General features: G+C 62.0%; 224 protein-coding genes, 1 tRNA gene, 1 pseudogene and 1 riboswitch (2 of these 227 cut by a window edge). Of the genes and pseudogenes, 136 read left to right on the plus strand and 90 right to left on the minus strand.

Features of this window, described 5'->3' with window-relative positions:
* The 3 genes in view from Q5Z11_RS01115 to Q5Z11_RS01125 are tightly spaced (at most 45 nt apart) and all read right to left on the minus strand, a layout consistent with a single transcriptional unit that may run on beyond the window.
* On the minus strand, positions 1-44 hold the 5' portion of the coding sequence (locus tag Q5Z11_RS01115) for a hypothetical protein (RefSeq protein WP_303748321.1). It extends 463 nt beyond the left edge of the window; the window shows 44 of its 507 coding nt (coding positions 1-44); the start codon lies at positions 42-44; its stop codon lies beyond the left edge, outside the window.
* Between the two features lie 45 nt (positions 45-89).
* Entirely contained in the window at positions 90-449 is a 360-nt protein-coding gene (locus tag Q5Z11_RS01120) for a hypothetical protein (RefSeq protein ID WP_303748322.1), read from the minus strand.
* Entirely contained in the window at positions 446-1633 is a 1188-nt protein-coding gene (locus Q5Z11_RS01125; protein WP_303748323.1) for a class I SAM-dependent methyltransferase, read from the minus strand. The genes Q5Z11_RS01120 and Q5Z11_RS01125 overlap by 4 nt, the downstream gene beginning before the upstream one ends.
* A gap of 463 nt (positions 1634-2096) precedes the next feature.
* On the opposite strand from Q5Z11_RS01125, the gene Q5Z11_RS01130 reads away from it, so the two are divergent.
* The 8 genes from Q5Z11_RS01130 to Q5Z11_RS01165 all read left to right on the plus strand — a co-directional run bounded on the left by Q5Z11_RS01130 (position 2097) and on the right by Q5Z11_RS01165 (position 13573).
* Positions 2097-2948 carry a DUF1838 family protein gene (locus tag Q5Z11_RS01130; protein ID WP_303748324.1) on the plus strand — a complete coding sequence of 284 codons (852 nt, stop codon included), beginning with the start codon at positions 2097-2099 and terminating at the stop codon, positions 2946-2948.
* A gap of 89 nt (positions 2949-3037) precedes the next feature.
* The gene (locus Q5Z11_RS01135; protein WP_303748325.1) at positions 3038-5473 is read left to right on the plus strand and encodes a TonB-dependent receptor; all 2436 of its coding nucleotides are present in this window, start codon (positions 3038-3040) and stop codon (positions 5471-5473) included.
* Positions 5474-5637: 164 nt separating this feature from the next.
* Positions 5638-7038: a flavin monoamine oxidase family protein gene (locus Q5Z11_RS01140; protein ID WP_303748326.1), complete on the plus strand. Its 1401-nt coding sequence runs from the start codon at positions 5638-5640 to the stop codon at positions 7036-7038.
* A gap of 55 nt (positions 7039-7093) precedes the next feature.
* Positions 7094-8266: an acyl-CoA dehydrogenase family protein gene (locus Q5Z11_RS01145; RefSeq protein WP_303748327.1), complete on the plus strand. Its 1173-nt coding sequence runs from the start codon at positions 7094-7096 to the stop codon at positions 8264-8266.
* The gene (locus Q5Z11_RS01150) at positions 8266-9273 is read left to right on the plus strand and encodes an NADP-dependent oxidoreductase (RefSeq protein ID WP_303748328.1); all 1008 of its coding nucleotides are present in this window, start codon (positions 8266-8268) and stop codon (positions 9271-9273) included. The genes Q5Z11_RS01145 and Q5Z11_RS01150 overlap by 1 nt, the downstream gene beginning before the upstream one ends.
* A gap of 9 nt (positions 9274-9282) precedes the next feature.
* A complete protein-coding gene (locus tag Q5Z11_RS01155; protein WP_303748329.1) occupies positions 9283-10860 on the plus strand; it encodes an alpha/beta hydrolase in 1578 nt (525 codons plus the stop codon).
* A 14-nt stretch (positions 10861-10874) separates the two neighbouring features.
* Positions 10875-12431 carry an FAD-binding oxidoreductase gene (locus Q5Z11_RS01160; RefSeq protein WP_303748330.1) on the plus strand — a complete coding sequence of 519 codons (1557 nt, stop codon included), beginning with the start codon at positions 10875-10877 and terminating at the stop codon, positions 12429-12431.
* 278 nt (positions 12432-12709) lie between these two features.
* Positions 12710-13573: a PA4780 family RIO1-like protein kinase gene (locus tag Q5Z11_RS01165; protein WP_303748331.1), complete on the plus strand. Its 864-nt coding sequence runs from the start codon at positions 12710-12712 to the stop codon at positions 13571-13573.
* Between the two features lie 240 nt (positions 13574-13813).
* Here Q5Z11_RS01165 and Q5Z11_RS01170 read toward each other — a convergent pair whose 3' ends face one another.
* The 7 genes from Q5Z11_RS01170 to Q5Z11_RS01200 form a co-directional block, all read right to left on the minus strand.
* Positions 13814-14251, minus strand: coding sequence for a hypothetical protein (locus tag Q5Z11_RS01170; RefSeq protein WP_303748332.1), 438 nt, complete (start codon positions 14249-14251; stop codon positions 13814-13816).
* A 106-nt stretch (positions 14252-14357) separates the two neighbouring features.
* A complete protein-coding gene (locus Q5Z11_RS01175) occupies positions 14358-14783 on the minus strand; it encodes a hypothetical protein (RefSeq protein WP_303748333.1) in 426 nt (141 codons plus the stop codon).
* Positions 14784-14846: 63 nt separating this feature from the next.
* Complete coding sequence (locus tag Q5Z11_RS01180) at positions 14847-15965, minus strand: DUF4241 domain-containing protein (RefSeq protein ID WP_303748334.1); 1119 nt, start codon at positions 15963-15965, stop codon at positions 14847-14849.
* A 96-nt stretch (positions 15966-16061) separates the two neighbouring features.
* Positions 16062-16406: a hypothetical protein gene (locus Q5Z11_RS01185; protein WP_303748335.1), complete on the minus strand. Its 345-nt coding sequence runs from the start codon at positions 16404-16406 to the stop codon at positions 16062-16064.
* A gap of 187 nt (positions 16407-16593) precedes the next feature.
* On the minus strand, positions 16594-16800 hold the full coding sequence (locus tag Q5Z11_RS01190; RefSeq protein ID WP_303748336.1) for a hypothetical protein: 207 nt from the start codon (positions 16798-16800) through the stop codon (positions 16594-16596).
* A 1-nt stretch (position 16801) separates the two neighbouring features.
* On the minus strand, positions 16802-17251 hold the full coding sequence (locus tag Q5Z11_RS01195) for a 3-dehydroquinate dehydratase (RefSeq protein ID WP_303748337.1): 450 nt from the start codon (positions 17249-17251) through the stop codon (positions 16802-16804).
* Positions 17252-17254: 3 nt separating this feature from the next.
* Positions 17255-17668, minus strand: a complete 414-nt coding sequence (locus Q5Z11_RS01200) for a hypothetical protein (RefSeq protein WP_303748338.1) — start codon at positions 17666-17668, stop codon at positions 17255-17257.
* Between the two features lie 195 nt (positions 17669-17863).
* On the opposite strand from Q5Z11_RS01200, the gene lepB reads away from it, so the two are divergent.
* The 6 genes from lepB (at position 17864) to Q5Z11_RS01230 (ending at position 25882) form a co-directional block, all read left to right on the plus strand.
* A complete protein-coding gene (gene lepB, locus Q5Z11_RS01205) occupies positions 17864-18484 on the plus strand; it encodes a signal peptidase I (protein ID WP_303748339.1) in 621 nt (206 codons plus the stop codon).
* A 366-nt stretch (positions 18485-18850) separates the two neighbouring features.
* Positions 18851-20509: an L-lactate permease gene (gene lldP / locus Q5Z11_RS01210; RefSeq protein ID WP_303748340.1), complete on the plus strand. Its 1659-nt coding sequence runs from the start codon at positions 18851-18853 to the stop codon at positions 20507-20509.
* A 54-nt stretch (positions 20510-20563) separates the two neighbouring features.
* Positions 20564-21328, plus strand: a complete 765-nt coding sequence (gene lldR, locus Q5Z11_RS01215) for a transcriptional regulator LldR (RefSeq protein WP_303749944.1) — start codon at positions 20564-20566, stop codon at positions 21326-21328.
* 3 nt (positions 21329-21331) lie between these two features.
* Positions 21332-22471 (plus strand): FMN-dependent L-lactate dehydrogenase LldD, encoded by a 1140-nt coding sequence (gene lldD, locus Q5Z11_RS01220; protein WP_282268288.1) that lies wholly within the window; start codon positions 21332-21334, stop codon positions 22469-22471.
* The gene (dld, locus tag Q5Z11_RS01225; protein WP_303748341.1) at positions 22468-24165 is read left to right on the plus strand and encodes a D-lactate dehydrogenase; all 1698 of its coding nucleotides are present in this window, start codon (positions 22468-22470) and stop codon (positions 24163-24165) included. The genes lldD and dld overlap by 4 nt, the downstream gene beginning before the upstream one ends.
* Positions 24166-24586: 421 nt before the next feature.
* Entirely contained in the window at positions 24587-25882 is a 1296-nt protein-coding gene (locus Q5Z11_RS01230; RefSeq protein ID WP_303748342.1) for an MFS transporter, read from the plus strand.
* Between the two features lie 193 nt (positions 25883-26075).
* Here Q5Z11_RS01230 and Q5Z11_RS01235 read toward each other — a convergent pair whose 3' ends face one another.
* Both Q5Z11_RS01235 and Q5Z11_RS01240 read right to left on the minus strand, forming a co-directional pair.
* Positions 26076-26984 carry a LysR family transcriptional regulator gene (locus Q5Z11_RS01235; protein WP_303748343.1) on the minus strand — a complete coding sequence of 303 codons (909 nt, stop codon included), beginning with the start codon at positions 26982-26984 and terminating at the stop codon, positions 26076-26078.
* A gap of 66 nt (positions 26985-27050) precedes the next feature.
* Positions 27051-28019 carry a LysR family transcriptional regulator gene (locus Q5Z11_RS01240; RefSeq protein ID WP_303748344.1) on the minus strand — a complete coding sequence of 323 codons (969 nt, stop codon included), beginning with the start codon at positions 28017-28019 and terminating at the stop codon, positions 27051-27053.
* A 108-nt stretch (positions 28020-28127) separates the two neighbouring features.
* Between Q5Z11_RS01240 and aceB the strand changes: the two genes are divergently transcribed.
* The 4 genes from aceB to Q5Z11_RS01260 all read left to right on the plus strand — a co-directional run bounded on the left by aceB (position 28128) and on the right by Q5Z11_RS01260 (position 34840).
* Entirely contained in the window at positions 28128-29771 is a 1644-nt protein-coding gene (gene aceB, locus Q5Z11_RS01245; RefSeq protein WP_303748345.1) for a malate synthase A, read from the plus strand.
* A gap of 42 nt (positions 29772-29813) precedes the next feature.
* Entirely contained in the window at positions 29814-31145 is a 1332-nt protein-coding gene (aceA, locus tag Q5Z11_RS01250) for an isocitrate lyase (protein ID WP_303748346.1), read from the plus strand.
* Positions 31146-31380: 235 nt separating this feature from the next.
* A complete protein-coding gene (locus Q5Z11_RS01255; RefSeq protein ID WP_303748347.1) occupies positions 31381-32385 on the plus strand; it encodes a GGDEF domain-containing protein in 1005 nt (334 codons plus the stop codon).
* Complete coding sequence (locus Q5Z11_RS01260) at positions 32369-34840, plus strand: putative peptide modification system cyclase (RefSeq protein WP_303748348.1); 2472 nt, start codon at positions 32369-32371, stop codon at positions 34838-34840. Before Q5Z11_RS01255 ends, Q5Z11_RS01260 begins: the two co-directional genes overlap by 17 nt.
* Before the next feature lie 8 nt (positions 34841-34848).
* On the opposite strand, the gene Q5Z11_RS01265 is transcribed toward Q5Z11_RS01260, so the two are convergent.
* Positions 34849-35157: an NHLP-related RiPP peptide gene (locus tag Q5Z11_RS01265; protein ID WP_303748349.1), complete on the minus strand. Its 309-nt coding sequence runs from the start codon at positions 35155-35157 to the stop codon at positions 34849-34851.
* A gap of 199 nt (positions 35158-35356) precedes the next feature.
* On the opposite strand from Q5Z11_RS01265, the gene Q5Z11_RS01270 reads away from it, so the two are divergent.
* Positions 35357-36526 (plus strand): putative peptide maturation dehydrogenase, encoded by a 1170-nt coding sequence (locus tag Q5Z11_RS01270; protein ID WP_303748350.1) that lies wholly within the window; start codon positions 35357-35359, stop codon positions 36524-36526.
* On the opposite strand, the gene Q5Z11_RS01275 is transcribed toward Q5Z11_RS01270, so the two are convergent.
* From Q5Z11_RS01275 to Q5Z11_RS01285, 3 genes are all read right to left on the minus strand, one after another.
* The gene (locus Q5Z11_RS01275; protein ID WP_303748351.1) at positions 36523-38526 is read right to left on the minus strand and encodes an acetyl/propionyl/methylcrotonyl-CoA carboxylase subunit alpha; all 2004 of its coding nucleotides are present in this window, start codon (positions 38524-38526) and stop codon (positions 36523-36525) included. The genes Q5Z11_RS01270 and Q5Z11_RS01275 overlap by 4 nt on opposite strands.
* A gap of 357 nt (positions 38527-38883) precedes the next feature.
* Positions 38884-40494, minus strand: a complete 1611-nt coding sequence (locus Q5Z11_RS01280) for a carboxyl transferase domain-containing protein (protein WP_303748352.1) — start codon at positions 40492-40494, stop codon at positions 38884-38886.
* 339 nt (positions 40495-40833) lie between these two features.
* Positions 40834-41997, minus strand: coding sequence for an isovaleryl-CoA dehydrogenase (locus Q5Z11_RS01285; RefSeq protein ID WP_303748353.1), 1164 nt, complete (start codon positions 41995-41997; stop codon positions 40834-40836).
* Between the two features lie 144 nt (positions 41998-42141).
* On the opposite strand from Q5Z11_RS01285, the gene Q5Z11_RS01290 reads away from it, so the two are divergent.
* The 3 genes from Q5Z11_RS01290 (at position 42142) to Q5Z11_RS01300 (ending at position 45255) form a co-directional block, all read left to right on the plus strand.
* On the plus strand, positions 42142-42759 hold the full coding sequence (locus tag Q5Z11_RS01290) for a TetR/AcrR family transcriptional regulator (protein ID WP_303748354.1): 618 nt from the start codon (positions 42142-42144) through the stop codon (positions 42757-42759).
* Between the two features lie 135 nt (positions 42760-42894).
* Entirely contained in the window at positions 42895-43413 is a 519-nt protein-coding gene (locus Q5Z11_RS01295) for a c-type cytochrome (RefSeq protein ID WP_303748355.1), read from the plus strand.
* Between the two features lie 108 nt (positions 43414-43521).
* Positions 43522-45255 (plus strand): ExeM/NucH family extracellular endonuclease, encoded by a 1734-nt coding sequence (locus Q5Z11_RS01300; RefSeq protein WP_303748356.1) that lies wholly within the window; start codon positions 43522-43524, stop codon positions 45253-45255.
* A gap of 159 nt (positions 45256-45414) precedes the next feature.
* On the opposite strand, the gene Q5Z11_RS01305 is transcribed toward Q5Z11_RS01300, so the two are convergent.
* Positions 45415-46275: an EamA family transporter gene (locus Q5Z11_RS01305; protein WP_303748357.1), complete on the minus strand. Its 861-nt coding sequence runs from the start codon at positions 46273-46275 to the stop codon at positions 45415-45417.
* Between the two features lie 62 nt (positions 46276-46337).
* Here Q5Z11_RS01305 and Q5Z11_RS01310 point away from each other — a divergent pair, with 62 nt between their 5' ends.
* The 3 genes from Q5Z11_RS01310 (at position 46338) to Q5Z11_RS01320 (ending at position 49877) form a co-directional block, all read left to right on the plus strand.
* Positions 46338-47009 (plus strand): alpha/beta hydrolase, encoded by a 672-nt coding sequence (locus Q5Z11_RS01310; RefSeq protein WP_303748358.1) that lies wholly within the window; start codon positions 46338-46340, stop codon positions 47007-47009.
* A gap of 2 nt (positions 47010-47011) precedes the next feature.
* Complete coding sequence (zapE, locus tag Q5Z11_RS01315) at positions 47012-48106, plus strand: cell division protein ZapE (protein ID WP_303748359.1); 1095 nt, start codon at positions 47012-47014, stop codon at positions 48104-48106.
* A gap of 283 nt (positions 48107-48389) precedes the next feature.
* Positions 48390-49877 (plus strand): VWA domain-containing protein, encoded by a 1488-nt coding sequence (locus Q5Z11_RS01320; protein ID WP_303748360.1) that lies wholly within the window; start codon positions 48390-48392, stop codon positions 49875-49877.
* Between the two features lie 156 nt (positions 49878-50033).
* Here Q5Z11_RS01320 and Q5Z11_RS01325 read toward each other — a convergent pair whose 3' ends face one another.
* The gene (locus Q5Z11_RS01325; protein ID WP_303748361.1) at positions 50034-50843 is read right to left on the minus strand and encodes a DUF2884 family protein; all 810 of its coding nucleotides are present in this window, start codon (positions 50841-50843) and stop codon (positions 50034-50036) included.
* Between the two features lie 270 nt (positions 50844-51113).
* Positions 51114-51330: riboswitch (cobalamin riboswitch) on the plus strand.
* Between the two features lie 271 nt (positions 51331-51601).
* Between Q5Z11_RS01325 and Q5Z11_RS01330 the strand changes: the two genes are divergently transcribed.
* The 5 genes from Q5Z11_RS01330 to Q5Z11_RS01350 all read left to right on the plus strand — a co-directional run bounded on the left by Q5Z11_RS01330 (position 51602) and on the right by Q5Z11_RS01350 (position 57740).
* Complete coding sequence (locus Q5Z11_RS01330; RefSeq protein WP_303749945.1) at positions 51602-53911, plus strand: ribonucleoside-diphosphate reductase subunit alpha; 2310 nt, start codon at positions 51602-51604, stop codon at positions 53909-53911.
* A gap of 145 nt (positions 53912-54056) precedes the next feature.
* Complete coding sequence (locus Q5Z11_RS01335; RefSeq protein WP_303748362.1) at positions 54057-55076, plus strand: ribonucleotide-diphosphate reductase subunit beta; 1020 nt, start codon at positions 54057-54059, stop codon at positions 55074-55076.
* A gap of 203 nt (positions 55077-55279) precedes the next feature.
* Positions 55280-55684 carry an acyl-CoA thioesterase gene (locus tag Q5Z11_RS01340; RefSeq protein WP_057626999.1) on the plus strand — a complete coding sequence of 135 codons (405 nt, stop codon included), beginning with the start codon at positions 55280-55282 and terminating at the stop codon, positions 55682-55684.
* Between the two features lie 11 nt (positions 55685-55695).
* Entirely contained in the window at positions 55696-56556 is an 861-nt protein-coding gene (locus Q5Z11_RS01345) for an NAD-dependent protein deacetylase (RefSeq protein ID WP_405051641.1), read from the plus strand.
* A gap of 74 nt (positions 56557-56630) precedes the next feature.
* A complete protein-coding gene (locus tag Q5Z11_RS01350; protein WP_303748363.1) occupies positions 56631-57740 on the plus strand; it encodes an NADH:flavin oxidoreductase/NADH oxidase in 1110 nt (369 codons plus the stop codon).
* Between the two features lie 37 nt (positions 57741-57777).
* Here Q5Z11_RS01350 and Q5Z11_RS01355 read toward each other — a convergent pair whose 3' ends face one another.
* On the minus strand, positions 57778-58716 hold the full coding sequence (locus Q5Z11_RS01355) for a LysR family transcriptional regulator (RefSeq protein ID WP_303748364.1): 939 nt from the start codon (positions 58714-58716) through the stop codon (positions 57778-57780).
* Positions 58717-58855: 139 nt separating this feature from the next.
* Between Q5Z11_RS01355 and Q5Z11_RS01360 the strand changes: the two genes are divergently transcribed.
* Both Q5Z11_RS01360 and purU read left to right on the plus strand, forming a co-directional pair.
* The gene (locus tag Q5Z11_RS01360) at positions 58856-59119 is read left to right on the plus strand and encodes a DUF2798 domain-containing protein (RefSeq protein ID WP_303748365.1); all 264 of its coding nucleotides are present in this window, start codon (positions 58856-58858) and stop codon (positions 59117-59119) included.
* A 98-nt stretch (positions 59120-59217) separates the two neighbouring features.
* A complete protein-coding gene (gene purU, locus Q5Z11_RS01365) occupies positions 59218-60069 on the plus strand; it encodes a formyltetrahydrofolate deformylase (protein ID WP_303748366.1) in 852 nt (283 codons plus the stop codon).
* Positions 60070-60097: 28 nt separating this feature from the next.
* Here purU and pncA read toward each other — a convergent pair whose 3' ends face one another.
* Positions 60098-60718 (minus strand): bifunctional nicotinamidase/pyrazinamidase, encoded by a 621-nt coding sequence (gene pncA, locus Q5Z11_RS01370; protein WP_303748367.1) that lies wholly within the window; start codon positions 60716-60718, stop codon positions 60098-60100.
* A 395-nt stretch (positions 60719-61113) separates the two neighbouring features.
* Positions 61114-61446 carry an SMR family transporter gene (locus Q5Z11_RS01375; protein ID WP_303748368.1) on the minus strand — a complete coding sequence of 111 codons (333 nt, stop codon included), beginning with the start codon at positions 61444-61446 and terminating at the stop codon, positions 61114-61116.
* Positions 61447-61703: 257 nt separating this feature from the next.
* Here Q5Z11_RS01375 and Q5Z11_RS01380 point away from each other — a divergent pair, with 257 nt between their 5' ends.
* Genes Q5Z11_RS01380 through Q5Z11_RS01395 form a run of 4 tightly spaced genes read left to right on the plus strand, consistent with a single transcriptional unit; the run spans position 61704 to position 67658 of the window.
* Positions 61704-63038: a tetratricopeptide repeat protein gene (locus Q5Z11_RS01380; RefSeq protein WP_303748369.1), complete on the plus strand. Its 1335-nt coding sequence runs from the start codon at positions 61704-61706 to the stop codon at positions 63036-63038.
* A gap of 11 nt (positions 63039-63049) precedes the next feature.
* On the plus strand, positions 63050-65050 hold the full coding sequence (locus Q5Z11_RS01385; protein WP_303748370.1) for a FecR domain-containing protein: 2001 nt from the start codon (positions 63050-63052) through the stop codon (positions 65048-65050).
* Positions 65051-65061: 11 nt separating this feature from the next.
* Positions 65062-67275 (plus strand): CHASE2 domain-containing protein, encoded by a 2214-nt coding sequence (locus Q5Z11_RS01390; protein WP_303748371.1) that lies wholly within the window; start codon positions 65062-65064, stop codon positions 67273-67275.
* 35 nt (positions 67276-67310) lie between these two features.
* The gene (locus tag Q5Z11_RS01395) at positions 67311-67658 is read left to right on the plus strand and encodes a DUF3307 domain-containing protein (RefSeq protein WP_303748372.1); all 348 of its coding nucleotides are present in this window, start codon (positions 67311-67313) and stop codon (positions 67656-67658) included.
* 18 nt (positions 67659-67676) lie between these two features.
* On the opposite strand, the gene Q5Z11_RS01400 is transcribed toward Q5Z11_RS01395, so the two are convergent.
* On the minus strand, positions 67677-69503 hold the full coding sequence (locus Q5Z11_RS01400) for a cyclic nucleotide-binding and patatin-like phospholipase domain-containing protein (RefSeq protein ID WP_303748373.1): 1827 nt from the start codon (positions 69501-69503) through the stop codon (positions 67677-67679).
* A gap of 451 nt (positions 69504-69954) precedes the next feature.
* On the opposite strand from Q5Z11_RS01400, the gene Q5Z11_RS01405 reads away from it, so the two are divergent.
* Genes Q5Z11_RS01405 through Q5Z11_RS01415 form a run of 3 tightly spaced genes read left to right on the plus strand, consistent with a single transcriptional unit; the run spans position 69955 to position 71593 of the window.
* Entirely contained in the window at positions 69955-70740 is a 786-nt protein-coding gene (locus Q5Z11_RS01405) for a TIGR04255 family protein (protein WP_303748374.1), read from the plus strand.
* Entirely contained in the window at positions 70737-71216 is a 480-nt protein-coding gene (locus Q5Z11_RS01410) for a hypothetical protein (protein ID WP_303748375.1), read from the plus strand. Before Q5Z11_RS01405 ends, Q5Z11_RS01410 begins: the two co-directional genes overlap by 4 nt.
* Complete coding sequence (locus Q5Z11_RS01415; protein WP_303748376.1) at positions 71216-71593, plus strand: hypothetical protein; 378 nt, start codon at positions 71216-71218, stop codon at positions 71591-71593. Before Q5Z11_RS01410 ends, Q5Z11_RS01415 begins: the two co-directional genes overlap by 1 nt.
* Before the next feature lie 26 nt (positions 71594-71619).
* Here the strand turns inward: Q5Z11_RS01415 and Q5Z11_RS01420 are convergent, their stop codons facing one another.
* Together Q5Z11_RS01420 and Q5Z11_RS01425 are read right to left on the minus strand one after the other, a co-directional pair.
* Positions 71620-71880, minus strand: a complete 261-nt coding sequence (locus tag Q5Z11_RS01420; protein ID WP_303748377.1) for a pyocin activator PrtN family protein — start codon at positions 71878-71880, stop codon at positions 71620-71622.
* The gene (locus tag Q5Z11_RS01425) at positions 71877-72083 is read right to left on the minus strand and encodes a hypothetical protein (protein ID WP_303748378.1); all 207 of its coding nucleotides are present in this window, start codon (positions 72081-72083) and stop codon (positions 71877-71879) included. Before Q5Z11_RS01425 ends, Q5Z11_RS01420 begins: the two co-directional genes overlap by 4 nt.
* A 517-nt stretch (positions 72084-72600) precedes the next feature.
* Between Q5Z11_RS01425 and Q5Z11_RS01430 the strand changes: the two genes are divergently transcribed.
* On the plus strand, positions 72601-72825 hold the full coding sequence (locus Q5Z11_RS01430) for a hypothetical protein (protein ID WP_303748379.1): 225 nt from the start codon (positions 72601-72603) through the stop codon (positions 72823-72825).
* Between the two features lies 1 nt (position 72826).
* On the opposite strand, the gene Q5Z11_RS01435 is transcribed toward Q5Z11_RS01430, so the two are convergent.
* The 10 genes from Q5Z11_RS01435 to Q5Z11_RS01480 form a co-directional block, all read right to left on the minus strand.
* Positions 72827-73300, minus strand: a complete 474-nt coding sequence (locus Q5Z11_RS01435; RefSeq protein WP_303748380.1) for a hypothetical protein — start codon at positions 73298-73300, stop codon at positions 72827-72829.
* Positions 73301-73532: 232 nt separating this feature from the next.
* Positions 73533-73736 carry a hypothetical protein gene (locus Q5Z11_RS01440; protein ID WP_303748381.1) on the minus strand — a complete coding sequence of 68 codons (204 nt, stop codon included), beginning with the start codon at positions 73734-73736 and terminating at the stop codon, positions 73533-73535.
* Positions 73733-74389, minus strand: a complete 657-nt coding sequence (locus Q5Z11_RS01445) for a hypothetical protein (RefSeq protein ID WP_303748382.1) — start codon at positions 74387-74389, stop codon at positions 73733-73735. The genes Q5Z11_RS01440 and Q5Z11_RS01445 overlap by 4 nt, the downstream gene beginning before the upstream one ends.
* On the minus strand, positions 74386-76242 hold the full coding sequence (locus tag Q5Z11_RS01450; RefSeq protein WP_303748383.1) for a DNA cytosine methyltransferase: 1857 nt from the start codon (positions 76240-76242) through the stop codon (positions 74386-74388). The genes Q5Z11_RS01445 and Q5Z11_RS01450 overlap by 4 nt, the downstream gene beginning before the upstream one ends.
* Positions 76235-76528 carry a helix-turn-helix domain-containing protein gene (locus tag Q5Z11_RS01455; RefSeq protein WP_303748384.1) on the minus strand — a complete coding sequence of 98 codons (294 nt, stop codon included), beginning with the start codon at positions 76526-76528 and terminating at the stop codon, positions 76235-76237. The genes Q5Z11_RS01450 and Q5Z11_RS01455 overlap by 8 nt, the downstream gene beginning before the upstream one ends.
* 7 nt (positions 76529-76535) lie before the next feature.
* Positions 76536-76802, minus strand: coding sequence for a hypothetical protein (locus Q5Z11_RS01460; protein ID WP_303748385.1), 267 nt, complete (start codon positions 76800-76802; stop codon positions 76536-76538).
* A 107-nt stretch (positions 76803-76909) separates the two neighbouring features.
* Complete coding sequence (locus tag Q5Z11_RS01465; RefSeq protein ID WP_303748386.1) at positions 76910-77395, minus strand: hypothetical protein; 486 nt, start codon at positions 77393-77395, stop codon at positions 76910-76912.
* Positions 77392-77601, minus strand: a complete 210-nt coding sequence (locus tag Q5Z11_RS01470; RefSeq protein ID WP_303748387.1) for a hypothetical protein — start codon at positions 77599-77601, stop codon at positions 77392-77394. Before Q5Z11_RS01470 ends, Q5Z11_RS01465 begins: the two co-directional genes overlap by 4 nt.
* A gap of 200 nt (positions 77602-77801) precedes the next feature.
* The gene (locus Q5Z11_RS01475) at positions 77802-78458 is read right to left on the minus strand and encodes a hypothetical protein (RefSeq protein WP_303748388.1); all 657 of its coding nucleotides are present in this window, start codon (positions 78456-78458) and stop codon (positions 77802-77804) included.
* Positions 78459-78504: 46 nt separating this feature from the next.
* Complete coding sequence (locus tag Q5Z11_RS01480) at positions 78505-79164, minus strand: S24 family peptidase (RefSeq protein WP_303748389.1); 660 nt, start codon at positions 79162-79164, stop codon at positions 78505-78507.
* 82 nt (positions 79165-79246) lie between these two features.
* Here Q5Z11_RS01480 and Q5Z11_RS01485 point away from each other — a divergent pair, with 82 nt between their 5' ends.
* Positions 79247-79753 (plus strand): transcriptional regulator, encoded by a 507-nt coding sequence (locus Q5Z11_RS01485; protein ID WP_303748390.1) that lies wholly within the window; start codon positions 79247-79249, stop codon positions 79751-79753.
* Positions 79754-79773: 20 nt separating this feature from the next.
* On the opposite strand, the gene Q5Z11_RS01490 is transcribed toward Q5Z11_RS01485, so the two are convergent.
* Positions 79774-80019: a hypothetical protein gene (locus tag Q5Z11_RS01490; RefSeq protein ID WP_303748391.1), complete on the minus strand. Its 246-nt coding sequence runs from the start codon at positions 80017-80019 to the stop codon at positions 79774-79776.
* Positions 80020-80179: 160 nt separating this feature from the next.
* On the opposite strand from Q5Z11_RS01490, the gene Q5Z11_RS01495 reads away from it, so the two are divergent.
* The 11 genes from Q5Z11_RS01495 to Q5Z11_RS01545 all read left to right on the plus strand — a co-directional run bounded on the left by Q5Z11_RS01495 (position 80180) and on the right by Q5Z11_RS01545 (position 86751).
* Positions 80180-80650 (plus strand): phage regulatory CII family protein, encoded by a 471-nt coding sequence (locus Q5Z11_RS01495; protein ID WP_303748392.1) that lies wholly within the window; start codon positions 80180-80182, stop codon positions 80648-80650.
* A 14-nt stretch (positions 80651-80664) separates the two neighbouring features.
* Positions 80665-80985 (plus strand): hypothetical protein, encoded by a 321-nt coding sequence (locus Q5Z11_RS01500; RefSeq protein ID WP_303748393.1) that lies wholly within the window; start codon positions 80665-80667, stop codon positions 80983-80985.
* A 147-nt stretch (positions 80986-81132) separates the two neighbouring features.
* Positions 81133-82020, plus strand: a complete 888-nt coding sequence (locus Q5Z11_RS01505) for a helix-turn-helix domain-containing protein (RefSeq protein WP_303748394.1) — start codon at positions 81133-81135, stop codon at positions 82018-82020.
* Positions 81995-82576, plus strand: a complete 582-nt coding sequence (locus Q5Z11_RS01510; RefSeq protein ID WP_303748395.1) for a hypothetical protein — start codon at positions 81995-81997, stop codon at positions 82574-82576. Before Q5Z11_RS01505 ends, Q5Z11_RS01510 begins: the two co-directional genes overlap by 26 nt.
* The gene (locus Q5Z11_RS01515) at positions 82576-82950 is read left to right on the plus strand and encodes a Ref family recombination enhancement nuclease (RefSeq protein WP_303748396.1); all 375 of its coding nucleotides are present in this window, start codon (positions 82576-82578) and stop codon (positions 82948-82950) included. Before Q5Z11_RS01510 ends, Q5Z11_RS01515 begins: the two co-directional genes overlap by 1 nt.
* Positions 82947-83570, plus strand: a complete 624-nt coding sequence (locus tag Q5Z11_RS01520) for a hypothetical protein (RefSeq protein ID WP_303748397.1) — start codon at positions 82947-82949, stop codon at positions 83568-83570. The genes Q5Z11_RS01515 and Q5Z11_RS01520 overlap by 4 nt, the downstream gene beginning before the upstream one ends.
* Before the next feature lie 78 nt (positions 83571-83648).
* Positions 83649-84833, plus strand: a complete 1185-nt coding sequence (locus tag Q5Z11_RS01525; RefSeq protein WP_303748398.1) for a hypothetical protein — start codon at positions 83649-83651, stop codon at positions 84831-84833.
* Between the two features lie 323 nt (positions 84834-85156).
* Entirely contained in the window at positions 85157-85588 is a 432-nt protein-coding gene (locus Q5Z11_RS01530; protein WP_303748399.1) for a structural protein P5, read from the plus strand.
* Positions 85588-85911, plus strand: a complete 324-nt coding sequence (locus tag Q5Z11_RS01535; RefSeq protein ID WP_303748400.1) for a hypothetical protein — start codon at positions 85588-85590, stop codon at positions 85909-85911. The genes Q5Z11_RS01530 and Q5Z11_RS01535 overlap by 1 nt, the downstream gene beginning before the upstream one ends.
* A 199-nt stretch (positions 85912-86110) precedes the next feature.
* Positions 86111-86299: a hypothetical protein gene (locus Q5Z11_RS01540; RefSeq protein WP_303748401.1), complete on the plus strand. Its 189-nt coding sequence runs from the start codon at positions 86111-86113 to the stop codon at positions 86297-86299.
* Positions 86296-86751, plus strand: coding sequence for a lysis system i-spanin subunit Rz (locus tag Q5Z11_RS01545; RefSeq protein WP_303748402.1), 456 nt, complete (start codon positions 86296-86298; stop codon positions 86749-86751). The genes Q5Z11_RS01540 and Q5Z11_RS01545 overlap by 4 nt, the downstream gene beginning before the upstream one ends.
* A gap of 32 nt (positions 86752-86783) precedes the next feature.
* Here Q5Z11_RS01545 and Q5Z11_RS01550 read toward each other — a convergent pair whose 3' ends face one another.
* Positions 86784-86990 (minus strand): hypothetical protein, encoded by a 207-nt coding sequence (locus Q5Z11_RS01550; RefSeq protein ID WP_303748403.1) that lies wholly within the window; start codon positions 86988-86990, stop codon positions 86784-86786.
* A 128-nt stretch (positions 86991-87118) separates the two neighbouring features.
* Between Q5Z11_RS01550 and Q5Z11_RS01555 the strand changes: the two genes are divergently transcribed.
* From Q5Z11_RS01555 to Q5Z11_RS01665, 24 genes are all read left to right on the plus strand, one after another.
* Positions 87119-87475 (plus strand): DUF1064 domain-containing protein, encoded by a 357-nt coding sequence (locus Q5Z11_RS01555; protein WP_303748404.1) that lies wholly within the window; start codon positions 87119-87121, stop codon positions 87473-87475.
* Complete coding sequence (locus tag Q5Z11_RS01560) at positions 87475-87648, plus strand: hypothetical protein (RefSeq protein WP_303748405.1); 174 nt, start codon at positions 87475-87477, stop codon at positions 87646-87648. Before Q5Z11_RS01555 ends, Q5Z11_RS01560 begins: the two co-directional genes overlap by 1 nt.
* 38 nt (positions 87649-87686) lie before the next feature.
* Positions 87687-88007, plus strand: coding sequence for an HNH endonuclease (locus Q5Z11_RS20705; protein WP_405051674.1), 321 nt, complete (start codon positions 87687-87689; stop codon positions 88005-88007).
* Positions 88008-88190: 183 nt separating this feature from the next.
* Positions 88191-88610 (plus strand): P27 family phage terminase small subunit, encoded by a 420-nt coding sequence (locus Q5Z11_RS01565; RefSeq protein ID WP_303748406.1) that lies wholly within the window; start codon positions 88191-88193, stop codon positions 88608-88610.
* Positions 88549-90303 (plus strand): terminase large subunit, encoded by a 1755-nt coding sequence (locus Q5Z11_RS01570; RefSeq protein WP_303748407.1) that lies wholly within the window; start codon positions 88549-88551, stop codon positions 90301-90303. Before Q5Z11_RS01565 ends, Q5Z11_RS01570 begins: the two co-directional genes overlap by 62 nt.
* Positions 90300-91586, plus strand: a complete 1287-nt coding sequence (locus tag Q5Z11_RS01575; RefSeq protein WP_303748408.1) for a phage portal protein — start codon at positions 90300-90302, stop codon at positions 91584-91586. The genes Q5Z11_RS01570 and Q5Z11_RS01575 overlap by 4 nt, the downstream gene beginning before the upstream one ends.
* Before the next feature lie 4 nt (positions 91587-91590).
* A complete protein-coding gene (locus tag Q5Z11_RS01580) occupies positions 91591-92454 on the plus strand; it encodes a head maturation protease, ClpP-related (RefSeq protein ID WP_303748409.1) in 864 nt (287 codons plus the stop codon).
* 12 nt (positions 92455-92466) lie between these two features.
* Complete coding sequence (locus Q5Z11_RS01585) at positions 92467-93873, plus strand: phage major capsid protein (protein ID WP_303748410.1); 1407 nt, start codon at positions 92467-92469, stop codon at positions 93871-93873.
* A 54-nt stretch (positions 93874-93927) separates the two neighbouring features.
* Entirely contained in the window at positions 93928-94344 is a 417-nt protein-coding gene (locus tag Q5Z11_RS01590; protein WP_303748411.1) for a hypothetical protein, read from the plus strand.
* Between the two features lie 2 nt (positions 94345-94346).
* The gene (locus Q5Z11_RS01595) at positions 94347-94691 is read left to right on the plus strand and encodes a head-tail connector protein (protein WP_303748412.1); all 345 of its coding nucleotides are present in this window, start codon (positions 94347-94349) and stop codon (positions 94689-94691) included.
* A gap of 1 nt (position 94692) precedes the next feature.
* On the plus strand, positions 94693-95031 hold the full coding sequence (locus Q5Z11_RS01600) for a phage head closure protein (RefSeq protein ID WP_303748413.1): 339 nt from the start codon (positions 94693-94695) through the stop codon (positions 95029-95031).
* 2 nt (positions 95032-95033) lie between these two features.
* A complete protein-coding gene (locus Q5Z11_RS01605) occupies positions 95034-95519 on the plus strand; it encodes a hypothetical protein (RefSeq protein WP_303748414.1) in 486 nt (161 codons plus the stop codon).
* Between the two features lie 4 nt (positions 95520-95523).
* Entirely contained in the window at positions 95524-95874 is a 351-nt protein-coding gene (gene gp17 / locus Q5Z11_RS01610) for a tail completion protein gp17 (protein ID WP_303748415.1), read from the plus strand.
* Between the two features lie 65 nt (positions 95875-95939).
* On the plus strand, positions 95940-96470 hold the full coding sequence (locus Q5Z11_RS01615; RefSeq protein WP_303748416.1) for a phage tail tube protein: 531 nt from the start codon (positions 95940-95942) through the stop codon (positions 96468-96470).
* 54 nt (positions 96471-96524) lie between these two features.
* Positions 96525-96884: a hypothetical protein gene (locus Q5Z11_RS01620; RefSeq protein WP_303748417.1), complete on the plus strand. Its 360-nt coding sequence runs from the start codon at positions 96525-96527 to the stop codon at positions 96882-96884.
* A gap of 32 nt (positions 96885-96916) precedes the next feature.
* Complete coding sequence (locus tag Q5Z11_RS01625; protein WP_303748418.1) at positions 96917-97144, plus strand: hypothetical protein; 228 nt, start codon at positions 96917-96919, stop codon at positions 97142-97144.
* Positions 97144-99309, plus strand: coding sequence for a hypothetical protein (locus Q5Z11_RS01630; RefSeq protein ID WP_303748419.1), 2166 nt, complete (start codon positions 97144-97146; stop codon positions 99307-99309). Before Q5Z11_RS01625 ends, Q5Z11_RS01630 begins: the two co-directional genes overlap by 1 nt.
* Entirely contained in the window at positions 99306-99893 is a 588-nt protein-coding gene (locus Q5Z11_RS01635; RefSeq protein ID WP_303748420.1) for a DUF2460 domain-containing protein, read from the plus strand. The genes Q5Z11_RS01630 and Q5Z11_RS01635 overlap by 4 nt, the downstream gene beginning before the upstream one ends.
* Positions 99890-100774, plus strand: a complete 885-nt coding sequence (locus tag Q5Z11_RS01640; protein WP_303748421.1) for a DUF2163 domain-containing protein — start codon at positions 99890-99892, stop codon at positions 100772-100774. Before Q5Z11_RS01635 ends, Q5Z11_RS01640 begins: the two co-directional genes overlap by 4 nt.
* A 400-nt stretch (positions 100775-101174) precedes the next feature.
* Complete coding sequence (locus Q5Z11_RS01645) at positions 101175-102209, plus strand: hypothetical protein (RefSeq protein WP_303748422.1); 1035 nt, start codon at positions 101175-101177, stop codon at positions 102207-102209.
* Positions 102206-103279, plus strand: coding sequence for a hypothetical protein (locus tag Q5Z11_RS01650; RefSeq protein WP_303748423.1), 1074 nt, complete (start codon positions 102206-102208; stop codon positions 103277-103279). Before Q5Z11_RS01645 ends, Q5Z11_RS01650 begins: the two co-directional genes overlap by 4 nt.
* Positions 103276-105519 (plus strand): phage tail protein, encoded by a 2244-nt coding sequence (locus Q5Z11_RS01655; protein ID WP_303748424.1) that lies wholly within the window; start codon positions 103276-103278, stop codon positions 105517-105519. Before Q5Z11_RS01650 ends, Q5Z11_RS01655 begins: the two co-directional genes overlap by 4 nt.
* Positions 105516-105866, plus strand: a complete 351-nt coding sequence (locus Q5Z11_RS01660; protein ID WP_303748425.1) for a DUF2793 domain-containing protein — start codon at positions 105516-105518, stop codon at positions 105864-105866. Before Q5Z11_RS01655 ends, Q5Z11_RS01660 begins: the two co-directional genes overlap by 4 nt.
* Positions 105867-105924: 58 nt before the next feature.
* Entirely contained in the window at positions 105925-106254 is a 330-nt protein-coding gene (locus tag Q5Z11_RS01665) for a hypothetical protein (protein ID WP_303748426.1), read from the plus strand.
* Positions 106255-106272: 18 nt separating this feature from the next.
* Here the strand turns inward: Q5Z11_RS01665 and Q5Z11_RS01670 are convergent, their stop codons facing one another.
* The gene (locus Q5Z11_RS01670) at positions 106273-106494 is read right to left on the minus strand and encodes a hypothetical protein (protein ID WP_303748427.1); all 222 of its coding nucleotides are present in this window, start codon (positions 106492-106494) and stop codon (positions 106273-106275) included.
* Positions 106475-106717, minus strand: coding sequence for a hypothetical protein (locus tag Q5Z11_RS01675; RefSeq protein ID WP_303748428.1), 243 nt, complete (start codon positions 106715-106717; stop codon positions 106475-106477). Before Q5Z11_RS01675 ends, Q5Z11_RS01670 begins: the two co-directional genes overlap by 20 nt.
* A 53-nt stretch (positions 106718-106770) precedes the next feature.
* Between Q5Z11_RS01675 and Q5Z11_RS01680 the strand changes: the two genes are divergently transcribed.
* Positions 106771-107706 carry an SOS response-associated peptidase family protein gene (locus tag Q5Z11_RS01680; protein ID WP_303748429.1) on the plus strand — a complete coding sequence of 312 codons (936 nt, stop codon included), beginning with the start codon at positions 106771-106773 and terminating at the stop codon, positions 107704-107706.
* 21 nt (positions 107707-107727) lie between these two features.
* Here the strand turns inward: Q5Z11_RS01680 and Q5Z11_RS01685 are convergent, their stop codons facing one another.
* Positions 107728-108147 carry a low affinity iron permease family protein gene (locus Q5Z11_RS01685; RefSeq protein WP_303749947.1) on the minus strand — a complete coding sequence of 140 codons (420 nt, stop codon included), beginning with the start codon at positions 108145-108147 and terminating at the stop codon, positions 107728-107730.
* 204 nt (positions 108148-108351) lie between these two features.
* Here Q5Z11_RS01685 and Q5Z11_RS01690 point away from each other — a divergent pair, with 204 nt between their 5' ends.
* Positions 108352-108501 carry a hypothetical protein gene (locus Q5Z11_RS01690; RefSeq protein WP_303748430.1) on the plus strand — a complete coding sequence of 50 codons (150 nt, stop codon included), beginning with the start codon at positions 108352-108354 and terminating at the stop codon, positions 108499-108501.
* A 48-nt stretch (positions 108502-108549) separates the two neighbouring features.
* Here the strand turns inward: Q5Z11_RS01690 and Q5Z11_RS01695 are convergent, their stop codons facing one another.
* The 4 genes from Q5Z11_RS01695 to Q5Z11_RS01710 form a co-directional block, all read right to left on the minus strand.
* A complete protein-coding gene (locus Q5Z11_RS01695; protein WP_303748431.1) occupies positions 108550-108801 on the minus strand; it encodes a hypothetical protein in 252 nt (83 codons plus the stop codon).
* A 109-nt stretch (positions 108802-108910) separates the two neighbouring features.
* Positions 108911-109165 carry a hypothetical protein gene (locus tag Q5Z11_RS01700; RefSeq protein WP_303748432.1) on the minus strand — a complete coding sequence of 85 codons (255 nt, stop codon included), beginning with the start codon at positions 109163-109165 and terminating at the stop codon, positions 108911-108913.
* 99 nt (positions 109166-109264) lie between these two features.
* Complete coding sequence (locus tag Q5Z11_RS01705; protein ID WP_303748433.1) at positions 109265-109609, minus strand: hypothetical protein; 345 nt, start codon at positions 109607-109609, stop codon at positions 109265-109267.
* Positions 109610-109634: 25 nt separating this feature from the next.
* On the minus strand, positions 109635-110729 hold the full coding sequence (locus Q5Z11_RS01710) for a site-specific integrase (RefSeq protein WP_303748434.1): 1095 nt from the start codon (positions 110727-110729) through the stop codon (positions 109635-109637).
* A 104-nt stretch (positions 110730-110833) separates the two neighbouring features.
* Between Q5Z11_RS01710 and dusA the strand changes: the two genes are divergently transcribed.
* The 4 genes from dusA (at position 110834) to Q5Z11_RS01730 (ending at position 114629) form a co-directional block, all read left to right on the plus strand.
* Positions 110834-111847: a tRNA dihydrouridine(20/20a) synthase DusA gene (dusA, locus tag Q5Z11_RS01715; protein ID WP_303748435.1), complete on the plus strand. Its 1014-nt coding sequence runs from the start codon at positions 110834-110836 to the stop codon at positions 111845-111847.
* A 190-nt stretch (positions 111848-112037) separates the two neighbouring features.
* Positions 112038-112421 carry a PepSY domain-containing protein gene (locus Q5Z11_RS01720; RefSeq protein ID WP_303748436.1) on the plus strand — a complete coding sequence of 128 codons (384 nt, stop codon included), beginning with the start codon at positions 112038-112040 and terminating at the stop codon, positions 112419-112421.
* Positions 112422-112494: 73 nt separating this feature from the next.
* Positions 112495-113178 (plus strand): response regulator transcription factor, encoded by a 684-nt coding sequence (locus Q5Z11_RS01725; protein ID WP_057627010.1) that lies wholly within the window; start codon positions 112495-112497, stop codon positions 113176-113178.
* Between the two features lie 23 nt (positions 113179-113201).
* A complete protein-coding gene (locus tag Q5Z11_RS01730) occupies positions 113202-114629 on the plus strand; it encodes an ATP-binding protein (protein ID WP_303749948.1) in 1428 nt (475 codons plus the stop codon).
* Between the two features lie 206 nt (positions 114630-114835).
* Here Q5Z11_RS01730 and Q5Z11_RS01735 read toward each other — a convergent pair whose 3' ends face one another.
* Positions 114836-115579: a M90 family metallopeptidase gene (locus Q5Z11_RS01735; protein WP_405051642.1), complete on the minus strand. Its 744-nt coding sequence runs from the start codon at positions 115577-115579 to the stop codon at positions 114836-114838.
* Between the two features lie 11 nt (positions 115580-115590).
* Positions 115591-115878, minus strand: coding sequence for a hypothetical protein (locus Q5Z11_RS01740; protein WP_303748438.1), 288 nt, complete (start codon positions 115876-115878; stop codon positions 115591-115593).
* Positions 115879-116003: 125 nt separating this feature from the next.
* Here Q5Z11_RS01740 and birA point away from each other — a divergent pair, with 125 nt between their 5' ends.
* The 5 genes from birA (at position 116004) to Q5Z11_RS01765 (ending at position 120087) form a co-directional block, all read left to right on the plus strand.
* The gene (birA, locus tag Q5Z11_RS01745) at positions 116004-116969 is read left to right on the plus strand and encodes a bifunctional biotin--[acetyl-CoA-carboxylase] ligase/biotin operon repressor BirA (protein ID WP_303748439.1); all 966 of its coding nucleotides are present in this window, start codon (positions 116004-116006) and stop codon (positions 116967-116969) included.
* Positions 116966-117703 (plus strand): type III pantothenate kinase, encoded by a 738-nt coding sequence (locus Q5Z11_RS01750; RefSeq protein WP_303748440.1) that lies wholly within the window; start codon positions 116966-116968, stop codon positions 117701-117703. The genes birA and Q5Z11_RS01750 overlap by 4 nt, the downstream gene beginning before the upstream one ends.
* Positions 117704-117712: 9 nt before the next feature.
* Positions 117713-118516 carry an SPOR domain-containing protein gene (locus Q5Z11_RS01755; protein WP_303748441.1) on the plus strand — a complete coding sequence of 268 codons (804 nt, stop codon included), beginning with the start codon at positions 117713-117715 and terminating at the stop codon, positions 118514-118516.
* A 105-nt stretch (positions 118517-118621) separates the two neighbouring features.
* Positions 118622-118697, plus strand: a tRNA-Thr gene (locus Q5Z11_RS01760).
* 172 nt (positions 118698-118869) lie between these two features.
* Positions 118870-120087, plus strand: coding sequence for a tyrosine-type recombinase/integrase (locus Q5Z11_RS01765; protein ID WP_303748442.1), 1218 nt, complete (start codon positions 118870-118872; stop codon positions 120085-120087).
* 127 nt (positions 120088-120214) lie between these two features.
* Here Q5Z11_RS01765 and Q5Z11_RS01770 read toward each other — a convergent pair whose 3' ends face one another.
* Both Q5Z11_RS01770 and Q5Z11_RS01775 read right to left on the minus strand, forming a co-directional pair.
* Complete coding sequence (locus Q5Z11_RS01770) at positions 120215-121327, minus strand: DUF2971 domain-containing protein (protein ID WP_303748443.1); 1113 nt, start codon at positions 121325-121327, stop codon at positions 120215-120217.
* A gap of 150 nt (positions 121328-121477) precedes the next feature.
* Entirely contained in the window at positions 121478-124423 is a 2946-nt protein-coding gene (locus Q5Z11_RS01775) for a DEAD/DEAH box helicase (RefSeq protein WP_303748444.1), read from the minus strand.
* A gap of 436 nt (positions 124424-124859) precedes the next feature.
* On the opposite strand from Q5Z11_RS01775, the gene Q5Z11_RS01780 reads away from it, so the two are divergent.
* The 3 genes from Q5Z11_RS01780 (at position 124860) to Q5Z11_RS01790 (ending at position 127355) form a co-directional block, all read left to right on the plus strand.
* Positions 124860-125486 (plus strand): DUF4145 domain-containing protein, encoded by a 627-nt coding sequence (locus tag Q5Z11_RS01780; RefSeq protein ID WP_303748445.1) that lies wholly within the window; start codon positions 124860-124862, stop codon positions 125484-125486.
* Between the two features lie 421 nt (positions 125487-125907).
* Complete coding sequence (locus Q5Z11_RS01785; protein WP_303748447.1) at positions 125908-126864, plus strand: DUF932 domain-containing protein; 957 nt, start codon at positions 125908-125910, stop codon at positions 126862-126864.
* The gene (locus Q5Z11_RS01790; protein ID WP_303748448.1) at positions 126861-127355 is read left to right on the plus strand and encodes a JAB domain-containing protein; all 495 of its coding nucleotides are present in this window, start codon (positions 126861-126863) and stop codon (positions 127353-127355) included. Before Q5Z11_RS01785 ends, Q5Z11_RS01790 begins: the two co-directional genes overlap by 4 nt.
* A gap of 248 nt (positions 127356-127603) precedes the next feature.
* On the opposite strand, the gene Q5Z11_RS01795 is transcribed toward Q5Z11_RS01790, so the two are convergent.
* The gene (locus Q5Z11_RS01795; RefSeq protein ID WP_082746590.1) at positions 127604-127951 is read right to left on the minus strand and encodes a helix-turn-helix domain-containing protein; all 348 of its coding nucleotides are present in this window, start codon (positions 127949-127951) and stop codon (positions 127604-127606) included.
* 165 nt (positions 127952-128116) lie between these two features.
* Here Q5Z11_RS01795 and Q5Z11_RS01800 point away from each other — a divergent pair, with 165 nt between their 5' ends.
* From Q5Z11_RS01800 to Q5Z11_RS01825, 6 genes are all read left to right on the plus strand, one after another.
* Entirely contained in the window at positions 128117-128803 is a 687-nt protein-coding gene (locus tag Q5Z11_RS01800; protein ID WP_303748449.1) for a J domain-containing protein, read from the plus strand.
* A 22-nt stretch (positions 128804-128825) separates the two neighbouring features.
* Entirely contained in the window at positions 128826-129041 is a 216-nt protein-coding gene (locus Q5Z11_RS01805; protein ID WP_062168854.1) for a hypothetical protein, read from the plus strand.
* Between the two features lie 23 nt (positions 129042-129064).
* Positions 129065-129313, plus strand: a complete 249-nt coding sequence (locus tag Q5Z11_RS01810) for a hypothetical protein (RefSeq protein WP_303748450.1) — start codon at positions 129065-129067, stop codon at positions 129311-129313.
* Between the two features lie 101 nt (positions 129314-129414).
* On the plus strand, positions 129415-130368 hold the full coding sequence (locus Q5Z11_RS01815) for a toxin-antitoxin system YwqK family antitoxin (protein ID WP_303748451.1): 954 nt from the start codon (positions 129415-129417) through the stop codon (positions 130366-130368).
* 90 nt (positions 130369-130458) lie between these two features.
* Positions 130459-131082 (plus strand): hypothetical protein, encoded by a 624-nt coding sequence (locus Q5Z11_RS01820; protein ID WP_303748452.1) that lies wholly within the window; start codon positions 130459-130461, stop codon positions 131080-131082.
* A 255-nt stretch (positions 131083-131337) separates the two neighbouring features.
* Positions 131338-132063, plus strand: a complete 726-nt coding sequence (locus Q5Z11_RS01825; protein WP_303749949.1) for a MobA/MobL family protein — start codon at positions 131338-131340, stop codon at positions 132061-132063.
* A 176-nt stretch (positions 132064-132239) separates the two neighbouring features.
* Here Q5Z11_RS01825 and Q5Z11_RS01830 read toward each other — a convergent pair whose 3' ends face one another.
* From Q5Z11_RS01830 to Q5Z11_RS01880, 11 genes are all read right to left on the minus strand, one after another.
* Positions 132240-133706, minus strand: coding sequence for a YfjI family protein (locus tag Q5Z11_RS01830; protein ID WP_303748453.1), 1467 nt, complete (start codon positions 133704-133706; stop codon positions 132240-132242).
* Positions 133706-133987 (minus strand): hypothetical protein, encoded by a 282-nt coding sequence (locus tag Q5Z11_RS01835; protein ID WP_303748454.1) that lies wholly within the window; start codon positions 133985-133987, stop codon positions 133706-133708. Before Q5Z11_RS01835 ends, Q5Z11_RS01830 begins: the two co-directional genes overlap by 1 nt.
* A 107-nt stretch (positions 133988-134094) precedes the next feature.
* On the minus strand, positions 134095-134328 hold the full coding sequence (locus tag Q5Z11_RS01840; RefSeq protein WP_303748455.1) for a helix-turn-helix transcriptional regulator: 234 nt from the start codon (positions 134326-134328) through the stop codon (positions 134095-134097).
* A gap of 207 nt (positions 134329-134535) precedes the next feature.
* Positions 134536-135084: a hypothetical protein gene (locus Q5Z11_RS01845; protein ID WP_303748456.1), complete on the minus strand. Its 549-nt coding sequence runs from the start codon at positions 135082-135084 to the stop codon at positions 134536-134538.
* Positions 135085-135170: 86 nt separating this feature from the next.
* On the minus strand, positions 135171-136562 hold the full coding sequence (locus Q5Z11_RS01850) for an NAD-dependent succinate-semialdehyde dehydrogenase (protein WP_303748457.1): 1392 nt from the start codon (positions 136560-136562) through the stop codon (positions 135171-135173).
* 673 nt (positions 136563-137235) lie between these two features.
* Positions 137236-137946: a response regulator transcription factor gene (locus Q5Z11_RS01855; RefSeq protein ID WP_303748458.1), complete on the minus strand. Its 711-nt coding sequence runs from the start codon at positions 137944-137946 to the stop codon at positions 137236-137238.
* A 9-nt stretch (positions 137947-137955) separates the two neighbouring features.
* A complete protein-coding gene (locus tag Q5Z11_RS01860; protein ID WP_303748459.1) occupies positions 137956-140598 on the minus strand; it encodes a sensor histidine kinase in 2643 nt (880 codons plus the stop codon).
* A gap of 92 nt (positions 140599-140690) precedes the next feature.
* Positions 140691-141317 carry a potassium-transporting ATPase subunit KdpC gene (kdpC, locus tag Q5Z11_RS01865; protein ID WP_303748460.1) on the minus strand — a complete coding sequence of 209 codons (627 nt, stop codon included), beginning with the start codon at positions 141315-141317 and terminating at the stop codon, positions 140691-140693.
* 9 nt (positions 141318-141326) lie between these two features.
* Positions 141327-143390: a potassium-transporting ATPase subunit KdpB gene (kdpB, locus tag Q5Z11_RS01870; protein WP_405051643.1), complete on the minus strand. Its 2064-nt coding sequence runs from the start codon at positions 143388-143390 to the stop codon at positions 141327-141329.
* Positions 143391-143400: 10 nt separating this feature from the next.
* Entirely contained in the window at positions 143401-145134 is a 1734-nt protein-coding gene (gene kdpA / locus Q5Z11_RS01875) for a potassium-transporting ATPase subunit KdpA (protein ID WP_303748461.1), read from the minus strand.
* A 111-nt stretch (positions 145135-145245) separates the two neighbouring features.
* On the minus strand, positions 145246-145974 hold the full coding sequence (locus Q5Z11_RS01880; RefSeq protein WP_303748462.1) for a TorF family putative porin: 729 nt from the start codon (positions 145972-145974) through the stop codon (positions 145246-145248).
* 355 nt (positions 145975-146329) lie between these two features.
* Here Q5Z11_RS01880 and Q5Z11_RS01885 point away from each other — a divergent pair, with 355 nt between their 5' ends.
* Positions 146330-146629 (plus strand): hypothetical protein, encoded by a 300-nt coding sequence (locus Q5Z11_RS01885; protein WP_303748463.1) that lies wholly within the window; start codon positions 146330-146332, stop codon positions 146627-146629.
* 3 nt (positions 146630-146632) lie between these two features.
* Positions 146633-147079, plus strand: coding sequence for a 3-dehydroquinate dehydratase (locus tag Q5Z11_RS01890; protein ID WP_303748464.1), 447 nt, complete (start codon positions 146633-146635; stop codon positions 147077-147079).
* Here Q5Z11_RS01890 and Q5Z11_RS01895 read toward each other — a convergent pair.
* The 5 genes and pseudogenes from Q5Z11_RS01895 to Q5Z11_RS01910 all read right to left on the minus strand — a co-directional run bounded on the left by Q5Z11_RS01895 (position 147001) and on the right by Q5Z11_RS01910 (position 150332).
* Entirely contained in the window at positions 147001-147735 is a 735-nt protein-coding gene (locus Q5Z11_RS01895) for a TonB-dependent receptor (protein WP_345783910.1), read from the minus strand. The genes Q5Z11_RS01890 and Q5Z11_RS01895 overlap by 79 nt on opposite strands.
* A gap of 54 nt (positions 147736-147789) precedes the next feature.
* Positions 147790-148011, minus strand: coding sequence for a hypothetical protein (locus tag Q5Z11_RS01900; protein ID WP_303748465.1), 222 nt, complete (start codon positions 148009-148011; stop codon positions 147790-147792).
* Positions 148012-148609: 598 nt separating this feature from the next.
* Positions 148610-148867, minus strand: a pseudogene (locus Q5Z11_RS20710) (integrase); the annotation flags it as partial.
* Position 148868: 1 nt separating this feature from the next.
* Positions 148869-149252: a nuclear transport factor 2 family protein gene (locus Q5Z11_RS01905; protein ID WP_303748466.1), complete on the minus strand. Its 384-nt coding sequence runs from the start codon at positions 149250-149252 to the stop codon at positions 148869-148871.
* 639 nt (positions 149253-149891) lie between these two features.
* Complete coding sequence (locus Q5Z11_RS01910; RefSeq protein ID WP_303748467.1) at positions 149892-150332, minus strand: GNAT family N-acetyltransferase; 441 nt, start codon at positions 150330-150332, stop codon at positions 149892-149894.
* Positions 150333-150564: 232 nt separating this feature from the next.
* Between Q5Z11_RS01910 and Q5Z11_RS01915 the strand changes: the two genes are divergently transcribed.
* A complete protein-coding gene (locus Q5Z11_RS01915; protein WP_303748468.1) occupies positions 150565-151044 on the plus strand; it encodes a hypothetical protein in 480 nt (159 codons plus the stop codon).
* 104 nt (positions 151045-151148) lie between these two features.
* Here Q5Z11_RS01915 and Q5Z11_RS01920 read toward each other — a convergent pair whose 3' ends face one another.
* From Q5Z11_RS01920 to Q5Z11_RS01960, 9 genes are all read right to left on the minus strand, one after another.
* Positions 151149-151682 (minus strand): lipocalin family protein, encoded by a 534-nt coding sequence (locus Q5Z11_RS01920; RefSeq protein ID WP_303748469.1) that lies wholly within the window; start codon positions 151680-151682, stop codon positions 151149-151151.
* Between the two features lie 13 nt (positions 151683-151695).
* Positions 151696-152772, minus strand: coding sequence for an SAM-dependent methyltransferase (locus tag Q5Z11_RS01925; RefSeq protein ID WP_303748470.1), 1077 nt, complete (start codon positions 152770-152772; stop codon positions 151696-151698).
* Positions 152769-153554, minus strand: a complete 786-nt coding sequence (locus tag Q5Z11_RS01930; RefSeq protein ID WP_303748471.1) for a DUF1295 domain-containing protein — start codon at positions 153552-153554, stop codon at positions 152769-152771. The genes Q5Z11_RS01925 and Q5Z11_RS01930 overlap by 4 nt, the downstream gene beginning before the upstream one ends.
* Positions 153551-154099, minus strand: a complete 549-nt coding sequence (locus Q5Z11_RS01935; RefSeq protein ID WP_303749952.1) for a DUF2878 domain-containing protein — start codon at positions 154097-154099, stop codon at positions 153551-153553. Before Q5Z11_RS01935 ends, Q5Z11_RS01930 begins: the two co-directional genes overlap by 4 nt.
* A 1-nt stretch (position 154100) precedes the next feature.
* Positions 154101-155360 carry an SAM-dependent methyltransferase gene (locus Q5Z11_RS01940; protein ID WP_303748472.1) on the minus strand — a complete coding sequence of 420 codons (1260 nt, stop codon included), beginning with the start codon at positions 155358-155360 and terminating at the stop codon, positions 154101-154103.
* A complete protein-coding gene (locus Q5Z11_RS01945; RefSeq protein ID WP_303748473.1) occupies positions 155357-156124 on the minus strand; it encodes a DUF1365 domain-containing protein in 768 nt (255 codons plus the stop codon). The genes Q5Z11_RS01940 and Q5Z11_RS01945 overlap by 4 nt, the downstream gene beginning before the upstream one ends.
* On the minus strand, positions 156121-157398 hold the full coding sequence (locus Q5Z11_RS01950; RefSeq protein ID WP_303748474.1) for an NAD(P)/FAD-dependent oxidoreductase: 1278 nt from the start codon (positions 157396-157398) through the stop codon (positions 156121-156123). Before Q5Z11_RS01950 ends, Q5Z11_RS01945 begins: the two co-directional genes overlap by 4 nt.
* A gap of 1 nt (position 157399) precedes the next feature.
* Positions 157400-158356: an acyl-CoA desaturase gene (locus tag Q5Z11_RS01955; RefSeq protein ID WP_303748475.1), complete on the minus strand. Its 957-nt coding sequence runs from the start codon at positions 158354-158356 to the stop codon at positions 157400-157402.
* Positions 158357-158439: 83 nt separating this feature from the next.
* Complete coding sequence (locus Q5Z11_RS01960) at positions 158440-159207, minus strand: hypothetical protein (RefSeq protein ID WP_303748476.1); 768 nt, start codon at positions 159205-159207, stop codon at positions 158440-158442.
* Between the two features lie 129 nt (positions 159208-159336).
* On the opposite strand from Q5Z11_RS01960, the gene Q5Z11_RS01965 reads away from it, so the two are divergent.
* The 3 genes from Q5Z11_RS01965 to Q5Z11_RS01975 are packed head-to-tail and all read left to right on the plus strand — an operon-like array spanning position 159337 to position 161340.
* Positions 159337-159960 carry a sigma-70 family RNA polymerase sigma factor gene (locus Q5Z11_RS01965; protein ID WP_303748477.1) on the plus strand — a complete coding sequence of 208 codons (624 nt, stop codon included), beginning with the start codon at positions 159337-159339 and terminating at the stop codon, positions 159958-159960.
* Complete coding sequence (locus Q5Z11_RS01970; RefSeq protein WP_303748478.1) at positions 159957-160637, plus strand: ChrR family anti-sigma-E factor; 681 nt, start codon at positions 159957-159959, stop codon at positions 160635-160637. Before Q5Z11_RS01965 ends, Q5Z11_RS01970 begins: the two co-directional genes overlap by 4 nt.
* A gap of 19 nt (positions 160638-160656) precedes the next feature.
* Complete coding sequence (locus Q5Z11_RS01975; protein ID WP_303748479.1) at positions 160657-161340, plus strand: Rossmann-fold NAD(P)-binding domain-containing protein; 684 nt, start codon at positions 160657-160659, stop codon at positions 161338-161340.
* A gap of 44 nt (positions 161341-161384) precedes the next feature.
* Here the strand turns inward: Q5Z11_RS01975 and Q5Z11_RS01980 are convergent, their stop codons facing one another.
* The 3 genes from Q5Z11_RS01980 to Q5Z11_RS01990 all read right to left on the minus strand — a co-directional run bounded on the left by Q5Z11_RS01980 (position 161385) and on the right by Q5Z11_RS01990 (position 163905).
* Positions 161385-161870: a TspO/MBR family protein gene (locus tag Q5Z11_RS01980; protein ID WP_303748480.1), complete on the minus strand. Its 486-nt coding sequence runs from the start codon at positions 161868-161870 to the stop codon at positions 161385-161387.
* Between the two features lie 188 nt (positions 161871-162058).
* Positions 162059-162658, minus strand: a complete 600-nt coding sequence (locus Q5Z11_RS01985; protein ID WP_303748481.1) for a TetR/AcrR family transcriptional regulator — start codon at positions 162656-162658, stop codon at positions 162059-162061.
* 23 nt (positions 162659-162681) lie between these two features.
* Positions 162682-163905, minus strand: a complete 1224-nt coding sequence (locus tag Q5Z11_RS01990) for a multidrug effflux MFS transporter (protein WP_303748482.1) — start codon at positions 163903-163905, stop codon at positions 162682-162684.
* A gap of 346 nt (positions 163906-164251) precedes the next feature.
* Here Q5Z11_RS01990 and Q5Z11_RS01995 point away from each other — a divergent pair, with 346 nt between their 5' ends.
* Entirely contained in the window at positions 164252-167353 is a 3102-nt protein-coding gene (locus Q5Z11_RS01995) for a TonB-dependent receptor (RefSeq protein WP_303748483.1), read from the plus strand.
* 325 nt (positions 167354-167678) lie between these two features.
* Here the strand turns inward: Q5Z11_RS01995 and Q5Z11_RS02000 are convergent, their stop codons facing one another.
* From Q5Z11_RS02000 to Q5Z11_RS02015, 4 genes are all read right to left on the minus strand, one after another.
* Positions 167679-169214 (minus strand): TerC family protein, encoded by a 1536-nt coding sequence (locus tag Q5Z11_RS02000; RefSeq protein ID WP_303748484.1) that lies wholly within the window; start codon positions 169212-169214, stop codon positions 167679-167681.
* A gap of 147 nt (positions 169215-169361) precedes the next feature.
* Positions 169362-169730, minus strand: coding sequence for a hypothetical protein (locus Q5Z11_RS02005; protein ID WP_303748485.1), 369 nt, complete (start codon positions 169728-169730; stop codon positions 169362-169364).
* Positions 169731-169833: 103 nt separating this feature from the next.
* Positions 169834-169977: a hypothetical protein gene (locus Q5Z11_RS02010; RefSeq protein ID WP_303748486.1), complete on the minus strand. Its 144-nt coding sequence runs from the start codon at positions 169975-169977 to the stop codon at positions 169834-169836.
* Positions 169978-170448: 471 nt separating this feature from the next.
* Positions 170449-174696: an autotransporter outer membrane beta-barrel domain-containing protein gene (locus Q5Z11_RS02015; protein ID WP_303748487.1), complete on the minus strand. Its 4248-nt coding sequence runs from the start codon at positions 174694-174696 to the stop codon at positions 170449-170451.
* A 153-nt stretch (positions 174697-174849) separates the two neighbouring features.
* Here Q5Z11_RS02015 and Q5Z11_RS02020 point away from each other — a divergent pair, with 153 nt between their 5' ends.
* Positions 174850-175053, plus strand: coding sequence for a hypothetical protein (locus tag Q5Z11_RS02020; RefSeq protein ID WP_303748488.1), 204 nt, complete (start codon positions 174850-174852; stop codon positions 175051-175053).
* A gap of 278 nt (positions 175054-175331) precedes the next feature.
* Here the strand turns inward: Q5Z11_RS02020 and Q5Z11_RS02025 are convergent, their stop codons facing one another.
* Positions 175332-180644: an autotransporter outer membrane beta-barrel domain-containing protein gene (locus Q5Z11_RS02025; protein WP_303748489.1), complete on the minus strand. Its 5313-nt coding sequence runs from the start codon at positions 180642-180644 to the stop codon at positions 175332-175334.
* 597 nt (positions 180645-181241) lie between these two features.
* Here Q5Z11_RS02025 and Q5Z11_RS02030 point away from each other — a divergent pair.
* Positions 181242-182507: a glutamate carboxypeptidase gene (locus Q5Z11_RS02030; protein WP_303748490.1), complete on the plus strand. Its 1266-nt coding sequence runs from the start codon at positions 181242-181244 to the stop codon at positions 182505-182507.
* Between the two features lie 205 nt (positions 182508-182712).
* On the opposite strand, the gene Q5Z11_RS02035 is transcribed toward Q5Z11_RS02030, so the two are convergent.
* Positions 182713-185475 carry an autotransporter family protein gene (locus Q5Z11_RS02035; RefSeq protein WP_303748491.1) on the minus strand — a complete coding sequence of 921 codons (2763 nt, stop codon included), beginning with the start codon at positions 185473-185475 and terminating at the stop codon, positions 182713-182715.
* 531 nt (positions 185476-186006) lie between these two features.
* On the opposite strand from Q5Z11_RS02035, the gene Q5Z11_RS02040 reads away from it, so the two are divergent.
* The 4 genes from Q5Z11_RS02040 to Q5Z11_RS02055 are packed head-to-tail and all read left to right on the plus strand — an operon-like array spanning position 186007 to position 193886.
* Positions 186007-188814, plus strand: a complete 2808-nt coding sequence (locus tag Q5Z11_RS02040; protein ID WP_303748492.1) for an ATP-binding protein — start codon at positions 186007-186009, stop codon at positions 188812-188814.
* Positions 188804-189979, plus strand: a complete 1176-nt coding sequence (locus Q5Z11_RS02045; RefSeq protein ID WP_303748493.1) for an EAL domain-containing response regulator — start codon at positions 188804-188806, stop codon at positions 189977-189979. The genes Q5Z11_RS02040 and Q5Z11_RS02045 overlap by 11 nt, the downstream gene beginning before the upstream one ends.
* Positions 189980-190033: 54 nt before the next feature.
* Positions 190034-193186 (plus strand): response regulator, encoded by a 3153-nt coding sequence (locus tag Q5Z11_RS02050; protein ID WP_303748494.1) that lies wholly within the window; start codon positions 190034-190036, stop codon positions 193184-193186.
* A gap of 49 nt (positions 193187-193235) precedes the next feature.
* Positions 193236-193886 carry a response regulator transcription factor gene (locus Q5Z11_RS02055; protein WP_303748495.1) on the plus strand — a complete coding sequence of 217 codons (651 nt, stop codon included), beginning with the start codon at positions 193236-193238 and terminating at the stop codon, positions 193884-193886.
* A gap of 76 nt (positions 193887-193962) precedes the next feature.
* Here the strand turns inward: Q5Z11_RS02055 and Q5Z11_RS02060 are convergent, their stop codons facing one another.
* The 5 genes from Q5Z11_RS02060 to Q5Z11_RS02080 form a co-directional block, all read right to left on the minus strand.
* The gene (locus Q5Z11_RS02060) at positions 193963-194721 is read right to left on the minus strand and encodes an ABC transporter permease (RefSeq protein ID WP_303748496.1); all 759 of its coding nucleotides are present in this window, start codon (positions 194719-194721) and stop codon (positions 193963-193965) included.
* 2 nt (positions 194722-194723) lie between these two features.
* A complete protein-coding gene (locus tag Q5Z11_RS02065; protein ID WP_303748497.1) occupies positions 194724-195032 on the minus strand; it encodes an ATP-binding cassette domain-containing protein in 309 nt (102 codons plus the stop codon).
* On the minus strand, positions 194980-195540 hold the full coding sequence (locus Q5Z11_RS02070) for an ATP-binding cassette domain-containing protein (protein ID WP_303748498.1): 561 nt from the start codon (positions 195538-195540) through the stop codon (positions 194980-194982). The genes Q5Z11_RS02065 and Q5Z11_RS02070 overlap by 53 nt, the downstream gene beginning before the upstream one ends.
* Before the next feature lie 451 nt (positions 195541-195991).
* Positions 195992-196423: a CBS domain-containing protein gene (locus tag Q5Z11_RS02075; protein WP_303748499.1), complete on the minus strand. Its 432-nt coding sequence runs from the start codon at positions 196421-196423 to the stop codon at positions 195992-195994.
* 484 nt (positions 196424-196907) lie between these two features.
* Entirely contained in the window at positions 196908-197753 is an 846-nt protein-coding gene (locus Q5Z11_RS02080) for a universal stress protein (protein WP_303748500.1), read from the minus strand.
* Positions 197754-197903: 150 nt separating this feature from the next.
* Here Q5Z11_RS02080 and Q5Z11_RS02085 point away from each other — a divergent pair, with 150 nt between their 5' ends.
* Both Q5Z11_RS02085 and Q5Z11_RS02090 read left to right on the plus strand, forming a co-directional pair.
* On the plus strand, positions 197904-198524 hold the full coding sequence (locus Q5Z11_RS02085) for a TetR/AcrR family transcriptional regulator (protein ID WP_303748501.1): 621 nt from the start codon (positions 197904-197906) through the stop codon (positions 198522-198524).
* 188 nt (positions 198525-198712) lie between these two features.
* Positions 198713-199039, plus strand: coding sequence for a hypothetical protein (locus Q5Z11_RS02090; protein WP_282269085.1), 327 nt, complete (start codon positions 198713-198715; stop codon positions 199037-199039).
* A gap of 28 nt (positions 199040-199067) precedes the next feature.
* Here the strand turns inward: Q5Z11_RS02090 and Q5Z11_RS02095 are convergent, their stop codons facing one another.
* Positions 199068-199472 (minus strand): ribonucleotide reductase subunit alpha, encoded by a 405-nt coding sequence (locus Q5Z11_RS02095; RefSeq protein WP_303748502.1) that lies wholly within the window; start codon positions 199470-199472, stop codon positions 199068-199070.
* 195 nt (positions 199473-199667) lie between these two features.
* Between Q5Z11_RS02095 and moaA the strand changes: the two genes are divergently transcribed.
* The 19 genes from moaA to Q5Z11_RS02190 all read left to right on the plus strand — a co-directional run bounded on the left by moaA (position 199668) and on the right by Q5Z11_RS02190 (position 219282).
* On the plus strand, positions 199668-200648 hold the full coding sequence (moaA, locus tag Q5Z11_RS02100; RefSeq protein WP_303748503.1) for a GTP 3',8-cyclase MoaA: 981 nt from the start codon (positions 199668-199670) through the stop codon (positions 200646-200648).
* Between the two features lie 8 nt (positions 200649-200656).
* Positions 200657-201655, plus strand: coding sequence for a bifunctional molybdenum cofactor biosynthesis protein MoaC/MoaB (gene moaCB / locus Q5Z11_RS02105; RefSeq protein ID WP_303748504.1), 999 nt, complete (start codon positions 200657-200659; stop codon positions 201653-201655).
* On the plus strand, positions 201652-202914 hold the full coding sequence (locus tag Q5Z11_RS02110; RefSeq protein WP_303748505.1) for a molybdopterin molybdotransferase MoeA: 1263 nt from the start codon (positions 201652-201654) through the stop codon (positions 202912-202914). The genes moaCB and Q5Z11_RS02110 overlap by 4 nt, the downstream gene beginning before the upstream one ends.
* A complete protein-coding gene (locus Q5Z11_RS02115; protein WP_303748506.1) occupies positions 202911-203171 on the plus strand; it encodes a MoaD/ThiS family protein in 261 nt (86 codons plus the stop codon). The genes Q5Z11_RS02110 and Q5Z11_RS02115 overlap by 4 nt, the downstream gene beginning before the upstream one ends.
* A 1-nt stretch (position 203172) precedes the next feature.
* A complete protein-coding gene (locus Q5Z11_RS02120; RefSeq protein ID WP_303748507.1) occupies positions 203173-203673 on the plus strand; it encodes a molybdenum cofactor biosynthesis protein MoaE in 501 nt (166 codons plus the stop codon).
* Complete coding sequence (gene mobA / locus Q5Z11_RS02125; RefSeq protein WP_303748508.1) at positions 203645-204220, plus strand: molybdenum cofactor guanylyltransferase; 576 nt, start codon at positions 203645-203647, stop codon at positions 204218-204220. The genes Q5Z11_RS02120 and mobA overlap by 29 nt, the downstream gene beginning before the upstream one ends.
* On the plus strand, positions 204217-204588 hold the full coding sequence (locus tag Q5Z11_RS02130; RefSeq protein WP_303748509.1) for a DUF7009 family protein: 372 nt from the start codon (positions 204217-204219) through the stop codon (positions 204586-204588). Before mobA ends, Q5Z11_RS02130 begins: the two co-directional genes overlap by 4 nt.
* A 148-nt stretch (positions 204589-204736) precedes the next feature.
* Positions 204737-206155, plus strand: a complete 1419-nt coding sequence (locus Q5Z11_RS02135; protein WP_303748510.1) for a NarK family nitrate/nitrite MFS transporter — start codon at positions 204737-204739, stop codon at positions 206153-206155.
* A gap of 69 nt (positions 206156-206224) precedes the next feature.
* The gene (locus tag Q5Z11_RS02140; RefSeq protein WP_303748511.1) at positions 206225-209968 is read left to right on the plus strand and encodes a nitrate reductase subunit alpha; all 3744 of its coding nucleotides are present in this window, start codon (positions 206225-206227) and stop codon (positions 209966-209968) included.
* Positions 209968-211512 (plus strand): nitrate reductase subunit beta, encoded by a 1545-nt coding sequence (gene narH / locus Q5Z11_RS02145; RefSeq protein WP_303748512.1) that lies wholly within the window; start codon positions 209968-209970, stop codon positions 211510-211512. The genes Q5Z11_RS02140 and narH overlap by 1 nt, the downstream gene beginning before the upstream one ends.
* Positions 211509-212189: a nitrate reductase molybdenum cofactor assembly chaperone gene (gene narJ, locus Q5Z11_RS02150; RefSeq protein WP_282269063.1), complete on the plus strand. Its 681-nt coding sequence runs from the start codon at positions 211509-211511 to the stop codon at positions 212187-212189. The genes narH and narJ overlap by 4 nt, the downstream gene beginning before the upstream one ends.
* A complete protein-coding gene (gene narI, locus Q5Z11_RS02155) occupies positions 212186-212890 on the plus strand; it encodes a respiratory nitrate reductase subunit gamma (protein ID WP_004146540.1) in 705 nt (234 codons plus the stop codon). The genes narJ and narI overlap by 4 nt, the downstream gene beginning before the upstream one ends.
* 3 nt (positions 212891-212893) lie before the next feature.
* The gene (locus Q5Z11_RS02160) at positions 212894-213784 is read left to right on the plus strand and encodes a peptidylprolyl isomerase (protein WP_303748513.1); all 891 of its coding nucleotides are present in this window, start codon (positions 212894-212896) and stop codon (positions 213782-213784) included.
* Between the two features lie 23 nt (positions 213785-213807).
* Complete coding sequence (locus Q5Z11_RS02165) at positions 213808-215139, plus strand: MFS transporter (RefSeq protein WP_303748514.1); 1332 nt, start codon at positions 213808-213810, stop codon at positions 215137-215139.
* A 44-nt stretch (positions 215140-215183) separates the two neighbouring features.
* The gene (locus Q5Z11_RS02170; protein ID WP_303748515.1) at positions 215184-216395 is read left to right on the plus strand and encodes an oxygen-independent coproporphyrinogen III oxidase; all 1212 of its coding nucleotides are present in this window, start codon (positions 215184-215186) and stop codon (positions 216393-216395) included.
* A gap of 7 nt (positions 216396-216402) precedes the next feature.
* Positions 216403-217179: a helix-turn-helix domain-containing protein gene (locus Q5Z11_RS02175; protein ID WP_197606663.1), complete on the plus strand. Its 777-nt coding sequence runs from the start codon at positions 216403-216405 to the stop codon at positions 217177-217179.
* Positions 217180-217200: 21 nt separating this feature from the next.
* The gene (gene modA / locus Q5Z11_RS02180) at positions 217201-217941 is read left to right on the plus strand and encodes a molybdate ABC transporter substrate-binding protein (protein ID WP_303748516.1); all 741 of its coding nucleotides are present in this window, start codon (positions 217201-217203) and stop codon (positions 217939-217941) included.
* Between the two features lie 2 nt (positions 217942-217943).
* Positions 217944-218627, plus strand: coding sequence for a molybdate ABC transporter permease subunit (gene modB, locus Q5Z11_RS02185; protein ID WP_303749953.1), 684 nt, complete (start codon positions 217944-217946; stop codon positions 218625-218627).
* Positions 218617-219282: a sulfate/molybdate ABC transporter ATP-binding protein gene (locus tag Q5Z11_RS02190; RefSeq protein WP_303748517.1), complete on the plus strand. Its 666-nt coding sequence runs from the start codon at positions 218617-218619 to the stop codon at positions 219280-219282. The genes modB and Q5Z11_RS02190 overlap by 11 nt, the downstream gene beginning before the upstream one ends.
* A gap of 9 nt (positions 219283-219291) precedes the next feature.
* Here Q5Z11_RS02190 and Q5Z11_RS02195 read toward each other — a convergent pair whose 3' ends face one another.
* Positions 219292-220500: an NnrS family protein gene (locus tag Q5Z11_RS02195; protein ID WP_303748518.1), complete on the minus strand. Its 1209-nt coding sequence runs from the start codon at positions 220498-220500 to the stop codon at positions 219292-219294.
* 142 nt (positions 220501-220642) lie between these two features.
* Here Q5Z11_RS02195 and rocF point away from each other — a divergent pair, with 142 nt between their 5' ends.
* The 4 genes from rocF (at position 220643) to Q5Z11_RS02215 (ending at position 222459) form a co-directional block, all read left to right on the plus strand.
* Positions 220643-221563: an arginase gene (rocF, locus tag Q5Z11_RS02200; RefSeq protein WP_303748519.1), complete on the plus strand. Its 921-nt coding sequence runs from the start codon at positions 220643-220645 to the stop codon at positions 221561-221563.
* A gap of 143 nt (positions 221564-221706) precedes the next feature.
* A complete protein-coding gene (locus Q5Z11_RS02205) occupies positions 221707-221859 on the plus strand; it encodes an entericidin A/B family lipoprotein (protein WP_296248941.1) in 153 nt (50 codons plus the stop codon).
* Between the two features lie 54 nt (positions 221860-221913).
* Positions 221914-222051: an entericidin A/B family lipoprotein gene (locus Q5Z11_RS02210; RefSeq protein ID WP_303748520.1), complete on the plus strand. Its 138-nt coding sequence runs from the start codon at positions 221914-221916 to the stop codon at positions 222049-222051.
* Positions 222052-222237: 186 nt separating this feature from the next.
* Complete coding sequence (locus Q5Z11_RS02215; protein WP_282269033.1) at positions 222238-222459, plus strand: CsbD family protein; 222 nt, start codon at positions 222238-222240, stop codon at positions 222457-222459.
* Positions 222460-222664: 205 nt separating this feature from the next.
* Here Q5Z11_RS02215 and Q5Z11_RS02220 read toward each other — a convergent pair whose 3' ends face one another.
* Complete coding sequence (locus Q5Z11_RS02220) at positions 222665-223498, minus strand: hypothetical protein (protein ID WP_303748521.1); 834 nt, start codon at positions 223496-223498, stop codon at positions 222665-222667.
* Between the two features lie 121 nt (positions 223499-223619).
* Here Q5Z11_RS02220 and Q5Z11_RS02225 point away from each other — a divergent pair, with 121 nt between their 5' ends.
* Entirely contained in the window at positions 223620-224921 is a 1302-nt protein-coding gene (locus Q5Z11_RS02225; RefSeq protein WP_303748522.1) for a tryptophan--tRNA ligase, read from the plus strand.
* Positions 224922-224944: 23 nt separating this feature from the next.
* Positions 224945-225202: the 5' portion of a hypothetical protein gene (locus tag Q5Z11_RS02230; protein WP_303748523.1), read on the plus strand. 36 nt of this gene lie beyond the right edge of the window; 258 of the gene's 294 nt are visible here — the first part of the coding sequence; its start codon is at positions 224945-224947; its stop codon lies off the right edge, out of view.

The raw sequence follows: 225202 nt of genomic DNA on the forward strand, positions 1-225202 counted from the left end.
TCATGGCGGGCGAGGGCGGGCATGTGCTTGGCCAGATCGGTCATGTGCTTTCCTTGGTTGTGGTCTTTGATGGGCGACGCTGTTGCGTCTTACTGGTCGCGAAGTTCATCCATGACTTCTTCCATCGGCACGTCCATAGCACCGCCTTCCAACGCTTCGGTTTCCTGCTGCACGATGCGCAGTACCCGGGCGATGTATTCCTTCATCCACAGCGTGCGCTGCGCCTCCGCTTCACGGTCCGGGCGGAACTTGTCCAGTTCCTCGCGGCTGAGCAGGCCCTTCTGTTCGATCAGGCGTTCCAGCGCGTCCAGTCGCTGATGGGTCACCGCGTTCTCCATCGCGATGGCCATGGCGATGGACAGCACGCGCTCCACGTCCGGGTCCTTGAAAAAGTACGGGCGCTTGCCGCGGGCGCGGCTGCCGGCCAAGGCGATCGGATCGATGCTCATGCTTTCCAGGCTCCAAACATGGTCCACAGCGCGGCACGGCCATGGTCTTCGCCGCTCTCGCTGGCGACCGGGAAGATGTCCCGGTCCACCACGCCGCGGACCTTGGTTTCGAAATAGCGCTCGGCGTCGAAGCCGGCCGACGCCATCATCTGGCGCAGGTCGTACTCGTGCATCACGCTCCAGAACGGCTCGTTGTTGTTGTACGCATCCCAGTCGCGGATGAACTGCTCGTAGGGGTCCATGCCGTGGTACTGCGGCTGTTCCAGGTGTGCGGTGAGGCCGCCACTGGCCAGCAGGCGCTGGATCTCGCGCAGCTTGCGCGGCATCGCCGTGGACGAGCTCTCGTGCCAGAACATGGCGGTGGTGATCAGGTCGAAATGGCCGTCGGGGTAATCCAGCGCTTCGCCGTTGGCCTGGCGGAACGTGATGTTGTTGACGCCAAGCGCCCGTGCGCGCGCATGCGCGTAGCGGAGCATCGGTGCGGCCACATCGATGGCGATCACTTCGGCATCCGGGAAGGCCTGCGCCAACGGCACGATGTTGTGCCCGACGGTGCAGCCGATATCGAGGATGCGGCGTGGCTTGAACCCAGGATGCTGCTCCTGCAGCCACTGCGCCAAGGCCTGGCCGCCGCCGTCGTTGTAACGGCCAAGCATGCCGCCGGTGGTCGCGAAGATGCCGCAGTCGTAGTTGGCGGCGGCGGACACGTCATCGGCCAGCAGTTCGGTGTGGTACCCGCCCGGCATGCAATGGATGTCGACCGCGCTGGAATAGCGCGGCACCTTTACCAACGCATCCAGCTGCAGGCCGTCGTCGCTGGCGTTGAGTGCGCGGGTCTTCTCGATCAGCGCATCCACCTGCTTGAGCACCAGGCCGCGACCGGCCTGCTGGCGCATTTCCATGCTGCTGCGGCGCAGGGCGCTCCAGGTCTGGTAGATGCCGTCGTTGGCCATGGCCTTGCGGACTTCGTGGCGGGTTTCGGGGGCGCGCCCCTTTTCTTTCTCGAAGGCCGGCTTCACCCGCTGCTCGTAGGCCAGCTTGACCTTCGGACTGAGTTGCGTCGCCAGGTAGCCATTGAGGTTGGCGAGGAAGTCGAAGCGTGCGGTGTCATCCAGCGCGCTGTCAGGGAACACCGCGTGGCGGCCCACGTGTTGCCAACTCGGTGGCAGGGCTTGCTGGCTCATGGCAACTCCTGGTGGCTTCAAGTTCTAAAGTTATATCTATATGTCATGGCGATCAGTGCAGGGTCAAGTGGTGGGCTGATACCAGCCGCGCGGATGTCATTGCGTAGGCGGCGGCCCTGCAAACCCAGCCGATCGTGCATGCAGTGACCGGCAGAATCCCGAATCTCTCAAATGTCCGGACAAAAAGCCAGTGCCGTCTTTCATGCCGCTGGCAGAAGGGTTTCTGGTGCGAAGCAACATCCTGCGCAGTCCCGCCAGCGGCGGCCGCCGTGTCGTTTTCAGGCGCGCCAGCATGGCTGTGGCATTCGCGGAATAGGTGTTACAAATGATTGGACATTCATGTACTAATGATATAGCTATATGTCATCTTGGATGGGTCAACAGGCCTGTCTTCCGTGGTCCGGAGCAGGCCGGCGCATCGGCTTCATCGCTCCACTTCAACCGGGGGTTGGACGTGATTCGAATGTCATCGGTTTTGCTGGCTGCCGCAATCGCACTTTCGCCACAGGCAAAAGCGCTGGATCTGCAGTCCGAACAAGGCAGCGTCGAGGCGATGGTCAAGCTGCGTTGCTCGCTGGACCCCAAGCAGGAAGAGATCCTGTGGTGGGCCGGCACGCTGTTCGCACAGGAGCCGGGCAAGAAAGCCGCGCCGCTGATGGGCTTCGAGGGCTACAACATCTGCCGTGCCGAGAAGCAGGCAGATGGCGTGTGGCGGCTGTACACCCGCGAGCTCACCTTCTACCGCGACCTGGCTACCGGCAAGATCATCGACAGCTGGGACAACCCGCTATCCGGCGAGCGCAATGAGGTACTGCAGGTAGCCAACGATCCGGTCAACACCGTGATCAACGCACCGGGCCGCCCGATGCACTTGCCATGGGTGGAAGCAGGTGACCAGGTGATGCTGACCCTCAACATTCCGCTGGCCTATCCCAACCCGCTGCAGCCTACGGAATTCCCGGCCGAATCGACCGGGCCGACCTACATGGGCTCGGAACATTTCATGTTCTTCGCGCCGCGCGCCGACCTCGAGAATCCAGCACTGAAGAGCGTGCCGGTGACCTACGGCTGGACCCGCGTCGGGCCGTGGTTGCCGTGGATGAAGCTGGGCATGCGCCCGGGCAACCTGCTGTACATCGCGCAGGGCAACAAGCGCAGCTCGGTCGATGAGCTGCCGGCCGACATCCAGCAACTCGTGCGTAGCCGCTACCCGGAATATGCACGCGCACCCGAAACCTGGGTGCAGCCCAACGTCACCAGCTGGAGCTACTACAAGCAGCTCAAGCAGGGCGCGGCGGCGAAAAAGCAGGACTGAAGTACGGAAGCACTGGACGGAACCCTCCCCCAAAGACGGCGCATCCATCCTCCCAACCCGTTCCGATCAAACTTTCCAGTCGGTAGACCATGAAAACCATCAAGCCAGACCTGCTGTGCTCATCGATCGCCTTGGCACTCTTGCTGTGCGCCGGCAACGCCGCCGCTGCAGACGCTGACCAATCGACGCCGCCGCCGGCAGCCAACAGTGACGCCGTACAGAGCCTTGACCAGATCACAGTGACCGCGCGCGGTGTATCCGAGCCGCTGCAGCAGATGCCATTGCCGATCACCGCCATGTCGGCGCAGACCATCGAAAAAAAGGGTCTTGTGGATGTGCGTGACATCGCCAACCTGTCGCCGAGTTTCTCGTTCAAGTCCGGCTACGGTCGCGGCTTTGATCGCCCGGTGATCCGTGGCATGTCCAATATCCAGGGTGAGGCCAATGCCTCGTTCTTCATCGACGGCATCTTCGTCGAGGGCGATATCTCCAGTTACGGGCTGGAGAACATCCAGCGCGTGGAGGTGATCCGTGGGCCGCAGTCGGCTGCATTCGGTCGCCGTACATTCTCTGGCGCGGTGAACTTCATCACCAAGCGCCCTGGCAGCGAACCTGGGGGCAAGGTCACCCTGGGCGCAGGCAATTACGGCCAGGAGAAAATGAGTGTGTTCTACTCCGGCGGTACAGAGGATGGGGCATTCGGCTACGACCTGAGCCTCAACAAGCGCGGTAATGATGGCGTGTTCTACAACAATGCCTCGGGCCGCAAAGACCTCAACGGCATCGAGACCATCAGTGGCATGGCGGCGATTGCCTGGTCACCCACCGACGCGCTGGACATCACCGCGCGGGTGATGAAGCAGAAGAGCCGCGACCAGCACTTCGCCGTCGCGCGCCTCGGCAGCGAAAACCTGAATTGCTACCTGCCGGAATACACCGGTGGCCTGTATTTCGGCCTGTATCCGATCCTGGAGTCGCGTCGCCGCGGTTATTACTGTGGCGAGTTGAAGGCGCCGTCGGACTACGCACTCAATACCAGGGAATTCGAGAGCGCCGGCTACTTCGCCGGGCGCAAGAGCGATCTGCTGCGCACCAGTGTAGTGGTGGACTATCTGTTCTCCAATGGCTGGAACCTGACCTCTACATCGGCCTACAACAAGAGTGAAACCTACGCCGCCAGCGATCAGGACTACAGCACCATCCGCGGTTACGGCGGCGCATTCGAGAGCTTCGCCAACAGCGGCGTCAAGAACTGGTCGCAGGACATCCGTTTGACCAGCGACCAGAGTCTTGCCGTGTCCGGCATGCTCGGTGCGTACTACTACGAGCAGAACGCGCAGCCGGGTTGGGGCGGCGACCTGACCGGTTACACAATCGGTGGCAGCAAGGTGGTCACGCCGATCCCGACCAATCCCGATGACCAGACCGCCAACAAGGCGCTCTATGGCCTGATCAACTGGCACATCAACGACCAGTGGACGACCTCGCTGGAAGGCCGCTACGCGCGCGATGAAATCAGCAAGGGCGGTACCGATGTGCGTGTACTCGGTGCCAATACCTATCGCCAGACGTATGCGCTGGACAAGACCTTCAGCAGCTTTACCCCGCGCTGGACGCTGAGCTATCAGGCGCGTGAAAACGTCAATCTGTATGGCTTGGTGTCCAAGGGCAACAAGCCGGGCGGCTTCAACACCGACGTCTACCGCGCCGACTTCCTCGAGTCCGAGCGCGATGCGCTGATCGCACGCGGACTGAATACCTTCAAGGAAGAAGAGGCCTGGAACTACGAGCTGGGCATGAAGAGCGACTGGCTGGACGGCACCCTGCGCGTCAATGCCAACATCTACCAGATCGACTGGACCAACCAGCAGCTGACCGAAACCGGTCCGGTGATCCGCAAGAATGGCTCGCTGTTCTCCACCAGCTATACCACCAATGTCGGCGAATCCCGCATCCGCGGCTTCGAGCTGGAAAGCCAGTGGGCGTTCGCACAGGGCTGGCTGGCCAGCCTGGCTTACTCGTTCACCGATGCCGAGATCCTGAAGTTCATCAGCCAGGACCAGGCGGATCTGTTCTCCAGCAGCAACGCGCCGACCTTGGCCGATCCGGCTGCCGATGCCGCCGGCGCCACGCTGCCACGCGTTCCAAAGCACAAGGCCACGCTCGGCCTGATGTACGACGGTGCGCTGTCCAACGGATGGCAGTACACCGCCAACATGGACGTGAACTACGAAGGCAAGCGCTACATCCAGGTCGACAACCTGGCTTACATCGGCGCCTCGACCCGTACCAACTTCCGCTTCAGCATCCGCCCGACCGAGCAGCTGCAGGTGTCGGCCTACGTCAACAACGCATTCAACGACCGCACCCTGGAAGACGCACAGCGGACCATCAATCCGGATGCCTATATAGCCGTGCCTGCAGTACCGCCGTTGACTGGATTGGCGGTGACCAATCTGCGTGATTTCGGTCTGACGCCCTCGTTGCCACGGATGTATGGCGTAGAGGTCAGTTACAAGTTCTGAGGGAGGGCATGGGCTGGGAGGGTGCGATGCGCCGTCCCAGTCTGCGCTTGATTGGCTTTACCGACGCACCATCAGATCTTCATTCCCGCGCAGGCGGGAATGAAGGCATTTGAAGTAGAAGCAACCGCTAAGCAAAGCACCCCGCAACTCCGCAGGCAGCCCCAATGCAACGACGCGATTTCATCAAGGGAGTTTCTGGCATGGCCGCACTGTCGCTGCTGCCTGGCATGCTGCACGCCAGGATTCCCAGCAGTGACGTCATCGTCGTAGGCGCTGGGTTGGCAGGGCTCGCCGCCGCACATGCACTGGAAGCTGGTGGTGCCCGCGTCACCGTTCTGGAAGCCAATCCGCGCGTCGGTGGCCGCCTGCAGACGGTGGAGCGCAACGGCATCCGCTTTGAAATCGGCGGCGTCGAAGTAGGTAGCGGCTACGATCGCGTACACGCCCATGCCAAGCGCGTTGGTGTAGGCATCGTGCCGCCATCTGCCGCCTTGCCGACCGCCGCTGGGTTGGGCCTGGCCATCGGCGATACGCTGGTGCCGGCTACATCATGGGGCGAAAGTCCACTCAATACCCTGCAAGGCCGTGAACGCGCCCTGTTGCCGCCGCTTCTGTTGGCCACGGCCATGGGCGAGCTTGGCCTGCCGGCATTGGACAGCTGGCGCGACCCCGCCAATCTCTCGCTGGATATCCCCTTGTCGCAGTTGATCGCCAGCAAGGGCTGGTCGCCGCAGGCGCTGCAGTGGATGGATATCGGCAACAGCTTTTCTTCGCTGCAATCGATCAGCGCGCTCGATGCACTGCGCCGCGATGCCCTGCGCCGTTTCGGCTCGAAAGGTACCGGCTGGGTGCAGGGCGGCAGCCAGGCGCTGCCGGAGGCGATGGCTGCGTCGCTCGCGCAGCCGCCTGTGCTCGACGCCCAGGTCACCCGCGTCGAATCCGTGCGCGGCAAACTGGAAGTCCGTTGCGCCGATGGCCGCCGCTTCCGTGCCGCGCATCTGGTGCTGGCCCTGCCCAGCGGCCCACTCAGCCGCATCGTCATTGATCCCGCGCCGCCGGTCGCACAGCAGGAGGTCTGGTCGGCGCGCCGCTCCAACGCCGTCACCACCATTCACCTGCAGCCCACCCGCAGATTCTGGGAAGACGATGGCCTGCCGCTGTCGCTATGGGGCGATGGCCCGCTGCAGCGCGTGTTTGCCGTGCCCGGCGCCGATGGCCAGATCAACCGCCTGATCGTCTGGCTCAACGGCGCCATGGCCCAACAGGCCGATCAGCTCGACCGCGAGGCCCGCTACGCCTGGGCCATCAACGCCATGCAACGGCTGCGGCCGGGCTCCAAGGGCGCGCTGCTGCCATTGGAGACCCGCAGCTGGGGCAATGATCCGCTGGCCGATGGCGCGTTTTCGGAGATCGCGCCGGGCCATTTCGCGCAGACCATGCGCTGGGCCAATACCCCGTTCGGGCGCATCCACTTCGCCGGCGAGCAGACCGAACTGCAGGTTCCGGGCATGGAAGCGGCCGTAACCTCGGGTGAGCGTGCAGCTGCAGCAATTCTTTCGGCCTGATTGAACTACCTTATCCCCTACCTTCCGGGCGCGGATGCGCCTTCCAGAGACAGTAATGAGCCTGAAGACACTGAACCCCTACGATTTGTTCGACGTGCGTTCGCTGCTGAGCGAGGAAGAACGCGCTGTACAGGATTCCGTTGCGCGCTTCACCGATGAGCGTGTGCTGCCGATCATTGGTGACTGCTTCGACCAGGGCCGCTTCCCGACCGAGCTGATCAGCGAGATCGCCGACATGGGCCTGCTGGGCAGCTCGCTGCCGGAGCAGTACGGCGGCGCAAGCTTGAACAGCGTCAGCTACGGCTTGATCTGCCAGGAACTGGAGCGCGGTGATTCCGGCATCCGCAGCTTCGTCTCGGTGCAGAGCTCGCTGTGCATGTACCCCATCTACGCCTACGGTTCGGAAGAGCAGCGCATGCGCTGGCTGCCGGACATGTCGCGCGGCAAGGTGATCGGCTGCTTCGGCCTGACCGAAGCCCATGGCGGTTCCGACCCGGCCAGCATGAAGACCCGCGCAGTGAAGGACGGCGGCGATTGGGTGATCAACGGTTCCAAGATGTGGATCACCAATGGCTCGGTGGCCGATATCGCCATCGTCTGGGCCAATACCGACGAAGGCGTACAGGGCTTCGTCATCGAGAAGGGCACGCCGGGCTTCACCGCCCAGGAGATCAAGCACAAGATGAGTCTGCGTGCCTCGGTGACCGGCGCGCTGTTCTTCGACAACGTGCGCGTGCCCGATGCCAACCGCCTGCCCAACGTAAAGGGCCTGAAGGGGCCACTGGGCTGCCTCACCCAGGCCCGCTACGGCATCACCTGGGGCCCGCTCGGTGCGGCCATCGCCTGCCTGGACGAAGCGCTGGCCTATACCAAGGAACGCATCCTGTTCGGTCGCCCGGTGGCAGCCACCCAGAGTGCGCAGATCAAGATGGCCGACATGGCCCGTCGCATCACCGCCGGCCAGTTGCTGGTGTTGCAGCTTGGGCGGCTCAAGGACGCCGGGCAGATGCAGCCGCAGCAGGTCTCGCTGGCCAAGTGGAACAACTGCCGCCTGGCCATCGACATCGCCCGCGAATGCCGTGACCTGCTCGGCGGCGCAGGTATCACGACCGAGCACGGTGCGATCCGCCATGCGCTGAACTTGGAATCGGTAATCACGTATGAAGGTACCGAGACCGTGCACCAGCTTGTGATCGGCCGCGAGCTGACCGGCATCAACGCGTTCTGATGATGGACGGCCTGCACACCACAATGCAGGCCGTCTGCCTGCGGAACATCCCGCAGGGCCTGCCGCAGCTGCAGGACTTTGAAACCCAGCAGCTGCCGTTGCCGAGCCCCGGTGACGGCCAGCTGTTGGTGCAGGTGCAGTGGTTGTCCTTGGACCCGTTCCTGCGTGCGCAACTCGGTGGCCGCTACGCGGTACCGTGCCCGCCGCTGGGCAGCATCGTGCCGGGCTACGGCATTGGTACGGTGATCGCCGATCGCAGTGGTCGGTTTGCGCCCGGCGACGTGGTGACGGGAATGACAGGCTGGGCCGGGTTCGCGGTGATGGATGCCAACGCCACGGCGTTGGTTGATGCGACGTTGGCACCGGTTGGTACCTTCCTCGGTGTGCTTGGTGTCCCCGGCCTCACCGCGTGGGCGGGTGTGCGGAAAATCCTGCAGCCAAAAGCCGGCCAGACCATCCTGGTTTCCACTGCGGCCGGAGCGGTCGGCAGCGTCGTTGGACAGCTGTGCAAGGCAGCCGGTTGCCGCGTCGTTGGTATTGCTGGCAGTGCGCAGAAGTGTGCCATCGTCACCGATGAGTTCGGCTTCGATGCCTGCGTCAGCTACCGCGACCCGGATTTCATCAATGCGCTGCGTGCAGCGTGCCCGGACCGCATCGACGGCTACTTCGACAATGTCGGCGGTGCCGTGCTGGAAGCAGCACTGTCATTGCTGCGCCTGCATGCGCGCGTGGTGCTGTGTGGGCTCAGTGATCAGTACAACCGCGCAGAGCGCCCGGCTGGTCCCAACCTCGGGCCGGTGATTGGTGCGCGCGCACGCCTTGAAGGCCTGGTGGTCTACGACCATCTGGCCGACTTCGCGCAATGCCGCACTGAACTGGCGCAGATGATCGCCGCCGGCACGCTGCGCTACCGCGAGCATATCCACGACGGGCTGGCCTCCGCGCCGGCCGGTTTCATCGGCCTGCTCAATGGCGAGAACCTGGGCAAGGCGCTGGTACGGCTCTAAGGAACAGGCATGACCCAGATCCAACGGCGCTTCGCTTCCGTCAACGGACGGCAGGTGCACTACCGTATTGCCGGCAGCGGCCCGGCGTTGCTGTTGATCCACCAGTCACCGCAGAACTCGCGGATGTGGGCGCAGATGCAGCAACGCTACGCCGACCGCTATACGGTGATTGCGCCGGATACGCCCGGCTTCGGTTATTCCGATGCCTTGCCCGGCAACCCGATGACGATTGCCGAGTTCGGCGCGGCCACGCTGGAGTTCGTCGACGCCATTGGCCTGCAGCGCTTCGTGGTGTTCGGCATGCACACTGGTGGCTTGATCGCCACCTGGTTGGCCTGGGCGAATCCACAGCGTGTCGCCGCCTTGATTGTTGATGGCTACGCGGCCTTCACCCCGGAAGAGAGTGTGCTGTACGGCGATGCCTATCTGCCGCCGTTCGTGCCGCAGTGGGACGGCTCGCACCTGCGCTGGCTGTGGTCGCGCATGCGCGAGCAGAAGTATTACTTCCCGTGGTACGACGGCCGCGCCGACGCAGCAATGATGATTGCGCCGCAGACCACCGGGAGCACCCGCGAGACGGTGATGGACGTGTTGGATGTAGGCGATACCTATCGCGCCGGCTATGCGGCCGCGTTCCGCCACAACGATCACTTCTGGCTGCAGCAGCTGCAGATGCCGTCGTGGCTGGTCTACCGCCACGGCGATCCACTGCTCGCACACATGCCGCGTCTGCGCGATCTGCCCGCCAATGTGTCAGTGGTTGAAGAGCCCGCAGGCATCCCGGCGATGCTCGACCGAATGGATGCCTGGTTGTTGCAGGCGTTGGCTGACCAAGCAGCCTTCGTCAGTGGCAAGGCTGCAGCAACGAACAACCGTTGGCAGCGACGCATCATCGCCACCGCCAGCGGTGACATGGCGGTATGGGAGCGGGCAGGGCAGGGGCCGCTGCGCCTGCTCCTGCATGCGCCCGGCACCCGCCCGCTGGTGCCGCAGCAGCTTGATGACGATGACAGCGCGTGCTTGCTGCCGGATCTTCCCGGTCACGGCGCGTCCTGTGAGAGCGAAGCTGCCTTGGATGCCGCCAGCGTGGTCGCTGCCTTGATGGACGCAGTACGCGACAGCGCCGAACTGCCGTTGTTGATTGAAGCCCATGGTGCCGCCGCTGGTTACATTCCCGCCTTGGTGGATGGCTTGGGCGCGCGTGTCAGCGAAGTCGTCCTGCATTCGCCATGGCTGCTCAACGCAGAAGAACAGGCCTTGCTGCTGGATGGATTGCCAAGCACGCTCATTGACCGCGCGGGCGGCTATCTCTGCGACGCCTGGCAATGGGAGCGCGAGCGTCATCTGCTATGGCCATGGCTGCCACCAAGCGCTGCTGCGCGCCGCCGCGTCGATGCGCCTGCGCCCGCGCTGGTACACGCCAACGTTGTCGAACTGCTGCGCCTCGGCAGCCGCCTGCACGGCCTGCTGCGTGACGTCACCGCGCCGGACCTGGCCGCGCGCCTGCGCGCCTTGCCGGTGCCGCTGCGCGTCATCACCGATGCCGAATCCGATTACCAGGGGCGCGCTGCCGCCCTGTCCGCCTGAGCCGAAGGACTTCCATGAGCAACGACACCGCAACCGCCGTCATCGCCACGCTGCAGTCCAGCTGGGGCGGCAGCATCGTCACCGATGCCAGCGAGCTTGAGTACTACGCCACCGACGTCTACTCGCAGGGCCAGCCACTGCTGGCAGTGCTGCGCCCGAACGATGCACAGCAGCTCGCCACTGCGGTCAAACAGCTCACCGATGCCGGTGTCGCGGTGATCGCGCGCGGCGGTGGCATGAGCTACACCAGCGGCTACACCGCTGCACGGAGCCCAAGCGTGCTGGTGGATACCAGTTCGCTGGACAGGATCGTCGAGATCAACCTGGAAGACGCCTACGTCGTGGTCGAGGCCGGTGTCACCTGGCGTGCGCTGAAGGATGCGTTGGACGCCAAAGGCGTGCGCACGCCGTACTTCGGGCCGATGTCCGGTTCACACGCCACGGTCGGCGGCGGCATGTCGCAGGGCGCGGTGTTCCACGGCACTGCACGCTACGGTTGTTCGGCCGATGTGGTGCTGGGCCTGCAGGTGGTCACCGCCAATGGCGACATCCTCACCACCGGCTCGGCGGCCGCCGCCAATACCGCGCCGTTCTTCCGCTGGTACGGCCCGGACCTGACCGGCCTGTTCCTCGGCGATTGCGGCCTGCTCGGCATCAAGACCCGCATCGTGCTCAAGCTCATCCCCAAGCACACGCATATCGACTACCTGTCCTGGCAGTTCCCCACTGCTGATGGCCTGTTTGCCGCGCTTGGCGTGCTCGCTCGACATGGGCTTGCCAGCGAAACCGCGGCGTTCGACCCGGCGCTGACCCGCGTGCGCATGCGTCGCGCCGGGCTGTCCAGCGACGTCAAGGCGCTGGGCAACGTGATCAGGAAGGGTGGCCTTATCTCCGGCCTGAAGCTGGCGGTGAAGGGACGCGACATCGTCGACCAGGAGCAGTTCTCGCTGCACATCACCCTGGAAGGTGACAGCGCTGCCGAAGTAGCCGATCGCGTCGCGCGTGCGCGCAAGCTGGTGGGTGAGTTTGGTGAAAGCATCGAACCCTCCATCCCCAAGATGATGGCGGCCAATCCCTTTGCCGCCTGGAACTCCATGCTGGGCCCGCAGGGCGAGCGCTGGGCGCCGGTGCATGCGCTGGTACCGCATTCCAGGGCCACCAGCATGTTCAACGCGTTGCAGGCGCTGTTCGCGCGTGAGCAGGCGACGATGGACAAGCACGGCATCTTCATCGGCACCCTGCTGTCCAGCGTGGGTGCGCAGGTTGCGTTGATCGAACCCTGCATCTACTGGCCGGACAGCCACAACGCCTTCCACGTTCGCACCGTCGATGCCGACCACCGTGAGCGCATTGGCTGCCCGGGCGAGCACCTCGATGCCCGCGCTGCGGCCGACACGCTCAAGCGGCAGATCGCCGACACCATGCGCGCGCATGGCGCGGCCAATCTGCAGCTGGGCAAGTTCTATGACTATCGCGCCGGCCGCGACCCGGCCGCGCTGGCGGTGCTGGATGCCGTCAAAGCCCAGCTCGACCCCAAGGGCCTGATGAACCCCGGCGTGCTCAGTCGCTAAGCAGACCTGAGCCCTTCTCCCAGCGGGAGAGGGGTTGGGGAGAGGGCAGGCGCAGCCCATTGGGCAAACCCCCTTCATCCCAAGCAACACAGCCCAACGGCCAGGCCCAGCGCCTGGCCGTTCGCGTTCGTGCCATCAGAACCATTCACTCTGAACCCGTGGTTGCTGCCATGGCTGGCCGGTTTCCGTACCATCGGCAACAATATGCCCGCCTGATCCCACCCGGACGGCCCACGTTCGATGCAGATCGAACCGCCACCCGCATCCACCGAGACACTGTGAAGACACCCCAACAACTGCAGGTATTGATAGACGACGGCGTCATCGACGAGGTCCTGCGCCCGCTCAAGAGCGGCAAGGAAGCGGCGGTTTACGTCGTCCGCAGCGGCGATGAAGTGCGGTGTGCCAAGGTCTACAAGGACATGGCGCAGCGCAGCTTCCAGCAGCGCGTGCAGTACCAGGAAGGCCGCAAGGTGCGCGGCAGCCGCGAGGCCCGCGCCATCGGCAAGGCCAGCAATTACGGCCGCAAGCAGGCTGAAGCGGCATGGAAGAACACCGAGGTGGACGCGCTGTACCAGCTGCGTGACGCTGGCGTGCGCGTGCCCGAGCCGTTTGGTTATTTCCAGGGCGTGTTGGTGATGGAGTTGGTGACCGACGCCGAGGGCTACAGCGCCGCGCGCCTGGGCGAGGTGGAGCTGAGTGCCGAACAGGCCGCCGAATTCCACGCCGTGCTGGTCGAGCAGGTCAAGCTGATGCTGTGCTGCGGGCTGATCCACGGCGATCTGTCGCCGTACAATGTGCTGGTTGGGCCGGATGGTCCGGTGGTGATCGACTTCCCACAGGTGGTGAGTGCTGGCGGCAACAACGCCGCACGCACCATGTTGCTGCGCGACGTCAACAACCTCACTGCCTATCTCGGCCGCAGCGCACCCGCGCTGCTGGACACCTGGTACGGCGAGGAAATGTGGGAGTTGTTCCAGGCCGGCGACTTGTTGGCGGACACTGTGTTGAGCGGTGAATTCACCCCGGACGAACGCGCGGTGGACCTGGACAGCGTACGCCACGCCATCAACGATGCCCGCGAAGAAGCGCTGATCCGCCAGCAAGGCCGCGAAGCCGCCGCGGAAGAAGAAGGCTACTAAGGTAGTGCCGAGCCATGCTCGGCAGGGGCTTTCCAAACCATCCACCAGCCTCGTAGGAGCGGCGTAAGCCGCGAAGCCAGCAGCGCCGGAAAGGCCACAAAAGCCAACCCCACCCCAGCCCTCCCCTTTGCTACGCAAAAGGGAGGGGGCAGAAACGGTAGTGCCGAGCGGTGCTCGGCAGAGGCTTTACCGGTAACTCTCCTGCCGAGCTTGGCTCGGCACTACAGAACAGCGCTGGCCTCACTCATCGCCAAGCGATGATTCCTCACGCGGGTCCGCCAGCAGGAATGAATCATCTCCCGAAGCCGAGGTAACCCGCGCAGTGCCGCCATTGCGCAGCTCCCAATGCCAGGTCTCATACCGGGTGGTAAGCGTGCCACGCACGTAGCAAGGTCCGTGCAGGAAGAAATCGTGTTCCTGGCGTGGAGTGATCAGCACGGCGCTGCGGAAAAATGCACGCACTTGTGGCGCTTCGGGTTTGAACTCCTGGCACAAGGGCGCATCGCGCTCATTGTCGACGCCATTCCCGGTCACCACGATGTTGGACAAGCTGCCCAGCGGTCCGGGGCGCGTCGCGCAGGCGCCCAGCAGCACGGTGCTCATCACCAACAGGCAGGGGAGGGCCAGACGCGAGGTGGCTGTGGTCGGCGCGAAAATGTGGCTGATTCCGTTCGTCACGATGATGTGGTCCTTCGATGATCAATGCGTATGCGCGGAACAGGTCTCCGCAGCGCTGTTCCGTCACCAGCAATGGCTTCGGCGCCGAAATGCCGGCAAAGCATGCTTATGGCTGGGCGTCGGTTTGCAGTTGGTAACTTCCGGGCGCGCCAAGCGCCACGTTGAACACGCGCGGCTCCAGCGAATAGGCGTGAACCAGATTGAGCTGCAGCGTGTCATGGTCCAGCACCACGGTTCCGCTCCGCGCTGGGCATGACCAGAAACTGTCGGAGGCTTCCGCCAACGGCACCTTGGCAACCGGAGCGAGTGGCTTCCCCGGTGCAGCTGCTGCCAGCCATTCGATCCAGACACGGCATGACACGTGCTCGAAGCCGACGTTCTCCAGACGCACCCGATAGAGCCCTTGCTGTTCCCCCGCCTGCCAATGGCCGGAAGTGACGATGGCCACGGTGGCGGCATCATCGGTTGCTTCGCTTGCGGCGGCAGGTGCGGCGGCAAGCAGCAGGTACAACAGCATGGAGTGACTATTCATGTCAGAGATCGTCCTGGGGAATCAAGTTCAGCGTTTGGCAGGCGTGCGTTGCCTGCCAGACGATCATAGCGAAGTAAGCACGCCTTCCGCGGACTCCTCGGCCAGGACCAGGAAGTCGATGTAGAGCGAAACAATCGTGCCATCCGCGGCCAGTCCCCAGAACGCAGGGTAGGCGCCATCGCCATAGCCGCTGCTGGTGATAAGGCAATCGTTCGGAGACTTCAGCGAGAGCAGGGCTGGCGTGCCGCTTCCGGACCATTGCTGGAACGCCCGCTCATATGCGATGCGGCTCATTCCATCCAATGCTGCCATGTCGAAGATCGACAGGTTGCCGGCATCCACGCCATAGACACCATTGCCCTGGACGGTATTGGCGGCTTTCCAACTGGCCGCGGTAGCGCCTTCCTTGAAGCGGACGCGCACGCCGGCAACACGCCTGTCCAGATGCACGATCTGCACCGGATGACTGCCGCAGGGCGCTGACCTGTGCAAGGGCTGCACATCGGCAAGGTCGTAGCCGAAGTCAGTGATGGCGAGCGCGCCCGAGCTGACTGTCAGACGTCCCAGTTCCTGTACGGTGATGCTGCCGCTGACGGAATCGGTCTGCACGCTCCTGTCACCAAGCAACAGGCGGTTCTCATCCAACTGCAGTTCTTCGCCGGGTGCGATCAGCGGCGCATCGCCGCTTGCATCAGCCATGCGCTGGTGCAGCGTTGATGATGCGATGAGCATCTGCGCAGGCGGGTGAAGCAGGTCGAATATCCTGGCGATGCGCCAGCTTCCCCCGGCATCGCGTTGCAGGTCATAAACGTTGTAATGCGTCATTGGCGGCGCGGTCTTGGTGGTGAATACCTGCGCCAGGTCCCCATCAATCTCACAACCATCAAACGTGGTCGTGTCGGGTACGAAGTCGGGGTGAGAGCCGAAGTGGCCGCTGGAGCCGCACGTGCGCCCCTCGAGGAAATGAGCGGAGTCCACCTGCTCAACCAACTCGTGCCAGACCTTGAAGTCCACCTTCCGGCCCATCATCGCGCTGGCTTTTTCCCATTGCCGGTGCCAGTCGGCGATGAAGGCGACGACCCGATCCTGCGGCAACCCGGCAGCGGCGACGGAAACGGGCGACTGGGTAGCGTGCTCTATCGCAGGGCGCTTCCCGGTGAGGAAATCCAGGATCTTCTTCATGGGCAGAAAGTTCGTTGTGCGGTGATGCGCGCCCGTGTCTTGCTGAACAGCGACGCGCTGCAGTAGTTGATACGCATGGAGTAGACCGCGGCCAGATCAGTCATGTGCATCCGATAACCAGCGCGTGCTAGCATGGATGAAGCCGTGGCAGCAGTAGCCCGGGCCTTCGCAGGAGATCTGTGCGGTAACCCGTGTAGCTTCCTTGGCAAAGGTATAGCAGGCGACGGATATCTCCCCCTGTATGCTCAGCGCCGGTGCAGCGGATGGCCCGTAGCGAAGCGACAAGGCGTTCTCCAGTTGCTCGCAACAAGGGCCGAAATCCAACTCCGAGCTGAAAACAAGCTGCTCCAGGATGTTGTTCGGGTCTTCCGTGCAGGCCTGCATCAGTTCCGTTTCAATTTCGAATTCCTGGCCCAGCGTGAAGCCGTTGAGGAGAGGCATGTGGACCTGGCAACCTGCAGTTCAAGGTGAGTACCGTCCGATTGTATTCGCCGGTGCCGGACTGCGGAAGCGGGCCCGATAGCCCCATGTAGTGCCGAGCCATGCTCGGCATGCGCCCTTCCAGGCAATCCACCAAGCTCGTAGGAGCGGTGTAAGCCGCGAAGCCGACAACGCGGACCATCACCCGCTACAACCGACTGATCATCTTCAACCGCACCTGCGCCGCCAGCACATCGTGGCGCTGGGCGGCCATCGCGCAAAGATGATCCAACAGTGCCTGTGGATGCAGCAGCATCGGATCCGCCTCCTGCAGCTGCACGGCCAGATGGCCCCACCAGAACGGCTGGCCGTCGAGGTAGACCTCGTAACCCACGATGTAACGGTGCGCATCCATCTCAGGTGCCTACGTGCACGCGGTCGCCGACGTCGCTGCAGCACAGGTGTTCCAGTGCAAGCTCCATCGCCAGCACGTAGCTTTGGGCGCAGTAGCCTTGGGCGATGCCGAGGCGCTGGCCGAGATGCTCGGGAAGGCAGGACTGCGGCGCGTCGCTGGGGTCGTCGTGTACTTCCACATAGGCGTTGCGCAGGCGAGGTAGCAGGCGCTGCAGGCGGGCGCTGTGCACGCAGGCTGCAGGGGCCAACAGGATCACGTCGCTAGGGTTGTGATCGGCCGCGCACAACGAATCGAGCAGCTCCTGTTCGGAGCGGCAGTTGCGCTGTGCAACGCTGATACCGACATCGAGTGCGCGGCGCACCAATGCGCTCATGACCGGGCTGGGCAGCGGAGTACACGCCTGCAACAAGGCGCCGCTGGCATCCGGCCCACGTACGATGAAGACGGCCATGGCTCAGGCACCTTGCACGTTGCTGAGCAGGCGCGTGGTGATCGCCAGTGAGAGGCGTCGCGCCTCGTCGGTACCGGTACTGCAGACCGCCAATGCGGTCGCGGCATGATGCGGATGCAGATGGGCTTCGAGCGTATCTGCATCGCTGCGGGCGATCTCGATATACGGCGAGGGCAACGCATCCAGTGCGCTGCAGACGCTGCGGCCGTGCAGCGCCCATTGCGCCTCGTCGGTGGCGGTGTTCTCGATCAGCACCCAGCTTGGTGCCTGCTGTCGGGCGTTATCCAGGCACCGGGCCAACGCAGGCAGTGAGCCGCAGTGCAGGCATTGCAGCGGCTGATCGGCGAGCTGTGTGGGTAGAAGGGATGCATCCGGCACCGTTGGGTTGCGGGTATGCCGGATCAGTAAAACGCTCATGTGGCACCACGTTAAAGCGCCTTGCGGCGCGGTGGTGGCACGATGCGCCGCGGCCACATCAAATCGCCATGGCGGCTGGCTGCGGCGGCGTAAAGTCTGCGTAGCAAATCGTGCGGGCCGCCTTTCTTGGCCATGGGGAACTTCGGCCAGCGTTGGCGGTCAATTCGGCTTGACCTCCGGAGTTGGTGATCAGCCATGAGTGAGACTGAGTCCCTTGCATCGCCCCATCCCGTGCTGGCCTGGCTGCGACGTGAAGCCTTGCCCTTGGGCGTGATGTTGCTGCTGCTGTTCGCGGCCCGCGACAGCCTGGCCAATCACTACCAGGTGCCCAGTGGCTCGATGCAGCCGACCCTGCAGCCCGGTGACCGGGTGGTGGTGGATATGCGCGCCTATGGCCTGCGCGTTCCTTTCACCGATGTGCAGCTGCTGGCCGGGCAGGCCCCGCAACGTGGCGATGTGGCGGTGTTTGATTCGCCAGCCGATGGCACGCGCTTGATCAAGCGCGTGGTCGCCGTGGCCGGTGATCGCGTGCAGTTGCATGATGGTTATCTGTCCATCAACGAACAGCCGTTGCGGCAGGACGTGGCGCGGGAGTTGTTCGGCAGCAAGCAGGTGCAGTTGGATCTGCGTGATGGCGGTGGCCCGGACATCAACGGCATGACCATTCCGGCCGGCAAGTTGCTGGTGGTGGGTGATCACCGTGGCAATAGTTTTGATGGGCGCTTCTTCGGTTTGGTGGATGCCGATACGGTCTACGGCAAGGCGGTGGCGGTGTATTGGCGGCGCGGTGATGGGCCGGAGTGGCAGCGGTTGTAACTGGCGACAGTGGAGAAGAAACCGGCACGGAGACGTGCCGTTTTTTTTGCCTTTGCTTTTGTTTTTCTTGCAGGAGCGGCGTAAGCCGCGAAGCTGACGGTGCCGGCAAGCTGCATGGATGCAGTGGCAAGTGGATGGGTGGCTGTACTGATATCGGCTTCGCGGCTTACGCCGCTCCCACAAAGTCCAGATATTGGTAAGACCAATTACCTTCACTAACCCTATGGTCTAATAGGATCTTCGCGGCAACGGCGATTCAATCGCGGTTCGTTGGTCGGACTGATTGAATATTGGTAATACCAATATTTGCGACCATCGCCACACCACCTGCGGGTGGGCCGCCTTTCGCCTTTGACGAGAACCTGCATGCAGCCCTGGGAACAACTGTACGACCCCGCTGGCAACCTCTGGCTGTCCAGCCTGATCGCGCTGTTGCCGATCGCTTTCTTCTTCGTCGCCTTGGCCGTGCTGCGCATGAAGGGCTGGCTGGCCGGTACCATCACCGTCGCCATCGCGCTGGCGGTTGCATTGCTGTTCTATCGCATGCCGGTGTCGCAGGCCTTGGGTGCAGCCGGTTTCGGCTTCCTGTACGGGCTGTGGCCGATCGCCTGGATCATCATCGGCGCGGTGTTCCTGTACAAGGTGTCGGTCAAGACTGGCCAGTTCGCGATCATCCGCGCGTCGATCCTGTCGGTGACCGAAGACCAGCGCCTGCAGATGCTGATGGTCGGCTTCGCCTTCGGCGCCTTCCTCGAAGGTGCCGCAGGTTTTGGCGCACCGGTGGCGATCACCGCCGCGCTGCTGGTCGGGCTGGGCTTCAAGCCGCTGTATGCCGCCGGCCTGTGCCTGATCGTCAACACCGCGCCGGTGGCTTTCGGTGCGATGGGCATTCCGATCATCGTCGCCGGCCAGGTCACCGGCCTGGATGCGTTCGAGATCGGGCAGATGGCCGGCCGCCAGCTGCCGTTCCTGACCATCATCGTGCTGTTCTGGATCATGGCCATCATGGATGGCTGGCGCGGCATCAAGGAAACTTGGCCGGCGGTGTTGATCGCCGGTGGTTCCTTCGCCATCGCGCAGTACCTGACTTCCAATTTCATCGGCCCGGAGCTGCCGGACATCACCGCTTCGCTGGCCTCGCTGGTGTGCCTGACGCTGTTCCTGCGCCGTTGGCAGCCCAAGCGCATCTTCCGCTTTGAAACCGAAGCCAGTGCTGATGCTGCCGCGCAGGCATCGGCCGCACCGCGTTACAGCGCCGGCCAGATCGCCAAGGCGTGGTCGCCGTTCCTGATCCTTACCGCGATGGTGACGCTGTGGAGCATCAAGCCGTTCAAGGCCTTGTTCGCTGCCGGCGGCCCGTTGGAGAACTGGGTGCTGAAGCTGCCGGTACCGGGCCTGGACCAGCTGGTGCAGAAGATGCCGCCGATCGTGAACGCGCCCACCGCCTACGACGCCGTGTACAAGTTCGACGCCATCTCGGCCACCGGCACCGCGATCATGCTGGCGGCGGTGATTGCGATCATCTACCTGCGCATGCCGGTACGCGCAGCGGTGCGCACGTTTGGCGAGACCGTCAATGAACTGAAGATGCCGATCTATTCCATCGGCATGGTGCTGGCCTTCGCCTTCATCGCCAACTACTCCGGCTTGTCGGCGACATTGGCGCTGGCGCTTGCGCATACCGGCAAGGCATTCACCTTCTTCTCGCCCTTCCTGGGCTGGCTGGGTGTGTTCCTGACCGGTTCGGACACCTCGTCCAATGCCTTGTTCTCGGCCTTGCAGGCGACCACCGCGCAGCAGATCGGTGTGTCCGAGGTGTTGCTGGTTGCGGCCAATACCACCGGCGGCGTCACCGGCAAGATGATCTCGCCGCAGTCCATCGCCATCGCCTGTGCGGCGGTGGGCCTGGCCGGCAAGGAATCTGACCTGTTCCGCTTCACCGTCAAGCACAGCCTGATATTCACCGTGATGGTCGGCCTGATCACCACCGCGCAGGCCTATTGGCTCACCTGGATGATTCCCTGAGCCATGGCCACGCGCATCCGCCAACGCCGCGCAGCTTCGGGCCACAATGTCGGCATGAGTACGCAACGTATTTCCGACAAGGTGGCCGCGCAGCTGCGCGTGCTGGTGGACGAACAACAACTGCAGCCGGGTGACCGGCTGCCTTCCGAGCGCGCACTGGCGGTGCAGCTCGGGGTCTCGCGCACGGCGCTGCGCGAGGCGATTGCCCAGCTGGGCAGCCAGGGGCTGTTGGTAGCGCGGGTTGGCGGCGGCACCTATGTGGCCGAGCCGGCCGCACGTGCGCGGCAGGCATTGGATGAGCCGCTGGTGCCTTATCTGCCGCTGTTCCAGGGCGACCCGGAATACCGCTTCGACGTGTTGGAAATCCGCCACGCGCTGGAAGGTGCAACCGCCTGGCATGCCGCGTTGCGGGCTACCGACGAGGACCGCGCGCGGATCGCGCAGTCCTTCCAGACCATGATGGACGCGCATGGCAAGGATGATCCGGCCGGCGAAGCGCGCGCCGACGCGGCCTTCCACCTGTCCATCGCCGAGGCCTCGCACAATCTGGTGCTGCTGCAGGTGATGCGCGGCCTGTTCGAGCTGCTGCAGACCAATATTTCGCAAAGCCGCGAGAAGCTCTACACCGCATCGACAACGTTTTCCCCTCTGTCTGACCAGCACCGCGAAATGATGGATGCGGTACTGGCCGGCGACCCCGAGCGTGCGCGTGCCGCAGCGCACACCCATCTTGAGTTCGTGCACACGACGCTGCGCACGCTAGATGAAGACGAGGCGCGGCGTGCCCGCGCTTCGCGGCTTCCTTCTCCCCACGGTTGACCCATGATCATCTCCGCCTCCACCGATTACCGTGCGGCCGCGCAGCGTCGTCTGCCGCCGTTCCTGTTCCACTACATCGATGGCGGTGCGTATGCCGAACACACGCTCAAACGCAATGTTTCCGACCTGTCCGACATCGCGCTGCGCCAGCGCATCCTGCGCGACATGTCCGAGCTCAGCCTGGAAACCGAGTTGTTCGGCGAGAAGCTGGCGATGCCGGTTGCGTTGGCGCCGGTCGGCCTGACCGGCATGTATGCGCGTCGCGGTGAAGTGCAGGCGGCGCGTGCGGCGGACAGTCGTGGCATTCCGTTCACGCTGTCGACGGTGTCGGTGTGCCCGATCGAGGAAGTGGCACCTGCGATCAAGCGACCGATGTGGTTCCAGCTGTATGTGCTGCGCGACCGTGGCTTCATGCGCAATGCGCTGGAGCGCGCGCAGGCAGCCGGCGTCACCACGCTGGTGTTTACCGTGGATATGCCGGTGCCGGGCGCGCGCTACCGCGATGCGCATTCGGGCATGAGTGGTCCGAATGCCGGCATGCGCCGTATTGGTCAGGCGATGACGCATCCGCGTTGGGCCTGGGACGTTGGCTTGTTCGGCCGTCCGCATGATCTTGGCAACATCTCCGCCTATCGCGGCAGCCCGACCGGGCTGGAGGATTACATCGGTTGGCTGGGCAACAACTTCGACCCGTCGATCTCGTGGAAGGACCTGGAATGGATCCGCGAGTTCTGGAAAGGCCCGATGGTGATCAAGGGCATTCTCGATCCGGATGATGCACGCGATGCGGTGCGCTTTGGCGCCGACGGCATCGTGGTTTCCAATCATGGTGGTCGTCAGTTGGATGGCGTGCTGTCCACCGCACGTGCCTTGCCGGCGATTGCAGATGCGGTGCAGGGCGATCTGAAAATTCTCGCTGACTCCGGCATCCGCACCGGTTTGGACGTGGTGCGCATGCTTGCACTCGGTGCTGACAGCGTGCTGCTCGGTCGTGCCTTCGTCTACGCGCTTGCCGCACAGGGCGAGGCTGGCGTGGCCAATCTGCTGGACCTGATTGCCAAGGAAATGCGCGTGGCGATGACGCTGACCGGCGCACGTCGCATAGCCGATATCAGCCGCGACTCGCTGGTCAACCTGGCATGAGTGCGAACGAAGCACTGTTGGCGCAGCTGCGCAGCGCCGTTGGTGACGCCCATGTGCTGACTGGCGACAAGGCAACCCGGCGCTTCCGCAAGGGTTACCGCTTCGGCGATGGCGCGGTGCTGGCGGTGGTCCGTCCGGGAACGCTGTTGGAAATGTGGCGCGCCCTGCAGGCAGCGGTGCAGGGCGGGGCGGCGATCATCCTGCAGGCGGCCAATACCGGCCTGACCGGCGGCTCGACGCCGGATGGCAACGACTATGGTCGGCCGATCGTGCTGATCAGCACGCTGCGGCTGACCGGCGTGCAACTGCTCGACGAAGGGCGGCAGGTGCTGTGCTTGCCCGGTGCCACCTTGGACCGACTCGAACAGACCCTGGCGCCTTTGGGGCGCGAGCCGCATTCGGTGATCGGCTCCTCGTGCATCGGTGCTTCGGTACTGGGCGGCGTCTGCAACAACTCCGGTGGCTCGCTGGTGCGGCGTGGGCCGGCCTATACCGAGATGGCGCTGTATGCGCAGGTGGATGGCGAGGGCCGCCTGCAGCTGGTGAACCACCTTGGGATTGCCCTGGGCGACACGCCGGAAGAGATCCTGCAGCGCTTGCAGGCCGGCGATTACCAGCCTGCCGATGTGCGTGTTGATGGTGAACGCGCTGGTTCCGATCCGCGTTATGCGGAGCAGGTGCGGCAGGTGGATGCGGCAACCCCAGCGCGTTTCAACGCCGACCCCAGCCGTCATTACGAAGCAGCGGGTTCGGCTGGCAAGCTGGCCGTATTCGCGGTGCGCCTGGATACCTTCGCCAAGGAAGCGGCCGAGGTGTTCTATATCGGCAGCAACAGCACCGAAAGCCTTACCGCGATCCGTCGCGAGTTACTGACCGGCTTCGAGCGTCTGCCGATCTCCGGTGAATATATCCACCGCGTCGCCTATGACATCGGTGAGCGCTACGGCAAGGACACCTTCCTGCTGATCGACAAGCTCGGCACCGCGCGGGTACCGGCGGCATTCGCACTGAAGAGCCGGGTTGATGGCTGGTTCGAGCGGCTTGGACTGCGTGGAGTCACCGATCACGCGATGCAGCTGCTGACCTGGCTGTTGCCTTCGCACCTGCCCAAGCGCATGGGCGAGTTCCGCCAGCGCTATGAGCACCACTTGCTGGTCAAGGTTTCGGCACAGGATGCGGCGGCGACCGAGCAGTGGTTGCGCGGCTTCTTCGCCGGGCATGAAGGCGACTACTTCCATTGCACGCCGGATGAAGGTCGCAAGGCCTTCCTGCACCGGTTCGCAGTGGCTGGCGCGGCGGTACGTTACCGCGAAGTGCATCGTGCGCAGGTACAGGACATCGTCGCACTGGATATCGCCCTGCGTCGCGACGACCGCGAGTGGTTCGAGCAGCTGCCGGCCGAGCTGGATGCGCGCTTGCTGCATAAGCTCTATTACGGGCACTTCCTGTGCCATGTATTCCACCAGGACTACATCGCCCGCAAAGGCGAAGACCCGATGGCGATCGAGCATGCGATGTGGAAGCTGCTCGATGAGCGCGGTGCCGAGTACCCAGCCGAGCACAATGTCGGCCACCTGTATCCAGCCAAGCCAGCGCTGGCGCAGTTCTACCAGCAGCTGGACCCGAGCAATACCTTCAACCCGGGCATAGGCCAGACCAGCAAGCAGCCGGGTTGGAAGGGCTGTGATTGCTGAGGCGCGAAGCGCCTGCCATTGCTTTTGCTGTTGCTAAAGCCCCTCTCCAGCTTGCGGGGTGAGAGGGGCAGCTTACGAACCACTGGTTCGTTGCCCGTCGAACGTCCTTGCGCCAGCGCAAGGGCCGGGGCGCGGAGCGGGGGTTGGGGTGAGGGGAAGCTTCTGGCTGGAAAACCATGATCAATAGCTAAAGCCAAAAGCCAAGAGCTCCCCTCATCCGCCCCTGCGGGGCACCTTCTCCCGCAGGCGGGAGAAGGGATGTGCTTCGAGGCTTGCTCCAAGTACTGCGGCGCTGCAGACGCTGAATTAATACGCTTTAGATATCAAACCGTACACAGCAGGTTATGGATCGACTCGATCCGTAGGTTCATGCTTCCCGCATTCCGAACCAACCGGCCTGCTGTTGCGGGGCCAAGATGCAATGCAACCCGAACACGGCAACACCGCAAGCTGCAACGAATCATTGGCGCCAATTGCCCCGCCGAACACGGCAGCCGAACTCCCCCATATCCGCCAGGGCACGCCCGAGTTCCGGCGCGCGGTGCTGGCCTTGTTCATGGCCGGCTTCGCTACCTTCGGCGTGCTGTATTGCGTGCAGCCGCTGTTGCCGGGCTTCAGCAGCCACTTCGGGATCAGCGCCGGCGGCAGTGCCTTGGCCTTGTCGGTAAGCACCGGCGTGTTGGCGGTATCGATGCTGGTGGCGGGCATGGTCTCCGACCGCATTGGCAGGCGCCCGGTGATGGTGGCTTCGCTGCTGGCTTCTGCCTTGCTGACGCTGGGCACCGCGCTGACCGATGACTGGAACACCTTGCTGCTGCTGCGCACCCTGCTCGGCGTGAGCCTCAGTGGCGTGCCAGCTGTTGCGATGACCTGGCTGGTCGAGGAAATGGACAGCCGCTCGCTGGGTCTGGCGATGGGCCTGTATATCGGCGGCAACGCGGTCGGCGGCATGAGCGGGCGTTTGATTGCTGGCGTGGTGTCCGACCATTGGGGCTGGCGTACCGGCATTGCAGCCGTCGGTGTGATCGCGTTGCTGGCGAGTGTGGCGTTGTGGACACAGCTGCCGGCCTCGCGCCATTTCCGAGCGAAGCGTGCCGAGCCGATGCAGCTGCCTGCCCGCTTTGCCGGCCTGTTCCGCGATGCGGCGTTGCCGTGGTTGTTTGCCTGCGGCTTCCTGCTGCTGGGCGTGTTCGTGACCTTGTACAACTTCCTTGGCTACCACCTGCTGGCGCCGCCGTATGGCTTGAGCCAGACCGTGGTCGGGTTGATCTTCACCGTGTATCTGGTGGGTAGCGTCAGTTCGGCGTGGATGGGGCAGCTGGCCAATCGCTTGGGACGAGGACCGGTGCTGGCCTTGTCATTCGGCCTGGTACTGGCCGGTATCGTGTTGCTGGCGATGCCGTGGTTGCCGGCGATGGCCATGGGTATCGCGCTGGCGACGTTTGGGTTCTTCGGCGGCCATTCGGTGGCCAGCAGTTGGGTGGGCGTGCGTGCTGGTGGACTGCGTGCAGAAGCCTCGGCCTTGTATCTGTTTTCGTACTACCTGGGCTCAAGCGTTTTGGGTGCCGTGGGTGGTGTGTTCTATACGCACTGGGGTTGGGCCGGCGTCTGTGGTTTCAGTCTGGTGCTGACGTTGGCAGGTGTTGGTGCGGCGTGGCGGTTGTGGCGTCGGCTGGAGCTGGGGGCGGGTCTGGTGTTGGTTGAGGCGAAGAGCTGAGAGCCAGAAGCCAGAAGCCAGAAGCCAGAAGCCAGAAGCACCCCTCCCCAACCCTCCCCTTGCCTGCGGCAAAGAGAGGGGGCTGAGCTTCGCCCCCTCCCTTGCGCGGAGCGCAGGGGAGGGTTGGGGAGGGGTGCTTTTGCTTTTGCCCTTGCTCCCGCTCCCGCTCCCGCTCCCGCTGCTACTCTACCCCTCAACCAGCAACTTCCCGCTTCAACAGCGCAATGAACTGCCGTAGCAACGGCGTCACCGCTTCACGCCGCCACGCCAGTTGAATCTCGGACGCCGCACCGCGATCCGCCAACTCCACAAAGCACGCGCCCTCCACCTGGATATGGCTGCACGAAGAGGGCAGTACGCATACGCCAAGCCCGGCAGCGACCAGACTGATCAAGGTCGATGACTCGCCCGCTTCCTGCACGATGCGTGGGCTGAAACCGGCATTGCGGCACAGGGTGATCACATGGTCGTGGATGCCTGCGCCCGAATCACGTGAGAAGCCGACAAACGGGTCGAGTGCGAATTGCTTCAACGACAACCGTGTGGTTACAGGATCCTTGCCGCGCAATGCAGGGTGGCTTGCATGCACGACGAGCGCCAAGGGATCGTCGAACAGGTGCTGTGCAACCAGTTCGTCCGGCAGTACGCGCTTGCGGATGATGCCCACGTCCAGTTCGTCCGCGAGCAAGGCATCGATCTGGCGCAGGCTGTTCATTTCCCGCAGTTGCATCTGCACCTGCGGGTGCTGCTGGCGATAGGCGAATATCGCACGCGGAATCTGCGGTGACAGCGGCGTTGCACGGGTCAGGCCGATGCGCAGTTCGCCGCTTTCGCCACGTTGTACGCGCTGTACCGTATCGACGGCCTTGTCCACGCGTTGCAGGATGTCGCGTGCTTGTTCCAGCAGTACTTCGCCTGCTGCTGTGAGCTGCACGCGGCGATGGCTGCGCACGAACAGTTGTGCATCGAGCAGGGTTTCCAGTTGCCTGATCTGCTGGCTGAGTGGCGGCTGCGACATGCCAAGACGTTCCGCAGCACGACCGAAGTGCAAGGTGTCGGCAACGGCCAGAAAATAGCGCAGGTGGCGGAGTTCCAAAGACATGACTGCAGTCTAGGCGGCTGGGGTGTCGTCGACCAACTTCCGCGGAGCCAGCTTCCGGTGCTCGGCCTAACGCTCCGAATGCCCGGTATCGTCGTACTGCCGCGGCGCAAACAGATCCGGCTGGATCAGCTCCACGAATGCCCTTGCCTGCGGCGACAGCACCTTGCCCCGTCGCACCACCACGCCATAGCTGCGCGAGGGGAAGTAATCACTCATCGCCCGCGTCGCCAGCTTGCCGCGGTCGCTGTCGTTCAGGCACAGGGCGGTGACGATGCTGATGCCCATGCCCATTGCCACGTACTGCTTGATCACCTCCCAGCCACCAACCTCCAGCGCCACCGTGTAGGGCACGCGGTGCTGCTGGAACACCAGGTCAACCAGTCGCCAGGTGATCTGCCGACGTGGTGGAAGGATCAGCGGCCACGGCGACAGGTCTTCCAGGCTCAGGTTTTTCTTCTTCGCCAGCGGGTGGTCGGGCGGGGTGATCAATACCTGGTCGAAGCGGTAGACCGGGGCGTAGCTGAGGTCAGCTGGCACATCCATCATCGAGCCGATGGCCAAGTCGGCGGCGTCGCTGCGCAGCAGGTCGGTGCCGTCGGCGCTGATTGCGTTGTGCAGGGTCAGGCGCACGTCCGGGTGAAGTTTTCGGAAGTTTTCGACGATCTTGGGTAGTAGATAGAGGATGGTCGACGAATTTGCCGCGATATTGAGCTCGCCTGCATCCAGCCCGCTGACCTTCTCGCGGAAGCGCGGCAGCAGCCCGTCCAGGCTTTCCACCAGTGGCTGCGCCATGTCGTACAGCAGCTGGCCCTCGCGGGTGGGCACCAGGCGGCGCCCGCTGCGCTCGAACAACACCACTCCCAACTCCCGCTCCAGCGCCTGCAGCTGCAGGCTCACCGCCGGTTGGCTGACAAAAAGTGCTTCCGAGGCGCGCGAAACCGAGCCCAGGCGCACCGTCTGCAGGAACGCCCGCAGCGGCTTGAGCCGATCAGACTTGTAGGAAAAACGCGGGGTTACGGGCGTCTTGGTGGGCATGTTGAAGTTAGTATTAGCACAACTTATAGGTAACATTGCAAAAACTGTTTTGTTAAATACCTCCCTGCGGCGGCACGTTGGAGTCCCCGACATACGCAGGTACCTCCGATGTCCGCCGTCGCCCACGCAGTCGTTGCCCAGCAGTCCGCCCCTCGCCCGACCCCGGGCATCACCCTGACCACCCAGCTGGCCGGCCAGTCCGCGCTGCTGCCGGCCGGCGTGCTGGGCCTGCTCGTATCGCTGCACCGTGCGGTCGAGCCGGGCCGGCAGGCACGGCTGGCAGCCCGCCGCGAGCGCCAGGCTTTCTTCGACCAGGGCGGCCTGCCGGATTTCCGCGCCGATACCCGCGCCATCCGTGAGGAGGACTGGAGCGTGGCGCCGATCCCGGCCGCGTTGCAGGACCGGCGCGTCGAGATCACCGGCCCGACCGATCCGAAGATGGTCATCAATGCGCTGAACTCCGGCGCCAAGGTGTTCATGGCCGACTTCGAGGATTCGACCTCGCCGACCTGGCGCAATGTGCTGGCCGGCCAGCAGACGATGAAGGCGGCAGTGCGCGGCGATCTGGACTTCACCGCGCCGGCCACCGCCAAGGGCCCGGGCAAGCACTACACGCTGCGTCCGTTCGACGAGCAGGCAGTGCTGATCGTGCGTCCGCGGGGCTGGCACCTGGACGAGAAGCACGTGCTGATCGATGGCCAGCCGATTGCCGGTGGCCTGTTCGATGCGGCGCTGTTCGCCTTCCACAACGCGCAGACCCTGATGGACAAGGACCGCGGCCCCTACTTCTACCTGCCCAAGCTGCAGTCGATGGAAGAGGCGGCGCTGTGGGAGACCGCGCTGTCGCACATCGAAGGCATGCTGTGCCTGCCGCATGGGCAGATCAAGGTCACCGTGCTGATCGAGACGCTGCCGGCGGTGTTCGAGATGGACGAGATCCTGTACGTGCTGCGCGACCGCATCGTCGGCCTGAACTGTGGGCGCTGGGACTACATCTTTTCCTATCTGAAGACCTTCCGCAGGCACGCCGACAAGGTGCTGCCCGAGCGCGGCCAGGTGACCATGACCCAGCCGTTCCTGAAGGCGTATTCGGAACTGCTGATCAAGACCTGCCACCGCCGAGGCGCGCATGCGATGGGTGGCATGGCCGCACAGATTCCGATCAACCATGATGCCGCCGCCAATGAGCAGGCGATGGCACGGGTGCGTGCCGACAAGCTGCGCGAAGTCACCGCCGGCCACGATGGCACCTGGGTGGCGCACCCGGCGCTGATCCCGGTGGCCCGCGCCATCTTCGATGAGCACATGTCCGGCCCGAACCAGCATCAGGTGCTGCGCCGTGACGTGAAGGCCAACCGCGATGAACTGATAGCGCCCTGCAGCGGCACCGTCACCCGCGCCGGCTTCGAGAACAATGTCGAAGTCTGCGTGCGTTACTTGGCTGCCTGGCTGGATGGCAATGGCTGCGTGCCCATCCACAACCTGATGGAAGACGCCGCCACCGCCGAGATCAGCCGCAGCCAGATCTGGCAGTGGCTGCATGCCGGCAACCAGCACCTCGACGACGGCACCGCGATCGATTTCGCGCTGCTGGCCAGCACCCTGCGCGCCTTGCCGGCGCGCCTGGGCGACACCTCCGCACTGCCCGGTGGCAGCCGCATCACCCAGGCCATCGGCCTGCTCGACCAACTCAGCCGCGGTGACGAGCTGGCCGAGTTCCTGACCTTGCCGGCCTACCGGCAGATCGATTGACCCTTCCCCTTACGTAAGCACCATCTCTTTAAGGACGACACGATGAGCACCTATCAGCAACAGATCGACGCCCTGCAGCAGGACTGGGACAGCAACCCGCGTTGGAAGGGTTTGAAGCGCACCTACAGCGCTGCCGACGTGGTGCGCCTGCGTGGCAGCGTGCAGCCGGAACATACCCTGGCCAAGCGCGGCGCCGAGCGCCTGTGGGAACTGGTCAATGGCGGCTCGAAGAAGGGCTACGTCAATGCCTTCGGTGCGATCAGCGCCGGCCAGGCGATGCAGCAGGCCAAGGCTGGCTTGGAAGCGGTGTACCTGTCCGGCTGGCAGGTGGCCGCCGACGGCAACACCTCCGAAACCATGTACCCGGACCAGTCGCTGTACGCCTACGACTCGGTGCCGACCATGGTCCGCCGCATCAACAACACCTTCCAGCGCGCCGATGAGATCCAGTGGAAGAACATCATCGACGGCAAGGTCAAGGCCGAGGATGCGATCGACTTCTTCCTGCCGATCGTTGCTGATGGCGAGGCCGGTTTCGGTGGCGTGTTGAACGCCTATGAGCTGATGAAGAACATGATCGTTGCCGGCGCCGCCGCGGTGCATTTCGAGGACCAGTTGGCGGCGGTGAAGAAGTGCGGCCACATGGGCGGCAAGGTGCTGGTGCCGACCCAGGAGGCGATCCAGAAGCTGTCGGCCGCCCGTCTGGCCGCTGACGTGCTGGGCGTGCCGACCATCGTGCTGGCGCGTACCGATGCCGAAGCCGCCAACCTGCTGACCAGCGACTTCGACCCGAACGACACGCCGTTCATCACCGGCCAGCGCACCAGCGAGGGCTTCTACAAGGTCAGGAACGGCCTGGAACAGGCGATCAGCCGTGGCGTTGCCTACGCACCCCACGCGGATCTGGTGTGGTGCGAAACCGGCACCCCGGACCTGGGCTTCGCCCGTGAGTTCGCCCAGGCCGTGCATGCCGCCAGCCCCGGCAAGCTGCTGTCCTACAACTGCTCGCCCTCGTTCAACTGGAAGAAGAACCTGGACGACAAGACCATCGCCAAGTTCCAGGACGAGCTGGCCGCGCTGGGCTACAAGTACCAGTTCATCACCCTGGCCGGCATCCACATCAACTGGTTCAACACCTTCAAGTTCGCCCACGACTACGCCCGCGGTGAAGGCATGCGCCATTACGTGGAGCAGGTGCAGGAGCCGGAATTCGCTGCCCGTGAAAAGGGTTACACCTTCGTCTCGCACCAGCAGGAAGTGGGCGCCGGCTACTTCGACGACGTGACCACGGTGATCCAGGGCGGCGCCTCCAGCGTGACCGCGCTGACCGGGTCCACCGAGGAGGAACAGTTCCAGACTGAAGAAGCTGCCTGAGGGCGCTGACGAGGTCGTTTCCAAGGGGGCTCTTACGAGCCCCTTCTTTTTTTGCGCTTGACCCGGCAGCAAATGGTCTCGGGAGCGCACCAAACCGCATACTTTGATGATAGGCTCGCGAGATCACTCGTCTGGCATGGACGGGCAGTCCATGGGGCAGGGAATGAGCGGCATGGGAACAGGGGGTCTGGCACTGGAGTCTGAACTTTCCGTCGCTGCGTCGGCGGGAGGCACTGTGCTGCGCACGCAGCTGTCACCGGTGGAGTTCGCGCTGTTCTCCGAATTCGGCGTTCGCCGTACGTTGCAGGCCGAGCAGGTGCTGTTCCGCCGTGGCGACCTGGGCAGCTCGATGTTCATCATTGTCAGTGGCACCATCAGCCTGGATTTCGGCGCCGGCCTGGCGCCAAAGCCGATGGGCTGCAATGACTTCTTCGGCGAGCTTGGCCTGCTGATCGAGCGCCATCCGCGTTCCTGTGATGCGCGCGCCAGCTGCGACAGCGTGCTGCTGGAGATCACCCACGAGAATTTCCACCGCCTGATCGACCAAGACCCGGCGATGGTGGTGTTCTTCCTGCGCCGTACCCTGTCACGCGTGGTGTCCAGTGAGCAGCGCCTGATTGCCCAGCTCAGCCGTCGCAACCACGAGCTGGAGACCGCGCTGGGCAACCTGTACAGCGCCAACCACGAACTGCACCACACCCGCGAGCTGGTCTATAGCGATGACCTGACCGGGCTCAGCAATCGCCGCGCGCTGACCGCCTACCTGCAGAAGGCGCATCGCTCCGGCCATCGGCCGCAGGGGCTGTTGTTGCTGGACTGCGACGACTTCAAGGGCCTGAACGACTCTTACGGTCACCTGGCCGGCGACCACGCCCTGCAGTGCTTCGGCCGCATTCTCAGCTCGGTGACCGGCAAGGACGATCTCGCCTGCCGCCTGGGCGGCGACGAGTTCTGTGTACTGCTGATGGAGGCAGACGCCGAGAGCCTGCCGCGCACCGCCGACTTTGTGCTGGAAGCGATGCGCCACTTGATTGCCTATCCCGGTGCGGCGGTCGGCGCCTGCTCGTTGAGCATCGGCATGGTGTTGATCGATCAGGACCACCACTGGAACGACGCCTATTCGCGCGCGGACCAGGCGCTGTACCTGGCAAAGCGCGAGGGTGGGAATCGCGCGCAGTGGTTCCTGGAGGAGTCCGACGACTCTGCGTTGTCCGGGGTAGATCATGTCCAGCGAGCCTGACGCACCTTCATCTGATCGCCGGCTCAAGACGCTGGTACTGACTGATCTATGTGATTCGGTGGCGCTGACGGCGCGGATTGGCGATGCGGCGGCTGCCGAGCTGTTTCGAGCGCTGGATGTCCGCGCTCTGCAGCTGCTGCAGCGCTGGAATGGGCGGCTGATTGATCGTTCCGACGGCATGTTCCTGTTGTTCGATGTGCCTACGCAGGGGCTTGGTTTCGCGTTGGACTACCTGGATGTGCTTGTTGAAATTGGGAAGGAGCGCAAGCTGCCACTGCAGGCGCGCATCGGCATCCACGTAGGTGACTTGCTGTTCTGGAGAAATGATGAAGATGCAGTTGCCGCTGGTGCCAAACCGCTGGACGTGGAAGGCGTCGCCAAACCCACCGCGGCTCGTCTTATGGCGCTGGCGAGACCAAACCAGATCTTGATGTCGGCAGTGGCTGAAGCCTTGCTGCGTGCCAACCAGCGTGAACTGGGTGACCGCGGTGCTGATCTACAGTGGAAGTCGCATGGACGCTGGTACTTCAAGGGGCTGCCTACGCCGCAGGAAGTATTTGAAGTGGGGATCGGGGGCCGCGCCCCATTGCGCATGCCTGCTCGCTCCAGCAAGGCATGGCGCACGCTGCCATTGTGGCGACGGCCACTGGCGCTGGCTGCCGAAGTCGCACTGGTGGTGGCATTGGCGGTACTCGCATGGGTCATGGTGCGGCCGGAGCCGGCCATCGCATTTGGCGAGCGCGATTGGGTTGTGATTGCGGATTTCACCAACAACACCGGCAATCTGGTGCTGGACGATGCGCTGCAGCAAGCATTGCGCATCAGTCTTGAGCAATCAAAGCACGTGAATGTCCTCAGCGACCTGAAAGTGCGGGAAACACTGCAGCAGATGCGGCTTGGCTCATCACAACTGCTGGATCGGCGGGTGGCCAAGGAGGTCGCCATCCGCGACGGCGCACGCGCAGTGTTGATACCTTCCGTGATGGAAGTGCATGGTCAGTTGCGAGTGAGTCTGGAGGCGTTGGATCCAAGCACGGGGCAGGTGGTCTACTCGGAGTATGCCGAGGGCCGTGGTTTGGAATCTGCCTTGGAATCGGTGGACAAGGTGGCCGGTGCGATGCGTTTGAGGTTGGGCGAGGCCATGGGCGACTTTGGCCAACGTTCGATTCCGCTGCCGAGGGTTGCAACCGGTAGCCTGGATGCTTTGCATGCGTACGCCGCGGGCATCGATGCCTATGCGGAAGATCGCAAGGATGATGCATTTGCGTACCTGGAGCAGGCCACGCGGCTTGATCCAGACTTTTCCGCTGCCTATCTTGCGCAGATGCGGGTTGTATATTCGCGCGGTGACTTTGCCAGTTCGCGGGAGCTGATGGCTGAAGCCGCAAAGCATCGGGACCGACTGACTCCCCGCGACAGCCTCTATCTTGATGCATGGATGTCCGAGTTGGACGCCGTTGACTTCACCGATGTCGCATTCAAGTGGAAGCTGCTTGGTGACCTGTACCCTGACTACCATGCTGCGCATGACGCCCAGGCGTACGCTCTCTTCTCCCTTGGGCGCTATGCCGAAGCAGAGCTTGCCGCGCGCAAGGCTGCTGTCCCGCAGAATCCGTTGCGTGGATATGCATTCAGGCAGCTTGCCCGCATCCTCCTGGCTCAGAACAAGCTGGAGGAAGCAGAGAAATGGTTTCGCGATGCAGTGTCGGCGCCTCAGGCTGAGCTGGATAGTGAGGCGGCGGCGGTCATGGGCGCGCGCGGCGACTTCGATGCTGCGCAGCAGCTACTGGCCAAGCTGCCAGAAACAAGCATGTTCTCGTGGTTGCACCGGATCTCTATCCAAATAGGCGATGGTGATCCAACTGAAGCCCTGCTGCAAACCGCCAAGGCGCAGAAACTCTGCACCACCAGGGGCCATGTGTGCAGCATCTTCCCGCTGCAGCAGCTATCGGCACAGCTGGATGCGGGGGCCCCGGCATCGGCTGCAGTGTTCGAGCAACAGCTGAAGGCGCAGTACGACAGCGCCCGCCAGGCTAGCGGGAGTGATCGCGCGGAATGGGCCTTCATGACGGCTGCCACGCTGTATCTTGCACAGCGCTCCGGGCACGGTGGCGTGGTAAGGAACTGGTTTCCTCGTCTTGATGCCCTGGTGCAGCACATAGCGGAGCGTCGGGCGAAACAATTGATGCTGGTGATAGCGGCCGGCGCTGAGCTGGCGTCCAGGAAGGAAAGCGCTGCGGTGGATATGTTGGAAGCGCAGTTGGACGGGACCGAATTGATCCAGGTGCATGTGCTGCTAGAGCAGGCGTACCAGCAGCGCGGCAATGCAGTGCTGGCTGAGCGTGAGCGGCAGTGGTTGTCGCGTCAGCGTGGCCTGGCTTATGCAGAAAATGCAGGCACTTATGCGTTGATGGCGCGCAATGTGGCGGACGTTCAAGCCGCCCGCCAACGGTGACTTGCGCGTCAGGGGCTGGGTTTGCGCTGAACCGCGCTTTCGGTCTGGCCAAGAACGAAGCAATGCGGATTGCGGAATGCAGGTACGGCGGCAAGGTGTTGCACCAATGCATCACGGGCCCGCTTGAATTCTTCCTTGTCGGCCAGAACGGTTACAGGTGTGCAATCACAGCTGGAATAGCCTGCATCCGGGCTGATCTGCAACATGGCTGAGGCAGGGTCAGCGGCGAAGGCTTCGCGGAATGCATCGTCGGTGCAGAGCAGGTCCAGCAGCTTGATTGCATCTTCAGTTGAAAGGGGGGCTTTTTCGGTGCTCATCAGTCGTCGCCATGAAATGGTTGAAAGGAGTGGTCACTACTGCGTCCGATGCATAAGGGCCTTGTGCTATAGCGGTGTGCGCAACAGTATCTTGAGTTATTTCTGGGCTCGGTCGATGGTTTGGCTCGCCTTTTGAACATTGGCGACAGCTCGCATGCCGCTTGCGAGAATGAGGGCCGGAATTGGGGAAGTGGGTTCCATGAAATATCGTCGTTGTCACGCGTTGGCCGTCCTGCCCGAGGAGCGCCCGTCTGTTTCGCTACAGAGATTGCTGTCGGGCGATATCGGCCTCCATTACCAGATGCAGATACGGGTGTATGCCGCGCATATCGACCAGGTGTGCAGTCTCGATGTGGATGCATGTGTGTTCCTGCTCGGTTGCAGTGCCGAACAATGGCAGGCGATGCCTACGGCAGAACCGCAGCTCAGTCAGGTGGAAATGCTGGTTGGACTTGGCCTGCTGCTCCTGGATGATGATGCATCCTCGATGGTGTGGCAGTCCGATCAACGTGTAAGAGCGGGGCATTGGTGGCCGCTATCAGCGATTCAACACCGGCATTCGCGTTGGTCTGGAATCGACAGCGTTGATGACATGGAAAGGCGGGACATGGTGACTGCTGAAGATCTTGTGCGGCAGTTTGGTCGCCCACCATTGGAGGCGCCGACTCGCCAGGTCGGTGCTGTCGCGTTGCCGCGGGTTGAGAACAGCGTTGACGGAGCATTGCTCATGCAACGCGTGACCTGTCGAAACTACGATCTGCAGCGGCCGCTTGCACTGACCATCGTCGCGGCCATGTTGCAGGACGTACTGATGGCTCAGGAGGTCGTGGAAAGCGAGCCAGGTGTGCGCTTCCTTAAGAAAAATGTCCCGTCCGCCGGTGGTATGCACCCGCTGGAAGCATATGTCGTGGCTAGGGACGTGCAAGGGCTTGAACCGGGGATCTACCACTATCATGCTGTGGCGCACGAGCTCGCGCGGACACCTGTCCAGCCCGATGGACTCGGACGATTCACCGACCAGCTATTGGCCGGCCAGCACTGGTTTGCCGATGCACATGTGCTGGTGATATTGGTATGCCGGTTTCAGCGCAACTTCTGGAAGTACAGGCGCCACGCAAAGGCCTACCGCGCGGTGAGCCTGGAAGCAGGACACATTTCGCAGGCGCTTTACGCCGCGGCCACGAAGCGCGGACTTGGCGCGTTTGTCACCGCAGCCATCAACGAAGTCGAGGCTGAGTCAGTCCTGCAGTTCGATCCCATGGTCGATGGTGTCTTCGCGGTCTGCGGATTTGGTTGGCGGGCCCAGACGATGCGCACTGATGAGCTGGATCCGGGCGGGCATATCTGGGAGAGGGAATCGCTTGCTTAGCTGGCGGTCCCGCGTGTCCCGGGATCGCCCTGGTCAGCCTCGAAATCCACCAGCACGGCACCATCGGCCACCTGGTCCCCGGCCTTGGCGCGGAAGCCGTGCACGGTGCCGTCGGCCGGCGCCTGCAGGGTGTGTTCCATCTTCATCGCTTCCATCACCAGCAGCGGCGTGCCGCGGCTGACGGTAGCGCCGGGCTGCACGAGCAGGGTGACAACGCGGCCTGGCATCGGTGCCAGCAGACTGCCGCCGTGATCGGTGCTGTTGTCGGCCTCCGCAACCGGGTCGTGGATGTTGAAGCGCTGCTGTTGGTCGTTGCCGAAAAGATGGAGCGTATTGCTTTCGCGGACTGCGGTGCCACGCTGCAGGTGATCGCCCAGCTGCAGGGCGTAACCCGTGCCGTTGGTCTTTCCAGTCACGGCGATCCATGTGTCGCTGATCTGTACCTGCCAGCCGTTCGCGCTTTCGCGCACCTGCAGCTGCTTGCGCTGGTCAAGGAATTCCAGCGTCACCGAGCGTGCCGCTGGACCAGTCAGGCGCCAGCTGTCGGCGATGGCCCACGGTGATGCGTCGTTGTCGTGCGTAACCTCATTGCTTACTGCCAGCACGGCGGCAAGCGCCCACTCGTTGTCGCTGGCAGCGATGTGGTGGATGTCCAAGGCCTCACGCTCACGTTCGATCAGGGCGGTATCGAGGTTGGCGGTGCGGAACGAGTCGGTCAGCACCAGCCGGCGCAGGAAAGCGGCATTGGTGGTGACGCCGACGACCTGGCACTGCGCCAAAGCCTGCTGCATGCGTTGCAGGGCACTGGCACGGTCCACGTCCCAGACGATCAGCTTGGCGATCATCGGGTCGTAGTACGGCGTGATCGCATCGCCTTGTTCAACACCGGCATCCACGCGCACATTGGCGCTGGGCTGCGGCAAGCGCAGATGGCGCAGTGTGCCCGTGGAGGGCAGGAAGCCACGGTCGGCGTCTTCGGCGTAGAGCCGCGCCTCGATCGCATGGCCGTGGATCTGCAACTGCTCCTGCGTCTTCGGCAAGGGTTGGCCTGCGGCCACGCGCAGCTGCCATTCGACCAGGTCGGTGCCGGTGATCAACTCGGTGACCGGATGCTCGACCTGCAGGCGGGTGTTCATTTCCATGAAATAGAAATCGCCATCCGGTCCGGCAATGAACTCCACCGTGCCAGCTCCGACATAGCCCACCGCACGTGCGGCGTCGGTTGCCGCCTTGCCCATCGCAGCGCGACGTTCGGCAGTCATGCCAGGCGCAGGTGCTTCTTCCAACACTTTCTGATGGCGGCGTTGCACCGAGCAGTCGCGCTCGAACAGATAGACCACGTTGCCGTGACTATCGCCGAACACCTGGATCTCGATATGGCGCGGACGCTCGACGTACTTCTCCACTAGAACATGGGCATTGCCGAACGAGGCCTGCGCCTCGCGTTGGCAGCTGGCCAGTGCAGCCTCGAAGTCGGCGCTGGCCTCGACCTTGCGCATGCCCTTGCCGCCACCACCAGCGCTGGCTTTGATCAGCACCGGATAGCCAATCGCATCGGCCTGCGCGCGCAGGAATTCCGGCTCCTGCCGCTCACCGTGATAGCCCGGCGTCAGCGGCACGTTGGCAGTCTGCATCAAGGCCTTGGCTGAACTCTTGTCACCCATCGCATCGATGGCGCTGGCCGGCGGTCCAATGAAGACGATGCCAGCAGCATCACAGGCACGCGCGAAGCCAGCATTCTCGGACAGGAATCCATAACCAGGATGGATAGCCTGCGCACCGCTGCGCCGCGCGGCTTCGAGAATGACCTCGGCGCGCAGATAACTCTCGGCAGCGGGCGCGGCACCAATATGGATAGCCTCGTCAGCCAGACGAACATGCCGCGCATAGCGGTCAGCATCCGAGTACACCGCGACGGTAGCGATACCCAGGCGACGGCAGGTAGCAATAACGCGGCAGGCAATTTCACCACGATTGGCGATCAGGATTTTATTGAACATTGTCTTATCCACGATGTGCCGCGCGGGCAGGTGAGGAGCCAAGGGCTTTCGCCGTTGTTGTTGCTTTCGCTCTTGCATTGGCTTTACGGGCCCCTTCCGCAGCGACGGAGCCGGTGGGAAATACCCGAAGGGCGACGTGCAAGGATGCACATCGTTTTTCGCCACGACAGGGATGTCGTGTCGAAAAATCCCACCGGTGGAGTGCACCCGGCACGCGCAGCGTGTTGGGCGCGTAGGCAGGGTGTGCTTTCTTTTGGTTACTTCTTCTTTGCACAAGCAAAGAAAAGTGACTCGCTCCCCGTAGGGGAGTGAAAGCCCTTGCTCCTGACGTTGTCTCGAGAAGGGACTGCATGCGCATCACATCCGGAACACACCAAACCGCGTGTCCTGCACAGGCGCATTGAGACTGGCAGCCAAGGCCAGACCAAGCACCCGTCGCGTATCTGCCGGATCAATCACCCCGTCATCCCACAAACGCGCACTCGCATAATACGGATGACCCTGCGACTCGAACTGATCACGGATCGTCTGCTTGAATGAATCTTCTTCCTCGGCCGACCACGCCCCACCCTTGGCCTCGATACCATCACGCTTGACCGTGGCCAACACACTGGCCGCCTGCTCACCACCCATCACCCCGATGCGCGCGTTCGGCCACATCCACAGGAAATGCGGCGAGTAGGCCCGACCGCACATGCCGTAATTGCCGGCACCGAACGAACCACCGATCACCACCGTGTACTTCGGCACGCGTGCATTGGCCACCGCCATGACCAGCTTCGCACCATCCTTGGCAATACCGCCATGCTCGTATTTGCGGCCGACCATGAAGCCAGTGATGTTCTGCAGGAACAGCAACGGGATGTTGCGCTGGCAGCACAGCTCGATGAAGTGCGCGCCCTTCAGCGCCGACTCCGAGAACAGGATGCCGTTGTTGGCGATGATGCCGACCGGATGGCCACGCACATGCGCGAAACCGGTGACCAAGGTGTTGCCATAGCGCGGCTTGAATTCATCGAAACGCGAACCATCGACGATGCGTGCGATCACTTCCCGCACGTCGTAGGGCTTGCGCGTATCGGCGGGAATCACGCCATAAAGTTCATGCGCATCAAGCAGCGGCGCCTCGCTGGCCTGCAGCGCAACGCCTGCATCGGGCTTGCGCCAGTTCAAGTTGGCGATGATGGAACGCACCCGCGCCAGCGCCTGCAGATCGTTGTCGGCCATATGGTCGGCAACACCCGAGATGCGCGTATGCACGTCGGCACCGCCGAGTTCTTCGGCGCTGACCACTTCACCGGTGGCGGCCTTCACCAGCGGCGGGCCGCCGAGGAAGATGGTGCCCTGTTCCTTGACGATGACGGTCTCATCGCTCATCGCCGGCACATAGGCACCGCCGGCGGTGCAGCTGCCCATCACGCAGGCGATCTGCGGAATGCCCTGGGCCGACAGATTGGCCTGGTTGTAGAAGATGCGGCCGAAATGATCGCGGTCGGGGAAGACTTCATCCTGCAGTGGCAGGAAGGCACCACCGGAGTCGACCAGGTAGATGCAGGGCAGGCGGTTCTGCTGGGCGATTTCCTGCGCACGCAGATGCTTCTTCACCGTCACCGGGTAATAGGTGCCGCCCTTGACCGTGGCATCGTTGGCGACGATCAGGCATTCCACCCCGGAGACGCGGCCGATGCCGGCGACCATGCCGGCGCCGGGTACCGGATCGGCATACATGCCGTGCGCAGCCAGCGGCGCGACTTCCAGGAACGGGCTGCCGGGATCGAGCAAGGCATCGATACGCTCGCGCACCAGCAGCTTGCCGCGCGCACTGTGCTTGGCCCGGGCTGCATCGCTGCCGCCGCGCGCTGTGGCTTCCAGCGTTGCGCGCAGGTCGTCGACCTGGGCCTGCATCGCGGCGCGGTTGGCTTCGAAGCTGTCACTGCCGGGTTGCAGCTGGGAGGTGAGTACGGTCATGGCCGAGGTCCTGGATTCTGGAGCTTATCTGCGCGCGGAAACATGGCGGCAGGGTTGATGCTTTTGCTTTTGCTTTTGCTGTTGCTGTTGCTGTTGCTCTTGCTTGGCTCTTGCTTTCTCTTGCTTTGCTCTTGCTTGGCTTTTGCTTGGCTTTTGCCGTCGCTCTGCTGTTGCTGTTGCGTCCCTTCTCCCGCCTGCGGGAGAAGGTGCCCCGCAGGGGCGGATGAGGGGAGCTTTTAAAGCACTGGGTCTGCTTGCTAGAAGCCTCCCCTCACCCCAACCCCTCTCCCGCGGGCGGGAGAGGGGCTTCTATTTCGTCATGATTCTGGGTTGCGTCACTTATGCGGTCTTCTGGAACAACTCGCGCCCAATCAACATGCGGCGGATCTCGGAAGTGCCGGCACCAATCTCATACAACTTGGCATCGCGCCACAAACGACCAGCCGGGTACTCGTTGATATAGCCATTGCCGCCGAGGATCTGGATCGCTTCACCAGCCGCCCAGGTCGCCTTCTCGGCCGAGTACAGGATCGCGCCTGCCGCGTCCTGGCGGGTGGTGCGGCCCTGGTCGCAGGCCTTGGCCACGGCATACACATAGGCGCGGCAGGCATTGAGGCCGACGTACATGTCTGCCAGCTTGGCCTGGATCAGCTGGAAGCTGCCGATCGCTTCGCCGAACTGCTTGCGCTCATGCACATACGGCAGCACCACATCCAGCGCCGCAGACATCAGCCCCAATGGGCCACCGGACAACACCACGCGCTCGTAATCCAGGCCGGACATCAACACCTTGACTCCGCCGCCCACGCTGCCCAGCACGTTCTCGACCGGCACTTCGCAGTCCTGGAACACCAGCTCGCAGGTGTTGGACGAGCGCATGCCGAGCTTGTCCAGCTTCTGCGCGGTGGTGAAGCCCTTCATGCCCTTTTCGATGATGAAGGCGGTGATGCCGCGCGAACCGGCGTCCAGGTCGGTCTTGGCGTAGACCACCAACACGTCGGCATCGGGACCATTGGTGATCCACATCTTGTTGCCGTTGAGCACGTAGTGGTCACCGCGCAGCTCGGCGCGCAGCTTCATCGACACCACGTCCGAACCGGCACCCGGCTCGCTCATCGCCAGTGCGCCGACGTGTTCGCCGCTGCACAGCTTGGGCAGGTATTTGTGCTTCTGCGCTTCACTGGCGTTCTTGCGCAGCTGGTTGAGGCACAGGTTGGAATGTGCGCCATAGGACAGGCCGATGCCGCCGGAGGCGCGCGAGATTTCCTCCATCGCCACCACATGCGCCAGGTAGCCCATGCCGCTGCCGCCGTATTCTTCTTCCACGGTCATACCCAGCAGGCCCTGTTCGCCAAGCTGGCGCCAGAGCTGGTTGGGGAAGTGGTTGCTGGCGTCGGCTTCGGCGGCCAGCGGCGCGATGTGGGCGGCGGCAAACTGCGCCACGCTTTCGCGCAACATGTCGATTTCTTCGCCCAGATCAAAATTCAGGGTGGGGACGTGCATGGCTGGCTCCGGTACTGCTTGGCGATAAGGGGCGCACCGGGTTGGGGGGACGGGCAGGCCGTCGGCACGGGCGTTTGCGCGCAGCCTAGCGGCTCCCGGGTAAAAAGTGAATACAAATTCAAAAATTGAACATAGAATCAACAAATGGCTTACAAGCGCTCGGAATTGATGGAAAAACGGCTGGCGGGCAACCGCGAGCGGATCCTGGTCGCGGCCCGGCGGCTGGTCGCGGCAGGCGGCTATCGCAACGCGCCAATCACCGCGGTGGCGGCCGAGGCGGGGGTGTCGACCGGGCTGATCTACCGCCACTTCCCGTCCAAGGCCGAGCTGTTCGTCGAGGTGCTGACCTTCGCCGTGGAGCACGAGCTGGAAATCCTGGCCGCCATCGCCGATGAGCCCTTGCCTGCACCGGAGCGGCTGCAGCGGGCAGTGGCCTCGTTCGTGCGCCGCGCGATGGCCGGGCCGGGCCTGGCCTATGCCTTCATCGCCGAACCGGTGGACCCGGAAGTGGAAGCCGAGCGCATCCGCTGCCGGCGTCTGTTCGGTGATGTGTTCAAGCGCATCCTCGAAGACGGCGTGCGTGCCGGTGAACTGCCCGCACAGGATCTGGATATCAGCGCGGCCTGCATCGTCGGTGCCTTCACCGAGGCGCTGGTTGGCCCCACCGCACCCAGCCGCGATGGCCTGCGTGATGGCGAACACCTGGTCACGGCGATCGGTGCGCTGTGCCTGCGCGCTGCCGGTGCAGCGTTGCCGCAATAAGCGCTGACACTGCGATTGGATGCTGCAATGCCGCACATCTGCGCGTGTTCAGGGCATTGCGGGAGCGGGCGGACGCTGGTCTATACTCGCCCAGCAGCTGCTGGTCCACCGACAACTCGCCCGGGGTGATGAGACGTGCGGAATTACGACCTTGAGTTCCTGAAGCGCTTTTCCATCGTGATCGCCATCCTGGCCGTCATCACGATTGGCTTGATCATCTTCGCGTCCTACCTGCAGCACGTCATTCCCAAGGAAGTCTCGCCGACCGCGACCAAACGCATCGAGGATCGCATCGCGCCGATCGGTGCGGTGTATGCCGGTGCCACCGGTGCGTCGGCGCAGGCCGCCGCCTCCGCTGCGGCCGCCGCAGCTGCCGCCGCCAGCGGTGCCTATGGCGGCACCCTCGACGGCAAGACCATCTTCGACAACCTGTGCACCGCCTGCCACACCACGGGTGTTGGCAAGGCGCCGACCCTGGACCACAGCCACTGGGACCAGCGCCTGGCACAAGGCAAGGACACCCTCTACAAGCACGCCATCGAGGGCTATACCGGTCCGGACGGCGGCATCATGCCGCCCAAGGGTGGCAATGCCGGGCTCAGCGAGGAGCAGATCCACGCCGCCGTGGACTGGATGCTGTCCAATCTGAAATAGAAAGCCGCCAGACTCACGCAGCTGGCAACAGACCTGATTGCTGCAGAATAGCCGGCGCCGCCCCAGCAGGGCGGCGCTTTGTGTTTTCGTCTTCCCCGGAGTGCGTCCATGCGTTGTACCCCTACGTTGCTTGCCCTGGCCTTGGCTGCCGCCTGTTCCGGCGCGGCGCTGGCCGCCCCCGCCAAGACCGCCGTACTGCCGATCGGCAGCGTGCAGGGCACGACCGACCACAGCCCGTACGCGGGCAAGACCGTCACCATCGAGGGCGCGGTGACCGCCGACATGCGTGATGGCCTGGGTGGCATCTTCGTGCAGGACGCCGGCGACGGCGATGCCAATACGTCAGATGCCCTGTTCGTGGTCCTGCACAAGGAGCAGGCCGTGCAGGTCGGCCAGTGGCTGCGCATTACCGGCAACGTCGAGGAGCAGGCCGCCGGCAAAAGCGATCAGGGCCTGACCACGCTGCAGGCGCAGACCGTCATCCCGGCTGCAGCGCGGCCCGTACCGGTGGCGCTGGTGTTGACCGATGTACCGGCCAACTGGGAGGCGTTGGAAGGCATGCAGGTGCGCATTCCGGCCGGCCTGACCGTGGCCGGCCAGGACCAGCTCTCGCGCTATGGCGAACTGACCGCTGCCTTCGGCGGCCGCCTGTGGCAGCCCAGCGAAGTGGCCGCCGCCGGCAGCCCGGAACAGGCGGCGGTGATTGCCGACAACAACCGCCGTCGCCTGCGTCTGGACGATGCCAGCGGCAAGCGCGATCCGGGTGCGGTTTCCTATCTGACGCCCGACCAGTTGCTGCGCAGCGGCGCGCAGCTGCGCGACGTGCAGGGCATCGTCGACCAGCGTTTCGACGGCGGTTATCGCCTGCAGCTGACCGCACCGCTGAGCGTGGATGCCGAACGCCCGCAGCAGCCACCAACGGTGGCCGGTGGCCTGCGCATTGCCGCGTTCAATCTGGAAAATTACTTCAATGGCGACGGCAAGGGCGGCGGCTATCCGACCCTGCGTGGCGCCAAGACCGCCGAGCAGCAGGCCGCACAGCAGGCCAAGCTGATCACCACCATCGGCAGCCTCAATGCCGACGTTGCCGCGCTGATGGAGCTGGAGAACGATGGCTACGGCCCGGGCTCGGCAATCGATCAGCTGGTGCGCGCGCTCAATGCCGCGCAGGGCAAGGATGGCGATTGGCGCTTCGTCGATGCCGGCAAGGGTCCGGGCGACAACCCGATCCGCGTCGGCATCATCTACCGCGCTTCAAGGGTGAGCCCGGTCGGCAAGCCGGCAGTGCTGGAGCGCGAGCCGTTTGGCGAACGCAGCCGCGTGCCGCTGGCGCAGGCCTTCCGCATGGGCCGCAAGGGCACCCCGTTCGTGGTGGTGGCCAACCACTTCAAGTCCAAGGGCTGCTCGGAAGCGATCGGCGATGATGCCGATCGTAATGATGGCCAGGGCTGCTGGAACGCCACCCGCGTCGAGTCAGCCAAGCTGCTGCACAGCTGGTTGCAGGGCGACCCGACCGGTAGCGGCAGCCGTGATGCGGTGTTGCTGGGCGACTTCAACGCCTATGCGATGGAAGACCCGATCCGTACCTTGAATGCCGATGGCTGGCAGGACGCGTTCAAGGTGGCCGGTGTGCAGCAGCCTTACAGCTATGTCTACAACAGTTTGACCGGCCGCCTGGACCACGCCTTGCTGAGCCCGGGCATGGCCGCACGGCTGAAGGGCGCAGCCGAGTGGCATATCAATGCCGATGAGGCGGATGAGGTTGGTTATCAGGGCCGCAATGTGCCGGGACCGTGGCGCAGCTCGGATCATGATCCGTTGTTGCTGGGGTTTGAGCCGTAAGGCTGAGAGCTGGAAGCTAGAAGCTTAAGAGCACCCCTCCCCAACCCTCCCTTTCGCGTAGCGAAGGGGAGGGGGCAGTTTTTCTCCCTCCCTTTGCCGCAGGCAAGGGGAGGGTCGGGGAGGGGTGCCTTTGCTGTTGCTCCAGATCAGCAGAAACCCTCAAAACGTCCCGCGCGCAATCAAGGCTATCGCCACCACCGCCAGCGCCAGGCCAAGCCGATTCCACACGCTGGTCTTTTCGCCAAACACCAGCACGCCGACCAGCGCACCCAGGCACACCACGCCAATATTCATGCCGGCGAAAATCGTCGCCGGGCTATGCGGTAGCGCCTGATGCGCACGCACGTAAAACAGAATGTTGCCGAAGTTGAGCAACCCGAGCAGCAGGCCAAAACCCAGATTGCCCAGCGTCAACCGACTCTTGCCGCTGACATGTCGCTGCAGCTGCCACACAAGCATCAGCACGAAGGCGATGCCGAAGCTCACCAGCAAGGCCGCTATGGATGGCGTGCCGGCCGCTGCAACTTGTTTGAGCAGGATGTCGATCAGGGCAAAGCCGGCCCAGACCCCAAGCAACCAGCCCCAACTTGAGCGCGAGCGCTCCTTGGTACCGCCATCACGCGCGGTCACGCCGACAATCGCCAGCAGGCCCAACCCAAGCCCGGCCAGCTTCCAGCCATTGGTCTGCTCGCCGAACAGCAGGAAGGCAGCGGCCAGCGACAGCAGCAGTGACAGCCGCTGGGCCACGTCGCTGCGCACGATGCCGGCCTCGCGCACCGCGCGGGCCAGCACCAGGAAGATGCCGGGCAGCGCCACCGCAAGGCCGAGCAGGGCCAGCCACGGTGTATGCCCGCTCTGCAGCGATTGCAGCGAAGGCTTGAGCAACAACAGCGACAGCACGCTGGCGGCCAGATAGTTCCAGGTCACCGCCTGGGCGATATCGACGCCGCGGCGTGGCGCCAGTTTCAGCAGCACCGATACCAGAACACTGCAGATCACACTCAGGACAAGGAAATGCATGGATTTGGGCAGTTGTGAAGGGCGGGCGTGAAGCCGCCGGACGGGGCCGCTATTATGGCCGCATGCAAACTCTCCCATTCCCCCACGAATCGGCGACGCTGATGCTGGACGGCCCGGCCGGTCCGCTGGAAGTCGGTGTCGACCTGCCCGATGGCGAGTCCGCCGCGCGTCCAATCATCGCCGTCATCTGCCATCCGCTGTCCATCGAGGGCGGCAGCATGCACAACAAGGTGGTGACCATGGTCTCGCGCGCGCTGCGCGACCTGGGCATCACCACCGTGCGTTTCAACTTCCGCAGCGTCGGTGCCTCGGTTGGCACCTACGACAACGGTGAAGGCGAAGCCGACGACCTGCGCGCGGTGGTCAACTGGGTGCGCAGCGAGCGTCCGGATGCCGCGTTGTGGCTGGCCGGTTTCAGCTTCGGTGCCTATGTGTCGCTGCGCGCCGCCGCCCAGCTGCAGCCGCAGGCCTTGATCTCGATCGCACCGCCGGTTGGCCGCCGCACCTGGGATTTCTCCGAAGTACAGCCGCCGGCCAACTGGCTGGTGGTGCAGGGTGATGCCGACGAAGTGGTGGATGCACACGGCGTTTACCAATGGCTGGAGTCCTTGCCGAATCCGCCACAGCTGGTGCGCATGCCGGATACCTCGCATTTCTTCCATCGCAAGCTGATCGACCTGCGTGGCGCCATCCAGCATGAAGTGCGGCGTTGGCTGCCTGACGGCAGCAACTGAGCATGACCGCAATGACCCCCTCACAACGCTACGCCGCCGGCGTGGCCCGCGGCGACTGGCGCGACGATGTCGCCCAGCATGCCGCGCTGGCCGAGCTGGACCGCATCCATGAAGCCATCGTCGACAGTGCGCAGGACGGTTGGCTGGACCGGCTGTCGGCGTTCTGGAAGAAGCCCGAGCCGGTAAAGGGCCTGTACTTCTGGGGCGGCGTTGGCCGCGGCAAGACCTTCCTGGTCGACCTGTTCTACGACGGCCTGCCGATCGAACAGAAGTACCGCACCCACTTCCACCGCTTCATGCGTGGCATCCATGAGCAGCTGCACGAGCATCAGGGGCAGAGCGATCCGCTGGCCAAAATCGCCCAGCAGTGGCGCGACAAGCTGCGTGTGCTGGTGTTGGATGAGTTTTTCGTCACCGATATCGGCGATGCGATGTTGCTGGGACGCCTGCTGGAGCGATTGTTCGCCGAGGGCGTGACCCTGGTAACCACGTCCAATACGGCGGTGGAGAATCTTTACCTCAACGGTCTGCAGCGCGACAGCTTCCTGCCAGCGATTGCCTTGCTGGAGAAGTATTGCGTCGAGCTGTATGCCGAAGGCACCGAGGATTACCGCATGCGCGCGCTGACCCGCTCGCCGGTATACCGCGCGTCGCTCGATGGCGAGAGTGATGCGTGGTTGGCCGGGCGCTGGAAGGAGCTGAGCGGTGCTGAAGAAGCGCGCGGCGGCAATATCCAGATCGAGGGTCGCAAGATCCCGGTGCGTGGCCGCGGCAAGAGTATTGCCTGGTTTGATTTCGTCGCATTGTGCGAAGGCCCGCGTGGGCCGTCGGACTACATCGAGATCGCCCGCGAGTTCACCACCGTGCTGCTGGGTGGCATCCCGCATTTCGATCGCCTCAACGAAGATGCCGCACGCCGCTTCGTCAACCTGATCGACGAACTGTACGACCGTCAGGTCAACCTGGTCTGCACTGCCCAGGACGCACCGCCCCTGCTGTACAGCGGTACCCGCCTGGCCGGCGCCTTCGAGCGCACCGCCAGCCGCCTGATCGAGATGCAGAGCGCCGAATACCTGGGCACCGCGCACCGCAACTGACCCTGTAGTGCCGAGCCATGCTCGGCAGGGGCATTACCAGCAATGCCAATGTAGTGCCGAGCCATGCTCGGCACTACGCTTCGAGCCCCTCTCCCGTTTACGGGAGAGGGGCTCGGGTGAGGGCAGCTTTTTACTGGCAAAGCCTGAAGCTCAAAAGCCAACCCCTCCCCAACCCTCCCCTGCGCGTTGCGCAAGGGAGGGAGCAGATTTAACCCCACTCCCCATCCCCATCCGTTCCTATCCCCGTACGCCGCATCACGCGGCCCGCATGGGAGCAGGGATCATGGGTAGCGCAAAGGGTTCAAACCGGCCGGCGGTTCGCAACATGGCGCTGGCCGCCGCAGTGACGCTGTTGGTCGGCTTGCCGGTGGCAGCCGCGGTTCGCCACACCCCGTTCCCGGTGACCGAAAACACCGGCGACCTCAAGGCGCCAACCACGCAACGCACGCGCCAGACCCAGCCCAACTTCCAGGCGCCCAACGCCACGGTCTGCAGCGATACACCGGTACTGCGCGAGGTTGCCGATCCCAGCCCGAGGCCGCAGCAGCACAACATCGCGGCGGACGGGCTTCGCCTGCGCAGGGGGGCTGCCAAGATGATGGCGCCGCCAGCGCCTGCTGCACCGCCGGCACCATCACCCGTGGTCGTCCGCGCCGAGGCCGCCGCCGATGCCAGTTATGCGGCGGCGGAAGCGCCGATGGCCTCGATCACCAGCACTGGCAGCGTGCGCCAGCAGCAGGCACCTGTCACCGCCGGTGTCGTTGACGACAACGCCGACTTCACCGCGTTCCAGCAATTCCTGCAGCGGCATGAAGAAGCCAACAATCTTGGCCGCGATGTCAGCGTGCGCCAGCGCCTGCAGGTGGTCGATGCGCAGGGCCGACCGGTGTCGGATGCGGAGGTGGCGGTGACCGCCCGCAACGGCGCGCGGATGTGGGCGCGTACCGATGCCGGTGGCCGGGTCTGGGTTCACCCGAATGCCTTCGATGATCGCGATTCGGACAGCTACCAGGTGCAGGTGCGGCGTGCCGGCAAGACAGTGACCTCGGCGCTGCAACGCGGGCAGAAGAATGTCGTGCAGGTGGTGGTGGCCGATGCGCCGTTGCCGGCGCGGGCCAAGCTTGATCTGGTGTTCATGGTGGACGCCACCGGTTCGATGGCCGATGAGATCGACAAGCTGCGTGACTCGCTGCAGGGCATCGTCCGCGATATCGCCCAGCTGCCGTCCAACCCGGACATCTGCCTGGGACTGGTGACCTACCGCGACCGCGGCGATGAGTACTTCGTGCGTGGCTGGGACCTGAGCAACAACGTTGCCGGCTTCCAGAAAGTGCTTGATGGCGTGCGCGCCAATGGCGGCGGCGATTACCCGGAAGCAATGAACGAGGCCTTCGGCCATGCGGTGCAGGCGATGAACTGGCGCGGTGCCTCGACTACCCGCCTGCTGGTGTCGCTGGCCGATGCGCCGCCGCACATGGATTACCCGCAGCCGCGCTACGAACAGACCATGCTGGCCGCGCTGGGCAAGGGCATCAAGGTGTTGAGCGTGGCCGCATCCGGCCAGGACACCACCGGTGAGATCGCGCAGCGACAGATCGCGCAGTACACCGGCGGGCGTTTCATCTTCCTGACCTACAAGGATGCCAGTGATCCCTCCAGCGGGCCGGGTAGCGAGACCGTGCATGAGGTGGAGAACTATTCGGTCGACACCCTGGACAAGCTGGTGGTGAAGCTGGTGCGCGAGGAGCTGGCGCAGTTGCCGAAGGGCTGAGCTGTGCTCCCTCCCTTTGGCGAAGCCAAGGGGAGGGTTGGGGAGGGGGAGGCTTTTGTGGCCAAAGCCGGGTCCTGTAGTGCCGAGCCATGCTCGGCATGGGCTTTACCGGTAATGCCTCTGCCGAGCATGGCTCGGCACTACCAAGAGCGGGTTTTACCGTGCTGGTAACGGAATGCTGTCGTCCTGGCCTTGCTCGCGCGCCGCCATCTTCGCGCTATCACCGCTCACCTGCATCATCTGCAGCGGCTGGCCATCAAGACGGAACTCCAATGCCTGCTGCAAGAGGTCCAACGCCTGCACCTGCGCGCACAAGGAACGTGCGTGCTGCTCCAAAGCGATGGTGCGGCCCTGCAGCCGCTGCTCCAGTTCGGCGTCGAGTTTGTCGGTGCGTCGTTCTAGTCGTTTCTCGCCGCCGGTGAACACCGCCCACAGCACACTGCGAGCGATCGAGCCGCTCAAATTCTCGGCAGCCGCTTCCACCCGCGACTCGAAGCCTTCGTCGAACAAGTCCTGCTCCCAGCGGCCGCGGCCGATGGTGGTATCGACGAAGCGTTCGGCTTCCTTGCGCAGCTTGCGGACCTTGCGTGAGTTGGCGTCGCCGGTCAGGGCTTCGTAGACCGCATCCAGGGTGTCGAAGCTGATGCCGACAGATTCCTTGGCGATGCCGGTCACCGCCGGCATCAGCCGGCGCACGCCATCCTCCAGTGCGCGCAGCCGTTGTGCATCTTCCGCTGAGACCGTCTGCATCCGGTTGTCGATGCTCAGCTGGCCGTCATGGAACACGATCTCGCGCATCGGCAGCGTATCGCGACGCAACCAGATACCGCCGCCGTCGACCAGCACGTTGTAGTCGGTGGACACACCGCACTGGTCGGCAGACAGCTCCGGCGCCTTGACCGTGCCTGCCTGGGCGGCCAGCGGCAGCAGCAGGGCAAGCGAAGTGGCGATGGGCAGCAGGCGCATGGCGGCGAGCTCGTGGCAGGAGGATGTCGCCAGCTTGGCCGCTCGCGGCAAGGGCTGCGCCGGCCGGAAGTCACGTCCCGAAATTTCATCAGAAATTTACGTTATCAAGTCAGGTGGTTTTCCTACAAAAAAACTCTGCAAAAGGCTTGACTGCGCATGCCGTTCGAGCAGGTTCCGGTGTCCGGTCCGGGCGCCAGACAGTCCAAGCCTTGTGCCACAAGGCTTGGCAAAGAAATACTAGATTTGGTGTTGACCCTGTAATACACCCCCACTATCTTGTGCTCCGTCGGTTCTGGCGGAATTTTCCGTCGGATTAATAGGGAAGCCGGTGATGCCTTCAAGGCTAGTCCGGCACTGCCCCGCAGCGGTAATTGGGAACGACCCCGCCAACAGCACTGAGGCACAGGCCTTGGGAAGCGGCGGAGTAGGAGAAGGCCCCCGCCTTCCTGCCCATGAGTCCGAAGACCTGCCGACAGCCACGCGATGCACACCGCGTGGTGCCGGCTGCGGTGTCTTCGAGGGGAAGACGGCTGGTGACGTGGTGCCGTGGCTGCTGCCGACCCTGGGTCGTGCGCTGTCGCGGCTGCTGCGACGCCGTCCTTCCATGCTCGCTGCTCCGTACCGGCTCTGCTTCCTGCGCGGGCAGGAGCTGCGTGCATAACGTTTGCAAGGACACCATCGTCGTGACTGCCACTCATACTGACGTCGCTCCGGCTGAAGCCGGTTTTGAACTGACCCCGCCGCCGACCGCCACCGCCATGAGCGTGACCAAGCGCAATGGCAGCACCGAGCCGGTAGACCTCAACAAGATCGTCCGCGCCATCCAGCGTTGCTGCGAAGGCCTGCACGCGGTGGACCCGATGCGGGTTGCCACGCGCACCATCTCCGGCCTGTACAACGGTGCCAGCACCCAGGAACTGGACGAGCTGTCGATCCGTACCGCCGCCCTGCTGATCGGCGAAGAGCCCGAATACGGCCGCCTGGCCGCACGCCTGCTGGCCAACTTCATCGGCAAGGAAGTCTCCGGCCAGGAAATCCATGCGTTCTCGCAGTCGGTTGGCCGTGGCCACGAAGTGGGCCTGATCAACGACCGCCTGCTCAACTTCGTGCAGGTCAATGCACGCAAGCTCAACGACGCGATCGATCCGTCCTATGACCTGAACTTCGATTACTTCGGCCTGCGCACCATGTATGACCGCTACCTGCTGCGGCATCCGCATTCGCGCAAGGTCATCGAAACCCCGCAGCAGTTCTTCCTGCGTATCGCCAGCGCGCTGAGCGAGGACGTGCCCGAGGCACTGGCGCTGTACCAGCGCCTGGGCAGCCTGGACTACCTGCCGTCCAGCCCGACCCTGTTCAACGCCGGCACCAGCCACGAGCAGCTGTCCTCGTGCTTCCTGCTGGACTCGCCGCAGGATTCGCTGGAATCCATCTACGACCGCTATGCCGACATCGCCCAGCTGTCCAAGTTCAGTGGTGGCATCGGCGTCAGCTATACTCGCGTGCGTTCGCGCGGCTCGCTGATCAAGTCGACCAATGGCCACTCCAACGGCATCGTGCCGTGGCTGAAGACGCTGGATTCCTCGGTGGCTGCGGTCAACCAGGGCGGCAAGCGCAAGGGTGCGGCCTGCGTCTACCTGGAAACTTGGCACGCTGACATCGAGGACTTCCTCGAGCTGCGTGACAACGCCGGTGATGACGCGCGCCGCACGCACAACCTCAACCTGGCCAACTGGGTGCCGGACCTGTTCATGCAGCGTGTCGAAGCCGACCAGGAATGGTCGCTGTTCGATCCGCGCGTGGTGCCGGAGCTGACCGACCTGTTCGGTCCGGCCTTCGAGCAGGCCTATGTGCAGGCCGAAACCCAGGGCAAGGCACGCAAGACCGTGTCGGCACGCAAGCTGTACTCGCGGATGATGCGCACCCTGGCCGAGACCGGCAACGGTTGGATGACGTTCAAGGACAAGTGCAACCTGGCCAGCAACCAGACCCTGCGCGCCGGCAACGTGATCCACCTGTCCAACCTGTGCACCGAGATCCTGGAGATCACCTCCAACGACGAGACCGCGGTCTGCAACCTGGGCTCGATCAATCTCGGCAACCACCTCGACGCACATGGCGATTTCGATTTCGAGAAGCTGGCCGAGACCGTGCGCCTGGCCGTGCGCCAGCTTGACCGCGTCATCGACCTGAACTTCTACCCGATCGAAACCGCCCGCCGCGGCAACCTGCGCTGGCGTCCGGTCGGCCTGGGCTGCATGGGCCTGCAGGACGTGTTCTTCCGCAAGCGCCTGGCCTTCGACTCCGCCGAAGCACGTACGCTGTCGACCAAGATCGCCGAGACCATCTATTTCCACGCGCTGGAAGTGTCCTGCGAACTGGCCCAGGAACGCGGCAAGCACCCCTCGTTCAACGACACCCGCGCCGCCCACGGCGAGCTGCAGTTCGATGCCTGGAACGTGGTGCCGGACGACGTCGAGCGTTGGGACGCACTGCGTGAGCGCATCAAGCAGCACGGCCTGCGCAACTCGCTGATCATCGCGATCGCGCCGACCGCGACCATCGCTTCCATCGCCGGTTGCTACGAGTGCGTCGAGCCGCAGGTGTCCAACCTGTTCAAGCGCGAAACCCTGTCCGGCGACTTCCTGCAGATCAACCGCCACCTGGTTGCCGAGCTGAAGCAGCTGGGCCTGTGGACGCCGGAAGTGCGCGATGCGATCAAGCTGGCCGACGGTTCCATCCAGAGCCTGCAGCAGATCCCGGAAACCCTGCGCCACATCTACCGCACCGCATGGGAACTGCCGATGCGTTCGCTGATCGACATGGCAGCTGCACGTGGTGCCTATATCGACCAGTCGGCCTCGCTCAACCTGTTCATGGAAAGCCCGAACATCGGCGCGATGTCGTCCATGTACATGTACGCCTGGAAGCAGGGCATCAAGACCACGTATTACCTGCGTTCGCGTCCGGCTACCAAGATCGCCAAGACCACGGTCAGCAGCTACACCCCGGTGGAAGCCGTGGCCTGCTCGCTGGAAAACCCGGAAGCCTGCGAAGCCTGCCAGTAAAGCTCAAAGCCCCTCTCCCGCCTGCGGGAGAGGGGTTGGGGTGAGGGCGCTCTTGAAAGCACGTAGCGCCAACCCCCAGGAACCAACCCTCATCCGGCGCTACGCGCCACCTTCTCCCGCAGGGAGAAGGGAAAGGAGATCCAACATGTCCGATTCCCCCCGTCAAATGCTGCTCGATCCCGGTTTCGAGCTGACCCTGCGTCCGATGCGTTACCCGGACTTCTACGAGATGTACCGCAACGCCATCAAGAACACCTGGACGGTGGAGGAGATCAATTTCCAGATCGACATCACCGACCTGCACCAGAAGATGTCGCCGGCCGATCAGCACCTGATCCATCGCCTGGTCGCGTTTTTCGCCACCGGCGACTCGATCGTGTCGAACAACCTGGTGCTGAACCTGTACCAGCACCTCAATGCGCCGGAAGCGCGCATGTACCTGTCGCGCCAGCTGTACGAAGAAGCGCTGCACGTGCAGTTCTACCTGACCCTGCTGGACAACTACCTGCCGGATCCGGAAGAGCGCTTCAAGGCCTTCGCCGCGGTGGAGAACATCGACTCGATCAAGAAGAAGGCTGCGTTCTGCTTCAAGTGGATCGATGCGCTGCAGGAAACCAAGCGCCTGGAAACCCGCGACGACCGTCGCCAGTTCCTGCTCAACCAGATCTGCTTCGCTGCCTGCATCGAAGGCCTGTTCTTCTTCGCTGCGTTTGCCTATGTGTACTACTTCCGTTCGCGCGGCCTGCTGCCGGGCCTGGCCTCGGGCACCAACTGGGTGTTCCGCGACGAGAGCTGCCACATGGAGTTCGCGTTCGAGTGCGTGCGCAAGATCCGCGCCGAAGAACCCGACCTGTTCGACGCGAAGATGGAGCAGGAGGTCTACCAGATGCTGGAAGAGGCCATCGACTGTGAAGTGCAGTTCGCCGAGGACGTGCTGTCCGGTGGCGTGGCTGGCATCTCCACCCGCGACATGCGCGAGTACCTGCAGCACTGCGCCGACAACCATTTCCTGAAGCTGGGCATGGCCAAGAAGTACAACGTGCGCAACCCGCTGCCGTTCATGGAACTGCAGGATGTGCAGGAACTGACCAACTTCTTCGAGCGCCGCGCCTCTGCGTACCAGGTCGGCGTGCAGGGTGAAGTCGCGTTCGATATGGCGTTCTGATCGACGCCCTCCCTTGCGCGAAGCGCGCTTGGCTCCCTCCCTTGCGCGAAGCGCAGGGGAGGGTTGGGGAGGGGTGCTTTACAGGCTTCTGAGGCTCCATCAGCTTCGCGGCTTACGCCGCTCCTACAAAAGCTGCAGCCGCGTACACAAGCTGCACAGCTTTGCGGGCGTATCATCTGCACCAACTTACAGGTGATGCCTCCATGACCCCCATCGTCGAAACCAATCCGCCGGTCGAAGTCCGCATGGCGGAAATCGTGTTCCCCAACCACACCAACCATATGGGCACGCTGTTCGGCGGCCAGGCATTGGCGTGGATGGACAAGGCGGCCTTTCTTGCCGCCGCCCGTTATTCGCGTTGCACGGTGGTCACCGCACGCTCGGACCAGGTCGACTTCAAGCTGCCGATCCGCATCGGGCAGATGGTGGAAACCATCGGCCGGGTGGTCAAGGTCGGCCGCAGCTCGATGCATGTGGAAGTCGAGCTGATCGCCGAAGACCTGCACAACGGCGAACGCGCGCTCTGCACCAAGGGCACCTTCGTGATGATCGCGCTTGATGGCGAAGGTCATCCGACCACCGTGCCGGCGCTGCCGACGCAGGCCTGAGCCGCGCGGTGATGACCACTTCATCGGTACCGACCGGGCGTCTGTCGCCGGCAGTGATCACCGAGTTGCCGGAGTTCATCGCCGGCCACCGACGCCTGTTCGTGGTCACGGGTGCCGGTTGCAGCACCGATTCCGGCATTCCCGACTATCGCGACCGCGATGGCCAATGGAAGCGCACGCCGCCGGTCACCTACCAGGCCTTCATGGGCGAGGAAGCAACGCGCAAGCGCTACTGGGCGCGCAGCCTGCTGGGCTGGCCGCGCTTCGGCCAGGCCTTGCCCAATGGCACGCACCGTGCGCTGGCAGCGCTGGAAGCCGATGGTCGCATCGAGCTGCTGCTCACCCAGAACGTGGACTGCCTGCATCAGGCAGCGGGCAGCCAGACCGTGATTGATCTGCACGGTCGGCTTGACCAGGTGCGTTGCATGGGCTGTGAAGCACGCAGCTCGCGCGAACACCTACAACAGCGCCTGCTGGATGCAAATCCCGGCTGGGACGCCTTGGAAGCAGGCATCGCGCCCGATGGTGATGCGGACCTCGAGGCTGATTTCTCCTCGTTCGATGTGCCTGCCTGCGAGGCATGTGGCGGTGTGCTGAAACCCGACGTGGTGTTCTTCGGCGAGAACGTGCCGCGCGAACGCGTCGCGGCAGTGCACGAGCATCTGCAGCGTTCCGACGCGGTGCTGGTACTGGGTTCGTCGCTGATGGTGTATTCCGGTTTCCGCTTCGTCGATGCCGCTGCCAAGGCCGGTTTACCGATAGCCGCGGTCAATCTCGGCCGTACCCGCGCCGACCACCTGTTGGCACTGAAGGTGGAAATGCCCTGCGCCCAGGCGCTTGCCTTCCTGTTGGACGGCACCAAGACGCAGTGATCCACCACGCCGGTTGAATCAGCGGCCGCTGCGGCGTGCAATGAGCGCCCCCACTGTTGATGGACGTCCCCCACGTGAGCCAGCTTTTCTCGCCGCTGTCGCTAGGCCCGCTTTCCCTCTCCAATCGCGTTGTCATCGCGCCCATGTGCCAGTACTCGGCGCAGGACGGGCAGGCCACCGATTGGCATACGATCCACCTGGGCCAGCTGGCGCAGTCCGGTGCGGGCCTGTTGATCATCGAGGCTACTGCGGTCGAGCCGCGTGCGCGCATCAGCTGGGCTGATCTCGGTCTGTGGGATGATGCAACGGAAGCAGCACTGGCCAAGGTGCTGGCGTCGGTGCGGCGCTGGTCGAGCATGCCGATCGGTGTGCAGCTCGCCCACGCTGGGCGCAAGGCGTCGACTGCGCGCCCGTGGGACGGTGGTGGTGCGATCGCCCCGGAACAGGCGCACGGCTGGCAGGTGTTTGCGCCGTCGGCGCTGCCGTTCAAGGCCGGCGATCCCACACCTGCAGCATTGGATGACGCCGGCATCGATGCCGTGGTCGAAGACTTTGTTGCTGCCGCCAAGCGCGCAGTGCGGCTTGGTCTGGAGCTGATCGAGCTGCATGCCGCACATGGTTATCTGCTGCACCAGTTCCTGTCGCCGTTGAGCAACCAGCGCGACGATGCGTATGGCGGTTCGCTGGAAAACCGCATGCGCCTGCTGCTGCGGGTATTCGATGCGGTGCGTGCGGTGGTGCCGGCCAATGTGGCCTTGGGCGTGCGCATCTCCGCCACCGATTGGGTGGAAGGCGGCTGGGATGTTGCCCAGAGCATTGAACTGGCCAAGGCGCTGGAAGCGCGCGGCAACGACTTCCTGCACGTGTCCAGCGGTGGGCTGGATCCGCGCCAGCAGATTCCGGTCGAGCCCGGCTACCAGGTGCCGCAGGCCGCTGCGATCAAGGCCGAAATCGGCACGCCGGTGATAGCGGTGGGCTTGATCACCGAGCCGACGCACGCCGAGGAAATCCTCGTCGACGGCAAGGCCGACGCGATCGGCATCGCCCGCGGCATCCTCTACGACCCGCGTTGGCCCTGGCATGCGGCTGCGGCATTGGGCGCACAGCTGACGGTGTCGCCGCAGTACATGCGTTGCGAGCCGCATGAGGCGCGCGGTCTGTTCAAGCTCGCCAAGCAGGGCTGACGCTCGCAAGGTGCCAGCGGCATGCTGCCGCTGGTGCTCAGGCGTGGTCGATGTCGATGCGCCAGTCCGGCGGCAGGGCATCGAGGATGTGCTGCAGCAGCGAACGTACTTTCGGGGTCAGGTCGCGGCGGTCGCTGACGCACAAGAACAGGCGCATCGGTTCCGGCGAGGCCTGCGCATCGCTGCTGGCCTCATCCTGGAACAGGGCCTGCAGTTCACCGCGGGCCAGATACGGCGCGGCGACAAAGCTCGCCAGCCGAGTTATGCCTCCACCGCGTGCGGCCATCGCCGCCAATGCATCGATATCGTCGCTGACCAGTGCCGGCTGCACCTCGGCATCAAAGCGAAGGCCGTCGCGAACAAAGCCCCAGCGCAGATAGCGTCCATCCAGCGGGTAGCGGAACAGCAGGCAGCGATGCTCGCGCAGGTCTTCGGGGCTGCGTGGTGTGCCGGCGATCGCCAGATAGGCCGGTGCCGCACAGAACACGAACGGTATCTGCGCGATCGGCCGCGCCACCAGGCCTTCTTCCAGCTGCGGCTCGATGCGGATGCTGACATCCACGTTTTCATGGCCGTGGTCGACACTGCGGTCGGCAAGCAGCAACTCCATTTCCAAACGTGGGTAGCGTTGCTGCAGCGCCGGCAACAGCGGTGCCAGCACATGCCGACCAAATGCGACGCTGCTGGCGATACGCAGTGGCCCGGCGGGCTGTGCGTCGGGATCGGTGACCGCTGCCTGGGCGCGTTGCAGGTCGCGTTCGATATGCCGCACCTGCGCCAGGTAGACGGCGCCGCGCTCGGTCAGGGCCAGCTGGCGGGTGGTGCGGTTGAACAGGCGCACGCCCAGGTGGGCTTCCAGGCGGGCGATGTTCTGGCCCACCGCCGCCGCGCTGATGCCCAGGGTGCGTGCGGCAGCGGCAAGGCTGCCGGCGTCGGCGGTGCGTATGAAACTGCGGATCGAATGGAGAATGTTCATGCCGGTTGGCATTTTCCGGGAGGATTGCAAAGAAAATCTTTATAAAGCGCCAAGCCCGTGCGATCTAGCCGTCTTCCGAGGCGCTGACTATCGTGCCCGGCCCGCAGCCCCTGATTGCTGCCTGCCTGGATCCCGCTGGATGCTAGCCCCCCGTCCCACCGCCCTTGCCCGCTGGAAGTTGCATGCGCGCACCACGCCCATTGTCTTCGCCTTCTTCATGGCATCGATCATGGCCATGCTGATGTGCCTGGTGATCACTGCCGCCAATGCCGGCATCGATGGCCAGTTCCCGATGCGGGTGTTGTCCGCTTACTGCCTGGCGATGCCGACCGCCTTCTGCTGCGTGCTGGTGGTGCGGCCCCTGGTGATGCGGCTGGTGGCGCTGACGGTGCATCCGCACTGAGCTGGCGGACGGGAAAACCGTGTCAGCTGCAACTGTCTTTGCTGGGAATCGACTGGAACGGTTACTTTCCACGACCCCACTGATAAATGTTGTTGGCCATGCGTCCTGATTTCATCCTCACCCTTTCCTGCCCGGACCGCACCGGCATTGTTTACCGTGTGTCCGGCCTGCTGTTCGAGGCGGGCTGCAACATCCTCGATGCCCAGCAGTTTGGTGACGATGAAAGCGGTCGGTTCTTCCTGCGTGTGCATTTCGACATGAGCACCAGCGGGGATGAGCCGGTGGTGCGTGCCAGGCTGCAGGGCCTGGGCGAAGAGTTCGCGATGCAATGGGAGTTGCACGACGCGCGTCGCCGCGCGCGCCTGTTGGTGCTGGTCAGCAAGCAGGGCCATTGCCTCAACGATCTGCTGTTCCGCACCCATAGCCGCCAGTTGAAGGTGGACATTGCCGCAGTCGCCTCCAACCACAACGACTTCGCCGGGCTGGCCGGTTCCTACAATGTGCCGTTCCATCATCTGCCGGTGGGCGCCGAGAACCGAGAGCAGCAGGAACAGCAGATCATCGACCTGGTCGAGCGCGAGCGCATCGATCTGGTAGTGCTGGCGCGTTACATGCAGATCCTGTCACCGCGGCTATGCCAGGCGCTGTCGGGCCGTGCGATCAATATCCACCACAGCTTCCTGCCCAGCTTCAAGGGCGCTCAGCCGTACCACCAGGCGCATGCGCGCGGGGTCAAGATCATTGGCGCCACTGCGCACTACGTGACCTCGGACCTGGACGAAGGCCCGATCATCGAGCAGGACGTGGCCCGTGTGGATCATGCGATGACGCCGCGTGACCTGGTGCAGCTGGGCAGCGATACCGAGTCGCAGGTACTTGCACGTGCGGTGCGCCGCCATGTCGAGCACCGCATCCTGCTCAATGGCCATCGCACCGTGGTATTCCGCTGATCAGCCGAGCCGGATCAAACGATCTGGCTCAGTCGATATGAATACCGCATTCGGTCAAGGCGATGCGGGTAGCGGCATCGTTGGCTGCTGACACCGGCCGGGTCAGCTCCCACAGGAAACGCACGGAAAAACCGCTGATCGCAGCATCCTGCGCGCTCCACAGCACGCAGTAATCGCGTGCCAGGCCGCAGACGTGGACTTCGCGGATGCCACGTTCATGCAGCCAGCCGGCCAGACCTGTTGGTGCGCGGGTCGCCTGCGGGCCGATGTTCTCGCGGAACGCGCTATACGAATCCACCTCGCGCTGGGTGCCTTTGCGCAGGATCAGGTCGGCGTGCTTCCAGTCAACGCGAGCATCCAGCGTCGCACCGGCGCTGCCCTGCACACAATGGTCCGGCCATAGGGTTTGCGGCTGGCCATGCAGCTGGATGGCGTCGAAGGGTTTGTGCCCGGCGTGCTGGCTGGCGAACGAGGCATGATCCGCCGGATGCCAATCCTGGGTGGCAACCACGGTTTGATACTCACGGGCATCCAGCAATGCAGCGATGCCAGGCACGATGGCATCACCATGCTGGCAGGGCAGGGCACCGCCAGGCATGAAATCCGGTTGTAGATCGATAACCAGCAGGGCAACGTCGGTTCCGTACATCGACAACTTCTTCCTGACGCGGGGAAGCACAGTTTAAGCCAGCGACGGTGGAAGCACCGTAGTGCCGAGCCATGCTCGGCAGGGGCTTTACCGGCAATCTTGCAGGAACGGTGTTAGCCGCGAAGCAAGCAACGTCAAAATCCCCCCTTCCCAACCCTCCCCTTTGCTGCGCAAAAGGGAGGGGGCAAGGGCGGTAGTGCCGAGCCATGCTCGGCAGGGGCTTTACCGGTAGAGCCTCAGCCGAGCATGGCTCGGCTCTACGAGCTGTGACCTTGTAGGAGCGGCGTAAGCCGCGAAGCAAGCAAAGCCAAAAGCACCCCTCCGCAGCCCTCCCCTTTGCTGCGCAAAAGGGAGGGAGCAAAGCTGCAATGCCGGGCAATGCTCGGCCCTACCGCTCAATGCGCCGACGAGCGCGAGAACAGGTTGATCACCAGCACCCCCGCGCAGATCAGGCCGATGCCGACGATGGCGGGCATATCAAGCTTCTGCTTGAACACGAACAGGCCGATCAACGAGATCAGCACGATGCCCACACCCGACCAGATCGCATAGGCGATGCCGGTGGGTATCGTCTTCATCACCAGCGCCAACAGCCAGAAGCACACGCTGTAGCCGAGCAAAGCGCCAACCGTTGGCCACAACCTGCTCATGCCGTCGGAGGCCTTGAGCAGGGAGGTGGCGAGTACTTCCAGCGCGATGGCGCAGGCCAGCAGGGCATAGGCATTCATTGGGCAAGCTCGGTGGTGCAGGGGACGTTGATTCTAATGGGGCGTCCTGCAGGCAGGTGTTGGCGCTCGGCCGAGGTCTTACGGTGCATGGATAGACTCCGCGCATGTTGCGCCTGGGCTGTCGGCCGGCGGCCGTTACCGCGATGCAGGAGATCACTGTGGAATCATGGAGCTTGGGGAGGCAGTACCGTCGCCCGGATCGGCATGTGCTGGACGTACGGCGGGGACGCGCGCGCCTTGCCGTCCTGGCGACGGTATTGTGTTTTTTCCCTGCCCGCGCTGCGCTGGCACAGCATCAGGCCTACAACGTGCCAGCAGCTGTGCCGGCCGCTGAAGTGCCGGCGCTGGAGACGCAGCGCCGGCAGCTGTTCCAGAAGATCCTTGATGATCCATCTGATCTGGAAGCGGGCTTCGCCTACGCCGTGCTGTCGACCCGTGTAGGCGATTACGAGGCCGCCATTGCCACCTACGAACGCATGCTGATCCTGCGGCCCGGCACGCCGCGCCTGCAGCTGGAACTGGCGGCGCTGTATTTCCGCCTGGGCGCATATCCACGTGCGCGGCAGTTGTTCGATCGGGTGCTGGCATTGCCGGAGACACCGGATACGGTGCGACGCCGCATTGCCGGCTACATGGCGGTGATCGAAGGCGACCGCAAACAACGCGGCGGCTTCAGCGGCATGCTGAGCATCGGCGCGCGTACGGAGAGCAATGCCAACGGTGCACCGGACCGTGACAGCATCAGCTTGAATGGACGTGACTTCGAACTGGCACCGGATTCGCGGGCTGCCGGCGACAGCAGCCTGCAGCTGGGCGCGTTGCTGCGTTACCGGCAACCGATCTCGAAGCAGGGCGATGTGTTGGATGTATCGCTGGCTGCTGCGTCCAGCCGCTACCGGGAGATGGGGGAACTGGGCAGCGATGGCGTGGAGCTGCGGTTGGGACCGGATTTCTCGCTCAACCGCTGGGGGCTGCGCGATGGCCGCGTCGCTGTTGCTGGCCTGCTCGGGCAGACCTGGTTGGATGGCAGCCGCTACATGCATGCAGGTGGCCTTGCGCTTGCCTTCCGCAAGCCGGTAGGCCGCGAGTCACTGATCGCAGCCAATATCGACTGGCGTGATGAGCGCTACACACCTGGCGCCGACATGGCCAGCGCCAAGGGGTACTCGGGTGACCGCTACCGTGCCAGCGTCAGTTACAGCCGCCAGCTTGCCGACGACTGGCAGCTGTTGCTCAGCCCGGGCGTGGAGCGGCGCGAGGCGAAGCTGGACTTCAACAGCTACTGGGAGCCGCGCTTCAATCTCGGTGTGAATTACCGCTATCCCGCGTTGCTGGGCAAGCGCAGCCAGCCGTGGGTGCTGGCGCTGAGTGCGCAGGCGGCACGACGGCACAACGACGTGCCGATGACGGTGGTCAGCCGCGATACGCGCCAGCGCGGCAACGAGCTGGTGGTGCAGGCGGTGCAGACCATTCCTTTGCGTGGCAGTACCGATCTGCAGCTGTATGCCGGTTACCGGCGGCTGCATTCGAACTATGCGCTGCGCGAGTACAGCAATCGGTTTGCTGGCTTTTCACTGATTCAAGCGTTCTGAGGATACCGGCGATGCGTCTCCATCTTCCCGTAATGGTGGTTGCAGGCCTGCTGCTCGCGGTGGCGCCGGCGTCGGCCGAGAAGGTCGGCACCGCAGCGGCAGTGGCGCCCGATGCGCAGAGCTACTTCGGCTCGACGGCACCGCGCGTGGTGCGGTTGGGTGACAACGTGCTGCGTGACCAGCGTTTCCAGACCGACGCCAAGGGCGTTGTGCAGGTGCTGTTGGTGGACGGCTCCAGCTTCACCATCGGGCCACGCTCGTCGTTGGTGATCGACCGCTTCGTCTACGACCCGGACAAGGGCACGGCGCAGTTGGCCGGCAGCGTCTCGCGCGGGGTGATGCGTTTCATTGGCGGCGCGGCGTCGAAGAGCGCCGATGGCGTGAAGATCAAGACGCCGGTCGGCGTGGCCGGCATTCGCGGTGGCATCCTGGGCTTGTGCGTGGACGATGCACAGGCGGGTTGCGCGGGCGGTGTGGTCGGTCACTTCGAGTACGGCGTAGGCGCGGAGTTCTCACCGGAGCAGGGGCCTGCGGTGCTCCTGCACCAGCCGGGTACGGGCTTCAGTTCCAATGGCGATGGCGCCTCGATACACAATGGCGGCGCTGCTCCGGTTGATCCTGCGGCGGCCTTGCCGCCAACGGCGGGCGATGACGATCAGGACGTGGGTGGCTTGGCGTCGCAGCCGAATGAACGTGCCGGATTCAGTGGCGGTCCGATGGGGCCGGAGCTGGGTGTGCCCGGCGTGGCACCGGACGAAGGTCCGTCGGCCTTGCTGGCGAGCGAGCAGGGCGACAGCCCGGGGCAGTTGCAGATCGAGACCGAGATCGAGCAGAGCGGCACGCCGCCAAATCCGGTAGATCCAGTGGATCCTGTTGGGCCGGTAGATCCGGTAGATCCGGTAGATCCTGTGGATCCAGTAGATCCAGTAGATCCTGTGGATCCGGTAGATCCAGTGGATCCAGTGGATCCGGTAGATCCAGTAGATCCAGTGGATCCGGTAGATCCGGTAGATCCAGTGGATCCGGTAGATCCAGTAGATCCGGTAGATCCAGTAGATCCAGTAGATCCAGTAGATCCAGTGGATCCGGTAGATCCAGTGGATCCAGTGGATCCAGTGGATCCAGTAGATCCAGTGGATCCGGTAGATCCAGTGGATCCGGTAGATCCCGTAGATCCCGTAGATCCCGTAGATCCCGTAGATCCAGGGCTTCCGAAAACATTGAACGGCACCCTGCAGGGCTTTGCCTCGGCCTATGCAGGTGACACGGCCGTGTCCTCAACGGCCGCGACATTCCAGTTCGATGCGGCGGCGGGAACCTTCACCGCAACCATCGCGCCGGAGTCCTGGGAGGGAGCGGCGCTGACGGGCGGCGGGGACTATCTGCATGACCGCAGCTATGAGTTCGAGAACAGCCAGGGCAATCTGCGCGTGGATGGCAGCCCGGATCTGCTCTGCAATTGCGATTACCTGAGCTGGGGCCATTGGGAAGCGACCAACGTGCCGGGAATTCCCTCAGGCTTGCCCGGAGAGGATGTGCCGCTTCATGTCGCGCAGAACGGCTATTGGATCATCGGCAACCTCACCCCGTTGGCAGACCTGCCAAGCAACATCGTCGCGACCTACTCGGGCATGGCGATTGGTGCGGCTTACAGCGCCGGCGAGGTCATCCAGGGGCTGACCGGCGACTTCACCGCGACGGTGGATTTCGGTACTGGCACCGGCAGCCTGGCCATCGCCAACTTCGGCGGTCACAGCTTCGGCAGCACTTTCGATCTTGGCTCGGCATCTTCCAGCATGCCGGACAACGCGATCTCCGGCAGTTTCGAATCAACCATGGCCGCACCTTACTTCGGCAGCTATACCGCGGGCTTCGCCTCCGATGGCAGTGATGGCACCGCGGCAATGCTGGGCACCTTCAACGTGCGTGAGGAGAGCTCATCGAACTGGTCGGCGACAGGCATCTTCGCCGGCAAGAAAACAGCTGAGACGCCGTCTGCCGTCGGTCCGTGAGGAGTGCGCCATTGAAGCAGGCAGGCAAGGCAGGAGCAGCGCGTCCGCGTAGATTCAAGCTGCTGCTTGGCGGCGTGGCCGTGCTGTTGCTGGCCTTGGTGATCGATACCGCGTTCCGCGATGGCTTGTCGCGGTTGTCGGATCTGCTGTTCGATGGATTCCAACGCGCCGCACCGCGCGCCGCCACGCTTGATCCGGGCGTGGTCGTGGTTGATATCGACGAAGCCTCGCTGGCACGCATAGGCCAGTGGCCGTGGCCGCGCGACCAGCTGGGACAGCTGGTCGACACCGTTGGCAGCCTTGGCGCCGCGGCCATTGCATTCGACATGGTGTTCACCGAGCCGGACCGCACCTCGTTGGGGCCGCAACTGCAGCGTCTGCAGGCGCAGGGCATCGCGATCCAGGTGCCGGACGGCGCGCCCTTGGACAACGACCAGGCGTTCGCTGCCGCCATCGCCCGCAACCCGGTGGTGATGGGCGTGGCGCTGTCCAGTGAAACCGGGCGCGCGCTGTCGCCGCCGCTGGCCGGGCTGTCGTTTGCCGGCAGTGATCCGCGCCGCTACCTGCCCGCGTTCGAGGGCGGCCTGTCCAACCTGCCGGCACTCAGCGCTGCTGCCAGCGGTATCGGCAGCTTTTCGTTCCCGCCAGCACGCGACAACATCATCCGTGCGATGCCGCTGGTCGCGGCGGCTGATGGCCAGCTCTATCCCGGTCTGGGCGTGGAGGCGCTGCGGGTGGCACAGGGTGCCTCGGGTCTGTTGCTGCGCTCCAGCGACGCCAGCGGTGAAACGTCGGCCGGCCCGCTGGCGCTTACTGCAGTGAAGGTTGGCGTGCTGGAGTTGCCGGCCGGCGCCGATGGCCGCTTCCGCATCCATTACTCCGGCATGCCGCATATGACGGTGGTGCCGGCGTGGCAGCTGCTGCAGGGCGATGCAGCGGCATGGGCTGACAAGGTCGAAGGCCGCATCGTGCTGATCGGTACCTCGGCCATCGGCCTGCGCGACATCGTTGCCACCCCGCTGGCGGCGGCCGAACCCGGCGTCAACGTGCATGCGGAATTGATCGATCAGGCCTTCAACCAGCAGTTCCTGCAGCGCCCGGACTGGGCGCGTGGTGCGGAAGTGCTGGTTGCCATCGTCAGCAGCCTGGCGCTGCTGCTGGTGCTGGGCAGTGCGCGGCCCTTGCTATCGTCGCTGGCCTTCCTGTTGTTGCTGGGCGCGGTATTGGCCGTTGCCTGGTGGGCGTATACACGCCAGGCCTGGCTGCTGGATCCGCTGCCGGCGCTGCTGTGCCTGCTGGCGGTATTCGTCAGCATGCTGCCGGCGCTGCTGTTTGCCGGTAACCGCGAGAAGCGCTTCGTGCGCTCGGCGTTTGCGCGCTACCTGTCGCCGGCGCTGGTTGAGCGCCTGTCGCATGATGCGCAGGCACTGCAGCTGGGCGGCGAGACGCGCGAGATCACCGTGCTGTTCTCGGATATCCGCGGCTTTACCTCACTTTCCGAGAACCTCAGTCCGGATGCCTTGACCGCGCTGCTCAACGACTTCCTGACCCCGATGACCGATGTGCTGCTCGCCCACGAGGCAACCATCGACAAGTACATCGGCGATGCGATCATGGCCTTCTGGAATGCGCCGGTGGACATCGCCGCGCACCCGCGTAAAGCCTGCCTGGCGGCGCTGGGCATGGCTGCCGCGGTCGATGCCCTCAACCGCGAGCGCGGCAGCGCATTGCGCATAGGCGTGGGCCTGAATCTGGGCGATGCCTGCGTGGGCAACCTGGGCTCGCAGCAGCGCTTTTCGTATTCAGCCATTGGCGACACCGTCAACCTGGCATCGCGCGTTGAAAGCCTGACCAAGTATTACGGGGTGACGCTGATGGTGACTGACGCGGTCCGCGCCGAGGCCGCCGAGCTGGCCTACGTCGAGGTCGACCGGGTGCGGGTTGTCGGCCGCAACGAACCAGTGCGGCTGTTCGCGCTGCTTGGCGATGCGCAGCTGGCGCTGGATACCGGTTTCGTGGCCTTGGCACAGGCCCACGCGCAGGTGCTCGCGCTGTATCGCGATGGTGATTTTGCTGCAGCGCTGGATGCGCTGCAGGCGCTGCGCATGCATGCTGATGCCACTTCACTTTCGGGCTTGCATGCGCTTTATGTGCAGCGACTTGAGCAGTTGATCAAACATCCGCCGATGCAATGGGATGGCATCTTCACGGCGACCTCCAAGTAGTGCCAGACTCCACCCAGACTTGAACCCAGCCCGCCATGTCCCTGATCCCGTCGTTGACCACATTCGTGCTGTTGATCGTCGGCCATGCATTGGCGGACTACCCGTTGCAGGGCGAGTTCCTGTCCCGGGCCAAGAACCGGTTTTCACCATTGCCCGGGGTGCCGTGGTACCAGGCGCTGGCCGCGCATGCGGTGATCCATGGCGGCATGGTCGGCTGCATCACCGGCAGCATCCTGCTGGGTGTGTTCGAAACACTGGCGCATGCGCTGATCGATGACCTCAAGTGCGGCCATCGCATCAGCTACAACGTCGACCAGCTGCTGCATGTGCTGTGCAAGCTGCTGTGGGTTGGCCTGCTGCTGGTGTTTGGCCCGCTGCCCTGAGCGCAGCGCTTGCCGGGCTCAGTCCTCGAACTCGGGCATCACTTCGCCGCGGCGCCAGGCATTGATGCCATCCAGCCCACCGGCCTTGTCGAGGAAGCGCAAGGTGTATTCGTAGCCGGCCTGTTCCTGCGCACGGCCCAGCTTGAAGGCGAGCAGGCCCATGCCGGGGACGGTGGGGGGCTTGAGCAATAGGTCGCTGCCCAGTCCGGTGCCACGCAACATGCGCCCGGAGGTGATCTGCATCGAGCGCGCCGCCACTTCGCCGATGCGCGGGAAGTCATCGCCCTTGCGTCGCCCGCGCAGCAGCTGCCAGGCCAGCGACAGGCGCGATGGCACGTTGCCGTAGGCACTGCGCACCCGCCATTCGTTGCCCGGCGACAGCATGGACACCATGTTGGGTCCGTTCTTGATCGCGCGCATCACCGAGATCGGCACGTTGTTCATCACCCCGCCATCGACCAGCACCTGGCCCTGATCGTTGATCCACGGCGGCAGCGCCACCGGTATGGCGGTGGAAATGCGCAGTGCCTGCCAGGTCAGTCCGTGGCGCACCACTTCCAACTCGTTGGTGGACAGGTTGGCGCCCACCGCGAAGTAGTTCAGCGGCAGGTCTTCCAATCGTGCATCGCCGAGCTGTGCCTGCATGCAGGTATCCAGGTGGCGGTGATCGAGCAGGCTGTACCAGGGCAGGGTGAAGCGGCCCAGCGCCTTGTTGCGCAGGAAGAACTGCTCGTAGTCCTGCATCATCGCCTCGGCATCGTTGCCGGCCGCGTAGGCGTGGCCGACCACCGAGCCGATCGAGGTGCCGCCGATGATGTCCAGCTCGATGCCGGCCTCGGACAGCGCCCGCAAGGTGCCGATATGGCCCGCGCCCAGCGCGCCACCGCCACCGAGCACCGCACCCAGGCCGCGGCCGGTGAGCAGCCGCGCCACGCGCGCGTAGTCGCGCGGCTGTTGCAGCGCCAAGTGGTGATGCAGGTGCAATGAACGGTCCTGCAGCCAATGCCGGGTGTGGCTGATCGCGTCGCCACTGTGTTCGCGCCACAGCAGAAGGCCGACCTGACGCGGCCGGAACAGGGGCAGGGCATAGGCTTCCAGCGCACTCAGCGGCACCGGCCCGGTGTGCGCCAGGTCCTGGCGGCCGCATAGCAGCAGCTGGTCGCAATGACGCAGCGCGGCGCGGTCCCAGGCGGCATTGCCGTCACCGGCTACCAGCAACAGCTTGCTACCGGCATGTTCCTGCATGCCCAGCCACTGCGAGAGCTGCTGTTCGTTGTCAGCGGCCACACCCGCCGGCAGATCGCGCGCACGCAGCGCGGTGGTGGCCACCCCGCTGGCCTGCAAGGCCTGCAGCAGATCGTTGATCAGTTGCTCGGGAATCGGCACGGTGCCAGCCGGGCACAGGCCGATCGCATCGGCGATGCGCGGCGCCATCGCCGCCGCCGCCGAGGTGGTGGCAGCCAGCCGTCGGCCCAGCACCCGCAGCAGCGACTGGGTGAAGTCCGGCTGCGCCGCGGCGAGGTGGTTAAAGCTTTCGCGGCTGAGCTCCAGTACTTCCGAGTCGCGGCTGGCGACCACATCGGCGGTGCGGCTCAGACCGCCGAAAAACGCGATCTCGCCCACCGGCTCGCCAGCGCCGATCTCGGCGACTAGGTGGCGGCCATTGAGCAGTACCTCAAAGCGCCCGCGCAGCACGTAATAGACATGGTTGGCGGCTTCGCCCTGGCGCACCAGGTGCTCGCCCTTGCGCAGCTGCAGCCGCCGCATCTGCGCGAGCAGACTCTCGCGTTGCGACTCGGAAAGCCCGGCCAGCAGGTCGGAACGGGGGGCGGTGGCAGTATCCAAGGGCGGCTCGCGAGGGTGATCGGTGGCGTTTGCCCGCCTGTTATCGCCGCAGACCGTAAGAGCGGGCTGAATCAGTGGCGATTCGGCGCGAGCGCCAGCCGACAGGCCCGGAGCGGCGGGGTTCAGCCCGGTCGTTTACTCTTTGCAGCCCAAGTTCCCCGCTGGCGCTCATTGCGGCCGCCCGGCCTTCTGACTTTCGATCCGATCATGTCCCTGCATCCCACCCCCGCCGACACCCGCTACGCCGACTCCCTGCGCCTGTCCGTCGCCCCGATGATGGACTGGATTTGATGTTTCTATTTGTGTATGAAAAACAATAGGTTGCGTTTCAAATTTGGGCGTTTGTAGCACTTTTGTCGCACTATATATGCCGGCCATTGTAGGTTTGGCACCTACATCCAATCGTGTCCTACTTTGATACCATCCGATCTAGAACGCGCCCAAGCGATGGATGCGCCTGGCTGACGAACCCATTTTGAGGCAATTAATGGCTCGCGAACGACATCTCGCAAATGCTCCCATAACCGAGGCAATCGTCGATTTCGTATTCGAAAAATCGATGGAGAGTGATCAGCTGAGGGAGCTTGGCAGACAAGAGGCGGGCCAGCGTCCTGGATGGGTCTTCGGTGAACTGAACAACGTTGAGACAACAATCAACCTTACGTCTGGCGAGCAGTTTAAGCAGACTCAGGCATTTGAAGGCGTTCGACTACAGAGTCAAGACGAAGAAACTTCTGGTGGAGTCGTTTTTCAGTATCGAACAAATCGAGCCACTATCAGCCATGTTGGCAATTACGACGAATGGTCGGCGCTAGAAAGGGATGGACTCGAGGGCGCTGCAGCTTACGCGGCTGCGTTGGGTGATGAGAATATCAAGCGGATGGGTGTTCGCTTCATCAATTTTCTGAGCCTGAGTGCCCCGATCTGTGAGCTTGTTTCCGAGCCGCCGACCCCCATGCGTGGTGATTGGTCGTTGAAAGACTTCATGGGGAGGCGGGTATACCAGGATGAGGTTGGCCACAGAATCAGTGTCACGTTAGCGACTGTGACCAAGCGTTCAGTGGTTGAGCCTGGACCTGGCAATAAAGGCCTGATGTTAGATATTGACGTGGTTAAAGAGTGCAGTCTTAGGTTGCATAGTGATGAGATGTTAGAGGCCCTGAAAGAGCTGCGTAAGATAAAGAACGCAGTGTTTTTTGGGATGTTGCAGGAAGCAGCCTTGGAGGGCTACGCATGAATGGCGCGTACGCGATTCGCTATACCGCTTTTGATTTCGACTACTCGCCTTCAGCAATGGGGTGGGTGGAAGAGGTTGGAGTAGAGGCTGAGGTTTCGCCTGGTAGACGCATCATGGTCGAGATGTATGGCCGCGCTAGGAATGTTTGGGAGCAAGTTCAGGATTGCGAAGTGCGGGTGCATCCATCGATTTCGCTTGAAGATGTAAAGAGGATTTTTGCTCTTCTTCCACCAGGGCTTCCGGAAGTCGACGCATACACTTCTCATCTTGGGTCGATCTGCTTGGATTGGGACAACAACCCGGAGAACGTTTTCTCTTTGATCATCAAGCCAAATGGTCATGTCGGTTATGCGTGCTACTTCAACGGTGAAAGAACGCATGGCTCCATATTCTTTGAAGGGCGCTTAGGTAACGCGATTGATCGAGCAGTTGAGCGCTGGATTATCAGGGAGCAGCTTTTTTGCGGAGTTAACTGATGGACCAGGCTGGGCCTCATGATGAAGTTGCAATTGGCCTCAATGAGAAGGGCAAGCAAGACGGAGTGCCGCGAGCTAAGGTAAAGAACTTCAAGCCTCGCCTTATTGAAGGTCGTTTGGAGCTTTCTTCATTTTGCGTGGATCAGCTTGGTGACACAGAGGTGTGGGAATTGCTCGACGCACACTTGAACAAGCCGGCTATAGGTCGAGCGCAGTTCGAGATAGGTCACTTTCATGAATCTGGTCTAGAGCACGATCCTGACTGGCATCCAGAGCGTCACGTAAATATCCTCGGCTGGCCTGACAAAGAGGAAGAGCAAACCTCAATTGCTCAGGTTTTGTACCGAAAGCAGGTGTACTTGAAGCGACAAGCATAAAAAGGCGCCGCGAAAGCGGCGCTTTTTCATGATGCTCGTTGCAACTTCTGCCACTGCTTCGTAGCCTCATCGCGCTGCCCATCAATGTAGGCAGCGAGCACGTCCGCAGTAACGAGCCAGGGCGATTTCTGGCTTCCTAGGCGGAACACTGGTACCGGAAGCGACTGGCGCGCAGCGCGCTTGTTCGCTTCCTCCGGTTTCATTCCAAAGTGCTGACAGCACTTTTCCAAGGGGATGTGTCCGGTACCGAACTCAGCGAGCAGGAGGAAGACGGTAGTGGTGGTCATTGGTTGTGCCCTCGCTTGCTGCATTGGTCTGCCAGGGCATCGAACTTCGCGGCCTCGGCCAGGTAGTGATTGACGCGTTCCTGCCGGATGGCCGGAGGGAACTGATAGGCCTTGCGCGCCTCGTCGGCAGCAGCGCGGTTGGCGTCAGCCTCGCGCCGTGGGTCATGGTCAAAGATGTCGAGCTGCCCGCGATCGCTCCTCATGCGCACGGGTCCAGCTGGGTGGGCACCTGCTTCACGAATTCACTCCTTCCAGCGGCGCATGGACACGCTCGGTTCTTTCCATGTTGGCTTTTGTGACCCAGATCTCCTGAGGTTGAACCTTCGTCGAGTGGCTGCAGCCGTCCCCGAAATAGATAATTCCGGTAGGGGAAATCGCGAAGGAGTAATGGCAATTGCGACTGGGTGAAAGAGCTTTGATGTCGTCGTTGAGCGCGGTTGCAGAAGGGGATGAGCCTGATACGCCACCTCTGCTGGTTGATCTAGAGATGTGGGGGTACGCGATTGGGACGCCACCAGTGCTGACCGCAATCGGCATGGACGTGCTTAGCGAGCTAAAGGAACGCACCAGAGCGACCGAAGACCGGCCAAGGTAGCTGTGGGGCAATGGCTGCTTGCGCGGCGCCTTCATTCGCGTGGCCGGCTTGGGGCATATGCCTCGGTTGACACGCAAAGATGAACGCGGGACGCTCTCTGGCGATTTCGAGACGACGGAGTCGGGATGATCAGGTACGTCGAAGGTTGGCAGCTTCACTCTTACGTTGAGCATGGCGTGGACGGCCCGGAGGGGCTGGCCATCTCCGCGCGGCACTTGGCTCGCGACATTTTCCGCGTGAATCGGTTCGACCTGACCGATCTGCCCTCGGGCCGAGAGGCGACCGAGTTCATCGATAGCAAACTGTTCGCTGTGATCGGCGTTACGGACGACGGACGCATTTTCTTCTAGCTCACGCATCGCTCGCCTCCTGCGGGCAACTCATGCCCATGGCAAAATGCCGCTTAATCCACAGGGGGATCAGGGAATGAGTTGGATGGAAGGTATTAGCCAGTGCTGGCCACTCGCGAAGGATTGCGTGGTTTGGTGGGATGCTTGGGCTGCGATGGGCACCATGGGGGCTGTGATTTTTGCGCTGCTTACGCCCGTGATTCATCAGCTTGTGAATGGTCGGCGGATAACTATGTTTGTCGCGCTTCGATATGGGGATGATCTCGCTGTCGCGCAGCAAAACATTGAGTACCTTAGCCGCGTATTTCCGCCCAATAAAACTGTTGACTGGGCGGAGAGGCTCGTGGAAGACCCCAACTTTCGCGAAGCCTTTCGCAAGAACTCGCGTGCGCTCGCGAAGCTTGGTGCTATGGATCTTGATTTTGGTCAGTTGCCCCCTGGTTCTAGCTTGAAGCTCAATGTCGATATTGCTCATGCCGTTTACAGTGCAAAGGCACTGGCTGGGACAATAGACATGCTGTTGCAAGACGGTATGGACATGTCTCTCGCTGGCCTCAAGAGCCATCTTGAGGTCTATGCTATTGAGCACCGGGATGCGAAAGCGAGTGTCGCTAAGGCGTTCACCTCCGCGTCTCGTGTTTACAGGCGAGTGATCCCTGACACGAATGTGCGATAGCTCTTGGATGCATGCGCCGCGCTTCATGCATTCACCTCGCGCCCTGGCTGGTGGACTGATCGATGACATGGCGCTCGTCATGCACGGCGCCGCAGTGGTGCTGGAACAGGAACGGCTCGACAACTTGCATCCTGTGCATGCCATTGCAGCGCATGCAGTAGGGCGCGTAGCTCGCATCCTGGGCGTGGTTTCGGACGATGATCGCGTCGTGTGCTTTGCTGAGATCGACGTTCACGACCCCACCTCGGCGCTGGTGGCCTGCATAGCGGCTGCGGCACACGCCCGCCCATAGTCGGCAACACGGTCATCGGCCCCGACACCGAACTCATCGAACACGGCGAACGGCAAGCAGGGAAGTTTGAGCCCGCGCGGATCAGCGCTGCCACCCTTGGGGCTGGTGTCGATCAGGTCGCGCAATTCCTTCGCGCAGGCCCACAGCCCTGCGGCCTTGTCCGGTGACTTTGCGCTCACACGCTCCGCCTGTTCCAGCCACGAATCTGTCAGTTTGCGCAGGTCGATCCCCGGCGCTGCGGGGGTGCTGGCAAGCAACTGACGCTCATGTTCATTGAGCGCTTCGACAACCTCGTCCATTTCGATCAGGCCATCGTGGCTATCGGGTGCAATGCCACGCTCTTTCAGCCAGCTATACAGGCCGGGATCGAGACCCGGCGCTGCGGCGACGGGAGCTGCGAACACCGGCCGAACCTGCAGCCGGTCGCCCTCTCCATCAACCATCCAGCGTGCAATGCGCGCGTCGATCTCTTTGCGAGACCCGCCGTCGGCCCATTCGGACCACTTGTTGTCAGTGTCCAGCCAGCGCCATTGCCAGCCTACCGCCTCCTGCGTTGCGCCGACCATTTTGTTGGCGTCACCAATATGGTTGTTCATGCTGCAACCCTCCTGGGCGCTTTGATGTTTCCGAGATTCGCCCGCGCCAAAGCCGCAATGGGTGGGGGGCTGACACTGTTGCCGACCATGCGTACTGCGGCGCTGACGCTGAGGGGCGTGCCGTTGGCGGTGCGATCGATGATGTAGTCGCGCGGGAATCCTTGGGCGCGGAACAGCTCGTGTGGCTTGAGCATGCGCAGGCCGATATCCACGATCACGTAGGGCATGCCTTTGACCATCACCATGACCAGGCCAAGCCGGTCCTTGGTCGTGATTGTGTCCAGTGGATCGTGTAGATCGACCGCGATACCGCTGCCGTAGTACTTCACCAGGAACGCGGCGACGCGCAGGGCGCCTGCTTCCTGCTCAGGTGATAGCTCTGCCAGTTCGGCGGTGACCAACCGTTGTTGGCTGCCGCTCGCTGTGATGGTGCTGACCGGGTCGCGCGCATCGTTGCCAGCGCCTTGGTAAAAGCCACCATTTGCCTGCTCAAGGAAGGCAGTCATAAGGCCCTGGCCGCCTCCGCTGGCAACGATAGTCCCGAGCGGCCCCTTAATGTCGTTGATGCCGTGGCTGAAGCGCTTCCCGGGTGACTTCCCTTCGCCATGGCCCATCTGGACCAAGCACGAGACAGCGACACCCAATGCGTGGGCCGCGCCAGCTGGGCGGGCTGCACCTGCGCCTGCTGTGATCGTCGGTACCGGCTCGTTGGCAGGCGTCCCAATGCTGTCGCCGCGGAACTTGACCAGGTGTGGTGCAACCACCGAGAAGTGCCCACCCTTCACGCCGGCGCAGACGGTGCGCAGGGGCTCGTCGGCTGCCATCGTCCGCTGGTTGCTGGCGTTGGCGTGCTCTGCGATGAAGGGCCAGATGCTTCCTCGGTACTCACCAGAATCATAATGAACGCTTGCCCCGGCGTATCCATTCGGGACGATGAAAGGAGCGGCCGAGTTGATAACGTGGCGCATGACGCCCTTTGCGATACGGCGCATGGTGGCGTCGGCCAGCGGCCGGGGACGGGTGAAGATGGACGGGCAGGGGATGGAGAAGTCGAGGCAGTCAGCGGCGGTGACACGCGGCAGCTGGGTGAGGCCCGGGCCGTGGGTCGGTACCGGCCATACAATCGGTGCTCCATCGCGGCGGCCCAGAAGGAACAGGCGCTCCCGGCTGGTGCCCGCGCCGTAGTCGCTTGCGATCAACTTCTTCCATTCGACGACGTAACCAAGGGCACGCAGGGCGGCGACGAACTGGCGCCAGGTGCGGCCGCTGTGGCGCTTGTCCGGTACCAGCTGCTGGTTCTCGACCGACACACGCTCGCCGCGCGCTGCAACGGTTCCATCCATCTTGATGACGCGGCCAGTTTCCTTGCAGCGCTTCGCCACAAGCGGTCCCCAGGTGAGGATTTGCTTGACGTTCTCCATTGAGAAGATGCGCGGCGCAGTGTTGGTGCCGTTGAGCAGGTCAGCGCGCATCAACATGCCGATCCACTTAAGCACCACCCACGACAGAGCGCGTGTCTTGCGGCTGCGCGGCTGCCCGCCCTTGGCCTGGCTGAAATGCGTGCAGTCCGGCGAGGCATGGAACCAACCGATAGGGCGGCCTGCCACATCGACGCGAGGATCTGCGTGCCAGATGTCCTCCCGGTGGTGCTGGGTGAGCGGGTGATTGGCTGCGTGCATGCCGATAGCCAACTCGTCGTGGTTGTAGGCAAGCGCCGGATCGGCACCGAGCGCCTGCTTCAGGCCCTCACTGGCGCCGCCACCGCCGGCGAACAGATCCACAACGATCTCGCCTGGGCGCAGCTGTGACTTCTGCGGCAGCGGAAAATTGAAACGTAGCGAGCCGTCAGCCATGGGAGACCTTCTTGTCGGGGCGGTGGGTGTACCGGGCGCGGCCCGGCAGGTTCGGAATGAGCAACAGCTGATCGGTCGTGACGCTGTAGCGGGCAACGCGGCAGGGTTTGCCTTTGCGGTTCTTGACCACGATTTCCGTGGAGTGGATCGGGTGGCCTTGCTGCCGCAGGTCGTAGATGCGCGCGCTGGCTCTGGCGATGCCCAGCTCCAGGAAGATCTCCGTAGCGGTCATCGGTCGTTTGGTGAGCGCTGCGAGCAGTTCGTCGCACTGGGCTTGGTCGGTCATGTGCGCCTCACAGACTCAGCTGCAGCTGGGCGAGCTCGGACGGGAACACGGATCGCTTCGCTGCTGGTTTGCGCTTCGGCGCGCGCTGTCCGTGCACAAGGCACCACTCCGCGTGCGCTTCTTCGAACGTGAGATGCCTGGCTGTGTTGCTGCAGGCGCATTCGACGCTGTGGCCGCCTCCGGCCGAGGGCCGGCGTAGGTCGAGCATGTGGCGGGCCGCGTGGCCTTTGCTGCAGGGGATGATCGGCGGCTGCTCGGTGATCATGCGTTGCATGTGCTTCTCCTATTTTCCGTAGGCCAGCAGCGCGAGAAGGGCGCCGACGATGGCGGCAGCTGCCAGGGTCACAAGAAGGGTTCCGAGGAGTTCGCGGGTGGAGTGCTTCACGGCGCACCGCCGACGAAAGCCAGGTCATAGATGACGCAGTGCGCCCGGGCGGCCGAGGGGGAGTCGGCACTGACCGCAGAGAGGGGGACAACCGCAGTTGCCCGGGCGCATGCGCTTGGAACGGGGTAGGAGCCGCTGGTGACGGCATCGACAGCGTCGAGCGCGTCTTGCCAGCGGCGAGCCGAGAAGTCGGCCGTCAACGCGACGGCAACGCCAGCGGCGCAGTTCGGCACGCGGTCGGCGACACGAAAGCCATTGAGGGCGGTTGCCGCGATGGTGCCGCGCAGTCCCCAATCGTCGTGGTCTGCGAGCTCGTAGACGACGAGGGCGGCGCAGATGCGCGGGCTGCTGATGACCAGGTCTGCCGGGATGGTCACTTCGCCATCGGTGGTGACCTCAGCGGCCGGGGAGGGCTCGGGCTGGCCGGTGGCGGCGCAGCCGCCCAGGGCGAGCAGCAGGGAGGCGAGGAGGGCGCGAGTCATGCGGCGTCTCCCGCATTGGCCGGGTTCTCGATCTCCACCCACTCGCCGTCCCTGATTGGGCGCTGGAAGATGTGGGCGAAGCGGTCTGACGGCAGCCCGTTACGCTGATGACACATGGACGTGCCGTCCGAAAACACTTCTACGTAGTCGGTGCCGTCGAGAAATCCGCCGGGCAGCCGATAGCATTTCGAGGTGACGGTCGCCATGAACCTGATCTCCAGCCCCTGCCCGGAATGGGTGTGTCGCGGGGCGATGGAGTCAGTAAAGCAATGCTTAAGTTTGAAGTCAAGCGTCGCTTTATTGCATTGATGAATATGTTCAGGCTTTACCAGCAGGAACGAAAAAGCCCCGCCAGGGCGGGGCTTTTATTCGGCGCTGCTTCTTCCTTGAATCGCCCCGCTCGGAATCACTGGGTGATAACGCTGCAGCCAGCAGCCGGTGTTTCAGTCACAACTTGAGAACCATCACTTCCAGGGCAGCGGTAAAGCGCCTTTTTCTGAGCTTGAGGAACTGGCTGAGTTCCCCACGCCCGCCATCCGGAGCCACCAGATTCGGCAGCTTGCTGAGCCTGTGGAGCGTGTTCCTGGGTTGTGGGGACGGCCGTGACGATGGTTGTCGGCGGCAGCTGTGATTGCGAGCTGACAACTGGTTGGCCTTCTTCAAATACAAAGATTGCTAGCCCCGCGCCTTTCTTCTGGAACACGCCGCTGCTCACCCCAAAACCGTAGGCAGTGTTGCCATAACCCCACGCTTGTCCAGAACCGACTGATCCGACTTGCTGATCGCCCAGTCCACCAATCAGGATGCCGTTAGCGCCGAGGTCGGCGGCTTCCTGTTTCAGGCGCTCCATGACCTTGTTTGTCTTCCCCTGATCGGTAATTGCCCAAGAATTTCGGCTGCCAGCATCGAGCATAGCAACCTTCTCGAAACGCGCAGGGGGGTCGATATAGATACGAACCTGCGCTGGATCTATCGGAGGCCGCTTGGTTCCAACCAGCACGCTAGATGAGGCGCAGCCGGTCAGTGCAAGAACCGCCAGTATGGAAATTGCCTTGAAATTCATCCTTTCCCCCTTCTGTAACCGCATCCAGCGGAGAGATTCTCCGCACTTAGTTGAATCGCTCGATCCTATTTCGTAGATAGACTTTTCCACCTATCACAGTGCCTTCTGGGATAGGGAAGGGGTCCCCGTAGCTCTTGTTTTCGCTTGCAACGTGGATCACCCCTCTATCAAGGAGGCGCTTGATCTGATGCCCATTGCCCATGTTGATTAGGTAAATGCCATCCCCATCGAACGACGTAATCCCGGTGTCCACTACAACCGAATCTCCCGGTTGAATGGTAGGCAGCATTGAGTCACCACTACCTGTTATAAGCCGCAAACGGCCAGGGGTCGGAATGAACCCCGCGATGCTACGGATATAGCCGGGCTCAAAATCAATTGCCCGGATCACCTCCGGAAAGTCGGGATTGTCTATTCCTTCCCCCATGCCTGCCGCTGCCTCCAGTTGCTCGACGCGAACATAGTTCCCTGCGGTCGCAGGCGAAGAGATGGAGCCGCCCTCAATCCCCATTCCGAAATGCGAAAGGGGTTTGCCGGTCAGCAAAGCAAGCCTAGGCAGCTTGCGCTTGTCGACTTTTCCGGTCCTTAGCCAGCCGGACACGGCTTGCTCTGTCACGCCGAACGCATCGGCGATCTCCTTCTGCGTGCGCCCGGAGCCCTCAACAGCTACTCGTATGGCAGCGGCCATTTCGTCATTTTCAAGCATCGCTTGATTGTCCACGGCAACATAGGGCTAATGTAAGAAAGCATTGCTTGACTATTCGCTTAAGCGATGCTTTAGTTGTTCCATGAGCGCAATCGCATCCGTCATCGACAGGTTCCCCGGCCGGCAGGCGGATCTCGCCCGCCAGCTCGGGGTGTCGCCACAAGCGGTCAACCAGTGGGTGAAGGGCCGGCGTCCAGTTCCCGTGCGCTTGGCTCTGGTGATCGAGCGGGTAACAGGGGTGTCTCGTCACGAGTTGCGCCCCGACGTTTTCGGGGAGGTGGCCGAGGAGACCAGCAGCGACCAACTTATTGGTGAACAGACAGAAAGCTCGCGCACCGCGATCGCTGCGGATGTTGATTCCCGCATGAGCAAGCGCGCGCTGCGCGCTCGGCTCGGCTTCACCAACGACAAGCAGCTGGCCACGGTGCTGGGTTTGCCTTTGGCCCAGGTCGAAAGCTGGGAGGAAGAGCGCGCGCTGCCGGCCGTGCCCGAAGTGCTGCGCCTGCTTGGGGTCCAAGCGCAGGCCATTGCCGAAGCGCCGCCGGCAGATCCGGACGATGGCCGCATCGTTTCTGTTGAGGTGGCCTGAAATGCCCCTCTGTGCAGCTGCTATTGCGTCCTTGCTCCGGGCGCCTCGACACCCTTTTCCATATAGCGGATTAGGCCGTCCAGCTCTTTCTGAAGACGTCGCAGCACTTCGATCTCTAGAAAAGCTGGTCGGCAGAAATAAGCACCGCTGGCCTCTGGATCTCCCGGTTTCCCGAGGGCTTGGAAAGTGAACTGCGCGCCTCGGAAATTGTCGCTGACGTCGATTTCCCAGCCGTATACGACGTCCGGAGTGGGTGCCTTTTCCATGTCTCCCTCCTTGCGGGCTGTTCGTGTGGAAACAGCAGCCTACCGCAAGGAGGGTGGCACCTGCCGCCTGGCCGGTCATGGCTGAGTTTTCGTCGATTCCCTTCATGGCGCCAATCGTGCACCGCGCCTTTCCCGCAAACCACGTTCACGGAGCCCTGCAATGAACATCATCGATGCCGCGTACAAGACGGTAAAGGACTCGCCAGGCGGTGCTGAGGCACTGGCGACCCGGCTAGTCACGGTCAACGAGCGCGGGGAAGAGAAGCCGATGTCTGGCGCGGTACTGCGCAACAAGGTGAATCCGAACAACACGACGCATCACCTGACCTTGGCCGAGGCCAGCGAGATCATGGCGTTGACGAACAATCACCGGATTCTCCATGCGCTCGCTGCCGAGCACGGCTATGTGCTGCGGAAGGTCGAGGGCGCGGCGAGTGGAAACGTAGTCACTGCTGTTCTGGCAATAGCTGCTCGTCAAGGCGATCTGGCCGAGGCAGTGGCGCTATCGCTTGCGGACGGAAAGATCACCCCGAACGAAGCGAGTGACATTGGGCGCCTATGTGCCTTCATCCAAGCCGGTGCCGCTGATCTGGCGCAAAGGGCCGAGCAGGCCTCGGTGGGCGAAAAGTGACGACAGCGACCCCCATGTCCACGCGTAAGCGGTACGTGCTGCACGGCTTCACCGTGGCAGAGCTGCGTGGAGAGCTTGATAAGCGCCGCCGCGCCGAGGGAAAACCTCCGCATCAATGGGACGAGCTTCGCTCTGTATACCTGGACCGGCGCATCGCTGAGTGCCGCGAAAAGCTGGCGGAGTTGGAGGCCAATGGATCGCCGCGCGGCTACGCCGCCTACATCCACGCCACGCGCATAAACGCGCTGAAAAAGCAGATCTCGCAGCACGAACGTAACGCGGCGTTGGCAAAGGCCGACGAGAAGAAGGCAGCAGAGGCGCGCAAGCGCCCCTAACAGAATCCCGCCCCTCTAACCGTCAGGTAGCTCCTGGCGGGACAGCCGAACTCCTGCACGGTTGAGGGATGCGGGTAATGCAGGTGGTTGTAGGAGTCATGGCGTGAAACACAGAGCAGAGCCGCACCAGCAAACGGGACCTTCGCCATGAGCGTGGAAGCGATCACCTGGGCATTGAAGCTGCCGATCAAGCATTCCTCGGCCAAGTTTGTGCTGACGGTTCTGGCGAACTGCGCCAGCGGCGACACATGGCTTGCATATCCATCGGTGGCCTATCTGGCCGAGGCGACAGGGCAGGACCGCAAGACGGTTCTCGCCAACCTGGTGCGCCTGCGTGAGTTGGGCTTTATCGAGGATAGCGGGCGGCGCATGGGCGACACGAAGCAGGTGATCGTTTACCGGCTGCTCGCTGGTCAGCAGATCGAAGCGGTACCGAAAACGGAACAGTCCCAAAAGCGGAACAGTTCCGAAAACGGAACAGTCCCAAAAAGCGCCGGAAAGAGTCCCGTTTTTCCCTCCAAACAGTCCCGTTTTTCCGCGAAACAGTCCCAAAAACGGGACACGGAACCGTCAGAAACTAAAGGGAACCGTCAGAACACACACCGTGTGTGTGGAAGCGAGCTCACCGCGGCTGACATCGATCGCGAGATCTCGCCGCTCGGTTCGCTGCCGGACTGGATCGACCACGAGGTGCTTGCCCAGTTCGTCCGCCATCGCCGTGTGTCGAGCCGGACGCTGTCGGTGCAGGGCTGGCTGCAGATCCTGCCAACGCTGAAATCCATCGCCGCTGCAGGCGGCGACCCGAATCAATCCCTCCGTGACGCCATGGCCGCCGGCCTGTCGTTGCCCGTCATCCCGAAGCCAGGAGCCAATAGCCATGGAAATCATCCACAGGGTTCTGCCGCCGGAGTCTCCGAGCTCCGAGCCGAGTACGAGCGCCGTCACGGCGGTAGCAACGCTGGCCGCCCAAGCGGGGCAGGACGAGGCCCGCAGGCAGGCGAGGTCATCGATGGCGAGTACGCCGTTGTCGGCTGAGCCCAGCCAGCGCGCCATGGACGCGCTGTGGAACCTGTGGGAGCGAATGGAGGCGATGTTCCCGGGCAAGTGGAAGCGCGACAACGGCTTGGCGCCCGCCAGCGCGGACGGTCCGCTGACTGTGGCTGGGGAGACTTGGGCGCTGGCGCTGAAGGGCTTGCTGCCGCGCCAGTTGGGGGAGGGCATGGCCGCTTGCATGCGCATGGGCCTGAAGTGGCCACCAACCCCCGGCGAGTTCCGCGCGCTGTGCATGGGCCTGCCATCGCTCCCGCAGGTGGAGCAGGAGCTGCGGCCCGGTCAAGACCGTAGCCCGTTCTCCGTGCTGGTTCGATCGCTGATGGACCTGCACGCGTTCAACGCCGCGGACGGCTACCAGCAGTCCCGAATGGTGGCCGCCGCCTTCAGCCAGGCGATGCAGCACGTTTCCGCCGGCGGAGCGCTCCCGGCCGCAGTGCCTGCGCTGGTCCACGAACGGCCGTCTTCGCCCAGCGTGACCAATCGGGAAACCGCGGCTGCCGCAATGGCGCGCGCTGCCCAGGAGCTTGGGTTCGACTGATGGCGATGCAGCACTCCACTGGCACCCCTACTGCAGCCGAGGCAGAGCGCATCGAGCTGGCGAAGGTTGGTCCATGCATGGCCTGCCTGGTGCTCAAGATGGCGGGCCTTCTGTCCTCGCACCGCGTGGTCTACGGCTGCGACTACAACCACACAAAGATCGGCAACCGCCGTCGCGGCCACTTCTTCGGCTACGCGCTCTGCGTCTGGCATCACCGCCGGCACCCCAACGAGGGGAAGACCCTTACACAGACGCGCGCGATCTACGGCCCGAGCCTGATGGATGGCTCCAGGGTGTTCCACGAGACCTACGGCAGCGACGACGACTTGATCGAACAACAGACCCACGTGAATGAACTGAGGAGAGCAGCATGACCGATGTGCGCGAACTGCTAGCGCGGCTTAATCCGACCACCACCCGCATGAACGTCGGAAGTGGCGGTGGCGTGGATGCCTTGGCAAATATCGACATTGCGGGCGCGCTCGGCATGGTGCCCTCCGGTCTCGGTCGCGATCTGTTGGAGCTGTTGCACGGACCGGCGCCGAGTAGGGCAGAGATCGTGCGCGCTTTCGAGGGGATTACCCGCTTGGCAATGGAGGAGCGCAACCGTCGTTCTCGGGCCTATTTTGACGCTCGCACGACTTGGGGTATTGCTGAGTGCATGGCAAAGTTCAACCGGAACATTGATGAGGTGACTCGACGGAATCTCGATATCCTCAAGGCTCGTGCTGCATTGGCCCGTGACGACCTTCTGCCGGAGCGATTGGAAGAGCGCATGCCACAGATTGCGGCCGTTTCGATTGGATACATGAAGGGCGAGCGTCTTAGCAATCGCGAACGAGCGACAGCCTTAGGTGTTAGTGAGTCGAGCTACCGTGAGGCTTGGGCAGCCGTTGTCGACTGGTTGCTCACGGAGATGGTGGCTATGGAGAGCGTTGCGGTCAGGAGTTTAAGGCGCGCGCTGGCAAAGTCGCTCCCCGCCGATGAACATTGATCTCAATTAGACTGACTATCGGCTGGAAGAATGTCGCGCTGATATAGTCCGCTGTCGACAACCAATTGCATCCAGCCGATGACCGCTGACGAGACAAAGCCGATTGAGACCCCCCTGATCATGGCGATTAGTGAGCCACTGAAGCTAATTGCCAAAGACGAAAATGACAGCTGGAATCCGACAATTGAAGATATCAATGGCGGGACTTACGACTATTTAAAGTTGAACCGCGTTAGTGGCTTCATTGACGGCATGGTAGCTCCTTACACGATCCTTGTTGGTTTCGATGGTTCTCTCGCGCTTCCCTCGCTTCCCGAGTTTAAGCAACATGGGAAAGCGCTAAAGATATTCAATCGCGTTTTCCTCGAGATGCTGCTCGGAGGCATTTATAGCCATGCGGTGGCTCCAGCAGACATAGGATCGGGTGTGCTGTACAGCACCGGGTACATTCGTATGTTCTCGCGGGCCGGTGCGGTGACAAAGCTGCACTCGTCACTGCGAGAGAGGAGTGCTAGCGCATCAGACGCGTTTTGCCTTATGGATCAGAAGCCAATCACGATCTCGGAACTTGAGGCGGCTATTGGGCGCGGTCGTGAGATTGTCGAGAAGTGTGGTTCCTTAAGTCACGAAATTGTGCTCTCCGGGTGCACGCACTATGTCGAAGGCGCGCTTGCAGAGGCTCTTACCGGCTTGTGGACGAGTATTGAGCAGCTAGTTAGCCTGATTTGGCGAAATGAGGTAGAGGCGAAGGCTGCTGCTGATGGCGTTCCCAACCGGAAGTCGTTCTTGAACGACTATCGGGTGTGGACGACGTCAGCACGAATTGAGGTCTTGTTTCAGAAAGGGATACTCAATGCGGAGTTGTACTGCTGTTTGAATACTGCAAGAAAGGCGCGCAACGACTTCATTCATCGCGGGGATCAGCCGGATTTGGTGGATGCTACGGCAGCTCTAAGCGGTCTCTTCTATTTGATGTCTGCATGCACATCCAACTACGTCGATATTCATAGGCTTGACGATGTGCGGGCCAAGATTGAGGCGCGCTGCGTGTTGCGACCACGTCCAAACGGTCCAATTCCTGAAAGCGCAGTCAAGTACTGGCGGGAGATTCCGCAGTTGCCCGGTGAGAAGAATTTCAAAGGGGAATATGCTCCTTTTCCCTTGCAATTCCAGCCAATAGAAGACTTTGATCCAAAGCGCTCTAGAAAGAGTGCTCATCAGTCCCCGAGGCGTGGCAAGACACCGAGTATTCCGGGTGACTAGTAATCGTCAGGAAGGTTGATTAGTGCGCGGGTGATGTCCGCGCACTTTTCAGCCTACAGTTCTAACATCACGCGACGAAAGCCCGGCACAAGCCGGGCTTTTTCATTTCAACCCGATCACCACCGCCCCGTAAGCTCCTCCGCTCGCCGTGAGGCGATTGGAGCCGGTGCCGCGCGCAAGCGCGCCAGAAACGCCATGACTGGCCTGCGCACCAGGCAGTGGTGGTGATCGGACCTTCTACGCCCGTCAATCCTCACCGGACCAATCATCGACCGCAGCCGGACTGTGGTGACGGGCACCTATGCCATACAGGGGATTCACCCATGAGCACGAAGCAGGAGCCGCGCGGCGTCCGGAACAACAACCCGGGCAACATCGATCGAAGCAAGACGCCTTGGCAGGGTGAGGATCGCAGCGCCGCGGCACTGGCCAGCGAGAAGCGCTTCTGCGTGTTCGAGACGCCGCAGGCGGGATTCCGCGCGCTGGCCAAGACGCTGCTGACGTACCAGAACAAGCATGGCTTGCGGACGGTTCGCGACATGATCAACCGCTGGGCTCCGTCAGTGGAGAACAACACCGAGGCGTACATCGCCCAGGTGGCCCGCGAGGTAGGTGTGGGCAGCCGGGAGATCGTCAGCCTCAGCAAGCAGGTTCCCCTGCAGCGCATGGTGACTGCCATTGCCCGGCATGAGAACGGCGGGCTGTTTTGGGACGAGGCGGTGATCGAGGCTGGCGTGCGCCAGGCCCTCGCTTGATGGACGGTGATCCAACGACCGCGCCGTGGTGGGCCGCCGGCGGCGCCTTCGCCCTTTGGGCGGTTCGGGAGATCTGGGGCGTCATCAACAGCCGCAAGAAAGAGCGAACGGAGACGGATGCCAACGTCACCCTGGTTGGCGGGCTGACAGAGCGTATTGATCGTCTTGAGCAGTCGCAGGTCCGGATGGGCACGCAGCTGGACGAGGAGATCAAGTTGCGACGTGAGGCTCAGGAGGAAGCGCACCGGTTGCGCATGCGAGTACAGACGCTGGAAGGCCTGCTACGCGGACTGGGTGCGGTGATCCCGCCCGAACCGCCGTGATGTACCTGGGCATTGGTCTGCTGGCCGGGCTCGTCGTCGCGGCGCTGGCGCACTGGCACGGCGACATAGGAATGGACCCATGACAGCCCTTGTGGGCGTGGAGGTTTGAGTGAACGCGCATCGACGCCCGGGCTATGACGCTCTATGGGGATGGTTCGGGCTGAGCTATGCATCCTGGCTTCCGCTGCCACGAGTACTGATGCACGAGATGCCGGACGACTGGCAGGCACGGATGACGGTGCTGCTGGAGGAGTTCGACGCAACGTTCAAGAACGTCCCGCGCTACGAAGTGCAGATCCAGCTCAAGCAGAACGGGCGGTTCGTACCCATGCCCGAGTGGATCAGCTACCGCCACCCGGACCGGGTAACCATCGAGGGCTTCAAATGAACAGGGTGCACATTCTCGCAGGCCTGCTGCTGTTCCTCGCTGGTTGCCTGTTCGGCCGGGAATGGCGGGATCGCAGCGCAGACATCGCCGCGGGCAAGGAGGAAGTGAAGCAACTCACCAGCCAGGTGCTGGCAGAGCAGGGCGTCCGCGCGCTGGAACAGACCAAGGGCCAGGAGCTGGCCAAGATCGGAGCGAAGCATGAACAAGACCGGGAAGCGGCCGAGGCCGTCCCTGCTGCTGTTGTTGCTGACCTGCGTGCTGGCAACCTCCAGTTGCGCCGGCAGTGGGCAGCGTGTGAAACCAACCGTGTGTCCGAGTCCGCAGCCGGCATCGCCGAACGTGATGCGCTCGCCGAACTACGAGCAAAGGATCAGGGCGATCTTGTTCGAATCGGAAGAGACGCAGACGACCAGGTTAAGGCCTGCCAAGCCTCAGTAAGGGTTGGAGGCTGAGCCAGCCCTCATGGAGAGGGCTGGCCGAACCGTTAGGGAGCCGGGCAGTCCTCTTGCTTGCAGGCTTCATAGACGGCGAGGCATTGCGCGGGAGGCATGTACAGCGGCGAGCCAGGCGGTGCATTTATGCATGTTTGATAGCGGATGGTGCAGAAATCGCACATATCAGCTGCTATGGCGGTGCCGGCGGCAGTGGCCGCGAGGAAAGTAACGGTCTTCAAGATCGTCTTGATATTCACGTCAGTCCTTTGTTTGCCCGGGAAAGGGCATGGCCGACGCTACACATGGCCTGTGTGCCATTCAATGTGCACCGCCGCAAACGGTGAGGGTTTGAGACTTGTGGAGAGTCGTTGGTGAGGTTGAGGCGATGAGGCGAAGCAAGAGTGGCAACCACTTGGCGCTTGGACGGCTCAAGACAGGGCAGCTCAACAAGACAGAGCAAGCGTATGCCGACCGGTTGCGCGCGTTGGAGCAGGCCGGGCAGATCCTCTGGCACAAGTTCGAAGGCATCAAGCTGCGCCTCGCGGACAACACGTTCTACACCCCTGACTTTGCGGTGCTGGCCGCGGACGGAGTGATGGAGCTGCATGAGGTAAAGGGGTTCTGGCAGGACGATGCCAGGGCCAAGATCAAGATCGCGGCGGCCATGTTTCCGTTTCGGTTCTTTGCCGTGAAGGTGAAGGCGAAGCGGGAGGGCGGCGGCTGGGATGTAGAGGAATTCTGATGAGCACCACATGCAAAGTGCAGGGCCAACTCAACCGCATCGAGAAGAAGCTAGATGCACTGATCGAGGCTCTGGCAGACGGCAGCACAGAAGAGATTCAAAGAGAAGTGGGCGTGTCCCTGGACGGCGAACCACTTGGTCGTGAGCGTGACCAAACACAAGGACTCGACTGATGCCTTCTTTCGCACCAAGTCACAAGCCCATGCAGCCCATGGCCCCCGTCTACGAGCCGCCCGGCCAGCAGCCCCCAAGCTATGGGAACGGGAGAGGCGGCAGACCGTGGCGCAGGCTCCGTGACGCGGTCCTCAGGCGCGACTGCTACCTGTGCCAGTGTCAGGACTGCAAGGCCCTTGGACTTCCATTGTTGGCCGATGAGGTCGATCACATCGTCCCCCTAGCCGAAGGCGGAACGGACGCAGAGAGCAACCTGCAGGCCATGAACCGCGACTGCCACGCCAAGAAGACGGCGCAAGAGGCGGCGCGCGGCGTGAGGCGGCGAGTGGAATCCGATTCCGCCCAAGGCGCTCGATAGGAGCGCAAGCGCCAAGCGGAATGAGAACTGGTCGCATCGATCCGTTCCAGAGCACCAAGGATGAGAATGGTTCGCAAGAACCCCGGGGGAGGGGGAAAAGTCGAGAGGCTTACATCTCGGACACCGGCCGCCCAGTGGTTTTTTTGCACCGTCAATTCAGAAAATTCAGTTTTTGAGGTACCCATGGCCCGTCCCCGCAAGCCGACATCGCTGAAAGTGGTGGCCGGCACGGATCGGCCGGACCGTGATCCGGCGCCTGCCGCCGATCTTCCTCTGGTCGAAGACGTACCGCCGCCGCCCGACTGGCTCCCAAATGCGCACGCGCGCAAGGAGTGGGAGCGGTTAGCCCCGATTCTCCACGCCAACAAGTTGCTGACGGAGGCAGGTCTATCTGCCCTGGGACAGCTGTGTGTCCTGCATGGAAAAACTGTTCAGCTCTATGCCGCAGGTGAAGCGCCGGTTGCATCGATGGTTGCTCAGTTACGTGGACTGATGAATGACTTCGGGCTGACCCCCGTTGCACAAGGGAAGGTGAAGCCCAATGGCGCCACGGAAAAGCCCGGCAACAAGTTCGGGCAACTCGGCCAGCCAGGCGCCCGGTGATTACGTTGGCATTGCTCTTGCGTATGCCGAAGACGCCGCTGTCAACAAAGGCAAGCGCTATGGTCGGCTGATCCAGCTTGCGGCAAAGCGGTTCAAAAATGATCTGAAGCGTGGAAAGAAGAAAGGAGCCCCGTTCTACTTTTCGCCAGCGCATGCAAACCACGTTTGTGCCTGGATCGAGCTGCTGCCTCATGTGGAGGGAAAGTGGGAAACACCGGAGATCCGGCTGCATGCCTCCCACGTGTTTTTCCTCGTTCAGCTATTTGGCTTCCGCAAGCGCGACGGGAATCGGCGTTTCACCTCTGCGCTGTTTGCTGTTGCACGAAAGAATGCCAAGTCAACGCTAGCGGCAGCGATCTTGCTGTACTGCGAATGCTGCGAGGATGAGGAGGGGGCGCAAGTAATCTCCGCCGCCACGACTTACTCGCAGGCTTCGATCATCTTCAACGTCGCAAAGCGAATGGTGGAAAAGACCCCGGATCTGCGCGAGCAGTACGGATTGGAGACCTGGGCTAAGTCCATCAGCCGAGTGGAGATCGGCGCCAGTTTCAAGCCAGTGCATGCAAAAGCCAGCACTCAGGATGGTTTGAATCCTTCGCACGTGGGCCTAGATGAGATCCACGCGCACAAGACGCCTGATCTGCTTAACGTTCTGCAGTCGGCTGCTGGTGCGCGCGCTAATCCACTTTGGTTGTTCACCACGACCGAGGGCTACACCAACCCTGGACCTTGGGCTGAAATACGTCAGTTCGCCAAGCAGCTGCTGGAAGGAGTCTTCAAGGACACCGCAGATCACTATCTCGCAGTGTTCTACGCGGTGGATAAGGACGATAGGGACTTCGACGAGTCGTCTTGGTTCAAAGCCAATCCGCTCATGGACGTTAATCCCAAGCTCCTGGACGCGATCCGAAAGGAATCCGTCGAAGCCAAGGCGATGCCGTCGAAGCTGGCCGAGTTTCAGATCAAACGGCTGAACCGCCCAGCATCGCAGGCGAACGGATTCATTCTTCTGCCGAAATGGAAGAAGTGTGCAGGGCTGGTGGACTTAGATCGACTGCGAGATATCCCATGTTGGGGCGGTCTGGATCTGGCAAGTACCACCGATTTGACCTCCATGAGGCTCGTCTGGCGGGTTGAAGACCGAATCCTCACGTGGGGGAGGAGATGGGTGCCAGAAGAGGCAGTTAAATCGCGCGGGGAGCGCGGGACGGTTCCATATCCGGGTTGGGTTGCCGCCGGTCATATGGAACAGACCGAAGGAGAAGTGACCGACTACTCCGTGATTGAAGCAGCGATTCTGGATGTCAAGGAGCGCTTCAATCTCCAGGCAATGGCCTTTGACCGATGGAATGCGACAGAGATGGTCAGTCGCCTGGTGAAGGCTGAAGTTCCGATGGTGGAGTTCATTCAAGGCCCGAAGTCCTACCACCCCGCCATTCGCGAAATGGAAATGGCGTATGTCGCGGGGAGGCTGGTCTACGCGGAAGACCCAGTGCTGACCTGGTGTGCCTCCAACCTTGTTGTGCGAAGGGATCAGAATTTGAACATGGCGCCGGACAAGCGCAAGTCGCCTGAAAAGATCGATGACATGACAGCTCTCCTTATGGCGATCGGCCTAAGTATGCCGGCGGACTCCAACGAGGACGGAAGTATGGATGACTGGCTAAACGACCCCGTGAGGAATGCAAGGTGAAAAGAAACCAGCCGAGAACCGGCATCATGGGTCGAATCGCCGCCTCGATTGATGGCTGGGTGCGTTCATTCACGACGAGGGATGAAGAACTGTACGTGGACCGGGAAATGGTCAGCGAGTCAGGCGTTTCGGTCACCCCGCGCGCGGTGCTACAGGTAGATGCGGTCTGGGCGTGCGTACGATTGATCTCCGAGACGATCGCGACGCTGCCGCTGTCTATCTACGAACGCACCAGTAGCGGCAAGCAGGTGGCAAGCAATCACCCACTACATTTCGTCGTGCATGATCAGCCGAATGTCGACTCGACTGCAGCGATCTTCTGGGAGGCCATGATCGTTTCCATGCTGTTGCGTGGTAACGCGCATGCAGAAAAGTTGTATGCCGGGCAACGAGTCATCGGGTTGCAGTTCTTGGACCCGGGGAGGCTGACGGTGAATCCCGACGCCAAAGGAAACAAGGTCTATACCTACAAACGTTCGAACGGGACGCTTCGAGTCATTCCTGCGGATCGAATATGGCGGATACCAGGATTCACTCTGGACGGTGAGAACGGGGTCTCGGTAATCGCCTACGGCGCAAAGGTGTTCGGAAATGCAATCGCCGCAGATCGTGCGGCGGCGAGGACCTTCAAGAACGGCCTCTTGCAGACGATCTACTACAAGATCAATGCATTTCTGAAGCCCGAACAGCGGACCGAGTTCAAAAAGAATCTGCTCGGGGCGATTGAACGCGGCGAGACGCCGCTGCTGGAGGGTGGTACCGATGCCGGCACGCTTGGTATCAACCCGGCGGATGCTCAGCTCCTCGAATCTCGGTCTTTCGCTGTTGAGTCGATTTGCCGCTGGTTCCGTGTGCCTCCCTGGATGGTTGGACATACCGAGAAGTCGACCAGTTGGGGTACCGGCATCGAGCAACAGATGATTGGTTTCCTGACATTCACGCTTGGGCCTTGGCTTCGACGGATTGAACAGGCCATCAGCAAGGACCTGATGACGCCGGCCGAGCGGATCAGGTTCTACCCGAAATTCACGGTTGAGGGCCTTCTTCGTGCGGATAGCGCTGGCCGCGCAGCGTTCTACGGTGTGATGGTTGATAAGGGCATCCTCACCCGCGATGAGGTGCGAGAGCTGGAGGATCGGGCCCCGATGGGCGGCAACGCCGCTGTGCTGACGGTGCAATCCGCCATGACCACGCTGGACAGCGTTGGCCAGGCGTCCGATGTAAACCAAGCCAGGGCCGCGATCCGCGCGCTCCTCGGTTTCGACGACGACAAGAAGGACTGACCACATGACGATCAAGACGCTGCCGGGTGTCCCGGAGGGTCGCCCCTGCGCCGCTGTCAGCAGCCAGATACAGCCGCGAGCCCTTGACCGCTGGGAGGCTGGCGTCAGGGCAGCTTCCGACACCGATGCGGAACGGTCCATCAGCATCTACGACGTTATCGGCTACGACTATTGGACCGGCGAAGGCGTGACGGCCAAGCGGATAGCCGCATCCCTGCGCGGGATGGGGAAGGGCCCGGTTACGGTCAACATCAACAGTCCCGGCGGCGACATGTTCGAAGGCCTGGCGATCTACAACCTCCTGCGGGAGCACGAGGGCGAGGTCACCGTGAAGGTGCTGGGTCTCGCAGCGTCGGCTGCATCCGTCATCGCAATGGCCGGTGACACCGTCCAGATCGCGCGCGCCGGCTTCCTGATGATCCACAACGCCTGGGTCGTTGCTGTTGGAAATCGCCATGACCTTGCTGACGTAGCTGCGACGCTCAAGCCCTTCGATGACGCGATGGCCAGTATCTACGCAGCTCGTACCGGCGCCGAGCAGAAGGCGATGTCGAAGCTGATGGATGCAGAGACCTGGATCGGTGGAGCCTCTGCAGTCGAGGACGGCTTTGCTGACGAACTGCTTGCCTCGGACCAGGTGGAGAAGGGCGCCGGCAAGGATAACGCCTCCGCGGTGCGCCGTGTGGAAGCAGGCTTGCGCGCCACCGGCATGCCGAAATCCGAAGCCATGCGCCTGATCAGTGAAATCAAGTCCAGCCGGGGCGATCCCGCTGGCAGCGGTGAGGGTGATCCCACCGATAAAGGCCAGAAGGCCATCCGTGTGCAGGCAGATCCCCTGCCTCGCCTCTCGTTCAACCTCCCGCAATAGGAGCAACACCCAATGAAGTCCATGAAGCTCTCCGCGACCTTTTTCGTGGTCGTTCTCGCCATCGCTTCGGCGATTCCCCTGTTGGTCGGCGCAACCACAAACCTGACTCTGCCCATCATCGGTATGAGTCTGCTGGGTAGTGCAGGCGTGGTTGCCCTGGCATCCATGCTGATCAAGCCCAGTGCCACCCGGCAGTTCCGTTGCCACTCGCAGTTTGGCGATGTCGGCGAAGACGTCGAAAAGCAGTACAAGCAGGTCAGTGCCGACCTGAAAACTGTCGGTGACCAGCTGAAGTCCTACGCGGAAGTGGCAGCGAAGAACTCCGAGCTTTCGTCCGAGACCCGTGCAAAGGTCGACGAAATGCTGACCAAGCAGGGTGAGCTGCAGGCCAACCTTCAGGCGGCCGAACAGAAACTGGCCAAGATCGAAGCCAATGGTGCCGGCGGTGACGTGCAGCACCAGACGTTTGGCCAGCAGTTCGTGAACGGTGACGAGTTCCAGGCCTTTGCGGCCAAGACCACTCCGCGCGGTCGCGTCGACATGACCTTCAGTGCTGCTATCACCTCGGTCACCACGGATACCGATGGCGCGGCTGGTGATCTGGTCACCAGTACCCGTCTGCCTGGCATCATCGCGCCGCCGGATCGCCGCCTGACGGTGCGCGACCTGATCACCCCGGGCCGTATGGACGGCAACACGCTGGAGTACGTGAAGGAGACCGGCTTCACCAACAACGCTGCGCCGGTTGCCGAGGGAGCAAAGAAGCCGGAGTCCACCCTGAAGTTCGACTTGGTGAGCACCACCGCCAAAGTGGTCGCGCACTACATGAAGGCTTCGCGCCAGATCCTCAGTGATGCCTCTCAGCTGGCGAGCTACATCGATGGTCGGCTTCGCTACGGTCTGGCCTTCAAGGAGGAACAGCAGCTTTTGAACGGCGACGGCACCGGCCAGAACCTGTTGGGCATCATCCCGCAGGCCACCGCTTATTCCGCGCCGTTCGCACCGACCGATGCCACGGTGATCGACAAGATCCGCCTGGCCATGCTGCAGGCGCAGCTGGCTGAGTTCCCAGCCAGTGGCATCGTACTGAACCCGATCGACTGGGCCCGAGTTGAGCTGGAGAAGGACACCACCGGTCGCTACATCATCGGAAATCCGCAGGGCGTCATTGGCGCCACGCTGTGGAACCTGCCGGTGGTCACTACCCAGGCAATCGCTGAGGACAAGTTCCTCACCGGTGCGTTCAAGCTGGGCGCTCAGGTGTTCGACCGCTGGCAGGCGCGCGTCGAGGTGGCCACCGAGAACGAAGACGACTTCGTGAAGAACTTGGTGACCATCCTCGCCGAAGAGCGTCTGGCCTTGGCTGTGTACCGTCCGCAGGCCTTCATCTACGGCGACCTGGGCAACGTGGGCCCGTAACCCGCTGTTCCAAGCAGCCCGGCCCGCCAAAAGCGGGCTGGGCAGGAGAGCATCATGCTGATCAAGTTCAAAAAGCCCGATCCGCGCGCCGGCGCCACCGTCCGGATGGACAGCAGCCGTGGGCAGCACTTTGTTGACACAGGCGCCGCTGACGCCGTGAGCGAACAGCTGTCGGTAGGGGCTCCCGAGCCGGTGGTGGAAGTCACGCCGCTTGCCGCAGAAGCCGCTAAAGCTCCTGACGCCGTGAGCGAACAGCCGTCGGTAGAGGCTCCCGAGCCGGTGGTGGAAGTCACGCCGCTTGCCGCAGAAGCCGCTGAAGCTCCTGACGCCGTGAGCGAACAGCCGTCGGTAGAGGCTCCCGAGCCGGTGGTGGAAGTCACGCCGCCTGCCGCAGAAGTCACTGAAACTTCTGACGCCGTGAATAAACAGCCTGCCGGAAAGAAGAACCGCCAAGGCAAGGGCAGGGCCTGATCGTGGAGCTGATCACCCTTGAACAGGCCCGAGCGCACTGCCGATGCGATTCTGATGATGACGCGCTGCTGGAGCTCTACGGCAGCGCCTCGGAAGGGGCCGCACAGCAGTTCCTCAATCGCCGCGTGTTCGCCGACGCCGACTCAATGGCCGCTGCCGTCGTTGACGGCAGCGGAGGCATCGATCCCATGCTGGTCAATGACTCGATCAAGGCGGCCGTACTCCTGATGCTGGGTCATCTGTACCGGACCCGCGAGGAGGTGCAGGGGAGCGACGGGGCAACGGTGCAGGTTCCGATGGGCGCACACAGCCTGCTCTGGCCGTACCGCATCGGTTGGGGGGTTTGAGATGAGCTTGCCGGCAGGTCGACTCCGTCACCGTGTACTCATCCAGCAGCAGGTGACCATTCGAGACGATGACGGCGTTCAGACCACCAACTGGGTGGACGTGGCCACGGTATGGGCCAGCGTCGAGCCGCTGTCAGCCCGCGAGTTCATCCAGTCCGGGCAGACGCAGGTGGCCGTTACAGCGCGCATCACCATTCGGTACCGCGCCGGCCTGCAGGCATCGATGCGCATCCTGCATCGCGGGCAGGTCTACAACATCGCTGGCCTGCTCTCCGATAAGGTGTCCGGCCTGGAATACATCACGATCCCGGTGTCTGCCGGCGTCAATGAGGGGCAGTAGCGATGAACGTGGGCCGTGTAGATATCAAAGGTGCCGACGCCGTACTGAGCATGCTTAGAAGTCTTCCAGCTGAGGTAGTGAGTAAGAAGGGTGGCCCCGTAAAACTCTCCCTGGCCAAGGGGGCGAGATACCTGCGGGACCGAGAGCGCGAGGCGTTGCGGTCTGTGATCGTAGAGGGTGACGAGTCCACCGGCTTGCTCGAGCAGAACATCATCGCAAGCCGAGGGAAGGCCCCAGCTGGCGGTAACGGTGAGCGTTACTTGGTCCGCATCAAGCGGAAAATGTATCCAGGCAGGAAGGGCGAGCAGGTCAGTACCCTGAAGTCGGCACAGCTCAAGGAATACGGCTCAGCTAATCAGCCGGCACGGTCCTTTATCCGTCGCACGGTGCAAACACATGCCGCCCGCACGATCACCATTGTTGTGGACGATCTGAAATCCCGCCTGGACAAGGCGGTTCAAAAACTGGCCGCAACAGGCAGGGGGTGAGCTGATGTTTCCCACGGTGTTCAAGGTCATCAGTACAGCTGCCGTGAGAGCGATTGTAGATAGTCGCATAGGGCGCCATGGCGAAGTCTCGCCAGCTGAGAAAAAGCCGTACATCACGTGGCAGATCGTCGCTGATGATCCGCAGCTGCAGATCAGTGGCAGGCCTTGTACCAACTTCACCGCGATCCAAATTGATTGCTACCACTCCACCGATGCGGGTATCGAGCAGCTTGCAGTAGCGGTACGCGATGCGCTGGACGCCGCCAGGGTGGCAAACCGGGTGGTGATCGACGCTCGGGATACAGAGACCCGGCTGTATCGGGTAGGCCTGCAGGCCGACTTCATCGGGTTGTAACCCGAACTTTAATCAGCACTCGCCGCCGCAAGGCGGTTTTTTTATGCCCGAAGGAGGGCCAAGCAATGGCTGAAACCGACGAAACCGTACTCACTCAAGGGACGGAACTCTTCTTCGTTGACACGATTACGACCCCGGCGACGCCGCGCCTGGTGAAGCTCAACTGCCCAACGGGCATCACCGGCATGGGTGGCGGCGCGCCATCGCAGATCAGCACCACATGCCTCGGCAATAAGGTTGGGGAGACTTCGAAGCCAGGCCTCAATCAGGTGGCGTCCCTGTCCGTCCCTTACAACTTCAAGCCGGCACGCATCTCGCATCGTCTGCTGACGAAGATGCAGGAGTCCAAGCAGGTGTTCCACTGGATGGCCTGCCTTTCCGATGGTGTCGATCCACCGGAGCTGGAGGCCGATGGGACGCTTACGCCTCCCGAGGGTCGCACGTCCATAGAGTTCGATGCGTACGTGGCAACCAACACCCTGGACATCGCCACCAACGAGATCGTGCGCGGCACCGCCAGCCTCACCCAGCAGGCAGAAGGGCAAGCCTTCCATTGGAACGGCGCCCCGGTGAACAACGACGACATCGTTCCGTAAGCATCGCCACCACGCGCCGGCCCCCGCGCGGGCCGGCGCAGCAAAAGGAAAGACATGAAACTGCCCGATTCGCTTTTTGTATCGCCAATCAGCCATCAGCGCCCGATCAAGCTGCCCGATGGGACTGAGCACACATTCAACTTCCGCGAACTGCCGAGCGTGGACTTCCGCCAGATTGTGCAGCTGGAGGCCAGTGACGACCCGGCTAGCCGCGCTTCAGCGGTGGCGCTGGCCGTCTCCCTGTCCATCGTGGATGACGAAAGCAAGCGCGTCATGACCATGGAGGTTGCCTCAACGCTGAAACCTTCTGTCGCTATGGCGATGTGGGCGGTCATCGTAGAGGTCAATAAGTTCCAGGGAAAAGCTCATTCGTCGCCCGAGGCGGCGAGTGGTTCAAGTACCAGCTCGCCCTGAGTCTTGGGAAATCCCTCGGAGAGATCGACGCCATGCCGCAGCGAGAGCTTGAGGGGTGGCGCGAGTTCTATGTGCTGTACCCGTTCGATGATCGTCACCGTTACCACAAACCGGCTGCTGCAGTGATGGCCGTGCTTGGTGGCAAGTATGACGAGCGCATCGAGTTCCTTTCACCAACGCCAAAGCCTGCCGGCCTGTCTGAGGCAGACGCGAATACGCTGCTTGCGTTTGGCATCAAGCCGCACATGAGGCCTCACTAATGGCAACAGCCGGTTCCATCGTCATTGATCTTCTGATGCGCACCGGCTCCTTCGTGACGGATGCCGACCGCGCAGAGAAAGCTGTAAAGAAGCTGGAGAAGACCGCGCTTGCTATGGGCGCGGCGCTTGGCGCCGGCCTTGCGACTGCTGCCACGACCTTGACCGCATTGGTCAAATCGTCCATCGACACCATGGACGAAATGAGCAAGACGGCGAAAGTCGTCAACATGGGCACCGAGGATTTTTCGAAGCTGGCCTATGCCGCCAGCTTCGCCGATCTCACTGTCCAGGACTTGCAGACGACCATCGGCAGGCTGACCAAGGCTCAGACCGAAGCCCTTGATAGCGGCAGCAAGCAGGCGCAGATATTCGATGCCCTTGGCATCAGCATCAAGGACTCAAACGGGCGCCTGCGCCCGACGATTGACCTTCTGTATGACTTCGCCGATGCCTTCAAGGCGCAGAGGGGGTCTCAGGAAGTTGTCACAGCTGGAATGGCAATCTTCGGGAAGAGCTTCCAGAGCTTGATTGACCTACTGAAGGATGGTTCTCAGGGTCTACGTGATGCAGGAGTGGAGGCAGAGGCCTTCGGGCAGGTCATATCTACTCAAGCCGGCGCCCAAGCCGAGGAGTTCAACGACAACCTAGCGAAGATGAAGCTCTGGGTGCAGGGCGTCGGTAACGCGGTTGCCGCCGACCTCCTGCCCGACCTGCTCAATATGTCAGGTGCGTTCCTTGATGGGGCGACCAACGGAGACAAGCTCCGTGAGACGGCTGGCAAGATCGCAGACGGTTTGCGGGTGCTTGCTACTGCTGCTGGGTACGTCGCGGCTGCATTTGATATCACGGGCAATGCCATTGCCACCGTTATGGCGCAGGGTGAAGCAGCCATCCGCTTTCTGAGCGGAGACTTCGCGGGCGCCAAGGATCTGTATCAGAGAGCTTCGCAAGGGTTCGATGACACGGTTAATTCCCACTTTGGTGGGAAGGCGCCTGCTGCCGCTCCTCCGGTGAAGGTCAACTTCGTTGATCCAAGTGACGGCTGGGACGATTTTAAGCGCCAGGAAGAACAGTTAGGCCGTCTCAGAAAGCTCTTTGAGGGCGGGGAGGGTGGCGGCAAGGGCGGCGGCGGTAAGTCTCAAGCGCGCGGCGAAACCGACAAGCTAACCAGCGCCTATAAAGCGCTGAATGATCAGCTCGCCGAGCAGATCGCTTTGCACGGCGACAACAGTGCAGCTGCAAAGCTGGAATACGACCTTACTGCTGGAAGTCTGAAGGCTCTGTCCGAGATCCAGAAGGATGAGCTGCGCCAGAAGCAGGAAAGGCTAGACCTGATGGATCTGCAGGCCGAGGCTGACAAGGCGGCTCGGGAGCTGTTTCAGAAGGAGCAGGACGCGGAGGAGGATCGCAAGAAGGCCTTCAAAGACCTTAAATCTGACCTCGAGTTTGAGCTTAGCCTGCTGACCCTCTCCAACAAGGAGCGGGCAAAGGCTATCGAGCTTCGCTATGCGGGGATCGACGCCGCGAGCGCAGAAGGCCAAGCGATTGGCGCCCTCTCCGACAAGTTGCACGATCAAACGGAATTGACTGACAAGCTGATCAGTCTGCAAGACGGAATGCGTGATGCATTCGCAGACAATTTCTATGACGTTGTCAGCGTAGCGAAGAGCGCAAAGGATGCTGTTAAGGACTTCTTTGATTCTGTGGCGCAGAACGTCTTGAAGATGATCACTCAGAACCTGGCCGGCGCGCTTTTTGGTCAGCAGGGGCAGAGCGGCGGCGGCATGTTCGGTGGTGCGATCTCAAGCTTGTTCTCCGGGATGTTTGGAGGTGGCGGCTCCGGTGGAGCATCTGGCGGCGGCTTCCTCTCCACCTTGACTTCAGGTTTCGCCAGTCTCTTTGGCGGAAGCCGGGCAGCTGGTGGTGACGTTCTTTCCGGCCGAGGTTACTGGGTTGGCGAAGAGGGACCGGAGTGGTTCGAGCCGCGCGGGACCGGAACCATCGTTCCCACAAGTGTCGCTGCGGCGTCAGCCGGTGGCGGGCGTCCGTTTGTTCAGAACCTCAATGTGACTGTCGCCGGCAAGCCTGATCGCAGGACGCCGACGCAGATCGCACGCGAGGCCGGAAGGGAGTCATCAAAGGCAATGGCGAGGAATGGCCGATGAGCGGGTTCATCGATACAAAACTTCCGCAGTGCGTCGCCTACGGCTTCCAGGGCGGACCAGAGTGGAGCACGGCCATTGTCGAGCTGGATAACGGTGGTGAGGTTCGGAACGGTCAGTGGAAGTATCCGCGCATGCGCTACAGCGCGGCGTTCAATAACCTGAGCAAGGAAGGTCAGCGAGAAGTAATGGCGGCGTTCTACGCGGCCCGTGGCCGCCTCTATGCGTTTCGCTTCAATGACCCGCTGGATAACTTGGCCGACGCTGAGCCTATTGCTCCAAACATTGGTAGCACGGATGCGGTGCAGTTGATCCGGACGTACCGCTTGGGGCCAGAGGCCGCAACGCGGCGCATCCAGGCAATCGTGTCGGCCACAGTCCGCAACTCTTCAGGCATGACAGTAGCTGGCGCGCTTGATGCTGGCAGGGGCCTCTTCGTTCCCGCCTCTCCTTGGGAGGACGACAGCTACACCTGGTCTGGTGAGTTCGATGTATGGGTCCGCTTCGATAGCGACCACAACGCTTTCACGCTTGGCGACCTTGATGCACACACCGCAAGCATTGAGCTTGTGGAGGTTCGTAGATGAAGAGAATCCCACTACAGCTGCAGACCCACCTTCGTGAGCCAGCGACAACGTGGTGCTTTCTCCTGCGTGTCGCGTGCGTCGGGAGATGGGATGGGGTTGTGTTCGGCTTCACCACGCTGGACGTGGATCTATCCTATGACGATGGCGCCGGCCTGATCTCCTACCGAGCAGAAAACGGCTTCAAGCCCGAGCGCATCCAGTCGGCAGCAGATTTTTCAGTCGATAACACTGATCTGATGGGGTGGGTTGCCGCTAGTGGCATTACCGTTGAGGAGGTCGCCGCTGGCCTGCTGGACTATGCGGAGGTGACGGTTTACCGCGTCAACTACATGGACCTTATGCAGGGGCATGAGGTTGTCATGTTCGGAACTTGCGGACAGACAAAGTGCCATGGAAATGCATGGGTGACCGAGTACCGCTCGTTGATGCAACAAGCGAGGCAAACGATCAGCACGGTCTATTCTCTGACCTGCAGGGCTGGCTACGGCGATGAGCGCTGTGGAATGCCGTTTGTTTGGACGGACAGTGTTGTATCGGCGGGCTGGGACGATCCGAATCGGGTATTCGTTGCCAATGGTTTGGCGGGGGATTCCGGGTTCTATGACCTCGGCGTGATTCAGTGGCTCAGCGGGTCTAATGCCGGCTTGGAAAGCGAGATCTTCAGCTTCGAGGCTGGGGGGCTCATCCGCCTCGCCTTGCCTGCGGGCTTTGACATAGAGGCGGGTGACACCTTTCGGATAAGGCAGGACTGCGATAAAGCATTCGCCACATGCAAGGCTAAGGGCAACGTCCTGAACTTCCGTGGTGAGCACCTGACTCCCGTATCGGACACCTCCCTGTCGGTGCCTGGCGCCTATGTTCGTTCGGTGGATGCGGCATGACAAACCCTATCGAGCAGGCACGGAAGCTTATCGGCGTTCCGTGGCGCCATCAGGGGCGAAACCCTGGAGTCGGGATTGACTGTGCGGGTTTGTTGATCCTGGTCTTCGATGTGCAGAGCGCCACTCCTAGCTACGGACGCAACCCTTGTCAGGGACTGCTAGAGGCAACCATGGAGAGCCTATTGGGGCCTCCCTTGGAGTCCGGTGCGGATATGCGCCCCGGCGATGCTGTGGCGATGGCCTACGGCGGCCCTATTAGGCATTGCGGGCTCATCGCGGACGACATCCACGGGGGGCTCTCGCTAATCCATACAGACGGCATCCTTGGACGCGTAACTGAGCATCCGCTGGATGAAAAGTGGCTGCGGCGCATACGCCGCGTTTACAGGCGGTGCGGCTCATGAGTGGATCAACTTTCGGCGGCATAGTTGGTGGCGCCATTGGCTTTGTATTTAGTGGTGGTAACCCGATAGGTGCTCAGATCGGCTTCACTATCGGCTCAGCAATTGGCGGCTACGTCGATCCGGTCCAGGTGAAGGGCCCCCGATTGACGGACGGTATGGCGCAAACCTCTTCAGTCGGAGGGGTGATCCCGTTTGGATATGGCCGCTATGTGACGGGCGGAAATGTCGTATGGCGTGATCGCCTCATAGAGAATGTTAAGCGCCAGCGGCAAGGTAAGGGATCGGGAGCTAAAACGACGACCTACACCTACACGCGCAGCTATGCTGTCGGCGTCTGCCAAGGTGAGATCTTTGGATTCCTATGGATCAAGCGAAACGGTAAGAAGGTCTACACATCAGACCCAGCGGCAACAGCCGAGGAAAAGGCCTACAGCTCAAAGTGGCTTCAGAAGGTAACGCTCTATCGCGGCGGCGAGTCTCAGATGCCTGACTCAACAATCGTTGCTGTTGAGGGTGCCGGCAACGTGTCGCCGTTTCGTGGGCTTGCATACATCGTTGTCGAGAATGACGACCTTACCGATCTCTCGGGGGCTATCCCGCAGTACGAGTTCTGCGTTGTTGCGACGCCGCCAGAGGCATACCTGACATCCCATCCTTACACGCAGTATTTCGAAGATTCGGCATCTATTACGCCGATGTTTGGGGGGGCTTCGTCTAGGGCTTTGTTAATTGAACTTGAGGTCGATTCGGGCCAAAACGAAACGTTCATTCGAAGCGACTTTTACGGCGCCATGACCCGCGAAGCCCTTTGGCCATTTGCGCAGTATCCAGAGATAGCGCACATCTCGCCGCTGTTCAACGGAGCCTACACAAAGCAAGTATTTATTTCACATACGCAGCCGCCAGAAGATTTCTATCAAATCGCACCGCTGTTCAATGGGGCACTTACAAGGCAAGTCCTCTTGACAAATACGATGCGCGCAGAGGCGATTGGGGTAGCCCCACTGTTCAACGGAGCAAGCACGTCATGACCGGACAAAAGAAAAAGCATCGCAAGAACAAGAGCCAACGCAGACACCGTAGCAGTGTGAGCCTGCGTAACAGCAACGTCATGCGAACCAATCGCAGGCCGATATTTGGCTATGCGGGCTTGTTCCAAGGAATTGTTTATAAAAAAGATGAAGCCGGTAACCCAATCGAAGGTTCAGGCCGCATAGTTGCCCCATTCAACAACAATTTGATCGTTAACAACGGACTCAATTTGTTGCGGGTTGGCAACTATGTTGCGTATTGCCGAATTGGCACCGGCACTGCTGAACCGGCAAACGGTAACAATCAGCTTGTCAATCAAGTTGGCGCTAGCAATGCGGCAGGCGCAAACAATAACGTTTCGGGCTACAACCTGACGGACAAATACCTTTGGAAGCGGTTTTCACGGCGTTTCTCAGCCGGGACCATTAGCGGCCAAAATTTGAATGAAGTTGCGATGGCCCCGGCCGCAACTGGCGGCATTTTTTGTCGTGCTCTCTTGAAGGACGCAATGGGGGTTCCGATCACCATCGTTCTTTTGGACGATGAAGTGCTCGACATTGTTTACGAATTGCGCATGTATCTTCCGCCAGTTGATACAGTAGTTAACGCTGTTATTGATGGTGTTGATAGCGTCGTCACCATGCGCCGTACTGACAACACCGCCAATCTGAACTTTTGGGCTACGATTTTGGAAGGCCCGCTTGAACCGAACCTTAGCTATCAGCCGAACACAAGATACGGCCTTATGTTGACGGCTCTTCCTGCTGCGTCAACTGCGTTCTACGGCGGAATGGGAGGCCTTGCTGGTCCAACTATTACCGTTGCCCCCTACGTTGCCGATTCTTGCCAAACGCTCGTTGCTTTGAATTTTGGCCTCACCGTTGGAAACGTGTCGCCCGCCGCAGCTTTTTATATGGCCGGGTCTGACGCGATTGATGGGCGCTGGACTTCGCCCTACGGCTTTTGGGCTTACGGGTTCGCCCCGGCGCTCAACAAGACAGCAACCCGAGTTGCCCAAGTGAACGTAGGTGTTTCTTGGGGCCGCTATGTTCCCGAGCCGACGCCATGATTCCGAATAACGAGCTTTCTTCAAGTGCTGTCGTTGGTGGCTTTAGTTTCCCGGTCAAACAACCGGGAGACTTTCTTGTTGATTGGGAGTTGGCTGGCATCTACTTGAACGATCCCTCCCAGGGGCTGCATGTAAAGCTCTGGCGGCTGGACGCTGTACCCAACAACGACAGCGGGCTGATTGATCTAGTCCTGTCTGCACCCGGCGGCGTTTCCGAGAGTGAAGGCTCACGGACTATCTTCAGTGCGATTAACGTTACCGAAGTGGCGCTGGCTTTTGACCAAAACATGAATCCGTTCGTTGCATACCACCAGGGTGAAGACGCAAGGCTGTATTGGTACGACCCGACCATACCAGGTATGACTCACACAACTATGCCTGCTGGCGTGAGATCTATGCGGTGCACGTTGGATGACAAGCGCGATGTCGGCTCCGATGGGAGCGACATTGTTCTGTCGTATGTTCGTGCTGGCAATTTGTACGCACGTTACCAGCGCGAGCGGTACACAGTTGAGCACGTCATGCGCGCCGGCGTTGGTGCTAATGCGGTGCTGGTAAGTTTGGCAATGAATGTCGGTTCGCGTTTGCAATGGCGTCTTCGGCGCTATGAGCTTGTGGATGACCCGGGTGCGTTGGTTTCGTCAGCCCCGTTTCTCGGTGACGTTGTTTTTGACTTGTATAACCGATCAGGTTTGGCCGAGGATCAAATCGACGTGAGCCGCTTGTTCGGGGCAACGGTCGAGGGATTCAAAGTTGCAACCGAAGGAGGCGCGGACGTAATGGTCCAGTCTCTGCAATCGGCGTTTTTCTTCGATCCAAGTGAATCGGACAAGATGCTTAGAGCGGTGGTGCGTGGTGGATCGCCAAAGATGGACATCGGCAGTGATGCGCTTGTGGCGCGCGATGATGATGCGCTGACCATTGACCGTGCTCAGGAAGCGGAACTCTTGCGCAAGGTCAACGTCACGATGATCGATAGCTCTATCGACTACACGACCAACAAGCAAACGGCAGAGAGGCGCAGCAACAAGATTAAGGCGAAGGCGGAATCATCGATTGAGATCCCGCTTACTGCGTCTCCTGATTTCCATGCCACTGTTGCTATGCGCCGGCTGAATATCGCCTGGGGCGAGATGGAGACTTACGAGTTCGAACTTCCTATCGCGTACAGCGCGCTGGTTCCAACCGATGTGATTGTTCTTACGGACAAGAACGGGAAGGCGCATCGTATGCGAATTATGGAGATCGAGGAGGACGGCGGAACCCTTATCGTCAAGGCATCCAAGGATGCTCCTTGGGTCTACGACGCGAATGCGGTGGGGGTCAAAGCCGATCCGCCTGCGCCCACAACTCCGGGTCTGGTTGGCGACACCGTTGTGGCCGTTCTGGATATTCCAGTGCTTCGCGACCAGGACGACGAACTTGGGTACTACGTAGGCGCGCGCGGCACCGGACGGGGCTGGCGCGGTGCGGAAATCCAGATGAGCACGGATGGCGGTGTGAGTGTTGGGCAGTCTCTCCAGATGGACGTTCCCGCAGTAATAGGCGTGACGGCTACTGACCTGCTGCAGGAGGTGGGGGCAGAGTATCTGTCGCAGCAGCGAATTGTTGTGGCGGTGCCTGAGCCGCTGGAATCCATCGATTACGAGCAGCTACTTCGATATGGGAACAAGGCGGCAGTTCGCCGCGCTGATGGGAGCTGGGAGGTTCTGCAGTTCCAGACCGCTACCCAACTCAGTGAAACGATGTTCGAACTGTCCGGCCTGGTTCGCGGAAGGTATGCCACCGAACCGCTCGCCGTCGCTGCAGGCGCAATGTTTGTCCTGATCGATGATTCGCTGGTCTTTGCCCAGGTTCAGCAATGGATGACGGGAACGACGATCTCATATCGTGGTGTCAGCTACGGACAGGACAGTGACGAGGCCGATTGGTCCTCCTTCGCCGTCGATGAGCCGCAGAGCCAACAGGAGTGGCCTGTTCACTACGTTAGGGCTGTCAGGAACAGTTCGAATGCCGTAACGGTCAGCTGGGTTGGCCGTGGTCGGCTCGGCGTCGAAACCGCGCCGCGCCAAGGCAAGTATTTCGCCGGCTACCGGGTGAGCTACAGCGACGGCTTCACTGCCGACGTGACCAACGAAACTCACACCCGGGCCAGTACGCCCAGCGGCGTGACGGTCACCGTGGCTGCTATCAACACAATCACCGGTCCAGGACCGGCAAGCGAGGTTATCCCAACATGAGTACCCCGAACCTTGGCTTGGAGTTGGTGCCGGCCAACTCCCTCCAGCCGTCCGTCCCACTCAATGATGCGCTGCAGGTGATTGATGCGTTGCTGCAGCTGGCGGTGGAAGACAAGGACCTGACCGCGCCTCCAGCCACGGTGGAATCCGATTCCGGCAAGCGGTGGATCGTTGGTCCGACACCAACGGGTGCGTGGGCCGGGAAGGCGGGGCAGGTTGCCCTGTGTACCGGCTCTACGCTTTGGCGGTTCCTCGCACCGCGCCCCGGCTGGGAGGCTGTTGTCCTAGACGAAGGGGCCTCCGGAACCCGCTACCGGTTCATGGCCGGGGCCTGGGCGCCAGTGTGATAGTTGAGGGCGGGCGTAGCCTGTCCTACCATCCCGCCATCACCATGGAGGGATCGGTATGAAGGCAGTCTTCCTTGCGCTCGCCGTCGTTGTCGGCGTTGCGGGTGCTATTGGAGCTGGGAAAGCGTCGGCAGCCTCCGAACGTGGCGACGTGCGCGTTCTGTATGAGTACCCTCGTGAAGCTAAGTACGAGAATCTTGGCGTCGTTGAAGTTGAGCACTACCGCGCTGGTTTTCGTGAGCCAAAGCTTGAAGACGCTTTGCCGAAGCTAAAAGAACGAGCGGTCGAGCTCGGCGGCAATGCTGTTATTGTTCGCAGTCAGAAGGTGGACAACCTCACGAGCCGGAAGATCTCATTGACAGCTGAAGTGCTACGAGTTGCGCCCTGAACTGCCCGAGCGGCCGCGCTAAACCATTCCTTGCAAGCTACCCTCTGGCGCCACTCCCAGTTTCACCAGCCACGTAGCGACCATCTCAATGATGGCTGTCTCGTCTTCCGGGTATTGGTCGATCAGGCGCTCTTCGACCTCATCGCAGGTTTCCCAAAAGGTCTCTGATTCGCCGTGCTGCAGCAGTGCGTGGCGGATCTCGTTGAAGGCGAGCTCGTAGTCAGCGGTCTGTTGGTTCATCTGGGTTGCTCGCTCGGATGCAGGCCAGGGCCTCGATTACGTCTCGGACCTGATCGTGGAAATGGTCTAAGTCCTCGACTGCCACCCGCGCCTCGATGACCTCGACTTCGCCGGCGACGATCTCGGCAAGATCTCCGGCATGGGCGGTTTCGGCCTCTGGCTTCAGGCGGGCGGCCATGTCTAGGACCCAATGGTCCAGCTCGTCGCGGGTCATCTTGTCCATGCACGAATCCTATGCCTCGGGGGCGTTATGCTCGGGTCAACTGGAGGTGACGCGTGTGCTATTCAGCTCAGATCGAAGCCGACTACAAGAAATTCGTTCGTGAGTTCGGCGCTGTGGTGGACTTGGAGGTGTTCACTCAGCTTTGGCTGCACGACAACAACAAGACCCGCCGGCCGAAGACGCCCAGGGCGTTGGATCTGTCGTTCCTCCGTCCGGGAGACTCAAGCGTTGCTGCCATTGCCGCCGAGATTCGGGAATGGGACAACGAGGAGATCGCACAGCTCGAGACAGAGCTGGCCAAGCAGACCGAGCGCCTGGCCACGGCCGAGCAGAAGCTGGTCACCAAGCCCACCAAGACCGCGGCGAATGAGCAGCGGATCGCCGGCAACAAGATCGAGCAGATCAAGCGCAGGATCGCCGACCTGAAGCGTGCGAACCTCGAGGCTAGGGATTCCCGCATGTTCCCCGGCTACTACTGCCCGGTGCTGGTCAGCGAGGGCGGCAAACTGGTCGTGAAACCGATGCGCTATCAGTGCCGACCGGCGGGTAAGCCGGCGACCTACGACGAGAAGTACCCCGGCACCTACAACGCCCGTCGCGACAACCTGGAGGGCTTCTGGAAGGGCGAGTTCGGGCACACCCACGGGCTGCTATTGGTCGACACCTTCTACGAGAACGTGGAGGGCGAGGACGGGCAGAATCGGGTGATCCAGTTCACCCCGCGCAACGGGGAGCTGATGCTTGTGGCCTGTCTGTGGTCACATTGGACCGACCCGAAGGGTAAGGAGCCGGACTTGCTCAGCTTTGCGGCCATCACCGACGAGCCTGAGCCGGAGGTCGCGGCCGCCGGCCACGACCGGACCATCATCAACATCAAGCCCGAGCACATCGAAGCCTGGCTCAACCCAGACCCGGCGGACCTGCAGGCGCTCTACGCGATCTTCGATGACAAGCGGCATCCGTTCTACGAGCACAAGATTGCCGCTTAGGCTTGGATCATTGCTATTCCGTCAGTCCTCAGAAGGAGACTGGCTTGGGGCGCATTTACCTTTCTTTTGCTGAGCCATTGCAGCTGTCTTCGCCAACGCTTCATATCGCCGCCTGATTTCTTCAAGCTTGTCGTCGTCCATTTCTTCGAGATTGAGCAGCTCGTTGTTCGCGTCGGTTGTAGCCCTGATCAGCTCGTCGAGCTTTATCTGCAGCGCTGCCGAATCGACGTTCTGGGTGTGCTGAATGAGGAACACCATCAAGAACGTGATGATTGTGGTCCCGGTGTTGATGACCAGCTGCCATGTATCGTTGAAGCCGAAGATGGGACCGGTTACCACCCATATGAGAATCACGGCCAACGCCGCCACGAATGCGCCGAGGGAGCCGGCGGCGCGAGCGGCTTTGCTCGCAACGGAGTTGAAGAGGTCTTTTACGTGCATTGCCTGCCTCACGGAGAGCGCGTCAAAGGCAAAGATGATCCAAATAGGTGAATCGGCCACGTGAAGATCTGTAGCGTCACCTTGACATGCGCACGTGCACAGTCAGTGATGTCTCCGAAAGCTTGACGTGTCGGCACGCGCAGGCAACGCAGCTCCCGTCAGTCTGCGCCTACGGCAACTGGCCGTAATCGACTGGAGACGGTCATGAACAATCAGCGCGATCAAAGTCAGAACGATCAACGCAACTTCGGCGAGAAGAACAACCCTGGCCAGAATCAGAAGCAGCCCGGTCAGCAGGATCAGGGGCAGCAGCAGAAAAAAGCGCCAGGTCAAGGCAACGACGAGGAAGAGTGAGTATTCACTCAAGCAAAGAGCCCGGCCACCGGCCGGGCTCTTTGTCTTTTAGCCGAACAGGAGACTCCACTGGATCTCGGACTCCCGATACTTGAATTTGAAACCGTCGAAATCGATTTGATTGGCGATCTTCCCTTCGTCATCAATCAGGGTGCGCACTTCGATTTCTCCACTACTCCGATGCGTGATTCGTCTGCCGTCGCTCAGGCCGGGCTTGACTGGCATCGTTCGAGTAGACAACAGCTTTACAGGGCGACGTTCTTGGCCGGGGCCTTCCAAATACATCGCTACCGATCCCATGGCTGCCTCCATATTGGTTAGGTTGGTGGGCTCCCGCGTTGGGGCGCGGGACCGCGATTCTTTTCCGACCACCATGAAATCCGCGTAAAGGCCGGAGCGCGTCGCGCTCTTACACGAAGATCGCCTGGGCAGTGACCCCCAAGCGTTCGCCAATTCGAGCCATCTCGTTCGCAACCTTGACGCATGAATCACCAGTGCGTTTCTGAGCTGCGATTTGCAACTCTTGGTATACCTGCCAGAAGCCCGGGCCATTCCCATGGGCCTTGTAGGCGGCGTGGAGCTTCATCCACTCTTCGTTCGACAGGTACTGAGCGCTGTATCCCATTTCAATCTCCCTTGCGTCCTGCCCCTGTTCACCAAACATAGGTTGGCGATCCTTGCTGGATTGTTAATTGCGAACAAGCTGGGTGGGGAATGTGATGGACTTCGCAAGCGTCCCCACAACGGAGCTAGTTGGCCGTCTCTACCGTTTACGCCGACGGGGCTTTCTCGGTGGGACGTACACGCCTTGGTCGTTGCGTGGCTCTTGGGTGCAAATGGTCTGGTAGGTGGAGACAGCCAAGCCGTCGTAGAGATTCAGTATCTCGCGCTCCCACCGACGCGCCCAGGCTTCAATGAACCGTTCGGCCTGCGCCGAATCCTCGTGGAAGGAATGCGTCATATGCCGGGTATGCAGCTTTCGGGTGCAGCGCACGTGGCCATTCGGCAACGGGAATAGAGTGGCAATCGCTCGATCGCGCAGGATTAATGCTTGACCTTCAAAGTGGTCTTGCCAGGCGAAGGGGGATGGTAGGGAGGTGGTTGCCATGGCCGGATCATCTGGCCAGATAGGCTCACGAGCTGAGATCGACCTTGGCTTGGACCTTGTGCTGCAGGTTCTCGGGGCGCAGGTTCGTGTAACGCTTGAGCGTGGCCCAGCTCTCGTGGAGGGTGAAAAGCGCCACTTCATGGATGCCGTAGCCTGCCTCAAAAAGCCGACTGGTCGCTTCGTGGCGTAGGTCGTGGAACCGTAGATCAGCGATCTCTAGCACGTGGCAGGCGCGCGTAAAGGCTGCGCCCACTGATCTTGGCTCAAATGGAAAGATGAGCGGATTGAGTTCTCCGTCGGGCAGCACTTGCCTTGGCTGCCGTTCAATGATTTCCAGTGCCTCTTTAGTCAACTTGAATACTTTGTGGTTCCCGAGCTTGTGGGTTGGGTGTTTCACATCGCGCAGGTGGCAAATTGCCTTCCCGGAATCCAGGTCATCCCAGCGGAGGCGGGTTATCTCTTCTTGGCGCCGTGCGCTGTGGATCGCAAACCACATGATGTCGCGCATGGGTATCTCGGCGCGGACGTCACGGGAGGCGAAGTTGGCATCGAGGATCTGCAGCTCGTGAGTGGTCGGGCGGCGATCCCGCTGCTTCGGTTTTCCAATCAATCGCTGTTGGCGGAGATATTCTGCTGCGTCATCCAGCTCCTGCATCGGCACTGGAACGCGTAGGGCGACCCTCGCTGCTCGGAATACCTGACGCAGCCAAATGAGGTCATTGGCGGCCGTGGCGGGGCCGGCCCCTTCCTTCCTACGCCCTTGCGTGTACGCGATGAAGTCGGCATGGGTGAGCCGATCAACTCGCATGTCTGCTATTGCCCCTTCACCGATCCGAGTAAGGTCCGCAGTCTTGGAGCGGCCCCACGGGTTGTCGGCGGCCATCTGTCCCGAGTACCAGGTGATCATCTGGGCAACCGTCATGCGGGTGCCAACGGTCTCGCCGCGGGCGCGCTGGCCGGCCAGCTCGGCTTCACGCCTGGTCAGCCATTCTTTAGCAAGAGCCTTGGTCGGGAAGGTCTCAGATTCCCGGTGCACGATCTTTCCCTCGGACTTGAGCCGAATGGTCGCCGTGTAAGATGTGGCGCCGCTGGCCCGCCGCCTGGCCAAGATTGAGCCCATGGTGCTACATGTCCATTTCTGTAGCACTCAATGTAGCACTGCCTTAGCGGCAATGCCCGGAAACCCCCGGAAATACGATGACAATGCAGCAGCCCCAGGATGCCATGATACAAGCCTCTAAGCCCCGTCAGCCTTACGTTTTGGAGGGTTTGAGGCTTTCGGTCGCCCCGATGATGGATTGGACGGACAGGCATTGCCGGGTATTCCACCGGCTGCTGGCGCCAGGTGCGCGGCTGTATACCGAGATGGTGCATGCCAATGCGGTGATCCATGGCGACCGTGAGCGGTTGATCGGCTTCAACCCGGTTGAGCAGCCGCTGGCGCTGCAGCTGGGTGGCAGCGATCCCGATGCGCTGGCCCAGGCTGCGCGTATTGCTGCCGATTGGGGCTATGACGAGGTCAATCTCAACTGCGGTTGCCCCTCGGACCGGGTCCAGGCCGGGCGCTTCGGTGCCTGCCTGATGCGCGAACCTGAATTGGTTGCTGAATGCGTGGCGGCGATGGTGGCGGCGGTCGATATCCCGATCACCGTGAAATGCCGTCTGGGTGTGGACGAGGACAAGGACTACGACGTGTTCGCCGGGTTTGTGGATCGGCAGGTACAGGCCGGTGCGGCGATGGTGGTGGTACATGCCCGCAATGCCTGGCTCAAGGGCCTGTCGCCCAAGGAGAACCGCGAGATTCCGCCGCTGCGCTACGAATGGGCCTACCAGCTCAAGCGCGAGCGCCCGACACTGCCGTTGGTTATCAACGGCGGCATCGCCACGGTGGAAGCCGCACAGGAACACATGCAACACCTGGACGGGGTGATGCTCGGCCGTGCGGCCTACCACGACCCCTACGTGCTGCATGCGCTGGACTGCGCGCAGACCGGCCAGCCGCTGCGCGGGCGCGAGGAACTGCTGGTCGCTTTGCGGCCCTATGTGGAGGCCCAGCTGGCCGCCGGCCTGGCGCTGAAGCACATCACCCGCCATGTGCTCGGCCTGTTCCATGGCCAGCCGGGCGGGCGTGGCTTCCGCCAGGTACTCAGCGAGGGGGCACACCGCCCCGGTGCGGATTGGGCCGTGGTCGAGCAGGCGTTGCAGGTCACCCGGCGGCAGGCAGAGCGGGTTGCCTGAACCTGCGGGCAGAGGGGCTTTGTCCGGTCAGCTTGCTGAACGAGTGCGCGGGAGGGGCGGACGGGTTCAGATCGGATTCACCCCTAAAAATCAAGAATTTGGCTCAATTTCGTAAGGTCCGTGGAAATTCTCCGCAGGCCGTGGTTTACGAATTTTGAACGTTGCCTCGCCGTCCGCTAGGATCTGTCCCATGCATTCGCTTTCCCGTCGTCGTCTGCTGGTCACCCTGATTGCCACGCTGGTCGTGGTCGGTCCGGGCGTGGTCGTGGCGTCGGCGCAGCAGCCGCAGCAGGCCCGGGGCGAAAACGCCCGTGTTGCTACGGCTGATGGCGGCGCCCGCGCGGCCCGCCAGGGCAATGACCGCTCGCTTTCCGACGCGGTGCGGCGTGTACAACGCGAGACTGGTGGGCGCATTCTTGGTGCCGAGCGCGTGCCGTATGACGGCCGTGACATCAATCGTGTCAAATACATGGACGACCGTGGGCGCGTACGCTACATGGACGACCCTTCGCCTTCACGAGACCACCCGCGCGACCAGCGGGCGGAGCTGCCACCACGCGGCGATAACTCCTGAACAGCGATAGTGGTTGTGGTTTTTGAATACACACGCTGGCCGCCAGGCCGGCCCAAAGTACTAGGGAGAGTTCATGCGTATCCTTCTGGTTGAAGACGAAGCCCCGCTGCGGGAAACCCTTGCGGCCCGCCTCAAGCGCGAAGGTTTCGCCGTGGATGCTGCTCAGGACGGCGAGGAAGGCCTGTACATGGGCCGCGAAGTGCCGTTCGACGTGGGCATCATCGATCTCGGCCTGCCCAAGATGTCGGGCATGGAGCTGATCCGCGCGCTGCGTGACGAGGGCAAGAAATTCCCGGTGCTGATCCTGACCGCCCGTTCCAGCTGGCAGGACAAGGTCGAGGGCCTGAAGCAGGGCGCCGACGATTACCTGGTCAAGCCGTTCCACGTCGAAGAACTGCTGGCCCGCGTCAACGCGCTGCTGCGCCGCGCCGCTGGCTGGTCCAAGCCGACCCTGGAATGTGGCCCGGTGGCGCTGGATCTGGCCGCACAGACGGTGAGCGTGGCCGGCAGCAATGTCGACCTGACCAGCTACGAGTACAAGGTGCTGGAGTACCTGATGATGCATGCCGGTGAGTTGGTCTCCAAGGCCGACCTGACCGAGCACATCTACCAGCAGGACTTCGACCGCGACTCCAACGTGCTGGAAGTGTTCATCGGTCGCCTGCGCAAGAAGCTCGACCCGGACGGTGAGTTGAAGCCGATCGAAACCGTGCGTGGCCGCGGTTACCGGTTCGCGATTCCGCGCAACGAGGGCTGAGCCCCGCCAAGGGGTAGAGCGTGATGACGGGCCGTCAGTGGCTATTGAAGCGTTGGCGGCCCCGCTCTTTGCAGGCGCGCCAGCTGCTGGCTGCCTCGGTGGGCCTGGTGGCCTTCCTTGCCTTGGCCGGTTACGCGCTGGACGCGGCCTTCGGCCAGACCGCGCGTGACAACCTCAGCGAACGCCTGAAGAACTACGCCACCGCCTATGCCGGTGGCATCGATTTCACCCGCGATGGCTCGCTGTACATCCGCGAACAGCCACCGGATCCGCGTTTTGATGTGCCCGGCAGTGGCCTGTACCTGCAGGTCGTGATGCCCGGCCACGTCGCCAACTCGATGTCGGCTGAAGGCCCGATGCTGCCGGACGTGAGCGAGCACACGCTCAAGCCGCGCGAGGAAGTGTTCGAAGGCCCCTTGCCCATCACCCAGATCGACGGCACGCCCGGCGAGGTCTATCGCTACGGCATGGGCCTGGTATGGGGCGGCGATGGCGCGCCCGAATCCGAATTTCCGTACACCATCTACGTGCTCGAGGATTCGCGCGCGCTGGGCATGCAGCTGCGCAGCTTCCGTGCGGCGGTGTGGTTCTGGCTGGGCGTCACCGGCCTGATCCTGTTGTTGCTGCAGACGTTGGTGTTGCAGTGGAGCCTGCGTCCGCTCAAGCGCGTGATCAACGAACTGACCCGCGTGCAGCGCGGCGAACGCGAGCGCATGAGCGAGCTGCATCCGCGCGAGTTGGAACCGCTGACCGAAAGCATCAACGCCTTCATTGAAAGCGAGCGCGAAAACCTCGAGCGCCAGCGCAACACCCTGGCCGATCTGGCGCACAGCCTGAAGACGCCGCTGGCGGTGCTGCGCACGCAGCTGGAGAGCGGTGCCAGCAACGAGGCCGATCTGCGCGAGGAAGTTGGCGTGCAGCTGCAGCGCATGAACAACCTGGTGTCCTACCAGTTGGCACGCGCCGCCTCGTCTGGACACAAGCTGTTCTCGGCACCGGTGCCGATCGAGACCACGGCCGAGGAAATCGTGCGCGGGCTGGAAAAGGTTTACGCCGCCAAGGGTGTGTTCTGCGAGTTCGAGGTGACGCCGGGCGTGAACTTCTACGGCGAACCGGGCGACCTGCAGGAACTGCTGGGCAATCTGCTGGAGAACGCCTTCAAGTGGGCCAACCGCCGCGTGCTGCTGACCGCCAAGCCGATCACCGCAGGAAACGGCAAGCGCGCTGGTCTGGTACTGGCGGTGGATGATGATGGTCCAGGCATTGCCGAGGACAACATCGCCAAGGTGCTGCAGCGTGGCGTGCGCGGCGATGAGCGCGTGCAGGGCCACGGCATCGGCCTGTCGATCGTGCAGGACCTGATCAAGGCCTACCGCGGTGAGCTGCAGGTCAAGCGTTCGGAAGAGCTGGGCGGCGCCCGCTTTGAAGTGACCTTGCCGCCGGGTATCTAGTTCTGGAACAGGCCTGGGAATTGCCGGCAGCGTGCGTGCTTTTAGTGCTTCTTGCGCTTGAGCTGAAGCCAAGGTCAAAGACCGACCCCTCCCCAACCCTCCCCTTGGCTGCGCCAAAGGGAGGGGGCGAAGCTTGCTCCCTCCCTTGCGCACGCAGTGCGTAGGGGAGGGTTGGGGAGGGGTTGGCTTTTGATCTTGCCTTTGCTCTACCGCAGAGCAGCCTCAACCGGCCCATAAAACCGCCGCAGATGCGCGGCCACCGCCGGCATTGTCTGCGCCAGCAGTTCCGGCGCGGAGAAGTGGTACTCGCTGACCACCGCAAAGAACTCCTCCGGTGCTTCCGCCGCATAGGGATCAATCACGGTCTCAACCTCCGCATCCACCTGCGCGCAGAACGCGTCATAGGCCTGCTGGAAATCCTGCGCCCATTGCCGCTGCCATTCGCGCGGCAATGGCGGTGTGCCGTCGATGGCGCCATCGAGTGCATCGATCTTGTGCGCCATCTCATGCACGGCGACGCAGAACCCGGCCTGCGGATCGGCAATGTCACCCTGCACATCCGCCCACGACAGGATCAGCGGACCGCTGCCCCAGGCTTCGCCGATGAGTTCGTCATCCCACTCATGCAGTACGCCGGCAGCATCGGTATGGCTATGGCGCACGCGGAAGGCGTCCGGGTAGACCACAAGTTCCGACCAACCATGCAGGCCTTCGCGGCCGAACTCGATCAGCGGCAGGCAGCACAGGGCGGCCAGCAACATGCGCTGGCCGTCGTCCAGTTCCAGCCCGGCAACCGGGGTGATGGTCTTGCGCTGCAGGAACAGCGCCACCAGCGCCCGCAGCTTGCGTTCGCGCTCGGCGGAAAGCCCAGACAGCCACAGGCATTGCCGGCAGGTCTGCTGCCAGAGGGCGTCATCAAGCGGAGGCGGGGTGCGCTGCCACCAGCGCAACAACGACTGGATCAGCGGAACATTCCGGGCAGCAGACGGTGCCAGCGCGGTGCACGCAGGCGCGGCAGCAGGTCATCGTCGCTGCCACCACCGGCAGCACGCGGGGTGGCGGTCTTGGCCGGAACCGGGGTTGCCGGCGGGGCGTTGGCGATGCCAACGGCGGCAGCCGGGGCGGCTACCCGCTCCACTTCGGCCGGTGCGTAGCTGCACGCACTTTGGCCAGCGCCGCCGAGCGCGTCCGAAGCCTGCGCTGCAACCGGCGCCAGCAACAGGATCAGGCAATGAGCGAGGTGGCGCATCGTCAACATCCAAGGGCGGGCGAATTTCCGATTCTAGCCTGCTTTTTCTCCGGAATTGGGGGCCGGCGCTGGGCGCCCCCCGGGGCTTGCCGCATAATTTCCCGATCTGTTGTGAGGAAACTGCCGTGGATGACCGCCAATTGCTGGCCAAGCTGGGAGCCGGGGCGTTGTCCGGCGACGCGCTGGCGCGCGAGCTGGGGCTGACCCGGGCGGCCGTCTGGAAGCGAATTCAAGGACTTCGCGCTGCGGGCGTGGTGATTGAAGGCCGCGCTGGCGACGGTTACCGGCTGGCCCAGGCGCTGGAACTGCTGGACCCGGAACAGATCCGCGCGGGCCTGCCGGCAGCGGTGCTGCCACTGCTGTCCGAGCTGGAAATAGGCTGGACACTGAGCTCCACCAACACCGAATTGCTGCAGCGCAGCGCGCCTGAGCGCGGAACGGCGGTGCTGCTGGCCGAACGCCAGACCGGTGGTCGCGGCCGTCGTGGCCGGCATTGGGCCTCACCGCTGGCCGCCCACATCTATCTTTCGCTGTCGCGCGGCTTTGGCGGCGGGCTGTCGCGGATGGGCGGGCTGAGTCTGGCGGTAGGCGTGGCGGTGGTCGAAGCCCTGCACGGGCTGGGTTTCAGCCATGCCGGGTTGAAGTGGCCGAACGACGTGGTCGTGGACGGGCACAAGCTCGGCGGCCTGCTGGTGGAAGGCGGTGGCGAGTTCGCCGGGCCGGCGCGGGCGGTGATCGGGCTGGGCTTGAACGTGCGCATGCCGCAGGCGACCGCCGCCGACATTGGCCAGCCCTGGACCGATCTGGACACGCTGGCCGGCGCCGAGGTGTCGCGCAATACCGTGGTTGCGGCCTTGCTTGCCTCGTTGCTGCCGGCGCTTGAGCAGTTCGAGCAGCAAGGTTTGGCCCCGTTCCTGCCGCGCTACGCGACCATGGATGTGTTGCAGGGCCGTGCGGTGCGGGTGGAAGAAGCCGGTGTGCTGCACGATGGCGTGGCCTGCGGGCTGGCCGAGGACGGCGCACTGCGGGTGAATATTGATGGGCGGGAAACCTGTTTCCATGCCGGCGAAGTCAGCGTGAGGGCGGCATGAGCGATTGGTTGTTTGATCTGGGCAATTCGCGTTTCAAATTTGCGCCACTGCAAGGCGACCGCGCCGGCAGCGTGCAGGCCTGGGCACATGGCGCGGAGGCGATCACCGCCAGTGCCTTGGATGCCCTGCCGCAAGGCGATACCGCGTGGGTCGCAAGCGTTGCATCGGCAGCGCTGACTGCCGAGGTCATGCAGATTCTGCAAAGTCGCTTCAGCACGGTGTACGTTGCCAAAACCCTGCCGCAGTGTGCTGGCGTAACCGTGGCCTATGCGCGCCCGGAGAAGTTTGGCGTGGACCGTTTCCTCGGATTGCTGGCAGTCGTGCCCGCCCGGCAATCGGTGCTGGTGGTCGGTGTTGGCACCGCGCTGACCATCGACCTGATCGATGCCGATGGCCTGCACCGTGGCGGCCGTATCGGCGCCTCGCCAACGGTGATGCGTGAAGCCCTGCATGCGCGCGCTGTGCAGTTGCCGGCCACGGGTGGCGACTACGCCGAGTTCGCCAATGACACGGCTGATGCGTTGGCTTCCGGCTGTGATGGTGCCGCAGCGGCGCTGGTCGAACGCAGCCTGCGCCAGGCACAGCAGTTGCTCGGCAGCGAGCCGGTGTTGGTGCTACACGGCGGCGGTGCATTGCCCTTGTTGCCACTGCTGCCCGATGCCGATTACCGGCCTGCGCTGGTGCTGGACGGGCTGGCGCGCTGGGCAGTTCACCACGGCGCGTGCGCCGGGTAGGATCACCGCATGCTGACCCGCCTCCTTATCGTCCTGCTGGCCATCCTCAATGTTGGTGTCGCGCTGTGGTGGATGGCACCACGCGCTGAACCGGTCGCCGCTGCACCACGCCCCGAACCTGGCGTTGCCAGCCTGGAAGTGCTGCCTTCGCCTGCTGCGGACGCCGCCATTGCTGTTGCACCGGCTGCTGCCGAGGCCGCACCCGCAGTGGCAACGGATGCTGCTGCGCTCACGCCGGTGCCAGCCGCAGCCACTGCTGCCAAGCCAGCAGAAGTGCCGCCCGTTGCCACCGCAGCAGTAGAAACCAGGCCCACCGAAGCCAAGCCCGCCGAGGTGAAACCACCTGCCGTCGTGCAGTGCGCCAGTCTTGGTCCTTACGCTACCCAGGCGCAGGCACAGGCGGCGCTGACCGCGCTGGGCGCCGACGCGGCACGCCCGCGCCTGCGGGAAGTACCCGGCAAGGCTGCCAGCAGCTACCGGGTGCTGATCGCCCCGGCCGCCTCGCGCGAGGAAGCCCAGGCCACCGCCAAGCGCATCGTCGAGGCCGGTTTCAGCGATTACTTCGTTGTCTCCCAGGGTGAGGAGGCCAATGCCGTCGCGCTGGGCCAATACCGGAACCGTGAAGGTGCCGAGCGCCGCCTGGCCAGCCTGACCGCCGCCGGCTTCCCGGCCAAACTGGCCACCAGCGGCACCGAAATCGCCGCCAGCTGGTGGGTGGACACCGCCACCGCCGGTGCCGCCACCCCGGCCAGCTTGAAGCAGCGTGCAGCTGCCGCCCAACAACAGTCGTTGGATTGCGCGCGTCTGCGGTAGAATGGCGCGCCTCGCCACGGCGGGGATCGGGAAGCACCGGTTTCGACTGGGCTCTCCCCAGGTTGCAGCGCTACCATCGCGCAACCGCAGCACGTAACACGCCTTGCCGCTTTAGCTCAGTTGGTAGAGCAACTGTCTTGTAAACAGTAGGTCATCCGTTCGATTCGGATAAGCGGCACCATCGCCTGATCCTATGGCGTCCAGGCAAGTCCAGAATTCATACTAAGCCCGCAGAAATGCGGGCTTTTTTGTGCGCTTTGGTCCGAGCTTGTCCACGTACATCCAGCGACGTTGGGGGTACAAGTGGGGGTACATTTCGGAAAATGGAGTTCAGCAAGGAGGATGTACCCCCAATGGGTGCTAAGCAATTGACAGATATGGCCGCGCGCAACGCGAAGGCAAAGGACAAGCCCTACAAGCTGGCGGCAGGGGCAGGCCTCTACCTGCACGTGATGCCCAACGGGGCTAGATACTGGCGGATGAAGTACCGCTGGGATGGTAAGGAGAAACTACTGGCGATTGGGGTATACCCCGAGGTTTCGTTGAAGGAAGCTGGAGAAGCCCGGGATGAGGCTAGGGCGAAGCTTCGTGCGGGACGTGATCCCTCCGAGCACAAACAATTGAGCAAGCTCACGTCCAAGCTGTCAGTGGATACCCGTTTCCAGGCGATAGCCATGGAATGGCTAGAGTCCCGGGGGGACTTGGCGCAGTCAACGCGGGAGAAGGCAGCATGGATGCTTGAGACCTATGCCTTTCCTTGGTTGGGCAAGAGGCAGATCAACGAGATTGGCACTGCTGAGGTATTGGCGGTGCTGCGCAGATTAGAGGCTCAGGAAAAGATCGAGTCCACGCAACGTCTTCGCCAGATCTGTGGGCAGGTCTTTCGCTACGCCGTGGCCACCGGAAGGTTGGATCGTGACCCGACCAGTGCTCTTCGTGGTGCTTTGAAGACGGCGAAGAATAGGCACTACGCGTCAATCACCGATCCGGCGAAGGTTGGTGAGCTGATGCGGGCAATTGATGGGTATACGGGGCAGCTCGTCACGCAGTGTGCGCTCCGCTTTGCTCCCCTGGTCTTCACTCGTCCGGGGGAGCTGCGTAAGGCGGAATGGGAGGAATTCGATCTTGCTGCGAAGCAATGGAACATCCCTGGAGCGAAAATGAAGATGGGGGTAGCTCACGTTGTCCCGCTTTCCAAGCAGGCAGTTGCAGTACTTGAGGAACTGCGACCGGTCACGGGGAATGGACGCTACGTGTTTCCGTCCGTTCGGAGTTCAAGGGATCCAATGAGCGAGAACACAGTCAATGCAGCTCTTCGTCGCCTGGGCTACGGGACTGACGATATGACCGGGCATGGCTTCCGAAGCATGGCATCCACTTTGCTTCATGAGATGGGATGGACATCAGATGCGATCGAAAGACAGCTTGCTCACTCTGAAAGAAATCCCATTAAGGCTGCCTACAATCGAGCGGAACACTTGCCTGAGCGCAGGAAGATGATGCAGGCGTGGGCAGACTACCTGGATAAGCTGAAGGGGAAGGGTCAGCCGCACCTAAAGTTGGTGGGCTGACTCTCCGCTTTTATGTCTTAGATTGCCCTGCGCGGCTGCTGTCGCGCAGGGCGTCATGCGACCCAGAGCGGACATCTAAACCACTAAAGCATAGGTGTCCGAGTTGACTGATCTGTTAGAAGAGAGGTTATGAGCGCAAAGGTACCAATGATCTACGAACCTGTACCTGCTTCAGTCCGTTCTCGTCGAGAAATTCTCGTACACCTTGTTCTAGCAAATCATCGCTCTCTGGACCAAGCACTACTTCAGAGATTTCCAATGGGAAGTCACGATGCTCGGATGGGAGAATCTGCGTCGAAGGGATGAAAGGAATGAGTCTGCCGCGCGCAGCCCGAAAAGAGCGTCTAGGGCTTTCTACTCCGAGCTCTTCAAAGAGCTCAGGCATGTCAATGAACGTGAGTCGATACTCGTTTTCGGATCGGAAGGCTGGATCTTTGAAGAGAGTCGCAAGTTCAACCAATTTATCTATCTTGTGATACACGTCAGGAATGCGTTCGAGTCTATTCCCCTCCAAGTCCGCTTGAAACGCGGAAACAAGGTGGTGAGCATAGATTTCCACCAGCTTCTTCTGAGTGGTTGGGTCGTACTCAACTGCTTGAAGCAAACTCTGATTTACATGCAGCGATAGAGATTGCACTGGGAATCCAATGGCAATAGGACCGTACGCACGCCACTGACTAAGGCTGTCACCCTCGCCCGAGAATGAGGTAATGTAAATTCTCTTTCTGTCACTGCCGAGCTGCTCCTTCCACGTCGAGAGGAGATTGCCGACACTTTCGTCGGTTTCAGTATCAAGTAAGGCGTTCACGGCCTCAAGGACAAGGTCCAGTCCATAGCGCACCTCACGACGATCATTCAAGTAAGCGTACTCGGTCATCCAGACGGATCGGTTACTCACGATGCCGACAAAACCTTCCAGTGAGGTGTAATGGTAGACCGTGGTCGGAAAGAAATTAGGAACTAGCTGCAGTCGTCTAGCCTCATCCCAAAAGATTCGAGTTGTTTGAAACCAGGTCGGTAGAGTGCTGCTTTCCCAGCTGTAGTAGGCGCTACCCAGCGGAGAATGCCACTTTCGTCTCTTCCATCGACCTGGCTTGCTGCCTGCAATCAGAGAGATTTCCTCAAATTCTTCCTCACAGACTCCATTGGTGCATCCAGGGAATGCACAAGGAAACACGCCGATGACGCCGTGCTCGGCACACTTATTAGTGGGTAACAGACGCAAATTGATACGGCGCATGAGTAAGATCTACTAGATTTAGGTTTCGAGACTAGTGCTTAGTATGAGTCGTCAAGGGCTACTGATGTAATGGCTGCTCTTGCCCGCAGGCCGTAATGCGACCCAGTGCGGACATTGCATGTGTGTGATTACTTGAGCAGCCCAGTTGCCTCAAGGGCTAGCAATCACGCGCAAGTCGACGTCCGCAATATCACGCAGATACATGTAACTAGTACCAAGCACAGTCATGACACTGTCCGTAACACTAGCGGCAGAAAATGCAGGCTGCACAATGAAGAACCCCATTCGCATTTCAATATCTCGCGCTTTGAGCCTCAAGATGTCGATCTGCGACGGCGTGCCTTTCAGCAGTCGTTGGGCACCACTACCTTCGCCCGCGCTATAACGATCTAGCAGGCGTTGGAAGAGCGCGGGGCCTTTATGGAGCCATTTTGCTGACCTACTTGCCTGCCCAGCTACCACATACGCATCGTCCACACGCGCTCCCGGCTGTTGACCGCTACCGCAGTATTTGCAATGGTAGAGATCCACCGCGATGTGATCGGGTGCTTCCCGGATCGCGACAAGGTCAGCAATTTCACCGGCGCCGTCATCGTTGAAGATGATGTCGTAGCTATCGATGATCTTCTGAAGTGTGAAGCCTTGGACCGAATCGAAGTCCAATGGATGGGTCATCGACTCCCTATGGATATTGGTGCCTCCCCAATTCCAGGTCGATAGAAGAGCGGCCGGCAGCCGAACATTAAGCGTGGCGGGGGTGAAGTAGCGATAATTGCCAATTAGGATGGAGCCGTCGGCCTGTAGGAATCGCATGCGCTCGCGATCCAGGTAGTCATTGAGATCATGCTCTTTGCTGCCAATAAGCAGAGTGGCGCGGTCACTCGAATAGCGGTAGCCATCACTCTCAAGGTGGATCCGAATGGTTGTCAGAGCCCGTTCGTCGCCATTGTGCGAAACGGCCGACAACGCAATGGCTAGGGTGTCATCACTTTCCTTGACCGGCTGTCCCAGTTTGGTGCCCAGCAATGGATAGGATTCACCGTTGATGGTGATCGCGCACCGGCCTTCGGTTTCGACACCTAGCGCATCCGGCCAGTCGGCGAAGAAAACTCCGTCCGGCCAACGGCCGCTTAGCTTCTCCGCTCGCATGACGTTTCGAAGGATGGCGTTTGTATCGATTGCGGAGTTGTTGATCTTCGAGGCGACGACATCACACCAACGTACCCAATCGTCAATGGCGCCGGAATCCATCTTCCAGAGCTTGCCCTTGGCCGAACAGCCAGCGGTAGTGCTCTCACCGTCTGCGTGTCCAACGCCGAAAATGTTGGACTTGATAGAGCGGCCACTCTCAAGATCGTCCATGACGCGGTTGACGTCTTGTCCGACGTGCATGGTAAACCGCACGTCACGACCAGATCTGCTAAGGCCAACGTTCTGTAGCTTCAGTCGGTTAATCCCATACATGACACGAAAGACGTCGTCGCCATTGATGCGACGTGCCGACGGTGCAACAAGGGCCTGAAAGCGCGAGGTCTGCCGTTCGTCCCCAGTGCAGGAGATGAAGAGGGTTGAATCGCTTTGCCGGTAGTAGGCGATATATAGGTTCCAAGTCGAGCCATAGATAGACTCGCTTCTCGCCCAGTCAATGGGAGTGGTCTCATGCGAAACAGCCATTACAATCGATTCGTCGTCGCTCACCGAGTGCAAATGAAGCGTCTCGCCGGGCGATCCTAGGCTTCTTACGGCACGGGGACGCCAGTTCGATCTCGTCAGGCGGTAGGCGAGGCAGCTGATGTTTGGTGCTGGATTGAGAGCCGCAATCTTTGCTCCCTCAGAATCGCCTTCGAATTTTGATTCAAATTCCTGGCGCTGCAGCTCCCGTCCGATGCGCTCAGTGCTGACTTCACGAATGATCAAACTCCAGTCCGCGCTTTCTTCAAAGAGTCGCTTCATGGGGCTGTCCGCACGCTGGTTAGCGATGTTGGCGACGAACTTTGCGGTTCCAAGCCGCGTGTCCGTTCGAGTCAGGCGACCAATAAACTGCAGTGTGACCGCTGGGCTTTGATGTTGATCGTGGATTGCGGCGATCTTTAGCTCGGGCAAGTCAAAGCCCTCGCCGAACATATCGACGCAAACCACGATACGACTTTGCCGGCTTCGTATGCGCTCTAGATCCCGTTCCTTCGTTCTATTGCTCTTGCTGTGGATGACAACTGGCTCAAATTGCGGACCTAGTTCACGGTAGACCTCTATGATCCGGTTTGCCTTAGATATCTTGGCGCATCGCGCCATGAGAATGTGATCGAAACCTGCTTCTAGATCGCTGTTTAGCAGCTCAACAGCTTTGGCTGCAATAGTCCGATCAATCTCGCTGGCTACGTATTCACGAACAGGGAAGAAGTCAATCTTCTGGAAGTAGTTGTCTCGCTGCGCTTGGCTCAGGCTATAGTTGAAGATGATTTTGCCTTCCAGCCGTTGCTGGTCGAGGCGGAACGGCGTCGCAGTGAAGTAGGTGGCTGGTTTGGAGCCGAAAGCATTTCTAACGCGCCCCCATGTCATGGCGGCAACGTGGTGAGCCTCGTCAAAGATGAGGTGACTGAAGTGCGCAGCAAAGGCTTCCAGTTCGTTGTCATCTAGTTGGGCCAACGCGGCAGGCGTCGCGATGGTGACGTTGGAGGCTTCGATGGCTTGCACGTCGACTGCAGCATCGCGACCATCGATGCGATGGACAATCGGTGAAAGAACGTCGTCGGAAATTGCATTGATCGCCCTTAGGCGCTGCAAGCTTTCCAATCGATCACCTATCTGGGTGCGAAGCGCATCGGATGGCACGATCAGCAGTGTGCGCCGGAGCCGCCCCGCTATGATGATTGCGAAGATTGTGTCCGTTTTTCCCGTGCCGGTAGGCATAACAACGATCCCTGGCACTTCGGGATCGGAATCGAGATGGGAAAAGACAGCAAACGCAGCAGCGCGTTGGGGTTTCCGAAATCCAGCGAACTCATTGGCTGGCCCTTCGACAGCAAAATTTAGGGTGTGGTCGGCCCAACTACGGTAAACCACGTTATCGCGGTAAAAATCGACATCAACATCCATTTATCTCCTCCTGTGAAGCCGACTTCCACCTGCCGGCCGTCCGTCTCGATGAAGACGATCGACACTAAGCGTCCATTCTTCCAATTGATGGCGGAATCAAAAGTAGGAATAGTATTGTTCTTTGCTTCCTCCTAGGACAAGTGGACGTCAAGCTTGTAGCACACAAGAGTTGAAGTCAGGTCTGCATTGTGATGAGTAGGCATTTGGGAGTGTCCGCTCTTGGCCGCAGGGCGTCAGGCGACCCATCACGGCCATTGATGCGGCCGCCGAGCCTGCCGCTGGGTCCGGTTATACGCTTAGTTGTTAGCTGGACCCAGGCGGCATAAGATCGATGTGTTTCAACGGGAAGTCCGGTACAAGGGGCTTTGTGGGTAGATCGTATAACCGGATCCATGGGTCCGTCTATTAGGTAGTTAGGCCTTAGGGGAGGTCGCGGGTGCTGATTGATTGCCATATCTGCGCAGCAAAAGTTGACGCTGAGTTGCTGTGTGAGCACAGCGACCTCGATTTCTTTGCGACAAAGACTTTCTTCCTTAAGTGTCCATCCTGCGACTCAGCCATAGTGGCTGAGTCTCAGGAGGATTTTGTAGATAGCAAGACCGTTTGGTCTCGCCCAGTCAGGGTTTACCCCCGACCCAAGCGCGCCTTGGGGTCAGACATTCCACCCATCGTGCGCAACTCAATCGATGAGGCCGAGAAATGCATGCAATCTGGCGCGCATCTCGCCGCCACTGCTATGTGTGGCCGCTCTCTTGAGGCCATATGTCGTTACTACAGAACGAAAGACAGTTATTTGGGGGGTGGGCTCAAGGAGCTTCGTGACAAGGGAGTCATTGACTCGCGGTTGTACCAGTGGAGCGAGGAGCTTAGAGACCAACGCAACAACGCTGCGCACGCAACAGATACAGAAATCAGTGCCCAAGATGCCAACGACGTAATGACGTTCACGTATGCGATCATTGACTATGTCTTCCTGCTCGCGCAGAAGTTCGAGCAGTTTCAGAAGCGCAAGAATGATCGGGCTGCAAAGAAGAAGACCGTTGCCCCACCGGCTAAGGCCTAAAAATTAATCCAAGCCGAACCCGCTTCGCGGGTCGGCATAATTTCAGAGTTTCGACGTCCCCCTGGCCGATAGCCGTCGGTTGCCATGTCAGGCATAACTGTCGGGCGGTTGCGGTGCAACCTTTGATTGGAACTAATTTCAGACCCTTAGTACTACGCTGAAGCAGGATCCCCCTGCTTTGCGTGTGCGCCGCGCATCGGCGTATCGCTTCGAGTACTAGGCATGAAGGATAAATCCGAGTTCCTCTACTGCGTCTTCATCGTGGCTGCGGCCATCTTGTCTGCCGTAGCCCGTTGTTCGTTCACACGCCCCGACCAGTTCGGTCGCGATTCTTACGACTAAGCCAACAATCTAGATGGACCCACAAGGCCCGGCATCGTCCGGGCCTTGTGCGTTATGCCGTCTATGAAAGGAGACCGAGATGCATCACGTAGAAACCATGGCCTATGCAGGCCAAGTCCCATGGCATGGCATCGGAAGCCAGCTGGCTCCAGGGCAATCCATTGAAGTGTGGCGCGATCGTGCCGGCATGGATTGGTCCTTGGAGGAGGCCGAAGTGCGATTCGCCGCCGATGCTGAAGATCAGTATCCGCTTCGGGCATTCCCCGGGCAGAAGGTGCTTTATCGCTCTGACACCAAGCGACCGCTGGCCGTGGTGTCCAAGCGCTATCAAGTAGTTCAGCCGCGGGAGATCCTTGAGTTCTACCGCGACCTGACGCGGTACAGCGGCTTTGAGCTGGAGACGGCAGGCGTGCTTCGTGGAGGGCGGAAGTTCTGGGCATTGGCCCGTACGGGGCAGGGTGTGGCCCTGAAGGGCCAGGATCAGGTAAATGGCTATCTTCTTCTGGCTACGGCCTGTGACGGAACGCTGGCTACCACCGCCCAGTTCACCTCAGTTCGCGTGGTGTGTAACAACACCCTGCAGATCGCTGTTGGGGATCGAACCGGAGCCATCAAGGTCCCGCACCGCAGTGCCTTCGATGCTGACAGGGTCAAAAGCCAGTTGGGTATTGCTATTGAGGGCTGGCATGGCTTCGTGGAGCGGATGCGCATCCTCTGTGAGACACCAGTGGACCCTGATTCGGTTGATGGCGTGCTGCGAAATTTGCTCACGTATTCAGCGGCTCAGAATGGAAAAGTCATCGTGAACGAGCAGGCTGTAGCCAAGGTGCGGGCGCTGTATGACGGACAGGGTAGGGGGGCTAGATTGAAGACCAGCAAGGGCACGGCGTTTGGCTTGCTCAACAGCATTACCGAATTCGTGGACCATCATCGGCGGGCGCAGAGTACGGAGAACCGCTTGGATGCGGCCTGGTTCGGCCAAGGGGCATTGCTCAAGCAGAAGGCTTGGAGGGAACTGCTAGGGGAAGCCGCATGAATGTCTCGCTGCAGAAGCAGCGCCTGGAAGAGCTACCTGGCGGCTTGAACGAACGTGACAGCTTCGTCCTCTCCCAGGCATTGGAAATCCTAGAGAGAAGAGCAATGGTCAGTGGCCTCCTATTGGGAGATCCGGATGTTGCCGGCAGGTTCTTCCGCCTGCGTCTAGGGCATGAGATCCGCGAGCACTTCGAGGTGGCGTTCCTCGATGCCCGCAACCGCCTGATCGCCGTAGAAAGGTTGTTCTCAGGCTCGATAGATGGTGCTGAGATCCATCCCCGGATTGTCGTCCAACGTGCCTTGGCCCTGAACGCAGCAGCGGTCCTACTGGCTCACAACCACCCGAGCGGGCATTGCGAGCCATCAGAAGCGGATCGAGCCATCACCAGGCGATTGAAGGAAGTACTGGCGATGGTGGAGGTGAGGGTCGTCGACCATCTTGTGGTGTCGGCGAGCCAAGGCACCTCAATGGCTCAGCTCGGGCAGATCTAAGGCCCGGATACCTAGGAGAACAGCATGAAGGAAACGGAGGCGTCCTGGTCATCGACCAGGGCGGCAATGGCTCGTGCCAAAGCAGCTGAATTAGACCGGCAGGCCCGGGAGGTAGAGCGCTCAGCTGCCGATGGAAACTGGCGCATGAAGGCTCGGGCTAGAGAGGCGGCCAGCCGGCTTCGATTGCGAGCTGGGAGGTACCTGGTGGAGGCTCAAGGTCACGAAGAACATGATCTCCCACTCTTCCCCTAGCCCGCAGGAGGGGACTTGCCTTCTGCGTAGCCCTTGATCAAGTTCAGAACGGCTTGTTGTCTTGATGCTGGAAGACGCGCGACCAGAAGGATGACTTCTGCCAAGACGTCAGATGTGGCGTGGAAGTAAGCAACAGGAACGCCGAGCGCCTTGGCCAATGCTTCAGCGGTTTCGGGATCAGGATCTCGTAACCCCAACTCGTAGCGCGAGATACGTGGTGCGGCGCTATTGGAATCTTCCAAGCCCAAGACGGCCCCCAAGTCAGCTTGACTCAACCCAGCTTCCAGTCGGGCCGCGCGTAGGCGACGACCAAAGACGGATTTTGGAATGGACGGAGCAGGCATGGAAACGGCACAAGGCAAGCGGTGTCCAAGTCTGCCTGTTTCATCATCGCATCACATTTGCCATTATGGCAAATGATGGAAGTCGTGATCTTGCCCAACTGATCCCGTACCAACCAATCAGACCTTTCAAGAGGCGCGTGCGCTTAAGGATTGACGGATATCCAAATGTCACAAGAGGACTACTACGAAGTCCTCGGGGTTCGCCCCGAGGCACCCCTCTGGGAAATAGAGCTGGCCTACAAGGGCCGGCGAAGCCAGTACCACCCTGACCGCTACGCCGCGGGAGACGAGGCGTCCGTGGCATGGGCGACCGCCAAGATGCAGGCCGTTAACAAGGCCTATGCGGTCCTCAAAGATCCATACCAGCGCGAACGCTTCGACCGTAGCCAAGCGTCCGCCGGGTCTCCTGATCCAGGCCCGCGGACGGAGCGAGCCAAGGCCGCAGAGCCTCCACCGCTCCGCTCACTCCGAGAAGCATTGCAAGGGCTCGAGTTCAGCAATGAGCCCTTCGAACGCGTGTTCGTGGCTCCGCACATCCCCAGGAAGAAGCTCCTGGGCGCTCTGGACAGCTACGGGGAGAGGCTGCGTGCCCAAGACGTTGTCGTGCTCATCGACGACACCGTGTTCGGCGGTGCCAGGGAGGGCGTACTGATCACCGGAACCCAGATTCGGTGCAAGGCCAAGTTCGAGCAGGCTGAGATCCGGCTACTGGGTTGCCTGACCGAGATCACCGCCCACGGTGCGCACATCCGGATCCATGGCGAACCCTTCATCACATTGAGCATTCCCGGCCCGGATGACCTGAGACGGCTGTTCAGAGCCGTCAGCCACTACTTGCAAGAAACCAACTGATCTCAACCAACAGGGGAATGACATGAAGTACCTGATAGGCCTGTACGGCGTGACCGTGCTGATCGCGGCCATATGTTTCGATATCTGGGGGCGCTATGCCTACAAGGGGTTCTTCTACAACCTCGGGCAGGGCCTGGTCTGGCCCGTAGTGGTCTTCCCGTCATTCGGAAAGCTGATCGGCGGTGTGGTCTGGATCGTGGTGATCTTTGCCCTGCTCGTCCTGGTGAAGAGGCGATAAGCATGAGATCAAGAATCCGAAAGATGCTCACCGTTGCTCTCATTCCGCTGGCGCTGTGCGCTTGTACCAGCGAGCTGGACAAGGTCCGAGGCCAGTTCATAGACAACTGCATGAGCAGCGGCGCACCGAAGTCCAACTGCAAATGCGTCATCGACAAGTTGCAGGACCACTACGGCGAGCAGGGCCTGGTGGCTATCAACAGACAGGGCTACCCACCGTCCGACTTCGCCGAGCAGCTGTTCGTGGCAGCGGGCCAGTGTCGGAACCCCTGATAGCGCCTGACGTCCTGCCCACGAAGTAGGCCGCCGACAGTATCGCTCGTTGCCTCTGACGACCGAATGCCGGCCGCCCGACCATACAGACAAGGAACTCCATGAAAAGTATCAACTACGTTGCAGCCATGCTTGCTGCGCTTCTTCTTGGTGGATGCAGCAAGCCAATCTTGGATTGGCGCAATGCAGAACTGAGTAACGGCAAGATCTACGAATCAGGCTCCAACGAGCCATTCGACGGACGGGTGACTGGCGTACCGCACAAGCAGCTCGAACCGCTCCTGGGCTCTCTGAGAACCATCCTTCAGAATCTGAACACCAATCAGACCACCAGCATGACGGGGCTGCTGGGCAACTTGGACTATGTCTGCGATGTGGAGGTGGAAGGAGGGTTGGTAGGTGGCCAGTACACCTGCCGCTATCCGCAGTCACAGGTCGTCGCCTACGAAGGCAAGCGGACCGACGGTGGTCTGGATGGGGAGACAGTGTTCCATACGAAGACGGGCAGTCCTGGCGTCATCCTGACGATGCAGAACGGGCGCGTGGAAGGGCCGATCAAGATCTACTTCGCCGAAAAGCCTGGGCAACTCTCCTACCAGGCGACGGCTGTGAACAACGGTCTGGAAGGAGAGGCGATCAGCTACTACCTCAACGGCCAGGTCAAGGTGAAGGCCAACTTCAAAGGCAGCGTGCCTGTAGGGCTGTGGGAGGCCTACTGGGAAGAGAACGGGGCAGTCTCAGAGCGGGGTCTGTACGAAGGCGGAAAGCTGGTCTCGCAGACTCACTATCTGCAAGACGGCACGGAATACCTGACGGAACCGGAAATGTGGGCGCTCCATCGCTCGATTTCGGGAAGTGATGATTTCGCTCTGACGCCCAAGCAGGAAGTTCTGCTTACGGAGGCGGAGAAGCGATACAACGCAGTACGCCTGCTGACGCCGGCCCAGCGCGAAGCGAGGTATCAGGCGGAGCAGGAGAGCATTCGGGCTGACAAGATCGCTCGCGGTCTGGATCCGGACTGCTGGGTCTGTGACGGATCAGACAAGAGGAACTGATGCGGTAGTGAAGGAAGATAGCGGGCGTGCTTGTGCACGCCCGCTCCATGCGCGTGGTTAGTTTTTTCCAAAACGACTCCAGGAGAGGGTATGAAGAAGGTAGGTATGTTGGTGGCAGCCATGTTGGCCGTACTGGCACTTGGTGGTTGCAAGAAGGAAGCGGCTCTCACCCAGGCCGGTGACATCAACCTAGCCGGATGCGAAGTGCCGGCAGGTTTGACGGCTGCACAGGCGGAGGCGATCAGCTGCGCACCAGCGCTGGCAGAGCCCCCGATCGCAGCAGAGCCCTCAGTAGCTGCCTCGGATGAGAGCGTTATCAATGAAGCACTGGCTCGGCAGGCTTTCATCTTCGATCAGGCGGATGAGAACGTTGAAGCGAGGAAGTTCGCTGAAGGTGATCTCAATGGCGACGGTGTCAGCGATAAGGCCGTGTTGTTCGTACTGGAGGCGACCAATGGTGGTAATGCTTACGCCACGCATCTGGCTGTCTTTGTAAGAGAGGCTGGCGCACTGGCCTATGCCGACTCACTGCCGGTGTCTGGGTACGGTGAGGGCGTTCAGGGTTTAACAGTCCAAGAAGGAGCGGTTGCGATCAAGATCCTAGTACAGGGACCTGACGATGCCACCTGCTGTCCTTCAGTGGAGAAGAATGTGAGCTACGTTCTTCAAAACGGGAAGTTGATTGAAGCTAAGCCTGTCAATGCAGCGTACTGATTCAACTGATGCTCAAAGCATGATGAGTAGTTTCTTACTCCTAGGTGCATAAGGTATGAGAGAAACCGGCTACCAGTACCTACACAACCCCTAAGCAACGACATGCACTAGATGCAATAGAAGGGAGGGGGGCAATGCAGAGCGCGCACTTACCGTTTCTCCAAACTCATCAGGCTAAGTAGCTTTCAAGCCACCCCATAGAGGCCAGTGACCAACGTCACTGGCCTTTTTTCCTTCCCGACATTGAGGTTAACTATGAAGATCTTTCATTTGCAGCTAAAGACTGGCGCCAAGGGAAAAGCCGTAGGGCATAGTGATTACATACGTCGCGAAGGACGGTATCGGTCACGGGAGGACTTGGTCGACGTAGGGTGCGGGAACCTACCTTCTTGGGCAGAGGGGAGTGCTCGAGCGTTCTGGGCCGCAGCGGATGCACATGAGCGCATGAATGGTGCCGCGTACAGGGAGTTCATCGTTGCGCTCCCAAACGAGCTTGTCGGCAGTAGGTCGAGAGAGTTGGTGCAGGATCTCATTCACTTCCTGGCAGGTGTGAAGCCCTACGAGTACGCGGTGCATTCACCCGAGGCGTCCCTCGAAGGAGGAATGAATATGCACCTGCATCTGATGGTGTCAGATCGCATGCCGGATGGGATCCAACGATCCGCCCCGCAGATGTTCCGGAGGTACAACTCCTATAGGCCTGAAACAGGCGGATGCAGGAAGGATGCGTGCGGCAGAACGAGCGTGCAGGTAAGTGAAAGCTTGATTGAAACTCGCCAAATGGTTGCGAGCATCATTAACGAACACTTGCAGCGCAATGGCATCACGGAGCGTGTTGATCACCGGACATTGAAGGAACAGGGTGTCGGACGCAGTGCGGAGCGTCATCTGGGGGCTTTCCGTATCCGAGGCATGTCGGAGAACGAGCGGTCGGCCTACGTGGATGCCCGGCAAGCCATGAGGGGGCAAAGGGTGCTTTGACCTAGGCCGGACCATGAACCTGAAAACCGAGCGATTTCGCCCCAACTGGGGCATTGTCGCATCGTGTGCATGTGCTTCCGGTCTGAAAAGGCCGGGGCCGCTCCCTTCTGGTAGTCACCAGAACAGAGAAAGGCCGCTCCTCTCGGAGCGGCCTTTCTTGTGCGGGACGGCTGGGGTCAGAGTGCGCCAGGGCGATCAAAGACGGCCGGGTTGAGTTCAATCACGAGCTTCCCAGTGCGGCCGTAACGACCTTCACGTACCACGCGAATAGCGTTGTCCTCCATCAGCAGGTCCAGAGCGGCTGCGAAGCGCCCCTGATGGCGAACAGGCCCGCTTTTACGAACGTCATTGCGGTATGCCCAGTCGCGGCAACGAATCCAGTACTTCGTGCGCATGTACTCCATCAAGGACCGGGCGTCCTTCTCGTCCTCCGGCAGATCATTGTGGTCGCCGAACTTCTCAATGAACTCCTCCTGGTAGAAGAGCGCGACGTTGATCGCACGCTGCAGCGTCGCGCGCTCGATCACGTCACCTTCGATACCCTCAAAGTGATGGAAGATGCCGGCGATACGGCTGGCGATCTCCATGGTCTTGGAGGCCGCATCACGGATGCTGTGGTAAGCGCCGCCCTTGGCGAGTTCCGGCTCGATGATGTCGTAGGTGTCCTTCCACAGTGCCTTGGCATCGGTGGAGAAACGCAGCACCTTCTTGCTGTAGTTGCCATCGGCATGGCGGTGGTCGCGAGCTTCCAAGAGCGCGGTCATACGCTTGTGGAAAGCCAGCACGTTAGCGCCGTGCACCGGCTCCTTGTCGGTCAGCTCCTTGGCAGCACGGTAACCCTGGGTTGACTCGGGATGGCAGAACACGAAGCGAGCAAGAAACCCGGATGCCCGTGCCGTACTGTTCTTCATCTTCAAAAAATCCTGGAACAGTTCCTCCTGGATCATGAAACTGAGCGTCAGGCGCGGGTCGGTGACTTGGACTACCTCATCAGCGCGGTCAAGCATAACCAGCGAAGGGGCATCCCACAGCTTGTTCAGGGTCGCCGAATTACGGAATGCACCGCTCTTCAGGAGCGTTGCTCCCTCATCGCTGAGCATGGCGATGGACTTGCTATCACCCTGCACCGCATTGATCAGGCCGCGCTCGGTGGCGTCCTGCACGATGATGCGATTGCATGCCGGCTTCACTGGTTCGGCTGCCTTGTGCACAGCAAAGCGCTGACGCAACTCGGTGGTGTCACCATCCTTTGCGATGGTGCTCGTAATCAAGCGATTGATCGCCTTGCTCTCGATCTCCCAGAAGCCGTGATCGACTTCGTACTGCTCCATCGCGGCCTTGTACATATTGGCGTAAGACAATTCATAGTCGTAGATCGGCTTCATAACCAGCTTGTCCGTAGCCGTCTTGCGCTCGCCGGATTCCGCGACAGTCGCCAGATACAGCGCACAGGGCGTTGTTGCCCCATAAGGCAGCACGACATCGACGTCGGACTGGCATGCGATCGACATGCCGGTCAGGAACGATGTGGCAACCAGGGAATCCGGGGCCTGGATTGTCTCCATGGTTTCCTCAATGGCCAGTGCAACCGACTTGTAAAACTCGTTCACCGGGAACGCGAAGGTGGGGATGCGCTTGTTCATTAGAGTGCCTTGTCGGTGCTGGAGCTGGAGGTGGAGGTGGTGGCGGCCTGCGCTGCCATGAGTTCCTTGAAACGGGCGGGGTGCAGCTTCAGGCCCATTTCGCCGAGCTTTTCCAAGATCGACTTCTGGGTCACGTTATGCTGCAGGAGATCGGAGATCACCGGATACAGGAGCGAGAACAGCTGGCTCTTACGATGCTGCTCGTTCGGCTTGAGGCTACGCAGCGCGTCGGCAATGCTATCGGCCTGCGTCTGCAGGTCGTCGTTGATGTCGTTGGTCATTGATAAGTCTTCTACAAGGAGATGTGAGCCGCCGGTATCGCGGTCGGCTAGATGGGCAAGTGAAGTGTCACGCGCCTATTCGGAGCAGTCGCAAACAGGCTGCGGTACTACTGCTCTGCTACACCTCCTCGGACCTGCATCAGGCCGCGGATGTAGTCATCGATTTCGTGTTCGATGAAGCCGACACTGCAGCCCAAGCGAACGAGCTTGGGCAGGTCGGGTTTGTAGTAGGGCGACTTCTCGTCGATCCAGGTGTAGAGGGTGCTGCGGCCCTTGTTGAGTCGGGCCGCAGCGACGCGTACGGGGATGATCCGTAGCGGGAGTTGTGTGTTGCAGTTCATTACGCGCCTTCAGGGTGTTGACCTTGAAGGCGAAGGTACTATCTATTTAAAAATCAATTAGTTACTTAGCAAAAAGTAAAAATATATAGCTGCCAACTGGCAAATTTTCTCCACTGAAGGTGCTTTGTCAGGCAAATGGCATTACGGGATGGAAAGTTGTCAGTGGAGCACCCTGGCTTCGGCCTAAGGAAGAATGACTATCAACGGTCACTTTGCTTTTTTTTCAGGCAACATCCGCTTGATGTCATCGTGCCTGCATAGTTCGTTGAACTTTGCGTTGGCGGCCTTGAAGTTATCGATTTTTGCAGTGATGTCGTTGAACTTGCTCCTCAACGAGCTTCTCGTCCATCCACCCTTCGGGACGGGCAGGGCAAGAAGTTTCTTAAGGATGTCGTCGAGTTCGCCGGCTCTGTTTGCCCCTCTTACCTCGAGGCCCCGCTTTCCGTTCTCACGTGCGATGTTACGGCGACCCTCTTCGCTGGTCTGCTCGTGGGTCTTGTTTCTAGATCCCTTGAGAGAACCTGTGATCCTTGCTGCTTCCGTTAGGAAGTACCATGCCGCATCACGCTTCACATCTACCTTGGTTGCCTCCTTCAAGAAATCTTTCGCTTCTTTGATTGACATGAGTATGAAAAGGCGCGCCTCGGTGTTTGGGATTCCGCTTGCAATGTATTCTTCAAGATCTTTCTCAATGCTTCTATGTGCATCAGAGAAGTTCTTGGGCTTGCGGATGATTTCTACTTCGAATTCACTCATAGGAAGTCCTTTTCAACATGTGGTTAGGTTTGTTGGCGTGCTACAAAGCGGACAGCGCGTTCTTCGCTGTCCGCTTTGTAGGTGAGTCAGAAGGAGCCGTCGATATCGCTGACGACGACAAGCTTTTCGTTAACGAACTCTGTCAGACCCAAGTCGATTAGCTCATGGCCGTAGCCGGAGTTCTTAACGCCGCCGAAGGGGATGTCGGCTTTGACGCCTGTCGGTTGATTGATGTAGACCATGCCAGTCTCCAGTTGTCCAGCGACTCGCTTGGCGCGGGCGATATCTTCGCTGAAGACCGATCCGCCTAGCCCGTATGGTGAGTCGTTTGCCAGCTTGATGGCTGCACCCTCATCCGCTACGCGGTAGATATGGCTGACAGGGCCGAAGAATTCCGTGTGATAGGCCGGATTATCTGGCGTGATGTTGGTGAGGATAGTGGGCTGATAGAAGGCGCCCTTTTCTGGAACCGGCTTACCCACGGTCTCTGCCGTCGCGCCATTGGCAATCGCGGTATCGACCTGTTTGGCCAGTCCATCACGTGCGCCGGTTGACGAGAGCGGTGCGAGGGTGGTTTTAGGATCCAAGGGATCACCGGCGACAAGCTCGGCCACGCCGGCTCGGTAATGCGCCAGGAAGCTATCGTAGATGGCGTCCTCGACAATGATCCGCTTGGAAGAGACGCAGACTTGTCCGGCATTCCAGTGACGTCCAAATACTGCCCATTTCGCCGCTTTCTCGACATCGGCGTCGGAGAGCACGATGAAAGCATCAGCGCCGCCTAGCTCCAGCGTGCTCTTCTTAAGGTGCTTACCTGCCAGTGCAGCGACGGCGGAGCCAGCGCGTTCGCTGCCAGTGAGGGCCACGCCGCGAATGCGCGGGTCGGCAATTACTGTCTCTACATCATCGTGGGACACGAAGAGGTTGGTCAGTAAGCCTTGCGGCGCGCCTGCATCACGGAATAGTTGCTCCATGGCGAGCGCCGATTGCGGTACGTTTGACGCGTGCTTTAGTAGAACGGCATTGCCGGCTGTGGTCTGCGGCGCGGTAATGCGGATGACTTGATAGAACGGGAAATTCCAAGGTTCGATGGCGAACAACACACCGAGCGGCTCTTTGATCAGCTGCACATCGCCGTCGGTGAAACCTTTGGCCTGCAGTACGCGCGGTGCCAAGTCCTGAGCACCAAACTTCACGTAGTACTCCAAGATGTTAGCCGACAGCTCGACCTCCGCCTCGGCTTCGCCGATCAGCTTGCCCATTTCCAGGGTAAGTATCTCCGCGAAGCGGCGTGAATCCCTGCGTAGTAGGTCGGCGGCACGCTGCAGAACAGCGGCTCGCTCTGCCTGGGTGGTCGTCCGCCAGGACAGGAATGCTGCATGGGCGCTCTCTATGGCTGCGTCAATCGCAGCAGCATCAGCGATGGGAAAGGTTCTGACGGTTTCGCCGTTATAGGGGTTTACGGTTGAAAAGCTCATTCTCGTTCCTTTGGGGGAGGCGCGCTGGTTGAGACTTAGGCTCCAATCCACTGCCGGATCGCATGGGTCCGGAAGCGGTTCGGAGTCGGTTTAGCAAGGATCCAGTCGATGGATTCATGCCACTGCAACGATGAACCTTGGCGGATTCTTCTGTGTAAAAAAACCATAACCCAAGCATGTAACTGTTGATAACGGACTGTTCCGTCAATGCATGTTCCGACGACGTGCTGGTAATGACTGTACATAAAGTCCGTTTTCACGGAGAGGCGGTCAGTCAGCGCGATTTCGATACTTATGCAAACTACTGCGCCAAAGCGGGTCGAGTAGGTGGTCTCCGAGAAGTATGCTCGGGCGGATACTGGTCTGATGCAGTGTTTGCTGCTGATTGATGGTGCGCCCGTGTCTGCTCGTCTTCTTTTCACGATCAGCAGATGGGCGGGGCACTTGGCCGTCCGATTCAAGCGTAGTTCTGGCGCACAAGGATACGTAAGCTGGAAGCCTGTCCTGACTCGCTCACGATTTTGTAGTCAGCTCTCGCGACCGCTTTTGGCCGAAAGCAGACGTAAGCCTTCCAGGCATCGGACCGGCAGCCCCAGGCCTTGAGTTCAAAAGTGGTCACTCCTGCCGCGTAATTCCTGTGCTCATGCCACGGAGTTTGACTGCTAAGACTGGCTCACTCTGCTGGATTGAACTGAAGCCCCACACCTGGCAGCGTCTTGATGTACTGGGGAGCTGCAGCCGTATCCCCGATCTTAGGTCGAAGTCGCGCCAGAAGGATGCGGATGTAGTGAGCGTCGCGGTTGTGGGATGGGCCCCATATCTCGGTCAGTATCACCGGCTGGGTGACCACACGTCCCGCGTTGCGTGCAAGCAGAAGCAGCAAGGCGTACTCCTTGCGCGAGAGCACCAGCTGCCTGCCCTCAAATGTCACCATATGGGTTTGTTCGTCGATGCGAAGGGAGCCATCGTCGAAGCAGAATGGGGCCTCCGCATCCCTGTCTGCCGATCGCAGCAGTACCCTGACGCGAGCCATCAGCTCGTGGATGCCGAAAGGCTTGGTGACATAGTCATGGGCGCCGCCATCAAGCGCCGCAACCTTGTCTGATTCCCCGGACCGGGCCGTGAGCATGATGATGGGCGCCTGCGAAAACTCTTTCAGTTGCGCAAGTACTGCGTGCCCATCCATATCGGGAAGACCGATGTCCAGAACGATGATGTCTACCGCGCAGCTACGTGCTATGTCCAGGCCCCCCTGACCCGTCTCCGCCATCAGGACCGTGTAGCCCTGCGCCTTCAGGCTGATCTGCAGGAATCTCCGGATATGCGGCTCATCGTCGATGACAAGCACATGGACGTCAGCGTTGGCTTCTGATTTTGCGGGCATTTGGCAGGCTCAAGATACGCTCGGTTGAAGCATCGGCAGGGTGATGCGGATGACGGTGCCTACGCCATCAGGCCCGGAGAAGGCTTCGACGGAACCTCCGTGTGCACCAATCATTCCTTGGGCGATCGTCAGGCCAAGACCGGTACCCTTCCGATTCCGGTCACCACGCTCAACGCTGTAGAACATGTCGAAGATGCGCTTGCGCTCATCCTCGGGAATGCCGGGGCCACGGTCGCGCACGTCGAGCTGCAGGTCATTTCCGACCAGTCGCGCATGGACATCCACGGATGCGCCAAGTGGCGAGAACTTCGCCGCATTTTCCAAGATGTTGAACAGCCCCTGCTCCACCAGTGCAGGGTGCACCCATATCGGTGGCACGTCGGCTGCAATGGTAACGTCCAGCTTCACCCCCGGTTGGTACCTGCGCAGGCGACCGGATGCCGAGCCGATCAGTTCGTCCACGCCTACCCAGTCGCGGTTGAGGGTCAACCCGTCGTGACCCAGCCGGGTCATGTCCAGCAGATTCTGGATGTAGCGATCCAAGCGATCGCCCTCCTCCAGGATCGTGTCGAGCAGGTTGGCCTTGTCCTCGGCCGAGAGCGCATCTGGGTAGCTGACCAGGCTGCTGGCAGAGCCGATCATGGACGCCAACGGGGAGCGCAGATCATGTGAAACCGATGACAGCAGCGCAGAGCGCAGGCGCTCGGTTTCGTTGCTGACCCTGGCCCCTTCCAGATCGGCGACCAGGCGTGTGCGCATGATGGCCTGAGTCACGTCGTCGATCATGGCCTCGGCAAGGCGCCGTTGTTCCGGTGCCAGCCGGGCATTGCTCTCACCCCAGCGCAGGCCCATCACGCCGACCACAGTGCGGTTGGCGACCAGGGGAACGAACCACCATTGCGACGCAGCAAGCGTGTCGGTAAAGCGGCCTGCCTGCTGGCGATGACCCAGCGACCAATCGGCGGCGGCGCGGTCGGTGCCCTGCAGCACGGTGCCGGGGGATTGCTCGATGCGATCACCGGACTGCATCCAGACCGAGACGCCCAGGCTGCGTTCCATCGCGATGCGTCCCACGTGGAGCACCTGACCCAGGTCTGCGGCACTGCTCAGCCCGCGGCCCAGACGCTCCATCATTGTTGCTTGGGCGTTGACAGCGCGCAGCGCCATTATCTGTGCGCGCAGACGCGTTGCCAGACTGCCGCAGACGAGTGCTGCCACCAGGAAAATGACCACTGTTGCCACGCCGCGGTTGGCGCTGATGCTGAAGGTGAAGGTGGGTTCGATGAAGAAGAAGTTGTAGCTGAAGAAGCACAACGCCGCTGTGCCAACGACACCGAGCATACTGGTGCGGGTGGCCACCAGGATCACAGCAACGATGAACACCATGGACATGTCATCAATGCCCAGCCAGCGCTGCGCCATCCAGGAGGCGATGATCGCACCAAGTGTGGCAAGCACCGCTGCGGTCAGGTCATGCCGCAGCAACGAGCGATCCGGAACGCGCAGGCGCCGGCGGGCGCGGGCTCGAACTTCGGGCGAGCTGATGATGACCAGCTCGTAATGCGCCCCCCTCTGCAGAAGTTGCTGCGTGAGCGTGCGGTTGATCATCCGCGCCACTGGACGCTCGCGCGTGCGGCCGACAATGATGGTGGACGCGCCGCAGCGCTCGGCGTGGTCAAGTAGCGCATCGGCGACGTGGGAGCCATGCACGACTTCAGCGTCCGCGCCCAGGCTGCGGGCGAGCGCGAATGCGCGGTCAAGCTCTGCTTGGCGCGTTGCATCCATCGGTTTGCCGGACTGGACGGTCACTACGGTCCATGGCGCATCGCGGCGCTGTGCAATGCGGCGGCCGGCACGCACCATATACTCTGAGGCACCCATCCCATCAATGGCGATCAGCACCCGGTTGCGCAGCGCGATGCCGGGCAGGCCGCGCGCGATCTGCGACTCGCGCAGATCCTCCTCAAGATGGTCTGCCGCTGTCTGCATCGCCAGTTCGCGCAGTGCGGCGAGGTTGGACGGCGAGAAGAAGGCCTGCAGCGCTTGCGTGGCCTGTTCTGGCAGATAGACCTTGCCCTGGTTCAGGCGTTCGATGAGCTCGCGTGCGGGCAGGTCGACAAGACGGATGTCGCGCAAGCGGTCGAACAGCGCATCCGGGACGGTCTCGCTGACCCGGATGCCGGTGATGCGATGCACTACGTCATTCAAGCTTTCAAGATGCTGGATGTTGACGGTGGTGTATACATCGATGCCAGCGTCAAGTAGGTCGATGACATCCTGCCAGCGCCGCTCGTGGCGGCTGCCGGGCACGTTGCGGTGCGCCAGTTCGTCGATCAGGGCAACCTGCGGGCGCCGTTCCAGGATGGCGTCGACATCCAGTTCCTGCAGTTTGCGCCCTTGGTATTCAATCCGCTTGCGCGGGATGAGTTCGAGGCCTTCCACCAGCGCAGCGGTCTCTGAGCGGCCATGGGTTTCGACGATGCCAACCACCAGGTCAATGCCCTGGCGATGCAGCTCGCGCGCGCGGGAGAGCATGGCGTAGGTCTTGCCTACGCCCGGCGCAGCGCCGAGGAATACGGTGAGATGACCGCTGTTCTGGCGGCGTAGTTCTCCCGCCAGGGCATCAGCTTTGGCGCTGCGGTCTTCGTTCATGAGCAGGTTTCGTCAGGGGTGCGCGCATTTGCGCTCTAAGGCAACGCCGCCCCCGCACGAGGGCAGGGGCGACAGATAGCGGCGTGCAGCTGTCAGTTCTTGGACGGGGCCGGTACTGCGCTGTCGAGCGCTATATTCAGTTCCAGCACATTTACGTGCGGAGCGCCATACAGGCCAAAGCGCATGCCTTCGGTGTGCTCGGCAAGCAACGCTTCAACCTCGCTGGCCTGCATGCCGCGTGCCTTGGCCACGCGATTCACCTGGTTCTTCGCGGCCGCCGGCGAGATGTGCGGATCGATGCCGCCGCCGGACTGGGTAACCATATCGCTGGGCACGGCGTCGGGCGAAACGCCGTCGCGTGCTGCGACGGCCGCGCGGGCCTCGTCTACCCGCTTGCGTAGGTCCGGATTGGTGCGCGCCTGGTTGCTGCCGGCCACGGCCATCACGTCGTAGGACGCTGCCGACGGACGAGACTGGAAGTAGCGATCATCAGCAAATGGCTGTGCCACCAAGGATGAGCCGATCACCTTGCCGTCGCGCTTGATCAGGCTGCCGTTGGCGGCTGCAGGGAACATCAGCTTGCCGAGGTTGGTCGCGGCCAGCGAGTAGACGAAACCAAACCCGAGCAGCGAGATGATCGCCAGGCCGATCGATGCCCGCCAGACACCATTACGTGCGGAGGATGCGTTGGACGGATTGTGTTCAATGATGTTGTTCATGGGTTGTCCTCAGGCACCGAACAGCGCGGCCAGCGCCATGTCGATCAGTTTGATGGCCGGGAACGGCAGCAGCACGCCGCCCAAGCCGTAGACCAGCACGTTGCGGCGCAGCAGCGCCGTAGCACTCGCGGCGCGGAAGCGGACGCCACGCAGAGCGAGCGGAATCAGGATCGGGATGATGATCGCGTTGAAGATCAGCGCCGCAATCACGGCATTGGTCGGGCTGGAAAGGTGCATCACGTTCAGCGCGGCCATTGAAGGTACGGCCGCGAACATCGCCGGGAGGATGGCGAAGTACTTGGACACGTCATTGGCCAGCGAGAAGGTGGTCAGCGCACCGCGTGTGATCAGCTGCTGCTTGCCCACTTCAACCACCTGCAGCAGCTTGGCCGGATCCGAATCCAGATCCACCATGTTGCCGGCTTCCTTGGCGGCCTGCGTACCCGAGTTCATCGCCAGGCCCACGTCGGCCTGTGCAAGCGCAGGTGCGTCGTTGGTACCGTCACCCACCATGGCGACCAGACGACCGGAGGCCTGTTCCTGGCGGATGCGGGCCAGCTTGTCTTCCGGACGCGCTTCGGCGATGTAGTCATCCACACCCGCTTCGGCGGCGATGGCTGCAGCGGTCAACGGGTTGTCGCCCGTGATCATCACGGTCTTGATGCCCATGGCGCGCAGCTGGGCAAACTTTTCCTTGATACCGTGCTTGACCACGTCGGACAGTTCGATGACGCCCAGCAGGTGTCGACCATCGGCTACCACCAACGGCGTGGCGCCGTTGCGTGCAACCTGTTCCACGCGTGCGGACAGTTCAGGTGAGGGCTCCGAGCCCAGCGACTGCGCGTACTTCACCATGGCATCGATGGCGCCCTTGCGGATGGCGCGCACCTGCCCATCGGCCAGGCTCAGATCGACGCCGGACATGCGGGTGTGTGCGCTGAACGGCACGAAGTGTGCGTTGGCCGGCTCTTCGATGGGCGTGTTGGGCTGGCGTGCCAGCTTGACGATCGACTTGCCTTCCGGAGTCGGGTCAGCCAGCGAGGACAGCAGCGCGGCTTCTCGCAGACGGTCCAGGTCCACGCCTGCAAGCGGGTGGAAGGCCGTTGCCTGGCGATCACCATGGGTGATAGTGCCGGTCTTGTCCAGCAGCAGCACGTCCACGTCACCAGCCACTTCCACGGCCTTGCCCGACTTGGCCAGCACGTTGGCAGACAGCGCACGGTTCATGCCGGCGATGCCGATGGCCGGCAGCAGGCCGCCGATGGTGGTCGGAATGAGGCACACCAGCAGCGCCACCAGTAGCAGCGGATCCAGCGTGATGCCTACGAAGCCGGCAATCGACGGCAAGGTCAGCACGACGATCAGGAACGTCAATGTCATCGTGATCAGCAGCAGCCCCAGCGCGATTTCGTTGGGGGTCTTCTGCCGATTGGCACCTTCTACCAGCGAGATCATGCGGTCCAAGAAGCTGTTGCCAGGCTCGGCGGTGACTCGCACCACGATTTCGTCCGACAGTACTTTGGTACCACCGATGACGCCGGAGCGGTCGGTACCGGCCTCGCGCAGCACCGGGGCCGACTCGCCGGTGACCGCCGATTCGTTGATGGTGGCCAAGCCACGAATGATCTCACCGTCGGCCGGCACGATCTCGCCCGCCGACACCACTACCAGGTCGTTCGGCCGCAACTCGGCCGCGGGCACCGAGACCTCGCTGGCGGACCTGGCTGCATCGGCGATCTTGCGTGCCACCAGATCCTTGCGTGCGCGGCGCAGCGAGGCGGCCTGGCCACGGCCGCGTGCTTCTGCAATGGCCTCGGCGAAATTAGCGAACAGCACAGTTACCAGCAGCAGCGCCGTAACCGCCCAGCCGGGGCCGGCGGCAGCCTTGCCGCCAAGGGTGAGGCCTGCGGTGAGCAGGGTGCCCAGCCACACCACGGCCATCACCGGGTTGCGAAAGGCGTGGCCAGGGGAAAGCTTGGCGCAGGAAGCAATGACAGCGGCCCTGAAGCCGGCAGCATCGAGCAACGCCGGGCGGCCGGGGCGCTGCCCCTTGTGCATGGAAGTATCAGTCATTGTGGAATCCTCAGAAGGCCTTGAGCGCGAGGTGATCGGCGATGGGGCCCAGAACCAGAACCGGCATGAACTGAAGCAGGGTCAGGATGACGACCACAGCGATCAGGGTGAGTGCAAAGGTCGGCGTCTCAACGTGCAGCGTGCCCGGGCTTTCAGGCACGGCACGCTTTCGTGCCAGCATGGCCGAGATGACCAGTGGGATGATCAGCGCAGGGTATCGGCCCAGGGCCAGAACTACGGCGCAGCTCAGGTTCCACCAATAGGTGGCGTCTCCCAGACCTTCGAAGCCGGACCCGTTGTTGGCGAAGGCCGAGGTGAACTCATAGAACACCTGGCTGATGCCGTGGAAGGAGGGATTGGAGTTACCGGTGAGGCTGGGTACGGCCAGGGTAATGGCAGTCAGCGTCAGCAGTACCAGCGGCTGCAGCAGCACCAGCACGGCCAGCAGCTTTACTTCCGGGGCTTCGATCTTGCGGCCGAACAGCTCCGGCGTGCGTCCGGTCATCAGGCCGGCCAGGAACACGCTCAGCAACAGGTAGACGATGAACTGCTGCAGGCCGCAGCCCACGCCGCCCCAGATGGAATTGACCAGCATGTTGCTGATGGTGACCATGCCGGTGAGCGGCGCCAGCGAGTCATGCATGGCGTTGACCGAGCCGTTAGAGGTCTGCGTGGTCAGCGCGGCCCAGAGCGCGGAAGGCTCGGCGCCGAAGCGCACTTCCTTGCCCTCCATCAAGGCGATGTCGGTCGTGGTGGAGGACAGCGATTCTGACCACAGGGCCACGCCGGCCGACACCAGTGACATCGACAGCATGGTGCCGACCACCAAGGCGGTGAAGCGGCGGCGGCCGGTGAAGGCGCTGACCATGAAGGCGATGCTGACCGGAATGAGAATCAGCGCCAGGGTTTCCAGAAGGTTGGAAATGGCGGTCGGGTTTTCCAGCGGCACGGTGCTGTTGGGGCCATACCAGCCACCACCGTTGGTACCCAGTTGCTTGGCCGCGACCATGGAGGCCACCGGGCCCAGCGGGATCTTCTGCTCGGCCATGCCGGCTGAAGCGTCGATGGGCGTTGCCACTGGGCCACCGTTTAGGGTGGACGGCACACCCTGCCAGGTCAGCAGCAGCGACCAGAGCAGGCACAGCGGCAGCATCAGGCGCACGGCGGGGCGGATGATATCGGCCCAATAGTTGCCCAGATCCGGCTCGACGTCAGCCGTCGGCGTCTTGTTCGAGGCGGCGTTGGCCGTGCTGGCCAGTGCCTCGCGCGTGCGCCCGCCAAACAGGCCGCGCAGGGTCGCCACCACCAGCGCCAGGCCCATCATCGGGGTGATCACCTGCAGGCCAAGGATGCCGGTCATCTGCGCGAAGTAGGACAGCTGGGCCTGGCCGGAATAGTGCTGCTGGTTGGTGTTGGTCAGGAACGAGACCATGGTGTGCAGCGCCAGATCCCAGCGCATGTTCGGCGCATCATTGGGGTTGAGCGGCAACCAGGCCTGGGTCATGAAGATCGCCAGTGTGAGCACGCCCAGCATTAGGTTGCTGATCAGGAAGGCTTTGACGTACTGCTTCCACCCCATGCCCTGGCCAGGTGCGACACCCAGGATGCGATAGAGAGGCCGTTCGATCAGGCCGAAGACGCGGTCACCCCACATGGGGTTGCCACGCATGACGGCCGCCAGATAGCGACCGATAGGCCAGCCCAGCAGCAGGGCCAGCGCGAACACGGAAAGGAACTCAAACATGGGATGTCCCACCTTGTTGTGGTTGGATCGCAGGTCGTGCGGCTGGAGCGGCCAGCACGCACACCCCCGATGGCAGGGGTGAGGTGACTACGATGCGATGCTTGGCTCAGCTCAGAACGATGCCTGCAGTGCGGCTTCGATGCGCGAGCCGGCCAGGTCAGGGAAGATGCGCTTGGCCGCCGAATCGGTAGCGTGGGCGGTCACGCGCAGTTCGAAGGGCGCCTTGAAGGCCCAGATCCCGCTGAGCTGGCCGTGGGTGTAGCTGTCGTTGTAGGCGTCTTCTAGCCAGTAATGGCCGACCGCTGCCTCCAGACGCACGGTGTCGCTCACCGGCAGGCGAGCACCCAGCTGCGCGTAGATGCCGCGCTCATCGGTGGCCAGCGCGTCGGGCGAGTACGCTAGCTGCAGCCAATAGTTCTGCTTCCAGGTGACGGTGCTGTTCAATTCGGTCCAGTTCAGGTCCACGGTGGTGGACGGGTACCGGTAATGGGTCAGGTTGACGTCCAGTGCCCAGTCATCAGACAGGCCACCCGACCAGCCGGCAACGAAATCCAGTTCGCTGCTGGCATGGGTGTCCGGTGCGAACTCGACATTGGAGCCCCACACCGATGCGTACCAGCCTGATTCTGCGCTGGCCTTGAAACCAGCCTGGACGGCCGCGTCGCCTTGGGTCTGGCTGGAGCCGCGCCAGACGTAGTCGTTGGCAATGGCCGCCGAGCCGGTGACGGTGGCCGCGTTACTGCTGAACGCCGCGCCGGCAAACAGGGCAAGCCCAGCGATACCGCGGGCGACAATCGCCTGGGCGCTGAAGGGCTGGCCCGGGAAAAGATGCAGAGACATGAAAGGACAACTCACGGAATGGCTGTTCAGCCGATGAGAAATTGTCGAATCGATGCCTGTAAAAAGCCCATTCCCCGGCTGATATGCCGCGTAAATTCTTCATAAAATTTCACGGCTTGTTTGCAGCCGGGGGGCTGGTGGCGGTCCATTACGGTGATTTTATGTGGGGGCTCGCAAAAACGTCTGGCGATTTTACGGCCGCCGCGAAGACCATGGCATCACCGCACCGCAGGGTGTGAAACCAGAACGACAATGACCGTCATCGTGATACGCCACGCAGCCCGCAGCAACGAAACGCCGGACTTGCCCGCACACCTGGGCAACCATGCTTTGGGTGTGCAGGGAATGCAGCTGCGTGGAAGAGGTGAGCCAGTGCCTGTGCCAGATTGAAGCACGCCCCAACGACTGGGTCGTGCTTGAGCTGGGCAACGTGGATGAGCAGCAGTGGCACGAGCAGTCCGGTGCACTGGGTGCCGCGCTGGAAACACTGCCGGCGCAGTACATCGAGGTGCAGGGCATGGCCGGGTTCGATCTTGAATCACGGCTGCGCCTGCAGCACGCGCCGGCGGCGGTGGTGGCCGACCACCGCAGCACGCAGGGTGGTTACCCGCTGTCGCTCGGCATCATCCGCCATCGCCTGGCTCTGGAGGCCTGAAACATGTCCATTTTCATCATTCGTGGCCCGGAAGCGACCGGTCGTCTTATCCGCACCGCGACACCGCTGCCCAGCCCGGTGTTGAAGGCGCTGGTGGAACGTGCAATCGATGCCGGCACCACCATCGCCATCCGCGCCTGCGGGTCGGAGCAGGAGCTGCTGGACGCGCTGCGTGTGGCCGACCACAGCCGCGGCGAAGTAACCCTGCTGGACCCGGGTGCCTGTGCCGACAGCACGCGCCTGCAGCGTCTGCTGCCGCATCTGCACAACGCCTACGTGGAAGTGCATGATGACGGCGCAGAGCGCGAGGCCTGTATCCCGTCAGGTGCTGGCCGCAGGCTGGCCGTGGCCAGCGGCTACGGTGCGCAGAGCTATGCGCTGGGGCTGGAGATTGCCCTGGAGCATCTCGGGCTTACCGAACACTGTAACCCGTTCCACGTCGGCACCTGAGTAATGCCCCTCTTTACCCCTCTGGCCTGCCGGGCAGGCCAGAGGCCGACAAGAACATCGCCAGCTAGAACTTCATCCTCAAACCACCGTTCACCACAAGTCCTTCCAGTGGTGCCCAAGCACCCACGGTCCACTGGCCATCGTCCGCGCGACGGGGCCCGCAGTATCGAGTTGTAACCGCTTTGGCGGACGCTGAGGGTGTTTTCCAGATTGAGGAACAGGCTGACTTTTCCCAGCACGATTTCTCCCAGCGCACCGACTTCCAGGGACGGCCGGCTGCATCTACGCCAGGGATTGTCATCAAGCGCCTGGACGCCGGTGTAGTAGGCCTCGAGGCCGATTCGGCCACGGTCATGCTGCTCCCACATGGCCACCAGGCCTGCGCTGTGCCGGGGCGTTAGTGAAACCGGACGGCGGCCAGCACCTTCCTCACTGGGGTCGCGCGCATCGTTGTAGACATAACTGCCGGTCACCCTGATGTCCTGCCAGCGATAGCCCAGCAGCAGTTCACTGCCACGGGTGCGGGTCACGCCCTCCACGTTGACCAGTTGCAACCGCGCGCGGTTCGGGTCTTGGGTCAGCCAACGGCGGAAGTTGGTGTGCAGGTATGCGATATCAGGCGCACGCTGCAGTACATCCATAGGGATCCGGATCATCACACGCGGCGACGCGTTCTCCACCGTCAGCACCCGAACGCCTTTGCATCGGATCTAGAAGGATGTCGCTTCGGAATAGCGCGTGTGCAGTTCGAAACCCTCTTCGGCCCTTGCGGCCACGAAGCCGAGCGCATCACTTCGCAGCAACCGGTTATCGAACGCGTGCAGTACTTGATAGACCCGCACTTGCTCGCCTGCAGGTTCGGGCCAGTGCATCCACACTGCGACGGCCAAGAGGACGCAAAGTGCCGCAGCGGCAAGGCCGCGCTTTTCCATTCGCAGCACCAGGAATGGGAACAAGGACACGCTAACAAGCGCGCTGTCACTCCCCTATCTATCGCAACTATTGCGACCGTATCAAGCTCGAATCGCCATCAGCAAGCGCGCCAACCCCAAAGCTTGTCGTGCATGCTGGCTCTCAAGGCGGGCGGGGCCTCGTAGGATAGAAGAGGTCGATCCGTGCCCGATGTAGGCGAGGCTCTTCTTACGCAGCTTGGAAGCAGAGGCACGCGCTACGTCCGCTTTTGGCCGACAACGGACGTCACCCATGACTTCGGGCTCTTTTCCCCGGGGACCTCTAGGAATGCCTTGAGGATTCCGAGCGACAGTTCCATGTAGCAGGAGATCTATTGCCAAGGGGGCGCGACAAACGGCGCTGCTGTCCAAGTAAGTCCAACCGCATCCAATCAACTAAGGGGTACAAATGGGGGTATTTTTAATTTTGAATTTATATTTATTGAATCAAAAACAAGTGGTTGTATCGACTATTTGGGTCAGATAAGCGCACCAGCGCAGGGTTGCGAAAATCCCCTAAAACAAGGGGGCGGAGAAACGCCAGCTCAATGAGCTGGCCTTTTTTGGTCTACCGGGAAAATTAAGTTGTCTTTCTTGGTTCCACGGCAGCATTTGATGCCTGAACCACGGGCACAGAATGGTCGTACAGTTGCCGCATTGCTTCGGACCTATGCCTGCCAGAAGTCTTATCCTCGCTATCGGTGATGCCGCGATGCTTTACGCCGTGAAGCGCGAAGCGCTGACCCTGCTCGATCACGCCATCGTTGATTGCCCGACGGATCATTCGCCGCCATGCAGTATCAAGTACCGATTTGGTCAGCGGTGTTCCGGAATTGCTGTCAGCTCCGGTCAGCAATTTTTGTAATTTTCCCTTGGTTGAACGAAAACTCTGATTTGCCCTGAAGATCAAGGACGGTGCCGGCTGGTGGACCATTGGGGATGTCTGCGGCCAGCTTTCCACGGTAGGAAATGCTTGCAATGGCAGAATCATGGCCGAATTCCAGGTCTGTGATGCGCTGCTCGCGCTCAGCGAAAACAGACTTGGACCGCTCTGCGAGCATTCTGAACTCATCGATGCCGTTTGCTTCCGCTGTCAGTTGACCGTCGGAGTAATTCTCGAAGCGAACATCATTGGATAGGATTGAAAGCATGCCATCAACGTCGAATGCGTTGTAGGCAATCAAGTAGCGTTCAATGAGGTCTTTCATGTTTGAGTTGCTCATGCTCTCTCCATGCACACTGCACACCTGACGTCAGAATTGGGCTGAACCGCGAAGCGGCGCAAGCTCGACTTAGTTGCTAGACACAGTAATCCTGATTTCTCGCTCAAATCAAATCGTGGCTGGCGAATTGCTGCAGGTGCTGTCGAGAAAGAGCTCTGTTTTCAGCGCGGCTTGCTGCGAGGGTGAACTGCCACGCGACACAGACCGTGGACGTCGCCCCAAAAAGGACCTCTTGCCAACCCAGACCCCATCCAACAGGTATGCAGGTATCCGATCCGGTTGGCGAAGTGCCTTGAAGAAGGCGCCGAATACGCGGCGGCTAAGGAGGGGTGGAAAAATGAGCATTGCCCCGCCGGGAAACTGCCGGCTTGCTCCAAGCGGCTCAACGGTTTCACGTGATGCTGCCGGGAAAAACTCGTCCCAAGTGGCTGTCCTATTAGCCAACTCTAAAGAACCCGTAAAAAATAGGTCATCCGTTCGATTCGGATAAACGGTACATCGCCTGATCTTGGGGCGTCCTGACAAGTCTCGAATTCACGCTAAACCCGCAGAAATGCAGGCTTTCTCGTGCGTACAAGCGGGGGCATCTCGTCAGCGCCGCTGCGCCAAACTTCGGGTTCTCAATCCAGGCGCCGCTGACTACTTTCTGTGCTTTTCAAACCGGACGTCGCCTTCCGGCAGGTCCGCCACGGGTTGCCAGCCGAGTGCTCTGTAGAAGCCGCTGGCACGACTGGCTTCTGCTGTCCCCAGCCAGATCGTCTGGTGGTGCTGGAACAGGAACTCCTCTGCCTTGTCCATCAGGCTACGGCCCAGGCCCAGTCCTTCGAACTCCGGCAGGACGAAGGCGGCAAACACGCATGCGTCCCCGACATCCGCCATCGAGAAGCCAACCGGTACGCCATCTACCTCGGCGACCCAGGCGCATGGAGCCTCCAGAATCGCCTGTTGTATCGCTTCGTGGGTAATCCCCATTCCAGCAAGTTGCTCAAGGGACAAGTGATTCTCTTGAACGCTGGTACGGATGTGGAAAATGGCGTCGATGTCGGCGGGGGTGGCCAGCCTGATTGTTCTTCCCTTCACGAAATGCTCCTTCAACTTCGGCGGACATGATGCAACGCTTCGTGTATGTCTGGCCAACCACTCGCATCCCGGTCCGTATCGCAAGAGCGGAACGATCCAAGGCACGCCGCATGCTGGCTGGCCTGCAGACAGTCGCGTTATACCTTCGCCGGGCTTGATGGCGGTACGTGGCAAACTTGGTACCGGTGGTCACGAGCGCACTTGTTGCGCGCTTACTTGGGGAGGCGTGGCGTTGAAGGACTTGTCCGTCGAGGAGCAGATCGCCAGGTTTCGGCCTGGGCTGGCGAATGGAATCATTGCTCGTTTCCACTACTGGTTGTTGGCCATCGCCGTGCTGTGTGCGGTTGCCGCGCTGCTGCTCTGGCATCCACTGCCGCTGCTGTTCACCGTCTTCTTCTGCGTCGTCGCGCTGTCTGATCGCGGCGCGGGTCGTAACATTGCCGCCGCGGTCACTGCCTACGATATGGGCGTGTCGGCACCATGCGAGGTGGTCATTGAGCTGCAGGAGTGGAGCGACGTGGTGACCTGCCACGCCAAGATCATGCAGGGCGAAGCGGTTGCCTGGACCTTTACGTTCGTTCCGCAGGGCTGGCGTCCGCTTGCAGGCCGATATGCCGGCAGGGTTTGGAGCAAGGACAGCAGTGGTGCGCCGCTGCTCGCGACCATTGACGGCGGTGTGCTTGTCCCGCGACGCGATCCCGTACGTCCTTGAGTGCTCTCCAACTCACGAGATGACGGCGACGTATTGGAACGTATCCGTTGTCAGCAGGAGATGATTGCTAGCAGCCCATCTGCTTCGATGCTTGTCCTTGTGCCTCAACGCGCTGACTGCGGTACCCGCCGCAACTTGCTTACGTCATAACCCATTGCCTTGATGCGCTCCACCGCGCGTTGATAGTCCGCTTCCGAAACCTGCGGGGTACGCGCCATGTACCAGACGTAGTCGCGCTTGCTGCGGGCGACGATGGTCTGGCTGTAGCCATCATCCAGCCAGGCGATGATGTATTCGGCCTGGATCGGCCAGATGAACTGCATGCCCCAGACCGCACCGTTGCCTTCGGCTTCGACCTTGCCGATCGGGTGCATGGTTTTCAGTGGCGCCTGGAAGCTCCCCTTGCGGTAGGTGAAGGTGGTCTGGATGCGGCCGTCAGGGCGAGGTGCGTAGCTTTCCATCGCATCGTAGGCCTCGCGCTCGGGCCGTGATGGGATATGCGCGATCACATACCAGTCGCCCATGAAGCGCGGCACATCCACCGAGGCGGGGCGTGGGATTGGACGGGTGTCCAGGTTGCTGCACCCTGCGCCGAACAAGGCGATGGACAGCAGCGACAACAGCGGGAGGGTTCGCATGGCGTGTCCTTCTTCAGCGGGGACGGAACAGGTAATGCGCCACCAGCCATTGCTGGCCATCGTCGTAGCCGAACAGTTCCGCGCAGGCCATCCAGAACATTCGCCAGCGCTGCCACCAGATGCGCGCGGCAGCGTCGCTGCCATAGGTTTGCACCAGCAGCGGCATGATCTGTTCGCGTGCGGCGTCCTGGCGCTGCAGCCAATGGTTGGCGGTGCGCTGGTAATGGCGTCCATCCAGCAGCCAACGCTGCTGCAGCTGCAGGTCGCGCTGGAAGTGCAACAGGGTGTCGGCTGCAGGCATCAGGCCGCCGGTAAAGAAATGGCGGCCCATCCAGTTGTCTTCGCCGATCGTTTCAAACGGGTACATATGCGTGCGATGGGCGAATATGTGCACGAACAGAGCGCCGTCAGGCTTCAGCCATTGCGAGATATTTCCCAGCAAGCGCTCGTAGTTGCGGATGTGCTCGAACATTTCCACTGATACGCAGCGGTCGAAGCTGGCGGACGGAAGTTGTAGTTGGTTGACGTCGATGGTCTGCACATTGACGTTGCCAAGACCTCGCGCAGCGCACTCGGCCTGGATGTACTCGCGCTGGCTGCGTGAGTTGGAAATCGCAGTGATGCGCGCATCGGGGTAGCGCGCCGCCATCCACAAGGTCAGCGAGCCCCAGCCACAGCCGAGCTCGAGGATATCCTGCCCATTGGCGAGCCCTGCGCGTTGCCCATACAGCTCCAGCATTGCGTCTTCTGCCTGATCCAGCGTCTCGCTGCCGGTGCGGTAATAGCAGCTGCTGTACTTCAAACGACGGCCAAGACAGGCCTGGAAGAAGGCTGCAGGCACTTCGTAGTGCTGGCGGTTTGCAGCATCCACATGCAGCGCCAGCGGACTGCTGGCCAGTTCGGCGATGCGTCGGCTGAAGCGATCGGACTGCGCTTCCATGCCTTCTTCTGATTCTTCTTCCAGACGCTGCGCACACAAGCGGCGGATGCCCCAGCGCAGGGCTGCGTCCGGCAGCCAGCCGCGCTCGGCCCAGCCGGTCAGGCCGGTTTCGGCATCGGCAACAGGATCCAGCGGCGTGACAGCGTTCATGGCGAATGCTCCTTGGCGGGGCGGGGGAACCAGGGGAAGAACATCGATGTGCTGCGCTGGTAGGCGCGGTAGTCTTCGCCGCGGCTGCGCAGCGCTTGTTGCTCGGTGAACGGCACGCCACTCAGGTAACGCAGGAACAGGTACATCAGCACCGGTCCGGCCCAGGCCAGCCACCACAGCGTTGAGCCAACGGCGAGCAGTACATAGGTGAACCAGTGCAGCCATTCAAAGAAGTAATTGGGGTGACGCGAGTAGCGCCATAGTCCTTGCCGGCAGGTATGGCCCTTGTTGGCCGGGTTGGCGCGGAAACGCGCAAGCTGGCGGTCGGCCATCGATTCGCCGATCACGCTCAGCAGCCACACTGCGATTGCAGCGATCACCCAGCCATGGCCATCGGCGCGCGGATTGCTGGCCACCGCGACGAAGGGCAGTGCGAACAGCACCACCAGCAGCGCCTGCGCCATGAAGAAGCCGAAGATCTTGCCTTGATGACTGTGCCAATGTTCGCGCAGGTACTTGTAGCGGCCATCTTCGGCCTCGTGCCTGACCCGCTGCCATAGATGCAGTGCAAGCCGGCTTGCCCAGAATGCACCCAGCACCGCGAGACTGATACGTGGCAAGACCGCGCCGTTACCAAGCCATGCGAGCAGCAGGGCCGCAGCAGCAAGTCCCTTGGCCCAGAGCACATCGACGATGCCGATATTGCGTTGGAGGCGCTGCCACACCCAGCCGATGCTCATCACCACGACGGCGTATAGCAGCACCCACAGTAGATTGCTCATGGCGATGCACCTGCAAGCGTCTTCTGCTCGGCGCTGCGTGACCAATGCCGTGCACACAGGGTCAGCAGCGTCAGTGCCACGGCCCAGCCAACACCGAGCATCAAGACGCCCTGCCACGCGGGGGCGGCGAAATGCACTGCATCGAAACCGCGCGCGGCGGACAGGTAGGCCAGCGGCGCCAGCAGCAGTCCGAACATCACCGGCAACAGCCAATGCCGCTGCAGGAATGCCATCGACGAGGTCAAGGTCATCGCAAATGCTGCCCATAGCGCCATGATCCAGGGCGGCGGGGCCCAGCCGAAGGGCGCAGCGGCGTAACCGACGCGGCCGCTGGCCGCGGCCACCGCGTCCACCAACCAGGCGCAGGCCAGCGCGAGCAGCAACAGACGCAGCTCGACCCGTGGTTGGGCGGCGCTGGCAAGCTGGCTGGCGATGTAGAGCGTCGAGGCGAGCAAGGCCGGCCATTGCCAGCCGCGACCTGCGCCAGCCACCGCGCACAGCCAGACAAGCTGGTTGCCGAGCAGATTGAGCAGCGGCCGGCGCATCTCAGCTGATTCGTCCGGCGTTGCCGGCAGGGCGATAGCCGGGCCGCGCCAGTAATAGATGCGATACGCCGATGGAGCGCTCAAGGAAGCCGCCTTCGCAGTACGCAAGGTAGAACTCCCACAGCCTGCAGAAGCGCGCATCGAAGCCTTGCGCATGTACGGCCGGCAGCTGTGCCATGAAGCGCTGCCGCCACGCGCGCAGCGTCAACGCATACGAGTAGCCGAAGTCCTGCTGGGCCACCAACTGCAGGTCGCTGGCGCGTGTCTTGGCCGCCAGGATGGCGTTGAGCGACGGAATGAAACTGCCGGGGAATACGAAGCGCTTGATGTAGTCAACGCTGCGCCGCGCCTGCTGGTAACGGTGATCCTCGATGGTGATGGCCTGCAGCAGCGCCACACCGTTGGGCTTGAGCAGGCGCTGCAAGGTCGCCATGTAGGTGTCCAGGTACTCGGAGCCGATGGCTTCGATCATCTCGATCGAGACAAGCTTGTCGAACTGACCTTCAAGATCACGGTAGTCCTGCATCAGCAGGGTGATCCGATCCTGCAACCCGGCTTCGGCTACACGCTGCGAGGCCAGTGCATGCTGCTCTGCCGAGATAGTAGTGGTAGTGACATGGCAGCTGTAATGGCGCGCCGCGTGCAGGGCGAAGCCACCCCAACCGGTGCCGATCTCGATCACGCGGTCGCCAGGCTGCAACTGCAGTTGCTCGCATATACGGTCGAGCTTGCGCTGAGATGCCTGTTCAAGCGAATTGCTCTCGTCGGCGAACAAGGCCGACGAATACATCAGGTCCGGCGACAGGAACAGCGAGAAGAAATCGTTGCCAAGGTCGTAGTGGGCGGCGATGTTGCGGCGGCTGCCTTCGCGGCTGTTGCGGCGCAGCCGGTTCCAGCCGCGTAGCAGCCAACCGCCGATGCGCGCCGGGCCGCGTTCCATGCCGTCGAGCAGGTCGCGATTGCGCACCAGGATGCGCACCAGCGCCACCAGATCGGTGCAGCGCCAATCGCCGTTGATATAGCTCTCGCCAGCGCCGACGCTGCCCTGCGCGGCTACTTTGCGATAGAAGGCCGGGTCGTCGATGGTCACCGTGGCCTGCAACTCTGCAGTCGCATCGCCCAGCAGCACCTCGCCCAAAGCGTCGCGCACGCGCAGGCAACCTTCACGCAATGGCGCCAGCTCGGTCAGCAGTCGTCGGCGCAGCAGGGCGTCCAGCACGCCGGGTTGCGGCAGGGTCACCGAGGAGCTCATCTGGTTCATCGGGATTTCTCGGCAAGGGAAGGATGGTCGTGGACCGGATTGCGCTTGAGCCACAGACGCAGCGCCTGCCAATGGATGGCAGCGACGACCTGCAGCGTCATCAACGGGTAGCAGGCCAGTACTCTCGCCAACCCGGCGCCATTCAGAGGACGGCGCTGCATGGACTGGGTGGCGTCGAACTGACGCTCACCGTCGCGCCAGACCTGCATATGCACGCGCAGATCGGCGCCGGGCGCGGTAAAGCGCCAGTCGTAGCGGCAATCCATCGGCATGAAGGGCGAAACGTGGAAGCACTTGTCGAACTGCCAGTGCAGGGCACGGCCCTTGTTGCCTGAAGTTGCGACAGGCAGGACGTAGGCGTGATGCTCTTTCCACGGCGTATTGGTGATGTCGGCCACGATGCAGTCCAGACTGACGCCGTCGGCCTGGTAGCAGTAGTAGAAGCTGACCGGGTTGAACACATGACCGGCCACGCGCAGGTGCGTGAGCAGGCGCACCGGCCCTTGTGGTCGATGGCCCAGTACCTGCGCGGCATGGTCTTTCACCGCATCCGCCAGCGGTTGCGCTGGATCGCCGAAGTAGTCGCTGCGGCGGAATTCGGCGAGGTTCCGACGGTTAAGCGACCACAGCCAACGGCCCGCAAATACTTGATCCAGCTCGTCCAGGTCGAGCAGCAGCTGGGCGATGGGATAACGGAATGCATGTGGATGCGGCAAGTGCCGGCGATGCACGACGTGGCCGAGGTAGATCGCACTATTGCTCATGCGGTCGTCTCCGGCTGTGTCAGCCAGAATTCGTTCGACCTGCGCTCGGCCAGCGCATCGACCACGCGGCGGGCGCTGCGGATGCCATCTTCGTGGAAGCCCCAGCCCCAATACGCACCGGCGAACCAGGTGTGGCGCTGGCCCTGGATCTCGGCCCAGCGCTGTTGTGCGGCGACGGCGGCATGATCATGCACCGGGTGTGCATAGCGCATGCGTCGCAGCACCTTGCCTGGATCGATTTGTGCGGTGTTGTTGAGCGTCACCACCAGCGGCGTATCGCCCGCAATCCCCTGCAGCAGGTTCATGTAGTAACTGACCGTGCATGGCGCATCGGCAGCCTGCGGCACGTGCGCGTTCCACGCGGCCCACGCCTTGCGGTTGCGTGGCAGCAGGGAGGCATCGGTATGCAGTACCACTTCATTGTGCTGGTAGCTGATGGCACCCAATACCTGTTGCTCAAGCGGGTCCGCATCGTCGAGCAGGCGCAGGGCCTGGTCGCTGTGGCAGGCCATGATCACCTCGTCGAAGCCTTCGACACCTGCGGTGCTGTAAACCCGCGCGCCGTCGGGTTCGCGCTCTACCTTCCAGACTGCGCATTCAAGCCGTTCGCGTACCTGCCAACGCGCACGCATGGCATCGATGTAGCGCGCGGAGCCGCCTTTGACCACGCGCCATTGCGGGCGCCCGCTGATCTGCAGCATATGGTGGTTGGCCATGAACTGGACCAGGTAGCGCGCTGGGAACTCCCGCACGGTCGCGGTCGGCGACGACCAGAGTGCCGACGCCATCGGCAGCAGGTGTTCCTCGACGAAGGCTTCGCCGTAGCGCTCGCTGCGCAGGTATTCGCCCAGCGTTGGGCCGTCGCCGCCATCCAGCAGTGCCGGTGCATCACGATAGAAACGGCGCAGGTCGCGCAGCATGCCCCAGAAGCGTGGCGAAACCAGATTGCGGTGCTGGCAGAACAGACCGTCGAGGGAAGTTGCGTTGTACTCCACGCCGCTGCGTTCGCTGCGCATGGAGAAACTCATCGTGGTGGGCTGCGACTCGACTTCGAGCTCGTCGAACAGCGCGCTAAGCAGCGGGTAGTGTCGCGGGTTGAAGACAATGAAGCCGGTGTCCACCGCCATCTGCGTCCCGCCCACCTGCAGCGCGTGGGTGTGGGTGTGGCCGCCGAGGTAGTCGTTGGCCTCGAACAAGGTGACCTCGTGCTCGCCATCCAGCCACCAGGCGCTGGCCAGCCCGGCGATTCCCGAACCGATGATCGCGATACGCATGTCAGTTCCTCGCCTTGGCCAGCACCCAGGCCGGGATCGGCTTGAGTTCCTTGACCAAACCCAGCATCGCCATCACCCGCAGGCCATACCAGGTCAGGTCGATCTCCCACCAGCGGAACCCCTGCCGCACGGTGCCGGGGAAGAAGTGGTGGTTGTTGTGCCAGCCTTCTCCAAAAGTGATCAGCGCCAACCAGAAGTTGTTACGGCTGTCATCGCGGGTGTCGAATCGGCGGCGACCGAAGCGGTGCGCCAATGAATTGATGGTGACGGTAGCGTGGAACAGCACCACGGTGGAGACGAAGAATCCCCATACCAGCAGTTGCATGCCGGAGGTCTGCAGGCCCGGTGCCCCGCGCTCGAGCACGGCACCCAATGCATACAGTGCTGCGGCCAATAGCAGTGGCACGACGGTGTCGAAGCGGTCCAGCCAGCGCAGCTCCGGAAAGCGCGCAAGGTCGGGGATGCGCTGCATGTCGGTGGCGAAGGCGCCACGGGTCAGGAACCAGCCCATATGGCTGCGCCAGAAGCCACCGGTCTGCGGCGAGTGCGGGTCCAGAGGCTGATCGGCATGGCGATGGTGGTGGCGATGGTGCGCTGCCCACCACAGCGGCCCGCGTTGCACGCTGGCTGCGCCTATCACCGCGAACACGAACTGCACCGGACGGGATGCCTGGAAGGTGCGGTGGGAGAAGTAGCGGTGGTAGAACCCGGTGATCGCGAACATCCGGATTGCGTACAGGGCAAGTGCGACGGCAACCGCTGTCCACGACACCCCAACCCAGATCACCCCCAGGCAGCCGACGTGCAGCAAGGCAAAGGGCAGGGCCCGCATCCAGTCGATGCGCTCCCCGTGCTGCCCGTTGCCTGCGTCGTCGTCGGCGCTGGCGGTATCGAACCAGCGGCGCACGGTGCGCAGCAGGCTCTGACTGCGGCGGGGGAGGGGCGCTGCGGAGGACATGGAAGCGTTCTCGACGGGTTTGCTTGCTTCCTCTACGCAGCGCGGCGGCGATTGGATGCAGTGACCTGGTGATTCGACCTGAGTCATCCCGGGCCGGCCCCGCATCGCGGTACCAGCGCTTGCTGCAGCTCCGCCTGCCATTGCGATGCCGAGCCCTCCACCGCCGGCTGCGCGAAGCGCACCGTCACCTGCGGGTAGTCACCGCGGGCATCGCGCAGATTGCTGGTGCCACGGAATTCCAGCAGGCGCCGGTCAGCGTCGGCGTACACCAGCGACAGGCGCGGTGCGATCGCCCCGTACCAGGCATCCAGCTGCACCTCGATGGACTGGGCGGGCATTCCCTGCCAGCGCACCGCGCCGCTACGCCGCACCTGTACGGGATAGAAGCGTTGCCGACCGGGCACCAGGAACTGCAAGGTCAGCCGCTCGCCTTGCATCAACCGCTGCCAGTGGCTGCGCACGGCGGCATCGAAGCCAGCATCGATCACTGCATCCGGCGGAAGTGGCAGCCGCTGGGTCCGCGTCCTTGCCTGCGTGCCCTCCTTCCAGTTCAGCTGCACGCCGCTGGCCGTCACCTCGACGTTTGCCGCCTGCCCGCTACGGCGGTCTTCCAGGCGAAAGGCGGGGGCCTGAACCGGGCCGTTGACCCGCATCTGCTTGCGCGCGAAGGGCTCGCCGCCGGGGCACAGGTAGTGCACCCAGCGCTCGTTTGCGTCGCCTGCGCCGCGCTGCCAGTGCACTTCCCGGTAGGCGACCGCGCCGGCCGCCGTGGTGGCAATACCTTCGCGGCGCAGCAGCGGCGCGGCCCATGCCGCCAAGGGCAGGCACAACAACAGGCAGGCCGTGCGCATGGCGGTATCCGCGGTTGAATGCAGTGCCTACGGTTGGGACTGGCAAATGGATGCATCAACCCCGTGCATCCAAACGCTGCCCCTGCGCGTAGCAAGGACACCACATTCACTCCAGCGCCGCCCACGCAGATGTACCCTGATCCCGGCAAAACCCCTTCCCCATTCGACACCGCGCGGATCGTGTCCAGTTCACAGCAGCTGAGCAAAGAGCCAATGAACTGGACCGTCGACATGGACGGTGTGGCGCGGCTGCGTGACCGCGACTGTTTCATGCGCATCTACGACCATTTCATGCCGCGGCTATGCGTCTACCTGCGTGGTCTGGGCGACCCTGAGGCGGTGGCCGAGGAGTTGGCGCAGGAATGCCTGCTGCGGCTGTGGCTGCGCGCGGCCGACTTCGACCCGGCGCAGGGCGCGCTCAGCACCTGGCTCTATCGCATCGCGCGCAACCTGCACATCGACCGCGTGCGCCACGAGCGCAGCTGGACGTTGGTGCAGGCGGCGGTGGAAAACGCTGCTGCCAGCGACGTGCTCGAGCGCAGCAGTGCCGAGCAGTTCGCCGACCATGCGCGGCTGCGGCAACGCATCAACGAACTCTCTGCCGTGCAGGCGCGGCTGGTACGGATGTCCTACTTCGAGGCGAAGAGCCACGGTGAGATCGCGCAGGCCTTGGGAATGCCCCTTGGTACGGTGAAGTCACATCTGCGTCGCGCCTTCCTGCTGCTGCAGTCCAAGGTTGGGGGTGCGGCATGAATCCGCATCACCACCTGCACGAGTCGACCTTGATGAGTTATGCAGCCGGTGCCCTGCAGGCGCCGTTAAGCATCGTTGCCGGCGCCCATCTCGAACAGTGCCCCCACTGCCGCAAGCGCCTGCGCGATGCCGAAGCAGTCGGCTCGGCATTGCTGGAGCAAACCCAGCCAGTGCTTGAGGAAGCAAGGCGCGAAACACTGCGCGCCGCCATGCTGGCGCAGCTGCTGGAGCCCAGCACGGCTGCAATGCCGGAGCAGAAGCCAGAGCGCCCCTTGCCACCCGAGCGGCCACAGGCCGACCCGGAGTATCTGCCCGCATCGCTGCATCCTTACTTCGGCGACTCGTTGGGCAGCCTGCGCTGGCGCTGGATGGCACCGGGTGTGCATTGCATCCGCGCGAAGCAGATGCCGTCACTGATCATGCTGAAGATCGCACCGGGCAAGTGCCTGCCGATGCACAGCCATGGCCGCAGTGAGCTGACCCAGATCCTGCGCGGCTCCTACAATGATGCCTTGGGCCTGTTCGCCCCCGGCGACGTGGCGGACCTGGATGGCGACGTCGAGCACCAGCCGGTCACTGCCCCCGGTGTGCCATGCATCTGCGTGTCGGCGCTGGATGCACCGCTGGTATTCAGCGGTTGGCTGGCGCGCAAAGTGCAGCGCTTCGTCAAACTCTAGACCGCACGGGACGCAGCCGATGAATGATGCCGGACGCCTGAAGATCGTGTTGACCGGCGCCAGTGGGTTGGTCGGTCAAGGCGTGGCGTTGGCTTGCGCGGGCTCCGTGCACGTCAAGCGCACGGTCGCGCTGGTGCGGCGTGCAGGCGGCTTGGTGACGGCGACCGAAGAATTGGTGCTGGAGGATTTCCAGCAGGCGCACCGCCGCCGTGCCGACCTGGTTGGCTTTGATGCCTGTTTCTATTGCGCCGGTGCGCCACCGATTGGCACCGCCGAGGATGAGTACCGTCGGGTCACGCTGGACACCACGCAGGCGCTTGCACAGACCTGGTTCGCCGCCAATCCGCAGGGCATGTTCCTGTATGTTTCCGGCGCCCACGCCAACCCTGAAAGCCACATCATGCCGCTGCGGATCAAGGGCGAGACCGAACAAGCCTTGGCGCGGCTGCCAGGACGGACGGTGATGCTGCGGCCGGGCGGTGTGCGCCCGGTTGCCGGCACCGGCACCCGCCATGGCCTGCTGAAGCCGCTCTATGTGCTGGGCGGGCCACTGATGCAGCTTGCCGGCGCGGCGCTGCCGTCGATGGTCACCAGCAACCTCAGCCTCGGCCGCGCGATGATCGCGTTGGCACGCATGGACGATCCACCGGGTGTGGTCGAGTGCGCACAGATAAACCAGCTTGGGGATGCCGACGCGGCGTGAGCTCGCAAGCGCAACGCGGTGCAGACCGAGGATGTTGCGTCTGCTTACAGCAGCCCCGGGTTCGCCTGCCAGACGGCGTAATTGAGCACGCTGGCAAAGCTCACCCACGCCAGGTAGGGCAGCAGCAGGCAGGCCGCCAGTTTGTGGATACGCCAGAACGCAATCAGCGTGGCGACGATCATTACGAGTAACAGCAGGATGTCGGCGAAGGCCAGAGCGCCCTGCTTCCAGCCGAAGAACAGCCAGCTCCACAGTGTGTTGAGGCCTAGCTGCAGCAGGTACAGCGTCAAGGCCGGCGCAGCAGCGCGCCAGCCGCGTTCACGCCACACGAGAAAGGCCGCCAGCGCCATCAGTGCATACAGCGCAGTCCACACCGGACCGAACAGGCTTGCCGGCGGCGCCCACGTGGGCAGCGCAAGGCTGGCGTAGAAACTGGCGGCGGAGATGGAGGCGCGTGCGCCCAGCGCAGCAGCCAGGAAGGTGATCAGGAACCAGCCGGTGAATCCGAGTAGCTGTCTGCGCATCTGCATGTCTGTTATGTCCTCTACGGCGTGATCAGATGGCACTGTTACGAAGCAGCGTGGGATTTGGATGCATGCTTTATCGCCGTCTCTACCGAACTGAGGCGCGAGGGATCTTTTTGTTCTCTACCTTCCAGTTGCGTCCCTTGCGATCACTCTGCATGCGCGATGGATGCATCGGGACGGCACCCACACTGTCATGCAGCTGCGGAAGTCCGCAGCTGCAGGGAGTCCAGCAGAACCTGCCACAGTGCATCGCGGCGGGCGGTCATGGTTTCGCGCCCGGCATAGACAAGCTCAACGAACAGACTCTCGACGATGCCGACGAACGCTATTCCGTAGCGCGTGCGTTGTTCCTGTGAGATCGCTTCAGGCACCGAAGACTGCAGCTGCTGCAGGAAGCCATCGCGGAGCAGTTCAAGGAAGCCTTCATAGGCGTGACCGATGACCTCCTTGTGCTGCACCGGTGGCAGGAACACCGTGCGCAGCAGGTAGCGGAGGTGTACGGAAGCGTCATAGCGGTCGGCGATCGACTGCACATAGTGGGCGCCAGGGCCCTCGGCAGGGGCTGGCCCAGACAGGGCATCGTCGGCGAATGCACTTTCCACGGCGACGGCATCTGCCAGTACCTGCAGGTAGAGCGCGTCCTTGCCTGCGAAGTGCGAGTACAACGAGGCCTTCTTGATACCGATCATCGAAGCGATTTCGTTGAGCGATGCGCCGTCATAGCCAGTGATGGCGAAGTGCGCCAGTGCGGCTTCGCATACGCGCTCGACTGCGGGAGATCGGGTTGTCATTGTCTGGATCCTGTTGGAGGCCGTCAGTGTTGCAGATCAACGCGTGTTCCACTGCGCGAGATCATCCTTGCGCTGGCTGATGTCAGCGCCACGGTGAGCATGCCTGCAAGTGTCAGGAAGCCCAACCAATGCGTCGGGCTGCTCTGCGCGACCTTGGCTGCCAGTGGCGTTGCCACGGCGCCGAGCATCAACGGCGCGGCGCCAAGCACCGCTGCACTGGCGCCCAATGCGGTACTGCGACTGGCCAGGGCGATCGACATCAGCGTTGCTTCCGAAATGCCCAGTCCGCCAAGCGCGAGGAACATGCCCATGACAATTCCCACCAGCCCGACCCCGCTGAGGGTGGAGAGCAGGCCGATGCCTGCGCCGATCAGCATCATCAATACGCCGGCCATCGCCAGCGCTTCGATGCGGAAACGGGTGACCAGCTTGGCGCTGCTCATTGCGCCCATCAGCACGGCCAGGCCGGTGGCGCCGAACACCAGGCCGAAGCCGCGCCCGGACATCCCGTAGACCGTCTGGTAGGTATAGGAGGCGGCGCCGATATAGGCGAACAGGAAGAAGAACACCGATGCCAGCGCCAGCGCAGGCAGCAGGAAACGTGGCGAGCTGACGATGCCGGCGTAGGTATGCATCACGGTTGCCGGTTCAAGCACCGCACGGTCTTCGGGCTTCAGCGTCTCGCTGAAATTGAGCAGGGTATTGCCCAGTACGACTGCACCGATGGCGGCGAGCGCCAGGAACACCGCACGCCAACCGAAGGCCTCGCCAATCAATCCACCTGCGGCGGGGGCAAGCACGGGGCCAAGACCCTGGATGGTCATCAACAGCGCGAACAACTGGGCAGCGGCCACGCCTTCAGCCACATCACGCACGCTGCTCATTGCGGTGACCAGCGCGAGCGATGCGGCCAGCCCTTGGATGAAGCGGGCAATGATCAGGCTTTCAACCGAGTTCGCCGCAGCCGCCCAGAGCGATGTGGCCACAAACACGGCGATGGCCAGCAGCAGTGGGCGGCGCCGGCCCAGTGCGTCGATCACCGGGCCGAACAGCAGTTGCCCGGCACCCATGGCCAACAGGAATACGGTCAGCGACAGCTGCACGGTGGCGAAAGGCGCACGCAGTTCGCTGGCCATTACCGGCATCGATGGCAGGTACATGTCGATGGACGCCGGCCCGAGCAGGGTGATCAGTCCCAAGGTGATTGCGATGCGTGGCGACTTGTTGGCGACGGGATTGGGGGGCATTGCGGGCTCTTCTGTGTATTCACTGGCAAGGAGGCGGGTCAAGTGACATTACCTACCGGTAGGTAGTCTATCTAAAAAAGCTAATGGTCACCGGGAAGCGTGTCAACGCATGGATCTGGCCTGCCGCTCAGCGCCTTGCCTTGCGCTGCGGCGCCCGCGTGGCGGCGCTGTGTTGCCTGGTTTGTGCTTTTCACAGGGCGGAGGGCCCTGCAGCAGGCCGATATCCGCTCTTATGTGAAAAATTCATTACATATTCCTTGTGCGCCGCAGCATTTACTTGTTATTCAGTAAACGGGACTCGTTTAGGTCCCGTTAACTTTATATGAAGCCAATTTTGGGGGAACAGATGATCAAACGATCCAAACAATTGCGGCGTGCGGGGTTGACCGTCGCGCTGGGCCTCTGCCTCGCAAGTGCCGCGCAGGCGCAGTCGGTGACAGGCAGCATCTTTGGCCAAGCGCCTGCCGGGGAAGGCACGAGCGTGGTGATCCGCAACCTGGGTACCGGTGCCACGCGCACCTTCCAGGTGGATGCGACCGGCAGGTACCGCGCCACCGATCTGACCAACGGCCGCTACAGCGTCGAGTTGCAGCGCAATGGGGCGATCCTGGGGACGCAGGACAACGTCGTCGTCAACATTTCCAGCGGCACCGAGGTGTCCTTTGCCGATGCTGGCGCGGGCAGTGGTGCCTTGAACCTGGATCGCGTTGAAGTGCGTGCCTTCAGTGGTTCCTCTGTGGACGTGTCGCAGGTCGACATCCGTACCGTCTTCACTTACGAAGACCTGCAGAAGCTGCCGGTGGCTCGCGACGTCACCGCGGTCGCGCTGCTCGCACCGGGCGCGGTGGCCAGTACCAGCTACGGCGGCGTGGCCAGCTTCGGTGGTTCGGCCGCTTCGGAAAATGCGTACTACATCAATGGCTATGCGGTGACCAATCCGCTCAAGTCGATCGGTTTCTACACGCTGCCGTATGAAGCGATCGCGCAGCAGCAGGTGTTGACCGGTGGCTACGGTGCCGACTTCGGGCGCTCCACCGGCGGCGTGGTGAACATCGTGACCCAGCGCGGTACCAATGACTGGAAGGCCGGTGCCTACACCATCTGGACGCCTGAATCGCTGCGCGCTTCGCAACGCGACACCTTGTATCCGAATACCGGCCATTTCACCGCCGATGATCCGCGTGGCCCGGCCTACAGGACAGACGGCAAGCTGTACGTGTACCGCGACAAGAACAGTTCCTGGCAGGAGACCACCGGCGCCTACGTCGGCGGCCCGCTGATCAAGGACCGCTTGTTCTTCTTCGGTAACGTCGAGTTGACCAAGTCCGATGGCAACAGCGTCCGTTATGCGACGAATGCCTCGGCGGCCAACCAGCGCAATGGCTGGAACGACTACACCTATGACTACCCGCGCTGGGCGGCGAAGGTCGATTGGAACATCACCGACAACCACGTGCTGGAACTGACCGGTGTATCCGATGTCACCAAGTACGACGCGGACTACTACCAGTTCAACTACAGCGACTTCAGCCACGGCAACGTGCAGAACGGTGGCGTTGAAACCAAGGACGACGCCAAGCTCTACATCGCCAAGTACACCGGCTACTTGACCGAGAACCTCACGCTGTCGGCGCTTTACGGCCAGCAGAAGATCGAGCACAGCCAGAAGCTGTTCAACTACGACCCGAGCTGCCCCTACATCAGCGCCAGCGCCACGGCGCAGGCACCCGGCCTGACCTATACCAGCTGCCAGAGCTCGACGGCGCTGGTTGCTGCCGATGGTGCGTTCGATGAAACCAAGGGAGGCCGTTTCGACCTGGCATGGCAACTGGGCGACCACCAGATCCGCATCGGCTATGACCGCCAGGATGCGGAGTCCTTGACCGGCACCACCTATCCGGGCGGCTACGGTTGGATCTATGGACGCGCCACCAATCCCAGCACCGCGGTTGATCCCTCGCATGGTGTCGGTTCGCCGGCCAGTGCCGGTGGCCTGGGTGCGCAGGGCTATTACGTGTACCGCTACTACAGCACCCAGCTTGCCCGGCCGAAGACCGAGCAGGCCGCACAGTACATCGAGGACCGTTGGCAGGTCACCGATGACGTGTTGCTGTCGCTGGGCCTGCGCAACGAGCAGTTCACCAACTTCACCGGCACCGGCGAGAAGTACATCAGCCAGCGTCACCAGTTGGCCCCGCGCCTCGGTGTTGCATGGGATGTCTTCGGCGACTCGTCGTTGAAGCTGTTCGCCAATGCCGGCCGTTACCACCTGGCCATTCCCAACAACGTTGCAGTGCGCGCGGCATCGGGTTCGCTGATCACCAGCGAATACTTCACCTACACAGGCATCGACCCGAACACCGGTGCGCCAACTGGCCTGAACTCCATCCCGGTGGATGCAAGCCTGGGCTACACCTGCTCCGGCAACGCGGTCTCTTCCAACAAGGAGTGCGGCGAAGCGCCGAATCCGCGGACTTTGGCGGCGATCGACATCAAGTCGCATTACCAGGATGAATACATCGTCGGCCTGGAGCAGCAGCTGACCCCGGACACCACCTGGGGTGCCAAGTTCACCTACCGTGAGCTCAAGAGCGCGATCGACGACACCTGCACACCGGCACTGGGTGGCGCCTGCTTCTTGTTCAATCCGGGCGTGGGCAATACGTTCTGGGAAGAGCAGGCCGATGGCAGCTTCGAGAAGGTCCACTACTCGGCGGCTGACCTGAATCTGCCCAAGCTCAAGCGCAAGTACTATGCGCTGGACCTGTACGCTGAGAAGCGCACTGCCAAGTGGTACGGCAAGGTCGAGTACACCTTCTCGCGCAACTACGGCAACACCGAGGGCCAGCTGGCTTCGGACCTGGATACCGGTTCGGGCGGCCAGGAAGACGTCTCGGTCACCCAGGACTGGGATCTGCCGCAGCTGATGCAGGGAGCCAACGGTCTGTTGCCCAATCACCGTGCACACGTGTTGAAGGCATTCGGCTATCTGCAGCTGACCCCGGAATGGCGTGCTGGTTCCACGTTGACGATCAGCTCCGGCCGTCCGCGTAACTGCACCAGCATGTACCCGACCCCGGATGCCGGCCTCTACAACGGCTCGTACTACTGGTACTGCGGCCTGCCGGGCACCGGCACCAGCCCGACCAGTGCGAACTATGTCCCGCCGTCGGCCGACTACGGCCCGTCGCCGCGTGGTTCGCACGGGACCACCCCTTGGGGCTTTGACCTGGGCTTGAACGTTGCTTACAGCCCGGTCTGGGCCAAGGGCCTGACCTTGCAGGCCGATGTCATCAACGTCTTGAACCGTCAGATTCCGGGCAGCTATTACAGCCGTTATGCGGCCAGCCCGTATCGCGGTGCGAACGATTACAACCCGCTGTATGGGCAGGAACTGAACTACACCCGCCCGCGCTACTTCCGCTTCACCGCTCGCTACGACTTCTGACGAAACCGAAAACGGAAAAGATCAGAAGCGGTATCACCGGTGGGGTTGGCAGCAATGCCAACCCCACCATCCACCTCTCTCCGCCCGCGTCAGCGGGCTTTTTTTTCAGCTCAAGGATCTTCCTGTTTGTTCTTGTGGGAGCGGCGTAAGCCGCGAAGCCAACATTTCCGCAGGCACTCAGTAGATGTGTCATCTGATGATCTGCGAGCTTCGCGGCTTACGCCGCTCCTACAAAGGCCGCCAGCGCCGCGAAAGCCATGAAATAAAAATCCGATGCCAGGGGACTGGCATCGGATTCGGGTCACTCAGGTGAGAAGGCGCCGGCCTATTCCCTGGCCAGTGCGGAAATCCGCGCCTTGCCGATACGCCGGCCTTCCAGATCCATCACCTGCAGCCGCCAGCCGCCGGATTCCACGATATCGCCAGCCACCGGCAGGCGTTCCAGCGCGTGCAGGAACAGGCCGGACAGGCTGACGTACATCGGGTTTCTTTCCAGTGTGATTCCGGTGATGCGTTCCACGTCCTCGATCGACATGGAGGCATCCACGATCCAGCTGCCGTCCACCTGCTCGGCGCCGAAGTCGGCGTCGCGGGTATCGGCAAGATCGCCGGCAATTGCCGCCAGCAGGTCGTTGGCGGTGACCAGGCCCTGCACGCTGCCGTACTCATCCACCACCACCGCGAGTGGGATGGGGTGCTGCTTGATGCGCTCCAGCGCACGCAGCGCGGTCGCGCCTTCGGGCAGCGTGAGTGGCTCGCGCAGGTAGTCCGCCAGTACCAATGGCTTGCCGGCGAGCACGCCGGCAAGCAGGTCACGGCTCTGCACCACGCCTTGCAGGTTATCCAGCTCGCCATCAGCCACCAGCAGACGGGTATGCGGCGAGCTCATCAACTGCGCGGTGGTGTGCTCTGGTCCCTTGCCAAGGTCGATCCACTGGATGTCGGCGCGCACGGTCATCACGCTTGCCACCGAGCGGTCGGCCAGTGCAAGTACGCCGCGGATCATGTCGTGCTCGGACGCGGCCAGTCCCGATGGCAGCTGGTCTTCCAGTTCGGGATTGTCACCGGCAGCGGTTGGCGCTGGGCGCGATCCAAGCAGTTTGAGCACCGCATTGGCGGTGCGTTGCCGGAATGAAAAGCTTCGTGCGTGCTTCTCGCGGTTGAACTGTGTCCACTGGTTGAAGCCCTCGATCAACACCGAGAACGCAATCGCCGCGTAGAGATAACCCTTGGGAATCTTGAAGCCCAGGCCTTCGGCCACCAGGCTGAAGCCGATCATCAACAGGAAGCCAAGGCACAGGATCACCACCGTCGGGTGACGGTTGACGAAACTGGTGAGCGGCTTGCTGGCAAGCATCATCACGGCCATGGCAATGGTTACCGCGGCGAACATCACGCCGAGGTGGTCGACCATGCCGACCGCAGTGATCACCGAATCCAGCGAGAACACCGCATCGAGGATGACGATCTGGGTTACCACCAGGCCGAAGCTGGCGTACACCTTGTTGTCGCCGGTTTCGTGCGAGCGTCCTTCGAGCCGCTCATGCAGCTCCATCGTCGCCTTGAACAACAGAAACAGACCGCCGATCAGCAGGATCAGGTCACGGCCGGAGAAGGCGTGGTCGAATACGGAGAACAGCGGCGTGGTAAGCCGCATGATCCAGGACAGCGTTGCCAGCAGGCCCAGTCGCATCACCAGCGCCAGGCTCAAACCGATGAGGCGGGCCTTGTCACGCTGGTGTGGGGGAAGCTTGTCCGCAAGGATCGCGATGAAGACGAGGTTGTCGATGCCGAGGATGATTTCGAGAACGACAAGTGTAGAAAGACCCATCCAGATTGTTGGGTCGGATAACCATTCCATGCAGTGTTGGGGTAGCGGAGGAACCCCGATCATCGCACGCTGCAGCGGCGTGATTCATTCGAGCCAGCCGATTTGTGCGGTTGTTCATTTTCGCATTCATACGCTTCCGGCAGCGCTGGATTGTCATTCTTGGAACGATAAACGCAGCTACAGCGAGTCCATCAGTCCCTGCCACATCGTGTCACGCCAGGCTTTCATGGGCTCAGGCCCTTCGTAGACCAGTTCCACGTACAGGCATCTCGACGATGCCAACGTAGGTGAGGCCGTAGCGGCGGCGTGCTCCTCCGGCAATGGCGTGGACGAACATTCGTGCAGCTGGCGCAGGAAACCTGCGCGGACAATTTCAAGGAACTTCACGTACAGCTGGCCGATGATGTCCCTATGCGTTGCCGGTGGCAGGAATGCCATGCGCAGCAGATAGCGCAGGTGCACCGATTCCTCGTAGCGGGCGGCAATGGAGCGTACATAGGCGGCGCCGGGCCCTGTTGCCGTGGCAACGCTGGCCAGCGTTGCCACGTAGTCGCTCTCGATTGCCGCGGCGATGTCGTTGAGCGATGCGCCGTCGTAAACGTGGATGGCAAAGGACGAGCAGGCAATGCAGGCCGTCGCCGGATGTTGGTCAGGCCAAGGTCAGCCGGCAACCATCGCTGGTGTGTTCCTGCAGGACCCGATTGGAAGTGGGTGCATCCGCAGTACCAGTCAGCGCAGAAGCAGCACCGGCCGTCGTTTCAATCTGCTCTTCGGTGAACTTCGGCTTCTTCATAGCAAAACCAGCTCTCTGCTTGGGATTGGTTTGGCCGAGTCTTTCTACTGTTGTATGGCCCCAGAAGCTGGGAGTTGGCCACCTCTCCTGAGGCGCAGGAAGGAGCCGCGAATGAAGTACTGCAGTGCGTAGTGGGCGGCTGGGCCGCGAGAGAGAACAGATTTCCAAATCACTCGCGGCTCCCCTTCCGGCGCCGCGATCGACAGATCTCCGAGCTCCAGGATGATTTCGTAGCCCTGGCTATGGCTCGGCAAGTCGTACTCAAACCGTTGGATGGATTGCGGCGCCTGAGCCGAAAGAACTCGCACTTGGCGATGCAGATCCTGCTGTGCGCTGCCTATGGCGTGTGGTGATGCTGGTGCTGACCTCACCGTTGGTGGCAGGGGTCTGCGAATCTGGATTTGATTTCGGGCCACCAAATGCAGACGGGGCGCGATATCGCGCCCCGTCCTTTCAATTACCTTGCTGGCCTTACCAGCTCAGCTTCACTCCCAACTGCGCGCCGATGTCCTTGAAGCCGTAGCTGCCGCGCTGCTGGCTGATTTCGCCCCAGCCACTCCAGCCCTTGCCCAGCTCCAGCTGCGCGCCAGTCTTGACCTCCATGATGTTGTTCGACAGATCGCGGCTCAAGCGCTCACCGTCCATCGCAATGGTCACGTCGTTGCCGCCGGACCACCAGTTCACTGCCGCGTACGGTTGCACCCGGTTGTAATCCTTGCCCAGCGGACGGGTATAGACCCGTGCGCCCAGGCGGGTGGTGGTGCCACCGGCGGTGTGGCTCTGCACCAGGGTGCCGTTCTGCTCGCGTACGTCGTCGCTGCTGAAATTGCTGTAGATCACCTGGGCCTGCGGCTCGACATAGACGCCGACGCGCTCGCCTTCATGCACCTTGAGGGCGTAGCCCGCTTCCAGCGATGCACTGCGGACCGTGGAGTCGTACTGCTCGGTGCCCAGGTAGTCGCCCTTGACCGTGTTGTCGAAGCGGCCGTACTGCGCCGCGGCGTCCACATACAGCCCCTCCGGGCCATCCGCGTTCTGGAACCAGGTGCCATACACGCCCACATTGCGGCCCTTCACCTCACCAGTGGCCTGATGGTCGCTGACATTGGACCTGCCATGGGTGGTGGCACGGCCGTAGCCACCCATCACGCCGGCATGGATGCGACCCTCGCCCACCGCGAACTGCTTCTCCGCGCCGACCTGCACCACCGAGGCATCGGTGCTGATGTCGATCTGGCCGCCCACGGTGCCGGCGTCCAGCTTACGGCTCTGCACACGGGCCCAGGACGTGTAGCCCGTACCGTCTTCGCGTGCGCCCAGGCCCGGCTCGCCGACACGGTCGTGCATTGTGTTCTGGAACATGCGCAGCGCGGCGACCTGGTTGCCCAAGTAGACAGCCGGTTCGGGGCGCAGCACCGGGATCGGCACAACGGGCTGCTCCGGCGCAACCGGCGGATCGATCGGATCAATCGGATCAATCGGATCAATCGGATCGACCGGATCGACCGGATCGACCGGATCAACTGGATCAACTGGATCAACCGGATCAACCGGATCAACCGGATCAACCGGATCAATCGGATCAATCGGATCAACCGGATCAACCGGATCAATCGGATCAATCGGATCAATCGGATCAATCGGCGCTTCCGAACGCAGGTACCAGTTGCCATCGTCCGGGGTATTCCGGCCGCCTTGGTACAGCTGATAGTCGTACAGACCCGCCACGGCACGGCCTTGCAGCTGGAACACGCCATCGGACGCGCCACCCACGTGGATCAGCTCGATTCCGTTGTCGGTGGCCGCGCCGGCGCCGCCTGCATTGCGTACCTGCACGAAGCTGTTGCCACTGGTGCTGCCTTCCACCACCAGTTTGTCGGTGGCCGAACTGTCATCGCCCAGCACGGTGTTCATCAGCAGCGTACCGTCGTTGCCAATGTAGTCGCCGGCGATGGTCAGCGTGGTTCCGGCAGTGTTATCCGCATCATGGAAGGCCACCATGCCGCTGTTGTGCAGCGAAGCGAGCGACTGATCGAATCCGTTCAGGGCCAACGAGGCCCCGTTGTCCACGGTGTGCTCCGAGGCCGAGCTGAAGGCACCGGCGATACCGGCTTTCAATGTGCCGGCCTGGACCGACGTGGTCCCGGCATAGTCATTGGCCCCCGCCAGCGTAGTGGTGCCGGTGTTGAACTTGTTCACATCCAGCTTGCCATCCAGCACCGGCGCAAAGTCGATGTCGTCGACATGGTCGAAGTTGACCGTGGCAGTGCCATCGCCGCCAGTGATGCTGGCTGTGTCCAAGGTTCCGGCACGTCCACCAGCACCGATGTTCACCTCGCCGGTGGAACCGGCGCCGGATGCCAGCTGCAACGCACTGCCACGCACAGAACCTTCGTCGAGCACATTCAGGGTGCCGGCACCTTTGTCCCCCACGGTGATGGAACCAGAGGCGTCGAGGGTCGATCCGGTGCCGCTGACGCTTATCGTGCCGGCGCCATCCGCCGTTCCATGGAAGCGATTGGCGCCACTGGACTTGCCGCCGACGATGACGTTTCCACCCGCGGCTACCTGTCCGCCGGCGTCCACGATCAGGGTACCTTCCGCTCCCGCGCCGGCGCCAAGCGACAGGTCCCCGGAGTTGATCCAGCGCGACCCGGTGCCGCGCACGGCAACGCTGCCTTCGGCACCTGCGAAGTTGCCAATCCCTGCGCCGAAAGACGACGTAACGGTGCCGCCATCGAGGATGTCCATCGTGCCTCTGCCGTTGTGCCCGACGGACAGGTCGGTCGAGCTCATGCTTGAGCCGTGGCCGGTGACGGTGACGCTGCCGTCACTGCTGACGTTGTTGCCGATCAATACCCATCTGTTCGTAGTGAAGCTGCCGCCGTCGGCAACCCTCAGGGCACCGGAGCCGAGTTGGCCGATGCTGGCTTCCATATCCACGGTGATGCTCGAGCCAGCGCCGGTAACGACCAGCTCGCTTGTGGTCGGGGTCATGCGGGGGACGTCCGCCAGGCTACCGGTGCCGGCCACGAACAGCTTGCCCTTCACGTTGACGTTGCCGCCGTTGGAGATGGTTGCGCTACCCGCTCCGCGAGCGCCGACAAACAGGCTGTCCAGGTTGTCCCAGGTTGAACCGGCGCCATCAACGGTTACGGTGCCAACGCCGATGTTCTCGACGCCGACCCAAGCCGTTTGCGTGTTCGTGATCCTGCCCCCGTTCAGGACCGACAGGCTGCCATCACCCGCGCCGCCAACCTGAAGGTTGCCGCCCACGTCCCAATGGGCGCCACCGGTCACCGTTGCGTCGCCGCGACCGCCGACCCCGCTGCCCACGAAGGCTTGGCCACTGGTCACCGCAGCGCTGTTGTCGATCTGCAGGACGCCCTGGCCGCTGTTGCCGATGATCAACTCGGAAGTGTCGAACCGCGAGCCGGCATCGGAGATGTGCACGGAGCCATAGCCGCCGCTCTCGCTACCCAGGACACTGTCACCGGACGAAACCTGGCCACCTTCATCGATCGTCACGGAGCCAACGCTTTGCGAATAATGACCGACCATCAAAGTATCGTTGTTGTTCCAAAGCGCGCCTGCGCCGGAGACCTTCACTGTTCCATAACCGCCCGAGATGACGCCGACCATCGCACTGTCACTGTGGACCGTACCACCGGCACCGATGTCCACTCTACCGACTGCCAGCAAGCCAACGTTCAACGCACCGTTGTTGGTCCACACACCGCCGTTGCCGACATTCACGGTGCCATTGCCGTCGCCGAAGTAGCCAATGTAAGCGTGGGTGTTGTTGACCTCGGCGCCATCCATGATATTCAGAGTGCCTTTGCTGTCCACGCCGACCATCAGACTGTCGGACATGTTCCATTGCGAGGCCTGGCCGCTGGCATTGACGCCCTGGACGGTCAGCGTGCCGGTGCCGCCACGGCCGCCGATGGAGCCGCCATTACTGCTGATCAATCCGCCATCGGTCACCGCCACAATTCCGTCGCCGGCCGCAATCACACCCGGTTGATCAGGCAGATAGGCATTGTTATCACCGACGAACAGCGTACCGGTGGCTTGAAGGGTGGAGCGCATGCCACCTGCAGAAATGCCGTCGACCTGAATATCTCCCGCGCCGCCTTCATAGGTGCCCGCGAAGATGTTGGTGCCCCGGGCGTAGCCACCATCGGAAATGCTCATGGTGCCGGAGCCGTAGTTGCCGACCGAGATGATGCCGCCTCCGTTCCAGCGCGAATCCTCGCCCGAAACGTTGACCTCGCCGGTGGCATTGCCTTCATAGCCAACGTACAGGCGCGTGGCGTTGACGACGCCACCATCGGTAATGGACAGACTGCCGCTGGCCACCGGGCCGTTGTTGGTGTTGCTCAGGTTGGCGCCGACCAGCAAATGATTGTAGGGAAAAGTGAGGACAGCACCCGACGTATCGGCCTGGCTGATACGGTTTTCATTGGCGCAGGTACTGGGAACAGTGAGGGTGTCGCACGGCGAGCCGTGCCACATCTGGCCGTTGCTGCCGGTCAGTTCCGCCATCGGTGCTGCACCGGCTGCTGCTGCGGCGCCCAGCATAGGCGCGGCCAGGAGCAGGGCGGACGCAACGGCGCGGTCCAGAGTGCCACGCTTGCCGCGCGCGGCGGCAAGCTCGGAAGCTACAGTGCACTTTCCGGTGGTCCGGTTGCGGACGATTCGGAATACTCGGTTCATGGGATTCGCATCCAGTTAAATGTATTGGGCGAATCTTATTTTTGGGTGCGAGTGGCCTCTATCGGACGATTCTTAGATTCCTGCGGAGTCACTCCGAATTCGGGTTTGAATTCAGCTGCAGGCAAAGAACGATAATGGGTTCGAAGGACGCCATTGATCAGCGCGCTGGCGCTGGCTCTCGCCCGCGTCACCTTCACCGGCAACGGCAGATTGAAGGTGATGCTTATCGCCCATGCCGATGCCGTTTATGACCGCGGCATCCTTGAGAAGGATGCCCACCAGAAGGGCAAGCTGCTGTATGGGCACGACCTTGCCGACAACAAGGCCGGCATCGCGAAAAATAGCAGGTACAAATGATTATGTAGGGGCTATCCGCGCACGCAGGTGCAGCGCCGGATCAGGGTAGTACTGCACTTGTTGGGCTTATCCATAAAGTCATCAGAGCAAACACCTGTCCGATGGGGGAGTCTGCTGGTCCAACCTGCTTTAACAAGCGAGATGTTCAAAGAACTACGCGGCGAGAACGGATGTGAGCTCATTGCAGGATTACGAATTCCGATAGTTGCCAAAACGGAAGACGCCCTGGCTGGCGCCAGGGCGTCTGATCATTCCTAGTCCTTCCACCAGGGCTTTCTTTACCAACTATGTTTCGCGCCGATCATTCCTTGGATGTTTCGATGATCACCGTCGCCATTCTGGAAGCCCAAGTGCCCCCAGGCGCTCCAGCCGCCCCCCAACTCCGCTTGGGCACCAAGCTTGAGCTCATGGACGTTCTTTGCACGCCGCTGGTCCATCGAAACACCATTGAAGACCATTGTGTTGTCATTTCCGCCGTGCCACCAATTCAGTTCCGCAAAGGGCTGTACGCGATTGTTCTCGGTACTGAGCTGGCGTGTGTATACGCGCGCTCCAAGGCGAGTAGTGAGCCCGCCTACGTCGCCGGCTCGAATGTCGTCGCCATTGATGTCGATATGGTTGCCGCCGGCCATATGGCTGTAGATCACTTGCAGCTGAGGCTCGACGTAGAACGCACTTACGCTGCCTCTGGCGAGTTCTGCTGCATAGCCAGCTTCCAGTGAGCCGGACAAAGAACTGCTGTTGTAGCGCTCCTTTTGCAGTAGCTCACCATGAACCTCATTATCGTACTTCCCATACTGAAGCCAAGTATCGACATAGGCGCCGGTAGCATCCGAGCTGTTTCCGTACCATGTTCCATACATGCCAATGCTCTTGCCTGTGACTTTGCCCTTTGCACTGTAGGCAAGCGACGTAGACAGGCTGTCGGCACGGCCCATGCCGACCATGATGCCGCCATTGAGTCGACTGTTTGCTGCGGTCCAGTCAATGACGTCTGCGCCAATCTGCAGAAGGCTCGTATTGGTTTTGGTGCCGACCTGACTCTCGCCGGTGGTGCCGTCGAACTGATTGCGTTGCACGCGCGACCAGGCCGACTTGGCGCTGTTGTCGCCACCGCGTTGACGCTCCTGCCAATCCAACTCGCCGACACGGTCATGCAAGGTGTGAGCGAACATTCCCGACGCTGCTACTTGGTTCGCCAGGTATGCCCCAGACTCGGGACGATACATCGGGATCATCGGCGGCAAGTCTGGATTGGTCGGCTCAGTGGGATCTACCGGCGTCTCGGGGTCTGGCATTGGCGGCTGCGGAGCTTCCGAGCGCAGATACCAGTTGCCATTCTCGGCATCGGCTTTCCCTCCCTTTGCCAGCAGATACTCGTAGGGACCGGCTACCGCACGACCTGCCAGGACGAAGTTACCGTCGGAGCGCCCGTCAACCTTTACCACCTCAATGCCGTCAGCGTAGGTATGGCTGCCAGCGCCCCCCATGTTGATAATTCTCAACGCCGTTTCACCGGAGGTGTTGCCCGCGACAACGAGCTTGTCTGTCGCCGAATCGTCGCTACCCAGAACAGTGTTGAGCTGCACGGTACCACCTAGCCCGGCGTAGTCTCCCTGAACGGTTAGCTGCTGCCCAACCTTGGTGCCATTGATCTTGACCAGGCCGGCATTGGACAAGTCGCCGATCAATGAAACAGGCCCCTCACTGGCGACCAATGTACTGCCCGCGTCGATGCCCATGACGCCGACACCGTTGCCATCGGCGCCCAGTGCGAGTGACTTGCGCAGATCAAAAGTACTGTTGGCAACCAGATCGATACGATCGAAATTTTCCAGCGCAGCACTGCCGGCAGTGTGAACATGGGTGTAGCCATCAAGCACGAGCGTGTCCTGTACGCCGTCCCCGGTACCGCCGCTGAGACGCTGGAAGGAGCTGGTGGCCGGCCCACGAAGCACGATGGTGTCTGCCCCAGTACCGCCAATGACCGCCTCTACCGAAGCGCCTTCCAGAACGATCAAGTTGTTTCCTTCGTCGCCGCGTAGCGTACCGTTGATCGTACCGCCGGCTACGAATGCACAGTCGTTGCCGCCGCCAAGGCTAACGTCGCCGTCAATCGTGCCAGTGTTGTAAAGGCAGTCGTCTCCGTCGCCCAGCGCAACCAGACCCAAGATGGTGCCATTGTTGATCACAGTGCTTGCCAGGTCGCCCAGCTTCAGCGCCGTTGCGTCGCGGCTCACCGATGCGATGGTCCCATTGTTAACAAGGTTCACGGGATTACCTACAACCAGTTCCGCATCACTATGCGAACCGGTGATCTTGGTGTCGGCAGCCACGATTACCGAATCCGCCTTCTCAACTTTGATGGCGTTGCCGGAGCCGCTAACGTTGATTGCCACGCCACTGAGCCGCAACTCACCATTGGTGTTGGCGTACACGCCCGAGCCATTGCCGGTCACATCGACAGTCCAGCCCCTGCCAATATCCAGGCTGCCGTCGGTAGCCTCGCCATTCGCCCCGGATAGCGCAATGCCCTTGCCAGCGGTCTGGCTTGATACCAGCACGTAACCGTGCGATTGGGCGTCGATATTGTTCTCCGACAGCAGAGCAGCACCAGACCCGGCCATTTCCAGTGTCGCGCCATCGACCAGTGTGGTTGGGGCTTCGGCACGATTGGTGATTAGATTGCCGTAGCCGCTGCTCAAGCCAGTGATATGTGCGTCTTTCTCGATCACCACGCGACCGGCGTCCGGACCGATCAACACGCCGGAAGCGGAACCATCTACTGTAATGTTGTCCGCAGTTTTCAAGGTGGCTGCGCCGTGCACATGGATTCCGGCGATGCCATCACGCACGCTGATCTTGCCTCGCTTGCCGGCACTGTCGGCCAACACACGCGAGCCTGCCCCCATCACTTCGATGGCAGTACCGTGGGTAATACTAATATCGCCGGTGTTGATCAGTTCAGCGCCGTTTTTGATGCGGAATACCGTCACATCGGTGCTATCAGAGACAGTCACGTTCGCGGAATTGACGAAGCCTGAGTCGCCTCGGCCGACGGCCACGTTGTTCAGGTCGTACTTGATGTCATCGACAACAACAGCGGTGGCTCCATCTTTCAGAATCAGATTGGCTGAGCCGCTCATCTGGCCAGTGGCGCCGCCCTCGACCTTCAGCGCGTTGGCGCCGTTGCCGGAAACGGTGATGTCCATTCCATCGAGATTGGCGACAGAGCCCACGCCGGTCACCTGGATCGCGGTGGAGCCCTCGCCTGAAGCCGAAAGCATCGCACCAGCTTGGTTGCCGATAGTGGCGCCGTCTTCGATGCGGAACAGCGTGGAGCCGGTTGTGCTGACGTCGAGCGCGCCGCCGTTAGCGCCTGCGATGTTTACTGTCGAGCCTACCCCGTGCGCGAAGAAACCCACCTGGTCACTGCCAGACAAGAAGTTGACGGCGCCCCCGTCAATGGAGATGTTGCTCCCATTGCGTGAGTGCACGCCGATTGCACCATCACCGGACAGATTGACGTTGCCGCCTATCTTCAACGAAGTCGTCGCCCCTTCCGCCCATGCGCCATAGTTTCGAAGGCCGGCTGCGCTCTTGGTACCATCCACGTTGATGTTGCCATTGGACGTGACCGACACCATCTTGCCGTTGGAGGAAACGGCCTTGACGCCGATTCCATTGATGCCGTCAAGGTTGATCGTACCGTCGTTCTCGGCCCGGATCGGAACGGCAGATCCGGCTTGGTTCGTGACATACATGCCCACGTTCTCAACGGGGGCATCTGAGGCTGCACCATTGACGTTGATCACGCCCGTAACGTCGTTCTTGAACGTGCCAGTGGCGCCGTTGTTCAGCATGCCAGTAGCTGCCTGTGCCAAGCTGCCCAAAGTAATGGTTCCTTTGTTGGTGGCGCTAGCCCGTGTGCCGCCTGCCAAGATGCCGACCATCGCGGTGGTGCCATTGCTGACATCTCCGGCCGGGGAAGACAGGTCATACTGCAGTCCGCGCCCAAGGTAGATAACGCCAGCTTCCTCATTCACGAAGCTTGCATTGCCCTCCACCTGGACTGCCCGCGCGCGAGTGCCCACTCCGGAGATCCGGGCGTCACCTACGTTGAGGTTGATGATGCCGTCGTTGCCCGCAGCGCCGCCGCCAGAGACTTGGACACCAATGCTCCCTGGGCCGCTAACGTTCAGAATTCCAGAATTGAAAGCGGTCGAGCCTGCGCCCGTAGCGGCAATGCCGTAGTGCGCGCCCATGGTCAAGACTGGGTTTTCCGGGTCATGGTCCCCGGCCATGCCGGTAAACGAACCAACGTTGACGACGCCGTTGTTGATTGCGTTGCCGCCGGCACGTGCATACATGGCGTACTGCGAGTCTGAGTATCCGCCCCGAGTGGACCCGATTTGTCCATTATTGAGTATGGTCGCGCCGTCCTCAGCGAGCATGACTGTGCCCAGTCCACCGAAGGTCGACGAAGCTGAGGAAACATCCAGACGCGCCCCGCTGGCGACTTCACCGACGGCGTTTGCACCGGTCGCATGAATAACCGTACGCAGCCCAAGTGATGTGTACACCTCGTCATTCTGATCAAGCGGCCCATTCTGGTAGTCGATGGCCTGAACGGTGTTGGTGAAAGCCAAGGCGAACTGTCCCGCGTAGAGCTCCGGCGACAACGCCCCGGAACTCAGTTTCTCAATCAGGAAAGTGTTATACGCCGCCAAGTCGATGGCGCTATTCACCTGATGGACGGAGCCGTCGAACGCAGTAATCTCGCCGTTATACCGCGAGAAAATGAAGTTGGCCGTGCTACCGGCTTCACCGGGACGGGCGGCCGACGAAGCGACGCCCATGTCCACGTGGTTGTTGGAGTTCCATACGATTTGACTCTTCGCACTACCCGTTCCATCGGCGTGGAACAACGATGACTGCTTGGCAACCAACGAAATTGAATTGCCGGCGGCATCAGTATCACCGCCGTTTCCTATATCCACCGTCATAGTGCCGCCACTGCTGTCGACCTGCCCAATGCGCGTGTTGATGTACTGAAGACCATTAACTGCGGTGGACGTTGCTACAGCGTAGGGTGCGGCACCCGCACCGCCAGCGGTTGCATAGGTATCGATGAGGTTGGTGTTGTCATACACGAGGACGGTTTTGTTCCCGCCAGTGATTGGATCCTTGACGATGATTGGTACGTTTGCGGCGCCAGTGTTAACAACAAGGGAAGCCGGATTGCTGGGGTCTGCGTAGGGAGACGTAGTCTGGCCTGAAGCGAATAGCGCTTCCAGCTGAACGGAACCCGCCGAACCAGTTTGGCCTCTGAGGATCTGCGTACCTTGGCCCACCAGAGCAACCTCGGCACCGCCAGAGACCGTTGTCACGCATGAGGTGGTGCCATCGCAACGCAATGGACTGAAGTCATTCATGTTCACGGTCTGGGCTGCGGCGAAATTGGCGCTCAGCAACCCCAGTGCAACCACAGAAACACGACGCCCGGTCTTGCCTTTGGATTTGGCTAGCTCCGAAGCCACAACCCATTTGCCAGTCGTTACGTTACGTACCAAAGAATAGATCTTGTTCATCTTATATCTCCCAAAGGACGGATTGGTGCCTGCTTCCGTAGAGGTCGGGCGCCGTTGACGGGGCGTATATTCAAGCCCTGTCCTTCGGAGATGCATAAGAAGAATCCTAGAACCTGCTGGTCTTCCCTGGCGTTCAGTTCCAGTTGGAGAAACCTTTTCGTGCATTAACTTGCTAGTTTAATTTGGCCAATTGGCCAGCTATGAAAATTATCCTTTTCGCTTTTTCTGCTGATGCGTCGCGTCTCAGACGTGTCTGCACTCACATCGAGGAGTTCTGGCAGACACCATTCTCATCGGGCTTCGATTCTTTCAAGGAGCGAAAGCAGATGCCGCGTTTTCGCCCATGGTCACGATGTAAGCAGCTGAGCCCTTGGGGGGCTCATGGCCGCAATTCCATAAGTTCCTTGCCCACCGGTAGCCACGAGGTGCTGATAGGCTAGGGCCACCGTCGTCGATGTGTTGGTTGCTGCTGCAGGTCAACGCTGAGTTCTAGTCCATAGGGCCGGATCCCGATCCTGCTTGCAACGCCGGATTGGATCGGATTGGCGATTGAAACAGGCTTTACTCCCATTGCGGTCCCGATCAAAGGAGTGGCATATGCGTTTTGCACGTACAGCGATTTTCAGCAGTCTGTTGGCGATGGGAGCAGTGGGAACCCACGCGCAGGCGGCGCAGTTGGATGCGCAGCTTCAGGCAGCGGCCACGGCTCAGCAGCCGGCGGTGATCGAGACACTGCGCGAGCTGGTGACGGTGGAGTCTGGCTCCACCGATCATGAAGGCGTCGCCAGGTTGATGGACTATCTGGATAAGCGACTCGGCGCGCTGGATGCCAAGGTCGAGCGGGTTGCTTCGGCCACCGGGGGCCCGGATCTGGTCCGCGGTACCTTCACCGGCAACGGCAAGTTGAAGGTGATGCTGATCGCCCACGCCGATACCGTCTACGACCGCGGCATCCTTGAGAAGGAACCCTTCCACCAGAAGGGCAACCTGCTATACGGCCCGGGTATCGCTGATGACAAGGGCGGTATCGCAGTGATCCTGCATTCGCTGGCCCTGCTCAAGGCGCGTGGTTGGAATGATTACGCGACAGTCACCGTGTTGTTCAACCCGGATGAGGAAATAGGCTCGCCGGGCTCGGGCGAAACCATCGCCAAGCTGGCGGACGAGCACGACGTGGTGCTGTCCTTCGAACCATCGCCGGCCAAGGCCGTGATCGAGAGCGAAGGCGTGCTACTCAGTGCCGCCGGCACCTCGCAGGTGCGGATGTCGGTGCAGGGCCTGTCCGCACATGCAGGTGCGGCACCGGAGCAGGGCCGCAATGCACTGGTCGAGCTGGCCCATCAGATCATCCAGACCAAGGATGTCGCCGCTGGCGTGCCCGGCGCGCAGCTCAACTGGACCACGGCCAATGCCGGTACCGCACGCAACCAGATTCCGGAGCGTGCGGAAGTCGGCGGCGATGCGAGGGTGATGCAGGCCGACAGCAATGCCAATCTGCTGGCCGCGCTGCAGGCCAAGGTCAAGGAAAGCCACGCAGTACCGGATACCACCACCACGGTGACGCTGGAGCCGCTGCGCCCGATCTACATAGCGGGGGAGCGCGGACGCGCATTGGCGGATCTGGCACAGCAGATCTATGCCGAACTCGATGGGCGCAAGCTGCTGATGCACCCGACCACCAATGGTGGCACCGATGCCGGGTTTGCCGGGCGCTCCGGCCATGCCGCAGTGCTCGAAGGTCTTGGGCTTGCCGGTTGGGGATATCACGCACGCAATGAGTACATCGAAATCGATTCCATTCCGCCACGTCTTTACCTGGCATCACGGATGCTGATCGAGCTCGCCAAGCGCGCACCGAAATGATGTGACCGGATCGTCAGCGTTCAAGCTGACGCAGGTATCCGGGTAGACGATAGAAGCCCACGGAGACGTGGGCTTCTACGTTGCAAACGTGTTGATGGTGATCCGCGTGAATCGCGTATTCCGCTTTACATTACCGCGCCACCGCAGCGCCGCGGAAGTTGAGTAAATAGGGCCCCGCGCGGTTGCAACGGGGCCCTCGTCGTAGTCACCAGTCGTAGCGGACTCCGATCATGCCGCCAACCTGACGGTACTGTTCACCGCCGCGGCTGCCATTGAGTTCGCCCCAAGCGGTAATTCCGCGCTTCAGCTGCAACTGCACGCCAGCCTTGCCTTCGTAGACGTTTTTGGGCTGCGCACCGGACAACATCACGTCATCCAGCCAGACTGCGTTGGTAGCGCCATGAGTGCGCAGCCAGTTGGCGGTCAGATAGGGCTGTACGCGGTTGCTGCCAGGCGTAGTCCCATGCCCGAAGACGCGCACACCTACGCGGCTGCGCAGACCTTCGCCTTCGGCCACCGAAACACGCGTGCCATTAGCCTCCACATGCTGCCCGCTACGCATGCGCACGTCGCCCCAGGTCAGCTGCGCCTGCGGCTCGACGTATAACGCGTGGCCTTCGCCACGGCTGACCGTGAATGCGTAGCCTGCTTCCAGCGATGCCGTGGTGGAACGGCTTCTGTAGTTCTCCTTGTCCAGTTGTTCGCCCTGCACATGGTTGCGGAAACGACCCAGTTGCGCCCAGCCGTCGACATACAATCCACCTTCGACTGCAGGATTCTGGATCCAGCTGCCATACAGCCCGGCAGACGTGCCTTTCAGCTTGCCCTCGGCGCTATAGCCGCTCACGTTCGAGACGATGCGCTGGTTGGATTCGCCACTTCCCAACAAGACACCCGCCACGCCCCGGCCGTTCTGGCCCCACTGCCCCATATCGGCGCCGACCTGCAGCACATGCTGGCGGCTGCGTGCATCCAGCTGGTCCTGTACATCCATCCGCGCCTGCGAGGTGGTCACCCGCGCCCAGCTCGCTCCTTGGGTACGGTCGGACAGGGGCTGCTCAGACAGATTGGGTTCGCCCATGCGTTCGTGCATGGACAGGTTGAACATGCTCGCCGCCGCCGCTTGGTTCAGTAGATAGGCGCCAGCTTCAGGACGCAGGCGGTGCGCAGCAGGCGGTTGTTGCGGTTTCGGTGCAACAGGTGCCGCCGGACCGGCAGGATCAACCGGATCAATCGGATCAACCGGATCAACCGGATCAACCGGATCAACCGGATCAATCGGATCAATCGGATCAATCGGATCAACCGGATCAACCGGATCAACCGGATCAATCGGATCAATCGGATCAATCGGATCAACCGGATCAACCGGATCAACCGGATCAACCGGATCAATCGGATCAACAGGATCAACAGGATCAACAGGATCAACAGGATCAACAGGTACAGAAATCAGTTCCGAACGAAGATACCAGTTGCCGTTGCCGGGCTCGCTGCGACTTCCCTGGTGGAGCGCATAGTCATATGCCCCCGCGACGGCGCGGCCTTGCAGCTGGTAGACAGCAGCGGAACTACCGTCCAACTTGATCAGCTCGATGCCCTCATCGGTCACCCCGCCCCGACCGCCCAGGTTGGTGACCGCAATCACTGCGTCACCCTCTGTGCTGCCCTTGACGTGGATATAGCTGCTGCGCGAATCATCCTCGCCCAGGGCCGCGTTCATCTGTAGCAAGCCTTTGTGCGAGATGAAATCACCGTCGATGGTCAGCGATGTAAAAGGTGAAGTCGCGGCGAATGCGAGCGTGCCATCCTGCAGCTGCAGCGCGCCAACATGCGAGTCGCCGGTCACCGTCCACTGGCCGCCAGAACTGATGTTGACCTGTCCCAAGGCATCGGTGGCGCCGGTCCATTGACCGTTATTCTGGATGCTAAGCACGCTCTTGCTCGCGTCGCCGGAATTGCCTCCAGTGAACCGGATATCGCCAATTGCCAGTGAGTCGTCCAGCGAGATCCCACTGGCCTGATCTGACGTTAGCTCAAGGAAGATATCTTCGCCCGAGGTCAGGCGGCTGCCGCCACTAACGATAAGCAAACCTCCGTTCATCATGACCGCAGCGGCCCCTTTACTGTCGACGCTGGAGCCGATCAGTTCCATTACTGAACTGCCGGTCACAACTGCACCATACGACCGGCCGTGGGTAGTAACGTTTGAATTGCGGGCAGCCAGTCGCGATCCTTCAGATGCTTCCAGACCAGAAGAATTGGTGCCAAATGTTTCTACTTCCGAATCAACCAGAGTAACTGTGTTTCCATTTGCTCCCGTCGATACGGCGCCCGCCGAGCCATCGCCGTTCGTCCGAATCTTGACCGAAGTTGCATGGATCTCATCTCCGGTGCTGCCCCCCCACGATTTGCTGAAGTAAGCCTTGATTCCTGCCGACTGTGCGCCAGACGTCTCGATGCTGCTGTTGAGCAGATCAATCCGCGAGCCTCCTCCCAGGGCAGTTACACCGCCGCTGTTGAAGCCATGTGTGGCAAGAGCGGTTCCATCAACCGCAACTCTGGCACCCAGGGAGCCGGTAAGCGCTGACGAGTCCACCAGGAACGAGCCTGTATTGGCGTTGCCCCAGGTCTCGATGCGCCCGCCAGCTACACTTGCGTACGTTCCACTTTGCGAGGCCCAGAATCCTGGACTCGAGTCGCCAGTGGTGGTGACGTTGGTATCAGTCATTGCGACGCTTGAACCTCCACTAAGGAGGACGCCATTCGAAAAATACCCTGAGTGGCTGATCGTCGACGAACTAATGCTGTGCGCGCCAGGGCCCGAGTAGGAAATCACGGCGGTGTAATCGGCGGAAGCGCTGATTTCGGCGCCTTCCAAATCCTGTGCGTTCGCTCGCATGTACGGTGCTATTACTGAAAGTAGTGCTGTTGTGATCGCGCACGCGATCTTCTTCTGCCTAATCACTTTAGGGATCTCCGGTTATCACAATTTATTGGGAATTCCAGACGAATAGGTGCCGTCCAGATGGCGCGAATTGTGAGACCCCGAAAATCCATCAGTAATAAGATCATTCCTATTTCGTAGGGTTCGGGCATTCAGCTTGGGGATGATGCTGTCGTGGAAGCCGGCACCAGCGGCAGACTGCTGGGCTTGGGCAGCGCCTGCGAAAACATCCAGGGCACGCTATAGCTTTGGTGCGCCAGCCATCTAAATGGCGGGTCGGAGGTGAGTGCCCACATGGTTGGTCGTCATTGGAGCGTTTGTCGGCAGCCCAAAGGATGTGTTCTCCCTGATGCTGGTTGTCATGGAGATCTCCGGGAATTGGCGAGTCAAGTCTTCAGGGAGACGACAGACGTCCAAGCACGACATAGATGCGTGGAGCCGAATTGCTCAAAGAAATCCATGACGCTTCCTGAGAGGAGCGATGTTTGCAGTCCGCTCTGATTTAGGATTTGTCCTAAGCATCGCTGAGTGCTGCACTTTTATGCTGGATGTATGAAGAACTCTCACTCATCCAACCTATTGCAGGTAGAGGCACCTCGCCGCGTCTCCGGCATTCTGTTATGGGTGTCCGCCGGGGCGCTTATTGTCTGCTCGTTTATAGCGGCATCGGCATATATATACTCCATCCTGACAACCTCGGTTTCCGAGCATCGCCGTCATCTAAATGCTGGTGCCTACAGGGCGCAGTTGTTTCTGGATCAGCGCGAGGCGCTGTTGCGTGCGATAGCCGCCACGGCGGTGCGCGGTGAGAAACTTTCCACACAGTCGGATCAGGCAGGTGATGCCATGCCGCGACTGCACGCCATTACTTTGCCGGAGAATGAGGGAGATTCTGAGTGGCAGCTCGCCGTGACGCCGCGCATGCTGAGCGGATTGGCGCTGGCGAATGCACGGTTAATGCATATCTCAGTTTCTCCCGCTAGTAGTCATGTTCTGGAATATGGAGCTGATGGTGGAGCCGTCTGGAGGTTACTGCCGGACGATCACATTTCCGCTGTAGTCAGATTGATGTCACTGCCTGATCAAGCGCTTCACCCCGTGACCTGGCTGCATCGATCCGGGGGCGATTCGTCTACGCTGACCGCATGGGCACCGATCGACCGGAAGGACGTGTCCAAGGGCTTGGTGGGGCTTGAACTAAACAATCTTCAGCAGGTTCTGCAGTTACCAGATGTGCTGGGCAGCAGCTATACGCTGCTCGATAGTCAGGGCAGCGTTGTACTGCGCAGCGCTGATGCACCCGCTTATCTTGCCGGTCTGCAGGATGACTATTTCGGATTGCGCAACGAGAATCGTCTGCCGCATGACATCGCACTCAGCAAATCCATCGGCAGCGGTGGCCTGCGGGTGGTGTATTCCGTTCCCGTGCAGCAGTTACTGGCCGATGCGAATGGTGCTCTGCTGCGTACGCTGGTGCTGGAGGTGCTGTTTATTGTGCTGGTGGTTTCCGCAGCGTATGCAGCGCGGCGCATCCTCCTGTTACCGGCACAGCGTCAGTACCGCACGTTGCTGGACAGTGTCGAGCTGAACCGCACGCTGATCGCTACCGCGCCGGTAGGTCTGGCTTTGGTAAGCAATGCCGATGGCGTGGTATTGCGCGAGAATGCGCTGGCGCGGCGCTGGATGGATCATGACGCGCAATGGCGCGACCGGATCGCCAGCGTTGATGGCAATACGGTGCTTGCCAGCGTGGATCTGGACGACCGGCGTCATGTGCAGATCACCAGTGTGCCGCTGGTCTACCGTGGTGAAGCGGTTTCGCTGTGCGTAGTTAGCGATGTCACCCAGCAGAAGCAGACCGAGGCGTCACTGAAGACGGCGCGTACCATCGCCGAAAGCGCAAGCCAGGCAAAGACCCAATTCCTGGCCACGATGAGCCACGATATCCGCACGCCTCTGTTTGGAATCACCGGAACTCTGGAGCTGTTGTCGGCCACCGTAAGAAATGCCAACCAAAAGCGCTTCATCGAACTTCTGCATCGCTCGGCAGCAGCGCTCGTTCGTACCGTCAATGATTCGCTTGATATTTCGAGAATTGAATCTGGTCAAATGGTTCTTGAAAAAAGTGACTTTTGCCTGCTAGCGCTGATCGATGAGGTCATCGCATCCTTCATAGCGCGCGCCGAGGGCAAGGGGCTGCGGCTTTATGCAGTCGCCGACCTGCCATCCATTGGCGATGTCGCAGGTGATCCGCAACATATCCGGCAGATCCTGGACAACCTGGTGAGCAATGCGATCAAGTTCACCGATGCCGGTCAGGTGGTACTACGGGTCAAAGCATTCACTCGGGCGGATGGCCTGCTTCAGCTTCTCTTCCAGGTAAGCGATACCGGAATTGGCGTTGCGCCGGAGTCGATCAACCATCTGTTCGAACCCTACTATCGTGCCGACGAGGCTTTGGCGCGCAAGGTGCCGGGAACCGGTCTGGGCTTGGCTATCAGCAATCGGTTGGCGGTGCTGATGGGTGGGTCAATGCACGCGGTCAGCAAACCGGGCCTGGGAACCAGAGTCTCGTTTGAAGTCGCGTTGGCCAAGGCTGTTGGCCCGCTTCGACACCCACAGCTACAAGGTAAGCCTGTCTATGTCGCAGGTCAGTCCTTCGAGGTGGTGAGCAACCTGTGCAGGTGGCTTTCCCGCTGGGGGGCGCTCGCGGTGCCTTGCACAGGGGCAATGCAGCAGATGGACTCAGACGCGGTATTGCTGCATGCATGGCCCCCTGCACTTGAAGCACCGACCGGGCACGCCCGCCAGGTGTTCCTGCGTCCTGCCTCGGCCAACTTGGACGCTGACGCGGCGAGGGGCTTGGTGTCAGCGCCGGCTCATGCGTTGCTGGACATTGGTTGGGCAGTATTGCGCGCACAGCAGGGGCGGGGTGCCGATCCCGCCGATATCCCTGTCGGCGCGGAGGTCGCGGCACTCGGAAAGCGCGTGATGGTCGTGGACGACAGCCCCATCAGCCAGCTGGTCGTCAAGGCACAACTGGATATGCTGGGCTGTGATGTGGTGCTTGCCGATAGTGGACAACGCGCTCTCCTGCGCGTAGACCTGCATGATTTCGATGCCATCCTGACTGATCTGAACATGCCATCCATGTCGGGATTCGACCTTGCCGAGGCGCTTCGCAAAAAGGGCTACCTCGGCCTTATCCTAGGTACCAGTGCCGACGCGTTACCCGATTCACATGGGAAGTCGTGGTCGTCCGGCATGGACGCGATGCTGGTGAAGCCGCTGTTCCTGTCCACCTTGCGCGAACACCTGCGGGCTGCGCGCCGATACGAGAACAAAGTCCATGTCCCCTGATGCCCGTATCCTGATCGTTGATGATCACCCGTTGCAGTGTTTACACGTCGAAACCCTGTTGAGGCAGGTGGGTCTGCAGAACGTGCACAGTGCAGGTTCCGCGGCGGAGGCGATGATGCATCTTCACCGTCATCGATATCAGTTGGTCGTACTGGACCTGGATATGCCCGGAAGTGATGGCGTGCAGTTCATCGATCAACTTGCCGATACCCCGCTCGCGCCGTCGCTGGTGATCTGCAGTTCCTGCGATGACAGCATTCTCAAGAGTGTGGAACAGATGGCGTTTACACGGGGTTTGCCGGTGGTTGGTGCGTTTCCGAAGCCCTTCACCGCTACACAGGCGCAGCAGTTGCAGCAGCACTTGCAGCAGGCAACGTCACCTCAAGCGCACGACGAGCAACAGCAAACCCTGCCAAGGCTGGATGCCGCCAAGCTGCTACGGGCCATGGATCAAGGCGCGATCCATGGCCGCTTCCAGCCCAAGGTGGACGTCCGCAGCCGGCGTGTCGTCGGTGCCGAGGTGCTTGCGCGCTGGCAGCATCCGTTGTCCGGGTTGATCGCTCCCGGCGTGTTCCTCCCATCCATTCAGCACCACAACCTTCAGCAGGAGCTGCTGATGTGCATGCTCCGTGATGGGCTTGCCGCACACCTTGCCTGGAAGGCGCACGGTCACGTCGTGCCGTTCTCGGTCAACCTGCCAATCCCTTTGCTGGAGACGGCTGACCTGCCTGATCTGGTGGCGGATCAAGTAGCGCAGGCAGGGGTTTCGCCGGCGGATATCGTCTTCGAGCTGCTCGAGGACGAACCCATCCATGCCGTCGATCTGTTTCATCGAGGCGTAAGCCGGCTGCGTTTGAAGGGGTTCGGGCTGTCGCAGGATGACTTCGGTCGCGGCTACAGCTCGATGTACAACCTGCTGTCCACGCCTTTTACCGAAATGAAGATTGATCGCGCCTTCGTCAGTGGTGCCTGGAACGACGCTGCACGGCACGCGGTGCTCGCATCGGCGATCGAGCTCGGTCACGAGCTCGGCCTGACCGTGACCGCTGAAGGCGTGGAGACCGAGGACGACCTGGCCTGCCTGCAACGGCTGGGCTGCGATCGCGCGCAGGGCTTTCTGTTCTCGCCAGCGCTGGCTGCGTCGGACTTCGGGCAGCTTCTGTAGACTAAAACGCATACCATCCGAGTCAGACAGGTAACTGCTTGCCTGAAGGCCGATATGCCCGATTCTTCCTTCAATAACGTCACTCGTCGGCTGCATCGCCAGACCATCGCCACCTTCGGCAGCCTGGTGCTGGCGGTGTTGCTGGCAGGCATGTTGGCGCTGGGCGGCCAGCACACCGTTGAACAGATCCGGGCAAAGCTGACCACTGAATTCAATCAGCGTGTTGAGTACCTGCTGGAGCAGGAGCATTTCCTGCAGCAACTGCACGCACAGAACACGCAGCAGCAGGGACTGCCGGAGCAGCTGGCGGCTGATGTCCGTCAACCATTCGATTTCCTGCCTGGCACGCCCGGAGCTGCGATCAGTCCAGCGTATGCGGCGGTCGGGACCTATCTGAGCCGTCAGTATTCGGCGTTCTGGGCTTTTTCAAGTTTCCCGGCTGCACCGCTGCTGGTGGTCAATGCTGACGATGGCAGTGCCGTGCTGGTTCCAGGCAGGTCAGCGGGACGAGATTCAGGGGCATGGCTGCAACAAGCGACGGCGATAGCCCAGCGTGAAGGTCTGCTGCTGCCGGCCGCTGTGGTTGGCAGCGCTGCTGGCGCCCCGGCGGTCACTGCCGTGCGCTGGCTTGCGGTGCCGGGTGAGCCGGGGAACATGCTGGCTGTAGCGCATGCCGGCTTCCGCAGGGGGCGGGTAAGCGCGATAACCAGCGATGCATCAAAGGCCTTCATGGCGATGATGTTCAGTGACGCGCAACTCTTTCCGGCTGCCGCAGAGAGCTCAGCGGCGCAGCCCCGGTTCTGGCTGCGTCACGCCGAGCAAGGCTTGTTGCTGGGTCAGGGTCCGCCGCCAGATTTCAAAGAGGACGGTTTGCGTCTGCACTGGCAGGGGCTGGGCTTGCGGGTGCAGGATCGCTCGGGCGAGTGGATTGGTTATTACCAGATCGGCTATGGGAGCTTGTTCGCCGACAACTTGTGGATACTCGCCGTTGCGCTGGCGCTGTTCGTGCTGGCTGTGCTCGGTGGCATCGGTTACGTCCGCTGGTATCGCCTGCAAGTGATCGAGCCAGCACGTCGGGCGCAGGAACAGGTCATCGAGAGTGAGGCCTTCAATCGTACTTTGATCGAGACGACGCCGGTCGCGTTGTGCCTGGTGACCCGTGAAGGCGGACGGGTAGTGTTCGCAACCGACTTGGCCCGGCAATGGCTGCAACTGGTGGATTCGCAGCCGCTGACCGGCTTGTCGGTGGATGTTGGAGCGTGGGCACGGATGCTGCAGGCAGGCTCTGCTGGGGTCATCGAGAAGATCGAGCTGGCCAATGGGCGCAGCCTGCATATGACGTATGCGCCTACCCGCTACCACGGGCAGGATGTGGTGCTGTGTGCGTTCACCGATATCACCATCCACGCAGAGGAGCAGCGCGCACTGGCACGCGCTCGCACTGCCGCTGATGAGGCAAACGCGGCGAAGAGCACCTTCTTGGCAACGATGAGCCATGAGATACGAACTCCGCTGTACGGGTTGCTCGGAACCTTGGAATTGCTTGCGCTTACCGAGCTGAATGGTCGCCAATCACAGCATGTCAACCGGCTGCAGGATGCCTCCCAGCAGCTGCTGCAGCAGATCAGCGACATCCTCGATATCAGCAAGATCGAGGCCGGGCAGATGCAGGTGGAGTCCAAACCGTTCAATCCGCGCGAGCTGGTCGAGCAATGCACGGCCACGTATGCGGCGATGGCGCGGCAGAAGGGATTGCTGCTGTTCTGTACGATCGACCATCGCGTACCCGAAGCTGTCATCGGCGATCCGCTGCGTGTGCGTCAGGTCGTTTCCAATCTGATCAGCAACGCGGTCAAGTTCACACCGTCCGGGCACATCATCGTTCGCCTGACGGTTGAACGAGGTCAGAATGGTACAAGCACACTGCAATGGCAGGTGGCCGACTCAGGGATTGGAGTGCCGGCCGACAAGCTCGATCAGCTGTTCACACCCTTCAACGCCCTCAACCAGAGTCAGAACACGATACGTGGTACCGGGTTGGGCCTGTCGATCTGTCAGCGATTGGCGGGATTGATGGGGGGCGCGCTGGCGGTTGTCAGTGAGGCCGGGTTGGGAAGCAGTTTTTCACTCACGCTGACGCTCGCCGACGCGGTATCGGAAGTGGAGCAGGAAGCGCTTCCGCAACTGTCTGGATTGAAGCTGCTGCTGCGCAGTCCGCACCCAGCGTTGTCCGCGCACCTGCGTGACTGGCTGGTTGGCTGGGGGGCAGAGGTAGAGCTGCTGTCGAATGGTGATGCGTTGCCGATGGGAGATGCGCGGTTGCTGCTTGACGTGCAGATGGCTGCAACTGCCTCAAGCTGGAATGGTCCCCATCTGCGTGTAGCGCCGCCGGATGACCAGACGCGCTCGGACATGGACGGTGACAGTGTCAATAGCATTGGCTTGGCGCTGCAGCGCTGGCTACAGCAGCTACCTGCAGTCGCGCAGCCGGCAAAGCGGGTGGGCCCGCCTCGGATTGCTCTGGATGTACTGGTCGCGGAGGACAATCCAATCAACCAAGCCACGCTGTATGACCAATTGCAGGCGCTTGGTTGCAAAGTAACCGTTGCCGGCGACGGCGAGCAGGCCTTGGCGCAGTGGAAAGCGCATGCCTATGATGTGGTCCTGACCGATATCAACATGCCACGCATGAATGGCTACGAGTTGACAAGGGCGTTGCGTGGCCACGGGGCGCGCTGCGCGATTATCGGGGTGACCGCAAATGCCATGCGCGACGAAGAGCAGCGCTGCCTGGACAGTGGGATGGACGCCTGGTTGGTCAAGCCCGTCGATCTGCAACACCTGCATCGGTTGCTGCAGCAGTGGCAGCCGCATCCACAGCCAGTGCTGGTTGAGTCGTCAGCAGTAACGGTTGAAGAAGATTTGCCGCAGTTGCTTGTACCGGAGAAGTATCGTGAGGTGTTCCGCACCACCATGCGTGTGGATATCGATAGCTGCAGGGATGCCATCGCAGCCGCCGATAGCGTGCTGGTGATGCAGAAGCTGCATCGCATGCGCGGCGCTCTGGTGACGGTGGGCGGCATGCTGATGGCGGGAACCTTGGAGGACGTAGAGCAACGTCTGGCAAGCGAGGCATGGGGGCCAGGTCTCAGCGAGGACCTGTTTGCCCTCTGCCAGGCACTGGACAAGCTGGTTGCCAGCACCTGACACTTGCTACCCGCAAGAGTCGGCATTGTCAGGCACTGAAGGACCTTTAATGCAGAAGCTGCGTATTGTTATCGCCGATGACCACCCGTTGCTGCTCATGGGTATCAGAGAGGTGCTGGAGCGCGACCCGAACGTGGTCGTGGAGGCCGCCGCGCAGTCGCCTTCGGAGCTGGTGGACCAGCTGGAGCGCTCACTGCCGGATGTGGTCATCACCGATTACCACATGCCGGACGACGAACGGCACGGCGATGGCATTCAGTTCATCGGCTTCCTGCGGCGAAGGTTTGCGGACACCAAATTGTTGGTGTTGACCATGTTGTCCAATCCCATGATCGTGGCCTCACTGTATGACGCAGGGGTCAGCGGTGTGGTGCTGAAGCAGCACGATATGTCCGAGCTCAGCCAGGCATTGCAGACGCTAAGGCGCGGCATGCGCTACTACCCGCCGGGCTTCAAGAAGGTGCGGCGTGGCGACAGTGAGAACCCGGTCGAACAGCGTATCGCCTCGCTCACCCTGCGCGAGTTCGAGGTGATACGGCTTTTCGTCGAAGGGCAGACCGTCGGCGAGATCAGCGAACACCTCAGTCGCAGCATCAAGACGGTCAGCACTCAGAAGATCTCGGCCATGCGCAAGTTGGGCGTGGAGTCCAATCAGGATTTGGTCAGTTTTTGCAACGAGCACGATATGTTCCGCAGCTGATTTCGCTGCATTCGGTCCTGCGGCGCGCGGTGCCTGTTCTGGAACGGCCATGGCCCGCTACTGGCAAGTGTCACTACTAGGAGGCATCTATCCGGGTGAACGCGCGCACGCACAAGGCCAGTGAACCGGCGAGCAGGCCGGTGTACACGCACATCGACGTCACCAGCGGAAAGCTGCCCGGCTGCCCCATCGCCAGTCGGATGAGGTCGACCAGATAACTCACCGGGTTGAATCTGATGAGAGTGCCGAGCATTGCGGAGTGATCGTCTGCGGGAAGCGGAAACAGCGCGCTGGACAGGAAGATCATTGGCATCAGGATGAAACTGATGATGACCTGTATGGCTTGGAAGTCCTCAATGACCGCGCCACACAATGCGCCGAGCACCGCGAACAGGAAACCGGTGGCGAAGATCGCAGTTTCCAATTCCAGCAGGGCAAGGCTGCCTGGCCATTGCGCCAGGACCAGATACACAAACCCAAGCACCAGCGAAGTCTGCAGCGCAGCAGTGGTGGCCGCGCCCAGGCACCTGCCGACAACCAGTTGCCAGCGCGGGAGCGGCGCCACCAGGGTTTCCTTGAGGAAGCCGAATTTACGGTCCCAGAGTACCGAGAAGCCACTGATGAACGCGGCGATGATCACCGCAATCGCAACCACGCCGGGAGAGAGAAATCGCTGGTAGCTCGTGTAGCCGGCAGCGCGGAATACCTGATCCAAACCTGTGCCCAATACCAGCAGATAGAGCACGGGCTGGGCCAGACCGCTGATGATCTTCCAGCGACTGCGGCTGAACTTCCTGATGTCGCGTAGCCACAGGCCATAAATGGGTTTGAACATGATCAGCTCGGGTCCTTGCCTGTCATCTGCAGGTAAGCGTCGGTCAGCCCCGTTGTGCCGAGCATGCTGTTTAACGCGTCAATGGTTCCGCTGCCGAGCAGTTGTCCGCGATTGATCAGCGCGACTGCATCAGCGTTGGCCTCTGCCTCTTCAAGGTAATGCGTGGTGAATACGACGGTGACACCCTCCGCTGCAGAGACGCACTTCAGGTAAGACCAGAGCGTATTCCTGACCTGCGTGTCCAAGCCGACGGTAGGCTCATCCAGGTACAGAATACGTGGCCGATGCAGCAATGCCCGCACGATCTCCACGCGTCGTTTCTCGCCGCCGGACAGGCCGCGTACCAGCTGGCGCGCGCGCGGCCATGCCTACCAGTTCCAGCAGCGCCGCTGCCCGGCGTCTGGCGTCGGCGACGGGCATGGAATGGATCATCGCGTGCACCTGCAGGTTTTCGTTGACGCTGAGCTCGTCGTCCAATGAGTGGTTCTGGAGCACAACGCCGATCTGGCCCCGCACGCGTGCAGCGTCTTTCACCACATCGTGCCCCGCCACCGTGATCGTGCCGGTGCTTGGTCGGGTCAGGGTCGACATCATCCGGATGGAGGTTGTCTTGCCGGCCCCGTTTGGCCCCAGCAAGGCGAAGAAGGAGCCGGCAGCGATGCTCAGCGAGAGATCATTGACGGCGCACCTTCCGCGATAGCGCTTGCCGACATGGTTGAACTCGATGATGGGCCCGGCTGGGCGGCCGATATCGTGCTGCACGGTTGCTTGCTTGGCGCAGGCCTTGATTGGTTTGCTGGTACTTGTCTCTGCTTCCATGTCGGTTGACGCAACCTTGCAAAGGATGGCGGCTGTAGCGAAAGGGTGTGGATGCTGTGCGAGCCCAGAATCTGAAGTGGTCGAGCACTGCCGGGCCGTGATTCCGCGACCAGGCCTTGTCCTTGATCCACACAGTGATCCCGCCATGAAAAGCGGTGCGGATACTGTTGTCATTTACCGGCATGGCTGCCGGAGGTTCAAGTGCGATACACGACGCAGCGGAAGGTACGCGGGCCTCAACAGCAGGTACCGGCGTCAGGGGACGGGATGCGTCTGCAGGATGCTTGAGCGCATCGATATCACGCCGCGGCACGAACGCCGCTGGAGCGACCCTCGTTCAACCTGTCGCCAAGGCAAACCGGGGTCAGAGTGGGGTTTCGGCACGAAACCCCACTCTGACCCCGGTTTGCCGTTTGCTTCCACAGGCTCAGCTTGAGCGCAGGTGAGCGGCTCAGTGTGCAGCGGTATAGATGTCCTGCAGCACCGCTTTCTCGAGTTCCAGCTCGCTGAGCAGGTTCTTGACGATGTCGCCGAGGCTGAGGATACCGATCAGTTTCGCACCTTCGGTCACCATCAGGTGGCGGTGGCGCGAGTAGGTCATCAACGCCATGGCCTGCTTGAGGCTTGCCTCCGGTGCGATGCCTTCCAGCCCGGTGGACGGCAGGGTGGAGATCACGCGGCGCCCAGCCTGCGGGCCATCCTCGGCGAGGGTGCGCACGATGTCTTTCTCGGAAATGATGCTTACCGGTACGTCGTCTTTCATCACCACAAGCGCGGCGATCTTGTGTGCGCTCATCTTGTGCGCGGCGGCGCCGATGGTGTCTTCAACGTCGATGGTGACGACGGTTTGTTTCTTGGACTGCAGAAGTTCGCGGACGTTCATTGTTGTTTCCTGTTGCAGGTTACTCAAACGGAATAGTTCGCCTGGCTGCCTGTGTGGTGGCAGCCGTGCCGCGATGTCATCGGCACTTCGATCATACGAGTCCGGAAGCTGGGAAGTATTTGCGTAAACGAGACGCTTCGTCATGGATTTACTGGTGATTCACTCGCCGCCAGATTCGGCAAAGTTCGCTTCTGGCAGCAGCGTGCGCGTCTACAGCCAGTACTTGCCGTGACGTGCTTTTGCGCCCCGCTACAGGCCGTGCGGTGCATGTGAGAAAAGCCGGGAGGCGGTGCTCAACCGCCTCCCGGTGCGGACGTCATCGCGACATTCGCGCAGTCCGTGGACTGCAGGTCGCCACGGTCGGGGGAGAGATCGTGGCGACATCTCTGCTGAAGGAGAGTCAGCAGCAGATTGCTTGGCAGCACCGCCGGCTGGTTCGCGGACGTCCTGCCGGTGGGTGATGCAGAGATGCTTTGCGTTGCAACTATTGCGAAACGAACAGCGGTACCGGGACATCTGTCAGCAGCGTGCGGGTCACGCCGCCAAACAGCGCCTCGCTCAACTTGGGCCGGCTATAGGCCCCAAACACCACCATGTCGCAGTGCGCCGCCTTCGCATGCGCGACGATCACCTCGGCGATGGGAACCCCTTCCGAAGTAACGCGCTGCAGGTCCACCTTCACGTGGTGCCTGGCGAGATAGGCGGCCATGTCCGCACCGGGCTCGTCGCCATGCAGTTCCGCTTTGCGTTCCGGGTCGATGATCAGCAGCGTGACTTCGGCGGCACTGACCAGCATCGGCATGGCATCGGCGATGGCGCGCCGTGACTGCCGGCTGCCGTTCCATGCGACCAACACCTTCTTGCCGATGGGCTTGTCGCCCCATTCGCGCGGCACGATCAGGATCGGGATGCCGGATTGCTGCAGGATCTGCGGTGCGGACCAGGTCAGCGGCGAGGCGGGGATGTTCGGATGGCTGACCACCAGCAGATCGCAGTACAAGGCGTGCAACGACGATTCGCTACTGGATTCGGCATGCGAGATCACCCGCAGTTCGCCGCTGACGGCATGCCGGTGCAGGGCGTTGTTCAAGCTCTGGCCGAGTTGCAGGGCGTGCGCTGCCATCACCGATTGATGGCGGATGATCACCTCATGCAATGCTTCGCCTTTGGCAAAACCAGCCTGCATCGTGGCCGGCTGCTGGGCCAGGGCGGTGATGCCGATCAGATGCGAGCTGTGGTCGCCGGCAAGCCGGGTGGCCGTATCCAGGATCTGTTGGCCGGATTCGCTGGCGTCGAACAGCACCGCGATGTCTTTCAGCAAGGTGGTCATGGGCGTGCTCCGTGGTGCTTGGCTCGGAGGCGGTGCAGCCGGCCGAGTGTTCAACCAGAATTAGAATGATCGTTCTAGTTAGAATGATCGTACTACACAACGCCACCGCGGTCATGTGCAGATCCGACCACGTCATCCCAGGGTGTTCTCATGAATGCGAGCAGCAGCGCTCCAGCAGGTCAGGAAAAAGGCGAGGCGCGCCGGCAGCAGGTGCTGGATGCGGCCAGTGCCTGCTTCCGCCGTAATGGCTTCCATGGCACCAGCATTGCCAAGATCTCGAAGGCGGCCGGGATGAGCCCGGGCCACATCTACCATTACTTCGAGAACAAGGAAGCCATCGTCGAGGCCATTGCCAAGCGCGAGGAGCAGAACCTCTCCGAACTCGCCCGCAAGCTGCAGGAAGACGAGAGCGGCGGCAGCCTGGCGACCCGGGTGGCCAGGCAGACCAGCGATTCGGTGGACCGCTGCCTGGACCCGGCCTACCTGGAGCTGCAGCTCGAACTGGCAGCCGAGGCCGCGCGCAATCCTGCCATCCAGCGCATCCTGCGCCAGTCCGACAAGGTGGTGACTGGCGAGTTCATGGCGCTGTCCAACCGGGTCGGCTTGCCAAGTGGCATGGACGCGGCCGAGGTGGAGCTGCGGATGAATATGATCTCGGCGATCTTCAACGGCGTGATGGTGCGCGGTGCGGTGGGCGCGGAGGTTGACCGCAGGCAGGTGACCCGCCTGGTCGAGAAGCTGGTGCGCTGCCTGCTGGATGATGCGGACTGAGGAACGTTGCCGTGCTGCGTGTTCGCCCGGCCCGGGTTCTGACACCTCGCTTCGGCCTGCATGTGCAGCCGATCTGGCTGCCAGAGCCTGACCATTGCCGTCATCACATTGGTCGCCATTGGATTTGACCCATCCGCTTGGCGGGTGCAAGCTCGGGTACAGTGCTGCGCAACTCAGGAGTCCCGATCATGACTGCTGTTGGTTCGATGAGTACCCCGGGCGACAAGTCGCCGCCCTCGCATTTGTGGCGTGTGTTCTGGCTGCAGGGGGTTATCCCCAGCAATCTGTTATGGGCCGCGGCGCTATGGGCGCTGATGCAAGGCAGGACCAGCCTGCTGCTCGGCCTGTTCGCCGTATTGCTGCTGTACACCGGATGGATCATTCCCACGGTGTGGCGGGCCGCGCCCAGCGCGCACAACCCCAACTATGGCTTGGCCGCACGCGGCCTCACCGTGGCGTGGGGCTTGAACACCGTGCTGGTGATCTTCTTCCTGTTGCTGCAGCTTGCGACCTGACCGGGTCGCAAGCGGGCCAAGCTGGGTGCTAGTAGAACTGCACCGGCGCGCCGTCGCGATCAAATGCGGCGAAGCGGCTGATCTGGCCATCGTTGACGGCATTGACCATCAGGCGCAGTGGCTGAGCGGCTTCATCACTGGAGGGAGCGATGCCGGCGCGGCCATCCAGCGAGGCAACGAATACCAGATCCCATGCCAGGCCGGTCTTTGCGGACTCGGCGGCAAGTGCAGCAAACGAGGCGATTTCCTGTGGCGCCTTGTCCACGCACAGCACCGGGCTCAGGGTGCCACCTTCGCCGCTGTCATGGCGCGCATGTTGATCGGCGGTTGGAGATTCAGGCAGGTCGGCTTTGACGAATACGAACAACAGGCGTTGTGGCTCGGTCTGCTCCAGCGAGGCACGCAGTAAATCGTCGAAATCACTCAGCATCATGATCGTTTTCACAAGGAGGAAGCCATTGAGTGGCCATGCTGCCACAGCCGGGCAAGGTCTGGCGGAGGTCCGGATTGATTTAAGTCATGCCATCGTCGCAATGCCCCGCGTAGGCTGACAGCCTGTCAACGAAGGTGAGGGTATCCCGGCATGCCGGGCGAGCGTGCAAACGTGGAGTCAGAAGGTGAAACAGCCATGAGCCAACTCACCGACGGCTTCGGTCGCAGTTTTCCATACCTGCGTCTGTCGCTGACCGAGGCCTGCAACTTCCGTTGCAGCTATTGCCTGCCCGATGGTTACAAGGCCGATGGCCGCCCGCAGTTCATGGCGGTCGATGAGATCGAACGCCTGGTACGCGCGTTCGCCCTGTTGGGCATGCACAAGATCCGCCTGACCGGCGGTGAGCCCAGCCTGCGCAAGGACCTGACCCAGATCATCGCCACCGTGGCAAAAGTGCCGGGTATCCGCAAGGTGGCCATCACCACCAACGGCTGCCTGCTGCCGCGACACTTGCCGGGTTGGCACCGCGCCGGGCTTATCGCGCTCAATGTCAGCATGGACAGCCTGCAGCGCGAGCGCTTCCATGCCATCACCGGCCACGACCGCCTGCCCGAAATCATGGAAGGTCTGGCCATGGCGCAGGAACTGGGCCTGCAGTCGATCAAGCTCAATGCGGTGCTGCTGCGCGGCCTCAACGATGACGAGCTGCCGGCGTGGATGGAGTTCCTGCGCGAGCGGCCAATGAGCGTGCGCTTCATCGAACTGATGCGCACTGGCGACAACCGCGAGTACTTCGAGCGCCACCATCTGCGCGCCGATGTGGTCATCGAGCAATTGCTGGCCGCCGGCTGGAGCGAGCGCAAGCGCGGAGCCGATGCCGGCCCGGCGCGTGAGTTCAGCCACCCGGATTACCGCGGCAGCGTCGGCATCATCGCTCCGTATTCAAAGGACTTCTGCAAAGGCTGCAACCGCCTGCGGGTCACCGCGCGCGGCGATCTGCGCCTGTGCCTGTTCGGCGACTTCGGTGTGGCGCTGCGGCCACTGCTGCAATCCGACGATGACCAGGACGCGCTGCTGGCGCGCATCACCACCCAGCTTGGGCTCAAGGCAGCCGGGCATGGATTGCACTTCGGCCAGACCGGGCTTACCCCGCACCTGGCCTCGATTGGAGGATGAAACAGGCAATGAGTGGGCAGATAAGTGCGGCATTCCATATGGCCGATGTACGCGACAAACGCATCACCCGTCGCCGCGCGGTGGCGGTAGGTGAGCTGATCGCCGGGCCAGTTGCCTATCCATTGATCGTCGAGCGCCGCCTGCCCAAGGGCGATGCGCTGGTGATGGCCGAAATAGCCGGCCTGCAGGGCGCGAAGATGGCCTCGGCATTGATGCCGATGTGCCATCCGCTGCCATTGGAGCTGGTGCGCGTGTATTGCGCACCGGTGCCGGAACGGCAGGCGATCCGGGTCTGGTGCGAGTGCGCCAGCGAAGCGCGTACCGGCGTGGAGATGGAAGCGCTGGCCGGCGTCAATGCCGCACTGCTGACCTTGTACGACCTGAGCAAGCCGGTCGAGCCCGCGCTGGAAATCAGTGGCATCCGCCTGTTGTTCAAGGAAGGCGGCAAGAGCGGCGTGTGGACACACCCGCAAGGCATGGATGCCGGCGAGCTCGAACGTTTCCGGCCGCGCCCGCCCAAGACTCTGGGGGCGGCGCGCTGTGCGGTGATCACCCTCAGTGACCGCGCCAGCCGCGGCGATTACGTCGACGAGTCCGGGCCGGTGCTGGTCAAGGGTTTGCAGGCCTTGGGCGGTGAGGTGGTCAGCAATGAAATATTGGCCGACGGCATCGAACCGCTGGTCGCGCGTCTGCGCGCGCTGGCTGCCAATGGTGTGCGTCTTTGCCTGTGCACTGGCGGTACCGGACTTGGCCCGCGTGATCTGACGCCCGAGGCCTTGCAGGCTTTGGGCGGGCGCCCGGTACCGGGGCTGGCGCAGATGCTGCGCGGGCTCAGTGCCCAGCACACGCCGATGGCCTGGCTGAGCCGCGCTGAAGTCGTGCAACTGGACGATCTGCTGGTCATCGCCCTGCCAGGCAGTCCGCGTGCCGCCGCGCAGTGCATGAATATTCTTGCCCCCGTGCTCGGCCATGCCTTGGCAATGATGGACGGGGGCACGCACGCATGATCAGTTATGCGCAGGCCCTGCAGCAGTTGCTGGCGGCCGCACCGGCAGCACGCAGTGAACAGGTCGCGATCGCTGCTGCCGCTGACCGGATACTGGCCGCACCGGTAAACAGCGCGCAGGACCTGCCGCCATTCGACAACGCCGCGATGGACGGCTTCGCGCTGTGCGCGAATGGGCAACCGGTGGCGGCGGGCAGTGTGCTGCTGGTGCAGGGTTGGCAGGCCGCAGGCGACACCGCTGCCGCAGACGGCGATTCCGCACAGGCCTGGGAAATCATGACCGGCGCGCGAATGCCGTCGGGTCTGGACAGCGTGGTGCCGATCGAGCAGGTCGAGGTGCTGGAGGCTGTGGAAGGTCGTCCCACCCGCGTGCGCCTGCAGGCAACGGTGAAGCCCGGCCAGCATGTACGACTGCGCGGCCAGGATGTGGAACAGGGCGAAACCGTGCTCGCTGCGGGTTCGGCACTGGACGTCAATGCGATGACCTTGCTGCATGCACTAGGCGTTGCCGCGGTGCAGGTACAACAACAGCCGCAGGTTGCGGTGATCAGTACCGGCAAGGAACTGATCAGCGATGCGAGCGCAGAGCTGCAGTCCGGACAGATACGCGACAGCAACCGCCCGTTCCTGGTCAGCCGCCTGCGTGCAGCAGGTGCTGATGTGGTCTGGAACGGCGTGGTCAGCGATGACGTGGCCGCGTTTGACGCCGCGCTGGACGCGGCCTTGGCTGCCGGTGCGCGGGTGGTGCTCAGCACCGGCGCGGTATCGCAGGGCCGTTACGATTTCATTCCCGATGCGCTGCGTGCGCGCGGAGCCGAGATCATCTTCCATAAGGTCGCGATCCGTCCGGGTAAGCCGCTGCTGTTCGCGCGGCTGGCCGATGGCACGCTGTACTTCGGCCTGCCGGGCAACCCGATTTCTGCCGCGGTAGGCCTGCGCTTCTTCGTCGAGCCGGTGTTGCGAAAGATGCTGGGCCTGGCCGAAGAGACCGTTCTGCAGTTGCCACTGCAGGCTGACGTGCGCAAGCCACCGGGCCTGCGCTTCCATGCACGCGCACGCGTGCAGGCCGATGCGAGCGGGCAGTTGCGAGTGAGTGTGCTGGCTGGGCAGGAGTCGTTCCGCCTCAAGACCATGCTGCGCGCCAATGCGTGGGTGGTGCTGGAAGGCGAGGGTGATCTGGCCACGGCCGGCAGTCTGGTACGTGTACAGGGCTGGGGCCACCGCGAGCCGGTGCAGCTCAGCCCGTTGGAGATGTCATGAAAGAGATAGTCGTGCAGCTGTTTGGTGCATTCTCGGAACTGGACCCGCAGCGGGAGATCAGCGTGCCGGTCGAAGGCGGGCAGGTCATCGACCTGCGCAGGGCGTTGCGCGCGCTGCTGCAGCAGCGCTTCCCGCAGTTCCGTGCCGGCCTGGTCGACTACTCGGCCTTTGCCGATGAGCAACGCGTATTGCGCGATAACGACGCGCTGCCCGGCGATGGTCGCGTTGCCATCCTGCCGCCAGTGAGTGGAGGCTGAAATGAGCTTCGAAAGTGTATGGAAAGTGGTGGACCGTGCCGATGCGGCGATTGATCCGGCCGAAGGCATCGCCGCCGTGTCCGATCCGGGCTTCGGTGGCATCGATGTCTTCATCGGCAAGGTGCGTGACCTGAACCAGGGCCGGCCGGTGCTGGGCATCACCTACGACTTGTTCGAGCCACTGGTCATCAACGAATTCCAGCGGCAGATCGCCGAGATCACAGCCGACTTCGGCCCGCGCATAAAACTCTATGTGGCACATGCCAAGGGCCGGTTGGCGGTCGGTGATGTCGCCGTGGTCGTCGCTGCAGGCAGCCCGCACCGTGACGAGGCCTTCCGCGCCTGCCGGCAGTTGATCGAGGGGGTGAAGCACCGCTCACCGATCTGGAAGCAGGAGCATTACCAGGACGGCGACAGCGAATGGAGCGAAGGTTGCAGCCTGTGCCAGCCGGATACCGAGCACGCGCATATCGATGGACATGTCCACGATCACTCCCACTGAGCCGGCGCCGGTTGCCGGCATCGTGCTGGCCGGCGGGCTGTCCAGCCGCATGGGCCAGGACAAGGCCTTGCTGCGCTGGCGCGGGCGGACCCTGCTCGAACACAGCTGTGCGTTGCTTGAGTCGCTGGGCGCGCATCCGGTGCGGGTAAGCGGTGATTACCCCGGCTTCGATTCGGTGCCGGATTCGGTGCCGCGCTGCGGGCCGCTGGGCGGGCTGCACAGCGTGGTGGAAACCCTGGCTGACGGCCCTGCATGGGTAGTGCCGGTGGATATGCCCTTGCTGGATGTGACATTGCTGCGACAGCTGGCCGGGGCAGGAGCAGCGTCGTGTGTGACTTTTTGCGGGGAACCGGTGCCGATGTACTTGAACATCGACGGCACATGCCGCAGTCTGCTGTTTGAAATGGTCACGGGTACAGACGGGCCACGCTCGCTACGGATGTTCCAACGCCGCCTCGGTGGACTGGAACTGCCGCTGCCAGCCGGTGCCGAAGCCCGCCTTGTGAACTGCAATACCCCCCGCCAATGGGAGGAAGTTGCTTCATGAAAGTCCAGATCCAGTCGCAGTCGCTACGGCTGCGCATTGATGAAAGCGAGCTGGCACGCCTGCTTGCTGGCGAGGTGCTGGAGAACCAGACCTGGCTTGGCACGCCCGGAGCCCTGTCGCAGCGCTTGCAGCTGCATGACATGGCGGAGGCGCTGCTGGATGGCGATACCCACGCATTGATGATCAGGCTGCCGCGCGAAGACGTGCTGGCGCTACAGGCACGTTTACCGTGCCGTGACGGCCTGGGTTTCATGCTGCCAACGCAGGCACTGCCACTGCAGCTTCAATTCGATGTGGATGTGCGTGACAGCGTGCGTCAACGCGGCGTGCAGCGCCGCAAACCGGCCGACGCCGTAAGCATCAGTTGATATTTGTCAGGTAGTCGGCGCGAGAGCGCCGTTGGATTGATCAAGATCAAGACTGCCCCAGGGGGCGCCGGGCCTAATGACGCCGTGGCGACTGGGCAAGCAACAGCACAGCAAGCCAGCGCCGTATCAAACAGCCTTGGAGCGATGCATGAGTGCCAGTCGCGATGTAGCAAAGCAGAGCAGTGCCGGTCCCGGTCGCGTCATCAGCGATTGGAAGCCGGAGGACCCTGATTACTGGGAACGCACCGGCAAGAAGGTCGCCACCCGCAACCTGGTGATATCGATACCGGCGCTGCTGCTGGCGTTCTCGGTATGGGTGCTGTTCTCGGCAGTGACCATCAGCCTGCCCAAGATCGGCTTCGCCTTCACCACTGACCAGCTGTTCTGGCTGGTGGCCCTGCCCAGCCTGTCCGGCGCGACGCTGCGCATCTTCTACTCCTTTGTCATCCCGATCTTCGGCGGCCGTCGCTGGACCGCGCTGTCCACTGCATCCTTGCTGCTGCCGACCTTGTGGCTGGGCTTCGCGGTGCAGAACCCGGCCACGCCGTACTGGGTATTCGTGTTGATAGCGATCCTCTGTGGCTTCGGCGGTGCGAACTTCTCCTCGTCGATGTCCAATATCTCCTTCTTCTATCCCAAGCAGCGCCAGGGCATGGCGCTGGGCTTGAACGCGGGCCTGGGCAATGTAGGCGTGTCGGTCTCGCAGGCGGTGGTGCCGCTGGTGATCAGCGTCGGCGTGTTTGGCGCCATGGGCGGCGCACCACAGGCGGTGGCCGATGGCGGTGCACCCTTGTTCGTACAGAACGCCGGCTTCATCTGGGTGCCGTTCATTGCGTTCTTCGCGATTGCCGCCTGGGTCGGCATGAATGACCTGACCAGTGCCCGCTCGTCGTTTTCCGAGCAGGCGGTGATCTTCCGCCGCAAGCACAACTGGCTGATGTGCTGGTTGTACATCGGCACCTTCGGTTCCTATATCGGCTTCTCCGCCGGCTTCCCGATGCTGGTCAAGAGCCAGTTCCCGGACGTGAATCCACTGGCTTATGCCTTCATTGGTCCGCTGCTGGGTGCGCTGATGCGCTCGGTGGGTGGCAGCATGGCTGACCGCTGGGGCGGCGCACGGCTGACCTTCTGGGTATTCGCGCTGATGATCGCAGCCGTGTTCGGTGTGCTGCACTTCCTGCCGAGCCACGGCCAGGGCGGCAACTTCTACGGCTTCCTGCTCTCGTTCATGGCCTTGTTCGTGCTCAGCGGCATCGGCAATGGCACCACCTTCCGGATGATCCCGGTGATCTTCCGCACCCTGCACGAGCGCCTGTCGGCCAATGAAGGCGCCGAAGGCAAGAAGGCCGCGGCCCATCAGGCCAGCATCGAGTCCGCCGCCGTTGTCGGCTTCTCCGGTGCCATCGGTGCCTACGGCGGCTTCTTCATCCCCAAGAGTTACGGCTCGTCCATCACCTTGACCGGCAGCCCGGACATGGCGCTGTACGGCTTCATTGCGTTCTACATCACCTGCCTGGCGGTTACCTGGTGGTGGTACTACCGGCGCGGGGCTGAAACCCCCTGCTGAGAAAGCAATGCACCGCAGCCAGATGCAACACATAGCCACGATGCAGCAGTTTGCGAACGGAGATTCACCATGAGCTATTTCCTTGATCGCTTGCAGTTCTTCAAGCGTGATCCACAACCCTTCGCCGATGGCCATGGGTTCAGCAAGAGCGAAGGGCGGGACTGGGAAAACAGTTATCGCGCCCGCTGGCAGTACGACAAGATCGTACGTTCCACCCACGGTGTGAACTGCACTGGCTCCTGCAGCTGGAAGATCTACGTCAAGAACGGCCTGGTCACCTGGGAAACCCAGCAGACCGACTACCCGCGGACCCGCCCGGACCTGCCCAATCACGAGCCACGCGGCTGCCCGCGTGGTGCCAGCTATTCCTGGTACCTGTACAGCGCCAACCGGCTCAAGTACCCGCTGATCCGCGGCACGCTGCTGCGCATGTGGCGGCAGGCCCGCAAGACCATGTCACCGGTCGAGGCCTGGGCCAGCATCGTGCAGGACCCGGCCAAGTCGCGCGAGTACAAGCGTCGCCGTGGCATGGGCGGTTTCGTGCGCCTGAACTGGGACGAGGCCAACGAGATCATCGCCGCCTCCAACCTCTACACCACCAAGGAATACGGCCCGGACCGCATCGTTGGCTTCTCGCCGATTCCGGCGATGTCGATGGTGTCCTACGCCGCCGGCGCGCGCTATCTGTCGCTGCTCGGTGGCGCCTGTCTGTCGTTCTACGACTGGTACTGCGATCTGCCGCCGGCCTCGCCGCAGGTATGGGGCGAGCAGACCGACGTGCCGGAATCGGCCGACTGGTACAACAGCCGCTACATCATCGCCTGGGGCTCGAACGTGCCGCAGACGCGTACGCCTGATGCGCACTTCTTCACCGAGGCGCGATACAACGGCACAAAGACGGTGGCGATCTGTCCCGACTACTCGGAGCTGGCCAAGCTCACCGACCATTGGCTGCATCCCAAGCAGGGTACCGATGCCGCGCTGGCATTCGCCTTCGGCCACGTGATCCTGCGCGAGTTCCACGTCGATACGCCCTCGCAATACTTCCAGGACTACTGCCGCCAGTACTCGGACATGCCGATGCTGGTGCGCATCGAGCGCCGTGCCGATGGCCGTCTGGTGCCGGGTCACTTCCTGCGCGCCAGTGAGCTGGGCGGTCTTGGTGAAAGCAATAACCCGGAATGGAAGACACTGGCGTTCGACGAGAACAGCGGTGATATCACCGTGCCGAATGGCTCGGTCGGCTTCCGTTGGGGCGAGAAGGGCAAGTGGAACATCGAGGAAAAGGCCAGCGATGGCCATGACACGCGCCTGCGCCTGAGTCTGGCCGACATCCACGACGGCATCGAGGCGGTGAGCTTCCCGTATTTCGGTGGCATCGAGAGCGACGGCTGGACCGCGGCACCGGCCGAAGAAGTACTGGAGCGCAACATCCCGCTGCGCCGCCTGCAGTTGGCCGATGGCGACGAAGCATTGGTGGCCACGGTTTATGACTTGTTGCTGGCGCAGTACGGCGTTGATCGCGGCTTCGGCGGCGGCAATGTTGCCAAGAGTTTCGATGACAATGTGCCGGGCACTCCCGCCTGGCAGGAGCGCATCACCGGCGTGTCACGTGCCGAGGTGATCGAGATCGCCCGTGAGTTCGCCCGCACCGCCGACAAGACCCATGGTCGCAGCATGATCATCGTCGGCGCCGGCATGAACCACTGGTTCCACAACGATATGAACTACCGCGGCCTGATCAACATGCTGGTCATGTGCGGCTGCGTGGGCCAGACCGGTGGTGGCTGGGCGCATTACGTGGGCCAGGAAAAGCTGCGCCCGCAGACCGGCTGGCAGCCGCTGGCCTTCGGTCTGGACTGGAGCCGGCCGCCACGGCAGATGAACGGCACCTCGTTCTTCTACTTCAATACCGGGCAATGGCGTTACGAGAAGCTGCAGGTCGACGAACTGCTGTCGCCGCTGGCCGATGCCTCCAAGTACAGCGGCAGCCTGGCCGACCTCAACCTGCGCGCGGTGCGCATGGGCTGGTTGCCGAGCGCGCCGCAGCTGGACCGCAATCCACTGCAGCTGGTGCGCGAGGCCGAACAGGCCGGCATCGCACCGGCCGACTATGCGCTGTCCAAGTTCAAGGACGGCTCGCTGGACTTCGCCTTCGCCGATCCGGATGCCGCGCAGAACCACCCGCGGATGATGTTCATCTGGCGCTCCAACCTGCTCGGTTCCTCCGGCAAGGGCCACGAGTACATGCTGCGGCATCTGCTCGGCACGCGCCATGGCCTGCAGGGCAAGGACCTGGGCGAGATGGGCGCGGTAAAGCCCGAGGACGTGAAGTGGCGTGACGAAGCCCCGGAAGGCAAGCTCGACCTGCTGGTGACGCTGGACTTCCGCATGTGCACCACCGCGCTGTACTCGGACATCGTGCTGCCGACCGCCACCTGGTACGAGAAGGACGACCTCAACACCTCGGACATGCATCCCTTCATCCACCCGCTGTCCAAGGCGGTGGACCCGGCCTGGGAATCGCGCAGCGATTGGGAGATCTTCAAGGGCGTCGCACGCACTCTCAGCGACATGGCGCCGGGTGTGCTCGGTGTCGAGAAGGATCTGGTGCTGGTGCCGACCCTGCACGACACGCCCAACGAACTGGGCATGCCGTTCGGCGTCGCCGACTGGAAGAAGGGTCAGTGCGAGGCCATCCCCGGCAAGACCATGCCGAGCATGGCGGTGGTCGAGCGCGACTACCCCAACCTCTACCGCAAGTTCACCTCGCTGGGCCCGCTGCTGGACAAACTCGGCAACGGCGGCAAGGGCATGAGCTGGGATACCAAGCACGAGGTGGAATTCCTCGGCAAGCTCAACCACACCGTGCTGGACGAAGGCATCAGCCAGGGCCGGCCGGCGATTGATACCGCCATCGATGCCTGCGAAGTGATCCTGCACCTGGCGCCGGAAACCAATGGCCATGTCGCGGTCAAGGCCTGGGAGTCGCTGGGCACCTTCACCGGCCGCGAGCACACGCATCTGGCGGTGGGCAAGGAGCACGAGGCGATCCGCTTCCGTGACATCCAGGCACAGCCGCGCAAGATCATTTCCTCGCCGATCTGGTCCGGCCTTGAAGACGACAACGTCAGCTACAACGCCGGCTATACCAATGTGCACGAGCTGATTCCTTGGCGCACCGTCACCGGCCGCCAGCAGTTCTACCAGGACCACGAGTGGATGATCGACTTCGGTGAGGCCTTCATGAGCTACCGGCCGCCGGTCAATACACGAACGGTGGAGCCGCTGCTCAACAAGCGCCAGAACGGCAACAAGGAGATCGTGCTGAACTGGATCACCCCGCACCAGAAGTGGGGCATCCACAGCACCTACAGCGACAACCTGATCATGCAGACGCTGTCGCGTGGCGGCCCCATCGTCTGGCTGAGCGAGGACGACGCACGCAATGCCGGCATCGAGGACAACGACTGGATCGAGCTGTTCAACGTCAACGGTGCGATCGCTGCGCGTGCGGTGGTAAGCCAGCGCGTTATGCCGGGCATGGCGATGATGTACCACGCCCAGGAACGCATCATCAATGTGCCGGGTTCGGAGATCTCCGGTACCCGCGGTGGCATCCACAACTCGGTGACCCGCATCGTGCTCAAGCCCACCCACATGATCGGCGGTTACGCGCAGCTGGCCTGGGGCTTCAACTACTACGGTACCTGCGGTACCAACCGCGATGAGTTCGTGATCGTGCGCAAGATGGACAAGATCGATTGGCTGGATGGTGAAGAGTCGGTTGTCGCCGCACGGGAGGTGGTGTGATGAAAGTACGTGCCCAGATTGCGATGGTCTTGAACCTGGACAAGTGCATCGGCTGCCATACCTGCTCGATCACCTGCAAGAACGTGTGGACCTCGCGCGAAGGCGTGGAGTACGCCTGGTTCAACAATGTCGAGACCAAGCCCGGCATCGGTTATCCCAAGGAATGGGAAAACCAGGAGAAGTGGAACGGCGGTTGGGTGCGCAACGGCAGCGGCAAGCTGGTGCCGCGCGCCGGTGGCCGCTGGCGCATGCTGGCCAAGATCTTCTCCAACCCCGACCTGCCGCAGATCGACGACTACTACGAGCCGTTCGACTTCGATTACCAGCACCTGCACGACGCACCGGAGCTGAAGCACCAGCCGACCGCACGGCCGCGCTCGCTGCTGACCGGCCAGCGCATGGAGAAGATCGAGTGGGGCCCGAACTGGGAGGAAATCCTCGGCAGCGAGTTCTCCAAGCGCTCGCGTGATTACAACTTCGACAAGGTGCAGAAGGAGATCTACGGCGCCTTCGAGAAGACCTTCATGATGTACCTGCCGCGGCTGTGCGAGCACTGCCTCAACCCGGCCTGCGTCTCAGCCTGTCCTTCCGGTGCGATCTACAAGCGCGAGGAAGACGGCATCGTGCTGATCGACCAGGACAAGTGCCGTGGTTGGCGCATGTGCGTGTCGGCCTGCCCGTACAAGAAGATCTATTACAACTGGAAGAGCGGCAAGTCCGAGAAGTGCATCTTCTGCTACCCGCGCATCGAGATGGGCGAGCCCACCGTGTGTTCGGAAACCTGCGTGGGCCGCATCCGCTACCTCGGGGTGATGCTGTACGACGCCGACCGCATCGCCGAGGCCGCATCGGTGGCGGCGGAGAAGGACCTGTACCAGTCACACCTGGACATCTTCCTGGACCCGTTCGACCCGGCGGTGATCGAGGCCGCGCGTGCCGAAGGCATTCCCGACAGCTGGCTGGAATCGGCCAAGCAGTCACCGGTCTACAAGCTGGCCATCGACTGGAAGCTGGCGCTGCCGCTGCACCCGGAATACCGCACCTTGCCGATGGTCTGGTACGTGCCGCCGTTGTCGCCGATCCAGTCGGCGGCAGAGCGTGGCCATGTCGGCATGAGCGGCGAACTGCCGGATATCGCCTCGCTACGCATCCCGGTCCGTTACCTGGCCAATCTGCTGACCGCCGGTGACGAAGCGCCAGTCATCCGCGCACTGGAGCGTTTGATGGCGATGCGTGCCTGGCGCCGCGCCAAGAACGTGGACGGCGTGGAAGACATGCGTGTGCTCGAACAGGTCGGTTTGACCCCGAGGCAGGTGGAGGAGATGTACCGCTACCTGGCCATCGCCAACTACGAGGATCGCTTCGTGATCCCGACCGCGCACCGCGAGTACGCCAACGACGCCTTCGGCGAGCGTGGCGGTTGCGGCTTCACCTTCGGCAATGGCTGCAACGGCGACAGCCCGGCCGACCTGTTCACCCAGCGCAAGAGCACCACCTTCGCGGTGCATCCCAACCGCCAGCACCGGCATGAGGTGGTGAAATGAGTGTGCTCAAGCTGATTGGCGTATTGCTGGACTATCCGCGTGACGAGCTTTGGCAGCATGGCGAGGAGCTGCTTGAGGCCTGCGACGATCCGGCGCTGTCGCCGGCCCGTCGCAGGCAGTTGCAGACCTTCGTCCGTGACCTGCTCGCTACCGACCCGCTGGACGCGCAGGACCGCTGGCTGGCCACCTTCGACCGTGGCCGCTCGATGAGCCTGCTGGTGTTCGAACACATCCACGGCGAATCGCGTGACCGCGGCCAGGCCATGGTCGACCTGATCGATGCCTATCGCAAGAACGGTTTCGAGCTGGATGCGCGCGAACTGCCGGACTACCTGCCGCTGCTGCTGGAATACCTCTCGCATCGGCCGCAGGCCGAGGCCAAGGACTGGCTGCACCACATCGGCCACATCGCCGGCATGCTCGCTGCGCGCGCGGCCGAGCGGCAGCTGCCGCATGCGGTGCTGCTGGAGATCCTGGTCGAGGCCGGCGAGGGCAAGGTCAACCTGGCCGTGCTGCGCCAGCGGGCCAGCGAAGAAGTGCGCGACGACACCGTCGAAGCCATGGACCGCCTGTGGGAAGAGGAAGCGGTGCGCTTTGGCGCCGATGCACCTTCGCAGGATTGCGATCCACCCCATCGTTCACCGGCACGCGCGCAGCCGCGGGAGATCCAGCCATGAATTACCTCAATCAGTTCGCCTTCCAGTTCTATCCCTACATCGCGGTGGCGGTGCTGTTGATCGGCAGCTGGGCGCGCTATGACAAGGCCATGTACAGCTGGCGTACCGGCTCCACCCAGTTGCTGTCCGACCGCGGCATGCGCTTTGGCAGCAACTGCTTCCACATCGGCATCATCGCCATCCTCGGCGGTCACTTCGTCGGCCTGCTGACCCCGCATGCCCTGTACGAGCCCTTCATCACTTCCTCGCAGAAGCAGTTGCTGGCAATGGTGGTGGGTGGCTTCTTCGGTGCGCTGTGCTTCGTCGGCATCACCATCCTGCTGGTGCGTCGCCTGACCAATGCGCGGGTACGTGCGATCGGCAGCTTCGGTGACACGCTGGTGCTGGTGCTGCTGTTCGCCCAGCTCTGCCTTGGCCTGTACAGCATCAAGGTCTCGGCCGGACACCTGGATGGCGGGGTGATGGTGATGCTGGCCGAGTGGGCGCAGCACATTGTCACCTTCCGTGCCGGTGCGGCCGATTACGTCGAAGGCGTGCATTGGGTCTACAAGGCGCACATCTTCCTCGGCCTGACGCTGGTGCTGATCGCCCCGTTTACCCGCCTGGTGCATGTGTGGAGCGTGCCGATCAGCTACCTGTGGCGTCCGTACCAGGTGGTGCGCCGCCGCCAGGCCACGCTGCGCTACGGTCCGCGGGAGTAACTCATGGGCAGCCTGCCACGCATTCTCCCGATCACCGTCATCGACTCGCAGACACCGGTGCCGGCCGAGGCCGGCCACCATCACGACGCCGATGATGGCCCGCGCAGCCTCGGCCAACCGGCACCGTGCAGCCTGTACGTGCAGGACACACCGATCAGCGAGGCCGATATCGCCCGCGAGATGCAATACCACCGGGCGATGCGCCCGGAGCAGTCACGCGCCGACGCGGCACGTGCGCTGGTGGTACGCGAGCTGCTGCGGCTGGAAGCCGAGCGGCTTGGTCTGGCCGACGCCCCCGGCGTCGGCCAGGAGACCAGCGAAGAAGCCCGCATCCAGCAACTGATCGAACAGACGCTGGAAGACCGCGTGCCAACCGAAGACGACTGCCAACGCTACTTCGCGCAGAACCCCGAGCGCTTCCGCTCGCCCGACCGTATCCGCGTTCGCCACATCCTGCTGGCGGCACCGGCCGACGATATCGCTGGCCGGCTGAAGGCCCGCACCCAGGCCGAGAAGCTGATCGCCGAACTGTTGGAACAGCCACATCTGTTCGCCGATCTGGCCGCGCGCCATTCGCAATGCCCGTCCAGCAGCGAAGGCGGCGAGCTGGGTTGGCTGCAACGCGGCCAGACCACGCCGGAGTTCGATCGCCAGGTATTCCGCCTGCGGCAGGGCCTGGCGGGCTTCCCGGTGGAATCGCGTTGGGGCTATCACGTGGTCAGCATCGATGCGCTGGAGGCCGGAACAGCGCTCACTTTCGAGCAGGTTCAGCCGCAGATCAGCGACTACCTCGAATTGCAGGTGCGCCAGCGTGACGTGCAGCAGTTCCTGCTGGAGCTGCGCGAGCGCTACCCGGTACGCGGGCTGGAAGACATCGAAGCACAAGCCGAGTAAGACGTAATCCCCCAGGAGCGGCAATGAGCCAGAATTTGCAGAACATCAGCAGCGGCGAACAACAACGTGCGCTGTGGCTGAGTACCTTCGCCTTCACCGTGTGTTTCGCGGTGTGGATGATCTTCGCCATCATCGGCATCCAGATCAGCGAGCAACTGGGTTTGAATGACACTCAGTTCGGCCTGCTGATCGCCACCCCGGTATTGACCGGCTCGGTGATCCGCGTCTTCCTCGGCATCTGGTCCGATCAGTTCGGTGGCCGCAAGGTGATGACCCTGGTGATGCTGTGCGGCGCAGTCGCGACCTGGCTGCTGACCTATGCACAGACCTACCCGCAGTTCCTGCTGGCGGCCTTGTTCGTCGGCATCGCCGGCGGTAACTTCTCGGTCGGCGTCACCTATGTGTCCAAGTGGTTCCCGGCGGAGAAGCAGGGCACCGCGCTGGGCATCTTTGGTGCCGGCAACATCGGGTCGGCCGTAACCAAGCTGCTGGCGCCGCTGGTGATGGTGGCCTCGGGTTGGATGATGGTGGCCAAGCTGTGGGCCGTCGGTCTGGCGGTGACCGCCGTGCTGTTCTATCTGTTCAGCAAGGAAGATCCTTCGCTGGAGGACCGCCGCCGCAGTGGCGTCAAGCCGATGTCCTTCGCCGAGCAGATGGCACCGCTGAAGAACCTGCAGGTGTGGCGCTTCTCGCTGTATTACTTCTTCGTGTTCGGCGGCTTCGTCGCGCTGGCACTGTGGCTGCCGCACTATCTGGTCGGCGCCTACGGCATGGATGTGGGCACCGCAGGCGTACTGGCTGCGTGTTATTCGATCCCGGCCAGCCTGTTCCGGGTGGTGGGCGGCTGGATGTCCGACCGCATCGGTGCACGGCGGGTGATGTACTGGACGCTGGGTGTGTCGGTGATCTGCACCTTCATTCTGGCCTATCCGGATACCCGCTACATCGTGCAGGGCATACACGGCGAGATCAGTTTCCACCTGGCGATCAGCGTGACCCTGTTCACCGTGCTGGTATTCGTGCTCGGCTTCTTCATGTCGCTGGGCAAGGCCGCGGTGTACAAGCACATCCCGGTTTACTACCCGCAGCACGTGGGCTCGGTTGGTGGTGTGGTCGGCATGATCGGTGGCCTCGGCGGCTTCATCCTGCCCATCGTGTTTGGCGCCTTGAATGATGCGCTAGGCATCTGGAGCAGCTGCTTCATGCTGCTGTTCGTGCTGGTCAGCATTGCGCTGGCGTGGATGCACTTCGCCATCCGTCGGATGGAGCGTCGCAACTTCCCGCAGCTGGATCGCGAGACCGACCTGCCTGAAGCCATCGACGCCGCAGCTGCGGAGAAACAGCGCCGGGCTTGATCCAGATCAGTGAAAACCGGCGGTCCGTGCGCGAGGATGGATGCATGTCAGTAGAGACCGCCGGGATGGATGACGCCACATTGCATGTTGCTTTGCTGCAGCAGCCCGCGCACGTGCTGTTCCCGGCGCCGGCGGAGCTGAGTCCTGGCTTCGCCGAGGCCGGCTGGCGCGCAGCCATGCAGGCCAGCAACGAGCATCTGATTCCGCGCGCGCTCACCTTGGGGTTCTGCGCACCACCGCATGACCTGGAGCGCGCCGAGAACGTGCTGGACGCGCTGCTGGTCTGCCTGCGCCTGCATGCCAACATGCTGGCCAGCGACCGCGAAGTGGCGGCCATGGTGCTGCAGCCCGGCATCGTCGAACATCTGCCACCTGCGCTACTGGGCCGCCTGTTGGACGCGGTGCCGGAGCAGCTGTGCACCATCGCCCGCCCGCAGGTCGAGGTGCGTCTTGATGCGGCCAGCGATGTCGCACCGGCTTCCTTGCGTGAGGTTGGCTGCACGCGGATGACGGTGATCGACCATGCCGGCGTCGACGGACCGGCAATGCTGGCGCAAGCCCAGCAGGCCGGGTTCACCGCCTGCTATTACCAGCTGCGGGTGCCGTGCTACGCCGATGTGTCGTTCCTGCGGCGGTTGCAGCGTGTGCTGGAGCTGGCACCCGAACGCATCATCCTGCCGTCGCCCGCCTTGCTGCCCGAGTACCCCTTGCCAACGGACTGGCTGCAGGCATGGCGGCTGTTGCGTGCTGGTGGCTACCTGCCGCTGGGCGGCGATCACTACCAGCGGCCGGACCTGCCGATGCCGTCGCGCAACGGCGATGGCCAGCGTCATTGTGACCTGCTCGGTGTGCCGCGGCGCGAACGCCATGATTTGCTCGGCATCGGTGTGGGTGCCTGCAGCCAGATCGGCGATGTCATCTGCCGCATCGAGCCGGAGCTGCGCAATTGGCGCGCCTGCCTGGTGGTGGGGCAGCCGGGGATATCCTCCGGGCTTATTCTTTCCGAGCATGAACGCATGACCGATGAGGTGGTGCAGAGCCTGGCCTGCGACCACGCGTTGGATATGGGCGCGTTCGAATGGCGCAACGCGCAGCCATTCGACGCCTGCTTCGAGCACGCATGGGCGCGCGTCGGCATGTTCATCGAACGCGGCTGGCTACGGCGTGACGGCGACATGTTGTTGATCCAGAACGAAGGTGAGCTGCTGTGGCGTATGATCGCAGCGTGCTTCCGCCCCTTGGCTGCTGTTGCTTGAAAACGGAATGACGTCACCTACGCCCCCACCGCGCGGCCCCCTGGGAACCGCGACACCGAATCCAGCCGCTGCCGGCGACGGTGACGCGCTGCATTTCTGCACGACCTGTGCGTTCTCCGATGCCTGCAGCTCGCAGGGCTACGACAAGACCGCGCTGAACGAGCTGCACGTGATGGTCGACCACGTTGGGCCCTACCATGCGGGCGACTACATCTTCCGCGCGGGTGAGCCCTTCGATGCAATCGCTGCGGTGCGCGCTGGCATGGTCAAGACCTTTGTCGACGACAGTCTCGGCAATGAACAGGTGCTGGGTTTCTCGCTGCCAGGCGAAGTCATTGGCCTGAACGCCATCCACGGTTCGCGCTATCCCTGCAATGCGGTGGCGCTGGATACCGTGCACCTGTGCCGTATCTCGTTTCCGCGCATCAGCATGCTGGCCAGCCGCATGCCTGGCCTGCAGGCCAAGCTGTTCAGCCTGCTCAGCGCCGAGATCGGCAAGGCCGCCTTGCTGGCCGCCAACTACCGCACCGAGGAACGCATGGCCGCGTTCCTGCTGGATATCTCCAACCGCTACGCGCGGCGTGGATTTTCCGCACACCGCTTCAACCTGACCATGACCCGCACCGAAATCGCCAACTACCTGCGCATGGCTCCAGAAACCGCCAGCCGCGTACTGCGGCGGTTGAGTGACGAGGAAGTCATTGCGGTGAAGCAGCGTGAGATCATCCTGCTGCAACCCGAGCGCCTGGCGCTGATGGCGGCCACCGATGATGCAAGCGAATGATGCCCAACCGAGGATGCATGCATGAACAAGCTGTGGGCGTTGTTGTTGCTGGCTGCCACCCTGCCGGCAAGCGCGGCTGAACTGACGGTCTCCGCTGCATCCAGCCTGACCGAGAGTTTCCGCGAGATTTCCGCTGCGTACGAAAAAGCCAACCCGGGCACGAAGGTTGATTTGAACTTCGCCGCCTCCGGCACCTTGCTGCAGCAGATCGCGCGCGGCGCGCCGGTCGATGTGCTGGCCTCGGCCGACCAGGCCACGATGGCGCAGGCCAGCACCGAAGGCCTGATTGATCCAACGACGCAGCACGTATTCGCGCAGAACAGCCTGTGGGTGGTGGTGCCGCCGCAGGCCAGCAACAAGCCGACCACGTTGGCGGCACTGGCCAAGGCCGATGTGAAGCGCGTCGCCATCGGCAACCCCGACAGCGTGCCGGTAGGCCGCTATGCACGCGGTGCGCTGCAGCAGGCCGGCTTGTGGCCGACGATGCAGGCCAAGATGATCAGCACCCAGAACGTGCGGCAATCGCTGGACTACGTGGCGCGTGGTGAAGTGGATGCAGGCTTCGTCTATGCCACCGACGCACAGGCGATGAGCGAGCGCGTGCAGCGCGCCTTCCAGGTGCCGGTTGCCGGCGGCATCAGCTATCCGCTGGCAATGGTGAAGAGCAGCCGCAATGCCGCCGAAGCCAGGCGCTTCATCGCCTTCGTGCGCTCGGCGCCGGGCCAGGCCATCCTGCACAGGCACGGGTTCGGCAGCCCTTGATGGTGGATCTGGACTGGAGCGCGCTGTGGTTGTCGTTGAAGGTGGCCGGCTGGGCGACCGCGATCAACCTCGTGCTCGGTGTCGGATTCGGCGCCTTGCTGGCGCGGCGGCGCTTTCCTGGCCGTGAGTTGCTGGACACGGTGTTCACCTTGCCGATGGTGTTGCCGCCAACGGTGCTTGGTTATTACCTGCTGGTGCTGATCGGCAGCAAGGGCCCGCTCGGCGCATGGCTGGAGAGCAGTTTCGGCATCAATCTTGTGTTTACCTGGCAGGCTGCGGTGATTGCTGCTGCGGTGGCTTCGTTCCCGCTGGTGTTCAAACCAGCGCGTGCGGCATTTGAAGACGTTGATGGGCAGCTGGAACAGGCTGCACGCACCTTGGGCGTGTCCGAACTGGCGCTGTTCTTCCGGGTGACCTTGCCGCTGGCATGGCGCGGCATTCTTGCCGGCCTGTTGCTGGCGTTCGCCCGTGCGATGGGCGAGTTCGGCGCCACCATCATGGTCGCCGGCAGTATTCCCGGGCGCACCCAGACCTTGTCCATCGCCATCTACGAAGCGGTGCAGGCCGGCAACGACGGCCGTGCCAATGCCTTGGTGCTGCTGTCCTCGCTGGTCTGCATCAGCGTGCTGCTGCTCGCTGCGCGGCTGGTCGGACGGCGGCAGGAGGGGGCGCGCAATGTGGCTTGAGTTGGACGTCCAACGCCTTCTGAGCGCGGCTGGCCAGCAGTTCCAGCTGCAGGCGGCCTTGCGCTGCACCCAGCCGAATGTGGTGTTGTTCGGTCCGTCTGGCGCAGGCAAGAGTTTGACCTTGAAGGCGGTGGCCGGGTTGCTGCGGCCGGATGCCGGTGTGATCCGCATGCACGGGCAGGCGCTGTTCGATGCGGCGGCAGGTATCAACCTCTCACCGCAGCGGCGCCGCATCGGCTATGTGTTCCAGGACTACGCCTTGTTCCCGCACCTGACGGTGCGGCAGAACGTGGGTTTTGGCCTGCAGCGAGGCCTGTTGAATCCGCCGCGGAGCCGTCGTATCGAGGCGGTCGAGCAATGGTTGCAGGCGTTCCGCATCGATCACCTCGGAGACCTGTTGCCCGCGCAGATCTCCGGCGGCCAGCGTCAGCGCACCGCCTTGGCGCGGGCGCTGGTGACCAGGCCGCAGGCGCTGCTGTTGGATGAGCCGTTCGCTGCGCTCGACCACGCCCTGCGTGCGCATCTGCGCCAGGAATTGGAAACCGTGTTGGACCAGACCGGCATTCCGCTGCTGCTGATCAGCCATGATCCGGAAGACGTGGACGTGTTCGGCCAGCAGGTGGTGCATCTGGCCGACGGCCGTGTGCAGGTCTGAGCACAGCGCTCAGTCCGGCTTTCCATCCGCACGCGGGCGCCAGTAGATCCACCCCAACCGCAGCAGCCACGGCGCAAGCACCAGCAGCCAGCCAGCAGCAGCCACGGCATGCCAGCGCCAGGGATCGTCCAGCAGCGGAGCGAGGATGCGTAGCAGTGCAACCAGTTGCAGGCCGAGCAGGGCGATCCAGGCGACCATCGGCATCACCAGCGCACGCCCGGAATGACCTTGGGTCACACGTGTGACCATCGCCACCAACAAGCTCCCAAACAAACCAATCGCCAAGGCATGCAGCGGTGCGCGTTCCAGCCAACCCGCGTGGCCGGCGAGCGCGGCGATGTCCTGCAGCAGATACAACAGCATCGCCAACGGCCACCACGCCAGCCCGTAAAACAGCACGCTCAACAGCGGCGGCTTGGGACCGCGCGGCCACCAGCGCCACAGCGAGTACAACGACAGCAGCAGCAAGCCGGCGTCGGCCAGCAGCGTGACCAGCGGCAGCAGCAGCGATTCGCCGAGCAGGTGCAGCAGGCACAGCGCCCACAGGATCGCCAGCCATTGCGGTGGCCGCCACGCCTGGTAACCCGGCACCACGTTGCCGGCGAAGAACGGAAACATGCGATGGGCGACGCTGGCGTAGATCGGCAGCAACAGTGTGAAGGTGCCGATCGACACGCTCAGTGCCTGCCCTCGGACATCGCCGCCTGCGGCAGCGATGGCGAAGCAGAGCAGGCCTATCCAGCCCAGCAGCAAGCCGGACCAGCACGACCACGCATGCCAGGTGCGACCTTTCTCCTGCAGCAGCAAACGGCCAAGTGCGACCAGGCCGAACGCCCAACCCAGCAATCCCAACAACAGGGCCAGCCACACTCCCGGCTGCCAGCCTAGGCTGGCCGCAAGCAGCGTGATCTGCGCGCCGAACAGGCCGCCGCCGACCCCGGCGTACTGCCATCGCGGCAGTGCTGGCAATCCCATCCAGCGCGGGAACACCGTCAGCAGGAAGCCGAAGATGAAGCTCGGCAGCACCAGATACTGCATCCACAGCCCGTGCAGCCATGCCGGCGGCACGGCGGGTGCGGGCAGGGGATTGCCCAGCTGCAGTCCACCCAGCCACAGCGCCCACCAGCCCATCGCCAGGCCGAGATTGCTCACGCCGATGAAGAACAACAGCCGGTGTGGGGCGGCAAGGAGGACTGGCGTGGGCGAGGTCGTGTTCACGGCGCGAGTATCCTCCCGGCAGCGCTGGCGCTGCCTGATAAAAGTCATCTTCGCCGCGCACAATCCGGCTATGCCTGCTGCGCTGCCGCAAGGCGGATGCGGGTCGGCTCGCTAAACTGATTTCATTTGCAACGGAGGTGGTATGAGCAGTTTTCGTCCGGTGTCGCTGATTGGCGTGCCTACCGATGTGGGTGCCGGCGCGCGCGGTGCGCGGCTGGGCCCGGAGGCGCTGCGTATCGCCGGCCTGCCCGAGGCGCTGGTGGAGCGCGGCGTTGATGTGCGCGACATCGGCAACCTCGATGGTCCGCGTAATCCATGGACCGGCCCGGTACAGGGCTACCGTCATCTCGACGAAGTGGTGGCATGGAACCACGCACTGATGGAAGCCAGCTACGCCGAGCTGAAGGAAGGCCGCATGCCGATCATGCTCGGTGGCGACCATTGCCTGGGCGTTGGTTCGATCACTGCGGTCGCACGCTGGTGCCGTGAGCAGGGCAAGCAGTTGCGCGTGCTGTGGCTGGATGCGCATTCGGACTTCAACACCTCCGATGTCACTCCGTCGGGCAACATCCATGGCATGCCGGTGGCCTGCCTGTGTGGCCTCGGGCCGGAAGGCTTGACCCACCTCGGCGGCAGTGCCCCGGCGATCGCGCCGTGGCAGGTGCACCAGATCGGCATCCGCTCGGTTGATCCGGAAGAGAAGCGCCTGATCAAGCAGCACCGAGTTGATGTCTACGACATGCGTTACATCGACGAAGCCGGGATGAAGCGGACGATGGAAGCCGCGTTGCACGGCATCGATGCCAACACCCATCTGCATGTCAGTTTCGACGTGGACTTCCTCGACCCCAGCATCGCGCCGGGCGTCGGCACCACGGTTCCCGGCGGCGTCAATTACCGCGAAGCACAGCTGGTGATGGAGATGATTGCCGACACCGGCTTGATGGGCTCGCTGGACATCGTCGAGTTGAACCCGCTGCTTGATCACCAGAACCGCACCGCCGAACTTGCGGTGGACCTGGTGGAGAGTCTGTTCGGCAAATCCACGCTGATGCGCGATTAACAATCGACCGACATCACTGAACGTGTGCTGCGCGACTTCACGCGGAGCACACGGCCGAGCCGCCAGATTCGTCTTCACACGCGGACTGCCTGCCGCTGGTCACCGGCCACGGCATCCGCATTGAAGGGAGGAGAAGACGAATGATGAAGCGACTGTTGATGTTGGCCCTGGTGGGCGCGTTCTCGGTTGGCATGCTCAGCGGCTGCAATACCGTGGCGGGCGCCGGCAAGGACATGCAGAAGGCCGGTGAAAAGGTCGAAGACAAGGCGCAGGATTGCAAAGACGGCAAGTGCTGATGAACACGCGGCCCGTTGTGGGCCGCACCGATGGAACCACCACAGGAGAAACACATGAAGCGTTTGGTTGCCCTGATGATGTTGTCGCTGTTCTCGGTCGCGGTGTTGGCTGGCTGCAATACCGTTGCCGGTGCAGGCAAGGACGTGCAGAAGGCCGGTGAAAAGGTGGAGGATGCTGCCAAGGGTCATTGATCCGGCAGGGTCCTGCAGATGAACGAAAAGGCCGGCAATGCCGGCCTTTTTCATGCACGGAGTCCGCTAGCTGAAGCGATGTTCACCAAAGTCAGCAGCACACAACGAAACATGGACCTGATGCCAACGGCGCGGCGGCGAAGCTGGTCCCACGCGAATCAACCGCGTATCCGCAGGAGAAGCGTAATGAACAAAGACATCATTTCCGGCAAGTGGACCCAGCTCAAGGGCAAGGTACAGGCCAAGTGGGGCGATATCACCGATGACGACATGAAGGTGGCTGAAGGCAACGCCGAATACCTCGCAGGTCGCCTGCAGGAACGCTATGGCTGGGCCAAGGACCGCGCGGAAACCGAAGTGCGCGACTTCCAGAAAGCGCTGCACAAGGACTACCCGGATTACCACTGATGCCGGGTGATTGACGGAAGTCGTCTGCCTCAATCAGAAGCCGATGCCAGTCCTCTGGCATCGGCTTCTTTTTTGCCTTTTTGTAGGAGCGGCGTGAGCCGCGAAGCAGGGGGTTCATCAGATGGCACAACTTGCAAGCGTTGGGGCAATGTCAGCTTCGCGGCTCACGCCGCTCCCACAAATCAATGGCAATCTGGTTTAGCAATCAGCGCCCACGCACCGGCGGGTCCGGTACGAAACCACTCGGGAAGGCCTGCGGCGAGTTGTCCACGCGACGATGGCCGCGCGGCAATACGCCCAACGCCACCAGCCGCTGCCGCGAGTCATAACGCACCTCGCTGACCTGTACCGGATTACGGCTTGCACGCTCGAAGCTGGTCAGCGACGAGCTCGACCACTCACGCTCACCGTGACCGGTGCCCAGCCGCTGCCGCGATTCACTCTTGGCCATCGCACTGGGTGCAGCGGCTTCAGCCGCCCGCCCGCTGGAATTTGCGCTGGCACTGGCCTCGGCACGGTCCTCGTACTGCGGCATCGGTCGCGGCGCAGGCCTTGGCGCCGGCAGCGGGCGCACGTCATACACCGGGCGACGTGCCTCGTTGAACACCGCGATGCCGATCACCCCGACATTGGCCGGGCGACCGGTACGGCTGGCATAGCTGTCGCTGGAGCTGGTGAACACGAACTGCGCCACCTCGGCATTGGATTTGCGCCAGCCGGTGATCTCGCTGCTCTGCCACGGCTCCAGTACATAGCCGGACTGGCTGGGCGAGGCGGTCTGGCCGGTGATGGCGTTGACCCCGTCCACCGACAGCACCACCAGCACGCGCTGGCCGCTGCGGTTCTGCATGCGCACGCTGTAGCGGTGGCCGGGGCTGCCGGCCACCCATTGCTGGCCCCGGTGCGGGTACAGGTCCAGCTCCTGCCCGTCGTCGCGGTCGATCACCGACAGCTGCACCGGACCCTCATCTGCCGGCCGTACCGGGCTGAACCCGCATAGCGCGACAACCGACAACACACTGGCTAGAAAACGGTACATGGCAGGCTCCTTGGCGGGGTACGTGGCTTGAAACGGCCAGGCGCGGGCAATGGGGTTGAGGGCGGGGACAGGCTGGGGCGGTTACACTGGCCCGGTTCATCCGCTCGTCAGCTTGGTTTACATGACTACCCGCGTCCTCACCGGCATCACCCCCTCCGGCACTCCCCACCTCGGCAATTACGTCGGCGCGATCCGCCCGGCCATCGCCGCCAGCCAGGCCTCGGATATCGAGAGCTTCTTCTTCCTGGCCGACCTGCACAGCCTGATCAAGGCGCAGGAGCCCGAGCGCACCCAGCGTTCGACCCTGGAGATCGCGGCCAGTTGGCTGGCCTGCGGCCTGGACCCGGACAAGGTGTGGTTCTACCGCCAGAGCGACATCCCGGAAACCACCGAGCTGATGTGGTTCCTCACCGTGGTTGCCAGCAAGGGCATCCTCAACCGCGCCCATGCCTACAAGGCGGCGGTGGACAAGAACCGCGAGGAACAGCTCGACGACGACGCAGGCGTCAGCGCCGGCCTGTTCATGTACCCGGTGCTGATGGCCGCCGATATCCTGATTTTCAACGCCAACAAGGTGCCGGTGGGTCGCGACCAGATCCAGCACATCGAGATGGCGCGCGATTTCGCCCAGCGCTTCAACCACGTCTACGGCAAGGAGTACTTCGCCCTGCCGGAAGTGATCATCGACGAACAGGTGGCCACCCTGGCAGGCCTGGACGGCCGCAAGATGAGCAAGAGCTACAGCAACACCATCCCGCTGTTCGTGCCGCGCGATGAGCTGAAGAAGCTGGTGTTCTCCATCCTCACCGACTCGCGCCTGCCCGGCGAGCCCAAGGACACAGAAGGCTCGGCGCTGTTCCAGATGTACCAGGCTTTCGCCAGCCCGGAGCAGACCGCAGTCTTCGCCAAGGCCTTTGCCGAGGGCATCAGCTGGGGCGATGCCAAGCAGCAGCTGTTCGAACGCATCGACGCCGAGCTGTCGCCGCTGCGCGAGCGCTACAACGCCTTGATGGCCGAGCCCGAGAAGATCGAAGCCATCCTGCGCAAGCGTGGCCAGCAGCTGCGCGAGCAGTTCGCCATCCCGCTGCTGAAGGAACTGCGCCACGCTGTTGGCCTGCGTGACCTGTCTGCCGCCGGTGACAAGCCCAAGGCGGCGGTCGCTGCCAAGGCGGCGCTGCCGCTGTTCAAGCAGTACCGCGAAAAGGATGGCCGCTTCTACTTCAAGCTGCTCGATGGCGAAGGCACGCTGCTGATCCAGAGCGAGGGCTTTGACTCGCCGCGCGATGCCGGCCAGTTGATCGCCGTGCTCAAGCAGGCCGAGCAGGGCGATGCGCTGCAGAGCGAACTGTTCAAGGTCGAAGTGGAAGTGGAGCCGGTGCTGGCGGCGTTGCGCGAACTGCGCGAGGCAGCGGCGAAGGAGTAATCACCCTGTGGAGGAGCACGTCGATGGCCTGGTTGTCGTTGTTGTTGTTTCTCCCCTGGTTCTGCGTGATGGCGGCGCTGTACTGGTGGTTCCCGCGCCAGCCGCGCAATCGCACACGTACTTTGTTTGATGCATCGATGCTGGTGCTGGCCCTGGTGGCCAGCATCGGCTTCATGTTGTGGGGCTACCACGTGGGCGCCACCGAGGTGGCCGAAGGCCTGTGGAAGCAGATCCTGGCCGTGCTGTACGCCTACGGCGGCTTCCTGGCGGTGATGGTGCTT

The sequence above is a fragment of the Stenotrophomonas sp. 610A2 genome (genome assembly GCF_030549615.1).
In the GTDB taxonomy this organism is placed as follows: domain Bacteria; phylum Pseudomonadota; class Gammaproteobacteria; order Xanthomonadales; family Xanthomonadaceae; genus Stenotrophomonas; species Stenotrophomonas pigmentata.

Coding starts and splice junctions, on each gene's coding strand:
- Q5Z11_RS01120 (WP_303748322.1), bottom strand. CDS start 449: ATGAGCATCGATCCGATCGCCTTGGCCGGCAGCCGCGCCCGCGGCAAG.
- Q5Z11_RS01125 (WP_303748323.1), bottom strand. CDS start 1,633: ATGAGCCAGCAAGCCCTGCCACCGAGTTGGCAACACGTGGGCCGCCAC.
- Q5Z11_RS01130 (WP_303748324.1), top strand. CDS start 2,097: ATGTCATCGGTTTTGCTGGCTGCCGCAATCGCACTTTCGCCACAGGCA.
- Q5Z11_RS01135 (WP_303748325.1), top strand. CDS start 3,038: ATGAAAACCATCAAGCCAGACCTGCTGTGCTCATCGATCGCCTTGGCA.
- Q5Z11_RS01140 (WP_303748326.1), top strand. CDS start 5,638: ATGCAACGACGCGATTTCATCAAGGGAGTTTCTGGCATGGCCGCACTG.
- Q5Z11_RS01145 (WP_303748327.1), top strand. CDS start 7,094: ATGAGCCTGAAGACACTGAACCCCTACGATTTGTTCGACGTGCGTTCG.
- Q5Z11_RS01150 (WP_303748328.1), top strand. CDS start 8,266: ATGATGGACGGCCTGCACACCACAATGCAGGCCGTCTGCCTGCGGAAC.
- Q5Z11_RS01155 (WP_303748329.1), top strand. CDS start 9,283: ATGACCCAGATCCAACGGCGCTTCGCTTCCGTCAACGGACGGCAGGTG.
- Q5Z11_RS01160 (WP_303748330.1), top strand. CDS start 10,875: ATGAGCAACGACACCGCAACCGCCGTCATCGCCACGCTGCAGTCCAGC.
- Q5Z11_RS01175 (WP_303748333.1), bottom strand. CDS start 14,783: ATGAATAGTCACTCCATGCTGTTGTACCTGCTGCTTGCCGCCGCACCT.
- Q5Z11_RS01180 (WP_303748334.1), bottom strand. CDS start 15,965: ATGAAGAAGATCCTGGATTTCCTCACCGGGAAGCGCCCTGCGATAGAG.
- Q5Z11_RS01185 (WP_303748335.1), bottom strand. CDS start 16,406: ATGCCTCTCCTCAACGGCTTCACGCTGGGCCAGGAATTCGAAATTGAA.
- Q5Z11_RS01190 (WP_303748336.1), bottom strand. CDS start 16,800: ATGGATGCGCACCGTTACATCGTGGGTTACGAGGTCTACCTCGACGGC.
- Q5Z11_RS01195 (WP_303748337.1), bottom strand. CDS start 17,251: ATGGCCGTCTTCATCGTACGTGGGCCGGATGCCAGCGGCGCCTTGTTG.
- Q5Z11_RS01200 (WP_303748338.1), bottom strand. CDS start 17,668: ATGAGCGTTTTACTGATCCGGCATACCCGCAACCCAACGGTGCCGGAT.
- lepB (WP_303748339.1), top strand. CDS start 17,864: ATGAGTGAGACTGAGTCCCTTGCATCGCCCCATCCCGTGCTGGCCTGG.
- lldP (WP_303748340.1), top strand. CDS start 18,851: ATGCAGCCCTGGGAACAACTGTACGACCCCGCTGGCAACCTCTGGCTG.
- lldR (WP_303749944.1), top strand. CDS start 20,564: ATGAGTACGCAACGTATTTCCGACAAGGTGGCCGCGCAGCTGCGCGTG.
- lldD (WP_282268288.1), top strand. CDS start 21,332: ATGATCATCTCCGCCTCCACCGATTACCGTGCGGCCGCGCAGCGTCGT.
- dld (WP_303748341.1), top strand. CDS start 22,468: ATGAGTGCGAACGAAGCACTGTTGGCGCAGCTGCGCAGCGCCGTTGGT.
- Q5Z11_RS01230 (WP_303748342.1), top strand. CDS start 24,587: ATGCAACCCGAACACGGCAACACCGCAAGCTGCAACGAATCATTGGCG.
- Q5Z11_RS01235 (WP_303748343.1), bottom strand. CDS start 26,984: ATGTCTTTGGAACTCCGCCACCTGCGCTATTTTCTGGCCGTTGCCGAC.
- Q5Z11_RS01240 (WP_303748344.1), bottom strand. CDS start 28,019: ATGCCCACCAAGACGCCCGTAACCCCGCGTTTTTCCTACAAGTCTGAT.
- aceB (WP_303748345.1), top strand. CDS start 28,128: ATGTCCGCCGTCGCCCACGCAGTCGTTGCCCAGCAGTCCGCCCCTCGC.
- aceA (WP_303748346.1), top strand. CDS start 29,814: ATGAGCACCTATCAGCAACAGATCGACGCCCTGCAGCAGGACTGGGAC.
- Q5Z11_RS01260 (WP_303748348.1), top strand. CDS start 32,369: ATGTCCAGCGAGCCTGACGCACCTTCATCTGATCGCCGGCTCAAGACG.
- Q5Z11_RS01265 (WP_303748349.1), bottom strand. CDS start 35,157: ATGAGCACCGAAAAAGCCCCCCTTTCAACTGAAGATGCAATCAAGCTG.
- Q5Z11_RS01270 (WP_303748350.1), top strand. CDS start 35,357: ATGAAATATCGTCGTTGTCACGCGTTGGCCGTCCTGCCCGAGGAGCGC.
- Q5Z11_RS01275 (WP_303748351.1), bottom strand. CDS start 38,526: ATGTTCAATAAAATCCTGATCGCCAATCGTGGTGAAATTGCCTGCCGC.
- Q5Z11_RS01280 (WP_303748352.1), bottom strand. CDS start 40,494: ATGACCGTACTCACCTCCCAGCTGCAACCCGGCAGTGACAGCTTCGAA.
- Q5Z11_RS01285 (WP_303748353.1), bottom strand. CDS start 41,997: ATGCACGTCCCCACCCTGAATTTTGATCTGGGCGAAGAAATCGACATG.
- Q5Z11_RS01290 (WP_303748354.1), top strand. CDS start 42,142: ATGGCTTACAAGCGCTCGGAATTGATGGAAAAACGGCTGGCGGGCAAC.
- Q5Z11_RS01300 (WP_303748356.1), top strand. CDS start 43,522: ATGCGTTGTACCCCTACGTTGCTTGCCCTGGCCTTGGCTGCCGCCTGT.
- Q5Z11_RS01305 (WP_303748357.1), bottom strand. CDS start 46,275: ATGCATTTCCTTGTCCTGAGTGTGATCTGCAGTGTTCTGGTATCGGTG.
- Q5Z11_RS01310 (WP_303748358.1), top strand. CDS start 46,338: ATGCAAACTCTCCCATTCCCCCACGAATCGGCGACGCTGATGCTGGAC.
- zapE (WP_303748359.1), top strand. CDS start 47,012: ATGACCGCAATGACCCCCTCACAACGCTACGCCGCCGGCGTGGCCCGC.
- Q5Z11_RS01320 (WP_303748360.1), top strand. CDS start 48,390: ATGGGTAGCGCAAAGGGTTCAAACCGGCCGGCGGTTCGCAACATGGCG.
- Q5Z11_RS01325 (WP_303748361.1), bottom strand. CDS start 50,843: ATGCGCCTGCTGCCCATCGCCACTTCGCTTGCCCTGCTGCTGCCGCTG.
- Q5Z11_RS01330 (WP_303749945.1), top strand. CDS start 51,602: ATGAGCGTGACCAAGCGCAATGGCAGCACCGAGCCGGTAGACCTCAAC.
- Q5Z11_RS01335 (WP_303748362.1), top strand. CDS start 54,057: ATGTCCGATTCCCCCCGTCAAATGCTGCTCGATCCCGGTTTCGAGCTG.
- Q5Z11_RS01340 (WP_057626999.1), top strand. CDS start 55,280: ATGACCCCCATCGTCGAAACCAATCCGCCGGTCGAAGTCCGCATGGCG.
- Q5Z11_RS01345 (WP_405051641.1), top strand. CDS start 55,696: ATGACCACTTCATCGGTACCGACCGGGCGTCTGTCGCCGGCAGTGATC.
- Q5Z11_RS01355 (WP_303748364.1), bottom strand. CDS start 58,716: ATGAACATTCTCCATTCGATCCGCAGTTTCATACGCACCGCCGACGCC.
- Q5Z11_RS01360 (WP_303748365.1), top strand. CDS start 58,856: ATGCTAGCCCCCCGTCCCACCGCCCTTGCCCGCTGGAAGTTGCATGCG.
- purU (WP_303748366.1), top strand. CDS start 59,218: ATGCGTCCTGATTTCATCCTCACCCTTTCCTGCCCGGACCGCACCGGC.
- pncA (WP_303748367.1), bottom strand. CDS start 60,718: ATGTACGGAACCGACGTTGCCCTGCTGGTTATCGATCTACAACCGGAT.
- Q5Z11_RS01375 (WP_303748368.1), bottom strand. CDS start 61,446: ATGAATGCCTATGCCCTGCTGGCCTGCGCCATCGCGCTGGAAGTACTC.
- Q5Z11_RS01385 (WP_303748370.1), top strand. CDS start 63,050: ATGCGTCTCCATCTTCCCGTAATGGTGGTTGCAGGCCTGCTGCTCGCG.
- Q5Z11_RS01395 (WP_303748372.1), top strand. CDS start 67,311: ATGTCCCTGATCCCGTCGTTGACCACATTCGTGCTGTTGATCGTCGGC.
- Q5Z11_RS01405 (WP_303748374.1), top strand. CDS start 69,955: ATGCGCCTGGCTGACGAACCCATTTTGAGGCAATTAATGGCTCGCGAA.
- Q5Z11_RS01410 (WP_303748375.1), top strand. CDS start 70,737: ATGAATGGCGCGTACGCGATTCGCTATACCGCTTTTGATTTCGACTAC.
- Q5Z11_RS01415 (WP_303748376.1), top strand. CDS start 71,216: ATGGACCAGGCTGGGCCTCATGATGAAGTTGCAATTGGCCTCAATGAG.
- Q5Z11_RS01420 (WP_303748377.1), bottom strand. CDS start 71,880: ATGACCACCACTACCGTCTTCCTCCTGCTCGCTGAGTTCGGTACCGGA.
- Q5Z11_RS01425 (WP_303748378.1), bottom strand. CDS start 72,083: ATGAGGAGCGATCGCGGGCAGCTCGACATCTTTGACCATGACCCACGG.
- Q5Z11_RS01430 (WP_303748379.1), top strand. CDS start 72,601: ATGATCAGGTACGTCGAAGGTTGGCAGCTTCACTCTTACGTTGAGCAT.
- Q5Z11_RS01435 (WP_303748380.1), bottom strand. CDS start 73,300: ATGAGCAATATCGACATTGAGCTTCAAGCTAGAACCAGGGGGCAACTG.
- Q5Z11_RS01445 (WP_303748382.1), bottom strand. CDS start 74,389: ATGAACAACCATATTGGTGACGCCAACAAAATGGTCGGCGCAACGCAG.
- Q5Z11_RS01450 (WP_303748383.1), bottom strand. CDS start 76,242: ATGGCTGACGGCTCGCTACGTTTCAATTTTCCGCTGCCGCAGAAGTCA.
- Q5Z11_RS01455 (WP_303748384.1), bottom strand. CDS start 76,528: ATGACCGACCAAGCCCAGTGCGACGAACTGCTCGCAGCGCTCACCAAA.
- Q5Z11_RS01460 (WP_303748385.1), bottom strand. CDS start 76,802: ATGCAACGCATGATCACCGAGCAGCCGCCGATCATCCCCTGCAGCAAA.
- Q5Z11_RS01465 (WP_303748386.1), bottom strand. CDS start 77,395: ATGACTCGCGCCCTCCTCGCCTCCCTGCTGCTCGCCCTGGGCGGCTGC.
- Q5Z11_RS01470 (WP_303748387.1), bottom strand. CDS start 77,601: ATGGCGACCGTCACCTCGAAATGCTATCGGCTGCCCGGCGGATTTCTC.
- Q5Z11_RS01475 (WP_303748388.1), bottom strand. CDS start 78,458: ATGAATTTCAAGGCAATTTCCATACTGGCGGTTCTTGCACTGACCGGC.
- Q5Z11_RS01480 (WP_303748389.1), bottom strand. CDS start 79,164: ATGCTTGAAAATGACGAAATGGCCGCTGCCATACGAGTAGCTGTTGAG.
- Q5Z11_RS01485 (WP_303748390.1), top strand. CDS start 79,247: ATGAGCGCAATCGCATCCGTCATCGACAGGTTCCCCGGCCGGCAGGCG.
- Q5Z11_RS01490 (WP_303748391.1), bottom strand. CDS start 80,019: ATGGAAAAGGCACCCACTCCGGACGTCGTATACGGCTGGGAAATCGAC.
- Q5Z11_RS01495 (WP_303748392.1), top strand. CDS start 80,180: ATGAACATCATCGATGCCGCGTACAAGACGGTAAAGGACTCGCCAGGC.
- Q5Z11_RS01500 (WP_303748393.1), top strand. CDS start 80,665: ATGTCCACGCGTAAGCGGTACGTGCTGCACGGCTTCACCGTGGCAGAG.
- Q5Z11_RS01505 (WP_303748394.1), top strand. CDS start 81,133: ATGAGCGTGGAAGCGATCACCTGGGCATTGAAGCTGCCGATCAAGCAT.
- Q5Z11_RS01510 (WP_303748395.1), top strand. CDS start 81,995: ATGGCGAGTACGCCGTTGTCGGCTGAGCCCAGCCAGCGCGCCATGGAC.
- Q5Z11_RS01515 (WP_303748396.1), top strand. CDS start 82,576: ATGGCGATGCAGCACTCCACTGGCACCCCTACTGCAGCCGAGGCAGAG.
- Q5Z11_RS01520 (WP_303748397.1), top strand. CDS start 82,947: ATGACCGATGTGCGCGAACTGCTAGCGCGGCTTAATCCGACCACCACC.
- Q5Z11_RS01525 (WP_303748398.1), top strand. CDS start 83,649: ATGACCGCTGACGAGACAAAGCCGATTGAGACCCCCCTGATCATGGCG.
- Q5Z11_RS01530 (WP_303748399.1), top strand. CDS start 85,157: ATGAGCACGAAGCAGGAGCCGCGCGGCGTCCGGAACAACAACCCGGGC.
- Q5Z11_RS01535 (WP_303748400.1), top strand. CDS start 85,588: ATGGACGGTGATCCAACGACCGCGCCGTGGTGGGCCGCCGGCGGCGCC.
- Q5Z11_RS01540 (WP_303748401.1), top strand. CDS start 86,111: ATGCACGAGATGCCGGACGACTGGCAGGCACGGATGACGGTGCTGCTG.
- Q5Z11_RS01545 (WP_303748402.1), top strand. CDS start 86,296: ATGAACAGGGTGCACATTCTCGCAGGCCTGCTGCTGTTCCTCGCTGGT.
- Q5Z11_RS01555 (WP_303748404.1), top strand. CDS start 87,119: ATGAGGCGAAGCAAGAGTGGCAACCACTTGGCGCTTGGACGGCTCAAG.
- Q5Z11_RS01560 (WP_303748405.1), top strand. CDS start 87,475: ATGAGCACCACATGCAAAGTGCAGGGCCAACTCAACCGCATCGAGAAG.
- Q5Z11_RS20705 (WP_405051674.1), top strand. CDS start 87,687: ATGGCCCCCGTCTACGAGCCGCCCGGCCAGCAGCCCCCAAGCTATGGG.
- Q5Z11_RS01565 (WP_303748406.1), top strand. CDS start 88,191: ATGGCCCGTCCCCGCAAGCCGACATCGCTGAAAGTGGTGGCCGGCACG.
- Q5Z11_RS01570 (WP_303748407.1), top strand. CDS start 88,549: ATGGCGCCACGGAAAAGCCCGGCAACAAGTTCGGGCAACTCGGCCAGC.
- Q5Z11_RS01580 (WP_303748409.1), top strand. CDS start 91,591: ATGACGATCAAGACGCTGCCGGGTGTCCCGGAGGGTCGCCCCTGCGCC.
- Q5Z11_RS01585 (WP_303748410.1), top strand. CDS start 92,467: ATGAAGTCCATGAAGCTCTCCGCGACCTTTTTCGTGGTCGTTCTCGCC.
- Q5Z11_RS01590 (WP_303748411.1), top strand. CDS start 93,928: ATGCTGATCAAGTTCAAAAAGCCCGATCCGCGCGCCGGCGCCACCGTC.
- Q5Z11_RS01600 (WP_303748413.1), top strand. CDS start 94,693: ATGAGCTTGCCGGCAGGTCGACTCCGTCACCGTGTACTCATCCAGCAG.
- Q5Z11_RS01605 (WP_303748414.1), top strand. CDS start 95,034: ATGAACGTGGGCCGTGTAGATATCAAAGGTGCCGACGCCGTACTGAGC.
- gp17 (WP_303748415.1), top strand. CDS start 95,524: ATGTTTCCCACGGTGTTCAAGGTCATCAGTACAGCTGCCGTGAGAGCG.
- Q5Z11_RS01615 (WP_303748416.1), top strand. CDS start 95,940: ATGGCTGAAACCGACGAAACCGTACTCACTCAAGGGACGGAACTCTTC.
- Q5Z11_RS01620 (WP_303748417.1), top strand. CDS start 96,525: ATGAAACTGCCCGATTCGCTTTTTGTATCGCCAATCAGCCATCAGCGC.
- Q5Z11_RS01625 (WP_303748418.1), top strand. CDS start 96,917: ATGCCGCAGCGAGAGCTTGAGGGGTGGCGCGAGTTCTATGTGCTGTAC.
- Q5Z11_RS01630 (WP_303748419.1), top strand. CDS start 97,144: ATGGCAACAGCCGGTTCCATCGTCATTGATCTTCTGATGCGCACCGGC.
- Q5Z11_RS01635 (WP_303748420.1), top strand. CDS start 99,306: ATGAGCGGGTTCATCGATACAAAACTTCCGCAGTGCGTCGCCTACGGC.
- Q5Z11_RS01640 (WP_303748421.1), top strand. CDS start 99,890: ATGAAGAGAATCCCACTACAGCTGCAGACCCACCTTCGTGAGCCAGCG.
- Q5Z11_RS01645 (WP_303748422.1), top strand. CDS start 101,175: ATGAGTGGATCAACTTTCGGCGGCATAGTTGGTGGCGCCATTGGCTTT.
- Q5Z11_RS01650 (WP_303748423.1), top strand. CDS start 102,206: ATGACCGGACAAAAGAAAAAGCATCGCAAGAACAAGAGCCAACGCAGA.
- Q5Z11_RS01655 (WP_303748424.1), top strand. CDS start 103,276: ATGATTCCGAATAACGAGCTTTCTTCAAGTGCTGTCGTTGGTGGCTTT.
- Q5Z11_RS01660 (WP_303748425.1), top strand. CDS start 105,516: ATGAGTACCCCGAACCTTGGCTTGGAGTTGGTGCCGGCCAACTCCCTC.
- Q5Z11_RS01665 (WP_303748426.1), top strand. CDS start 105,925: ATGAAGGCAGTCTTCCTTGCGCTCGCCGTCGTTGTCGGCGTTGCGGGT.
- Q5Z11_RS01670 (WP_303748427.1), bottom strand. CDS start 106,494: ATGAACCAACAGACCGCTGACTACGAGCTCGCCTTCAACGAGATCCGC.
- Q5Z11_RS01675 (WP_303748428.1), bottom strand. CDS start 106,717: ATGGACAAGATGACCCGCGACGAGCTGGACCATTGGGTCCTAGACATG.
- Q5Z11_RS01685 (WP_303749947.1), bottom strand. CDS start 108,147: ATGCACGTAAAAGACCTCTTCAACTCCGTTGCGAGCAAAGCCGCTCGC.
- Q5Z11_RS01690 (WP_303748430.1), top strand. CDS start 108,352: ATGAACAATCAGCGCGATCAAAGTCAGAACGATCAACGCAACTTCGGC.
- Q5Z11_RS01695 (WP_303748431.1), bottom strand. CDS start 108,801: ATGGGATCGGTAGCGATGTATTTGGAAGGCCCCGGCCAAGAACGTCGC.
- Q5Z11_RS01700 (WP_303748432.1), bottom strand. CDS start 109,165: ATGTTTGGTGAACAGGGGCAGGACGCAAGGGAGATTGAAATGGGATAC.
- Q5Z11_RS01705 (WP_303748433.1), bottom strand. CDS start 109,609: ATGGCAACCACCTCCCTACCATCCCCCTTCGCCTGGCAAGACCACTTT.
- Q5Z11_RS01710 (WP_303748434.1), bottom strand. CDS start 110,729: ATGGGCTCAATCTTGGCCAGGCGGCGGGCCAGCGGCGCCACATCTTAC.
- dusA (WP_303748435.1), top strand. CDS start 110,834: ATGATACAAGCCTCTAAGCCCCGTCAGCCTTACGTTTTGGAGGGTTTG.
- Q5Z11_RS01720 (WP_303748436.1), top strand. CDS start 112,038: ATGCATTCGCTTTCCCGTCGTCGTCTGCTGGTCACCCTGATTGCCACG.
- Q5Z11_RS01725 (WP_057627010.1), top strand. CDS start 112,495: ATGCGTATCCTTCTGGTTGAAGACGAAGCCCCGCTGCGGGAAACCCTT.
- Q5Z11_RS01730 (WP_303749948.1), top strand. CDS start 113,202: ATGACGGGCCGTCAGTGGCTATTGAAGCGTTGGCGGCCCCGCTCTTTG.
- Q5Z11_RS01740 (WP_303748438.1), bottom strand. CDS start 115,878: ATGCGCCACCTCGCTCATTGCCTGATCCTGTTGCTGGCGCCGGTTGCA.
- Q5Z11_RS01750 (WP_303748440.1), top strand. CDS start 116,966: ATGAGCGATTGGTTGTTTGATCTGGGCAATTCGCGTTTCAAATTTGCG.
- Q5Z11_RS01755 (WP_303748441.1), top strand. CDS start 117,713: ATGCTGACCCGCCTCCTTATCGTCCTGCTGGCCATCCTCAATGTTGGT.
- Q5Z11_RS01765 (WP_303748442.1), top strand. CDS start 118,870: ATGGGTGCTAAGCAATTGACAGATATGGCCGCGCGCAACGCGAAGGCA.
- Q5Z11_RS01770 (WP_303748443.1), bottom strand. CDS start 121,327: ATGCGCCGTATCAATTTGCGTCTGTTACCCACTAATAAGTGTGCCGAG.
- Q5Z11_RS01775 (WP_303748444.1), bottom strand. CDS start 124,423: ATGGATGTTGATGTCGATTTTTACCGCGATAACGTGGTTTACCGTAGT.
- Q5Z11_RS01785 (WP_303748447.1), top strand. CDS start 125,908: ATGCATCACGTAGAAACCATGGCCTATGCAGGCCAAGTCCCATGGCAT.
- Q5Z11_RS01790 (WP_303748448.1), top strand. CDS start 126,861: ATGAATGTCTCGCTGCAGAAGCAGCGCCTGGAAGAGCTACCTGGCGGC.
- Q5Z11_RS01795 (WP_082746590.1), bottom strand. CDS start 127,951: ATGCCTGCTCCGTCCATTCCAAAATCCGTCTTTGGTCGTCGCCTACGC.
- Q5Z11_RS01800 (WP_303748449.1), top strand. CDS start 128,117: ATGTCACAAGAGGACTACTACGAAGTCCTCGGGGTTCGCCCCGAGGCA.
- Q5Z11_RS01805 (WP_062168854.1), top strand. CDS start 128,826: ATGAAGTACCTGATAGGCCTGTACGGCGTGACCGTGCTGATCGCGGCC.
- Q5Z11_RS01810 (WP_303748450.1), top strand. CDS start 129,065: ATGCTCACCGTTGCTCTCATTCCGCTGGCGCTGTGCGCTTGTACCAGC.
- Q5Z11_RS01815 (WP_303748451.1), top strand. CDS start 129,415: ATGAAAAGTATCAACTACGTTGCAGCCATGCTTGCTGCGCTTCTTCTT.
- Q5Z11_RS01820 (WP_303748452.1), top strand. CDS start 130,459: ATGAAGAAGGTAGGTATGTTGGTGGCAGCCATGTTGGCCGTACTGGCA.
- Q5Z11_RS01825 (WP_303749949.1), top strand. CDS start 131,338: ATGAAGATCTTTCATTTGCAGCTAAAGACTGGCGCCAAGGGAAAAGCC.
- Q5Z11_RS01830 (WP_303748453.1), bottom strand. CDS start 133,706: ATGAACAAGCGCATCCCCACCTTCGCGTTCCCGGTGAACGAGTTTTAC.
- Q5Z11_RS01835 (WP_303748454.1), bottom strand. CDS start 133,987: ATGACCAACGACATCAACGACGACCTGCAGACGCAGGCCGATAGCATT.
- Q5Z11_RS01840 (WP_303748455.1), bottom strand. CDS start 134,328: ATGAACTGCAACACACAACTCCCGCTACGGATCATCCCCGTACGCGTC.
- Q5Z11_RS01845 (WP_303748456.1), bottom strand. CDS start 135,084: ATGAGTGAATTCGAAGTAGAAATCATCCGCAAGCCCAAGAACTTCTCT.
- Q5Z11_RS01850 (WP_303748457.1), bottom strand. CDS start 136,562: ATGAGCTTTTCAACCGTAAACCCCTATAACGGCGAAACCGTCAGAACC.
- Q5Z11_RS01855 (WP_303748458.1), bottom strand. CDS start 137,946: ATGCCCGCAAAATCAGAAGCCAACGCTGACGTCCATGTGCTTGTCATC.
- Q5Z11_RS01860 (WP_303748459.1), bottom strand. CDS start 140,598: ATGAACGAAGACCGCAGCGCCAAAGCTGATGCCCTGGCGGGAGAACTA.
- kdpC (WP_303748460.1), bottom strand. CDS start 141,317: ATGAACAACATCATTGAACACAATCCGTCCAACGCATCCTCCGCACGT.
- kdpB (WP_405051643.1), bottom strand. CDS start 143,390: ATGACTGATACTTCCATGCACAAGGGGCAGCGCCCCGGCCGCCCGGCG.
- kdpA (WP_303748461.1), bottom strand. CDS start 145,134: ATGTTTGAGTTCCTTTCCGTGTTCGCGCTGGCCCTGCTGCTGGGCTGG.
- Q5Z11_RS01880 (WP_303748462.1), bottom strand. CDS start 145,974: ATGTCTCTGCATCTTTTCCCGGGCCAGCCCTTCAGCGCCCAGGCGATT.
- Q5Z11_RS01890 (WP_303748464.1), top strand. CDS start 146,633: ATGTCCATTTTCATCATTCGTGGCCCGGAAGCGACCGGTCGTCTTATC.
- Q5Z11_RS01895 (WP_345783910.1), bottom strand. CDS start 147,735: ATGATCCGGATCCCTATGGATGTACTGCAGCGTGCGCCTGATATCGCA.
- Q5Z11_RS01900 (WP_303748465.1), bottom strand. CDS start 148,011: ATGGAAAAGCGCGGCCTTGCCGCTGCGGCACTTTGCGTCCTCTTGGCC.
- Q5Z11_RS01905 (WP_303748466.1), bottom strand. CDS start 149,252: ATGAGCAACTCAAACATGAAAGACCTCATTGAACGCTACTTGATTGCC.
- Q5Z11_RS01920 (WP_303748469.1), bottom strand. CDS start 151,682: ATGCGAACCCTCCCGCTGTTGTCGCTGCTGTCCATCGCCTTGTTCGGC.
- Q5Z11_RS01925 (WP_303748470.1), bottom strand. CDS start 152,772: ATGAACGCTGTCACGCCGCTGGATCCTGTTGCCGATGCCGAAACCGGC.
- Q5Z11_RS01930 (WP_303748471.1), bottom strand. CDS start 153,554: ATGAGCAATCTACTGTGGGTGCTGCTATACGCCGTCGTGGTGATGAGC.
- Q5Z11_RS01935 (WP_303749952.1), bottom strand. CDS start 154,099: ATGCGCCGGCCGCTGCTCAATCTGCTCGGCAACCAGCTTGTCTGGCTG.
- Q5Z11_RS01940 (WP_303748472.1), bottom strand. CDS start 155,360: ATGAACCAGATGAGCTCCTCGGTGACCCTGCCGCAACCCGGCGTGCTG.
- Q5Z11_RS01945 (WP_303748473.1), bottom strand. CDS start 156,124: ATGAGCAATAGTGCGATCTACCTCGGCCACGTCGTGCATCGCCGGCAC.
- Q5Z11_RS01950 (WP_303748474.1), bottom strand. CDS start 157,398: ATGCGTATCGCGATCATCGGTTCGGGAATCGCCGGGCTGGCCAGCGCC.
- Q5Z11_RS01955 (WP_303748475.1), bottom strand. CDS start 158,356: ATGTCCTCCGCAGCGCCCCTCCCCCGCCGCAGTCAGAGCCTGCTGCGC.
- Q5Z11_RS01960 (WP_303748476.1), bottom strand. CDS start 159,207: ATGCGCACGGCCTGCCTGTTGTTGTGCCTGCCCTTGGCGGCATGGGCC.
- Q5Z11_RS01965 (WP_303748477.1), top strand. CDS start 159,337: ATGTACCCTGATCCCGGCAAAACCCCTTCCCCATTCGACACCGCGCGG.
- Q5Z11_RS01970 (WP_303748478.1), top strand. CDS start 159,957: ATGAATCCGCATCACCACCTGCACGAGTCGACCTTGATGAGTTATGCA.
- Q5Z11_RS01975 (WP_303748479.1), top strand. CDS start 160,657: ATGAATGATGCCGGACGCCTGAAGATCGTGTTGACCGGCGCCAGTGGG.
- Q5Z11_RS01980 (WP_303748480.1), bottom strand. CDS start 161,870: ATGCAGATGCGCAGACAGCTACTCGGATTCACCGGCTGGTTCCTGATC.
- Q5Z11_RS01985 (WP_303748481.1), bottom strand. CDS start 162,658: ATGACAACCCGATCTCCCGCAGTCGAGCGCGTATGCGAAGCCGCACTG.
- Q5Z11_RS01990 (WP_303748482.1), bottom strand. CDS start 163,905: ATGCCCCCCAATCCCGTCGCCAACAAGTCGCCACGCATCGCAATCACC.
- Q5Z11_RS01995 (WP_303748483.1), top strand. CDS start 164,252: ATGATCAAACGATCCAAACAATTGCGGCGTGCGGGGTTGACCGTCGCG.
- Q5Z11_RS02000 (WP_303748484.1), bottom strand. CDS start 169,214: ATGGAATGGTTATCCGACCCAACAATCTGGATGGGTCTTTCTACACTT.
- Q5Z11_RS02010 (WP_303748486.1), bottom strand. CDS start 169,977: ATGAAGAAGCCGAAGTTCACCGAAGAGCAGATTGAAACGACGGCCGGT.
- Q5Z11_RS02015 (WP_303748487.1), bottom strand. CDS start 174,696: ATGAACCGAGTATTCCGAATCGTCCGCAACCGGACCACCGGAAAGTGC.
- Q5Z11_RS02025 (WP_303748489.1), bottom strand. CDS start 180,644: ATGAACAAGATCTATTCTTTGGTACGTAACGTAACGACTGGCAAATGG.
- Q5Z11_RS02030 (WP_303748490.1), top strand. CDS start 181,242: ATGCGTTTTGCACGTACAGCGATTTTCAGCAGTCTGTTGGCGATGGGA.
- Q5Z11_RS02040 (WP_303748492.1), top strand. CDS start 186,007: ATGAAGAACTCTCACTCATCCAACCTATTGCAGGTAGAGGCACCTCGC.
- Q5Z11_RS02045 (WP_303748493.1), top strand. CDS start 188,804: ATGTCCCCTGATGCCCGTATCCTGATCGTTGATGATCACCCGTTGCAG.
- Q5Z11_RS02050 (WP_303748494.1), top strand. CDS start 190,034: ATGCCCGATTCTTCCTTCAATAACGTCACTCGTCGGCTGCATCGCCAG.
- Q5Z11_RS02055 (WP_303748495.1), top strand. CDS start 193,236: ATGCAGAAGCTGCGTATTGTTATCGCCGATGACCACCCGTTGCTGCTC.
- Q5Z11_RS02060 (WP_303748496.1), bottom strand. CDS start 194,721: ATGTTCAAACCCATTTATGGCCTGTGGCTACGCGACATCAGGAAGTTC.
- Q5Z11_RS02070 (WP_303748498.1), bottom strand. CDS start 195,540: ATGGAAGCAGAGACAAGTACCAGCAAACCAATCAAGGCCTGCGCCAAG.
- Q5Z11_RS02075 (WP_303748499.1), bottom strand. CDS start 196,423: ATGAACGTCCGCGAACTTCTGCAGTCCAAGAAACAAACCGTCGTCACC.
- Q5Z11_RS02080 (WP_303748500.1), bottom strand. CDS start 197,753: ATGACCACCTTGCTGAAAGACATCGCGGTGCTGTTCGACGCCAGCGAA.
- Q5Z11_RS02085 (WP_303748501.1), top strand. CDS start 197,904: ATGAATGCGAGCAGCAGCGCTCCAGCAGGTCAGGAAAAAGGCGAGGCG.
- Q5Z11_RS02090 (WP_282269085.1), top strand. CDS start 198,713: ATGACTGCTGTTGGTTCGATGAGTACCCCGGGCGACAAGTCGCCGCCC.
- Q5Z11_RS02095 (WP_303748502.1), bottom strand. CDS start 199,472: ATGATGCTGAGTGATTTCGACGATTTACTGCGTGCCTCGCTGGAGCAG.
- moaA (WP_303748503.1), top strand. CDS start 199,668: ATGAGCCAACTCACCGACGGCTTCGGTCGCAGTTTTCCATACCTGCGT.
- moaCB (WP_303748504.1), top strand. CDS start 200,657: ATGAGTGGGCAGATAAGTGCGGCATTCCATATGGCCGATGTACGCGAC.
- Q5Z11_RS02110 (WP_303748505.1), top strand. CDS start 201,652: ATGATCAGTTATGCGCAGGCCCTGCAGCAGTTGCTGGCGGCCGCACCG.
- Q5Z11_RS02115 (WP_303748506.1), top strand. CDS start 202,911: ATGAAAGAGATAGTCGTGCAGCTGTTTGGTGCATTCTCGGAACTGGAC.
- Q5Z11_RS02120 (WP_303748507.1), top strand. CDS start 203,173: ATGAGCTTCGAAAGTGTATGGAAAGTGGTGGACCGTGCCGATGCGGCG.
- mobA (WP_303748508.1), top strand. CDS start 203,645: ATGGACATGTCCACGATCACTCCCACTGAGCCGGCGCCGGTTGCCGGC.
- Q5Z11_RS02130 (WP_303748509.1), top strand. CDS start 204,217: ATGAAAGTCCAGATCCAGTCGCAGTCGCTACGGCTGCGCATTGATGAA.
- Q5Z11_RS02135 (WP_303748510.1), top strand. CDS start 204,737: ATGAGTGCCAGTCGCGATGTAGCAAAGCAGAGCAGTGCCGGTCCCGGT.
- Q5Z11_RS02140 (WP_303748511.1), top strand. CDS start 206,225: ATGAGCTATTTCCTTGATCGCTTGCAGTTCTTCAAGCGTGATCCACAA.
- narH (WP_303748512.1), top strand. CDS start 209,968: ATGAAAGTACGTGCCCAGATTGCGATGGTCTTGAACCTGGACAAGTGC.
- narJ (WP_282269063.1), top strand. CDS start 211,509: ATGAGTGTGCTCAAGCTGATTGGCGTATTGCTGGACTATCCGCGTGAC.
- narI (WP_004146540.1), top strand. CDS start 212,186: ATGAATTACCTCAATCAGTTCGCCTTCCAGTTCTATCCCTACATCGCG.
- Q5Z11_RS02160 (WP_303748513.1), top strand. CDS start 212,894: ATGGGCAGCCTGCCACGCATTCTCCCGATCACCGTCATCGACTCGCAG.
- Q5Z11_RS02165 (WP_303748514.1), top strand. CDS start 213,808: ATGAGCCAGAATTTGCAGAACATCAGCAGCGGCGAACAACAACGTGCG.
- Q5Z11_RS02170 (WP_303748515.1), top strand. CDS start 215,184: ATGTCAGTAGAGACCGCCGGGATGGATGACGCCACATTGCATGTTGCT.
- Q5Z11_RS02175 (WP_197606663.1), top strand. CDS start 216,403: ATGACGTCACCTACGCCCCCACCGCGCGGCCCCCTGGGAACCGCGACA.
- modA (WP_303748516.1), top strand. CDS start 217,201: ATGAACAAGCTGTGGGCGTTGTTGTTGCTGGCTGCCACCCTGCCGGCA.
- Q5Z11_RS02190 (WP_303748517.1), top strand. CDS start 218,617: ATGTGGCTTGAGTTGGACGTCCAACGCCTTCTGAGCGCGGCTGGCCAG.
- rocF (WP_303748519.1), top strand. CDS start 220,643: ATGAGCAGTTTTCGTCCGGTGTCGCTGATTGGCGTGCCTACCGATGTG.
- Q5Z11_RS02205 (WP_296248941.1), top strand. CDS start 221,707: ATGAAGCGACTGTTGATGTTGGCCCTGGTGGGCGCGTTCTCGGTTGGC.
- Q5Z11_RS02210 (WP_303748520.1), top strand. CDS start 221,914: ATGAAGCGTTTGGTTGCCCTGATGATGTTGTCGCTGTTCTCGGTCGCG.
- Q5Z11_RS02215 (WP_282269033.1), top strand. CDS start 222,238: ATGAACAAAGACATCATTTCCGGCAAGTGGACCCAGCTCAAGGGCAAG.
- Q5Z11_RS02220 (WP_303748521.1), bottom strand. CDS start 223,498: ATGTACCGTTTTCTAGCCAGTGTGTTGTCGGTTGTCGCGCTATGCGGG.
- Q5Z11_RS02225 (WP_303748522.1), top strand. CDS start 223,620: ATGACTACCCGCGTCCTCACCGGCATCACCCCCTCCGGCACTCCCCAC.